189 protein-coding genes, 2 other RNA genes, 9 pseudogenes and 1 riboswitch (1 of these 201 running past the window's edge) are annotated in these 230,686 nt (G+C 55.6%); of the genes and pseudogenes, 99 read left to right on the top strand and 101 right to left on the bottom strand.

Features of this window, described 5'->3' with window-relative positions:
* Positions 1-86 precede the first annotated feature (86 nt).
* Together MKZ35_RS22315 and MKZ35_RS22320 are read left to right on the top strand one after the other, a co-directional pair.
* On the top strand, positions 87-1,895 hold the full coding sequence (locus MKZ35_RS22315) for a tetratricopeptide repeat protein (RefSeq protein ID WP_482515419.1): 1,809 nt from the start codon (positions 87-89) through the stop codon (positions 1,893-1,895).
* A 408-nt stretch (positions 1,896-2,303) separates the two neighbouring features.
* The gene (locus tag MKZ35_RS22320; protein ID WP_482515420.1) at positions 2,304-3,287 is read left to right on the top strand and encodes a pyruvate dehydrogenase complex E1 component subunit beta; all 984 of its coding nucleotides are present in this window, start codon (positions 2,304-2,306) and stop codon (positions 3,285-3,287) included.
* 88 nt (positions 3,288-3,375) lie between these two features.
* Here MKZ35_RS22320 and MKZ35_RS22325 read toward each other — a convergent pair whose 3' ends face one another.
* Complete coding sequence (locus MKZ35_RS22325) at positions 3,376-4,767, bottom strand: hypothetical protein (protein WP_482515421.1); 1,392 nt, start codon at positions 4,765-4,767, stop codon at positions 3,376-3,378.
* A gap of 139 nt (positions 4,768-4,906) precedes the next feature.
* Here MKZ35_RS22325 and MKZ35_RS22330 point away from each other — a divergent pair, with 139 nt between their 5' ends.
* On the top strand, positions 4,907-5,491 hold the full coding sequence (locus MKZ35_RS22330) for a DinB family protein (RefSeq protein WP_482515422.1): 585 nt from the start codon (positions 4,907-4,909) through the stop codon (positions 5,489-5,491).
* 9 nt (positions 5,492-5,500) lie between these two features.
* On the opposite strand, the gene MKZ35_RS22335 is transcribed toward MKZ35_RS22330, so the two are convergent.
* The 3 genes from MKZ35_RS22335 to MKZ35_RS22345 form a co-directional block, all read right to left on the bottom strand.
* Positions 5,501-5,953, bottom strand: coding sequence for an acyl-CoA thioesterase (locus MKZ35_RS22335; protein ID WP_482515423.1), 453 nt, complete (start codon positions 5,951-5,953; stop codon positions 5,501-5,503).
* A 227-nt stretch (positions 5,954-6,180) separates the two neighbouring features.
* The gene (locus MKZ35_RS22340) at positions 6,181-7,506 is read right to left on the bottom strand and encodes a RagB/SusD family nutrient uptake outer membrane protein (protein WP_482515424.1); all 1,326 of its coding nucleotides are present in this window, start codon (positions 7,504-7,506) and stop codon (positions 6,181-6,183) included.
* 17 nt (positions 7,507-7,523) lie between these two features.
* Entirely contained in the window at positions 7,524-10,604 is a 3,081-nt protein-coding gene (locus MKZ35_RS22345) for a SusC/RagA family TonB-linked outer membrane protein (protein ID WP_482515425.1), read from the bottom strand.
* 176 nt (positions 10,605-10,780) lie between these two features.
* Between MKZ35_RS22345 and MKZ35_RS22350 the strand changes: the two genes are divergently transcribed.
* Entirely contained in the window at positions 10,781-11,986 is a 1,206-nt protein-coding gene (locus MKZ35_RS22350; RefSeq protein WP_482515426.1) for an anhydro-N-acetylmuramic acid kinase, read from the top strand.
* 15 nt (positions 11,987-12,001) lie between these two features.
* On the opposite strand, the gene MKZ35_RS22355 is transcribed toward MKZ35_RS22350, so the two are convergent.
* From MKZ35_RS22355 to MKZ35_RS22365, 3 genes are all read right to left on the bottom strand, one after another.
* Complete coding sequence (locus MKZ35_RS22355) at positions 12,002-12,178, bottom strand: hypothetical protein (protein WP_482515427.1); 177 nt, start codon at positions 12,176-12,178, stop codon at positions 12,002-12,004.
* Between the two features lie 95 nt (positions 12,179-12,273).
* Positions 12,274-12,753 carry a class I SAM-dependent methyltransferase gene (locus tag MKZ35_RS22360; RefSeq protein WP_482515428.1) on the bottom strand — a complete coding sequence of 160 codons (480 nt, stop codon included), beginning with the start codon at positions 12,751-12,753 and terminating at the stop codon, positions 12,274-12,276.
* Positions 12,754-13,091: 338 nt separating this feature from the next.
* Positions 13,092-13,241 carry a hypothetical protein gene (locus MKZ35_RS22365; protein ID WP_482515429.1) on the bottom strand — a complete coding sequence of 50 codons (150 nt, stop codon included), beginning with the start codon at positions 13,239-13,241 and terminating at the stop codon, positions 13,092-13,094.
* A 412-nt stretch (positions 13,242-13,653) separates the two neighbouring features.
* Here MKZ35_RS22365 and MKZ35_RS22370 point away from each other — a divergent pair, with 412 nt between their 5' ends.
* The 3 genes from MKZ35_RS22370 (at position 13,654) to MKZ35_RS22380 (ending at position 19,135) form a co-directional block, all read left to right on the top strand.
* A complete protein-coding gene (locus MKZ35_RS22370; protein ID WP_482515430.1) occupies positions 13,654-14,040 on the top strand; it encodes a hypothetical protein in 387 nt (128 codons plus the stop codon).
* A 771-nt stretch (positions 14,041-14,811) separates the two neighbouring features.
* The gene (locus MKZ35_RS22375) at positions 14,812-18,429 is read left to right on the top strand and encodes a tandem-95 repeat protein (RefSeq protein ID WP_482515431.1); all 3,618 of its coding nucleotides are present in this window, start codon (positions 14,812-14,814) and stop codon (positions 18,427-18,429) included.
* 229 nt (positions 18,430-18,658) lie between these two features.
* A complete protein-coding gene (locus MKZ35_RS22380) occupies positions 18,659-19,135 on the top strand; it encodes a nucleoside deaminase (protein ID WP_482515432.1) in 477 nt (158 codons plus the stop codon).
* A gap of 59 nt (positions 19,136-19,194) precedes the next feature.
* Here the strand turns inward: MKZ35_RS22380 and ffh are convergent, their stop codons facing one another.
* Together ffh and MKZ35_RS22390 are read right to left on the bottom strand one after the other, a co-directional pair.
* On the bottom strand, positions 19,195-20,544 hold the full coding sequence (gene ffh / locus MKZ35_RS22385; RefSeq protein ID WP_482515433.1) for a signal recognition particle protein: 1,350 nt from the start codon (positions 20,542-20,544) through the stop codon (positions 19,195-19,197).
* 39 nt (positions 20,545-20,583) lie between these two features.
* Positions 20,584-21,120, bottom strand: coding sequence for a coiled-coil domain-containing protein (locus MKZ35_RS22390; protein ID WP_482515434.1), 537 nt, complete (start codon positions 21,118-21,120; stop codon positions 20,584-20,586).
* 166 nt (positions 21,121-21,286) lie between these two features.
* On the opposite strand from MKZ35_RS22390, the gene MKZ35_RS22395 reads away from it, so the two are divergent.
* Entirely contained in the window at positions 21,287-22,528 is a 1,242-nt protein-coding gene (locus MKZ35_RS22395; protein WP_482515435.1) for a glycosyltransferase family 4 protein, read from the top strand.
* Between the two features lie 21 nt (positions 22,529-22,549).
* Here MKZ35_RS22395 and MKZ35_RS22400 read toward each other — a convergent pair whose 3' ends face one another.
* Positions 22,550-24,460, bottom strand: coding sequence for a hypothetical protein (locus MKZ35_RS22400; RefSeq protein ID WP_482515436.1), 1,911 nt, complete (start codon positions 24,458-24,460; stop codon positions 22,550-22,552).
* Positions 24,461-24,657: 197 nt separating this feature from the next.
* On the opposite strand from MKZ35_RS22400, the gene pseB reads away from it, so the two are divergent.
* The 12 genes and pseudogenes from pseB to MKZ35_RS22460 all read left to right on the top strand — a co-directional run bounded on the left by pseB (position 24,658) and on the right by MKZ35_RS22460 (position 38,158).
* A complete protein-coding gene (pseB, locus tag MKZ35_RS22405) occupies positions 24,658-25,677 on the top strand; it encodes a UDP-N-acetylglucosamine 4,6-dehydratase (inverting) (RefSeq protein ID WP_482515437.1) in 1,020 nt (339 codons plus the stop codon).
* 147 nt (positions 25,678-25,824) lie between these two features.
* Positions 25,825-27,006: a UDP-4-amino-4,6-dideoxy-N-acetyl-beta-L-altrosamine transaminase gene (gene pseC, locus MKZ35_RS22410; protein ID WP_482515622.1), complete on the top strand. Its 1,182-nt coding sequence runs from the start codon at positions 25,825-25,827 to the stop codon at positions 27,004-27,006.
* On the top strand, positions 27,006-27,887 hold the full coding sequence (locus MKZ35_RS22415; RefSeq protein WP_482515438.1) for an aldo/keto reductase: 882 nt from the start codon (positions 27,006-27,008) through the stop codon (positions 27,885-27,887). Before pseC ends, MKZ35_RS22415 begins: the two co-directional genes overlap by 1 nt.
* The gene (locus tag MKZ35_RS22420) at positions 27,872-28,675 is read left to right on the top strand and encodes an SDR family oxidoreductase (RefSeq protein WP_482515439.1); all 804 of its coding nucleotides are present in this window, start codon (positions 27,872-27,874) and stop codon (positions 28,673-28,675) included. Before MKZ35_RS22415 ends, MKZ35_RS22420 begins: the two co-directional genes overlap by 16 nt.
* A 31-nt stretch (positions 28,676-28,706) precedes the next feature.
* Positions 28,707-29,417, top strand: coding sequence for a cytidylyltransferase domain-containing protein (locus tag MKZ35_RS22425; protein WP_482515623.1), 711 nt, complete (start codon positions 28,707-28,709; stop codon positions 29,415-29,417).
* Complete coding sequence (pseG, locus tag MKZ35_RS22430) at positions 29,414-30,907, top strand: UDP-2,4-diacetamido-2,4,6-trideoxy-beta-L-altropyranose hydrolase (RefSeq protein ID WP_482515440.1); 1,494 nt, start codon at positions 29,414-29,416, stop codon at positions 30,905-30,907. Before MKZ35_RS22425 ends, pseG begins: the two co-directional genes overlap by 4 nt.
* A 101-nt stretch (positions 30,908-31,008) precedes the next feature.
* Positions 31,009-32,042, top strand: a pseudogene (gene pseI / locus MKZ35_RS22435) (pseudaminic acid synthase).
* 7 nt (positions 32,043-32,049) lie between these two features.
* On the top strand, positions 32,050-33,333 hold the full coding sequence (locus MKZ35_RS22440; protein ID WP_482515441.1) for a hypothetical protein: 1,284 nt from the start codon (positions 32,050-32,052) through the stop codon (positions 33,331-33,333).
* A 65-nt stretch (positions 33,334-33,398) separates the two neighbouring features.
* Complete coding sequence (locus tag MKZ35_RS22445; protein ID WP_482515442.1) at positions 33,399-34,940, top strand: LamG domain-containing protein; 1,542 nt, start codon at positions 33,399-33,401, stop codon at positions 34,938-34,940.
* 7 nt (positions 34,941-34,947) lie between these two features.
* A complete protein-coding gene (locus MKZ35_RS22450; protein WP_482515443.1) occupies positions 34,948-35,184 on the top strand; it encodes a T9SS type B sorting domain-containing protein in 237 nt (78 codons plus the stop codon).
* A 51-nt stretch (positions 35,185-35,235) separates the two neighbouring features.
* On the top strand, positions 35,236-36,633 hold the full coding sequence (locus MKZ35_RS22455; RefSeq protein ID WP_482515444.1) for a DUF7033 domain-containing protein: 1,398 nt from the start codon (positions 35,236-35,238) through the stop codon (positions 36,631-36,633).
* Positions 36,634-36,679: 46 nt separating this feature from the next.
* Complete coding sequence (locus tag MKZ35_RS22460; RefSeq protein ID WP_482515445.1) at positions 36,680-38,158, top strand: lipopolysaccharide biosynthesis protein; 1,479 nt, start codon at positions 36,680-36,682, stop codon at positions 38,156-38,158.
* Here MKZ35_RS22460 and MKZ35_RS22465 read toward each other — a convergent pair.
* The gene (locus MKZ35_RS22465; RefSeq protein WP_482515446.1) at positions 38,147-38,845 is read right to left on the bottom strand and encodes a CPBP family intramembrane glutamic endopeptidase; all 699 of its coding nucleotides are present in this window, start codon (positions 38,843-38,845) and stop codon (positions 38,147-38,149) included. The genes MKZ35_RS22460 and MKZ35_RS22465 overlap by 12 nt on opposite strands.
* A 354-nt stretch (positions 38,846-39,199) precedes the next feature.
* Entirely contained in the window at positions 39,200-40,660 is a 1,461-nt protein-coding gene (locus MKZ35_RS22470) for an amino acid permease (protein ID WP_482515447.1), read from the bottom strand.
* 47 nt (positions 40,661-40,707) lie between these two features.
* Here MKZ35_RS22470 and MKZ35_RS22475 point away from each other — a divergent pair, with 47 nt between their 5' ends.
* A complete protein-coding gene (locus MKZ35_RS22475) occupies positions 40,708-40,989 on the top strand; it encodes a hypothetical protein (protein WP_482515448.1) in 282 nt (93 codons plus the stop codon).
* 17 nt (positions 40,990-41,006) lie between these two features.
* Positions 41,007-41,117, bottom strand: a riboswitch (SAM riboswitch).
* Between the two features lie 173 nt (positions 41,118-41,290).
* Here the strand turns inward: MKZ35_RS22475 and MKZ35_RS22480 are convergent.
* Positions 41,291-42,169 (bottom strand): hypothetical protein, encoded by an 879-nt coding sequence (locus MKZ35_RS22480; RefSeq protein ID WP_482515449.1) that lies wholly within the window; start codon positions 42,167-42,169, stop codon positions 41,291-41,293.
* Positions 42,170-42,393: 224 nt separating this feature from the next.
* Between MKZ35_RS22480 and MKZ35_RS22485 the strand changes: the two genes are divergently transcribed.
* Positions 42,394-43,392: a fasciclin domain-containing protein gene (locus MKZ35_RS22485; RefSeq protein WP_482515450.1), complete on the top strand. Its 999-nt coding sequence runs from the start codon at positions 42,394-42,396 to the stop codon at positions 43,390-43,392.
* Between the two features lie 177 nt (positions 43,393-43,569).
* Positions 43,570-45,123, top strand: a complete 1,554-nt coding sequence (locus MKZ35_RS22490) for an alpha/beta hydrolase family protein (RefSeq protein WP_482515451.1) — start codon at positions 43,570-43,572, stop codon at positions 45,121-45,123.
* A 60-nt stretch (positions 45,124-45,183) separates the two neighbouring features.
* Here MKZ35_RS22490 and MKZ35_RS22495 read toward each other — a convergent pair whose 3' ends face one another.
* The 7 genes from MKZ35_RS22495 to MKZ35_RS22525 form a co-directional block, all read right to left on the bottom strand.
* On the bottom strand, positions 45,184-45,906 hold the full coding sequence (locus MKZ35_RS22495; protein WP_482515452.1) for an EcsC family protein: 723 nt from the start codon (positions 45,904-45,906) through the stop codon (positions 45,184-45,186).
* A gap of 7 nt (positions 45,907-45,913) precedes the next feature.
* Positions 45,914-46,327 carry a type II toxin-antitoxin system VapC family toxin gene (locus MKZ35_RS22500; RefSeq protein WP_482515453.1) on the bottom strand — a complete coding sequence of 138 codons (414 nt, stop codon included), beginning with the start codon at positions 46,325-46,327 and terminating at the stop codon, positions 45,914-45,916.
* On the bottom strand, positions 46,320-46,520 hold the full coding sequence (locus MKZ35_RS22505) for a hypothetical protein (RefSeq protein ID WP_482515454.1): 201 nt from the start codon (positions 46,518-46,520) through the stop codon (positions 46,320-46,322). Before MKZ35_RS22505 ends, MKZ35_RS22500 begins: the two co-directional genes overlap by 8 nt.
* Before the next feature lie 102 nt (positions 46,521-46,622).
* Entirely contained in the window at positions 46,623-46,946 is a 324-nt protein-coding gene (locus MKZ35_RS22510; RefSeq protein ID WP_482515455.1) for a nucleotidyltransferase family protein, read from the bottom strand.
* Positions 46,947-46,994: 48 nt separating this feature from the next.
* Positions 46,995-47,423: a hypothetical protein gene (locus MKZ35_RS22515; RefSeq protein WP_482515456.1), complete on the bottom strand. Its 429-nt coding sequence runs from the start codon at positions 47,421-47,423 to the stop codon at positions 46,995-46,997.
* A gap of 34 nt (positions 47,424-47,457) precedes the next feature.
* Positions 47,458-48,483 (bottom strand): Gfo/Idh/MocA family protein, encoded by a 1,026-nt coding sequence (locus MKZ35_RS22520; protein ID WP_482515457.1) that lies wholly within the window; start codon positions 48,481-48,483, stop codon positions 47,458-47,460.
* Positions 48,484-48,497: 14 nt separating this feature from the next.
* On the bottom strand, positions 48,498-49,667 hold the full coding sequence (locus MKZ35_RS22525; RefSeq protein WP_482515458.1) for a DegT/DnrJ/EryC1/StrS family aminotransferase: 1,170 nt from the start codon (positions 49,665-49,667) through the stop codon (positions 48,498-48,500).
* A gap of 184 nt (positions 49,668-49,851) precedes the next feature.
* Here MKZ35_RS22525 and MKZ35_RS22530 point away from each other — a divergent pair, with 184 nt between their 5' ends.
* Positions 49,852-50,772: a hypothetical protein gene (locus tag MKZ35_RS22530; RefSeq protein WP_482515459.1), complete on the top strand. Its 921-nt coding sequence runs from the start codon at positions 49,852-49,854 to the stop codon at positions 50,770-50,772.
* 76 nt (positions 50,773-50,848) lie between these two features.
* Here MKZ35_RS22530 and MKZ35_RS22535 read toward each other — a convergent pair whose 3' ends face one another.
* From MKZ35_RS22535 to MKZ35_RS22560, 6 genes are all read right to left on the bottom strand, one after another.
* Positions 50,849-51,742 (bottom strand): glycosyltransferase, encoded by an 894-nt coding sequence (locus tag MKZ35_RS22535; RefSeq protein ID WP_482515460.1) that lies wholly within the window; start codon positions 51,740-51,742, stop codon positions 50,849-50,851.
* Positions 51,743-51,804: 62 nt separating this feature from the next.
* Positions 51,805-52,509 (bottom strand): cell division ATP-binding protein FtsE, encoded by a 705-nt coding sequence (locus MKZ35_RS22540; RefSeq protein ID WP_482515461.1) that lies wholly within the window; start codon positions 52,507-52,509, stop codon positions 51,805-51,807.
* A gap of 91 nt (positions 52,510-52,600) precedes the next feature.
* On the bottom strand, positions 52,601-52,804 hold the full coding sequence (locus tag MKZ35_RS22545; protein WP_482515462.1) for a fructose-6-phosphate aldolase: 204 nt from the start codon (positions 52,802-52,804) through the stop codon (positions 52,601-52,603).
* 92 nt (positions 52,805-52,896) lie between these two features.
* Positions 52,897-53,553 (bottom strand): fructose-6-phosphate aldolase, encoded by a 657-nt coding sequence (fsa, locus tag MKZ35_RS22550; RefSeq protein ID WP_187311237.1) that lies wholly within the window; start codon positions 53,551-53,553, stop codon positions 52,897-52,899.
* An 81-nt stretch (positions 53,554-53,634) separates the two neighbouring features.
* Positions 53,635-53,731, bottom strand: an RNA gene (ffs, locus tag MKZ35_RS22555) — signal recognition particle sRNA small type.
* A 146-nt stretch (positions 53,732-53,877) separates the two neighbouring features.
* Entirely contained in the window at positions 53,878-54,168 is a 291-nt protein-coding gene (locus MKZ35_RS22560; protein WP_482515463.1) for a carboxypeptidase-like regulatory domain-containing protein, read from the bottom strand.
* A gap of 368 nt (positions 54,169-54,536) precedes the next feature.
* Between MKZ35_RS22560 and guaA the strand changes: the two genes are divergently transcribed.
* Entirely contained in the window at positions 54,537-56,069 is a 1,533-nt protein-coding gene (gene guaA / locus MKZ35_RS22565; protein WP_482515464.1) for a glutamine-hydrolyzing GMP synthase, read from the top strand.
* Positions 56,070-56,401: 332 nt separating this feature from the next.
* Here the strand turns inward: guaA and MKZ35_RS22570 are convergent, their stop codons facing one another.
* Positions 56,402-57,082, bottom strand: a complete 681-nt coding sequence (locus MKZ35_RS22570) for a DUF1361 domain-containing protein (protein ID WP_482515465.1) — start codon at positions 57,080-57,082, stop codon at positions 56,402-56,404.
* Positions 57,083-57,430: 348 nt separating this feature from the next.
* On the opposite strand from MKZ35_RS22570, the gene MKZ35_RS22575 reads away from it, so the two are divergent.
* From MKZ35_RS22575 to MKZ35_RS22605, 7 genes are all read left to right on the top strand, one after another.
* Positions 57,431-58,261 (top strand): tetratricopeptide repeat protein, encoded by an 831-nt coding sequence (locus MKZ35_RS22575; protein WP_482515466.1) that lies wholly within the window; start codon positions 57,431-57,433, stop codon positions 58,259-58,261.
* 83 nt (positions 58,262-58,344) lie between these two features.
* Positions 58,345-58,806, top strand: a complete 462-nt coding sequence (locus MKZ35_RS22580; protein ID WP_482515467.1) for an ABC transporter substrate-binding protein — start codon at positions 58,345-58,347, stop codon at positions 58,804-58,806.
* Entirely contained in the window at positions 58,764-59,306 is a 543-nt protein-coding gene (locus MKZ35_RS22585; protein ID WP_482515468.1) for a hypothetical protein, read from the top strand. Before MKZ35_RS22580 ends, MKZ35_RS22585 begins: the two co-directional genes overlap by 43 nt.
* Before the next feature lie 66 nt (positions 59,307-59,372).
* Positions 59,373-60,701: a glutamate-1-semialdehyde 2,1-aminomutase gene (gene hemL, locus MKZ35_RS22590; protein WP_482515469.1), complete on the top strand. Its 1,329-nt coding sequence runs from the start codon at positions 59,373-59,375 to the stop codon at positions 60,699-60,701.
* A gap of 269 nt (positions 60,702-60,970) precedes the next feature.
* On the top strand, positions 60,971-61,834 hold the full coding sequence (locus MKZ35_RS22595) for a hypothetical protein (RefSeq protein WP_482515470.1): 864 nt from the start codon (positions 60,971-60,973) through the stop codon (positions 61,832-61,834).
* Between the two features lie 96 nt (positions 61,835-61,930).
* Positions 61,931-62,467 (top strand): dCTP deaminase, encoded by a 537-nt coding sequence (gene dcd / locus MKZ35_RS22600; RefSeq protein WP_482515471.1) that lies wholly within the window; start codon positions 61,931-61,933, stop codon positions 62,465-62,467.
* Between the two features lie 191 nt (positions 62,468-62,658).
* Positions 62,659-63,192 (top strand): hypothetical protein, encoded by a 534-nt coding sequence (locus MKZ35_RS22605; protein ID WP_482515472.1) that lies wholly within the window; start codon positions 62,659-62,661, stop codon positions 63,190-63,192.
* A gap of 69 nt (positions 63,193-63,261) precedes the next feature.
* On the opposite strand, the gene gldC is transcribed toward MKZ35_RS22605, so the two are convergent.
* Together gldC and dnaN are read right to left on the bottom strand one after the other, a co-directional pair.
* Positions 63,262-63,600, bottom strand: a complete 339-nt coding sequence (gene gldC / locus MKZ35_RS22610; RefSeq protein ID WP_482515473.1) for a gliding motility protein GldC — start codon at positions 63,598-63,600, stop codon at positions 63,262-63,264.
* 107 nt (positions 63,601-63,707) lie between these two features.
* Entirely contained in the window at positions 63,708-64,832 is a 1,125-nt protein-coding gene (gene dnaN, locus MKZ35_RS22615) for a DNA polymerase III subunit beta (protein WP_482515474.1), read from the bottom strand.
* A 343-nt stretch (positions 64,833-65,175) separates the two neighbouring features.
* On the opposite strand from dnaN, the gene MKZ35_RS22620 reads away from it, so the two are divergent.
* Entirely contained in the window at positions 65,176-65,673 is a 498-nt protein-coding gene (locus MKZ35_RS22620) for a BLUF domain-containing protein (protein WP_482515475.1), read from the top strand.
* On the opposite strand, the gene gldG is transcribed toward MKZ35_RS22620, so the two are convergent.
* From gldG to MKZ35_RS22640, 4 genes are all read right to left on the bottom strand, one after another.
* The gene (gene gldG, locus MKZ35_RS22625) at positions 65,605-67,311 is read right to left on the bottom strand and encodes a gliding motility-associated ABC transporter substrate-binding protein GldG (protein WP_482515476.1); all 1,707 of its coding nucleotides are present in this window, start codon (positions 67,309-67,311) and stop codon (positions 65,605-65,607) included. The two genes, MKZ35_RS22620 and gldG, sit on opposite strands and share 69 nt — an antisense overlap.
* 192 nt (positions 67,312-67,503) lie before the next feature.
* On the bottom strand, positions 67,504-68,229 hold the full coding sequence (gldF, locus tag MKZ35_RS22630; RefSeq protein ID WP_482515477.1) for a gliding motility-associated ABC transporter permease subunit GldF: 726 nt from the start codon (positions 68,227-68,229) through the stop codon (positions 67,504-67,506).
* Between the two features lie 140 nt (positions 68,230-68,369).
* Positions 68,370-69,269 carry an ATP-binding cassette domain-containing protein gene (locus MKZ35_RS22635; protein WP_482515478.1) on the bottom strand — a complete coding sequence of 300 codons (900 nt, stop codon included), beginning with the start codon at positions 69,267-69,269 and terminating at the stop codon, positions 68,370-68,372.
* A gap of 108 nt (positions 69,270-69,377) precedes the next feature.
* Positions 69,378-70,073: an SDR family oxidoreductase gene (locus tag MKZ35_RS22640; RefSeq protein WP_482515479.1), complete on the bottom strand. Its 696-nt coding sequence runs from the start codon at positions 70,071-70,073 to the stop codon at positions 69,378-69,380.
* Between the two features lie 57 nt (positions 70,074-70,130).
* Here MKZ35_RS22640 and MKZ35_RS22645 point away from each other — a divergent pair, with 57 nt between their 5' ends.
* Positions 70,131-70,874: a GIN domain-containing protein gene (locus tag MKZ35_RS22645; protein WP_482515480.1), complete on the top strand. Its 744-nt coding sequence runs from the start codon at positions 70,131-70,133 to the stop codon at positions 70,872-70,874.
* A gap of 34 nt (positions 70,875-70,908) precedes the next feature.
* Here the strand turns inward: MKZ35_RS22645 and MKZ35_RS22650 are convergent, their stop codons facing one another.
* The gene (locus MKZ35_RS22650) at positions 70,909-71,595 is read right to left on the bottom strand and encodes an SDR family NAD(P)-dependent oxidoreductase (protein WP_482515481.1); all 687 of its coding nucleotides are present in this window, start codon (positions 71,593-71,595) and stop codon (positions 70,909-70,911) included.
* Between the two features lie 116 nt (positions 71,596-71,711).
* On the opposite strand from MKZ35_RS22650, the gene MKZ35_RS22655 reads away from it, so the two are divergent.
* Positions 71,712-72,443: an MlaE family ABC transporter permease gene (locus MKZ35_RS22655; protein WP_482515482.1), complete on the top strand. Its 732-nt coding sequence runs from the start codon at positions 71,712-71,714 to the stop codon at positions 72,441-72,443.
* 106 nt (positions 72,444-72,549) lie between these two features.
* A complete protein-coding gene (locus tag MKZ35_RS22660; RefSeq protein ID WP_482515483.1) occupies positions 72,550-73,359 on the top strand; it encodes an ABC transporter ATP-binding protein in 810 nt (269 codons plus the stop codon).
* Between the two features lie 70 nt (positions 73,360-73,429).
* Here MKZ35_RS22660 and MKZ35_RS22665 read toward each other — a convergent pair whose 3' ends face one another.
* The 4 genes from MKZ35_RS22665 to MKZ35_RS22680 form a co-directional block, all read right to left on the bottom strand.
* On the bottom strand, positions 73,430-73,966 hold the full coding sequence (locus MKZ35_RS22665; RefSeq protein ID WP_482515484.1) for a YfiT family bacillithiol transferase: 537 nt from the start codon (positions 73,964-73,966) through the stop codon (positions 73,430-73,432).
* An 82-nt stretch (positions 73,967-74,048) separates the two neighbouring features.
* Positions 74,049-74,675, bottom strand: coding sequence for a bifunctional nuclease family protein (locus MKZ35_RS22670; RefSeq protein ID WP_482515485.1), 627 nt, complete (start codon positions 74,673-74,675; stop codon positions 74,049-74,051).
* A gap of 118 nt (positions 74,676-74,793) precedes the next feature.
* The gene (locus MKZ35_RS22675) at positions 74,794-75,771 is read right to left on the bottom strand and encodes an electron transfer flavoprotein subunit alpha/FixB family protein (RefSeq protein ID WP_482515486.1); all 978 of its coding nucleotides are present in this window, start codon (positions 75,769-75,771) and stop codon (positions 74,794-74,796) included.
* Positions 75,772-75,858: 87 nt separating this feature from the next.
* Positions 75,859-76,596, bottom strand: coding sequence for an electron transfer flavoprotein subunit beta/FixA family protein (locus tag MKZ35_RS22680; RefSeq protein ID WP_482515487.1), 738 nt, complete (start codon positions 76,594-76,596; stop codon positions 75,859-75,861).
* A gap of 75 nt (positions 76,597-76,671) precedes the next feature.
* Between MKZ35_RS22680 and MKZ35_RS22685 the strand changes: the two genes are divergently transcribed.
* Positions 76,672-77,010, top strand: a complete 339-nt coding sequence (locus MKZ35_RS22685) for a tetratricopeptide repeat protein (protein ID WP_482515488.1) — start codon at positions 76,672-76,674, stop codon at positions 77,008-77,010.
* 10 nt (positions 77,011-77,020) lie between these two features.
* On the opposite strand, the gene MKZ35_RS22690 is transcribed toward MKZ35_RS22685, so the two are convergent.
* Positions 77,021-77,932 carry a cobalamin B12-binding domain-containing protein gene (locus tag MKZ35_RS22690; protein ID WP_482515489.1) on the bottom strand — a complete coding sequence of 304 codons (912 nt, stop codon included), beginning with the start codon at positions 77,930-77,932 and terminating at the stop codon, positions 77,021-77,023.
* Between the two features lie 451 nt (positions 77,933-78,383).
* Positions 78,384-79,707 (bottom strand): annotated as a pseudogene (locus tag MKZ35_RS22695) (M20/M25/M40 family metallo-hydrolase).
* Between the two features lie 67 nt (positions 79,708-79,774).
* On the opposite strand from MKZ35_RS22695, the gene MKZ35_RS22700 reads away from it, so the two are divergent.
* The gene (locus MKZ35_RS22700) at positions 79,775-80,212 is read left to right on the top strand and encodes an META domain-containing protein (RefSeq protein WP_482515490.1); all 438 of its coding nucleotides are present in this window, start codon (positions 79,775-79,777) and stop codon (positions 80,210-80,212) included.
* A 76-nt stretch (positions 80,213-80,288) separates the two neighbouring features.
* On the opposite strand, the gene MKZ35_RS22705 is transcribed toward MKZ35_RS22700, so the two are convergent.
* The 10 genes from MKZ35_RS22705 to MKZ35_RS22750 all read right to left on the bottom strand — a co-directional run bounded on the left by MKZ35_RS22705 (position 80,289) and on the right by MKZ35_RS22750 (position 90,065).
* Positions 80,289-80,783: a hypothetical protein gene (locus tag MKZ35_RS22705; RefSeq protein ID WP_482515491.1), complete on the bottom strand. Its 495-nt coding sequence runs from the start codon at positions 80,781-80,783 to the stop codon at positions 80,289-80,291.
* Between the two features lie 85 nt (positions 80,784-80,868).
* A complete protein-coding gene (locus tag MKZ35_RS22710; RefSeq protein ID WP_482515492.1) occupies positions 80,869-81,753 on the bottom strand; it encodes a transposase in 885 nt (294 codons plus the stop codon).
* A 65-nt stretch (positions 81,754-81,818) separates the two neighbouring features.
* Positions 81,819-82,991, bottom strand: coding sequence for a DUF3103 family protein (locus MKZ35_RS22715; protein WP_482515493.1), 1,173 nt, complete (start codon positions 82,989-82,991; stop codon positions 81,819-81,821).
* 117 nt (positions 82,992-83,108) lie between these two features.
* On the bottom strand, positions 83,109-83,423 hold the full coding sequence (locus MKZ35_RS22720; RefSeq protein ID WP_482515494.1) for a Crp/Fnr family transcriptional regulator: 315 nt from the start codon (positions 83,421-83,423) through the stop codon (positions 83,109-83,111).
* 21 nt (positions 83,424-83,444) lie between these two features.
* A complete protein-coding gene (locus MKZ35_RS22725; RefSeq protein ID WP_482515624.1) occupies positions 83,445-83,894 on the bottom strand; it encodes a transposase family protein in 450 nt (149 codons plus the stop codon).
* Entirely contained in the window at positions 83,891-84,376 is a 486-nt protein-coding gene (locus MKZ35_RS22730) for a helix-turn-helix domain-containing protein (RefSeq protein ID WP_482511885.1), read from the bottom strand. Before MKZ35_RS22730 ends, MKZ35_RS22725 begins: the two co-directional genes overlap by 4 nt.
* A gap of 39 nt (positions 84,377-84,415) precedes the next feature.
* A complete protein-coding gene (locus MKZ35_RS22735) occupies positions 84,416-84,661 on the bottom strand; it encodes a cyclic nucleotide-binding domain-containing protein (RefSeq protein WP_482515495.1) in 246 nt (81 codons plus the stop codon).
* A 137-nt stretch (positions 84,662-84,798) separates the two neighbouring features.
* Positions 84,799-85,539, bottom strand: a complete 741-nt coding sequence (locus MKZ35_RS22740) for a hypothetical protein (RefSeq protein WP_482515496.1) — start codon at positions 85,537-85,539, stop codon at positions 84,799-84,801.
* A gap of 93 nt (positions 85,540-85,632) precedes the next feature.
* A complete protein-coding gene (locus MKZ35_RS22745) occupies positions 85,633-89,079 on the bottom strand; it encodes a pyruvate carboxylase (RefSeq protein WP_482515497.1) in 3,447 nt (1,148 codons plus the stop codon).
* A 263-nt stretch (positions 89,080-89,342) separates the two neighbouring features.
* The gene (locus tag MKZ35_RS22750) at positions 89,343-90,065 is read right to left on the bottom strand and encodes a head GIN domain-containing protein (protein ID WP_482515498.1); all 723 of its coding nucleotides are present in this window, start codon (positions 90,063-90,065) and stop codon (positions 89,343-89,345) included.
* 351 nt (positions 90,066-90,416) lie between these two features.
* Here MKZ35_RS22750 and MKZ35_RS22755 point away from each other — a divergent pair, with 351 nt between their 5' ends.
* The 6 genes from MKZ35_RS22755 to MKZ35_RS22780 all read left to right on the top strand — a co-directional run bounded on the left by MKZ35_RS22755 (position 90,417) and on the right by MKZ35_RS22780 (position 96,449).
* Positions 90,417-90,863 (top strand): META domain-containing protein, encoded by a 447-nt coding sequence (locus MKZ35_RS22755; RefSeq protein WP_482515499.1) that lies wholly within the window; start codon positions 90,417-90,419, stop codon positions 90,861-90,863.
* Between the two features lie 213 nt (positions 90,864-91,076).
* Complete coding sequence (locus MKZ35_RS22760) at positions 91,077-91,793, top strand: SDR family NAD(P)-dependent oxidoreductase (protein WP_482515500.1); 717 nt, start codon at positions 91,077-91,079, stop codon at positions 91,791-91,793.
* Between the two features lie 109 nt (positions 91,794-91,902).
* On the top strand, positions 91,903-93,222 hold the full coding sequence (locus MKZ35_RS22765) for a cryptochrome/photolyase family protein (protein ID WP_482515501.1): 1,320 nt from the start codon (positions 91,903-91,905) through the stop codon (positions 93,220-93,222).
* Between the two features lie 178 nt (positions 93,223-93,400).
* Positions 93,401-94,045, top strand: a complete 645-nt coding sequence (locus tag MKZ35_RS22770; RefSeq protein ID WP_482515502.1) for a TetR/AcrR family transcriptional regulator — start codon at positions 93,401-93,403, stop codon at positions 94,043-94,045.
* Positions 94,045-95,409 carry an ABC1 kinase family protein gene (locus MKZ35_RS22775; protein WP_482515503.1) on the top strand — a complete coding sequence of 455 codons (1,365 nt, stop codon included), beginning with the start codon at positions 94,045-94,047 and terminating at the stop codon, positions 95,407-95,409. Before MKZ35_RS22770 ends, MKZ35_RS22775 begins: the two co-directional genes overlap by 1 nt.
* Positions 95,410-95,588: 179 nt before the next feature.
* On the top strand, positions 95,589-96,449 hold the full coding sequence (locus MKZ35_RS22780; protein ID WP_482515504.1) for a dienelactone hydrolase family protein: 861 nt from the start codon (positions 95,589-95,591) through the stop codon (positions 96,447-96,449).
* Between the two features lie 116 nt (positions 96,450-96,565).
* Here the strand turns inward: MKZ35_RS22780 and MKZ35_RS22785 are convergent, their stop codons facing one another.
* The 13 genes and pseudogenes from MKZ35_RS22785 to MKZ35_RS22845 all read right to left on the bottom strand — a co-directional run bounded on the left by MKZ35_RS22785 (position 96,566) and on the right by MKZ35_RS22845 (position 109,893).
* Entirely contained in the window at positions 96,566-97,297 is a 732-nt protein-coding gene (locus tag MKZ35_RS22785; RefSeq protein ID WP_482515505.1) for a phenylalanine-4-hydroxylase, read from the bottom strand.
* 332 nt (positions 97,298-97,629) lie between these two features.
* A complete protein-coding gene (locus MKZ35_RS22790; protein WP_482515506.1) occupies positions 97,630-98,517 on the bottom strand; it encodes a DoxX family protein in 888 nt (295 codons plus the stop codon).
* A gap of 86 nt (positions 98,518-98,603) precedes the next feature.
* Positions 98,604-99,917 carry a helix-turn-helix domain-containing protein gene (locus MKZ35_RS22795; RefSeq protein ID WP_482515507.1) on the bottom strand — a complete coding sequence of 438 codons (1,314 nt, stop codon included), beginning with the start codon at positions 99,915-99,917 and terminating at the stop codon, positions 98,604-98,606.
* Positions 99,918-99,950: 33 nt separating this feature from the next.
* On the bottom strand, positions 99,951-100,964 hold the full coding sequence (locus MKZ35_RS22800) for a bifunctional 3-deoxy-7-phosphoheptulonate synthase/chorismate mutase (RefSeq protein WP_482515508.1): 1,014 nt from the start codon (positions 100,962-100,964) through the stop codon (positions 99,951-99,953).
* A gap of 78 nt (positions 100,965-101,042) precedes the next feature.
* A complete protein-coding gene (gene trpA / locus MKZ35_RS22805) occupies positions 101,043-101,822 on the bottom strand; it encodes a tryptophan synthase subunit alpha (RefSeq protein WP_482515509.1) in 780 nt (259 codons plus the stop codon).
* Between the two features lie 114 nt (positions 101,823-101,936).
* Positions 101,937-103,135 (bottom strand): annotated as a pseudogene (gene trpB, locus MKZ35_RS22810) (tryptophan synthase subunit beta).
* A 129-nt stretch (positions 103,136-103,264) separates the two neighbouring features.
* Entirely contained in the window at positions 103,265-103,996 is a 732-nt protein-coding gene (locus MKZ35_RS22815; protein WP_482515510.1) for a phosphoribosylanthranilate isomerase, read from the bottom strand.
* Between the two features lie 51 nt (positions 103,997-104,047).
* Positions 104,048-104,860 (bottom strand): indole-3-glycerol phosphate synthase TrpC, encoded by an 813-nt coding sequence (trpC, locus tag MKZ35_RS22820; RefSeq protein ID WP_482515511.1) that lies wholly within the window; start codon positions 104,858-104,860, stop codon positions 104,048-104,050.
* 167 nt (positions 104,861-105,027) lie between these two features.
* A complete protein-coding gene (trpD, locus tag MKZ35_RS22825) occupies positions 105,028-106,017 on the bottom strand; it encodes an anthranilate phosphoribosyltransferase (protein WP_482515512.1) in 990 nt (329 codons plus the stop codon).
* 177 nt (positions 106,018-106,194) lie between these two features.
* Positions 106,195-106,767, bottom strand: coding sequence for an anthranilate synthase component II (locus tag MKZ35_RS22830; protein ID WP_482515513.1), 573 nt, complete (start codon positions 106,765-106,767; stop codon positions 106,195-106,197).
* 152 nt (positions 106,768-106,919) lie between these two features.
* Positions 106,920-108,374, bottom strand: coding sequence for an anthranilate synthase component I family protein (locus MKZ35_RS22835; RefSeq protein WP_482515514.1), 1,455 nt, complete (start codon positions 108,372-108,374; stop codon positions 106,920-106,922).
* Positions 108,375-108,748: 374 nt separating this feature from the next.
* Positions 108,749-109,495 (bottom strand): alpha/beta hydrolase, encoded by a 747-nt coding sequence (locus MKZ35_RS22840; RefSeq protein WP_482515515.1) that lies wholly within the window; start codon positions 109,493-109,495, stop codon positions 108,749-108,751.
* Positions 109,492-109,893 carry a CBM20 domain-containing protein gene (locus MKZ35_RS22845; protein WP_482515516.1) on the bottom strand — a complete coding sequence of 134 codons (402 nt, stop codon included), beginning with the start codon at positions 109,891-109,893 and terminating at the stop codon, positions 109,492-109,494. Before MKZ35_RS22845 ends, MKZ35_RS22840 begins: the two co-directional genes overlap by 4 nt.
* Before the next feature lie 219 nt (positions 109,894-110,112).
* Between MKZ35_RS22845 and MKZ35_RS22850 the strand changes: the two genes are divergently transcribed.
* The 8 genes from MKZ35_RS22850 to MKZ35_RS22885 all read left to right on the top strand — a co-directional run bounded on the left by MKZ35_RS22850 (position 110,113) and on the right by MKZ35_RS22885 (position 121,812).
* Complete coding sequence (locus MKZ35_RS22850; RefSeq protein WP_482515517.1) at positions 110,113-111,204, top strand: cellulase family glycosylhydrolase; 1,092 nt, start codon at positions 110,113-110,115, stop codon at positions 111,202-111,204.
* Complete coding sequence (locus MKZ35_RS22855; protein ID WP_482515518.1) at positions 111,176-111,730, top strand: hypothetical protein; 555 nt, start codon at positions 111,176-111,178, stop codon at positions 111,728-111,730. Before MKZ35_RS22850 ends, MKZ35_RS22855 begins: the two co-directional genes overlap by 29 nt.
* Before the next feature lie 277 nt (positions 111,731-112,007).
* Positions 112,008-113,471 (top strand): glycoside hydrolase family 2 protein, encoded by a 1,464-nt coding sequence (locus MKZ35_RS22860; protein WP_482515519.1) that lies wholly within the window; start codon positions 112,008-112,010, stop codon positions 113,469-113,471.
* Positions 113,443-114,159 (top strand): DUF4982 domain-containing protein, encoded by a 717-nt coding sequence (locus tag MKZ35_RS22865; protein WP_482515520.1) that lies wholly within the window; start codon positions 113,443-113,445, stop codon positions 114,157-114,159. Before MKZ35_RS22860 ends, MKZ35_RS22865 begins: the two co-directional genes overlap by 29 nt.
* Before the next feature lie 665 nt (positions 114,160-114,824).
* Complete coding sequence (locus MKZ35_RS22870) at positions 114,825-117,833, top strand: SusC/RagA family TonB-linked outer membrane protein (protein ID WP_482515521.1); 3,009 nt, start codon at positions 114,825-114,827, stop codon at positions 117,831-117,833.
* A 22-nt stretch (positions 117,834-117,855) separates the two neighbouring features.
* A complete protein-coding gene (locus tag MKZ35_RS22875; protein ID WP_482515522.1) occupies positions 117,856-119,457 on the top strand; it encodes a RagB/SusD family nutrient uptake outer membrane protein in 1,602 nt (533 codons plus the stop codon).
* Positions 119,458-119,607: 150 nt separating this feature from the next.
* Positions 119,608-120,678 carry a SusE domain-containing protein gene (locus tag MKZ35_RS22880; RefSeq protein ID WP_482515523.1) on the top strand — a complete coding sequence of 357 codons (1,071 nt, stop codon included), beginning with the start codon at positions 119,608-119,610 and terminating at the stop codon, positions 120,676-120,678.
* 279 nt (positions 120,679-120,957) lie between these two features.
* Complete coding sequence (locus MKZ35_RS22885) at positions 120,958-121,812, top strand: N-acetylglucosamine kinase (protein WP_482515524.1); 855 nt, start codon at positions 120,958-120,960, stop codon at positions 121,810-121,812.
* A gap of 121 nt (positions 121,813-121,933) precedes the next feature.
* Here the strand turns inward: MKZ35_RS22885 and MKZ35_RS22890 are convergent, their stop codons facing one another.
* Positions 121,934-124,798 (bottom strand): DUF4961 domain-containing protein, encoded by a 2,865-nt coding sequence (locus MKZ35_RS22890; protein ID WP_482515525.1) that lies wholly within the window; start codon positions 124,796-124,798, stop codon positions 121,934-121,936.
* 129 nt (positions 124,799-124,927) lie between these two features.
* On the opposite strand from MKZ35_RS22890, the gene MKZ35_RS22895 reads away from it, so the two are divergent.
* The 3 genes from MKZ35_RS22895 (at position 124,928) to MKZ35_RS22905 (ending at position 127,241) form a co-directional block, all read left to right on the top strand.
* Entirely contained in the window at positions 124,928-125,341 is a 414-nt protein-coding gene (locus MKZ35_RS22895) for a hypothetical protein (RefSeq protein ID WP_482515526.1), read from the top strand.
* The gene (locus tag MKZ35_RS22900; protein ID WP_482515527.1) at positions 125,278-125,952 is read left to right on the top strand and encodes a DUF2279 domain-containing protein; all 675 of its coding nucleotides are present in this window, start codon (positions 125,278-125,280) and stop codon (positions 125,950-125,952) included. The genes MKZ35_RS22895 and MKZ35_RS22900 overlap by 64 nt, the downstream gene beginning before the upstream one ends.
* 188 nt (positions 125,953-126,140) lie before the next feature.
* Positions 126,141-127,241 (top strand): Smr/MutS family protein, encoded by a 1,101-nt coding sequence (locus MKZ35_RS22905; RefSeq protein WP_482515528.1) that lies wholly within the window; start codon positions 126,141-126,143, stop codon positions 127,239-127,241.
* A gap of 107 nt (positions 127,242-127,348) precedes the next feature.
* Here MKZ35_RS22905 and MKZ35_RS22910 read toward each other — a convergent pair whose 3' ends face one another.
* Positions 127,349-128,548: a S8 family serine peptidase gene (locus tag MKZ35_RS22910; RefSeq protein ID WP_482515529.1), complete on the bottom strand. Its 1,200-nt coding sequence runs from the start codon at positions 128,546-128,548 to the stop codon at positions 127,349-127,351.
* 503 nt (positions 128,549-129,051) lie between these two features.
* Here MKZ35_RS22910 and rnpB point away from each other — a divergent pair.
* Both rnpB and MKZ35_RS22920 read left to right on the top strand, forming a co-directional pair.
* An RNA gene (rnpB, locus tag MKZ35_RS22915) (RNase P RNA component class A) lies at positions 129,052-129,529 on the top strand.
* Between the two features lie 225 nt (positions 129,530-129,754).
* Positions 129,755-130,912: a sigma-54-dependent transcriptional regulator gene (locus tag MKZ35_RS22920; protein ID WP_482515530.1), complete on the top strand. Its 1,158-nt coding sequence runs from the start codon at positions 129,755-129,757 to the stop codon at positions 130,910-130,912.
* A 129-nt stretch (positions 130,913-131,041) separates the two neighbouring features.
* Here MKZ35_RS22920 and MKZ35_RS22925 read toward each other — a convergent pair whose 3' ends face one another.
* On the bottom strand, positions 131,042-132,043 hold the full coding sequence (locus MKZ35_RS22925) for an acyl transferase (protein WP_482515531.1): 1,002 nt from the start codon (positions 132,041-132,043) through the stop codon (positions 131,042-131,044).
* A gap of 115 nt (positions 132,044-132,158) precedes the next feature.
* Between MKZ35_RS22925 and MKZ35_RS22930 the strand changes: the two genes are divergently transcribed.
* Complete coding sequence (locus tag MKZ35_RS22930) at positions 132,159-132,716, top strand: hypothetical protein (protein WP_482515532.1); 558 nt, start codon at positions 132,159-132,161, stop codon at positions 132,714-132,716.
* 81 nt (positions 132,717-132,797) lie between these two features.
* Here the strand turns inward: MKZ35_RS22930 and MKZ35_RS22935 are convergent, their stop codons facing one another.
* Positions 132,798-135,218, bottom strand: coding sequence for an alpha-ketoacid dehydrogenase subunit alpha/beta (locus MKZ35_RS22935; protein ID WP_482515533.1), 2,421 nt, complete (start codon positions 135,216-135,218; stop codon positions 132,798-132,800).
* 317 nt (positions 135,219-135,535) lie between these two features.
* Between MKZ35_RS22935 and MKZ35_RS22940 the strand changes: the two genes are divergently transcribed.
* The 4 genes from MKZ35_RS22940 to MKZ35_RS22955 all read left to right on the top strand — a co-directional run bounded on the left by MKZ35_RS22940 (position 135,536) and on the right by MKZ35_RS22955 (position 140,335).
* Entirely contained in the window at positions 135,536-136,225 is a 690-nt protein-coding gene (locus tag MKZ35_RS22940) for a DUF1573 domain-containing protein (RefSeq protein ID WP_482515534.1), read from the top strand.
* 164 nt (positions 136,226-136,389) lie between these two features.
* Complete coding sequence (gene ald / locus MKZ35_RS22945) at positions 136,390-137,535, top strand: alanine dehydrogenase (RefSeq protein WP_482515535.1); 1,146 nt, start codon at positions 136,390-136,392, stop codon at positions 137,533-137,535.
* Positions 137,536-137,802: 267 nt separating this feature from the next.
* On the top strand, positions 137,803-138,405 hold the full coding sequence (locus tag MKZ35_RS22950) for an SMI1/KNR4 family protein (RefSeq protein ID WP_482515536.1): 603 nt from the start codon (positions 137,803-137,805) through the stop codon (positions 138,403-138,405).
* A gap of 10 nt (positions 138,406-138,415) precedes the next feature.
* Positions 138,416-140,335: an LTA synthase family protein gene (locus MKZ35_RS22955; protein ID WP_482515537.1), complete on the top strand. Its 1,920-nt coding sequence runs from the start codon at positions 138,416-138,418 to the stop codon at positions 140,333-140,335.
* A 134-nt stretch (positions 140,336-140,469) separates the two neighbouring features.
* Here the strand turns inward: MKZ35_RS22955 and MKZ35_RS22960 are convergent, their stop codons facing one another.
* Positions 140,470-140,934, bottom strand: coding sequence for a type I restriction enzyme HsdR N-terminal domain-containing protein (locus tag MKZ35_RS22960; RefSeq protein ID WP_482515538.1), 465 nt, complete (start codon positions 140,932-140,934; stop codon positions 140,470-140,472).
* A gap of 246 nt (positions 140,935-141,180) precedes the next feature.
* On the opposite strand from MKZ35_RS22960, the pseudogene MKZ35_RS22965 reads away from it, so the two are divergent.
* Positions 141,181-141,953 (top strand): annotated as a pseudogene (locus MKZ35_RS22965) (AMP nucleosidase).
* 211 nt (positions 141,954-142,164) lie between these two features.
* On the top strand, positions 142,165-143,829 hold the full coding sequence (locus MKZ35_RS22970) for an amidohydrolase (protein WP_482515539.1): 1,665 nt from the start codon (positions 142,165-142,167) through the stop codon (positions 143,827-143,829).
* Between the two features lie 89 nt (positions 143,830-143,918).
* On the opposite strand, the gene MKZ35_RS22975 is transcribed toward MKZ35_RS22970, so the two are convergent.
* From MKZ35_RS22975 to MKZ35_RS23005, 7 genes are all read right to left on the bottom strand, one after another.
* Positions 143,919-144,437 carry a DinB family protein gene (locus MKZ35_RS22975; RefSeq protein ID WP_482515540.1) on the bottom strand — a complete coding sequence of 173 codons (519 nt, stop codon included), beginning with the start codon at positions 144,435-144,437 and terminating at the stop codon, positions 143,919-143,921.
* Positions 144,438-144,606: 169 nt separating this feature from the next.
* On the bottom strand, positions 144,607-145,989 hold the full coding sequence (locus MKZ35_RS22980; protein ID WP_482515541.1) for an MFS transporter: 1,383 nt from the start codon (positions 145,987-145,989) through the stop codon (positions 144,607-144,609).
* Positions 145,990-146,057: 68 nt separating this feature from the next.
* Positions 146,058-146,720, bottom strand: coding sequence for a nucleotidyltransferase family protein (locus MKZ35_RS22985; protein ID WP_482515542.1), 663 nt, complete (start codon positions 146,718-146,720; stop codon positions 146,058-146,060).
* Entirely contained in the window at positions 146,705-147,898 is a 1,194-nt protein-coding gene (locus MKZ35_RS22990) for an XdhC family protein (protein ID WP_482515543.1), read from the bottom strand. The genes MKZ35_RS22985 and MKZ35_RS22990 overlap by 16 nt, the downstream gene beginning before the upstream one ends.
* Before the next feature lie 345 nt (positions 147,899-148,243).
* Positions 148,244-149,266, bottom strand: a complete 1,023-nt coding sequence (locus MKZ35_RS22995) for an FAD binding domain-containing protein (protein WP_482515544.1) — start codon at positions 149,264-149,266, stop codon at positions 148,244-148,246.
* Between the two features lie 51 nt (positions 149,267-149,317).
* Entirely contained in the window at positions 149,318-151,816 is a 2,499-nt protein-coding gene (locus MKZ35_RS23000) for a xanthine dehydrogenase family protein molybdopterin-binding subunit (protein ID WP_482515545.1), read from the bottom strand.
* Between the two features lie 3 nt (positions 151,817-151,819).
* Positions 151,820-152,491: a (2Fe-2S)-binding protein gene (locus MKZ35_RS23005; protein WP_482515546.1), complete on the bottom strand. Its 672-nt coding sequence runs from the start codon at positions 152,489-152,491 to the stop codon at positions 151,820-151,822.
* A 760-nt stretch (positions 152,492-153,251) separates the two neighbouring features.
* Between MKZ35_RS23005 and dinB the strand changes: the two genes are divergently transcribed.
* The 6 genes and pseudogenes from dinB (at position 153,252) to MKZ35_RS23035 (ending at position 162,033) form a co-directional block, all read left to right on the top strand.
* Complete coding sequence (dinB, locus tag MKZ35_RS23010; RefSeq protein WP_482515625.1) at positions 153,252-154,289, top strand: DNA polymerase IV; 1,038 nt, start codon at positions 153,252-153,254, stop codon at positions 154,287-154,289.
* A gap of 496 nt (positions 154,290-154,785) precedes the next feature.
* Positions 154,786-155,849, top strand: a pseudogene (locus tag MKZ35_RS23015) (aldose epimerase family protein).
* A gap of 282 nt (positions 155,850-156,131) precedes the next feature.
* Positions 156,132-157,889 carry a ribulokinase gene (locus MKZ35_RS23020; protein ID WP_482515547.1) on the top strand — a complete coding sequence of 586 codons (1,758 nt, stop codon included), beginning with the start codon at positions 156,132-156,134 and terminating at the stop codon, positions 157,887-157,889.
* Complete coding sequence (locus MKZ35_RS23025; RefSeq protein WP_482515548.1) at positions 157,886-158,587, top strand: L-ribulose-5-phosphate 4-epimerase; 702 nt, start codon at positions 157,886-157,888, stop codon at positions 158,585-158,587. The genes MKZ35_RS23020 and MKZ35_RS23025 overlap by 4 nt, the downstream gene beginning before the upstream one ends.
* Before the next feature lie 216 nt (positions 158,588-158,803).
* The gene (gene araA, locus MKZ35_RS23030) at positions 158,804-160,294 is read left to right on the top strand and encodes an L-arabinose isomerase (protein WP_482515549.1); all 1,491 of its coding nucleotides are present in this window, start codon (positions 158,804-158,806) and stop codon (positions 160,292-160,294) included.
* Positions 160,295-160,350: 56 nt separating this feature from the next.
* Positions 160,351-162,033 carry a sodium/sugar symporter gene (locus tag MKZ35_RS23035; RefSeq protein ID WP_482515550.1) on the top strand — a complete coding sequence of 561 codons (1,683 nt, stop codon included), beginning with the start codon at positions 160,351-160,353 and terminating at the stop codon, positions 162,031-162,033.
* A gap of 233 nt (positions 162,034-162,266) precedes the next feature.
* Here MKZ35_RS23035 and MKZ35_RS23040 read toward each other — a convergent pair whose 3' ends face one another.
* Positions 162,267-163,238: a hypothetical protein gene (locus MKZ35_RS23040; RefSeq protein WP_482515551.1), complete on the bottom strand. Its 972-nt coding sequence runs from the start codon at positions 163,236-163,238 to the stop codon at positions 162,267-162,269.
* Positions 163,184-165,109, bottom strand: a complete 1,926-nt coding sequence (locus MKZ35_RS23045) for a bifunctional transaldolase/phosoglucose isomerase (RefSeq protein ID WP_482515552.1) — start codon at positions 165,107-165,109, stop codon at positions 163,184-163,186. Before MKZ35_RS23045 ends, MKZ35_RS23040 begins: the two co-directional genes overlap by 55 nt.
* Positions 165,110-165,315: 206 nt before the next feature.
* On the opposite strand from MKZ35_RS23045, the gene MKZ35_RS23050 reads away from it, so the two are divergent.
* The 6 genes from MKZ35_RS23050 (at position 165,316) to MKZ35_RS23075 (ending at position 169,357) form a co-directional block, all read left to right on the top strand.
* Positions 165,316-165,756 carry a LacI family DNA-binding transcriptional regulator gene (locus tag MKZ35_RS23050; protein ID WP_482515553.1) on the top strand — a complete coding sequence of 147 codons (441 nt, stop codon included), beginning with the start codon at positions 165,316-165,318 and terminating at the stop codon, positions 165,754-165,756.
* Positions 165,757-165,776: 20 nt separating this feature from the next.
* The gene (locus MKZ35_RS23055; RefSeq protein WP_482515554.1) at positions 165,777-166,325 is read left to right on the top strand and encodes a substrate-binding domain-containing protein; all 549 of its coding nucleotides are present in this window, start codon (positions 165,777-165,779) and stop codon (positions 166,323-166,325) included.
* 410 nt (positions 166,326-166,735) lie between these two features.
* Positions 166,736-167,233, top strand: a complete 498-nt coding sequence (locus MKZ35_RS23060; protein WP_482515555.1) for a 3'-5' exonuclease — start codon at positions 166,736-166,738, stop codon at positions 167,231-167,233.
* A 215-nt stretch (positions 167,234-167,448) separates the two neighbouring features.
* The gene (locus MKZ35_RS23065) at positions 167,449-167,958 is read left to right on the top strand and encodes a Crp/Fnr family transcriptional regulator (RefSeq protein WP_482515556.1); all 510 of its coding nucleotides are present in this window, start codon (positions 167,449-167,451) and stop codon (positions 167,956-167,958) included.
* A 14-nt stretch (positions 167,959-167,972) separates the two neighbouring features.
* Entirely contained in the window at positions 167,973-168,341 is a 369-nt protein-coding gene (locus MKZ35_RS23070) for a CBS domain-containing protein (RefSeq protein WP_482515557.1), read from the top strand.
* The gene (locus MKZ35_RS23075) at positions 168,323-169,357 is read left to right on the top strand and encodes a DUF294 nucleotidyltransferase-like domain-containing protein (protein ID WP_482515558.1); all 1,035 of its coding nucleotides are present in this window, start codon (positions 168,323-168,325) and stop codon (positions 169,355-169,357) included. Before MKZ35_RS23070 ends, MKZ35_RS23075 begins: the two co-directional genes overlap by 19 nt.
* A gap of 318 nt (positions 169,358-169,675) precedes the next feature.
* Here MKZ35_RS23075 and fbaA read toward each other — a convergent pair whose 3' ends face one another.
* Positions 169,676-170,758: a class II fructose-bisphosphate aldolase gene (gene fbaA, locus MKZ35_RS23080; RefSeq protein WP_482515626.1), complete on the bottom strand. Its 1,083-nt coding sequence runs from the start codon at positions 170,756-170,758 to the stop codon at positions 169,676-169,678.
* Between the two features lie 194 nt (positions 170,759-170,952).
* Positions 170,953-173,607, bottom strand: a complete 2,655-nt coding sequence (locus MKZ35_RS23085; protein WP_482515559.1) for an alpha-L-rhamnosidase-related protein — start codon at positions 173,605-173,607, stop codon at positions 170,953-170,955.
* Positions 173,608-173,930: 323 nt separating this feature from the next.
* Here MKZ35_RS23085 and MKZ35_RS23090 point away from each other — a divergent pair, with 323 nt between their 5' ends.
* From MKZ35_RS23090 to MKZ35_RS23130, 9 genes are all read left to right on the top strand, one after another.
* Entirely contained in the window at positions 173,931-174,716 is a 786-nt protein-coding gene (locus MKZ35_RS23090) for a hypothetical protein (protein WP_482515560.1), read from the top strand.
* Positions 174,717-174,791: 75 nt separating this feature from the next.
* Positions 174,792-176,444 carry an FAD-binding dehydrogenase gene (locus tag MKZ35_RS23095; RefSeq protein WP_482515561.1) on the top strand — a complete coding sequence of 551 codons (1,653 nt, stop codon included), beginning with the start codon at positions 174,792-174,794 and terminating at the stop codon, positions 176,442-176,444.
* Between the two features lie 276 nt (positions 176,445-176,720).
* Positions 176,721-177,242: a heme NO-binding domain-containing protein gene (locus MKZ35_RS23100; protein ID WP_482515627.1), complete on the top strand. Its 522-nt coding sequence runs from the start codon at positions 176,721-176,723 to the stop codon at positions 177,240-177,242.
* A gap of 194 nt (positions 177,243-177,436) precedes the next feature.
* Entirely contained in the window at positions 177,437-178,192 is a 756-nt protein-coding gene (locus tag MKZ35_RS23105) for an SGNH/GDSL hydrolase family protein (RefSeq protein ID WP_482515562.1), read from the top strand.
* A gap of 447 nt (positions 178,193-178,639) precedes the next feature.
* Positions 178,640-178,852, top strand: a complete 213-nt coding sequence (locus MKZ35_RS23110) for a hypothetical protein (protein ID WP_482515563.1) — start codon at positions 178,640-178,642, stop codon at positions 178,850-178,852.
* On the top strand, positions 178,779-182,102 hold the full coding sequence (locus MKZ35_RS23115) for a class I SAM-dependent DNA methyltransferase (RefSeq protein WP_482515564.1): 3,324 nt from the start codon (positions 178,779-178,781) through the stop codon (positions 182,100-182,102). The genes MKZ35_RS23110 and MKZ35_RS23115 overlap by 74 nt, the downstream gene beginning before the upstream one ends.
* A gap of 442 nt (positions 182,103-182,544) precedes the next feature.
* Positions 182,545-183,003 (top strand): hypothetical protein, encoded by a 459-nt coding sequence (locus MKZ35_RS23120; protein WP_482515565.1) that lies wholly within the window; start codon positions 182,545-182,547, stop codon positions 183,001-183,003.
* A gap of 4 nt (positions 183,004-183,007) precedes the next feature.
* Positions 183,008-183,193, top strand: coding sequence for a hypothetical protein (locus MKZ35_RS23125; protein ID WP_482515566.1), 186 nt, complete (start codon positions 183,008-183,010; stop codon positions 183,191-183,193).
* A gap of 56 nt (positions 183,194-183,249) precedes the next feature.
* Positions 183,250-185,460: a tetratricopeptide repeat-containing sensor histidine kinase gene (locus tag MKZ35_RS23130; RefSeq protein WP_482515567.1), complete on the top strand. Its 2,211-nt coding sequence runs from the start codon at positions 183,250-183,252 to the stop codon at positions 185,458-185,460.
* Between the two features lie 275 nt (positions 185,461-185,735).
* Here MKZ35_RS23130 and MKZ35_RS23135 read toward each other — a convergent pair whose 3' ends face one another.
* Positions 185,736-186,749 carry a methyltransferase gene (locus MKZ35_RS23135; protein ID WP_482515568.1) on the bottom strand — a complete coding sequence of 338 codons (1,014 nt, stop codon included), beginning with the start codon at positions 186,747-186,749 and terminating at the stop codon, positions 185,736-185,738.
* 228 nt (positions 186,750-186,977) lie between these two features.
* On the opposite strand from MKZ35_RS23135, the gene MKZ35_RS23140 reads away from it, so the two are divergent.
* Entirely contained in the window at positions 186,978-187,724 is a 747-nt protein-coding gene (locus MKZ35_RS23140; protein WP_482515569.1) for a superoxide dismutase, read from the top strand.
* A gap of 90 nt (positions 187,725-187,814) precedes the next feature.
* On the opposite strand, the gene MKZ35_RS23145 is transcribed toward MKZ35_RS23140, so the two are convergent.
* Positions 187,815-189,065, bottom strand: a complete 1,251-nt coding sequence (locus MKZ35_RS23145) for a cysteine desulfurase-like protein (protein ID WP_482515570.1) — start codon at positions 189,063-189,065, stop codon at positions 187,815-187,817.
* 326 nt (positions 189,066-189,391) lie between these two features.
* Between MKZ35_RS23145 and MKZ35_RS23150 the strand changes: the two are divergent.
* Positions 189,392-191,589, top strand: a pseudogene (locus MKZ35_RS23150) (penicillin acylase family protein).
* A gap of 700 nt (positions 191,590-192,289) precedes the next feature.
* Positions 192,290-193,024 (top strand): SDR family oxidoreductase, encoded by a 735-nt coding sequence (locus MKZ35_RS23155; RefSeq protein ID WP_482515571.1) that lies wholly within the window; start codon positions 192,290-192,292, stop codon positions 193,022-193,024.
* An 83-nt stretch (positions 193,025-193,107) separates the two neighbouring features.
* Here MKZ35_RS23155 and MKZ35_RS23160 read toward each other — a convergent pair whose 3' ends face one another.
* Positions 193,108-193,848: a hypothetical protein gene (locus MKZ35_RS23160; protein ID WP_482515572.1), complete on the bottom strand. Its 741-nt coding sequence runs from the start codon at positions 193,846-193,848 to the stop codon at positions 193,108-193,110.
* Between the two features lie 83 nt (positions 193,849-193,931).
* Positions 193,932-194,150 (bottom strand): annotated as a pseudogene (locus MKZ35_RS23165) (3-dehydro-L-gulonate 2-dehydrogenase); the annotation flags it as partial.
* Between the two features lie 350 nt (positions 194,151-194,500).
* On the opposite strand from MKZ35_RS23165, the gene MKZ35_RS23170 reads away from it, so the two are divergent.
* On the top strand, positions 194,501-196,726 hold the full coding sequence (locus tag MKZ35_RS23170) for a bifunctional alpha,alpha-trehalose-phosphate synthase (UDP-forming)/trehalose-phosphatase (protein ID WP_482515573.1): 2,226 nt from the start codon (positions 194,501-194,503) through the stop codon (positions 196,724-196,726).
* Between the two features lie 92 nt (positions 196,727-196,818).
* Here the strand turns inward: MKZ35_RS23170 and MKZ35_RS23175 are convergent, their stop codons facing one another.
* A complete protein-coding gene (locus MKZ35_RS23175) occupies positions 196,819-197,565 on the bottom strand; it encodes an SDR family oxidoreductase (protein WP_482515574.1) in 747 nt (248 codons plus the stop codon).
* A 568-nt stretch (positions 197,566-198,133) separates the two neighbouring features.
* On the opposite strand from MKZ35_RS23175, the gene MKZ35_RS23180 reads away from it, so the two are divergent.
* From MKZ35_RS23180 to MKZ35_RS23195, 4 genes and pseudogenes are all read left to right on the top strand, one after another.
* Complete coding sequence (locus tag MKZ35_RS23180) at positions 198,134-199,198, top strand: LacI family DNA-binding transcriptional regulator (protein ID WP_482515575.1); 1,065 nt, start codon at positions 198,134-198,136, stop codon at positions 199,196-199,198.
* Between the two features lie 128 nt (positions 199,199-199,326).
* Positions 199,327-200,339: pseudogene (locus tag MKZ35_RS23185) on the top strand (IS701 family transposase).
* Positions 200,340-200,858: 519 nt separating this feature from the next.
* Positions 200,859-201,419: a tetratricopeptide repeat protein gene (locus MKZ35_RS23190; protein ID WP_482515576.1), complete on the top strand. Its 561-nt coding sequence runs from the start codon at positions 200,859-200,861 to the stop codon at positions 201,417-201,419.
* Positions 201,420-201,431: 12 nt separating this feature from the next.
* Positions 201,432-202,928, top strand: a complete 1,497-nt coding sequence (locus tag MKZ35_RS23195; RefSeq protein ID WP_482515577.1) for a sensor histidine kinase — start codon at positions 201,432-201,434, stop codon at positions 202,926-202,928.
* Between the two features lie 21 nt (positions 202,929-202,949).
* Here MKZ35_RS23195 and MKZ35_RS23200 read toward each other — a convergent pair whose 3' ends face one another.
* Positions 202,950-203,624, bottom strand: a complete 675-nt coding sequence (locus MKZ35_RS23200) for a response regulator transcription factor (protein WP_482515578.1) — start codon at positions 203,622-203,624, stop codon at positions 202,950-202,952.
* A gap of 49 nt (positions 203,625-203,673) precedes the next feature.
* Complete coding sequence (locus tag MKZ35_RS23205; protein WP_482515579.1) at positions 203,674-204,330, bottom strand: sensor histidine kinase; 657 nt, start codon at positions 204,328-204,330, stop codon at positions 203,674-203,676.
* 54 nt (positions 204,331-204,384) lie between these two features.
* On the opposite strand from MKZ35_RS23205, the gene MKZ35_RS23210 reads away from it, so the two are divergent.
* Positions 204,385-205,449, top strand: coding sequence for an IS701 family transposase (locus MKZ35_RS23210; RefSeq protein ID WP_482511431.1), 1,065 nt, complete (start codon positions 204,385-204,387; stop codon positions 205,447-205,449).
* A gap of 2 nt (positions 205,450-205,451) precedes the next feature.
* On the opposite strand, the gene MKZ35_RS23215 is transcribed toward MKZ35_RS23210, so the two are convergent.
* On the bottom strand, positions 205,452-206,267 hold the full coding sequence (locus tag MKZ35_RS23215; protein WP_482515580.1) for a hypothetical protein: 816 nt from the start codon (positions 206,265-206,267) through the stop codon (positions 205,452-205,454).
* Between the two features lie 143 nt (positions 206,268-206,410).
* Here MKZ35_RS23215 and MKZ35_RS23220 point away from each other — a divergent pair, with 143 nt between their 5' ends.
* From MKZ35_RS23220 to MKZ35_RS23235, 4 genes are all read left to right on the top strand, one after another.
* The gene (locus tag MKZ35_RS23220; protein WP_482515581.1) at positions 206,411-207,190 is read left to right on the top strand and encodes a GLPGLI family protein; all 780 of its coding nucleotides are present in this window, start codon (positions 206,411-206,413) and stop codon (positions 207,188-207,190) included.
* 122 nt (positions 207,191-207,312) lie between these two features.
* Positions 207,313-210,144, top strand: coding sequence for an outer membrane beta-barrel protein (locus MKZ35_RS23225; protein WP_482515582.1), 2,832 nt, complete (start codon positions 207,313-207,315; stop codon positions 210,142-210,144).
* 108 nt (positions 210,145-210,252) lie between these two features.
* Positions 210,253-210,795: a GNAT family N-acetyltransferase gene (locus MKZ35_RS23230; protein ID WP_482515583.1), complete on the top strand. Its 543-nt coding sequence runs from the start codon at positions 210,253-210,255 to the stop codon at positions 210,793-210,795.
* 326 nt (positions 210,796-211,121) lie between these two features.
* Positions 211,122-212,582: an amidohydrolase gene (locus tag MKZ35_RS23235; RefSeq protein ID WP_482515584.1), complete on the top strand. Its 1,461-nt coding sequence runs from the start codon at positions 211,122-211,124 to the stop codon at positions 212,580-212,582.
* 113 nt (positions 212,583-212,695) lie between these two features.
* On the opposite strand, the gene MKZ35_RS23240 is transcribed toward MKZ35_RS23235, so the two are convergent.
* The 11 genes and pseudogenes from MKZ35_RS23240 to MKZ35_RS23290 all read right to left on the bottom strand — a co-directional run bounded on the left by MKZ35_RS23240 (position 212,696) and on the right by MKZ35_RS23290 (position 222,136).
* Entirely contained in the window at positions 212,696-213,457 is a 762-nt protein-coding gene (locus MKZ35_RS23240) for an IS5 family transposase (RefSeq protein ID WP_482515585.1), read from the bottom strand.
* A gap of 490 nt (positions 213,458-213,947) precedes the next feature.
* Positions 213,948-214,163, bottom strand: a complete 216-nt coding sequence (locus MKZ35_RS23245; RefSeq protein ID WP_482515628.1) for a DUF5615 family PIN-like protein — start codon at positions 214,161-214,163, stop codon at positions 213,948-213,950.
* Between the two features lie 137 nt (positions 214,164-214,300).
* On the bottom strand, positions 214,301-215,251 hold the full coding sequence (locus tag MKZ35_RS23250; RefSeq protein WP_482515586.1) for an ISAs1 family transposase: 951 nt from the start codon (positions 215,249-215,251) through the stop codon (positions 214,301-214,303).
* A gap of 22 nt (positions 215,252-215,273) precedes the next feature.
* Positions 215,274-215,390: pseudogene (locus tag MKZ35_RS23255) on the bottom strand (transposase family protein); the annotation flags it as partial.
* 19 nt (positions 215,391-215,409) lie between these two features.
* Positions 215,410-215,583 (bottom strand): DUF5615 family PIN-like protein, encoded by a 174-nt coding sequence (locus MKZ35_RS23260; protein WP_482515587.1) that lies wholly within the window; start codon positions 215,581-215,583, stop codon positions 215,410-215,412.
* A gap of 6 nt (positions 215,584-215,589) precedes the next feature.
* On the bottom strand, positions 215,590-215,823 hold the full coding sequence (locus MKZ35_RS23265) for a DUF433 domain-containing protein (protein WP_482515588.1): 234 nt from the start codon (positions 215,821-215,823) through the stop codon (positions 215,590-215,592).
* 344 nt (positions 215,824-216,167) lie between these two features.
* Positions 216,168-217,949, bottom strand: a complete 1,782-nt coding sequence (locus MKZ35_RS23270) for a DUF885 domain-containing protein (RefSeq protein WP_482515589.1) — start codon at positions 217,947-217,949, stop codon at positions 216,168-216,170.
* A gap of 631 nt (positions 217,950-218,580) precedes the next feature.
* On the bottom strand, positions 218,581-219,288 hold the full coding sequence (locus tag MKZ35_RS23275; RefSeq protein ID WP_482515590.1) for a PKD domain-containing protein: 708 nt from the start codon (positions 219,286-219,288) through the stop codon (positions 218,581-218,583).
* Positions 219,289-219,645: 357 nt separating this feature from the next.
* Positions 219,646-220,071, bottom strand: a complete 426-nt coding sequence (locus tag MKZ35_RS23280; RefSeq protein WP_482515591.1) for a hypothetical protein — start codon at positions 220,069-220,071, stop codon at positions 219,646-219,648.
* 342 nt (positions 220,072-220,413) lie between these two features.
* A complete protein-coding gene (locus MKZ35_RS23285) occupies positions 220,414-220,710 on the bottom strand; it encodes a GldM family protein (RefSeq protein WP_482515592.1) in 297 nt (98 codons plus the stop codon).
* Positions 220,711-221,017: 307 nt separating this feature from the next.
* Positions 221,018-222,136, bottom strand: coding sequence for a mandelate racemase/muconate lactonizing enzyme family protein (locus tag MKZ35_RS23290; RefSeq protein WP_482515593.1), 1,119 nt, complete (start codon positions 222,134-222,136; stop codon positions 221,018-221,020).
* Positions 222,137-222,606: 470 nt separating this feature from the next.
* Between MKZ35_RS23290 and MKZ35_RS23295 the strand changes: the two genes are divergently transcribed.
* Positions 222,607-223,083 (top strand): hypothetical protein, encoded by a 477-nt coding sequence (locus MKZ35_RS23295; RefSeq protein WP_482515594.1) that lies wholly within the window; start codon positions 222,607-222,609, stop codon positions 223,081-223,083.
* A 373-nt stretch (positions 223,084-223,456) separates the two neighbouring features.
* Here the strand turns inward: MKZ35_RS23295 and MKZ35_RS23300 are convergent, their stop codons facing one another.
* The 3 genes from MKZ35_RS23300 to MKZ35_RS23310 all read right to left on the bottom strand — a co-directional run.
* Complete coding sequence (locus tag MKZ35_RS23300) at positions 223,457-227,101, bottom strand: choice-of-anchor D domain-containing protein (RefSeq protein WP_482515595.1); 3,645 nt, start codon at positions 227,099-227,101, stop codon at positions 223,457-223,459.
* 134 nt (positions 227,102-227,235) lie between these two features.
* Complete coding sequence (locus tag MKZ35_RS23305; protein WP_482515596.1) at positions 227,236-229,425, bottom strand: alpha-galactosidase; 2,190 nt, start codon at positions 229,423-229,425, stop codon at positions 227,236-227,238.
* Between the two features lie 45 nt (positions 229,426-229,470).
* Positions 229,471-230,686: the 3' portion of an MGH1-like glycoside hydrolase domain-containing protein gene (locus MKZ35_RS23310; RefSeq protein WP_482515597.1), read on the bottom strand. Its footprint extends 131 nt past the window's final position; the window shows 1,216 of its 1,347 coding nt (coding positions 132-1,347); its start codon lies off the right edge, out of view; it ends in the stop codon at positions 229,471-229,473.

Genomic DNA, 230,686 nt, shown 5'->3' on the forward strand with positions numbered 1-230,686 from the left:
GTAGCAAGCAATTTTCGCCTTCAAAACCGAGTTTTGCGTCCGTCGCTTCGATTCGATACCTCTTCCCTCCGCCCTTAAGTAGATCTATGAAAGTTGCTTTGCGCCCGCTTCTACCAGCTCTCGTCTGCCTGACGGCCGCTGCGCTACCTAGTTGTACGCTGCCCCGGATGCTAAAGGTTGCGCAAGAAAGCCAGGAAGTGCGCGTGCAGCCAGCGGTGCTGGAAAGTAACGGCGAAAACGTGTTGTTTGAAGTAACAGCCCGCGTACCAGTCAAGCACTTACGCAAAGGCAAAGCCTACAATCTCGACCTCAGCTACCGCTACGACAATGGCTTGCAGCAAGATACGCTGGGTCGCATCACCTTTATTTCGGGAGAGTATCTGTACGACGAGCAGGACAAGAATAAGTTAGTTATTACCAAGCAGTTCTCTTTTCCCTACACGCCTCGCAAGAGCCCCGGCACGCTGGTGGCCCTATCCAATGCGCGCCGCCTCAAGCCGGGGGGCAAAATCGTGAAGGGTAAGGAGCTTACGCTGGCTAAAGGAATCGTGGCCACCGCCCGCCTTGTGGTTCGCCAGGATTCACTTGTGAGTCTGCTGCCCGAAACGGCCAGCAACAACCGCAGCGGTACCCGCGTACTGCCTTTTTTCTTTGATGGCGGCAAAGCTGCCATTCGTAACTACCTGGGCACCAACGTGGCTGCGCTGGAAGACTTTATCGACGCCAACCAACACACTGAGCGGGTCATGATTGTGGCCGGTCACTCACCCGACTCGCTCGATTCCCGCGATCCTCGCCTGGCTGATCGGCGCGTGCAGGCCCTGGCTAAGTACTACAAGCAGCGCGTGGATGGTTTTTCGTACCTGAACTCAGTGCGGGGTATCGTATTTGAAACCCAGGCTTATCACCAGCGCTGGGATTTATTTCTGAGCAAAGTGCAGGAGTCAGCACTCAAGCCGGAGCAGATAGACTCCGTTATCCAGATAGTAAATGATACGCGGGGTTCATTTACGCAAAAGGAAAAGCGGCTTCACAGTTTATCTTTCTATGATTACCTCGAGGATTACGTGTACCCGGTGCTGCGCTTTGGCACCGTAGCCGTACAGTATACCGCTCCGACACGCTACGACTCGGAAGTGTATCTGCTCTCCAAGAAGATTATCGAAAAGGCAGCCGAAACGGATGCACTCACGCCGGAGGAACTGCGGTATTCCGCCACGCTTACGCCCTTGCTGGCCGAGAAACAGCGCATTTATGAAACGGCGGTAGCCACTACCGGTCGCTGGGAGGCTTATTATAACCTGGCGGCGGTCCTCCTACAGCGTTCGGAAAAAGAAATAACTGACAAATCGCGCCGGGCCTATCAGCGCCGGGCAGCCACTTATTTTACGTTGGCCGCTCATCGTAACCCCACGGCTGAGCTGTTCGCCCGTGTGGCCACCGCGCACCATCGTGCCGGCGACCAGCTTGAGGCCCTCCAAAGCTATGACTATGCTATTAAGCTCGGCGGCACGCGCCCCGTGCTGGGGAAGGTTTTTGCTGATAAGGCGGCTCTGGAAATCGAAATCGGGCAGTTGGATGATGCTCTGCGTAGCCTCAGCTTCAGCGGCAAATCCTATCAGAACACCATGAATATGGCGCTGATTTACCTTATCAAGCAGAACTACGAGGGGGCAACTGCTCTTTACCAGGAAGCGCTTACTTTCAAGCCTGATGATGCGTTGACCTATTACTGCTTGGCCGTAGTAGCCGCCCGCGCCCGCAACGAAGGCCTCGTGGGCGAGCGTCTGCGCCAAGCCGTGGCGCTAGATCGGGCTTATGCCCAGCGCGCTGTGGAGGATCTGGAGTTTAGCAATTATACCAATTCGAAGACGTTTCTGGAAGCATTGCGCTAAAAGAACGCCAGAACGACCAGCTCCCCTTCTTACCAAGGAGGGGATACTTTGGCGCAGTCAAAGTGGGGCTGGTGCCACCTGAGGGGCTAGTTATTTAGTTGAACGTCATGCTCTATCTGGCGTCCGCCTGTCGAAGCATCTCGCCCGCTTCGTTGATTATAGTAATCAGTAGATATACTTCGACAGGCGGACGCCAGATAGAGCATGACGTTCAACTAAATAACTAAACAACGGCCTCAACCACCCCAGTCCCCGCTATGCGGTGACATCCCCTCCTCGTCTGAGGAGGGGAATTGTTGTTCTTACCTCCTTCATTTGCCCCGGCACCTTGCGCGTTGTAGCTTTACGGGCCGGTGTAGCGCCGGCTTTTCTGTCTCTGACCTTTCGATTTCGTTAACCAGAATAACTATGCGGACCATCCAATTCCGGGAAGCCCTGCGCGAAGCCATGTCTGAAGAAATGCGCCGCGACCCGCGCGTGTTTCTGATGGGCGAAGAAGTAGCCGAGTACAATGGCGCTTACAAAGTAAGCCAGGGTATGCTCGACGAGTTCGGAGCCGAGCGCGTAATTGACACGCCCATTGCGGAGCTAGGCTTTGCCGGTATCGGGGTAGGCGCGGCCATGAATGGCTTGCTGCCCATCATCGAGTTCATGACCTTCAACTTCTCGTTGGTGGCCATCGATCAGGTCATCAACTCGGCCGCCAAGATGTATTCGATGTCTGGGGGGCAATATTCTATTCCTATCGTGTTTCGCGGACCAACGGGCAGCGCTGGTATGCTGTCCAGCCAACACTCGCAGAACTTCGAGAACTGGTTTGCCAATACTCCCGGCTTGAAAGTCGTAGTTCCGAGCAACCCTTACGACGCCAAAGGCTTGCTAAAAAGCGCCATCCGCGACCCAGATCCGGTAATATTCATGGAGTCGGAGCAGATGTACGGCGACAAAGGCGAAGTGCCGGAGGAGGAGTACCTGCTCGAAATCGGCAAGGCCCACATCGTGCGGCCCGGCACTGGCGTCACCATCGTCAGCTTCGGCAAAATGATGAAAATCGCGCTGGCCGCCGCCGATGAGTTGGCTAAAGAAGGCGTAGAAGCTGAAGTTATCGACCTGCGCTCCGTGCGGCCAATTGACTATGATACACTGGTTGAGTCGGTTAAGAAGACGAACCGCATCGTTATCGTGGAAGAAGCCTGGCCGCTGGCCAGCATCAGCGCCGAGCTAACCTACACTATTCAGCGTCGCGCCTTCGACTACTTGGACGCGCCCGTAGTCCGCATTACTTGCATGGACGTGCCCCTGCCCTACGCGCCCACTCTCATTGAAGCATCATTGCCTAATGTGGAACGCACGGTGAAAGCAGTGAAAGAAGTAATGTATCAAAAAGCTTAGCAGCTTCTGCCTTATCTAAAAAAGCAATGCCCGGCCTAGTGTCGGGCATTGCTTTTTTGTGGGTTTAGCTTCGAGTTGATTTACGCTACTAAAGGAGCTTATCGACGCAGCCAGCGCACATTGTTTGGCCAACAGTCTCCGATAGCCACCAGCAGCCGGCTACCCATAGAACCAGTCCAAGAGCAGCTATCAGACCAAGAGTCGGGCGAGCACGAAACCAGTGCCACCATTCGGCGGGTGAGAAAGCAAATGCCACGGCGCTGAGCAGGAGCAGATGGAGCGGCAGTAAAAACCGATTCTCAATGGCAATAGGAATAGCCGCGGCGCAAGGCAGCAGGAGCGCCAGTAATACTAAATAGTGTTGCTGGCGTAGCTGCCTGACCCGAATGGTAGCTAGGGCCAGCGCTATCAGCACATAATTCAGCAGCTTCAAAGGCAGCGCCTCCGGACTGTTTGCCGTCAGCCGATAGGGCGTTGGGTGGCGGATGTCCAGCCCATTGAACAGGTGGCGACTGTAGCGCAGAAAAAAGTCGACTGGCTGTTGCGCTACTATCTGCAAATACTGCGCGTAAGACTTGTATTCTCGCTGCTGTAACCGCTCAAACAGCCTCACCCCCGACTCATCGGCGTAAAGTAAAGCACCTGGGTACGCCAAGGCACTATTGTAAAGCTGTACTCGCGTTCCCCAGGCGAGCTGCTTTAAATAAAAGGGGCCTTTTTGGTCGTTAAATCGCGTAAGAGCCAAGGGCGTATTTTCCTGAAAATGAATTCGGTTGATGGTCCATTGCGGGCCCAAAGTCAGTGCCATACCAACAAGCAGGGCGGCCCAGCGCCAGCCATTAGTACGAGGTGAGTGCCGACGGCTCCACCAAATTGCCAAGCCCAGAAACGGCAGCAAGCTCACCAGGTATACGGGGCGCATATTAAAGGTAGCCGCAATGCTCAGGCCAGCCACCAGCCAAGCGAATAGTTCCGGTCGGCTCAGCAGCCACAGACTCAGCAGCAGGGTGGCCAGCGCAGGCATATCGGTGAGGGTGAAACTGAAAAAGTCTCGCCAGAAAATAAAGCCCCCCAGCACCAGCAGCAGCCACCTACCCGCCACAATGCGCCGGCCCGCGATGCTCGTCCATACGCTGGGAATCAGAAACCCAAACAGAATAGCGGCCCACACCGAGCCCAGCATCTTGGCCGCCGTGAGCATGGAGCAATCGGTAAAGAAGCGAAAGGCCAGCGCCGGAAACATCAGCAGCGGCCCTACATAGCCGCGAAGTGGGTCATCGTAGTAAAGCAGGGAAAATGACTGATGGTGACGCTGGAATTTTACCGCCATCACCCAGTATTGGACAGCGTCGTGCTGTAGGTTGCCTCCCTGAAAGTCATTTAAGGGCAGGTAGATCAGATACACTGCCCACACAAAAGCCATTTGCCACCCAGCTGCCAGCGGGCGACTCAGAAAAACTCGCACTGTATTCCAAATCATAGTTTAATGGCAGGCCATGTCCGCGGCTTTCCTTTTCCGCCTAACAAGCAGTGTGGAGCTTACCTGGGGGGCATATTTTGCGTACCTTTTGCCAAAGCTACGCCGTTGGACGGCACATTCCACCCCTGCCTACTCAATCATGAATCATCGTCTGAACCTACGTTTTGAGCAGCTCGAACGTGCTACCGCTCAACTTCTAGCACAAGCAGAGCTTTTGGGCGAGCGGGCGAGCACCTCGCCGGGCCCCGGACAATGGTCGGCGGTGCAGGTAGTACACCATCTGCTGGTCGCCGAAACGGGCATCAATCAATACATTGACAAGAAGCTGGCGCAGACGGAGGAGTTGGAGGAAGCCGGCGTGGGAGCATCTCTACGGTCAACCTTGTTGCGGGTGCTCCTGCGCCTGCCTTTTCTGCGCTTCGCGGCTCCTTCCAGGCTCAAAGAACTGACGCCCGATAAGGTGCCTCCGCTACCCACTCTCCGCGCCGAATGGGAAAGCGTGCGCCGCCGGCTGGAGCGCACCCTGAATGAATACCCATCTAAGCTACTGAATCGGGCTATTTTTAAACACCCCCGGTCCGGTATGCTCACCATTTATCAAACCCTTGATTTCATGGTGGATCATGTGTTACACCATCAGCGCCAGCTCACCCGCATTGCGCATGCAGTAGCGATGCTCCCACCCCCGGTTGTGGTGGGCCATAAGGAGAACCAGCCAACGTAACCGAAGAATCTAGTCTTTCTTCTCGCGCACGATATCAGCGTAGGTTTCGTGGCGGGTAATATGCTGAAAGGCTTCGACCATTTCAGCTGGCGGCACGGTAAGCTTACGCAGGCGCAAGTCAAGCCAAGCTCCATCAACTGTCACGGTAGCGGCCATACGGCCATCGGCTTTGTATATCGTATGGATAATGCGCCAGCGGCTGCCGTCTGTGTTCAGGCCACCCAGCTCAGCCGTCACCCGGATGGTTTCGCTGATACCGATTTCTTTCAGGAAGCGCGTGTCTTCGCGAAACAGAATGGGGCCGATGCGTAATTCAGCGAAGCGGCGCATGGTAAAGCCCTGATCAGCCAGAAAATCGAGGCGGACCTGGGCAGCGTAGTCGGTGTAGGCCGAGTGGCGCATGTGCACGTTGGGGTCCATATCGGCCCAGCGTACGGTGAAGGTTTTTTCGTAAACAGGCATTGCTACTGGCATGGAATAAAAAGATCGGGTGCAAGTACTTGGGCAGCAAAGTAAAGCCTTCCGCCAAAAAGCTGTTGGCATTTGCGCTTCAATAGTACGAAGGTGCATTTTGGTGTCTTTACTTCAATCAATAGCTCAATCCCAGCATACAAGAGCCGGTATATTTGCATGAAAAGCCCCCCAGCAACTCGTCGGGGGCTTTTTTACTACCTACTTACCCGCTCACTTCAGATGGCCGGGTCTTCAGGCACGTTGGGGTTGGTCAGGCGCTCCTGCTGGGGATAGGGGTAGAAGTTACGGGTGCGCTCGGCGTTCGGCTGGCCGGGGCCAGGGCGGCCAAAGCGGCGGCTGTCGGGCAAACGCAGGCCGGTCATATATAACTCAGCGCTGCGCTGGCGGTATATTTCGAGCAACAGCGCATCAGCGGTGACGGCCCCGCCGTAGGCGGGTAAATTGCCCCCCACGCCAAACGGGTCGGCAGCCGGAGCCTGGGTGCGCACGGCATTGATGTCTTGCAGGGCAGCAGTCAGGCTGCCGCCGCTACGCACCAGCGCCTCAGCCCGGCTCAGCCGAATTTCATCGGGCAAATAAGCGGGAATAGGCGCGTCAATGGCCCGAAAAAAGCCAGCCACCAGGGGCAGCGTGTTGGTACCAATTCGCTCTTCGGCAATATAGAACCGCACCCGCGCATCATTAGGCTCAACCAGGGTGGCGGGCAGGCCAAAGCCGGTCAGCTCGCGGGGCCGAAAGTTCTTGGCTATTACCGCCGACTGAAAGATGGGGTTTGGATTCTGCGTATTGAACTGAAAAGTAGACGTGCTGCTCAGATTGACTAGGGCGGCGGCAGCCAGCGTGGCGGCGTAGTTGCCCACTTGCAAGTTGTAGCGCACCCGGTAGGCGTTGATGGTATTGCCCAGATTAAAGCTAGTACCCAGTACCTGGGCAGTAAAATCGGCGGAGGGCGGCGTGGCCGTAACCAGTTGCTGGGCGGCGTCGAGCAAACGGATAGCCTCGGCCTGAAGCTGCTCGCGGGGTACGAAGATGGCCGCAGGTGCTCCCGCCGGACTCGTAAGCAACGGAGCCTGCTCAAAATACTGTGCCAGCGTGCCCAATGCGATGGCCCGAAATAGATAAGCGTGTGCCAGCACCGCGTCGCGAGTGGCAGGGTCGGCGCTGAGCACGTTGGGCGCGTTGGCAATTAGATCTTCAGCCATGCCCGCTACCCGCAGCAGGCGCGACCACAGGGCCAGCACGTTAGCGTTGTTGTTGGGCAGGGCCGCGCCGCCCGCCTCAATCTCCAACACGTTGGTAAACGTAGACACGCCCCGCAGTTCCAGCGCCGTCGTACCAGTTGACAGAATAATGGGTTCCAAAGCGCTGTTACCATAAAATTGGCGCATCCCCACGCTCAAGGCCAGCAGGCCGTCGCGGGTGGCAAGCACCTGCGGCTCCGGCGGGCTGTTGGGATTGGGCAGGTTCAGGTCGCAGGCTGGGGCGGTCAGCAGCAAGCCGCCGAGTACGAGCAAAGTCAGTCGGGTTTTAAAGGATTTCATGGCAGTAGCGATTTAAGTTAGAAACTGGCGCTCAGGCCCAGGGTAACCGTGCGCGGAATGGGTACTTCCACGAAGTCGAAGTTGCGCACCACCGTGCTCTGACCAGCGGCGTTTACCTCGGGGTCGTAGCCACTATAGTCGGTAAATACCAGCAGGTTGCGGCCCGTGACGCTGGCCCGCACGTTCTGCAAGCCCAGAAACTTGGGCGTGAGTGTGTACGCTACTGAGGCCTCGCGCAGCTTCATGTAGGAGCCATCCTCGATGTAGTTCTCAAAAATACCGAACAGGGCCGCGCTGGTGCCTTTGGGTACTTCGCCGCGTAGCTCGGGCTCGTAGCCAGCTAGGCCGCCGTAGAAGTCCCGCTCGCCCACGCGCCGGGTGAAGTTGAACACATCGAAGCCCTGCACCGCGTCGAGCTGGAGGCGGAAGCTGAGCTTGCCGGCCACGGTTACTTCGTTGATGAGAGACGCCAGGTAGTCGGGGTTGGGGTCGCCGATGACTTTGCTCAGCACCGAGCCGCTGGGCTGGCCGTCGGCGCGCCGCTGCGGTACGCCGTTCACGCCCAGCTCGCGCTGGGGCAGGCCGGCCGGGTTTAGCAGCAGGGAGCCATCAGGGTTGCGGGCGAAGTAAGTGCTGTAAAACACCCCGACCGGCTCCCCGTTTACGGCCGCTACCTGCCCGAAGCCCCCGGCAAAGGGTAGGATTCCGTTGCCCTCAATGCCATTGATCTCGTTGCGGTTGCGAGTGTAGGTAGCCGTCACGTTCCAGGTTATCAACTCGCTCTGCACGGGTACGGCCCGCACCAGCACCTCCACGCCTTTGTTTGAAACAGTACCTACGTTCTGTAAGCCATTGAGAAAGCCGCGGCTAGGCTCGAAGGTGCGGTCAAGCAGGAGGTTAGGCGTCTGCTTATCAAAATAAGTGGCCTCCACACCCAACCGACCGTTCAGAAAACCCGCGTCAAACCCTACTTCCAACTCTTCCTGGCGCTCGGGGTCCAGGCGCGGGTCGCCGAGTCGGGGCGGCCGGACCACTCCCTGTAGCCCGCCGGGGCTGGGCAGGGAAATGTAGTTGGTAAGCTTTCCATAGTCATTGATCACACTCACGTTGCCAGCCTGGCCATAGGAAGCGCGCAGTTTCAGCGAGGGCACGGCAGTGGCTAGGGGGCTATTTTTCCAGAAGCTCTCTTCCGACAGCACGTAGGCCGCGCTACCCTTCAAAAAACGCTGCCAGTTTGCGTCGTCGTTAATTTGATCATAAAACTGTGAGGAAGCATCCACGCGCACAGCCCCGGTCAGGAACAGGCGCTGCCCCAGCCCAAAGGTTTGCTGTACGTAGTAGCCTTCAATGTTGCGCTCCCGGCGAAAGTCACTGGCCACGCTGGTACCGGCATTGGTGGTCCCGATTCCTACGTTAAGCTGCTGGGCCGTAATGCCGCTGATCAGGGCCTCGTCGTACTGCCAGGTGGCTCCCACGCTGGTGGTGGATTCCAGCCACTCGGTGAGGTTGTGCTTGTAGCCCAGGGTCAGGTCACTGTTGTACTGGAGCACAGTCTGGTCGGCGCGGCGGGCGAAGCCGGTGGCGTAGTCGGGCGTGGTATTGCCGCGCGGAATAAACGCCGTGCCTATTTGAGTATAAGTGTCGAAGCCAAATACATAGTCGGCCGTAAAGCCTGCGAATGGGGTAAGATTCAGCTGCACGTCGCCGATAAAACGGGAAGTGCGCTGGCGGAAATCAAAGCGGTTGATGGCTTCCAGCGGATTGGTGCGCCGCAAAAAATTGGGGCTGGTGCTGGGGTAAATGCCAGTAATTGGATCGGGCGCGGGGTTTACGAAGTTATTACTGAAAATAAAGCCAGTCAGTGCCCCGTAAGCGTTGTTGAGGCCGCCGTTCGGGATTTCGCGGCTGCTGCTGAGCGTATAATTGGCCCCGCCCGAGATACTAGCCCAGTTGGTCAGCGTTTGCTGAAGGCGCAGGCGACCAGTCTTGCGCTCAAAGTCAGTGGCATCCACGATGCCCTGATTTTTAAAGTAAGAGCCTGAGAAAAAGTAACGCGTAGCTTGGCTCCCGCCCGATACCGACAGGTAGTTATCCGTGCCCACGGCCCGACGAAAAATCTGGTCCTGATAGTCGAAGCGCTCCGCCGGAACTTGGGTCAGGTCGGCGTTGGCGGCGGCGTTAGCGGCAGTATTGACAAAGCGAAATGGGTAGTCGTTGTAATCCAGCGTTTTGCGGATTTGCGACACGATAAGATTACTCGATATCGTGATGGCGGGCTTGCCTTCCTTGCCGCGCTTGGTAAAAATCTGCACCACGCCGTTCGAGGCTCGCGAACCATAGATGGCCGCCGCCGCCGCGCCCTTGATGATTTCGATGCGGTCAATGTCGGCGGGGTTGAGGTCTACGAGGCGGTTTTGGGCGTAGCCACCCAAGTCGAGCAAGTCGGGTGACTCATTGTTCACGATCACCCCATCAATTATATAGAGCGGATCGGAGGAGCCCACGACGGTATTGGTGCCGCGCAGTCGCACCGAAATGCCCCCCGCCGGGTTACCCGAGTTCTGCGAAATCTGGGCCCCGGCCACTTTGCCCTGCAAAGCCTGATCAATCTGCACAGCGGCACCTTGGTTTAGCTCCCGTGCGCTTACCGTACTGATGGCATTGCCAAGCTGTTGCTTGCTGGTGGCCACCGAGTTGCCGGTTACGACAACTTCTTTCAGCCCCACCAAGTCTTCGCGCAGCGTAGCATCAGCAGTAATCTGGGTTTCGGTGCCAAGTGTCAGCGGCTGCGTGATGTTAGCGTAGCCTACTGAGCTGATGGCCAGCTGGTACGTGCCAGGCCGAACCGATGCGCGCAGCTCATAGGCACCATCGGTGCCAGTGGCGGTAGCCAGCACCGTATTGGCAATGCGCACCGTGGCACCAGGCAAGCCGGCACCTCCATTGGCATCCGTCACACGGCCCTGAATAACATACGCTACGTTTTGGGCCCAAGCAGCTGGGCTTAGCAGCAGGAGCAGCAGAAGCCCCAGCCACGTAACAGGTGTGCTGCCGAGCCGCCGCGGGTGCGACGGGCCCGGTGAGTACAAGTTGGTCATAGATAAAAAGGTGAAGTGGAAGAAAGTGATGAGAAGGTAATCAGAAGTACAGCGAGTTACTCCTGCTGCACATAGATTCTCAATCAGATTCATCAATTTTCTTTTCTTTAAAGCCAGCCACTGCCATGTAATCGGTACTTTAGGAATCCATAAGTTTACCTCTCTCTTCCCTGCCCATGAACCCTAATCTGCACCACCTCTTCAGCATTGCCCAAAAGCCTCAGCGCCGCATTATTGGCTTGATGTCGGGCACTTCCCTGGATGGGCTGGATGTGGCGCTGTGCCGGTTTGAAGGCAGCGGGCCGACCACGCAAGTGCAGGTAGAGCACTTTGCCACAGTGCCTTACGCTGAGTCGGTGAAGGCTGAAATCAGGCGGATATTTGCGAAGACCACTATCGACTTCGAGCATTTGTGTTTGCTTAATCCCTGGATAGCGCACCTGCACGCCGATATCGTTCTGGACTGCCTGCAAACCTGGAAAATTGCCCCCCAGGAAGTGGATTGCATCGCCAGTCACGGCCAAACGGTTTTTCACGCTCCCCAAAGTCAGCACGGCAAACCGGATTTCCCGAACGCCACGCTCCAGATCGGCGACGGCGACCATGTGGCCGTGCGCACCGGTATTCTCACGCTCAGCGACTTTCGGCAGAAGCACATAGCGGCTGGCGGCGAAGGCGCTCCGCTGGCTGTGTACGGCGACTATCTGTTGTTTTCAAAAGCCGATGAAGACCGTATCCTGCTCAATATGGGCGGTATTGCCAACTTCACGTTTCTGCCTGGCTCTCTCGATGTCGGTGCCATGTTCTCCACGGACGTTGGCCCCGGCAACACGCTTCTGGATGCATTCACGCAATTTTACTTCCCCGGCAAAAGCTATGATGCCGATGGCGCCCTTGCCGCCCAGGGCCACGTGCATGAGCCGCTGCTTCGCGCCCTGCTCGATCATCCTTTCTTCAGCGCTGGCTTTCCGAAAACCACTGGCCCTGAGTTATTCAACCGCGACTATGTAGCACAGGCTCAGCAACGTAGCGGTTCACAGGGCCTCTCTCCTACTGATATGCTGGCCACGCTCGTCGAATTTAGTGCGGCGGGCATTGTGGGCGCTATTCAGCGCTGTTTTCCATCGGCCGATGCGCCCCTGACGGTGTACGCCAGTGGGGGCGGCATGCACAACCCGGTGCTCATGCAGGCTTTGCGCCGGCAGCTGCCCAACTGTCGGTTCTTAACTACCACCGAGTTGGGCATCAATCCCGACGCGAAAGAAGCCGTTCTTTTTGCCGTGCTGGCCAATGAAAGCCTGGCGGGAAGCGGGGCTCCGCTTGGTAAAAGTCGGCCAGGAATACCGGCGGTATCTATGGGCAAGATTTCGTTTGCGAAATGAGTAGCGCTTATTCGCCTACTGATTTACTTCGTGCGCCCCAGCTTTTGGGGTTAGCCGGGCCAGGTATTGCTGCTGGTCATCTTCGGCAATAACCTCCAACTCGTAGCCAGCTTCTTCCGCGTAGTCCTCCAAAATGCTTGCTTCCACGAAAAGCCACTGAAATGGCGTACCAGTTTCGCCCTCGTACGTCATAGCGTATTCGATTTCACCATAATAAGAACCGTTGAGGTCAATAAGTAAGGCGCCCTCTTCATCCTCATATAGGTAAGCAACGTCGGAGGAAGTAACTAAAATTTGCCCCCAGGCGTAAGAAAACTGCGGGCGTGCTTCAGAAAACGCACCAGTCCATCGAGCGTTCCCACCAGACCCAGGCCATTCATCAGCATCAGAATCGTATCGAATTGCTCACCGGTGGTGGGGGCATCAAAAAGGTTGTGGTGAGCTACTTCGCGCACGCCGCGCTCCTGCATCACCTGCACCGCGCCGGCCGACACGTCGAGGGCGCGCACGGAAAAGCCGCGACTTTGTAATTCCAGCGCGTGCGCCCCCGCACCGGCACCTAAATCAAGCACTCTACCTTGACACTCCTCCAAAGCGGTGCGCTCCAGCTCGGGCATTTCCCAAAGCGTGCGAAAAAAATAACTGGCGGGCAGTGGCTCATCTTCGCTCACGTTGGTATGCACGGTAAGTGTAGCCGATTTATCGCCACGTAAATAAGCAGTTAATGCGCGACCCAGCGGATCGGAGTTAATGGAAGAGGAAGTCATAAGTCGTAGATATGCTGGGCCGCCCCGAGGGAATTTGAATTATTAAAAACTAAAAGTAGGAGCTGTTAGTGAGCAAAAGCCTCAGAACTCCCAAATTGAAGGTTGAACAAACTGCCATTTTATTCACAAAAGTCAGAATACGACTTTGTTACTCATTATTATTTTAGGAGTTGAGGCAGCCAATTGGCGTTTGCCTTTGTATAATTTAACTCCCTTAGAAAGCTAACTTATAGTTAAATGCTTGAGAGATATTTCCATAAAATAATTTCTATTTACGCAAGAAGCCCCGATCTATATAACAAGACCGAGGCTTCCTCATCTATGTGCTAATGGCCTGATTACTCAGCCGTAGCCTCTTTTCTAGGGCGGCCGCGACGGCCGCCGGTTCCCGTGCCAGCGGCGCGGGGCTTGCGCTCCTTGCGCTCGGGGGAATAAGATGGGTCCAGCAACGCGTTGGTTTCGTTGATGAGGCTGGTCAGTTTTTCCATATTCTTACGAACCTGGGCTAATACCATCTCATTGTCTTCAGCGTTTTGAAGAAGTTGCTGTAGTTTGTTTAAATCTGCTGCGGCCATTTTAGAAGGATTTGAAAGGGTAATAATTAATTTCGTTGGCAAAGGAAACATTTATTAAGATACCAACAAAAAATAAATCATATGTTGATGAATTTTCCTACGAGTCGCTATTCATAAAGGATACATTATTTTTTTCGGTAGCTCATGTTGCTTAGTCACTGCACATTGTGGCGTATGCTAAAAATAAATTCGGCAGAGGCATTAGTTGCGAATCATATTTTACTGGATAAGATTTGCTAACAGCAATGTGTTCTTGTTTCGATGGTGCATCCTTGCCTTCACGATTTGCGTTGGTAAGACATCCTCACTTTTATTTTCCCTACCTATGTCCAGCAACCTTGATTACCTAAATCCGGCGCTTATTCCACTCGAAGAAAAAGTCAAGGCCTACTTGGAAGCTGAGGAAGAGTTGGAAAAGGCACAAATAGAAGCCCGCTCACTGGCCGCCACGAATTTGCCCTCCACCGCCGACGGCTTTGAGCAGCGCCCTCCTACCGGCAGCTTCGACCAGCACACCGACGAGTTGCAGCAGCGCCTCGACAATATGATTACTGATCTGGATTTGCTCCGCCGCGAGATTATTGAGATGTTGCCCGCGCGCGACGAGTTTGTAAAAGTTAATTTAGGCTACGGCCCCAGCCGCGTGGGCGCCTTCACGGTGCCTACTGCCCCCGGCACCGAACCTAAGTACCAACTCCGGGTCATTCACTGATTGCTACTTATACAGCACAAAAAAGCCCCCCAGATGTCTCTGGGGGCTTTTTTGTTACTACTAAGTTTTAGTGGGCCGCACAAAAAAAAGGCCCCGCTTAGCGAGGCCCCTTTCCACAACCAAAACACCTAAAAAAACTATTCTTTCGAAATAGTTTTAGCAAGCATCAGGCCAAAAAATGATAATACTCAACTTTTTCAGATGCTCAGTTTCGAATATTACCTTACCAATATTTTTTTAATTCCTGCTATAATTACAATTAATACGGCTAGCTAATAGGTCGCTCCATGCCATTTATTTTATAGATTCATTCGTGTCTTAGCTCATTATAAGAGTAATGTGCATGTTTTTTCATCACAGTACAATTTTAAGAGCATTTTCGGATTCTTCTTTGCTCATACTTAAAAGCAATCTAACATCCCTCTTCTTTAAGAAAAGAATTTCTGCGCCTTCAACTAAACTTCAGGCATTGCTTAGAACACTCAGCAACTGGTAAATAAGCTCTCATTCCTCTGCATGTGTTGGCATCTTAACAGCTTAGTTCAAATCAAAATGCTTCCGTTGGTTCAAACCTGTAAGATGATATGGCAAGAGAGTAAGCCTTTCAGAAATGGGGCATCTGCAAACGGTAGAAGCAACTGAGCCTTACTTCTTCATAGCGAGTTCGCATATAGTGAAGCGTGAATAACCATCCCTTGATTTCGCTTCCATACCTACCTAATCCCAAATCAACCGTCAATTTAGCCTTCTCACAAATAATAAAACTATTTCATGAAAACACATTTACGACTTCTAGGTCTTTTGTGTGCTTTAGCGCCCCTAGGGGCGCAGGCTCAAGGAGTATGCGGCACAGCTACCAACGCGTACAATTTCACTGCTGCTGCCAACGATAACATTGATTGGAAAGCCAATAATGCAACAGTAGGTCTTACTACTTTCACTACTAGCGGCTTCTCCTCAACTGGAAGTGTGGCGACTTTTAGGACCGAAGACTGGGCAACTAATGATCAGCGTCTCGTTTGGGAAGCAAATTATGCGAGTGGGGTTGTAAATGGTACTTCAACTGTTACGTTCACCTTTAGTCGGGCCGTTTCTAATCTCAGAATTATAGTATCGGACATTGATAGGAATCAGCAGAGTGGAAATGGAAACGACTTTCAAGATGCAGTAACATTCGATGGCTATACATCGGATATTGTAAGCCCTGCTACGTTAATAAGCTTACAAAATAGCAACGTCGTAAACTCACGCACGGCCCTGACTCGTTCTGGTAACACTATCACTGATCCATCGAATACGAATAATGGTGATGGAACAACTACTGTCACCTTTTCTGAACCAGTAAAAAAGCTGGTATTGGTTTACAAAAACACACAAACTGCTGACGCCAATCCCGGCAATCAAGCTATTGGGATAAACTCACTTACATGGTGTAAACTCACCCCTACAGCCACTAATGACGCTCTGACCACCTCGTATCTCTCGTCTATATCATCCATTAATGTACTTAGCAATGATATAGCAGACGGGACAATCAATGCTGCTACCCTTGACCTTATTCCGGGCACTATTATAGTTGACAATGTATATACAGATGGCAACGGTGTAACATACTCGGCTAACCCCACTACTGGCCTTATTGCAGTAACTAATACCAATAAGTATGTAGGAAACAGCACACTTAGTTATTCAGTAAAAGACGATGCCGGGCAGCCTGCCACCGCGTCATTTACCTTAACATTGACCAATGTGGCTCCGGTCGCGAGCGATTACCAGATTACTCGCTCCTACAAGGTTAGTAGCTCTATCAATCTACTAGCGGGAGTCACGGACGCAGATGGCAATACGTCAATTGCTCCCAACACTTTGGACCTAAATCCAGGACTAGCCCGCCGGCAGGCCACGTACACTGTGCCTAACCAGGGTGTTTTCACTGTGGATGACAACGGTATGGTATCTTTTGCTGCTTTGAATGGATTTGTGGGAACCAGCACTGTTTCCTACACCGTGGAAGATGAAAAAGGGTTGATTTCCGTACCCAAGCAACTAACGCTGACCACCACCAGCGCTGCGCCCGTAGCAACAAACGATGCAGCCACCCGCTCCAACGCGGCGAGAGCCGCAATCTATATTCTTGCCAATGATACGGATGTGGACGCCGATCTGGACCCAGCTACAGTTGATCTGAACCCGTCAACTCCCGCCCGGGATATTACTTACACAGATCCAGCGAAAGGCACCTATACAGTTGATGAGTTTGGACTGGTGTACTTTACTGCCCTCAACAGCTTCACAGGTAGCAGTAGCCTTTCCTATCTCGTGCGGGATGCCAAAGGATTGGCATCTAATACGGCTGTACTCACCCTGATGGTTAGTGGAACGCTAGCTAACGACGACTCGAACGTAACGAAGAAGGGAGAAGCGGTATCAGGTAACGTGCTCATTAATGATAATAATAGAGCTGGCACTACCCTGACGGTAAGCACAACCCTTGTGACTAGTCCCACTAATGGTACTGGCACTGTTACCATCTCATCAAATGGTAACTATACCTATACGCCGCCACCTGCCCCCTACATCGGGACAACTTCATTCGTTTACAGGGTTTCGGATGGCACCACCACCTCAGATGCCACGGTCAACATTCTAGTATATGAACCTACCTCGACGTGCACTATAGCAACGGGTCCTAACCTGTTGAAAAACCCGGACTTTACGCTGGGCAATACAGGTTTCCAAACCGACTACGTGTACGTTGAGAACCAGCCTGGAATAACCAACGAGCTGGTTCCTGAAGGTTTATATTCCGTAGGCAACAGCGCCGCCGACTATCACCCGAGCTTTGCTCAGAATGGAAGAGGCGGCACGAATGACAACTTCCTGATGATTAATGGCAGCAACAGTATCAAGAAGCTGTACTCACAAACCATTACCGTGCAGCCGAATAAATATTACAGCTTTTCAGCCTACGTTAACAATATCCTAGCAACATCCACAGCGACGACGGCTGATGACCCTGTGTTTGGCTTTGTTATTAATGGCGTCTCAACTTCAGTCACCACCTCTATCCCCGAGACGCCCAATGAATGGGTGAAGCTGGACGACATCTGGTTTTCTGGCAATAGTACTACGGCCACCTTCGAAATTGTGAACGTAGCCATCGCTGCGCAGGGAAACGACATGGGCATTGATGAATTGTATTTTGGTACCTGCAACGAAGCACCAGTAGCAGTAAATGACCTGGTTTTCGCACCTCCAACTGTTCCGACTTCCTTCTCCATTATTGCTAACGACGTGGATGACGGGGGTATACAAGGCAGCTCCGTGTTGCTGTATCCTGCCGCTGGCACGGGTACAGGCGCCAAGACTCTGACTACGACTCAAGGAACCTACACGGCTAATACCAGCACCGGTATGATTACTTTCACGCCCGTTAGTGGCTTCACAGGCTCTTCAAGTATCACCTATAAGGGGGAAGATGCGAGAAGTGCCGTGAGCAACGTAGCTAATGTAACGGTGCGGGTAGGTCCAATTACTGCCAGCGATGCCCAAGACATGTCGGGTAGCCGGATTGCTACTCTGCCTGTTACGAACAATGACCAGGATGTGGATGGTGTGGACCCAGCCACTATCGACCTCGATCCAACCACTCCGGCGCAGGATTTGAGCCGGGTAGTTGCCAACGTAGGAGTGTTTCAGGCTAACGCAGAAGGCGTCGTTACGTTTACGCCTGTATCTACCTTCTCTGGTACCGTCACCATCCCCTACACGGTAAGAGATTTCTTAGGAGCTATTTCCAATCAAAGCAACATTTCCGTTACGCTGGATAAGCCATTGCCGGTAGAACTCACCCGCTTTGTGGCCACAGCAAAAGGAGCTGACGTGCTAACAAGCTGGACTACCGCCTCAGAGCTAAATAATGACCGCTTCGAAGTTGAGCGTTCCCTGGATGCACTGTCTTTCATTACGATTGGCTCAGTGCGTGGTAAGGGTAATACCGCCCACCAGTCGAAATACAGCTTCACTGACGCTGGCGCTGCTCAGGTAGCTAGTCGGTTGTACTACCGCCTCAAACAAGTTGATTTTGATGGCCAGGTATCCTTTAGCCCAGTGCAAGTAGTGAGCTTTGCCGATACGAAGCTCCTTAAAGTTGACGTATCGGTGTACCCCAACCCGACGCAGAGTGACGCTACCCTGGATCTAACAGGCTTGCCCGCAGGCAATTATCAGGTACAGGTGCTTGATCTGACGGGTCGTACACTGCAACAGTTTACGCTGGCGGGGCAAAAGGAACACCCACTACCGGTCCAGGGCCTATCAAATGGCTCCTACATCGTGCGGGTACGCGGCGCGGCGGTCAGCATCGCTCTACCTTTGATTCGCAACTAAGTTGCAGGGATAAAATAATTCCTTGAAAAAAGCCCCCTGAAAATTCAGGGGGCTTTTTTGTTGCCTTCCCCTCGCCTGATTTCTTCGTTAGTAGTCAGCAGCTTATATCAAAAACAGTAGTCGTTGATTTCGGCTGCCTTCCTCCTTTAACCCAGACTCAGTAACTTCATTGCTGGGGGGCTTTTTTGCCCTTCTTACGTAATTTTTTCCCTTTCTATTCTTTGTTGCTATGGAAGCCCCCCGCGAAGAATTTATGCGCGAAGCCATTCGCCTATCAGTTGAAAAAATGCAGGCTGGCTACGGCGGCCCTTTCGGAGCCGTCGTTGTGAGAGACGGCCAGATTATCGCGCGCGGCTTTAATCAGGTCACCAGCACGAACGACCCCACTTGCCACGCCGAGGTAGATGCCATTCGTAAAGCCTGTATAGCGCTGGGTACCTTTCAGTTGCAGGATTGCGACCTGTACACGAGCTGCGAGCCCTGCCCGATGTGTCTGGGGGCCATTTATTGGGCTCGTCCGCGCCGCGTATTCTACGGCAACACCAAGCAGGATGCCGCCGCCATCGGCTTTGATGATCAGTTCATCTATGAGGAGATCGAAAAGCCATTGGAAGAGCGTCAACTACCAATGCGGGAGTTACTCCGCGATGAAGCCCAGGAAGGGTTTAGAGCCTGGACTGAACATGAAGCGCGTACCGAATACTAGACCATAAAAAAGCCCCCCAGAATACATCTGGGGGGCTTTTTTGTAAATCTCAGGTCAGCTTATTTCATACCGCCGCGCATGCCCATCATCTTGGCCATTTGCTGCATTCCGCCTTTGGTGCTGCTCATCTTGTTCATGGTACGCATCACTTTGCGCATGTCTTCGAACTGCTTCATCAGGTTATTAACCTGCTGAATATCAGTACCGCTACCTTTTGCTAACCGCCGCCGCCGGGAGCCGTTCAACAGCTCAGGTTGGGCGCGCTCCTTAGGCGTCATGCTTTTTATAATTGATTCGATGGGCTTAAAGGCATCGTCGTCGATATCCACGTCTTTAATGGCCTTGCTCATGCCCGGAATCATGCCCACCAGGTCTTTCAGGTTACCCATCTTCTTGATTTGCTCCAGCTGCGAGAGGAAGTCGTCGAAGTTGAACTGGTTTTTGCGGATTTTCTGGTTGATGCGCTTGGCTTCATCCTCGTCGAACTGCTGCTGCGCACGCTCTACCAGCGAAATAACGTCGCCCATGCCCAAGATGCGCTGGGCCATGCGGTCGGGATAGAACATGTCCAGCGCCTCCATCTTCTCCCCCGTCGAGATGAACTTGATGGGCTTTTCGACTACCGCACGAATGGAAAGCGCGGCACCACCACGCGAATCGCCGTCGAGCTTAGTGAGCACCACGCCATCGAAATTGAGGCGGTCGTTGAAGGTTTTGGCCGTGTTTACCGCGTCCTGGCCCGTCATGGAGTCAACCACAAACAGGGTTTCGGACGGATTAATGGCTTTTTTTACTTGCTCAATTTCGCGCATCATCTGCTCATCCACGGCCAGGCGGCCTGCGGTGTCGATGATGACTACCTTCTTATTGTTTTTCTTGGCGTAAGCAATGCCATTCTGCGAAATCTCCACCGGATTTTTGTTGTCCGGCTCCGAGTACACCTCCACTCCTACTTGCTCACCCAGCACTTTCAGCTGGTCGATGGCCGCGGGGCGATACACGTCGCAGGCCACGAGCAGTACGGTACGATTTTGCTTTTTAATAAATGTGGCCAGCTTACCGGCGAAGGTCGTTTTGCCCGAACCCTGCAAGCCCGACAGCAGAATCACGGCTGGGTCGCCCTTCAGCACTACGTCCTCCTTTTCGCCCCCCATAAGCAGCGTTAGCTCATCATAGACAATTTTAGTCATGAGCTGGCCCGGCGAAACCGACGTAAGCACGTCGCGACCCATGGCCTCGTCTTTTATCTTGTCGGTGACTTCCTTGGCCACCTTGTAGTTCACGTCGGCATCGACCAACGCCCGGCGAATTTCCTTAATGGTCGCGGCAACGTTGATTTCGGTGATGCTGCCCTGACCTTTCAGGGTTTTGAAGGCCTTATCGAGCTTGGTAGAGAGATTATCGAACATCTTGTGATGTGGTAATTATTAATTGGTTGATTCTTGCAGCTAGGAGGCTTTGGGCAGCACGATGGTTTCGAGGACGGTGAGGCGACGCACGACATCGAGGTAATTAGGCAAGTCCTGTTCGATGCGGTACAGGCGGCGGTCAATGGAGTCCACTTTTTCCGTTAGCTGGCCAGTGTGTTCAATAACGACATCAAGGCGCCGGTTCGTTTCGTCTACGCGCTCCGTGAGCGTATCAACACGCTCTGTGAGCGTATCTACCCGCTCTGTGAGAATATCTACCCGCTCGTTGAGACCATCCACCTTCTCATTCAAACTATCCACCCGCTCGTTCAAGCCGTCCACCCGCTCATTCAGACCATCTACGCGCTCGTTCAGGCCGTCTAACTTCTTATCGACGCGCTCGAAACCACTGGCTACGGCCGCCGCGAAGCTGGTCATAGCGGTAGTAAACTTTTCGTCTATGCGCGCTATATCACCGCGTAGCTCATCAATATTACGCTTGTTTTCTGCCGTTTGCCGGTCGGTGGCACGGATTAGATCGCCCATCAGGGCCAGCAGGTCGGTATTATCAGCCATAATGTAGAAAAGCCCGAATGGCGGGGAATTCCCAAAATTAACCCAAAAAACCCTGAAAGCCCACGGCTGTGTACCTTCGTGTTTTCAAACTTACCCCAAAAATGCCCCCAAGCCCCTGCGTCTGCTTGTCATTACGTATTACTGGCCCCCATCTGGTGGGGCGGGCGTGCAACGGAGCTTGAAATTTGTGAAGCACCTGCCAGCATTTGGCGTGGAGCCCACTGTCATTACAGTAGATGCGGCGCAGGGGGCTTATCCGGTAATTGATGAGTCGCTGGCGGCGGAAGTGCCGGCTGGCGTGCGCGTGTTTCGCACGAATACAAGTGAGCCATTTGATTCGTACAAGAAGCTCACCGGACGCAAGCAAATTCCGCACGGCGGCTTTGCCAACGAAAGCAAAAGCAGTTTGCAGCAGCGGGTTTTCAAGTTTTTGCGCGGCAACTTATTTATTCCTGATCCGCGCCGGGGCTGGAATAAACATGTGCTGCGGCAGTGCGCCGAGCTGTTTGCCCAAGGCCACACCTTCGACGCGGTGCTGACTAGCAGCCCGCCGCATTCCACACAGCTGATTGGGCTGGAGCTAAAAAAGCGCTATGGCCTGCGTTGGATAGCCGACATGCGCGACCCCTGGACGGACATTTATTACTATAAAGAGCTGAATCACACTCCGCCGGCGCGCTGGCTCGATGCCTGGTACGAACGTCAGGTGCTGGAGCAGGCCGATGAAGTGCTAGTCACCAGCCCCGATACCAAGCGACTGTTTCTGGGTAAGTCGCCGCGCCTGACGGCCAGCAAATTTCACGTACTGCCCAATGGTTACGATGAGAGCGACTTCCGGGAACCCAGCGCGCCGCCCACTGATTGTCTGCTTATTACCCACACTGGCACCATTTCCGAGACGTATCATATCGAGCTGTTTTTGGCCGCCTGCGCTACCTGTACCACTCGCCACCCGGATGTGCCGCTCCGGCTGCGCTTCGTGGGCACTGTGTCGGCTGGCGTGCAGGAGCAGATTCGGGAGGTAGGCTTGGGCAAGCACACCGAATTTGTGCCTTTCGTGCCCCACGATGAGTCGGTGAGCTACTTGCTACGGTCTACGGCGCTGCTTATGGCCATCCCGGACGTAGCGCATAACTTCGGCATTCTGCCGGGCAAAGTATTTGAGTATCTGGCTTCTAATAAGCCCATCATCTGCATTGGCCCCGTCGGCTCCGATGCTGATAATCTGCTGGAGGAGTGCGGGGCCGGCCGCGCCCTTCCCTACGATACCTACAGCGGTATGCTTGACCATTTGGATAGCTTATTTGCCGCTTGGCGAATCAATTCCAATCTCGATTTGCCGGCTATTAATCATGCGCAGTATTCGCGGCGGGCGCTTACGCAAAAGCTCGCCCGGCTCATAAAGTAGGCGCTTCGTTCAACGAAGCGCCTACTTTATGAGCTTTTCCCAGGCATTGCGCAGCTTACTTGGCAAGCGACTAGCTGCTTGCGCCCGCAAATCAGCCCAAGCGGAGCGGGGTAGCTGGCGGCCGTGCCAGACGCCGAGAGTTTCAGCCAAGCGTTGGGCGAGCGTGCGATAATGTGCGCGCTGGTAATGGCGCAGATTATTAGTGACATCTGCCGGTGTGCGAACAAAATCGCGCACGTCGATGATAAAGCAATTGTCAGCGGTGGCGACGAACTCAGCTAAGGCCTGGTTCATCTGGGCGTGGCGCTGGGATGCGCCAGTTTCTGCGGAGCCAGGAACCTCGATTTCAGCTCCATTCAGGAAGAAAATGGGAATATGGGCCGGTAGCTGGGTGCGTAGCCAGCGCAGATTAGCTTTAAAATTAGCTGGCGAAATTTGCCCCCCAAACGCAAAATCGGCCTTAAACTGACGCAGAAACGTCTCATTCATTTCCCGAAAACGACGGTGGGCGTATTTGGCAGCCAACTCAGCCGCATCGGTGGCAACAATGTTCTGGTAGCCACCAAATGGAATCGTTATGCCCGTTGCCTTTTCGCGGTAAAGCTCCTGCGTATAGTCCATCAGCGGACTGTACACCAGAGCGTCATAACCAGCCGTCCAGAGGCTGGTAACAAATGCTTCTTCGCCCAGAAAAGGCAGCTTGTGGGCCAGGCGCTGCTGCTCGCTGGGGGACAATTCGCGGGCTAAGCGCAGCATGGACGAATGCTCCACATGCACCGGAATCTGGTGCTCGTTCACATAGTTGAACTCTTCTTTTACCTCAATGGCAAAGGCTTGCAAGAAAGGCGTCAGCTGCCCTAAATCACAGCCTCCTTTCAGCAACACGCGAAGCTTGGAAGAACTCTTTTCTGGAAATTGCCCCCCAACAGAAGAATCCTCGCCGTCAGCCGCCGTAGAGGTAGCAGCTGACGGCGAAGCACTTGCGTCTTCTACTAAATCCAGCGTAATCCAAGCTGGCTTATCATTGACATTCAACTTAGTAGCCACTTCACCTTGCACTTCCAACGTTGGAAAACCCAGCCAGGCATACGTAAATTGCTCGACGCCCAAGTGGAGGATGCGGCAGGAAAAAACCATTTGTTCAAGCCGATTTTCGCGCTCATTCAGGCAGTACACGCCCACCAGGCCGTAGTCGCCAAACCGGTCGCGCACCCGCACGGTGCCCCAGCGAAGCGAAGCGTCGGAGAAGCTGACTTCCAATTCGTCTTTCGCAACCCGCTTCTTGGTGAAATTGAGCTGGTTGGAGCGGTTAATCAACTCTTCAATCCGGCCAAGGTCAGGCTGCACGTCGGCTACTCGCTCGCGAAACTCGATGCGTACCTGCGAATCGTGCAGAAAGGCCAGATTATCCCGGTAAGCAGCGCGGGCCTGCTGCTGGCGTTCGAGCAATTTGTACTGCTCCAAGCGAGTCAGGCCAGGGTCGGGCTTGCCGCTGAGCAGCAGCTGGGGGGCAAATTGGGGTAAGTCGGCCGGATCGGCTACCTGAAGCTGTGGGTTATAATACTGCGCTTCCGCTCGATTAATCGGATTGTCGTCCAGAAATAAAGCATTGGGGGCCCGCAGCTGCATTTGTGCCAGCAACTCCTTTATGATGGGTCCTTTGGGTTGCCAGCTTATTTGAGGAAAAACAAACATCTCCCGAATGCCCAACTCCACCAGCTTGGCTTCGGCGGCAGCAAGATCGTTTTTGGAAACAATGGTGTGCACCATACCACGGGCCGCCGTGGCACGCACCAGCTCCAGGTTTTCGGCAATAGCCTCCACGGCTCCTTCTGAGAGCGTGCCACGCCAAAAAGTATCATCCAAATCCCAGATAATGAGCTTGATATGATTCGGCGAACTGGTACTTAGTGTAGTAGATAAGGCGGTCATGCTGAGCCTGTCGAAGCATCTCTACCGAGTAGTAATCAATTAGCATGGCAACGAAGCGGTAGAGATGCTTCGACAGGCTCAGCATGACAACTGCGAAAAAAGCTGTCGTACGGCAAAAGTACGCAACCCCGGCGCGGATTGCCTACTTTTGCCCCCCAGCGTCTTTTTTCGGATGGCTGGCCTCTCTTTGTCTTTCTATGGCACTTGATTTAAACAACAAATCCATCCTGGTTACCGGTGGTACTGGCTCTTTCGGCAAGCAGTTCGTGCGCACGGTGTTCGAGAAATTTCCGCGGGTAAAGCGCCTCGTAATCTACTCGCGCGATGAACTGAAGCAGTACGAAATGTCGCAGATATTTCCGCACGCAAAATACCCGGCCATTCGCTATTTCATTGGCGATGTGCGCGATGGAGAGCGGCTGAAGCGGGCCTGCGAAGGCATTGATGTAATCGTGCATGCCGCTGCGCTAAAGCAAGTGCCGGCGGCCGAGTACAACCCAATGGAGTGCATCAAAACCAACATCTTCGGGGCTGAAAACGTCATTAATGCCGCCCTCGACTGCGGCGTAAAGGAAGTAGTAGCCCTGAGCACCGACAAAGCCGCGGCACCCATCAACCTCTACGGTGCTACCAAGCTTTGTTCGGATAAGCTGTTTGTAGCGGCTAATAATATGAAGGGCAAGCGCGATTTGCGCTTTTCCGTGGTTCGCTACGGTAATGTAATTGGGTCCAGGGGCTCGGTAGTACCGTTTTTCCTGCAACAGCGAGAGAGCGGCGTGCTGCCCATCACTCATCCCGACATGACCCGCTTCAACATTTCTCTGGAAGGAGGAGTCGATCTGGTGCTTTATGCCCTGGAGCACGCCTGGGGAGGCGAAATATTTGTGCCCAAAATTCCGAGCTATAAAATTACGGAGGTAGCCGAAGCCATCGGCCCCAATTGCCGGCACGAGGTAGTCGGTATCCGCCCTGGGGAGAAGCTACACGAGGCCATGATAACCGAAACCGACGCTCTGAGCACGGTGGAATTAGATCGGTACTACGTCATTCTACCGTACACGCCGCAGTGGAACGTGGACGAATTTATTCGTCACTTTAAAGGCAGCCGCGTGGCCGACGGCTTCTACTACGACTCAGCCAACAACGACCATTGGTTGAACGCGGAGCAGATTCGGGAAGAAATTCGGCTGCACGTTGATCCGTCTTTTACCGCTTAGCAGACCCAATAATTACATATATAAAAAATGCCACTCTGCACCAAGAGTGGCGTTTTTTGTTTATAGCTGAAGGTTGACTAAACCTTAAAAGCCTGTGCAAATATGGCCGCCTCACGAAGCACCCGACCTGTGTATATTTACCAGACCATGACCAACACCTCCGTTACCTTCCAACCAACGCGCCCGATTCCTTATGGCCGCCAGCATATCACGGAAGAAGATATCCAAGCCGTAACCGATACGCTCCAGTCCGATTTTCTGACGCAGGGACCGAAGGTGGCGGAGTTTGAAGAGAAGTTTGCGACCTACATCGGGGCTAATTACGCCGTGGCGGTTAGCAATGGCACGGCGGCTTTGCATTTGTGTACGCTGGCGTTGGGCGTGCAGCCCGGTCAGCGCGTTATTACTACGCCCATTACATTTGCCGCCTCCGCCAACTGCGTGCTGTACTGCGGCGGTGAAGTCCATTTTGCCGATATCGACCCCGCTACCGCGCTCATCGACTTGCAGCAAGTGCGACGCTTGCTGGAAAGTCATCCCAGAGGGCATTTTCACGGCCTTATTCCCGTCGATTTCGCGGGTTTGCCCGTGAATATGCAGGAAGCACGGGCACTGGCTGATGAGTTTGGGCTGTGGCTGATTGAAGATGCCTGCCACGCGCCGGGGGGCTTTTTTGTTGATTTGGAGGGTAACGAGCAGCGCTGCGGCAATGGGCAATTTGCCGATCTGGCCATTTTCAGCTTTCACCCCGTCAAGCACATTGCCACGGGCGAAGGCGGCATGATTACAACCAACCGCCCGGACCTCTACGAAAAGCTGCTGATGCTGCGCACCCATGGCATCACCAAAAACTCCGCGCAGCTTCAGCAAAATCCCGGCGGCTGGTACTATGAGATGCAAACTCTGGGCTACAATTACCGCATGCCCGATATGCTCACGGCGCTGGGTATCAGTCAGCTCCAACGTGCCAATGTAGGTCTTGCCCGGCGCCGGGCGCTTGCCGCGCGCTATGATGCAGCCTTTGCCAAAATGCCCCCCATACGCCTGCTGGCCACTGCTTCAGGTCATGCGTATCATCTTTATGTAATTCAGCTTGAGGATCGTAAAGGCCTGTATGACTTCCTGCGCGAGCGGCAGATTTTTGCCCAGGTGCACTACATTCCGGTACATACCATGCCTTATTATCAGGAGCTGGGCTGGAAAAATGGCGCATTCCCGCAGGCGGAAGCGTATTATGCCCACTGCCTGAGCCTACCTATGTTTCCAGATCTGACGGATGAGGAGCAGCAGTATGTGATTGAGTGTGTGCGGGAGTTTACTAATAGCTAATGCCAGACTCATTTGTTCAGCGAATAGCGCTTGGTACTGCACAATTCGGCCTAGCCTATGGCATTAACAATAGAAATGGCAAGCCTAACCCTTTCGTTGTAACCCAAATTCTGACCGAAGCAGCGAATGCTGGAATTACCATGCTCGATACGGCGGCGGCTTATGGTGACAGCGAAACCCGTATAGGTGAAGTATTAACTGAACGTCCTTGGAAATTTGATCTCATTACCAAAGTAGCTGCGGCTCCGCCCGCTGCTGTTGCTCAGCAGTTAGCTGACTCTTTAGCCCGACTGCGCCAGCAGAATATCTACGGGGTGTTATTTCATGATTTTGGGGCTTTACAAAAGCAACCGGATGCTTACAAAGCGTTAATTGAGGCTCGTGTCGCCAGACAAGTACAGTGTATTGGAGTATCGCTTTACCACCCTTGGCAGGCTGAGTGGCTACTAGACAAAGGATGGCCGCTTGACATAGTGCAGATTCCTTTTAATGTGTTAGACCAACGCTTCGGCCCCCTATTGCCTGAGTTAGCTCGGCGAGGTAGTCAGGTTCATGTGCGTTCCGCTTTTTTGCAGGGTTTGCTATTGCGGGAGCCAACTGAACTACCACCATTTTTTGCCCCCCTGAAGCTAAAACTTGAATTAATACGTCATATAGCGACCACGGCGCAGGTACCGTTGTCAGCAGCTTTACTATTGTTTGCAGCCTACGCGCCGGGGGTAGCGCGGGCAGTTATTGGTGTGGATTCAAGCGATAACTTGCGCGAAAATCTCGCGGCGGCCCAGTATGTTCACGCAATAGATACGCTACAGGCCGCTTTCGGGCCTCTGGCTGAGCACGCCGACACTTACATTTTACCTTACACATGGCCGCCCCGTTAACTCCTAAAACATCACTGTTTTCTCTTGATGGTCAGGTAATTCTCATAACCGGAGGCTACGGTCACCTGGGCCGTGCCATCGTGATGGGCCTCGTAGATCAGGGGGCAAAAGTAGTAGTACTTGGACGTGATGAAAGGGCATTCAATTTGGCCTTTGCTGAGCTTACGGCTACCTCTAATGTCCATTTTATACCGTGTGACGTGGCTTCAACCAATTCGGTTGAGGCCGCTTTTGCGGCCAGCCGTACTGCTTTTGGGCTACCTGCTGTACTTATTAACAACGCATTCTACATTCGGGGCAATCAACCCGAAAACTTAACGGATGAAGAATTCGCTTTCGGTTTGGATGGCTCATTAGGCAGTGCTTATCGCTGTATCAGAGCCATTATTCCCCAATTGCGTGAGCGAAAAGGTGGTAAGATCATTAATGTGGCTTCCATGTATGGTGTGGTGGCTCCAGACTTTGGGGTGTATGATACTACGCCCCAATTCACTAATCCACCTCATTATGGAGCGGCCAAAGCGGGAGTTATCCAGCTCACGCGGTATTTCGCGTCGTATCTAGGCAAGGAGAATATTCAGGTAAACTGCGTTACGCCGGGTGCTTTCCCGAGTCAGCCGGTACAGGTTCACGCCGAGTTCATAAGCGAGTTAACACAACGTATTCCGTTGGGTCGAATAGGGCAACCCGAGGATTTGCAGGGAGCTTTTGTGTTTCTCAGTTCACAAGCTTCCAATTTTGTGACCGGACACAACTTAATAGTAGACGGCGGATGGACGATACGCTGAATTTACCCCCAGACTCCGCGTAGGAGCTATAATTCAGGCCCGTATGGGCTCAACCCGTCTGCCGGGCAAAGCGCTTTTACCCTTACCGCTTTACGCATCTGAAACAACCGTTTTACACCATGTTATCAGTCGTGCGCGCCAAGCATCGACGGTCCATCAGGTTGTCGTTGCTACTTCCACTCAACCTGAGGATAACTCAATAGCTCAGCTAGCGACCAAATTGAACACCACTCTATTTCGGGGAGATGAGCAAGATGTGCTAAGTCGGTTTTATCAAGTTGCCGAATTACATCAACTAGATATAATAGTCCGCCTAACTGGCGACAATCCGGCCATTGATCCTATCTATATTGATTTAGCTGTAGAACACCACCTCTCGCAGCAAGCAGATTATACCCTGACAACCGGCTTGCCTTTAGGGACTAACCTAGAAATTATAGGCAAATCAGCTTTAGGTATTGCCCGTGAACAAGCTAAGCGGCCCGAAGAGCGCGAACATGTGACGCCTTATCTACGACGTAATCCCGGGGGGCAATTTCACCTTCAAACACTACCATTCGCTTTACCTGACTTGGTGCAAACCCTGCGTTTGACTCTCGATTACCCTAGTGATTATGCTTTGTTGCATCTGCTTTTTTCGCAATTACCTGACGCATTTAGTTTAATTCAAGTACAGGATTTACTAGTCCAATACCCGTGGCTGGCGCAAATCAATCACGAAAACGAGCAGATAAAACCATGACCACGGGCCTCCCCCGCCAGCCCCGCCTCGTGCTTCGTGCCGATGGAAATCCGCGCATCGGGCTGGGCCATGTGATGCGCCTCTTGGCTGTGGCGGATATCCTGCGTGACCAGTTTGAGTGTGTATTCGTTATTCAGGAGCCTACTGCCACGCTCCTGAGTCAGCTGAGGGCGTCCTGTTCGGAGGTGATAGAAATGCTCTCCCAGCCTGCGGCCGGCGAGCCGGCCTGGCTGGCGCAACACGTGTTGCGCCCAAGCGATATTCTCGTACTCGACGGCTACGGCTTCGAATTCAGTTATCAGGAAGCGGTGCGCCCTTACGTGGCCAAGTTGGTTTGTCTCGATGATTTGCACGCTTTTCCCTTTGCTGCCGACTTGGTCCTGAATCCGGCGGGGGGCATTTTCGAGGCTGATTACGACCTGCGGCAACTCGGTGCGCGGCTGCTGAGCGGGCCGGCCTACGCGCCGCTGCGAGCCGCTTTTCGCCCCAACTTCGCTTCCCGTGCCGTTGCGTCGCCTTCATCAGTACTGGTTTGCCTCGGCGGCGCCGACCCTACCCATCAGACCCAGCGCGTAGCTGCCGCCCTGCTCACGCTACCAATCGGCCAGCAAGTGCACATAGTAGTGGGCAGTGCTTATGCGAGTTGGGAGTCGTTGAGGCAGTGGGCCGAAGACGAGGCTAAAGTTACGCTGCATCGGAATTTGCCCCCCAGCGACTTGGCTGAGCTTATGCAACGCTGCGGGGTGGCGGTGTGCTCGCCCAGCACCATCAGCTACGAGTATTGCGCGGTGGGTGGCGGATTGCTTTTCCTGTTGCCTACGGCTGCCAATCAGCATGATCTACACGAGTTTTTGCGGTCGTCAGGCATGGCTTTACCTTATCCCAGTGCCACCAATGTGTTGACTTCACCGGAGGTACTGCGTATTGCGGAGCAATTGCGAACGGCTCAGCGTCACTATTTTGACGGCCACGCTCCAGCGCGGCTACGGCAAGCTTTCAAGGTGTTAAACCTGCCAGATGCACCTTTCAGAATACGCTTGGTAACTACCTCCGACTCTGCTCAGCTGCTGGCCTGGACGAACGAGCCAACTGTTCGGCAAGCTTCCTTCAACCCGCAGCCCGTACCCGCCGAGTTTCATGAGCGGTGGCTAAACGCTCGCCTCACCGATCCCTATGCTCACTTGCTTATGGCCGAAGAGGAGGCTACCGGCGCACCCATTGGGCTTATTCGTTTTAGTATCGCACAGAATGAGGCCACGCTGAGCTACCTACTCGACCCTGAATATCGGGGGCGTGGCTGGGCGGCTTTGCTACTAGTGTTGGGTACATCGCATGTGGCCCTAGCATTCCCTCAGCTACGCCGGATAGTCGGGCATGTGCAGCGCCGTAATCAGGCTTCTTTACGTGCATTCGAGCGGGCCGGCTATCATATGCTGCCAACTCCTTTATCGGGCGAGCCCGATTCGGCTACTTTTGCGTGGCTTCTTTAGATCGTAGTTTTAAAATCTATTAAGCCGTCACGCTTGAGCTGGTATTCGCAGCCCAACACCTGATATGATAACTGAGTAGCAGCGCCTAATTTCTTTGAACCATGCATATCGGCTCCCGCCATATCGGCCCCGACCAACCCCCCTTCATCATTGCTGAGCTAAGTGGCAACCATAACCAGTCGCTGGAGCGTGCGTTTGCCATCATCGATGCTGTGGCTGCCGCAGGTGCCCACGCCATTAAGCTGCAAACCTATACCGCCGACACCATGACGCTGCCCGGTGCCTACCGCATCAACGATCCTGATTCGTTGTGGTTTGGCCGGGAGCTACACGAGCTGTACCAGGAAGCCTACACGCCCTGGGATTGGCATCAGCCTTTATTTGAGCGCGCCAAATCGCTCGGAATGCTGGCCTTTAGCTCGCCCTTTGATGAAACAGCCGTCGATTTTCTGGAAACGCTCGATGTACCCGCCTACAAGATTGCCTCCTTCGAAAATACCGATTGGCCCCTTCTGCGGCGCGTAGCCGCTACCGGTAAGCCCGTGATTATGAGCACCGGCGCCAGCACCTTAGCCGAAGTGGCCGAAGCGGTGGAAGTATTGCGCGAGGCTGGTTGCCAGGAGTTGATTCTCTTAAAATGCACCAGCACCTACCCCGCCACCCCCCAAAACACCAATCTGCGCACCATCCCACATCAGCCCAGCTTTTTCCTGATTGCCCCGTGGGTCTCTCCGATCATACCATGGGCGTGGGCGCTGCCGTGGCCGCCGTAGCGCTGGGTGCCTGCGTCATCGAAAAACACGTCACCCTCCGCCGCGCCGATGGCGGGGTAGATTCCGCCTTTTCCCTGGAGCCTGAGGAGGTTGCCGCTTTAGTCACCGAAACGGCGCGTGCCTGGCAGGCATTAGGGCATATTCAATACGGAGTGCAGCGGGCTGAGGAAAAAAGCCGCCTGTACAAACGCTCCCTCTACGTGGCCCAGGATATTCGGGCAGGTGACGTGTTTACCAAGGAAAACCTGCGCGTAGTGCGCCCCGGCGACGGTCTGCCGCCCCGCTACTTTGCGCCCCTGCTAGGTAAGCCTGCCCGCCAGGATTTGCGCGCGGGCACGCCACTCACTTGGGAAGCTCTGTAATCCCATCATGCCCTATTTGGCCCAGCTCGTCGCTCGCACCCGCGACATTCTGCAACTGCGCTTCACCGACTTATTCGCTCAGCTTCCGCCTCAGATGCTGGGGGGCATTTCGCCGCACAATCCGCTAAAGCGACTTGCTAAAATACTGGGGTATAGCCTTGTACGGTTGATAGGCAACTGCTTCCGGCCCATACATAATCCGGAGCAGCTGCGGGGAGCAATTTGGCTGTATGTCGTAAGCCAGAACAACTACGAGGCGCTGGAATTTATCCGGACAGGACTAACAGACAGCGTATTCGTAGCTGGCCAAAGCAAACAAATCGGACGCTATAATGGGAGCATAAACCGACTTTCGCTCCGCCGCAAACTGCTTTACTATTGGCAGTTTCCGCTGGTGCTGACCGGGCTGTGGCGCACAGAAGGAGGGCGAGCTGTGCGCTTTTTCGACTTAATTTTCAACGCCATCGGCTACTACGAAGTGTACGTGCGGGCACTGCGCCATTACAAGCCCAAAGCCATCATTTTCGCCAATGACCACAACGATGACGCCCGCGCCCTGCTGCTCGCTGCCCGCGCCTGTGGAGTACCTACTGCCTACGTGCAGCACGCCAGCGTAAGCCCTTACTTCCCACCGCTGAGCTTCGATTTAAGCCTTCTGGAAGGTCAGGATGCGCTGGATAAGTACCAACAATGCGGACTCATCCGAGGCCGGGTAGAGTTGGTGGGAATGCCAAAAGCCGACGCCTATCTCAGCCAGCGCAATACCGCCACTGCCGTACGGCGCGTGGGTATTGCCGTCAATTTGCTGGATGACACGGATGCTATCCGAACCGCTGTGGCTTATTTAATTCGGGAGTTTCCTACCCTCACGTTTACCTTCCGCCCCCACCCTGGCGACACCCGCGACTTCCGTTTTTTACAGGAGCATCCGCAGCTGCTGTTTTCAAACGCGCGCCAGCAGAATGTATTTGAGTTTTTGCAGCAACAAGACGCCCTAATAGCCGCCGACACCTCCACGCACTTGGAGGCTACGCTGCTTAATCTGGCGAGCCTATATTATCGCTTCGGCACTCACACCGTTGCCGATGATTATTATGGCTACGTGGCTCATGGCTTGGTGGAAAGAGCCGCTACTCTACCTGAATTAGCTGCGCTGCTACGGCGCTATATGCAGCACAAACCTGCCAATCTTTACCAGCGGGCAGCTTATTATAATTCAACCTTAAATACAGAGCATGAAGGCCAAAGTAAGAATATCGCACTGATAAAATTGGCTAATTGGTTATCCTAGCTGTATTTTTAAGATTCTTTTACACATAAGCTTATATGGGAAGCACTCTACTCAGATTACAATTTTTGCTTGGTATAACCTTTTGCATTTTATCTCAATCAATCAGTATCTCTTCAGCCCAAAGCCTACCTGGTTCAGGCAACAAGCTCGCCTTCAATGGCTTTAGCACCTATATTAATTGTGGCACCAGTAACCGTGGCATTACCCAACGCGTCACGGTAGAGGCCTGGATTCGCACCAGTAGCAGTGGCTATCAATGGATTGCCGGCAAATACTCAAACTCCTTAGTGGAGGAGAAAGGCTTTCACTTATACACGAATAATGGCTTAGCCTTCTTTAATGGACGGACCAGTGTGGGCTTGTATATGTCATCGGGGGCGTCGCGCACGCGTGTAGACGATGGGCGCTGGCACCATCTGGCCGGCGTGTGTAATCTGAATACGTGGCAGGTGTATGTGGATGGCGTGCTGGAAAACAGTGCGGCCTATTCGTTTGCTACAGCAGACCTGACCACCACCTCAGCCCTGGCTATTGGTGAATATATCGTGCAGTCGGAAAACCTGTTTCTCGGCGACATCGATGAAGTCCGGGTGTGGCGCACGGCCCTGACGCAGGAGCAGATCCGCGCTAATATGTGCCGTAAGATTGCGCCCGTGCCCGCCGAATTAGTGGCCTATTATACCTTCGATCAGGCATCTGGATTAACAGCCATTGACAAAGGCAGCGTACCGATTAACGGCACGCTCAGCAATTTTAGTAATAGCAGCCCTTGGCAACTATCGGGTGCTGCCATTGGGGATGCCAGCACTTATGCTTATGGTACTGACCTCCGTACCACGCGCTTACGATTGGCCGCAACCAACGGTGATTCGGCTATTGTCAACAATATCACTACCCAAACCGACGGCGTCCAGCTGTATGCAGTTAATCAGGAGCCTTCGGTAAAGCCTGCTGCGGGTACTAGCGCAGCGGTGTATTTTGGGGTATTTAGCCGAGGTAGTACCGGCGCTTATGACTTTCGGCTGCGTCCCGGTGGGGGCCTGAGTTGCTCCGGGCTTTATACCCGCGCTGCGAATGATGGCACCTGGGCAACGATGGCCCCAGCTTCCACCGCTACCTCAGTGCTTGCTACTCAGCAACGCTACCGCGCCGAATACATTCAGGCAGGTGCGGCCCTCAGCGCACCCGTGGTTGCTATCAGTGGCGACTCTGTTTTGTGCGTGAATGGCAACACGCAGCTTACGGCTGCCGCGGCCGGGGCACAATCTTATCGGTGGAGTAATGGTGCCACTACGCCCATGATTAGCGTAGCCCAACCGGGTACTTATACAGTAACGGCGACTTTCGCAGCGCTGCACTACTACGCGCACCCGCAGGGTCACAATGAGCGCATCTGCCCCGGTATCCGCTTTTATACTGGGTCCAGATACTACCGTGTGCGAGGGCACGCCTTTGCTGTTGCGGGCACCAGTCGGCAATGCGTACACCTACTTGTGGTCCGATGGCTCGACGGGCAGCACGCTCCTGGCCCGGCAAGGCGGCACCTACTCCGTAACGGTGCGCAGCGGCTGCAACACGCAGACTGCCAGTCGTACGCTGACTGCTAACCTGTGCGTGCCCAACATCATCACACCAAATAAAGACGGTCGCAATGATGCGTTTGTGGTAGCTTCCTACAACGTAGGTGAATGGTCATTGGCGATTTACAATCGTTTGGGCAAAGAAGTTTACCAAACGGAGCGCTACCTCAACAACTGGGGCGCCAGCGCCGCACCGGGCGTTTATTACTATATGCTGCGCCGTGGCACGACCAACAGTGCCATCAAAGGGTGGCTGGAAGTAGTTCGCTAGGAAAATAGGCTAACCAATAGGCATCGACCCGAACTACGTATTTTCGTGCTGATGCCCGCCTCCTCTTCCGCACATTTGCCCCTCATAGCCAGCCATCTCGTTTCGCAAGAAGTGCGCCTGGCTTACGTGCTGCGCCACTTCCGGCAGGCGTACGCGGCGGTGCCGGAACTGACTATTGGCTATGCGGATATGCAGCCACAGCTTGAAATAGCTGACCAGGCAGATGGCTTTTTCCAACGTCAGCACCCTTATCCACCGGCTCCGAACTGGCGTGAGTGGCAGGGCCTGCGTATTCCCTTCTTTTTTGATAATGATGCGCAGAGTACGCTGCTGGAACTTCTGCCCGGCCGTCGTGCTATCATTCATGCCGATCTGATTTCGGCGGCCTTCTTTCTGCTCAGCGGCTGGCAGGAGTATTTCTCCGGGGAGCGCGACCCGCACGGGCGGTTTCCCTACGCCGCCAGCGTGCAGCGCCAATACGGCTTTGTGGCGGTGCCGCTGGTGAATTACTACTTCGACGTATTGCGCGCAGCGGCAGAGCACATCACTGGCCAAAAGCTGCATCCACGCGCCTGGGGGGCAAATCTGGTGTCGTTCGCGACCTTTATCACCCATGACATCGACAATTGCCAGAGTTCCTGGAAAGGCGAGGGCAAAACAGCGCTTCGTAAAGGTCAATTCGGGTTATTTGGGCGCTTGCTCGGGCGGCGGCTGCGAGGCCGCGACGCCTGGGATAACTTGGAAGATGTGCTGGCCGAAACCAGGCGTTGGGGGGCAAAATCCACGTTTTTCTTTCTGGGAAATCCGCGCCGCGCCGCCAACGGCACCCCAAACGCCGACTACGACCTGACTACATCGTCCTTCCAGAACCGCATTCAACGCTTAGCCCAGAATGGCGCTGAAATAGCCACGCATGGCAGCCTCGGCACCGCCCAAAATGCCCCCCGGCTTCGGCAGGAGAAAGAAAAGTTGCCAGCAGCTATTTGGGGCAACCGCTTCCACTACTTGAGCTGGGAGCCGCGCCAGACACCAACTGTAATAGCTGAAGCCGGTTTTGCCTATGATTCTACGCTAGGCTTTGCGGAGCATTTCGGCTTTCGAAATTCTTACTGCCTGCCTTTTGCTCCTTTCAACTTTGAGTTGGGCAAAGCGTTTGACTTCCTGGAAATCCCGCTCAATGTAATGGACGCCACCTTGCATCACCCGCAGTATCTGCAGCTTGCCCCACACGAAATTTTGCCCGCCCTCACGCCTATGTTTAAGGAGATTGAAAAATTTGGCGGCGTGTGCACAGTGCTGTGGCACAACGAGAATTTTGCCCCCCAGAATCAAACGAATGGCCCCCGCCAGTTCCGTGAACTCCTGCACTACCTTCGCGGCCGCAACACGGCTTTTGTCAATGGGGCCGATATTTTGAACTGGGCTGGTCCTACGACTCCAAAGTCGTAGTGCCACGCGCTCACTAACATCAGTAAACCAACCAACTAAGTAACTCTTGGGCATCGTTCAGCGGCAGGGACTGCGCAACACCATTATTGCCTATATCGGGCTGGGCCTCGGCTTCGTAAATACCGTATTGGTGCTCCCCAACCTGCTGGCTGCCGACCAGATCGGGCTGACGCGGGTGCTGGTGTCGGTAGCTACCATTTATGCTCAGCTCGCGGCCTTTGGCTTTGCCAGCACCGGCATCCGTTTTTTTCCTTATTTCCGCAACAAAGCCACTGGTCATCAAGGATTTCTGCCAATGCTGCTGGGAGTCCCGTTGCTCGGTTTTGCCGTCGTCACCATTATATATGTACTGGCTCGTCCCTTCCTGTTGGGCGCGTACGAGCGTGATGCGGCGCTGCTTAATCCCTACTACTTCTGGGGGGCAATTCTGGCGCTGTTCACCCTGTTTTATTCTTTGCAGGATGCCTATCTGAAGGCTTTGTACCAAACGTCATTTTCGTCGTTTGTGCAGGATATTCTGCTGCGCGTGTTCACGGTGGTAGCGGCCCTATTGTTCTCGTTGGGGTATCTGACTTTCCATCAGTTCGTGCTGGCCTTTATTGGTAGCTATGGCTTTGCTACGCTGCTATTGGCGTTCTATGTAATGTATTTAGGCGAGTGGCATCTGCGGCCCTCAAGGGCGGCGCTGGGGGTGGTGCCGGTGCGGGAAGTGCTCAGCTTCAGCGGGTTTGTTATTCTGTCCAGCTTATCAGGTACTATCATCAACTCCATCGATTCGCTCATGGTGGGCTCCAGCATTAGTCTGGCGGCCACGGGCATTTACACCACGGCGTTTTTCATCAGCACCGCGCTTACCATTCCGGCTCGCTCCCTCAACAAGATTGCGTTTCCGCTGCTGGCCGAATATTGGAAAGCTCAGGATATGCCACGCATGGCCGACTTTTACTGCCGTACCACGCGCCTCAACACCGTGGTGGGGTGCTGGCTGGCGCTAGGCATTGGCTTAAATCTCGATTTCATCTATTCCCTGATGCGGCCCGAATTTGCGGCTGGCACCACATCCGTCCTGCTGCTGCTGCTGGGCCGTCTTTTCGATAGCATAACGGGCGTAAACGGCCTTATTCTGGTCACCTCGCCCCGCTACCGCTTCGATCTGGTGTTCAACGTGTCGCTGGCGGTGGCTACGGTGCTGCTCAATCTGCTCCTTATTCCGCTTTACGGCCTCACGGGCGCAGCGCTGGCCACGCTTCTGGCCATGACCAGCATCAACGTGGCCCGCACTTGGTTTGTGTGGCACGCCTACGGTTTGCAGCCCTTCGATTTCCGGACTCCGCTGGTGCTGGGAATAGCGGGCGTGGCGGGCGTGGCCGCCTGGCTGTTACCGTCGGTGCACTCCGTATTCGTTACAATGCTGCTGCGCTCGGTGGTGCTTACAGGTGTGTATGGGGGGCTTTTATTGCTGACTCGGGCCGTACCTGAAGTCAGTAACCTGTGGCAGCAGGTGCGCGGGCGGCTACGCTTCTAGGGCGGCAGATTGGTCGATTGACTCTGCTTCCGGAGCTACACTCAGACGAGTGGCGCGCCATATAAGCCAGGTTCCGCCAGCGAAAAAGATGGTTGCTATTATCATCGCTACAATTAATGTGGAAGTGTCCGGCAGTAGAGCAATTGTGTCCTCAACATTTTGCCACTTAGAGTTTTGCATCGCTTTCCAAGCCACCACATTATTCAAGAAATGCACTACTATGCACACCGCCAACGATTTGGTGCGGTAGTACAGCCAGCCCAGGAAGAGCCCCAATAAAAACGCTGACACGACTTGCGCCGGATTCAGGTGCATCACCCCGAAGACCAAGCTTGATTGGAATATAGCCTTGCGAGGACCGTAGTTCTTGAGTAATCCTGGCAGCAGCAAGCCCCGAAAAAGCAGCTCTTCCAGAATGGGAGCCGAGACGCAGATAACAAAAAACGATAGGCCCGGAAACTCACTGAGCTTTCGCATAGTATCCCTCGTCCAATCAGGCAGATGCAGGAACACAACCAACATGCGCAATGCCATTTGTGCGAATACCAGCAGCGGCAGCAGCAGGTACACCAACGGTATTTCGCGGGCAGCTAGCAGGCGCAACCGGTGGCGGCGAACCGCCGGAATCTTCCAGAGCAGAAAGACAATTATGAGAGCCTTGGCTAAATCACTGGCCACTACCGTCACAATGATGGATTGGGCGTGCGTAACGTAGCGAAAAAAGGGATAGACAACACGCCTAACCCCAGTGCTAGAAGCATAAACCAGCCTAGTGCGCCCCAGCTTTCACTAATGGTCGGGTAGGCAGGAGGTTAAATCTCAGAGTTCTGTATCTTAGGTTCGGGCAGGGCTTCAATCATTGGATAGCTATAAAGAGAATAGATGTTTTAAAGCTACCTAAAACAGCTTTATAGCCATGCTTCACTTTTTGGAATAGCGCTATAAGGTTGGAGTTCACTTTTGGATGAGTTGGTTTTGCATCCGTAAAAAAGCCCCCGTACTAGTTGTAGCGGGGGGCTTTTTTTAGGAGAACTTTATTCGCTAAGCTTTATTGTTAGCTTGCTCCTGCGCGAGTCGGAGCTTGCTGTGCTTCTTGCCATACAAGTAGTAAATCACCAGTCCGGCGGCCAGCCACACAATCAGGCGCAGCCAGGTATCCAAGGGCAGCGAAAACATCATTAGCAAGCAAGTCAGGATGCCGAGGATTGGTACGAGTGGCACCCACGGCGTGCGGAAAGCGCGGGGCGCGTCGGGCTGCTGCTTGCGCATGATAAGTACGCCGAGGCACACCATCACAAAGGCCAGCAACGTGCCGATACTGGTCATTTCGCCTACTACCTGAATGGGCACCAAGCCCGCGAAGGCACTGATCAAGGCTGCCAGCAAGATGTTGGACTTGAAAGGCGTTTGAAAACGGGGATGAATCTCGGAGAAGATTGCAGGTAATAGGCCATCGCGCGACATAGAGAAAAACACCCGCGACTGCCCCAGCAAATCCACCAGAATAACGGAGGTATACCCAATTAGAATGGCCACAATAATGGCTTGGCTAAGCCAGGCATATGGTGTTTTCTCGATGGCAATGGCCACGGGCGCGGCGCTGTTTTTAAACTCGGTGTAGTTGGCTAAGCCCGTCATGACGTGGCCGAACAGCACGAACAAAACCGTGCACACCAACAAGGAGCCGATAATGCCAATGGGCATATCGCGTTGGGGATTTTTGGCTTCCTGCGCCATCGTCGCCACAATATCAAAACCAATAAAGACAAAGAATATTACGCCGGCCCCACGCAGGATTCCGCTTAGTCCGAACTCGCCAAATGTGCCCGTATTGGCTGGGATATAGGGTTGATAGTTAGCCGGATCGATGTACTGCCAGCCCAGGGCAATAAACACGAGCACCACCGACACCTTCAGAGCCACAATGGTGGCATTGACCCAAGCCGACCCCTGCGTACCCCGGATCACGATGGCCGTAATGGCCACCACGATCAAAATAGCAGGCAAGTTCACGATACCTTGCACCACGGAGCCATCGGCCAAAGTAGCCGTTTCGAAGGGTGACATGACGAGCTGCGCGGGAATATGCAAGTCGTATTTTGCCAAAAACCGCGTCAGATACTGTGACCAGCTAATGGCCACGGCGGCAGCCCCCACGGAGTATTCGAGCACCAGATCCCAGCCGATAATCCAGGCAAACAGCTCGCCCAAAGTAGCATAGGAATAGGTGTAGGCCGAGCCGGCCACGGGCACCATGGAGGCAAACTCGGCGTAGCACAACGCCGAGAACGCGCAGCCGACAGCTGCTACCAAAAACGAGAGCGTAACGGCCGGCCCGGTATGGTTGGCGGCCGCAATGCCGGTGAGTGAAAACAGCCCCGCCCCGATGATTACGCCTACCCCAATGGCGACCAGGTTGAAGGCACTCAGACTGCGCTTGAGGGTGTGAGAGCCGGTTTCGGCCGCTTCCTGGCGCAGCAATTCCAGTGATTTTTTGAGCATAAAAGGTAGCACGAAGCCGCGCCTCGTGATGGATAAAGAAAAAGGAGATGAAAGAGCAAGCCCTACCAAAGCAGCAGACAGACCAGCAAGCAGATGCCGCTTCTTACGATTCGGCAATGAAGCAACTGGCTGAGCTTCAGCCAAAACAAAGGCCGATATCAAAACAAAAAAGTCCCCAACTGCTACTTGCAGCTGCGGGTGGGCAACACCAGAAAACGAGGGAATTATGGAACGCTCAACAACAGCAACAACCCATGTCTAAACAAACAGCCCAACTCAGCGTTTGGGGCGGCGTAGTTACAAAGGAAAATGGAGCGGGTTGGAGGTAAATGTTCACGGCAAGCTGTTTTTATATGGTCAGCGGTTACGTGCGCTGACCTCGGTTGGCACCGTTCCAGCTGAGCTGGGGGTTGCCGGCGTTTCGTCGAGCCTTTCTCTCCACGCCTCTGTATAAAAACAATCCTTTGATCAGAAAGAATTGGAGGCGCAAAGTTAGTATGCGCGGCGGTGCATCTGCAACCCTGCTCCTATTATTGTGCAGCTCCCGGCTTATCCGCACGAAAAACCCGTCAGTCCCGAACAACTATTCAGGACTGACGGGTTGGAAGCCGACCCAACGTGGCTGGGCTTTTAGTAATTATAAGAGGCACCCAGCGACACGCTGGTTGCTTGGCCTAGGTTGCGGCCACTCACGTACTGGCTGCCGCCCAGCACCAGCCCAAAACCCTTAGCCAGTGGCTTAAACACGCTCAGTCCCAGTCGTGTATAATTCACGCGGGTCGCTGTAAAGTCGCCCGTAAAGCCGGGCTGTAGAATATCGGTACCCTGGCTGCTTGATTGCTGAAAGGAAGCCCAGCCTTCGGCATATACTTTCAGGCCCGCGTAGCCTACTTTGGCGTCGGCAATGAAGGCATTGGGCACCTGCCGGCTGCGGTAGCTATAGCCGGCTTGTCCGGTCAGAAACACGCCGGCGGGCGTTTTCAGGTGAGCTACGCCCAGGGTATTAAGCTTAGTAGCACGGTTGCCAATGGCAGTAATGTACTCCAGGCCGGTGTTCGACTGGTAGTTGCTGGCCGGCGTGCTAGCGCCCACTACACCCAGCAGATCAAGTACGCTGCCGCCTATTTCGGTCGAGAAAGCCTTGAATTTGAGCAGGCCCGCTATGTCCTGCAAGCCGCTGCGCGAGTTGGTGTAGCCCTCGTTGTTGCCCTTGCCCTCCGACTTAATATAGGGCAGGCTGATGATGGCCTCCACCTTATCGGTGATGCCATAGGTGGTGTACACGTTCAGCGACGACACCTGGATTTCGCCAAATACGGGTACGCCTTGTATTCTCTCCGGCACCAGGTATACGCTGCTGTAGCGTTCGACCGTGCCCGTAAATGCCACCGAGCCATGACCTTTTCCCGCCATAAAACCACTGACCAGACTTTGAGCCCGCAGCTGTGGGGTGAGAAAAAGCAGGCTGGTGGCTACTAAAAGAGAACGCGTGAAGTAGGAGTGCTGCATACAAAATGAAATTAGTTAAATGCAAAAACAGGATGGATTATATTTGAAAAATTAGAAAACACAACGATCTGGTAATTGTTCAAACAGGACGCGACACAATACGCATTAAGTGAGGTTTTTGGATTTCTCGTCTTAATAAATCCGATTGAGCTTTTGCTTCGTTTGTTCTGCGCCCTTACGAGACCTGCACCATCTATCTTAGTTCCATCCTTTTTTTGTAGTATATGCCCCAACACTTACACGCTTTGTTTACCGGTCTCGCGGCCACGACCCTCCTGCTCGCTGGCTGCGGCGACAAAAAATCGGATGCTGATCCGTCTATTGCCGGTGTGGCCGTAGCCAATCCGAGCTTTAGTATGCTGGAGGATGCTGCCATCCGCGGTGGCGTGGTAGGCGTACTGACCAACAAAAACCCCAACGACCCCGAAGGCAAAGGCAACTTCACTGTATTTGCCCCCCACAACGAAGCCTTCGCCCGGCTGGGCCTGCGCACCGCCACCGACCTGAACGCGCTGCAAACGCCCTTTCTAACGAGTACGCTTCAGTATCATGTAGCGAATAGCGCCCTCAGTATCAGCGCCCTACCGGCAGGCACTACCACTGCCTCGGTACTAACTATCCCGCGGCGCATCGTGCAGCGCGACGGCCAGCTGTACGTGAATGGTTCGCGCATTCTGAGCACCGATATAAAGGCCTCCAATGGTACCGTGCACGTCATCGACAAAGTGTTGCTGGCCACCGGCACCGATGTTGTGCAGTCGGCCGTGGCTTTGAGTAGCGCGAAGGTGTTTGTGAAGCCCGAGTTGACCTACCTGGTAGAGGCCGTGCTGTACTGCGACCTGGCCGCTGCCTTATCTGCTACGCCCGGCAGCCCGCCGCTTACCGTGTTTGCCCCCACCGACCAGGCCTTCCAGGACCTGCTGGCCCAGCTGCTCGGCGCGCCCTCTACCTCCCCCGCCGACATTCGCAAGCTGCCCAAGGACGTGGTAACGAAAGTGCTGCTCAACCATGTGGTGCCGGGGGGCAAATTCACCTCGGAGCTAATAGAGAATACTACTGTCACTTCAGCCGGCAACACGCCCGTTATTCTGGGTGCCTACAATGACGGCGTATTGCCCGTACGCGGCGCCGGCAACGGTACCGCCTCGGCTACTATGGTCATTCCGGACGTGCAGTGCACCAATGGGGTAGTGCACCTAATTGACCGCGTGCTGCTGCCCTAGTGGCGCCTTTGCTTTTCTTTTTTTCTCGGTGAATTCAGTGGAACAACGGCTTAATCGCCCTTGCACTGCTGGCTTCACCGGCGCTTTCCGCCCCGATTACCTCCGCGCTTTCACACGTATTGCTCACTCAGGTCGTTTCTGGCAGCCAGCCGAAGCGACTATTGCCGTCACTTTTTCATGAATAAAATGTTAGCCGGCCCTCTTGCGGGCTGGTGCTGTGCCCTTATTACTTTTCTGCCTTTGCTGGCATTTGGCCAAGCCACTCCCACCCGCCCGGCTTCGCTGGAGGGAGTTTGGAAAGGCTCGCTCACAGTTCCGGGTGGCAGTCTGCCCGCCACCATCACTATTACCGACCTGACCAACGGCACCCAGTTCGCGGTGCTCGACGTGCCGGCCCAGCGCATCAATCGGGTGGTAATGACGGTGGATCTGAAGGCCGACACCGTCCTTTTTGAAACGCGGGAGCTGGGGTGCAGCTACATCTGCGCCCGTAGCCCCGACGGCAAACAGCTACAGGGGCGCTGGAAGCAGCAGGGATACCAAACAGCGCTAACCCTGGATTTTGCCCCCCAGCCGGCTAGTCCGCCCAAAAATTTCAAGTTTCCGCCGCCTTACCGGGTTGAGGAAGTGAGCTTTACCAGTCCGCACGACAACACCCGTCTGAGCGGCACGCTCACCATTCCGCCCGGCGAAGGCCCTTTTCCGGCCGCGGTCCTGCTCTCCGATATGGGCCCCCATGACCGCGACATGACGCGGGGTGAGTATAAGATGTTCAGTTCTCTGGCCGACTACCTCACCCGCCGCGGCGTGGCCGTGCTCCGCCTCGACGACCGGGGCGTGGGCCAGTCGGGGGGCAATATGAACGCCGTCACCACCGCCGATCTGGTGAAAGACGCTCAGGCGGCGCTGGGTTTTCTGCGCACCCATTCGCTTATCGACTTCAGCAAGCTTGGACTTATTGGGCACGGCGAGGGCGGCAACGTGGCGTTGCTGGCCGCGGCCCAGGCCCTGCCGCCGGCTTTTGTTGTTTCGCTCGCGGCTTCGGGCGGGCCGGGGCGCGAGCTGCTGCTACAGCACGCGGGGGGCTTTTTGGCTGCCGGCGCGGCCGATACGGCGCAGGAAAACCTGGCGCGTCAACAGTTCAGAATGCAGCAGGAGTTAACCCAGAAAACCAGTGAGCTGCGCGCGAAAGGGGCCAACGCAGCCCAGATTGAAACTTACATAACCCAGCAGGAGGCGCGCCAGCGGGCAGCGATTAAGAAGCATCAGGAAGGTGTTGTAAAACAGCAAAAAACCCTGTTGGAAGTAATTCGGCAAACGCCCGACACCGCTCAGGCTCAGGCCATGCTGGCGAACATGATTCGGCAGCTCAACCGCAACCTGCCGCCCGAGGCCGCGCAGGCCCAGGCGGCCCAAATGACGTCGGCTTGGTACCGGCACTATCTCGACTTCAACCCGCAGCCGGAGCTAAGCAAAGTGGCAACGGCTGTTTTGCTCCTGCACGGCACCGACGATACTCAGGTAAACATATCAAACTTGACGATGCTGGAAAAAGGTCTGAAAAGCAACAAGCGCGTGCAGACAGCCCGTTTTGAAGGGGTTAATCACTTATTTCAGGCGCCCATAACGGAGTGGCCAATAATCAGCGGTGAGCCCATGCCGGTAGTCGCCCCCGCCGTGCAGCAACGGGTGCTGGCTTTTATCCGCCAGACCTTCCTCGATCAGCACTAAGCCCAGCACCGACCAGCAACAGCACTGCCCGCGCCTTCCTTGTCCTACCGCCTGCCTCAGCTAGCTATTCGTCAGCTGACGCAGGCGGTAGCAGTTCATGGCCGTTTCGCCGAGCTGCTCCAGGAGGCGGTAGTTGGCCACCGCCCCCACCGCCGCCCCAATTATGGGCACCAGCTGAGCCAGCTTCGCCAAGTCGATGTAGTCGCGGTACTCCTGCTGAAAGGTGCGCCAGTCGAACTCGTTTACGTCGGTGGGCAGCGTGTGGCGGTAGGTGTCCCAGTCGGCGAGGCGGCGGTACACTTCGTTGCGGGTGTGCTGACTGGAAAAAGCCAGCTGGAAAATGTGCAGCAGATAAAGCCGCTCAGTGTAATCGCGCACGTCGTGGCCGTAGAGGGCAGCTACGTCGAAGAGCAGCTTGAGCTTGAGACTCAGTAGCAGCGGAAAGTCGGCCAGACCCAGCAAAAAGCCCCCCGCACCCGTCACGGCGCCCTCGGCCGAAGCGGTGTTGCGGTAGTAGCGAATGCGGGTGCGCACCGCCGTTTCCCGCTCTGCCCACGGCGCTTCCAGCAGCGGCTGGCGCGTGGTGTGCATCGACCCAAACAATACCCCGCGCACCATCTGCCGAATGGCGGTGGTAATGGCCTCATGCACCCGCTCGGGCAGCAGCGCGTTCAGCCGAATCTGCACCCGCCGCGTGAAGCGGTTCAGCAGCGTCGGCGACTTCTGCATCCGCTGTTGCCAGGCGTGGAGCTCGGTGAGGGCTTGTTGGTCAGGAGGTGTCATAGAGTAGTTACAGATCGCCTACCAATAGTACTGGTACTTCGGCTATGCCCTTCAGTTTCTTGTCATTGGTTAAGAATCCATCGCAGCCGGCGTGCATAGCAGCAGCTATCTGAAGCGCATCTATACTTTTAAGGAACGAATATTTCGCCCGAAGCTTGGAGGCTAGCGCAGCCACAGCTAATGATATTTCCAGCACCTGAATATCTAAGTCGCGTAACAGCAGATCAAAATCCAGAATCACATCCGGCCGACCTATCTGCTCAGGCTTTACACAGAACTCGGTGTAAGTAAGCACGCTGGTAATCAATGCAGTACCGCCAGTTACCACCTGTGCCAGGTAGGTCGCTACGGGCTGGTAAAAGTGAGGATTATTTTCGACTAGATAAATAAAAGGAGCCGTGTCGATGAACAGCTTAGCCACGGTCGTCGGCCCGCAAATGATTCACATATTCCTGTGCATCGGCGGTCCACACATGCTGGCCTTTACCCCGATGCCGGGCTAGTGCGTCCGTCACCCGGCTGCTCCGACGTTTCAGAAGCTCCTTATATACCAGGTCCAGCTCGGCGGGTGTAAGTGAGTCAATTTCCTGTAAAATTGTGTCGGTACGGCTCATAGCTTATTTAAGAAAGTTAATGAATATACAAACACTTTATCAAGACTGGTTCACTCCTAATTTATGGAATCAGAGCCGCCCGTCATAGCAGGCAGCACTGCATCAAACAGATACTTCTGGCCGCGTTGCGTCATAAATCAGTTTCTTGGTGCGCTCAATTTCTGCTTTTAAATAAGGGGTTTTCAAAGAGTTAATGGTCAGCAAATCCACTTTGCGCTGAAACAGATTTTCCAACTCATTCCACAGTCCTAACAATGCTTCGCCTTGCTCCGTGGGTGGTGCGTCTGCCATTATTACTAACGCATCAACGTCACTGCTTTCAGGGTTGAAAGCGCCTGTTATTGCCGAGCCGAACAGATAAAACTGCTGCACGCCGTAGCGGCGGCAGAGGTTAGCGAGCTGCTGATGCGGAATGGGCAGGGCCATAGAAGGGAGTGATTTACTGACTTGTAGAATGCCTTTAAAAGCAATTTGCTATGAAAACAATGTCTTTACCTTATCTGTCAACTCAACATTCACTTCGGCGTTCGTATTCCCAAGTACACTCCGCCAAAAAGCATTATGGCTTTGACTTAATTGAGTAACCTGAAAAAGCTCCTCCCCTTCTAACTCCTTAGGATAAAGAATTCTTGTTGCCCAAGTTGTTGAAGCAGCAAGACTAGGTGTTATTTCCTGTTTCAAACCTTGACTGATTTGGTATCTAAAATGCTCATCAATGGCTTCAATTGGCACTTCTCTCCATTCATGAGATGTGTCCGCAAAAACCACGAACCAATCATCATTTAATGGGCCTGCTACAGTTGTGAACTCGCCTATTACCTTCAGTTTATCAATGTCTAGAGTCCACAAAGTCTTTCCTGATTGCTCACATACTATGCTGTTGTTCTCGATTGATAGTGTCATTCATCAAACTACTTAAAATCAGATATAACTGCTTTTACTTCAACTTATAAATCTGCTCAATAATCTCCACCACCTTCACCCCTTCCCGCGCATTCGTTTCAACTAAGCCGCCGCTCCTAACGGCGGCAACGATTTCTTCTACCACCTGTACATGATTGGCCGCGCTGCCCTGGTAGAAGCCATAGTGGTTCGCGGGATTAGTGGGTAGCAGCGGCGGGCACTCGTAGCCCTGGATGTGGCAGTGCTCTACTTTATCCATGTATTGCCCACCGATGCGCAGGCTGCCACGCGCTCCGATGACGGTGAGGCTACTTTCGAGGTTGCGGTCCCAGACGGCGGTGCTGTAGTGCAGGGTGCCGATGCCGCCGCGCACGAGGTCGAACGTGACGAGGCCGCTATCTTCGAAATCGGTGAGGTGCTGGTGGTTGAAATCATGGAAGCGGGCTTGCAGGTTGGTGACGTCGCCGAAAACCCAGTAGAGCAAGTCGATGAAATGGCTGAACTGGGTGAAAAGCGTGCCGCCGTCCTGAGCGCGGGTGCCGTGCCAGCTGCCGGGGCGGTAGTAGCGGGCGTCGCGGTTCCAGAAGCAATTTATCTGGACCATAAAAATGCCCCCCAGTCGGTTTTCCTCCATCACCTGCTTCAGCCAGACGGCCGGCGGCGAGTAGCGGTTCTGCATTACCCCAAACACCAGCCGACTGGCCTGCGCAGCCGTAGCCAGAATCTGCTCGGCATCCGCAGTGCACAGGGCCAGGGGCTTTTCGACCAGCACATGCAGTCCGTGGCGCAGACCGGCAATGGCCTGGGATGCGTGCAGGTAGTTGGGCGTAGCCACCGTAAGCACATCAGCGGCGGGGCCTTGGGCGAAGTATTCTTCGAGAGAAGGGAAAAAAGGCACGTCCATAAATTCGGCAGCCAGCTCCGGCCCCAGCTCTGTCCGCGTATCAATTAAGGCGGCCAACTGGGCACCCGGCTGGCGCTCTACCAACGCGGCATGACGTCGGCCGATATGCCCCACACCACAAATAGCAAAGCGAACCTCAGGCTGTTTGGTACCCAAGGGTAACGGTATACTCATTTAGTAGAGCGAGTTGAAGCGAAAAACGCCTTGATAGTAGAAATAATATAATGGACTTGGGCCTCACTCAGCAGCGGATGAATGGGCAACGACAGCACCGTACGACACAGTTGCTCGGCTATCGGAAACTGACCCGCCGGGTAGCCAAGGCAGGCATAAGCAGGCTGCAAATGCACGGGCACTGGATAATATACCATGCTCGGAACGCCACGCGCCCGCAGATACTCCTGGAGCTGGTCGCGCTGGGGGGCATTTTCCATAACTAAAGTGTACTGATGAAACACATGACTACTCTTAGAGTCGCGAAATGGAACGCGCAGGCCGGAAATGCCCCCCAGAGCTACATCGTAGTAGTGGGCGGTGCGCTGGCGGGCGACAGTCCAGGCCGGTAGATGGGGCAGCTTCACGCGGAGCAGGGCTGCTTGCAGAGTATCGAGGCGCGAGTTGAGGCCGATGTGCTGGTGATGGTACTTGCGGGTTTGGCCGTGGTTGGCAAGCTGGCACAGGTAGGTAGCCCGCGCGGCATCATAAGTAAAAAGGGCACCCCCATCGCCGAGAGCACCAAGATTTTTGGCTGGGAAAAAGGACGTGGTGCCCACCTCTCCTACTGTGCCGGCATGGGCTTGCTGGCCATTCGCAAACCGATACGTAGCGCCGATAGCCTGGGCGTTATCCTCAATCAACGGAACGGTATGCTTGGTTGCAATCTGTTTTAATGCTTCCAGATCAGCGCATTGACCAAACAAATGGACCGCTAGTATTGCTCCCGTGCGCGGTGTGATGGCCGCTTCCACCGCCGCCGGATCGAGGCAGAAAGTGGTAGGCAACACATCTACGAACACCGGACGTAAGCCCAGTATGGCCGCGGCTTCGGCAGTAGCTACGTAGGTAAACGCGGGCAGAATAATTTCGGCGCTGGGGGGCAAATTCAAACTCATTAGCGCCAGTTGGAGCGCGTCGGTGCCATTGGCGCAGGGAATGACGTGGGTGCTACCGACGTAGGTGCCTAGCTCCTGGGCAAACGCCGCCACGTCTGGTCCGTTGATAAACTCCGCCTTCTGGAGCACGGCGCGCAGGGCGTCGTCGAGGGCGGGCTGAAGAGTGGCGTGCTGAGCCGCCAAATCCAGCATGCGAATGGGGGCAGGCGGCGCAAGAGTGGTGGGCAACGGGCAGGCGAATGAAGTGGGGGCGCTAGGCACCAAATATAGGTCAACGCCCCAACTAACCACTCACGGGGGGCGCAACCCCTACCCGTGTGCTTGCGTTTAGCTAAGCTGGGGTCAGCCCTCCACACTGATTATTCCACATTAGAATTAACTCCCTACTGCCATGTTTAAGAAAAGAATAACCATGCATACCCTGGCCCTCCTGCTGATGGCCGGTGGTATCACTTTCTCGCAAGCCAGCTGTACGCGCTCCGACCGGGCCGAGGTATCGCAGGAAAGCGACCAGGCCTACAACGACTTCAAGAATTTCGTCTCCGAATCAGAAGCTAAAGCCCAGGCGGCCGGCAACCAGGTTGAAGCTGATTACGAGCGTGAAACCACGCAGATGAAGGCCGACTATGATGCCAAGGTGGCGGCCGTAGACCAGTATGCCGACCAGTACGATGAGCCGCGGCGCCAGGAAATCGAGCAGCTTAGGACCCGCTACACCACCGCCTACGACCAGCGCGACCAGGCGTGGCGCAACAAAACCAATACTGCCGCTACTACTACCGGGGGCACCGACGCTACCACGGGCGTGAACAGTGGCGCCAGCACCATGAAAGTGGGCAAGTATTATAAGCCCACTAGCCCGGCTGCTCAACTGACTGCCGCCAACGCCCGTCAGACGTACGAGAACTTCACGCAGATGATCAAGCAGAACGAGGACCGCTACGACATCGACGATTGGCGCAACATCAATGCCGAGTGGCGGGCCCTGGACGAAGCCTACGATGCCGTAAAAGGCGACATTAGCGTCAAGGATCTGGCCGAAATTCAGAAGGAAAAGCTAAAGTACGCCGCCTTCAAGTCGTATGACAAAACCGAAGCCCGCGTAGCACAAGGCTCCGACGCCGTGAGTAGCGAGGTTAAGGAAGTGAAAGAGGAAACCGCCGATGAGCGCAGCAAAGTAGGCCAGGCCATCAGCAACACCGCCTCCGATGTAAAAGAGACCGGTAAAGATGTTGGTAAGGGTGCCGCCAAAGTGGGCAAGAAAGTAGGCAGCGCCGTGAAAGGCGCCTATAAAGAAGTGAAGTCGGAAGTGAAAAACACGGACAACGACTAAGTAACACTTTTCAGTTTCAACCTAAAAAAGCCCCCAGATACCTTCTGGGGGCTTTTTCTGTGGTCAATCAGCGGGTTTATTGCTTTAATGCTCGCAACGCCCAGAGCAGCTTCAGTATATCCAAGGCGCGCAGATGTGGCTGCGGCCCAAGTAAGTGGTGCCGAAGCCGAAGCTCGGCTTGTTGTAGCAGTGGGCTTATTACCGCAGCTAAGCCGTAACGACGTAGGCGTAATGCTGTTTGCAGCAATTTGGTATCGGCGCCTAAGCCCTCCGTGCGGTACAGATGCACCAGGTTCTGCACGGCTTCATGGCTTTTCTGCAAAAACAAAGCGGCTGGCTCCAATCCGTCGTGTACTACTGGGTTGTCGAGGTGCTTGATTTGGACGCCCACTTGGCGCAACTGCCAACCCAGCTTAGTGTCTTCGTGGCCGTAGAGAATTAGCTGTTCATCAAGCCCGAAACGGCGAAACAGGTCTGCCTGCACCAGCATATTATTGAGCGTGAACTGGTTGTAAGGATTGTCCTGCCGCACAACAGCCGGTTGGGCTTCGCGTAGCCTTCCATACTGCCAGCGCAGATGAAGCTCAGTCCTGTTGGGCATTGCAGGCTCGTAAGCAGTGCCCCCAACAAGTACCGGAGCCAGAGAACAGGCGGCAGCGTAACGAGCCAGAAAACAGGAATCGGGCAGCAGACTATCATTATCAAGCAGCAAGAGCCACGGCTGACGGGCGCTGGCGGCTAAGCGGTTGCGCACGGCGGCACGCCCTACATTATGCGGCAGCTCCTGATAAGTTACCTGGGGCCAAGTAGCCACCGTTCGGTTGAGCAGCCGGTGGCGCTCCTCCGAGCCGTCGTCCAGACACATAATCTCGACGGGGCCGCCCCAATCTGCCGCTTGCTCCGCCAGAGATTGTACCAGCTTGGTGACGTCGCGGTTATAAACAGGAATCAGAATGGACAGACCAAGCACCCGCGTTGCTTAATTAACAATTAGCAAATTGGGCCGCTGTTCCTTATTCATTGTCACAAGCGTTATTCCGTCAGCTTGAATGAGACTTGCGCTGAATCAATCAGCTGGCCATTTTCGCACTTCAGCACCCGCTTCGGGTGCTGACGGATGATCTGGTAGTTGTGCGTAGCCATCAGCACGGCCGTGCCAGCATTGTTAATTTCCACGAACAAGCGCATGATATCGGCGGCTACTTCGGGGTCGAGGTTGCCGGTGGGCTCGTCGGCCAGCAGTAGCAAAGGCTCATTGAGCAAAGCGCGGGCAATAACTATCCGCTGCTGCTCTCCACCCGAAAGCTGGTGGGGCATTTTACTGGCAGAGTTGGCTAAGCCCACCCGCATCAGCACTTCCGACAAGCGATTCTGAATGCGGGCCTTGCCGCTCCAACCCGTTGCTTTTAGCACAAAAATCAAGTTTTCGGCCACGGTGCGGTCGAAAAGCAGCTGAAAATCCTGGAAGATGATACCCAGCTTCCGACGCAGATAAGGCACCTTGCCGGAGCTGAGCTTCTGCAACGGGAAGCCGGCCACGGTACCCACGCCCCCACCCAGCGGCAGATCGGCGTACAGGGTTTTGAGCAAAGAGCTTTTGCCCGACCCCGTGCGACCGACCAGGTAAGCAAACTCGCCTTTTTCGAGGGTAAAAGTGATTTTTTGCAGTACCGTATTCACGTCCTGCATAATGTAGGCATCGTGGAGCTCAACAACGGGTACGGCGGAATCTGACATGGTTACTATAACGCGAAATGATACTGAGGTGATTGCCACGCCGGGCAGCTCAGCGAATACGAAGGCTGGGGGGCTTTTTTAACCCCAAAGCTCAAACATCCAGCTTTTGCAGCTTCCCAAATTCCAGGCCCGCAATCACCCCGGCCAGGGCATCTTCCTTACCTTCCAAACCGTAGCGGTGCAGGTCTTTCAACGGCCGGTCGGCGCGGAAGTAAGCAATGAGCACAAATTCTTCGTCGCGGAGCTGAATGTAGTCCGGGATTTTTGCCTTGCCTTTTACTTTGATGATGTACACGACGCTGCGCTTAATGAAGAATTAGAAATGAAGAACTGACATTGGGCTTAATCAAGGATGAGACAATCAGGAATTCCTCATTAAGCGCAATGTTAGCCGTTCACCTTCTTATGATCAGCCAGAAACTGCGCCAGGCCTTTGTCGGTGAGCGGGTGGTTGAGCAAGCCAGTAATAACATTGAGCGGACAGGTCACCACATCAGCCCCGATTTCAGCGCACTGAATCAGGTGTGGCACGTGGCGCACCGACGCGGCCAATACCTGGGTTGGATAGCCGTAGTTACTGAAAATATCCACAATCTGCTGCACGAGCACCAGCCCGTCGTGCCCGATATCATCTAAGCGCCCCACGAAGGGCGACACGTAGGTAGCCCCGGCTTTGGCGGCCAGCAGTGCTTGCCCGGCCGAGAAAATCAGGGTGCAATTGGTCTTGATACCTTTTTCGGAAAAGTGCTTGATGGCTTTCACCCCGTCGCGGGTCATGGGCACTTTCACCACAATGTTAGGGTGTAGCTCGGCAAACATCTCGCCCTCGCGCACCATATCCTCGAAGGTGATACCAATAACTTCGGCCGACACATCGCCATCTACCATCTCGCAGATCTGCCGATAGTGGGCCATAATGTTGTCCATGCCTTTAATGCCCTCTTTGGCCATTAATGACGGATTGGTAGTTACTCCGTCCAGTACCCCGAGTTCTACGGCTTCCTGAATTTCGCGAAGGTTTGCGGTATCGATGAAGAATTTCATGCGGCAGGTTATAACAAAAGAATGCCCCAAAGCTACCCATTTGCCGGCAAACGCGGCACTGGGTTTCGTTGGGGCATGGGCAAAAAAGCGAGCCAAAATCGCACCGCTCAACCGCCTACCCTTGCTACCTTCCGGTCCTGGGGGAGTTCAGCAGGAGCTGGTCGTTCTGACTCGCCGTTGCAAAGATAGTCTACAGAGGCCGCAGATTAAGCTGATAGTCCTGATTATTTTCTCATTCCAGCGCCTACCATCAGACTATCAATTAGTTCGGGCATCAGCTTATTTGCAGTTGAAGGCCCAAAACGCAGCCTTCTACCCAAGCGGTTAAGGTTTGCGGTATTCCTTTACTGCTGTTTTCGCGCGCTTTTTGCGATCTTTCTCGTACTTGTCTATCTGCTCCAGCCGAATCACCAGTGGCTTGGAATTAACGATGGGCAGCTCTACGCCTTTATAGCCTGCATAGCTCACGCGCAGCACCGGCGATTCCGCCGTGGAGCGGAGCACGTAACCCCCCACCGAGTTCGTTATACCTGCCTTGTTGGGTTCAGTTACCACGCTCACCGTCGCACCAGCCAAGGGTTGGTCGCGCACGCCCAGTATCGTACCTGTCAGCACCCTAGGACCAGATACTACTGTGGCAGAATCACTTATCGTTGAAATGGGTACAGTTGGGGGGTAGCTTTGGAGGCAGCTGCCTGGCCCGTCGCAGCAAAGGGAAGCAGCGAAAACAACGCGAAAATTGCCAGGCGGGTAAAGTGCTTCATGCGATGACTAAGGAAAGATGAAAACAAGAATGGATAGCCTCACTTACAACGAACTCTGATAATAGTTTAAAAGCTATGTCTAGAATGTACTCGCAGCAGCTATGCTAGCAATAGTTTATCCAAAGACTCTATGCACAAACTATATATTGCGCGTAGCGGCGCCTAAGAGTGGAGGCGGCAGTAATTTTTGAGTTGACTGTGGCCTCCTTACCTTTGCCCATGCCCCAACAGATTCTGATTCTTGATTTCGGCTCCCAGTACACCCAGCTCATTGCCCGACGCATTCGCGAGCTGAACGTCTACTGCGAGATTCATCCCTTCACGCACGCCCCGGCCCTCACTGAGGATATCCGGGGCGTGGTGCTTTCCGGCTCACCGTGTTCCGTGCGCGATCCTGAAGCGCCCAACCCCAATTTGGGCCAGTACCTCGGCCGCGTGCCGGTGCTGGGCGTATGCTACGGCGCACAGCTGCTGGCTCAGCAGGGCGGCGGCGAAGTGCTGCCCGCCACCATTCGCGAGTACGGGCGCGCCCGCCTTCATCATATTGAGCAGAGCAGCCCGCTCATGCGCGAGCTAAGCCTCAACTCGCAGGTCTGGATGTCGCACGGCGATACTATCAAAAATTTGCCCCCTGGTTACGAGATTATTGCCAGCACGCGCGAGGTGGATGTAGCCGCGTATCATATTACGGGCCAGGAAACCTATGGTATTCAGTTTCACCCCGAGGTAACCCATTCTACTGAGGGCAAAACGCTGATGCGCAACTTCGTGGTGGATATCTGCGGCTGCGACCAAAGCTGGACGCCCGAACACTTCGTGGACAGCATGGTAACGGCTCTGCAGCGCACCATCGGCGAAACCGACCAGGTGATTCTGGGCTTATCCGGCGGCGTCGATTCCAGCGTGGCGGCCTTGCTGCTGCACCAGGCCATTGGGCCGCGTTTGCACGGTATTTTCGTGGACAACGGGCTGTTGCGCAAAGACGAATACGAAGGCGTATTGCAGGCCTATGAAGTGCTGGGCCTGAACGTGCGCGGTGTAGATGCTTCGCAGGAGTTCTATTCGGCGCTGGCCGGACTCTCCGACCCGGAGCTCAAGCGCAAAGCCATTGGGCGCACCTTTATAGAGGTATTTGAGCGCGAAGCCAAAAAGGTGGAAGGCGCTACGTGGCTGGCCCAGGGCACTATCTATCCTGATGTGATTGAGTCGGTATCGGTGAAAGGGCCGGCCGTGACCATCAAGAGCCACCACAACGTGGGCGGTTTGCCGGAGCTGATGAACCTGAAAGTAGTGGAGCCGCTGCGGATGCTGTTCAAGGATGAGGTGCGCGAGGTGGGCGCGGCCCTGAATTTGCCCCCCAACATCCTCAATCGTCACCCCTTCCCCGGCCCTGGCCTCGCCATCCGTATCCTCGGCGACATCACGCCTCTGAAGGTGCAGCTTTTGCAGAAAGCCGACGCTATTTTCATCGATTCACTGCGCGAATACGGCCTCTACGACCAGATTTGGCAAGCCGGCGTGATGCTTCTACCGATTCAAAGCGTGGGCGTAATGGGTGATGAGCGCACCTACGAGCAGGTTGTAGCCCTGCGCGCCGTGACCAGCGTCGACGGCATGACGGCTGACTGGGCCCACCTCCCCTACGACTTCCTGGCTCACGTATCCAACAAAATCATCAACCAGGTACGCGGCATTAATCGCGTGGTGTACGATATTAGCTCGAAGCCACCAGCGACGATTGAGTGGGAGTAGATAAAGGTTATGATAAAGCAGAAGCCGCTTCGGGTTACCGGAGCGGCTTTTTACGTATTACGTAATTTAAGCGACTGTTAATTAATGGTATCTGTTCTGGCTACTGAATTACTCAGAGTTCTACCTTCTTATAATTCCCTATATTCTGCTTGCTGGATGGATTTACAGGAGAATAGGCCAGCAGACATATCGTAGTATGCGGGGTGTATTAGCAACTGGTACTACGTTTTGGTTCTTATTCTTATTAGGAATAATTGCGGTAATAGGAGCAGCAGTCGTGTTAATCATGATTCGACACGCTGAAAAATCATAGTTCTTTATGTTAGCAATAATCAGAGTTCCTGCTCCGCTCTGTGCAAACCCGCCAGTTGGCGAACCGTGATATAGCCTAGCAGCAAAAAAGCCGAGAAGAGAATAGTGACACCATAAGTGCGCGGGTATGCCATGGGATGCAGCACCCGATTGAGGATATCGTAGAAAAGCGTGAGCGGATTGGTAAACACATCCCAGCTATTCCAGCGCAGATAGCGGCCCAAATAAATGCCGAAGCTGCTCAGGACAATGGCTACCATAGCGAAGCCCCAACCAGCTATGGCGCCCATGCGGCGACGCACGAGGCCCTGCATCTCAATCAGGGAAGCGTAAGCCAGCATCAGTCCGTTCCAGGCACAGGTTAGAATCAGGGCCAAGTCGTACCAATAAGGCACGCCGGGGCGAGGCATTAGGTGAAATAAGTCGGTGAGAATATAGGGCGCATTTGGGAAGAACAGCAGCCAGATGGCACCCGTTGGCAGTAGTAAGCGGCGGCGGACCGGCCCGGCCGCCAAGCCAAGCATGGTGCTGAGTCCGAAGGGTATCAGGGCCAAAAACAGATTCCAGAGCAGGAAAACAAACGTCAACTCTTGGGTCATAAATACCCGGAACGTAATCAGCACGACGCTTAGGGTAATCGATGCGCCCAGCACAAACAACAGACCGAGACGTTGACGCAGCTGAGGCAGAGAAACGGGCATAAGCAGGCAAGACGATGTGGGAATTACCGTAACGGCCAAGCGCGCCGTTTGGGTATAAGCTAGCAGCGCGCACTTGCTAAAGATAAGACACGACTCCGAAATTCCGCGACGTATTTCATCAGTCTCTGCGCAAGCTTATCTACGAAGATTCAGAAATTTGCCCCGCACCCACAGCGACTGTTCGGCTGGTGACTTAGGCAGCTTCAGACAGATATCATCCCCGCCGATCCTACGTACCTTTGTAGGGCGCATGCGTGAGCATCATTTGCTGATACATTTTCTTTCTCTTCTATTCCTTTTGCCCTCCTCTATGAGGCACTCGTACTCTCTTCGCCTAACTACCTGGCTTTGTTGTTTGTGGTGGCTGGCCGCACCGCCCACGATGGCCCAAACAATGAAAGTGGTGCCGGCTGCTGGCAAATCAGCCGTAGCAAAGCCAGCTACCAAAAAAGCCCCCAGCCTGCCAGCACTGCTTCTAACAAGGCTGTGGTAACTACCAGTAAGCCAACAACGGTTAGGCCTGCAGCCAGCAAATTGCCCTCCACGGCGCAAAAGGCGCCCGTCGCGAAGCCTCGCCCCGCCCTACCTGTCAATCTGAACTCCGCGGATCAGAATACGCGCTACCAAAACGGCAAGGTGCTGCTTGACCAGGGCCGCTACGACTTGGCCATGCAGGAGTTGGCGCCGCTTACGCCGCCTGCTGCCCGCTTCGAGCGCGGCGCCGAGGCTGCCTACTTGTATGCGGTGGCTGCCACCCGCGCCAGGAAATGGGCGGAAGCGGAGCAAATGCTCAATCTGATTCGGACCGAGTATAATAAGTGGGAAAATCTACCCGAAGCCTTGTTTCTGCAAGCGCAGGTGTCGTTTGAGCAGGGCGAACCCAACAACGCCCTGCAAGTGCTCGAGCAGATTTCGAACAAGACGCTGGCCGCCGAGCAGGGGGCCATGAAGGCTACCTATCTGGGCCGCATTCAGGATAAAGCACTGTTCCAGAGCCTGCTACAGCGCTATCCGAAAGACGACGCCGTGGGCCGGGCTTACGCTGATAAGTTGGTAACCGGCGGTTGGTACACCCCAGCTGACAAGCCGATTTTGGAGCAGTTAATCAATGATTTTTCCCTCGATCGGGCCCGCTACACTTCTATTTCCCAGGCTCAAAAAAGGCCATTTACAGAGTAGCCGTCCTTCTCCCTTTCGAGTTTAATGACCCGAGCTGGGAGAAAGTACGTCGCAATCAGTTTGTTACGGACCTTTACGCCGGCTTGCTACTCGCTCAGGATTCCCTGCAGCACGAAGGTCGCCCCGTTCAGCTTTTTGCCTATGATACCGGCGCCGATACTATTCAGCTCAAGCAAGTGTTGGCCTTGCCTGAGCTAGCCGGCATGGACATGATTATTGGGCCCATTTATAAGTCGGGCAGCAAATTACTGGCGCGCTATGCCCAACAGCGCCAGATCATTACTATCAATCCGCTTTCTCAGGATGGCAACCTGACTATCAGCAATAACTGGCATTATCTGTTTGAGCCCAGTATGGCCACGCAGGCCCAGGTGGCTGCCCAGTATGCCTTTCGCACGTTCAGCGGACGTACTGCGGCTGTCCTGCACGAGGATACCAGCGACGACCTGGCCTTTGCGCAGGCTTACAAGACAGCTTATGAAAGCCTGGGGGCAAAGTACCGGTGCTGCGACGTCTCAACTCTAACCTGGAAGAATCGTTGGTAGCTGGCTTTACGGGCATCGACCTTACCACCCTGGGCCACTTAGTAGTTGCCTCCGACAATCGGAAGACCGGGGCTTATACTCTCAAGCATCTTCAGAACCAGGCTGCCCAACTGCCACTTATAGCCTATGGTTCGTGGCTGGAAAATTCGTCGGTGAGCCCTAGCCGCCTCGATGCGCGCGACGTGTATCTGATTCATCGCAAGTACATTGACCCAACTAGCTTTGGAGTCCGGCGCTTTCGCCAGCTGTATGTGCAGCGCTACAATTTGCCCCCCAGCATCTTTGCCCACTCCGGCTTCGAGCTGTTGTACTACTTCGGCCACCAGCTGCACCAACATGGCCCCGCGTTTCAACAGGGCCTGGCCACGTCCGGTCCTATTTCGGGTTCACTGTTTCAGGGTATTGGTTACCCCAATGGCACCCACGACAATCAGTATGTACCGCTTATCAAGCTTGAACGACTGGAAGTAGAAGTACAGAATCCGGTGGGCGGCCGCTAAGGGGCCGAGCCTCAGCATTTGTACTACTTTCTCTAGACTTTTACCCTCGTTGCCTGTTTTATATCTATGAATTCTACTTCCCTCTCTCCCACTCCTGAGCTTACCCTTACCAATAGTGAAGCTCTCTTTTCCCGCGCCAAAAACCATATTCCCGGTGGTGTTAATTCGCCGGTGCGTGCCTTCCGGGCCGTAGGTGGTCACCCGGTATTTATGCAATCGGCCCAGGGTGCCTGGCTGACGGACGTAGACGGCAATAAGTATATCGATTTTATAAACTCCTGGGGTCCAATGATTTTGGGCCATGCGCCACAAGTTGTACTGGATGCAGTCCAACAGGCTATTCCCAGCTCTTTATCGTTTGGCGCACCTACCCGGCGCGAGGTAGAGATGGCGGAACTAATCAAAGCCATGGTGCCCAGCATTGAGAAAGTACGCCTGGTCAACTCGGGGACGGAAGCTACCATGTCGGCCATCCGCGTGGCGCGGGGCTATACCGGACGCGACAAGATTATCAAGTTTGAAGGCTGCTACCACGGCCACGGCGATTCATTTCTTATCGCGGCCGGAAGCGGTGCCCTCACCCTAGGCACGCCTGATTCGCCGGGCGTCACTGCCGGCGTGGCCCGCGATACCATTACCGTTCCTTACAACGACGTGGAGGCTGCGCGCCAGGCCATTGAAGCTAGCGCTGGCCAGGTGGCCGCGCTTATTCTGGAGCCGGTAGTAGGCAATATGGGCCTGGTAGCGCCCGCCGAAGGCTACCTGCAGGCCCTTCGCGACTTATGCACAGCGCATGGCATCGTTCTGATTTTTGATGAGGTAATGACCGGCTTCCGCCTTGCCCGCGGTGGAGCGCAGGAGCTGTACGGCATCAAACCCGACATGACAACGCTGGGCAAAATTATCGGCGGCGGCATGCCCGTTGGCGCCTACGGTGGCCGCCAGGATATCATGGATAATGTGGCACCCGCTGGCAAAGTATACCAGGCAGGTACGCTCTCTGGCAATCCGATTGCCACAGCCGCTGGCATTGCCCAATTAACGTATCTACAACAGAACCCCGATCTGTACACGGAGTTGGATCGCATCACGGCTCGCCTCGCCGACGGCACCCACCAGATTGCCGCCGACCTGGGCCTGAACTACACGGTAAACCGTGTTGGCTCCATGTTCAGCGTGTTTTTTACGGACAAACCAGTACACAACCTGGAGGACGCCAAAACATCTGACACAGAAGCATTCGGGCGCTATTTCCAGGCTATGCTGCACCGAGGCATCTATCTGGCACCGGCCCAGTACGAAGCGCTGTTTGTAAGCACCGCTATTACCGACGAGCTGGTCGACAGGTATCTCTCAGCTTGTCAGGAGTCAATGCGGGAAGCGCACGGGTTATAAACGAAACGATTTGCAGCCAAAAAAGCCCCCCAGAAATTATCTGGGGGGCTTTTTTGGTTCATAGAGAATAGCAAACCGCGCAAATAGAGGAGCCTGAAAGAATAGAAAGCAAGAGGATGGCAGCAGCGGCAACGGCAGAAACCAGTGCTTCGCTTGGTTTCTTACTTTAGTTCTGAGACAATACTGAGCGCATTTTGCTCAAATCTTGCCTTTCCATACCATAGCCAGGAGCTAGCGGTTACCTTTGCGGCCAAACTGTAGCTCCTTTTATGGCCCAACTTCGTCTCTTTTCTTCCTTATTCGTATTGTGGTGCCTGCTCGTGCCGGCCCTACAAATGGCACAAGCCGAGACACCCGCAGAGGCCAACAAGCGCTTGTTTGACCGGAGCATTGATGAGCTGAACTTCCGTACCATGGAAACCGTGTACGACAAGTCATTCACCCGGCGCAAATTTCCGGTTACGCTCCGCACGTATCAGGCCCGGCGCGAATTCGACGACTTCAACAACAACGCCGATCTGAAGCGGCTGTTTCAAAATTATAACGACGTATCGGAGCGCTTTAAGAACCGTTTTGGCAAAGGGCGCCGTGATTTGGCCGAATTTCAGAAGCAGCTCAACTCCGTTCTGATTGACAAGAACTTCGAGTTCTTTATCCGCGTCTTGCCCCGCGATGAGCGTGTGGCGCTTATCCGGTCCTTGCAACGAGTTATTAAACAAGCCGCTGCTCAATTTAACGCTTCCGAAGATCCGGCCCCCGAAGACTTAGCAGCTGATGGTGCAGCCGTTCCCCCCGCTGATGTAGATGCCGACCCCGAAGGGGCATCTTCGCCGGTTGCTTCCCTCGAAGACCCCGCGCCGCAGCCTGAAGCTGGAGCATCGGAATCCGCTCCTGCTACGCTCACCCATACGGCTGACGCGCCCGCCCGCCACGATTGGGTTGATTATTTCACCCTGCTGCTGGCGGGCACTTCTACCCTGCTTCTGGTTTATCTGATCGTAAGCGTGCTGCCCGATCTACGCGCCCGTATCGATGGCTTGGCCGACCAGATTGATCCGCAGGCCCAGCGCCGTACGCCGCGCCGCGATGCGCTCGATCTGCCCGAAGACCGCTACGAAGAGGAGGACAACTAATAAGTAAGAAGAACAAGATAGGGGCAGCAAATTTTCTGTCATCCTCTCATTTTGCATCCACTTCTTACTTGTTTACCCCATTTTATCTCTTGAAATATGATTCTCACTGATCAGCAAATCCTGGCCGAAATAGAGCGGGGCAACATCGTTATCGAACCCTACGATCGGGCTTGCTTGGGCACCAATTCGTACGATGTCCATTTGGGCCGCTACCTGGCTACCTACCGCGCTGCCATACTCGATGCTCGGGCACACAACAAAATTGATGTATTTGAAATGCCTACTGAGGGCTTCGTACTTCAGCCAGGTACTCTGTATCTGGGGGTCACGGAGGAGTATACCGAAAGCCACGCGCAGGTACCATTCCTGGAGGGCAAATCTAGTGTAGGCCGCTTGGGCATCGATATTCACGCCACAGCGGGTAAGGGTGATGTCGGCTTTTGCAACACCTGGACGCTCGAAATATCTGTAACCCAACAGGTACGCGTTTACCCCGGAATGCCCATCGGCCAGCTCATCTATTTTGCTGTACAAGGCGATGTGCAAACCTTCTACAATCGCAAGGCCAATGCCAAGTACAATGAGCGCACCGATAAGCCCGTTGAGTCGATGATGTGGAAGAATGTGTGGTGATGACGCTGCGCTTAATGAAGAATTAGCGGATGTTCTCAACTCCTAAATCTTCGTTGCTCCTTCTTCATTAAGCAAAGCTTGCCTGAACCCACTGGCATAGTTTTTCGTTAATAACTTATATAACTGCTGTTGCCAGCCTTCACTGGCCCGATCGATACTTTGATTAAGGAGCTGATAAACGACTGACACTGATGAGAAAGACACTTGCCACCGCCACCCTGGCCCTAACCGTTGCTCTCGGTGTGCAGGCTCAACAGAAGCCTGGCCCCGCTATGCCTCCGGAGCTGACTCGCTCCACACCTCGCCCAAGTGCAGTACAAGAGCGTGCCCAGCGCCTCTCCGATCAAATGGCTAAGGAGTTGCGCCTCAACGGCTACCAAGCCACAAAGCTGCGTGCCATTAATGAAGATAAAGTTGCTAAAATGGCTGCCATTGAGCAGCGACACGCCGGTAATCCAGCTCTTATTGATGAGCAGTGCAAAGGCGTGTGTAAAGAGCGCGACAAGGAGCTAAGCGCTGTGTTGACCACCAATCAATATAGTGACTACTACAACTCCCGTAGCTCCTTTTACAAGTACGACAAAGATTATGCGGCCACTGCTTCCGATTTTCTATTCGTGAATTCGGTAAAAAATCCGCTACCAGCTAGCAGCAAGGGGGCTACTATTGGCCCGGCTAAGACGACTACAAGCACTCGTTCTGGTTCGAGTAACGGCAATAGATAACATACGATTTTGGAGCATAAAAAAGCCCCCCAGATTGGTTCTGGGGGGCTTTTTTATGCTTAGGATGGACTACTTATTCTTACTTTCCTCTTCTTCCAGATGCGCCATGAGCGTGCGGCACAGCTCCTGCATTTTGGCGGCCATTACTTTGTCATTCGTGGCAGTAGTAATGCTTTCGGCCATGGCACCGATCGTATCAACGTAGAATCGCTTCATCTCATCAACGGGCATTTCCTTCGTCCAAAGATCGATTTTCATGGTGCCCCGTTCGTCACGGTCCCAAAGAGCGATGTTGATGGCTTTGGCGAAATGAATATCGGGACCAGCATCGGTGGCCTGCCAGCTGATGGCTTCCGGCACTTTCTGATCGTCGAGGGCAATACTAAAGCGGATTTCGGATTTCTTCATTGCTTGAATTGCTAAATGGCTGTGGGTCAAATGGTTGCTCGTTCTGCTGACACCGACGTGGCTAGAACGAGCAACCATTTAACCCACAGCCATTTAACCATTTAAATTTAAACGTAATTGTTAAGCATTACCGGCATCACTAGCATCAGGATGCTCTCGTTTTCGTCGGCCGTGGTAGGCATAAGTAGGCCAGCGCGGTTAGGCGTACTCAACTCCAAGGTAATTTCTTCCGAATCAATATTAGAGAGCATTTCAGCCAGGAAGCGGGCATTGAAGCCAATCTCCATGTCCTCGCCCTCATATTGACATGCTAGGCGCTCGCTGGCTTCATTGCTGAAGTCCAGATCCTCGGCCGATACTGTTAGCTCAGATCCAGCTAACCGCAAGCGAACCTGGTGAGTCGTCTTGTTGGAATAGATCGAGATGCGCTTTACCGAGTTCAGGAAATCGGCGCGGCTGATAATCAAACGATTCGGGTTGCTGACCGGAATTACATTTTCGTAGTCCGGGTAGCGCTCATCAATCAGGCGGCACACCAGGCGCATCTGATTGAAGCTAAAGAAGGCATTGGAGCTATTGAACTCCACTTTCACCGTAGTTGCCTCCGATGGCAACGCGCTCTTCAGCAGATTAAAAGCCTTGCGTGGAATAATCAGGTTAGCTGATTGACCAGCGCCTACGTCGAGGCGGCGGTAGCGCAATAGGCGATGACCATCGGTGGCTACAAATGTGGCTTGGTTGTCAGCCAATTGCACCAGAATACCGGTCATAGCGGGCCGTAGCTCGTCAGTGCTGACGGCGAAGATTGTTTTGTTGATTGCTCGCGCCAATGACGAGGATGGCATCTCAATGGGAGTGGAGCCTTTCACCACCGGCACACGCGGGAAATCGGTAGCATTCTCGCCGGCCAGCTTGTAGCGCCCATTAGCCGAGCTGATTTCGATGGTGTACGTTTCCTCGTCCAGCGTAAACGTAACGGGCTGGTCGGGCAGGTTCTTGAGTGTATCGAGCAGAATACGGGCAGGTGCAGCAATACGGCCGGTTTCGCGGGCTTCTACCGGCAACTCGGTTATCATACTGGTTTCCAGATCGGAAGCCGTAATGGTCAACTTGCCGTCCTCAATCTCGAAAAGAAAGTTCTCCAGAATGGGCACTACGGGGTTGTTCGTGACTACGCCATTGATGCTCTGGAGCTGCTTGAGCAAGGCAGAAGACGAGACAATGAATTTCATATAGTGGGGGTTCGGCCAAGGTTGGGGTAAGGCGACAAAGATAGGAAACACACCCGGCTTTGCCAGCGCCGTCCATACGGAAAACAAGGCCTAAAAACGCAATCTATAAAACGGCCACTGTGGCCAATAGGTATCTATCCCCAACTTCACTTTGCCAGGCAGCGGCCTTACCCCAAGAGTAAGCAGATGTTTCCTTTTGCGTATTTATACGCAAATCTCTAGCGGATAATACCTAAAGGAAACCTATTAATACGTAAATCAAATCCTATCAGTCTTGGAAAAGTACAGAGCTATACAATTTTAGCTTATGTTAGTTCGTCCAAAAAGAACTATCGCACTTTGTATGTCCAGCTCTACTCTTCATCATCTAGTTTACCAAAGTACCGCTACTCTTCCTATGGGTTCGAAGGAATTAGAAGCCTTATTAAAGCAGTCCCGCGACTGGAATACGCAGCATCATCTCACCGGTGTATTGCTCTACAGTGAGCATAATATTATGCAGGTACTAGAAGGCCCTGAAGACGAGGTGTTTTATATCTTCGATAAGATTGCACAGGATATTCGTCACCGCAACGTGACAAAACTAGCTGACGGTAAGATTCAGCAGCGCAACTTTTCCCAATGGTCGATGGGCTTCAAGGCCATAGCGCTAAGTGACTTCCAGCATCTATCTGGCTACCTTAACATTAGCCAAGCTGATTTTTTGCCCCCAGCTCTATGCAAAATGATGCGTCTTTGCATTCGCTCCTGGCTTCGTTTGTTACCGAAGATTCTATTCGGTTTTAAACGATGCATAGCGGCGCTTACGCCGCCATGCTCTCAAACCTCCAAATACCCCTAACAACACCAATGGGGCACCAATATTAATGAGTTGCCAGCGGCGGCGCTGCTCCGTTATTTTCACTTTATCCAGCGGCCGTAGCGTGATCTGTTTGCTGCGAACGGCGATGAGGCCGGTTTCGTCGAGCATGTAATCGACGGCATTCAGAGCCAGCTCGCGGTTGGCAAACTCGGTGTTGGCGAGCCGGTCGAAGCCGAGGCGGAAGGGCTGGCCGGTTTTGGGGTCCAGCTCACTGCGCACAAAGTCGCCATCACCAATAATGAGCACTTTGCCGGGGCGGGCATTAGCTGCGGTGGCCGGTTGAAACTGCGTCGTACCTGGCTGGGCACGATTCGCAAACAACGAGCGAAACTGCCCTTCCAGCAAGTAGCCTACTGGCTTGAAACTTTCGCGGTACAGCTTGGCATTCGGCTCCATGCGGGCATCGTTTAGATTGACGGGGACCGGGGAAGGCAATATGCGGGTATAGCGCGAGGTAAAAAGTAACGGCGTTTTGCGAATGCCAACCGCCTTTACCGTATCAATCGTACTCACGAACTTGGTATAGACCGCGTCGAGGTTGCGAGTAATGGGATGCGGGCTAAACTGATTGATGAGCGGATAAAATTGCCACGGCATGGGCTCGACGGTGGGCTGGTCGCCGGTGGTGCCGGTCACGAGCGGAATTACGCCGGAGTTCAGGTCAAGCACCAGATTGGGATTGATGCGGGCACCGTACTTAAACAGCAGATCTTCCAAGTTCAGCTGATACGGAAAAGACAGCATACCACCGCGGGCCGCGCTGTCGAGGTTGACGCGCATAGCATCCACGAAAAAGAGCGCTTTGCCTCCCGCGGTAATGAACTGGTCGAGCTTGAACTTTTCGATTTCAGTGTAGGCTTGCTCGGGCTTCGCTACAATCACCGCATCGAGGGTGCGCAGATTGGGCACGGCAGCCAGATCGACGCGGTACACATCGTAGTACTCCTGCAAGGAGCCGATCAAGTCACCGGCCTGGGCATTGGTTAGCTCGCCGTGGCCTTCCACTACGCCAATAATTTTGCGGCGGCCAAGCGACAATTTGCGGATGTTGCTAGCCAACTCGTACTCCAAGCCTTCAATGCTTTGGTTCAGGCGCACATCGGAAGAAGCCGTTTGGTTGCCGCGCAAGAGTAGCACCTGCTTCTCGCGGGGGCCAACGGCCACGGTGGCCCAGGGGAAGATTATTTTCTCCACTCGTTTGCCGTTCTCAGTAGCGGCCAGATTGGTGGGGCGCAGACCTTTTTTGATCAGCGTTTCATAATACTCACTGCGGGCTTTCTCGGAGCTGGCAGCCGAAGGATCGACAAATACGTAGCGCAGATTTGCCCCCCCATACACCTGCATCTCATTCAGGGTTTCGCGTACGGCCTGCTGGAGGCGGCGAAAAGCGGGCGGAAAGTCGCCATCCAGATACACCGTAACCGTCACTGGCTCCGGCAGATTTTGCAGGAGCTGCTTAGTAGCTGGCGACATGGTATAGCGCTTTTCCTCCGTCAGATCGAGACGGAAAAACAGGCGCTGCCCAACGAGGTTGAAAAGCAGAAGCAGCCCAATAATCAGCAGAAATCTGGTCAGGTCGCGGCGCTTGCGGGAAGGTTGAATTTGTGGTTCGGGCATGTTGTGTTGGGGGCCTCTCGCGTTATTCGTTTCAGTGGGGCCTCAACCCCTAGCCCCTTCTCCCGCGGAGAAGGGGAACTAGCTGCTAGTTTTTTAGAAGGCTAGTATTGACTAGCAGGCTAGTTTCTTCTAAAGCTAGTTCCCCTTCTCCGCGGGAGAAGGGGCTGGGGGTTAAGGCAGTCGTTGGCAGTGTTACCAGTTGCGGCTTTGCAGCACTAGCCGCGTGGCTAAAAGCAGCCCGGCCATGAGGCTAAAAAAATACGTCAGGTCGCGGGAGTCAATGAGGCCTTTGCTGATGTCGCGGTAGTGCGCGGCAATACCAAGCTGACTGATATAGTAAGCAGGACTGCCTTCAAAAACGGAGGCGAGGGAATCAAAACCTGAATACACCAAAAAGCAGCCGACAACGGCGACCAGGAAGGCAATAATCTGGTCGCGGGTAATAGCGGAAGCAAATACGCCCATCGCCACAAACACCCCGGCTAACAGCGCCAGCCCCAGATAAGAGCCCACCGTAGCCGCCGAATCGATGTTGCCTTCCGGATTGCCCAGCTGATATACCGAATAGTAATAGAGCAGTGTAGGCAGCAAGGCCAGCAGCGTAAGCAGCAGACAAGCCAGAAATTTGCCCCCCAGAATCTGCCCATCAGTGAGCGGCCGGGTGAGCAGCAGCTCAATCGTGCCTGCTTTCTTTTCCTCAGCAAAGGTGCGCATAGTGATGGCCGGAATCAGGAACAGAAAGATCCAGGGAGCCATGTTGAATAGGGTTTGCAGGTCAGCGTAGCCGTAATCCAGCACGCTGCTATCAGGAAATACCCACACGAACAGCCCGGTAGCCACCAGAAAAACGCCCATCACCACGTAGGCAACCGGCGAGCTAAGAAAGGCATTGAATTCTTTGCGAAGAATGGCAAACATTAGATTAATGAGTAAAAAAGGCGGTCATGCAGAGGCGGAGCCGAAGCATCTCGCGTGTTTAGTAAGATTACTAATCTCTCATCAGCACGCGAGATGCTTCGGCTCCGCCTCTGCATGACCGCCTGATACTTTTCATTTAGTCAGGCTTTGAAACACTTGCTCCAATGACTGCTCTTCCTGTCGGAGGCCCAGCAGCACCCAACCTTCCTGCGCCGCGAGGCGCGAAATTGCCCCCGGACATCGGCGCCCGCACTGGCCCGGATGTGGTACATGTTCTGGGGGGCAACTTCGACGCTCGTAATGCCGGGCAAAGCACGCAGGGGAGCGGGGTCAATGGCTTGCTCAAACTCCGCACGGATAAGCGTGTCGCCGGCGGCACGGGCGCCTAGTTCGCTCACCGAACTATCGGCCACCAGCTGGCCCCGGTTGATAATCACCACGCGGGTGCACAGGGCTGTTACCTCGGGCAGAATGTGGGTGGAGAAAATCACGGTTTTGTCTTCGCCCAGCTCCCGGATGAGTGTGCGAATCTCGCCAATCTGGTTGGGATCGAGGCCCGTGGTGGGCTCGTCGAGAATAAGTACGCCGGGGTCGTGAATGAGGGCCTGAGCGAGGCCTACACGCTGTCGGTAGCCTTTCGATAAGGCGCCAATCTGCTTGTTCTGCTCCCGGCCCAGCCCTACCCTATCAACCATAGCCGCGACGCGCCGCTGGCGGTTGGCGCCTTTCAGACCATGCACGGACCCAATAAATTCGAGATACTCATGCACGTACATATCCAGGTAAAGCGGATTGTGCTCAGGCAGATAACCAACCTGGCGGCGTACTTCCAGCGGCTCGGTCAGCACATCGTGGCCCGCTACGCGTACCGTACCGGCGCTGGGGGGCAAATAGCCGGTCGCAATCTTCATGGTCGTGGATTTGCCGGCCCCGTTCGGGCCCAGGAAGCCCAGAATCTCGCCTTTGCCCACCGAGAACGAAATGTCATTCACGGCCGCCTGGGAACCGAAATTTTTGGTCAGATGCTGTATTTCAACCATAGAATGTAATGAAAAGCTCCAGCTTCGGACATCATTGCGTCTCCCAAAACGGAGTGCAACGACGGTTTCGTACAAGGAAGCGCGAAGCTGGAGCTTTGCGCCACAAGTTTACTTTTTGGGCTGTAATGGCCGCATTTCCAAGTCCACAATGTGGAAATTAAAGGGCGTTTGCAGCGTATAGATGATGGTGTCGGCGATATCCTGGGGCTGCATCATGTGCTCGTTGGCATCGGTGCCGGGGATATCATCGAAGAAATTGGTTTGCACCGAGCCCGGATACAGGCAGGTGACTTTGATGCCATCGTTACGCACTTCCTTAAACAACGACTGCGAGAAGCCCCGCACGGCAAACTTGGACGCGCAATAACCCGCCATTTTTTCAATGCCCGTAGTACCAGCAATGGACGAGATGTTGACGATATGGCCGAGCTGCTGACGCTTCATAGCGGGCAGTACAGCCTGGCAGCAGTAAAACGTACCGTGCACATTGGTATCAAACATCGTGTGCCAATCGTCGGCCGAGAAGCCATCGACCGGTCCAGCGATACCCAAACCCGCATTATTGACGAGTACGTGCACCTCGGAGCCAAGCTGGTTGATGGTGTTGGCAAAAGCCGCCTGCACACTGGCATGCTTGCGCACGTCACACTCAAAAAAATGAAACTGCTCGTGCGTCAGGTCTTTGGGTGGAGTGCGGCCCCAACCAGCTACGATGGCTCCCTGGGCCAATAATGCCTTTGCCGTGGCCAAGCCAATGCCTTTGCTGACGCCCGTTAGAATAGCTACCTTGCCGGTCAGGTCCATAGTTAGGGTATGTTGCGAGTGAATAGTTGGTTGCAAGTTAGCTGCCCGCAGCGGCTTTTGCGCAGTTTGATCTTCCTGCTGGTGTTGGTTCCTTGGTTAGCTGGCTGCGCCAAAGACCACGAAGGTGACTGTTTTAAAAGTACGGGCAGCATTGTGACCGAGCGCCGGGCACTACCACCCTTTCAGGACTTAACTACTTACACCAACGTAGATGTGACGCTAGTGCAGGACGCTACCGCCGATGAACCTTACGCCGAAGTGCGGACGGGCAAAAACCTGCTGGAGGATATTGAGCTTGAGGTAGAAAATGGGCGGCTTACCATCCGCAATACAAGTCGGTGCAACTGGGTGCGCCGCTACGACACGCCCCGCGAAGTAACCTTGCACGTAGCTAGTATTAGTGATGTAGCCTTATTGGGCGCGGGCAATATCCGCACGGCCGGCAACTTTCGCGTTGGTACCGTTTTCTTTCACCTCGTAGGGGCCGGCGACTACGACCTTGACCTAACCAGTGATATTATCTATCTGGATATGTATGAGTTGGGTGATGTACGCCTGCGCGGTGCAGCTGAAGAGCTTAGTCTGATTGTGGGAGGACTAGGAACCGTGCGCGCCACCGAATTGCAAACCAAACGTTGCTTTTTTGAGCTTACTCGCAGCAGCGACGGATCAGCCTACGTCAGGGCTTCTGACATCGTGGGCGGCAACCATGCCGGCACCGGTATCCTCTATTACAGCGGCAATCCTGCCGTCACCGACATTCGGGTAACTGGTAAGGGTAAGACAGTAAAAGTTAATTGAGGCTACTGCTAAATATCTCCCAGCTGCGGACGAATCAGCAGTTCTTCCACCACGGCCTGGGGCGACAAGGAATAAGCGCCGAAAATAGCTTCCGCCACATCTTCGGCCTTAATAAACCGCTCGGGGGCAAATCTACGCCCTCCCAGCTGGCCGTGAGCGTGGCCCCCGGCAGCACTGCCGTCACCCGAATATTCTGTTCTTTTAGTTCTTCGCGCAGAGCTTTCGTCAGGCCAAGCAAGGCAAACTTCGCTACGCTGTAGGCTCCGCCGCTGGGGTAAGCCCGTAAGCTAGCCACGGAACACATCGTAAAAATATGCCCCCCACCGTGCGCCAACATGCTGGGTAGCAAGGTGCGGGTTACATCATAAGTGCTGTAAAGATTTACATCAATCATGTGGCGCAGCACCGACCCTTCCTCGGTGTCATCCTGAAGGCGACCGGGCGTAAAGGCTCCGGTATTGTTTACTAAGACCTCAATTTTGCCCCCCAACGCCAGTACAAAGTCGGTGAAGCGGCGGGTGTCGGCGGGTTGGCTGAGGTCGGCGGCTAAGGTGTACAGCTCGCTCCCCGGAATTTCCTGCTCCAGGTCGGCGGCGAGGGTAAGCAAATCGGCGGCCGAGCGGGCGCAGGTAACCACCGCGAAACCAGCCCGCGCAAAGCGCATGACCACAGCGCGCCCAATTCCCTTCGTTCCGCCAGTAACAATGATATATTTTTGCATTCCTTTACTTGTTGCGTTCGTTTTTACGTAGGGTTACCAAACACGGGCCGAGCATTTACAAGGCGTAGCTGTTTGTTCTGCAAGTTCCTGCATTTCTCCCTTCCTCCTTCCGCTTTATGGTCAAAAACTTCGGCGAATTTCTGCTTTTCATTCAAAGTATGGTCACGCGGACCGAGCGCCTCTCAACGCTCTGGCAACGCACCCTTGAAGAGGCCGTGATTATCGGTTTCAACTCGGTCTTTATCGTCGCTATTGTCAGCGCTTTTATCGGGGCCGTTACCTGCGTCCAGATTTCGTATAACCTTGTCAGTCCGCTTATTCCGAAGTCTACCATCGGCTTCATGGTGCGCGAAATGACCATTTTGGAGCTGGCTCCCACTATCACCAGCATCGTGCTGGCGGGTAAGGTTGGCTCCAGCATTGCGGGTGGTTTAGGAACCATGCGCATCACCGAGCAGGTGGCAGCATTAGAGGTAATGGGCATCAACTCTGCCTCCTACTTAGTGCTTCCGCGTATCGTAGCGGCCATTCTTATGTTCCCGCTGCTGGTTATTCTGGCAATGGTGCTTTCCATTTTGGGCGGCTACTTAGCCGGCACTCTCACTGGCGCTATTTCAGCTCAGGAATATATCGAAGGTCTGCGGAGCGATTTTATTCCCTACAATATCACCTTCGCCCTGATTAAGTCGGTGGTATTTGCTTTCCTGGTTTCCGCTATTTCCGCTTACAAAGGCTACTTCACCACGGGCGGCGCCCTAGAAGTAGGCGCGGCCAGCACCGGCGCTGTAAACAACTCTATTATTGCTATTCTGCTGGCTGACTTCGTGTTGGCGGCGCTACTTCTGTAAATGGTTAAATGACTGAGTGGTTAAATGGCTAATTGTATTAACATTTGAACGACAACCATTTAACTATTCAACCTTCAGCCATTTAACCATTCAACCATTTATTCTCATGATTGAAATTCACAACGTCCAGAAATCCTTTGATGGCAACCAAGTGCTGAAGGGTATCACCTGCACGTTTGAGACGGGCAAGTGCAATCTGTTGCTTGGTGGCTCAGGTACCGGCAAAAGTGTGCTGTTGCAGTGCATTGTGGGCCTCATGCAGCCCGATATCGGTAGCATCACCTACGATGGCAGCGTGTTCACCAACAATAAGGTGCAGATCAGACAGGAAATCCGGCGCAAAATCGGGATGCTGTTTCAGGGCTCGGCGCTGTTCGATTCCATGACGGTGTACGAAAACACGGAGTTTCCTTTGAAAATGCTTACGCCCGAGATGACGAGGGAAGAGCGCCGCGACCGGGTGGAGTTTTGCCTGAAACGGGTAGGACTCGAAAATGCGGGCAACAAAATGCCGGCTGAAATCAGCGGTGGCATGAAGAAGCGCGTGGGTATTGCCCGCGCCATTGCGCCCAACTGTACCTACCTCTTCTGCGACGAACCCAACTCCGGCCTCGACCCGCTCACCAGCCTCAAGATCGACGAGCTGATTCACGAAATCACCCACGAATACAATATCACCACCGCCATCATCACCCACGACATGAATTCGGTGATTGAAATCGGTGACCACATTATCTTCTTGCATAAAGGCCAAAAGCTTTGGGATGGCACTAAGGAGGAAATCCTTAATGCTCAAGTACCTGAATTGAAAGAATTTATTTTCAGCAGCAGCTTGGTACGAGCCGCTAAAAAAGTGGACGACGAATCAGAAGGTGGCCTCGCGGCCATTACGGAAGGCGAATCAACCAGCGCTTGATTCTGTGGTTGATTCTTGATAAAAAAGCCCCCCAGAAAGTGTTCTGGGGGGCTTTTTTATCCTACTCATTTTAAGCTCTCCTGTCACGTAAGCCCATTAAGTGGGCTAAGTGGTGCTGGCCATGCCAGGCATAGAGCACCAGCGCCTGATCAAGCGTGTAATCCCGATTATTCCTTGGGTGATAAAAGGTGCGTTGCCATTGCTCATCGGTTAAGTGTTGGAGCAACACCGTCCAGCGAGTGTGCAAGGCGTCCAACAATGTCAAGGATACCGTGATGGGTGTTGCCGCCACGTCGGGCAGTTCGGCCCAGGCGTGCTCATCGTAGGGGCGCACGGTGGGCCTTTCTTCCGTAAGAGCCAGGCGGAAACGCGTATAACAGTTCAGGTGTGAGTCGGCCAGATGGTGAATGACTTGTCGGCCTGTCCAGCCGCTGGGGCGGTATGGCTCTAGCAACCTAACCCCACCTATTTCGCGGGCTATAGCAACAAGGTGGGTCGGCAACTTTGTAATCTGTTGAATAAAAACTGCGCGTTCAGCAGCGGAAAGTGAGCCAGTTGGCAGCGTTGGGTGGCCGATGGGGTAGCGCAGGTCGGGGCTGGGGGGCATTTTTAGTTCGTTGAGTGGAAAGTATGCGGCACAAAAAAGCCTTCCATACAAGGAAGGCTTTCTTTCTAAAACGACCAAAATTCTAACCGTTGCGCTTATTCAGCTCGTCCCGGATTTTGGCCGCTTTTTCGTAATCTTCTTTTTCCAGCGCCTGGGCCAACATCTTCGTCAGCTCGTCCAGTGACACCTGACCACTGGGGTCACGGGGACTGGGCGTAGCGGCCGGCGTGCCGCCGTTGTCGTCATCATCGTCGTCCTCGTCATCATCGTCTGAGGCTTCTTCGGCATTTTCGTCGAGGTCACTCAGAATAATACCGGCTTCGCTCAGCACGCTTTCCACGGTAAAGATCGGTACGCCGAAGCGCAGGCCGATTGCGATAGCGTCGCTGGGGCGCGCATCGATTTCGAAGGTTGTAGCCCCATCGGAGCACACAATTTTGGAGTAAAACACGCCTTCCTTCAAATCCGAAATCATCACTTCAATGATGGCCACATGCACATGCTCAGCAAAAGACTTGAACAAGTCATGGGTCAATGGACGGTTAGGGCTGATTTTTTCTATTTGAATTGCAATGCTCTGCGCCTCAAACATGCCAATGATAATGGGCAACCGACGATTGCCGGTTTTTTCGCCTAGAATAAGAGCGAAAGAACCCGATTGGGACTGGCTGGATGACAGGCCGAGGATTTCGAGCTGAATTTTCTTCACAAGCGATTAAGCTGATTTTAGGTGTGTCGATATGCGTTTACTAAACTGAGAATCAATAAGTTACCACCCTAAACCAAAACAAAGACATTAACCTATCAAAACTCAACTTAGCAACGCATTAATTCAACTCTTTGACGGCCTGGGTTAATTTGGGTAGTACGTCAAATACGTCGCCAACGATGCCATAATCGGCCGCTTTAAAGAACGGAGCCTCCGGGTCTTTGTTGATGACAACGATGACTTTCGAAGAGTTTACGCCAGCCAAGTGCTGAATAGCTCCCGAAATCCCGCAGGCAATATACAGGTTAGGCGATACCGTAATACCCGTCTGGCCTACGTGCTCGTGGTGAGGGCGCCAATCGACGTCAGACACCGGCTTGGAGCAGGCCGTAGCCGCGCCCAAAGCCTTAGCCAAGTCTTCGATCAGATTCCAGTTCTCAGGACCTTTCATGCCCCGGCCACCCGATACTACTTTGTCGGCTTCGGGCAACAGAATGCCACCGGCCTGCTCCTGCATGATTACCTGTTTGGGTGCATCGGCAAAGTCGGCGTCGGTGAGTTGGGCAGAGAACGACGCTACACTGGCGGTTTGGCCAGCGTTGTGCAAAGGCTCCATCGAGTTCTTCTTCACGGCAATAATCTTCCGCTCGCCGCTCAGAACCACGTCGGAGAAGGCTTTGCCGGAGAAAGCACCGCGCTTCACTATAAATTGCCCCCCATCGGTTTTGGGTAGCTCTACTACGTTAGTAGCCAAGCTGGCTTGCAGGCGCACCGACAGGCGCGAACCGACAGCGGCTCCAATGTTGGAGTTAGCCAGTACAATTATCTGCGCGCTTTCCTGCTGAGCCGCGGCTGCAATCAGCTTGGTGTAGGCGCCGTTTACGAAATCCTTCAGCCGGGAATCGTTGTCGTATAATACTTTATTGATGCCCTGCTCGCCGAGGGTGGCAAGGTTGGCTTCAGTAGCCTCGCTCACGGCCACGGCCGTAGCCGTGGTACCGAGCATCTGGGCTACCTGGCTTCCGTAGGAAGCTACTTCCAGTGAGGACTTTTTTACCTCACCGTTATCACACTCAACTACAACTAGAACAGACATATTCTTTTCATTTAACATTTAACATTTAATATCTATCACGCTAAGCTGCCTGATAAATGTTAAATGTTAAATGATGATTGATAAATGTTAAATGACTTTGGCTTCGTTGCGCAGCAGCTTGATCAGGTCGCCGGCCGATTCGGCGGGGATAAGCTTGACACCCTGCTTCTTGGGGGGCAAAGCAAACTCGGTAACCTGGGTGCGGGGAGCTTCGCCAGTGGGCTCCACTACTTTCAAGGGCTTGGTCCGGGCCGTCATGATGCCGCGCATATTCGGGATGCGGGGCTCGCACATAGGCTCCTGACACGAAACAACGAAAGGAGTAGCCACCTCCACTATTTCTTTGCCACCTTCAATTTCACGCTCCAGCGTAGCCATACTTCCCTCTACCTCAAGCTTCATGGCCGGCGCTACGGTCGGGATGCCGAGCAGCTCGCCCACCATACCGTGTACTTGAAAACCATTGTAATCAATGCTTTCCTTGCCCATCAGAATGATGTCGTAGCCACCTTCTTTAGCAGCAGCAGCAATCTGCTGGGCTACAAAAAAGGCGTCGGTGGGCTTGGCGTTTACGCGAATAGCGTCGTCGGCCCCAATGGCTAGGGCCTTGCGGATATTGGGCTCCGTATCGGCTTCGCCTACGTTGAGCACCGTCACATTACCGCCTAGTTTTTCCTTTAACTCAATGGCACGGGTGAGGGCATATTCATCCCAAGGATTAATCACAAACTGCACCCCAGCCTTGTTGAGCTCCTTATTATCAGGAGTAAAGGCGATTTTGGTGGTCGTGTCGGGCACGTTGCTGATACAAACGAGAAACTTCATCGAAGGTGCTTATATGGACAGATAACTACGGGAAAGCCCCTAATTTCGGGCGAAGATACAGAAAACTCCTGCCCTATGGAAACCTCACCCAGCCGTTTACAGCAACTCTTGGCCTTCTACGCCGATGACCCCAACGACGCGTTTACGATCTACGCGCTGGCCACCGAATATCGGTCTGCTGAGCCGCTGCTGGCTATGAAATATTACCAAACTTTACTGGATGAACACCCCGACTACGTGGGCACTTACTACCACGCGGGCAAGCTGCTGGAGCAACTGGAAAAGCCGGAAGACGCCGAAAAAGTTTACCGTCGAGGTTTACAGGTGAGTCGTAAATCCGGGCAGATGCACGCCGCCAGTGAGCTGCAACAGGCTCTTAATCAGCTATTAGGCTTAGACTATGAAGACGAATAAGAAACCTTGCTTATTGTTGCATTAGCTTGCGGGCAGCGTCTACGGCCACTCGGGCGTTGGGCGCATACGCATCGGCCCCAATGGCGCGCCACAACTCAGGATCGGCATTGAACGGCTCTCCGCCGACCATCACATGCACGCGGCTGGCACCTGTCGTGTTGTTTTTGGCGCTGATAAGCTGATGCAGTATTCCAACGTGATGCGCCATAGAAGCCCCAATAACCAGCAAATCGGCTTTAAAACCGACAACTGCCTTCCATATGCCATCAGTCGGCGTGTTAGCTCCTAAAAAGTAAGGAGTCCAGCCGTCAAGCTCCAGAAAGTCGGATACCATACGCACCGGCATACTGTGCAAATCGCTGGATACCGTGGTGGCTACGAACCGAAAGCCATTGGGAGTATCAGTTTGTAAATATGGGTGGAGCATGGCCATAGCGAGTTCGGTAGCAGCCGTGCAATAGTGCTCCTGCGCTATACTGATTTCGCCTTTATGCCAACGCGAGCCAACTTCCCACTGCACAGGCATGAATACATGCTCGTAGAGCAGGCGCACATCAATACCATCCTTGGCTTCCTCCCGGAGTAGTCTGATTGCTTCGGCGCGCTGCCCAGCCAACAAGTGCGCCAGGTACGCATCAGCCAAACATTTAAGCGGTGTCTCTTGGAGCAACGTAACCGGCGGCAAAGGCTCAGCTACAATAAGTGGTTGCTCCAGCTCTTTAAAAGCAGTACCCAGAAAGCCAACCGCCGCTATATACTCCGTGATAGGCAGACGCTGGGCTAGAACCTGCTTTAGGGCTGTTAGCTGCTGCGTCAGACTTTGGTCATGGGCAGGGTCGGGTGGGTTGTGCCGGGCATGAAATAGATGTGTTTCAAATAAGCCCGCGCTACTCATCAAGATGGCGTTTGCTAAAGCAGTCAAGTGGCTTTGTATCTCCTGCTCCAGCGCTCTACGGCTTTCTTCGTCTCCCCCACAGTAGTTTACGCTTGGTGTCAACTGGCAATAAAGCGCTGCGGCCTCCTTCTTTATATTTTCGGCCTGTTGATAGATGCTTTCGACCGTACGTTGCTGTTTTAGATTCATCACTGCTTACCCATTGCTCCTCCCATCATACTAGAGTCTGCTCTCAACTGGCTATATATTTCTAAGAGAATCTATTACATGGAAAAGGACGGACTTTAGCTTCTCCGGTCTGTGTACTATTAATTGAACTGGCTGGTTTCGCTTATCACGTTTTCACTGGTCAATAAAATGACTGATTACTGTTTCCGAGGAGCGTGCGGTTATTCAAGTAAACGTAGAAACGAAGAAGCGGACCAGATACCTACAGGTTTCTGGTCCGCTTCTTCGTTTCTACGCTTATACTTTCTGGTTATTGATCTACGCTGGCGGGCTCGATGCGGGTGGGCGTTTGCTCACCGGCCACAATACCTACGGCGCTGCGCGCAATGGCCGAAATAATAGCCGTCATATTCGTCATATTAAGGCTTTCAACCTCATCATCGACGCTGTGGTAGAGCTTATCCGTCGGAATCTGGTCGCTGCTGATGGTATGGGCAGGCACCCCCAAACGAGCCAACGTAGCATTATCGGAGCGGTAGAACAGGTTTTGCTCGGGGTACGGGTCTGGCTCGAAACGGAAGGGTGAGCCTTCCAGCTTTTGCTGAAGCAGCTTACCAAAGTCAGAGCGCTCGTAGCCGGTGATGAACGCCGTCTGGGGACCAAATTTGGCTTCCTTGCCAATCATTTCGATGTTGAACATGGCGACCGTTTTCTGCGGATCAGTCTGCTCGGAGAAGTATTTTGAGCCAAAGCCGCCAATCTCTTCCGCCGTAAAGGCCACAAACACCAGCGTGCGCTGATTTTTTCTTCTTCTTGAAGTGCTCGGCCAAAGCCACCACGGCCGTCGTACCGCTGGCGTCGTCGTCGGCACCGTTGGCAATAGAGTCGCCGGCCACGGCGGGCAGTATGCCAATGTGGTCGTAGTGCCCGGAGAACACCACCATTTCGGCGGCGCGGGCCTTATCTTTGGCCTTGCCAGGCAGCACACCCACCACGTTGCGCAGCTCCACTGTCTTGATAGAAGTGGAAGCCGAAGCCGTAAACTTCAGGGGTGCCGTGGGTGCGGCGGCCAGCACAAATACGCTGGCGTAGGGCTTGGGCTCTTCGCCCCGCATACTACTATGGCTCATATACCCCACTAGCTGGCTGAACCGCTGGGCATGAGCTGGATCAACCAAGACTAGTGTATTGGCAGCAGGTTGGAGCAAAGCTCCCATTTCCTGCCGCACGTTGGCCTCAGGGCCAATGACTACGACTTGCGGCGGGGTGGCATCCTCGCTGGTCCAAGTAAGCGTGGGCACCCCCGATACAGCTAGTATATTTTCGGGCGCTATAGCTATACCATTCAGCGTGACGCTGGTGGCTCCGGTGCGCACCTCGTAAGCCGGAAACACCTGCTCATAAGTGGTCAGACCCGGCATTTTTTCCAGCCCAATCCGGTCAAACTCGGCGGCCAGAAACTTCGCCGCCTGTAAGCCGCCCGGCTGCCCCGACGCCCGGCCCATCATATTGTCGGCCGCTAGGGTGCGAATAATGCGTTCAACGTTTTTCTGCTTAATTGCCGGACCTTTTTTCTGCGCTACAGCTAATTGACTTGCACAAGCTAAGCCAATAATCAGGACAAGTTTTTTCATGGCTCAAGGTATGCATTTTGCCGTATGAGAAACGCGGATTTTGCCCCCCACGTCGCTCTTTTCAGCTATGATACTTCGCCACTTCCTGCTTTTGCTATCTTTTCTGCTGCTGGGTGCGTGCCAGAGCAGCAAAAGCACAACTCCCGCCGCCAGTCTGAGCAACACGCGCTGGGTGCTCCGAACGCTGGCTGCCACCCCCATTACCACTCCCGAAAACAGTCAGGAAATCTATCTGCAATTCAACGCTACTTCTGAGCAGGTGACCGGCTTCGCGGGCTGCAACCGCTTCTTCGGCCGCTTCGAGCAACCCACACCTACCACGCTACGCCTGCTCGGCTTAGGCTCGACCAAGATGTTTTGCGCAGCCCGTCAACAAGTGGAAAACGAGTACCTGAATGCGCTCCAGCAAGTAGCGCGCTACGAAATTGAGGGCGACACGCTACGCTTTTATGCCGCTGACGCGGAGAAGCCGCTAGCCGTGTTTGAGGCCGTGTATTTGAGATAAAACGCATATTTCCTTCAACAAAAAAGCCGGCTTGTAGCCGGCTTTTTTGTTGAAGGAAATATTTAATCGAAACGAATTACTGCTTCACCGCATCAATCTCCATATGATAGCGGCAGGTCTCCGGTTGGCCGGTGGTGGCGTTACAGAGTTTATCGCCTACGAGACGCAAGGTATTGTCATCAAGCTGTACTATTCGATAACCGCCATTCAGCACATCTTCAGTGCGCCGGAATTCTTTCTGCAATGGCCCAGTATAACGGTCACCATTAATACTAAGACTGTTGTCGTCAGTCACCTGAAAAGTAAATGGTAAGGAATATTCTGGTGCTTGATATGTCATTTTACAGTTGGAAGGCCGCTTATTGTCATTCTTTGTACACACATTAAATACCAGAAAAGTATTTACAGGGGCAACTAGTGAGTCTGTGCCAATTTTGCTATCTACGTAATGTAAGCGGGTAATCTTCCACGTACCGTCAATTTTACGCAATGGACGGTAGTTTTGAGAATCTTCGCAATTAGCGAGCAAAAAGATTGCTGCTAAAAGCGTCATGGTGAGTTTTATCTTCATGATTGTTGATTTTTATCAAATTTACTTCTTTCAATTATAAAGCCAGAAGGCAATAGCAATCACTAGAGTTTTTATTATTTGATAATCAGCAGATTGAGCAGATATTCTTGAAATGTGCTACTTCGGCGCACAAAGCGAAGGCATCGGTTAGCTTTTCCTTTTTTCTCATCCGGTTGGTTGTACGAAGCACGAAAAACGATTTGAGTCGTGCAATGACATTCTCCACCACGACGCGAAGTGGAGCCAACACCTGATTAATAAGACGTTCGAGTGGCGTGAGTGGATGATTTTTTCGCGCCTTAAAAGGAATAAAAACATACTTGCAGTTAATAAATTTTTTAATACCCACAAAGCCTGCATCCACATGAATCCGATAGTTTTTTAAGGTTATATGTGCGAAAATTTCTTTGAAAATAGTGAAGTCATGCGTTCGGCCACTATAGGCTTTGCTGATCCACAACAGCCGGCCGCTGAGCGAGCAGATGAGCAACCATTTCAGGGTGTGCCTTTTTTTACCACTATAAAATTCCTCCTGAAGCTGCTGATTAGCAGCCCGTTCAATCGGAACTTCGGTTACGTCAATGACTAAATCGTTGATACCCGCGAAGAGGTCGTCAAATTGCGTCTGCTTGGTAAATAAAACGCGTTGTGTCAGGCCTTGTGCTTGCAAAGCTGCTTTTAAACACGGTTTTAGTCGCTCTAAATACTGGCTCACCGCAAATTCAGAAAAGCCGAAGTAGATGGCCATATTATGCAGCGTGGGATAGGCTTTATAGTAGTGCAGAATAAAAAATAAGGCTTCGCGTGTATCGGTTAAAACCGGGTTTGATTTTAGGTAGGGTTGCGGGATTTTGGGTTCATAAAAAGGCGCGAATAGCTCGTAAAGCTGGTCGAACTGAACTTGAGTTAGCCCGGTTGCCGCTTTGTATTGGTTGTCCGTTCGCAGGTTGTGGTAGATGCTGAAAGCCATACAAAAATGAAAAGAACTGTTAATGCCCACAAGCTACTGATTATCAAATAATAAAAAATCTACTGTTAATAAAGATCATAATCTAGTTGAAACTTTAACGCTTGGTTACCGTGTGGCTGAATGGTTGAATTAGCACAGAAAGTACGGTCTACTGGATAGGTACCAATAAAATCATCATCATTCTTAATATTTACTGTGCCGTCTGCCGTAACCTTAATGCCGTCAATCTCTCCTTCTACTTTAATATCAAACTTAATTATGGAACCACTATCCTCTTCCCAAAATGTAAAATTAATTATTTCACCATAATTTGTTGACCAACGCATGAGTCGATCAGTGAAGTTCCACCAGTTATTATCCATATAACTCCGACGTCTTGGCTCCCACAGGTTCCCTGTTTCAGTACCATTCCCGTAGATAATTTTCTGGATCGTAGTACTCTGATCAATATAATGAATGTTCATGCGAATTTCTGGTGCTCCAAGCACCCACTCCTCAATAGCGTTCATGTTATCAGTGCGCAGTCCACGTAAATAGAGCACTTGGTCGAAGGGCATGGTACTACAAAACTCGGGACCATTCAAATCCGAAGTAGACTTTGCTTTTAAATTACCGTTTGTATTCCCAGCGGTTACATTACCAGAGGTAGCGGCAGCACCCATCAGACCTTTTTTAAGCACTACTTTACCCTGCTCCAGCTCCGTGCGCTCACTCTGACTGATTACGATGACAGGAACCGTAGGCGCTTGTTTTGCATCCAGCAAATGAACGTTGCCGGCGGCATCGAACGCGGTAATCTGCCTGGCATTTTGCTCGTCGTAATTATCTGGTAAGTAAGCTACCAGCGGCGCGTAGTTTTGCGCGTCCCATTTCTCAATATTGACCGGCACGGCAACGTTGAGTAAAGGGAATTTTTGGGAGATAGCGGCTAGATCACGCAATTCGGCCGCGGCTTGGTTCGTGGCCGCGTAGCTCAGCAGGTCGCTGAATAACACGTCGTAGTCGCCGTCGAACTGCTTGAGCGCCTCGGCTTTCAGAAAGCTTCGCACTTGGGCGCTGCCCAAAGTCTTAGCCAGCTTCCGGGCTACGTTTTCGTGGGCGGTTCCTGCTCCCATCGTCTGCGCGGCCTGCGCGTCTTGGGCACTGATGGGCATCAGGTCCTCGTCCTGCTGCTTGTCGCAGGCCACCAACAAGGTGGTCAAGCCAGCTACCGCGAATGTTTTGAATAATTGCCTCATACGAATAAAGGGTTAGGATTAGGTTTTTGTATAATCCAAAGCTACTTCCTCTCTATCAGCTTATTACTTGACAAATGTCAAGAAGTGCCCTTGACATTTGTCAGGATTTACGGGGCCTTATCCTCGTTTATAATCGCCGCGCAGCCGGCTGAGCGTGGAGGGATCAATGCCCAGATATGTAGCGATGTAGCGCAACGGCACCCGCCGGTAGAATTCGGGATGAGCCTGGCTATAGGCCGCCAGCCGCTCCTTTGCCTTCGGGATTTGCAGTACCCGGATGCGCTGCATATACAACAGCAAGTACTGCTCCATTAGTCGGCATTCTACATCGGCCAGCACCGGATGTGCTTGCTTGAGGGCGTTAAGGTCTTCCCGCGCTATTACCAGCAGCGTAGTAGGCTCTAATAATTGAATGGTTTCCTTGGATGGCACTCGCAATAAATAGACTTGTTCCTAAATAGCTTCTTTTCGTTTAACAAGATGCCAGTTCCAGATTCCGCAAGCCAGCGCCAGCAGGCGGTCGTTGAAGCTGGCGGACTTATTGCGGCAGGTTTGGGCCACGCAACCCAGGCGTTTAGCTCCGCTGATGGCGTGTTCAACCTTAACGCGGCGGCGGGCGTGGGCGGCATTTTCAGTTCGTTGGGTGTCGGTCAGGGCCGCATCCGGGCGTTTTTTACTGCGCCGGGGCTTGCGGTGGGGCAAGCTTTCCGCGGGCAGCTCGTAGTCAGCGACGAAGCCCAGGTAGCCCAAATCGGCCAGCAGTTCGAAAAGGTCGAGCAAGCCCAGGTTGATATCAAACTCGTTTTTAAGCGCTTGGTAGTCGTGGGTCGCCCCGCAGGTAGTGGGTCCCAGGTAGTGAATGTAGCGGGCCGGGTCGGCAATGAGCGTATTTTTACGGGTCAGTCTTTTTTACCCGAGTAGTCGGCGGCCCGGTCCACCACGGCCCGCGGGCGGTGCTGGGGGCGCTCGGTGGCATCAAGCAGCAGCACGGGTATCTCGGCGAAGACCTGTTGCATCTGGGCCAGCGAGTCGATGGTGCGGGCCGGCAGTACGCCCCGTGTGCGCAAGGTGCGTTCCAGCGCTTTGGCCAATCGGTGCGCGTGTTCGCAGGCTTTAGAGCGGGGCAAGCCAAAGCTGGCGGCTAGCACGTCGAAGGTGGGGTAAGTTTTGAGGTAGTACAGAATGAACAATAGCTTTTGCTGCGGACTGGTTAACACGCCCTTACGCCCACCGCCAGCCTTCCGTTTGCGCGGGCGCTGGTCGGTAAAGCGGGCATCCGCTTCTTGTTGGCAGCCGACCGCAAACGGCTCGGCCAGCGCACAAAAGGCCGCCACATCTAGCCCCGTCAAGGCCCGCATCTGCCGGTCATCGGTTATCGTATTCACGTCTAGCATCCCCAAAAATACTATTTGGGAACAAGTCTTCTAACTAGGCAGGGAGCAAAGAAAGTGGCCTTCGTTGACCAGCCAAGCCGTTACCTCGCGGGCATTCTCGTTATAAAAAGCCCGCGCCAGACCTTTTTCTACAAAAAATGCTTCATCGCTCACTTCGCCTTCTTCCAACAAAATTGCTCCCTTAGGCAAGATGCGCCGTTTAGCTATTTTCTGAAAATCCTCCTGAACGGGATGGGCTATTTCGCAAATTCTATTGAGTGCTTCCAGCAAATTCATAAATAAGTCAATAAGTCAATAAGTCAATAAGTCAATAAGTCAATAAAATAAACGCATACTTCAGCAGGCTGGTTGTTATTTTGTTGGTTGGGGAGCAAAATATGAGTAGTGAGCCTTTCTTTGATTAAGTCAATTTCTCATTTGCCAGATTCCGAGGGCGCCAATGTATTCAGCCACGGCATCAGAGCTACAAAATCGGCTTCGGTACGCAGGGTCGGGCGCTTCTTTAGCTCCGCCTGAATCTGGGGAGCGTGTTCGGGCATAGCGGCCGTCAACGCCTTTGCGTTGAGTTTAAGGGGCTGCAAACGACCATCGGCCGTATGAATGAAATAGTCGGTCTGGTCGAGCAGCTCATCGTAGCGACGGTCGGCGCTGTAAGCGCCAGAGTAGCTAGCCTTCTGTAGGGTTTTGCGCTGAAGCTTGAGGAGACTGTAATTTCCTGGCGCTAATACTTCAAAGTACTCCCGCCGTAGGGCTGGGTCGGGTGCATCATAAATACGCTGAAAAGTACGTGGCTGCGTTTTGGTTGGATCACTGAGCACGAAACCCTCTACCTTATTCATATCCACATAAGTGGAATCCTTGGGGCCGCGCAGCATCAAAAGCATCCGCTGATTAGCATCGTACTTCAGCTTGGTTTCTGGCAGAGGCACCTTCGAGGCAAGCTGAATAGTGCCTGGCACCCAGCCAGCAACCAAGTATGGCGTACCGCGCACACCTTCGTAACGATTGTCGAAGCTGATGGAGGCCGAACCATTGACCAACGACTTCAAATTTTCCTGAGCTGCATTGCCCGAGCCAACGGCTGCGCTTTGAGCCTGCGCTTGCAAACTCACAATGGCACCAGCAGCAATAAGAAAAGAGCGTAAGAGGTTCATGTATTGCTAATAGAGTGAATAGGAAATGCTACAACTCCGAAAATATATACAATTTTCAGGATTGAAGCCGTATGACGCATTCGAAGTGGAGTATTACCCTAACGTCAACACCAAGTCGTCAGCGTTTACTAAAGTGCCTTCGCCCAGGTGGAGGCTCTGCACCGTAGAGTCGTCGGGGGCGGTGATGGTGGTTTCCATCTTCATGGCTTCAATGATGAAAAGCGGCGTGTTGCGCTTCACCGCTTCACCGTCTTTCACCAGCACCCTCGACAGCATACCCTGTAAAGGGGCTCCAACCTGGCGTGGGTTGGTTTTGTCAATTTTCTGGTTGCGTATGGTTTTTACTTCTACCGAGCGGTCGCGCACTTCCAGGTTGCGGGTCTGGCCGTTGAAGGAGAAGAAGATGGTGCGGTTGCCGTCGTCGTTCACGTTGCCCACCGAGCGTAGCTTTACAATCACCGACTTGCCGCGGGCAATATCGATGATGGTTTCCTCGCCGGGCTTGAGGCCGTAGAAGAATACTCGCGTTGGAATCAGCGACACGTCGCCGAACTGCTGCACATAGGTCCAGTACTGCTCGAACACTTTGGGGTAGAGCAGGTAAGACAGCAGGTCGGTAAACTTGGTCTGGGGGCCAAATTTGGCTTGAAACGCCTTCCACTCCTTGTCAAAATCGATGGGCGTCAGGTGCTCGTTGGGTCGGTCGGTGAAAGGCTTTTCATCCTTCAGAATAAGCTGTTGCAGCTCCTTGGGCCAGCCGCCCTCCGGCTGCCCTATGTCGCCACGAAATAAGCTCTGCACCGACTCCGGAAACGACAGGCTCTCCCCTTTTTCCAGCACGTCCTGGGTTGTCAGGTTATTGGTCACCATAAACAGCGCCATGTCGCCGACCACTTTCGAGGAGGGCGTCACCTTCACGATGTCGCCAAACAGCTGATTTACGTCGGCGAAGGTTTGTTTTACCTGCTCAAACTTGTCGCCCAGGCCCAGCGCCGCCGCCTGGGGCCGCAGGTTGGAATATTGCCCCCCAGGTATCTCGTGCTGAAACACTTCCGACGTGCCCGCTTTCAACCCCGACTCAAACGGATAATAATACTCTCGCACCGTTTCCCAGTAGTTGGAAAACTCATTCAAGCTCCGCTGATCGAACTCCCGATGGCGGGGCGTACCGCGCAGCATCTCTACGATAGAGTTGAAATTGGGCTGCGAAGTGAGGCCCGATAAAGAACCCAGCGCCACGTCGATTACATCTACATCCGCTTCAACTGCCTTTAGATAAGTAGCTGCTTGCAAGGAAGATGTATCGTGGGTGTGCAGATGAATAGGCAAGCTGATAGTAGCGCGCAAGCCCTGAATCAACTCGGTGGCGGCGTAGGGCTTGAGCAGGCCGGCCATGTCCTTGATGCACAGGATATGGGCGCCAGCATCTTCGATTTGCTTGGCCAGGCGCAGGTAATAATCGAGGTTGTACTTGTTGCGCTTGGGGTCCAGAATGTCGCCGGTGTAGCAGATGCTGGCCTCGGCCAAGCCCTGGGTTTTATTGCGCACAAAGCCAATGCAGGACTCCATCCCCGGCATCCAGTTCAGGGAGTCGAAGATGCGGAACACATCGACGCCCGTTTCCCAGGCCTGCTGCACGAAGCGCTCGGTGAGGTTATCGGGGTAGGCTTTATAGCCCACGCCATTTGCCCCCCGAATAAGCATTTGCAGCAAAATATTGGGTACCGCCGCCCTGATTTTAGCCAGCCGCTCCCACGGGTCTTCGTGCAAAAAGCGAAGCGCCACGTCGAAGGTGGCGCCGCCCCACACTTCCATCGAGAAGGTTTGGGGGTGCATTTTGGCGTAGCGCTCCGCCACCTTCAGCAGATCGAAGGTGCGCATGCGCGTGGCCAGCAGGCTCTGGTGGGCGTCGCGGAAGGTAGTGTCGCAGTAATGAATGGGTTTATCAGCGCGGAGCCACTGCGCAAAGCCTTCGGGGCCGAGCTCCGTCAGCTTGTCTTTGGTGCCGGGCTGATGCGACTCAGTAATGTTGGCAAACGGGATTTTGGGCTTGCGCAGGTCCCGGTTGGGGTCCGTGAGGTTTTTTACATCGGGGTTGCCGTTCACCACCACGTCGCCAATGTAAGCCAGCACCTTGGTGCCGCGGTCTTGGCGGGGCTTGTACTGGAATAGCTCCGGGTGGTCCTTGATGAAGTCCACGTTGGCCTTACCGCTCACAAACTCGGGGTTGGCAATAATATTTTGCAGAAACTGAATGTTGGTCTGCACGCCCCGAATGCGGAATTCATCGAGCGTGCGCGCCATTTTCTGGGCCGCGCCTTCCAGCGTGGGCGCGTGGGCCGACACTTTCACCAGCAGCGAATCAAAGAACGGTGACACCTTTACGCCTTGGTACACCGAGCCTTGGTCGAGGCGAATACCGAAGCCGCCCGCCGAGCGGTAGGCCACAATAGTGCCGTAGTCGGGCTTAAAGTCGTTTTCGGGGTCTTCGGTGGTGATGCGGCACTGAATTGCAAAGCCGGTTTTGAGCGGTTTGCCCCCCGGCTCCAGTCCTATCTCCGGGGAAGCGAGCTTATAGCCGGCGGCAATGTAAATCTGCGTTTTGATCAGGTCGATGCCGGTAATCATCTCCGTCACGGTGTGCTCCACCTGAATGCGCGGATTCACCTCGATAAAGTAGATGCGGTCTAACTCGGGGTTTACCAGAAATTCCACCGTGCCCACATTGTTGTAGTTCACGGCCCGACCTAGTCGCAATGCATACTCGTACAGCAAATGGCGCTGATGGTCAGCCAGATCCAGAGCGGGCGCAACTTCGACTACCTTCTGAAAACGGCGCTGCACGGAGCAGTCGCGCTCGTATAGGTGCACGATGTTGCCGTGGTTGTCGGCTACCAGCTGCACTTCAATGTGCTTAGGCCGCTCCACAAATTTCTCCAGGAAAACTGTGTCGTCGCCGAAGGCTTTCAGGGCCTCGTTTCGCGCTTCAAAAAAGCCTTTTTCCAGCTCATCATCCGTTCTGATTACGCGCATACCACGCCCACCGCCGCCGGAAGCCGCTTTGAGCATAACTGGGTAGCCAATGCGATGTGCCTCGCTTAGCGCTACTTCCAGATCGGTGAGGTCAGCTTCACTGCTTTCTATAATGGGCACCTGGCACTGCACGGCTACGCGCTTGGCGGCTACCTTGTCGCCGAGGGCTTCCATTACTTCGGGCCGCGGTCCCACGAAAATTACGCCTTCTTCCTGGCAGCGCCGGGCCAGGGTGGCGTTTTCAGCCAGAAAGCCGTAGCCAGGATGGAGGGCATCGGCCCCATTTTCCTTGGCCGTGCGCAGAATAGCTTCAATATCCAGATAGGGTTTCAGCGGCTCGTCGTCGCGGCCAATTTGGTAGGCTTCGTCAGCCTTATAGCGGTGCAGCGAATAACGGTCTTCGTACGTGTACACGGCCACCGTTGGGATTCCCATCTCGGTGGCGGCACGCAGCACGCGGATAGCAATTTCGCCACGGTTGGCAACGAGTAGCTTTTTAATGTTCATAATTTGGAAGTTAAGGGCGCGGAGAAGGAATTGGGGCGAAGCTAGACAAATACGCAATAAGCTATGCGGGCTGTCAGCGAATTTTTGCTAACTGCCCCTTATTCGCAATATCGTCATCATTAGTTATGCTTAAATGCAGGCTTTCTGTTAATGTAGAAATTCCTACAAAAAAGCCCCCCAGAAGCTTTTCATTATAAACAGAAATCCCCAACCTGGCTTTCGTACAGCCAGGTTGGGGATTTAAGCTAATAGCATTTACGCGTTTATCGGGCGGCTCGCACCGAGCTGGCGCCACTGGCCCGGTTGCTTACCACGCGGGTATTGCCTTTGTAGCGGATGTCGCTGGCGCCGGAAGCGGTAGAGGACAGTTCGCCATCAATGTTGACCTGCGCCTCGCTGGCGCCTGAGGCAAGTATCTGAGCGCCTTTTGATTGCAGCTCATACGCCTCGTACTCACTACCGCCGCTGACGGTCACTTTCTGCCGGTCGGCCTGACCGGCAAGTTTTACGTCGCTTGCGCCGGAGCAGCTCACCTCCAGCGTTTTGGTCCTGACGCTGAGCGTTATATCACTGGCTCCGCTGGCTTGTATGGTAAAGTTGTTGGCGGCAAAAGTTGATTGGCCCTTCACTGCTGATGCCCCACTTACGGAAATTGCTCTAAGCGTAGGGCAAGTGATATAAATAGTGACGCTGTTCTCTTTATTGCTGCCTACCAGATCGCGCCAGTTAAACTCCCGGTCGCGGTAGATTTTCAGGGTGCCATTCTGCACCTCCGTTTTCAAATACTTCTGCACCTCTTCTGATGCCTCAACTACCACACTTGTTGCGCCGCCCTGGCGCAGAAACACATTCACCGCACCACTGGCGCTTACAGCTTCAAAGCTGCCGGTTTTGCGAGTCTGCTTCGTTTGGGCCAGCAGGGAGACATGCAGGAGGCACGCCACAACAAGCAGCAACAAGGATTTGAACTGAGTCGAGGTTTTCATAGTGCAGAATAATTAACTGATGTTACGCGGCAACTGCACCTCTGCCTCAGAAAGAAGCTATTGCTGCTTCAGGAAACATCCTTTCCAAGCAATCGACTAATATGCCGCGTAACATCAGTAATTAATTGTGAGTTGTGGAGGTAGATGCTCGGACCGCACGAAGGGTTGTTTAAAGTGCAGATAATATAATCATTTGGGCGCTGATACAAGGTGTCAGGCTCGGCCGTGGCGCCACTTGCCGCGCTTTCATTGCTGGGGGGCAAAATATTTTTCGCCTTCACTCAAACCCGCTTGCAACCTTATGCCGCCGTGTCAGCTCTACTCTGTAGACCTCACGGCAATCCTACTGGCATGAAACAACGCTTTACCCGCTCCTTTTTGTGGTTGTGCATGGCTTTTGTTCTTGGCGGCTGTACCAAGGATTCCGACTTAAAGCCAGATGAGCGCCTTGTGAATACCCAGTGGCAGCTGACGTATGTAGACGAATTTCCTTTAACGGCTTCCAGCTTTTCCTATGATCAGCAGTCCTATATCCAGTTTGTCGCGGCTGGGAATAAGTTACAGGGCTTGTCGGCTTGTGATGAGATTGGGGGACGATTTTTCCTTAATGCTGACAATCAAACGCTCACGATTACTCAATTAACAGTAAAGCCAGGTACTTGCTCCAGTCCGGTGGTGGGGGGCCGTTATCTAAAGGCGCTACCCCAAACTACCCACTACGAAGTAGTCAACAACACGCTCCGCCTCTACGATGCGCAGGGGGCAACTCCGCGCCTGACCTTCGAAGCAATAGAATAAGCCTATCCAAGCATCTTATTTTATCCAGTGATTATTAGTTGATTAACTACTACAAATTATACTCATTGGGCCGACGGAAGGTGCGCTTCCGTCGGCCCAATTTATTTATTTCTAATCCATTTTTCGCATTGGTCCTAAAGTCAGTTGCGGGCGGCTCAAACCTTGACCGCCTGGTTCAGTTGTCAGAATACCCTTCTCATCTGAACCACATCCATGGATTTCGCCCAAAAGAACATTCTCATCGTCGGTGCCTCGTCGGGCATCGGGCTGGCTACGGCCAAGCTGCTACACGGGCTGGGAGCCCGGTTGTTTACCGCCTCGCGCCACCTTTCGCCCGAACTCAGCGAGCTGCAAACTACCCACTTGGAGCTCGACGCTACCCAGCCCCTCTCTCCCACTGCCTTCGACGGTTTGCCCGATACCCTGCACGGCTTCGTGTATTGTCCCGGCAGCATCAAGCTACGGCCCTTCGAGCGGATTCCGCTGGATGATTTTCGGGCTGATTTTGAGTTGAATGTGATGGGTGCCGTGCAGCTATTGCAGCCCCTGCTGAAGCGGCTGAAGAAGGCCGAAGGCGCTTCGGTGATACTCTTTAGCACGGTGGCCGCTACCACGGGTATGAGTTTTCATGCCAGCATTGCCACCGCTAAAGCCGCGCTGGAAGGCCTCACCCGCGCCCTGGCCGCCGAATTTGCCCCCCAGAACATCCGCGTCAACGCCATAGCGCCGTCCCTGACTAATACGCCCCTAGCGGCTCCTTTATTAAATACACCCGAAAAAGCGGAAGGCGGCGCCAAGCGCCACCCGTTGCAGCGGATTGGTCAGCCCGAGGATCTGGCTTATATGGCTTCCTTTCTGCTTTCTGACCACAGTAGCTTTATCACCGGCCAAGTGATGCCGGTTGATGGCGGTATGGGTCGTTTGAAATAACATGTAACACGAAGCGGCGCTTCGCTCGTTAAACAACTCGCAACGAATACTTTCTTAACAATGGAACAAACGCGAGGCGAAGCACCGCTTCGCGCTACACCTTGCCCTCATGAAAATCACACTCTTCTGGCACCGGCGCGACATTCGCCTGCAGGATAATGTGGGCCTGGCAGCGGCCCTTCAAAGTGGGTATCCGGTGGTGCCACTGTTTATTTATGACCGCGAAATTCTGGAGTTGCTCCCCAGCCGCCGCGATGCGCGGGTCACGTTTATTTATCAGCAGGTGGAGCGCTTGGCGGCCGAAACAGAAGCGGCGGGCGGCACTTTTCTGGCTGTTTACGGCCGGCCGCTGGAGGTATTTGAGCAGCTGCTAAGTCAGTACGAAATAGCCGCCGTGTACACCAACGAAGATTATGAGCCCTACGCCAAGGAGCGCGACTCGGCCGTAGCGGCGCTTTGCCACCGACACGGGGCCGAGTTTCGGGCCTTCAAGGACCAGGTTATTTTCGCCAAAAGCGAGATTCTGACTAAGTCAGGGACAGTCCCCAAGGTTTTCGGCTCCTATCAAAAGGCCTGGCTGGCGGCGCTGCGCGATGAGCATTTGCAGCCGCATCCGTCGGCCGAGTTATTTCGGGCCGAGAATCTGTACCAGTTGCCTGATGCGCCGGCGCGCCCGACTCTGCAGGAAATGGGCTTCGAGCAGTTTGAGCAGTTTGTGCCCGCCGCCGAGCTACCCGATGAAGCCTTGGTGCGCAACTATCATCTTACCCGCAACCAACCCGGCCTGGTGAATAGCAGCACCCGGCGGTCGGTACATTTGCGCTTCGGGACGCTGAGCGTGCGCGAGGTGATGCGCCAAGCCAAAGAGCTAAACCCCAAGCTGCTGTCAGAGCTTATTTGGCGCGACTTCTTTATGATGCTGCTCTGGCATTACCCTTTTACGGCCACGGAGAGCTACGACCCCAAGCTGCGCCGCGTGCCTTACCGTAATAATGAGCAAGAGTTTAAAGCTTGGTGCGAAGGCCGAACGGGCTACCCACTGGTTGATGCGGGCATGCGCGAGCTGAACGCGACCGGCTACCTACCCAATCGCGCCCGCATTGCCGTGGCGGGCTTTTTGGTGAAACACCTGCTCATCGACTGGCGCTGGGGCGACCGGTATTTTGCCGATAAGCTCCTCGATTATGATATGTCGCAGAACGTGGGCAACTGGCAGTGGATGGCCGGCACCGGGGCCACGGCCGCCCCGTGGTTTCGGGTGTATAGCCCTGAAAGCCAGCAAAAGCAGTATGATCCTACGTTTGCGTACGTCTGGCAATGGGTACCGGAGTATGGTACCTGTGAGTACCCCAAACCTATTGTAGAGCACAAATTTGCGCGGGAGCGCGCCATCGAAACGTTGCGCGCGGCTTATAGACAGGCGGAGTAGTTGCACGGGTGGTACTACGACTCCAAAGTCGTAGTATCACTATCGTTGCTGATGTTTGAAGTTGACAAAAATCGTTGAACGATAGTGGTACTACAAACCGCTTCGCGGAATTCGTAGGACCACACTGTCCACATCCAAAACCCAACTTTACTAGGTCTTTAGTTGTTCTGATTCAACTATGGAAAATACGGAAAAGGACCGCATCAAGCAGGCTTACCTGGCTTATGTGCTGGACAAGAATACCACGCCCGCTTCGGTGTTTAAGCTAACCAAAAAGCTGAACATTCCGGAGCAGGATTTTTACCGCTACTATCCCAACTTTGACGCCATCGACCGGGAACTTTGGGCTGATTTTGGCCGGCAAGCGCACGAAAAAGCGGCCTTAGAGCCCGTTTGGCAGGAATACGGTGCCCGCGAAAAGCTTCTGGCTTTCTACTATACGCTGCTCGAAATTCTGAAGCAGAACCGCAGCTACGCCCTCATGGCACTACGCCGGTCTATGCCACGCGTGCCGGGTATTACGCCCCGGGTGCTCGACGATTTTCGTAGCGAGTTTATCATGTTTGTGGAGGCGCTTCTGCGTGATGGCCGTCGGAGTGAGGAAATTGCCCCCCGCCGCTTTGTACAGGATAGTTATCCGCGGCTTTTCTGGACGCAGGCGCTGTTTGTGCTCACCTTCTTTGCCAAGGATGAAAGCCTGAACTTCGAGCGCACCGACGCGGCGGTGGAAAAAGCTGTTACGCTCAGCTTCGACTTAGTGGGCCGCAACTCCTTTGACTCGGCTCTCGATCTGACCCGTTTTCTGCTGCACAAGCGTCGCTAATGGCAGAATACGTGGAGAATTTGCCCCCCAGCCCGCAGTTAGCGGAGGAGGTTGCACCCGGCCGTCAGCTCGATTCGCTACCGACTACCAAAGTGGCGCGGGCGGCTCGTTTTGCCAAATCGGGGCTGAAAGTGGGCGCCAACTATGTGAAACACTATGCCCGCCGCTCGGTGGGTGCCACTAGCAGCGAGGCCGACCTGCACGCCGCTAACGCCGCTGAGCTTTATGGCACACTAAGCGAGATGAAAGGCTCGGTGCTGAAAGTGGCCCAGATGCTGGCTCTGGAGAAGAAATTTTTGCCCCCCGCCTACTCCGACCAGTTCTCTCAAGCCCAGTACCAGACGCCCCCAATTTCCGCTCCGCTCATTATCAAAACGTTTCGGGATGCGTTCGGTAAGTCGCCGTCTGAGCTGTTTGCTGAGTTTGATGTGAACGCCCGGCAGGCGGCCAGCATTGGGCAGGTGCATTATGCTTTGTCGCGCGACGAAAAACGCCCCCTGGCGGTGAAAGTGCAGTACCCCGGCGTGGCCGACAGCATTCGCTCCGATATTCGACTAGTAAAGCCTATTGCTTTGCGTGTGATGGGACTTGATGAGGCGCAGGTACGACCTTATTTGGAGGAAGTAGAAACGCGCCTGCTCGAAGAAACCGACTATAAGCTGGAGCTGCGGCGCGGCTCCGAAATAGCCGCCAGCTGCGCTCATTTGCCTTATTTGGAGTTTGCTCGCTATTATCCTGAGTTATCCTCGGCCCGCATCCTGACGATGGACTGGCTGCAAGGTGAGCACCTGAAGGAGTTTTTGCGCGTGGAGCCCAGCCAGGAAATTCGGAATCAGCTGGGACAGGCGCTATGGGACTTTTATATGTATCAGCTGAATACGCTGCTAAGAGTCCACGCCGATCCGCACCCCGGCAACTTTCTGCTGCGGGCTGAAAATGGCGGTACGGTGGGCGTGCTGGACTTTGGCTGTGTCAAGGAAATTCCGGCCGATGTGCACCGGCTTTTCAATGCCCTGCTGGCACCCGAAACTTTAGCCGATGAAGCGCGCCTCGCTGCTCTGCTCGACGAAACCGGCATCTTGCGGCCTACTGATACCACTGAGCGCCGCGCCCTGTATGTGCGCACCTTGCATGCGTCGCTGGGGTTGATCGGCCGGCCCTTCCGGGAAGCTACCTTCGACTTTGGCGACCCGACTTACATGGCTTCCTTGTATGCTTTGGGTGATGATCTGATGCAGGAGCCCGAGCTGCGCCAGCAGCGCGAACCCCGCGGCTCCGAGCATTTCATTTACCTCAATCGGACCTACGTGGGCCTCTACGCGTTGCTAACGGAGTTGGGAGCGCATATTCGCACGCACGCTTAATTGCCCGAAGTGGTCCTACGACAGAAAAAGTCGTAGGACCACGCCGTGCGCCGACCATTATGCCTTTACCAAACTATTTTGCTTTACTAGGGTTAATGCGTCCTGATTGATTCCCAACTCGTGTAGCAACACAGATTTGGCGCTCAATCAGGACGCTTTTTCTTCCCTAACTTATTCTCATGAAAAAACTCTGGACTCTTTGTGCCGCCTTTCTCAGCGCAGCTACCGTGGCTTCGGCCCAAACCACTGCTGTGAGCTGCTGCGCCAGGCCGGCTGTGGCTACCGAAACGTTTGCAATGCTCGCGTCCAACACTGATTTCTCAGGTGGCCACGATGCGCCATTGCCTTACTCGTATGAGGGCGAGGGCACGATGATCAAATTCAAAACTGCCGATGGCCAAACGAGCCAGGGCTTTGAAATCAGGAGCGCTACGCCTTCCAAAAAGTATCTATTCGTGATTCACGAGTGGTGGGGTTTGAACGATTATATCAAGAAAGAAGCAGCGACTTTTGCCCGCGATTTGCCGGGCGTCAATATCATTGCGCTTGATTTGTATGATGGTCAGGTAGCAGCCACGCCCGACGAAGCCGGCAAATACATGCAAGCTGTAAAGACGGACCGCGCTCAGAACATTATTCGCGGGGCCATGCAGTACGCTGGCCCGGATGCGCAATTTGCTTCCGTGGGCTGGTGCTTCGGCGGCGGCTGGTCGTTGCAAACGGCATTGCTGGCCGGCCCCAAAGCCGTAGGTTGCGTGATGTATTATGGCATGCCCGAGAAGGATGTTGCCAAGCTGAAAACCTTGAATACCGATGTTCTAGGCATCTTTGCCAGTGAAGACAAGTGGATTAATCCTGAGGTAGTTGCGCAGTTCCAGAAGGATATGGCCGCTGCCAAGAAGAAGGTAACCATCAAGAGCTACGTCGCTGACCACGCCTTTGCTAACCCATCGAATCCTAAATACAGCCAGAAATTTGCCGCCGATGCCCACGCCGCCGCCGTGGCTTACCTGCGCAAAAGCTTCAAGCTAAAGTCTTAGTCCATTTCAGCAAAAAAGCCCCCCAGATATGCATCTGGGGGGCTTTTTTGTGTAAGCTGCGGTGGGACGGGACGTACGAATGCCAGCCAACTTTCCGGCGAAAGTTGAAAGTCGGATTACGCCGGCTTCAGTTGCCAACTATCCGCGAGCAAGGCTGCCATTTCCGCTACGCTGGCCGTGAGCTGTTCCCAGGAGTTGAGCACGAAATATTGCTCCTGAAACCGCTCCTCGGAATAAGGTGTGTTAAGCACTGCGGCCAATTCAAAAGCGTGACGCGCAGTTTCAGCATGAACGCAATGGTGGATTTCGCCGGCTGAGGACAACAAACCTGCCCCATAAATGCGTGGCTGCCCTCCCTCCTGCACTAGTCCAAACTGCACCGTGAAGCCATACAACCGCCGCAGCCGCATTAAAGCGGGCGCATCGTGGCGGTGCTGACGGCCTACAATGCCCAGAAAGTGCAGAAAATCGGCAAAGGCCGAATCTGTGAGCAGCGGTGCGTGCCCGAATACATCGTGAAATAAGTCGGGGGTTTTCACGAAGTCGAACTGCTCCATCGCTCGCAACCGCGTGACGGCCGGAAACTTCCGCTCCGCAAGCAAAGCAAAGAACGTAGCGTCGTCCACGGCCTCTGGCACAGGCACCAGCTCCCAGTCGGTGTAGCGCTGCAACTGCTCACTCACCGCGTCGAAATGTGGAATAGCAGTACGCTGAAAGTTCAGGTGGGTGAGGCCAGCCCCGAACGCGGCGGCAGCCCGCTTGTGCAGCAAGGCCGTTTGGCGGTCAAACAATACCTTCCAAACGAGTTGGTCTTGGGTGGTGTAGTGGTCGTAAGCTTGCTCAAACATAGCGGTAGGTAGTAGATAGGGCACAAAAAAAGCCCGACTCTTGACGGAGTCGGGCTTGAGGTTTTCGGGGTTGGAGGTGGTTACTTACCTTCCTTTCCGGCCATGCAGCTCGACTCCGCCCTTATCGGGGCGATTGACGGTCAGCATAATGCATTTGGCGGATAGCAGGTACATGGAGGCAAATATAGAAAATCGGGCTAATAAGTTGTCCCTCAACTATCCAACTTATTTTCAGCTAGATACCAAAATCTTTAAAACTGTTGCCGGGGGGCATTTTCGGTCAGAAAAAACTTATTGAGTGCATAGCCAGCTTTCGTCCATACGTGAGCATCTCAGCGCTTACCGTTCGCTTCGTAGCCCATGCTCAGGTTAGTATCGCCGGTAACGTGCAAGTCGAGGCGGGCGTTTTGGTCCGATGGGTTCAGCAATAGCGCGGTGGAGCCAGGCAGGAAGCGGAGCGTGGCCCGCTGGCCCGGCGCCAGGGTAGCCTTACCAAAAATGCCTCCTCCGCGTGGCCGCTCTTTTATTTCTACCGGCACCTTGCCCTTATTGCGCGCCACCACCCGAAAGGCACCCGGCTGCTCGCCGCCCAGGGCGAATTGCTTGCCGGGCTCAATCAACAGGTCGGAGTTTAAGCTACCGCCGGCCCAGCAGGCCGTAGCTAGGAATAGCACCAGAGCAGCGGCGCCAGCTGAAGCCACTTGACGAGTTGGTACCAAGCGGCGCAACCAGCTAGTGTTGTGCGTGAGCAGATAATCCAGGGAGTAGCGCCCACCACCTATGGCCGTAACGAGCACGAAGCACCAGAACAGGAGCTGCTGATAATTCATCCCTACGATGAGCTCCGGCCCCTCGTACCACACAAAGGCGATGATGAAAAACTGAAACGCCAGCTGAAAAGCTCCCCAGCGCGTGAACAGCCCGAAGGCAATCAGCAAACCGCCCGCAAACTCACCCCAACAAGCCATCCAGGCCCACAGGTAAGGTGATGGATAGATAAAGCCCAGGTTGGCTACTTGTTGGATAAACCAATCGGGAGGGCCTAGTGAGGCCTGGTTGCCGACAAGCTTCGCAGCCTCGGTGGCCGTGGTCATATTGACGAGCTTACTCCAGCCAGCGCCAATAGCAATGGACAACCCTAGGTGCAGACGCAGGAGCAGCCAGGTAACGTCGGCAAGGCGGGATTGTAAGGGACTAGCGGAAAAGAGGAGCTTTTTCATGGTCGTTTATTGGTTTGTTGAACGACCCAAAATTGCCCCCCAGCCTACTCCCAAACGCCCCGGATTACGGCTTGGGACGTCCCAACTTATGGATTGAGCCTAGCTGCCACCTCGCTGGGTGTGGCCGATTTCAGCTTTTTGAATACCCGATTGAAGGTCGACTTAGAATTGAACCCTGACTCCAGGGCCACTGCCAGCAAGGTATAATGCTGAAAGCGCGGGTCTTGCAACTTGCGCTCAGCCTCGGCAATGCGGTGCCCATTGATATAGTCGTTAAAATTCTGACCAAAGCAAGTATTGATCACGCGCGACAGCAGCGAGGTGTTAGTACGGAGCTGGCTAGCCAATTCGCCCAATGTCAATTCGGGATTTAGGTAGGGCCGCGCCGTTTCCATATGGTGCGTGAGCTTACTGGCCCAACGCATGAGGTCAGGATCGGCGGGAGAAGTTGGGGTTTCAGCAGTAAGTACATCCTGGGCCTGCGTTAGGCGCCGGGGGGCATTTTGGTTTGAATCGCCCCTTAAGCTTGGCTCTAATACTTCTGTAACCAGACGCGGGGCCACCACTATGTTCGCCGCGGGAAGAATTTCTTCAGAGTTGCTTGGCTGGAAATGCAAAGCCGGCGCCGGCTGATACGGAGCAAGCAAGCCAGCGATGCTGAGGTAATAAATCAGCAGACCAGTCGCCAGAAACGAGTACCACACCTGAATGTAGGACAGCGGCGTCAGCACTTTATTTGCCAGGCCGAAGAAAAAAGAAACCAGCAAGCCTATCAGCACCGCCACCATCAGATTGCGCAGCCATTGGAAGCTGATGGGTCCCGTGTTGGAGTAATTATCGTCGAGGTAACGGCGGTAGCGCTGGTAGTCGCGCAGCGTGAGCCAGCCGTAGGCAAACACCGATAGGTAGCCCAGCACTTCTATAGTACCGTCTACCCCTTCGCTCACATTGGCGAGTTGGCCTTTCGTACCGAAGTGCTCGGTGAAAGGCGCGCCCAGAGCCCAGTGCCGCCACACTACATCGTACCCAAACACCACGAGGCGCCACCCCAAGTATACCAACGCAGGCAGGAAATGGCGTTTTTCGGTCCAGCCAAAGCGAAAATCCTGGTTAGTGAGACTACGAAAGTAGAAGTAGAAGGTAGGCCCCAGCGCCAGCCAGTGACTGAAGGGGAAGTAAAACATGAACGTAGAGTGCGCATCGTGGGAGTCGTACCAGCCGGCGAAACCTAGCATCCACTGCGTGAGAGGCAGCGTGTTCAGCAGCAATAGCAGCGCCAGCCAAGTATCAGAAGCGATACCGCGCCGCCACCCACGCACCAGAAACAGCGCTATAAATACTACTCCCTGCACAAAAAAAGGCAGCAGCAACGAGCTATAGGGGCTGAATTCGAAGAACATGCGCTAAAGCTACACAACCAGCACGTTACGACGCTACACCAGCTCTTTGCGCAGGGCGTACACCCGCCGCAGGTTTTGGATAAGCCGAGCTGATTCCTCAAAATTCAAGGTCTGCTGCCCATCGGAAGCAGCTTCTTCGGGTTTCTCATGGGCTTCGTAGAGAATACCATCGGCGCCAGCCATGACAGCAGCCAAGGCCATGGGCGCTACATAGTCGCGGATGCCGATGCCGTGCGAGGGGTCGACGACGACGGGCAGGTGGGTTTTCTCTTTAAGGATAGGTACCGCGTTCAAATCCAGGGTATTGCGAGAAGCGGTTTCGAAGGTACGAATTCCCCGCTCGCACAAAATCAACTTCTCGTTACCGCCCGAAAACACGTATTCAGCGGAGGAGAGCAACTCTTCAATGGTGCCGGAAATGCCGCGCTTGATGAGCACCGGCTTATCGACGCCACCCAAGGCATCGAGCAGGTTGAAGTTCTGAGTGTTGCGGGCGCCGACCTGAAATACGTCCACGTAGTCGTGCATTTCCTCTACCTGCGACACCTGCATTACCTCCGTCACCACTTTGATGCCGCGGGCGCGGGCCATCTGGTGAAACTGCTTCAGGCCTTCCATACCCAGGCCCCGGAAAGAATATGGCGAAGAGCGCGGCTTAAAAACGCCCCCCCGCATCAGGCGCACATTATTATCGAGCAAGTGCTGCATGATTTTCTCCATCTGCGCTTCGCTCTCAATGCTGCACGGGCCGGCTACTAAGCTCAACGACCCTTCCCCGATCTGCACGCCGTCGCCCAAGTCGAGCACGGTAGGCCGCACGCGCCACTTGCGGCTTACCAGCTGATAGTCGTCAGATACCTGATGAATGTCGAGCACACCGGGCAGCTGGCCAATGACGCGCAAGTCTACTTCCGTTTTGCCGATGCCTACGAGGTAACTGGCTCGCTGCGTCGTCACCTCCGTGACTTTGTATTTCAGGGCCTTTATCTGGGCGATAATAGCCTCTTTGGCATTCGCGGCAATATTCTTCTCTAGTTGAATGAGCATATGTGGGTTCCCGCAGAGGGCGCAGAGGATTTGCGCAGATGACGCAGAAGAACGACCTCCGCGACTTCTGCGGGCTAGTTAGTTAAGAACAGACGAAACGAACGCTTTAGCAGCGGCGGGCGCATCATCAGCGCCTTCCAAAGCCCGGATGAAAGCGGAGCCGATGATAGCGCCATCCGCGTAAGAGCAAGCGCGGTCGAAGCTGAGTTTGTCGCCGATACCAAAACCGATAAGGCGGGGGTTGCGCAGGTTCATGGCGGCAATGCGCTCGAAATATGCCTCCTGCACGCCTTCACTCTGGGTATTTTGCCCCCCAGTAGTGCCAGGACCGGACACTAAGTAGAGAAAAGCATCGGTCAGCTCGTCGATGCGGCGAATGCGGGCTTCGCTGGTTTGCGGGGTGATTAGAAAGACCGGGCGCAGATTATGGCGGTGGAATACTTCTTGGTACTCAGCGATATAATCATCCAGCGGCAGGTCGGGCAAGATAATTCCATCAACTCCGGCTTCGGCGGCCTGGCGGCAGAAATTTTCCATCCCAAACTGCATCACGGGGTTTAAATAGCCCATGAGTAGCAGAGGCGTGTCGGGCACGGTTTGGCGGATATCCTGGAGCTGCCGGAACAGCACGCGCATGTTCATGCCGTTGGCCAGAGCGGCGGTGCTGCTTTGCTGAATCACGGGGCCGTCGGCCAGCGGATCGGAAAAGGGCATCCCGATTTCGATGAGGTCGGCGCCCGCAGCGGCCAGGGTTTGGATCAGCGGCACCGTGGCGTCGAGCGTGGGGTAGCCGGCGGTGAAGTAGATGTTGAGCAGGTCTTTGCCTTTCTTCTGGAAGGCTTGTTGGATACGGTTCATGATGATTTCTCGCAGTGTCTCGCAGTGTTAAAACGCAGTGTCGCGCAGTGTTCGACCCGCCAGCGCACTGCGAAACACCGCGCCAACACTGCGAAACACTGCGGGAACCTGACGCTAGTGCATTTGCTCGGCGTATTTTAAGTAAGTATCCAAGTCTTTATCCCCACGGCCCGACAGGTTCAGCACCACAATATCATCAGGCCCCGCTCCTATCTGATCCAAGGCCGCCAGCGCGTGCGCCGTTTCCAGAGCTGGGATAATGCCCTCTAAGCGACTCAGCTCTGCCACTGCCCGCAACGCCGGCTCGTCTTCAATCGAAATAAACCGCGCCCGCCCCGACGCACCCAAGAAGGCGTGCAGCGGCCCGATACCCGGATAATCAAGGCCTGCCGACAGCGAGTAAGGCTCCGTAATCTGGCCGTCTTCGTCCTGCATCAGCAAGGTGCGCGAGCCATGAATAATGCCCGGCTTACCCAGCACCGAAGTTGCTGCCGAATGACCCGATTTAATGCCTTTGCCAGCTGCTTCCACTGCAATCAGCTTTACCGTGGGTTCATCCAGGAAATGATAAAAAGCCCCCGCCGCATTGGAACCGCCGCCCACACAAGCCACCACATAATCGGGCAGCTCACGGCCGACTTTCTCCAGCAATTGCTTTCTAATCTCTTCGCTGATAATGGCTTGCAAACGCGCCACCAGATCGGGATACGGGTGCGGGCCTACTACCGAGCCGATGATGTAGTGCGTATCTACGGGGTTGCTGATCCAGTCGCGGATGGCCTCGTTGGTGGCGTCTTTCAGGGTTTGGCTGCCGCTGGTTACGGGCCGCACTTCGGCACCGAGCAAGCGCATGCGCTCCACGTTGGGGCGCTGGCGCTCAGTATCGGTTTTGCCCATGTACACGATGCACTCCATGCCCATCAGCGCACAGACAGTAGCCGTGGCTACGCCGTGCTGACCAGCGCCGGTTTCGGCGATGATGCGCGTCTTGCCCAAGCGTTGGGCCAGCAAAATTTGACCAACCGTATTATTGACTTTGTGGGCGCCGGTGTGGCATAAGTCTTCGCGCTTCAGAAAGATGCGGGTGCCATAGCGCGCCGACAGCCGCTTGGCCTCGAACAACGGCGTGGGCCGGCCCACGAAGTCGCGCAGGAGCTGCTGGTAGTCGCGCTGAAAGTCGGGGTCGGCGAGGATGGTGAGGTATTGCTCGCGCAATTCTTCTACGTTGGGGTACAGCATTTCGGGAATAAATGCCCCCCGAACTCGCCGTAGTAGCCACGGGCATTGGGTTGGAAAGCGGAAGTAGAAGCCATATCGGAGGTGAAGGATTGGGATGCTGAATTAGAATTCGTTTGAGCGTCATGCTGAGCCTGTCGAAGCATCTCTACTGAGGAGTAATCAATGCCGTTAGCAACGAAGCGGGAGAGATGCTTCGACTCCGCTCAGCATGACGCGTTCTTTTTTGGGGAGCTTATCAGTTCAGTAGCGGTCACGCCGCGTAGCTGCTGAAACATCTGCTGCAATCGAATCGGGTCTTTTTCGCCGGGGCCGACTTCAAACCGACTGTTTAAGTCTACGGCAAACAAGCCTGGCAGCTGGAGGTTCCGTAGCGTTTCGGCGTGGGCTAAATCGAGGCCACCGGCGAGGAAATAAGGCGTGGGCAGTGCATAGTCGCGCAGAAGCTGCCAGTCGAAAACGAGGCCGTTGCCGCCGGGCTGCTCGCCTTTGGTATCAAACAAGAAATAGTTGCAGTGCGGGACGTAGGGAAGCAGGATGTCAAAGTCAAAGTTGCCCCCCAGCGCAAACGCTTTCATTACCAGCAGGCCCAGGGCGCGCAGCTCCTGGCATTGGGCTGGGGTTTCGTCGCCGTGGAGCTGCACGACATTCAGCTTAAACTCCTGCACCCGCTGCCGAATAACCTCCGTCGTTTCGTTGACAAAAACACCTACTCTTCTTATGCTGGGGGGCAAATTTTCCAAGCTAACGGCGCTTAGCTCCTCCCCCACGTAGCGGCTGGATTTCGGATAGAATATGAAGCCCAAAAAATCCGGTTGCAGCGCGGCCACAGCCGCAAGGCTATTCGCCTCGCGCATTCCGCACACCTTTATATGGAGCATACTCAGACTGTAGCGCGAAGCGGTGCTTCGCTTTTTGAACAATAACGACTGGGACATTTTGCAACGACATATTCGAGTAAACAGCGCGAGGCGAAGCACCGCTTCGCGCTACACCGCAGCCGGCTCTTTGCTTTGCAGCTCCTGCACCAGGGCGGCACAGGCTTTTTCGGGGCGGCTGTGGCGCATGAAAGCCTCGCCCAACAGAAAGCCGCGGTAGCCGTAGCCACGGACTTGCTGAATGGCGGCGGCCGTGCTCAGTCCACTTTCTGACACTTTCACGAACTCGTTAGGAATGCGTTCGGCCAGTTCGGCGGAGGTTTCCAGGCTCATGCTGAAGTCGTGGAGGTTGCGGTTGTTTACGCCTACCAGGTTCACCGCTTCAGCGTCGAGGCTGCGGTCCAGCTCTTCGGCGTTGTGCACTTCCAACAAGACTTCCATGCCCAAACTGCGGGCAAAACGACCTAGCCGCGATACTTCGGCAGGCGCGAGTACGGCCGCGATGAGCAGCACGGCATCAGCACCAATGCTTTTGGCTTCCAGAATCTGGTACTCATCTATCACAAAATCTTTGCGCAGAATGGGGCAGAAATTGAAGCGACGCGCAGTTGTTAGGTCCTCATTTTGCCCCCCAAAGAATTCCTTATCTGTGAGTATCGACAGGGCCGACGCGCCGGCCTGCATGTAGCCAATAGTCGTTCGCTCGATTGGTGCATGCGGGTTTATCCAGCCCTTCGAGGGCGATTTGCGCTTAAACTCAGCGATAATTCCACTCAAGTCTTCGCGTAGCAGGTAGTGGCGCAACGACAATGGCTGGGTGTTGAAATATAAGCTGCGCTCCAGCAGCTTCACTGGCACCAAACTTTGACGCTCAGCTACTTCGCCGCGCTTGTGTTGAATAATCTGATCAAGAATAGTAGCCATGAGCTAAGAACAAGAAGCCGAAGGTTTTGGTCGGCTGTTGAAATGAAATTGAGTAATCGGGATCAAGGTGTAGAAACGCAACATTTTGCGTCTAATCATTGAACGACTTGAATCACACTATGCAACTAAACAGTATCCGCAACGATGAGACGCAAAATATTGCGTCTCTACACGTTCAATAACTGCCGAAATGCCCCCCGGGCTGCGCCACTTGCCAGCGATTCGCGGGCAACTTCCAACGCGTCGGGCAGCGACAAAGCCGGATCGGCGCACTGAATGGCTAGGGCGGCGTTAGCGGTTACTACATCGCGCTGGGCCGGGGTACCTTGATTATCAAGCACCTGAAGAAACAAAGCGGCTGATTCGGCGACAGTTTGCCCCCCAGCCAGGTCAGTGGCGGTGTAGGTGGGCAACCCAAGCGTGGCCGCCGTCACCACCTGCTCGCCCCGCGCCGATACCACTTTGGCTGTGCCGGTAAGGGAGAGTTCATCGTAGCCATCGAGGGCATGTACCACGGCGTAGCGGGTGCTGGTTTGCTGAAACAGGTAGTTATACAAGCGTAGCAGTTCCAGACTGAACACGCCCGCCAGCTGCGCCGCCGGCCGAGCCGGATTAACCAGCGGACCAAGGATGTTGAAGAAGGTGCGGACGCCCAGTTCCCGACGTACTGGCCCGGCGTGACGCATGGCCGGGTGAAACGCCGCTGCGTGCAGAAAGCAGATATTAGCTTCGTCCAGCTGCCGCCGTAAGGTGTCGGACGACGCCTCGAAATCGTAGCCGAAGTGAGCCAGAATATTGGAGGAGCCACACACCGACGACACACCAAAGTTGCCGTGCTTAGCTACTTTATACCCCGCCCCGGCCGCTACAAAGCAGGCCAGCGTGGAGATGTTCAGCGTGTCTTTGCCGTCGCCGCCAGTGCCTACAATGTCGAGCACTTCATTGGTGCCTAGCTCTGGGTCCCGGCAGAGGTCGAGCAGGGCATCGCGGAAGCCGCTGAGCTCCGGCACCGTGATGGGCCGCATCCGGTATACGGTCATGAAAGCGGCCGTTTCGGATGCATTGACGCCTCCCTGACCTAAGCGAAACATTGCCTCGCGGGCTTCCTCACGAGTGAGGGTTTGCTGGTCAAAAAGGGTGGTGAGGATCTGTTTCAAAATCGGGGATTTATAAAAATTTCACTTACCTGTTTCAATCGTCTGTCATGCAAAGGAAGAGCCGAAGCATCTCGCGTGCTGATGCAGGATTAGTAACCGGTCGTCAGTACGCGAGATGCTTCGTCGCTGCTTGATGCGCAGAATGCTCTGCATGGCGTTCTCGTGGTATCAATTCATTTACTCAACAAGCCAGTTTTTCAACATCTCGTGGCCGTGTTCGGTCAGGATAGACTCGGGGTGGAACTGCACGCCGCGCACGTCATACGTGCGGTGGCGCAGGGCCAGCACCTGGCCGTTGGCGTCGCGGGCCGTTATTTCCAGTTCCGCGGGCATCGACTCAGGCGTAACGACCCACGAGTGATAGCGGCCAACGCGAAACTTAGTAGGTAGATTCTTAAATAACCTATCCTCGCCAGTGATGATATCAGCGTCGGTGGCAATGCCGTGGAGCACGGCGGGCAGGTTATACAATTGCCCCCCAAAGGCCTCAGCAATGCCTTGATGGCCGAGGCACACGCCCAGCATGCGTTTGGTAGGCGCGTACCGCTGAATAATGGCGGGCATCAATCCTGCATCGGCTGGCACACCGGGGCCGGGCGAAAGCAGGATAGAATCGTATTGCTCCACTTCTTCCAACGCTATTTTATCGTTGCGCACTACGGTCGTTTGGGCGCCGTAGCCAAGCTCGCGCAGCAGCTGCACGAGGTTGTAAGTGAAGGAGTCGTAATTATCGAGAACGAGAATGCTCATGGTGCTGAGAGCTTATGTTTAAGTACTTACTGTTTTAATAACGCTACTGAGGCTTTTCATTCAACTAAACAACATCAGCAACGAAGTCAACCACCCCAGCGGCACCGTTGGTGCCGCGTTCCCTCCTCAGCTGAGGAGGGGAGCTTGACGGACTAAGCCGTTGCTGTCAGCTTCTCCCCTATTGCTTCGGCCATTTTCAAGGCTTTGCGCAGAGCAGCCAACTTATGATGCACTTCGTTTAGTTCGGAGTTGATATCGGAGGCGGCTACTACACCCGCGCCGGCTTGGTAGTGGAGCTGATTGCCAGTGCTAAGGAAGGAACGAATCATGATGGCGTGGTTGAAGTCGCCGTTGAAGCCTAAGTAACCCAGAGCGCCACCATAGTAGCCCCGGCCGGTGGGTTCGAGCTTATCGATGAGCTGCATGGCGCTGTGCTTGGGAGCGCCGGAGAGCGTGCCAGCCGGGAAAGTATCGGCTACTACTTGCAGCGGAGAAGCGTTGGGGGCCAATGTGGCGGTTACTTCACTTACTAGGTGAATGACGTGGGAGTAGTACTGGATTTCGCGAAACACCTTTACTTTCACCTCGTCGCCGTGACGGGCCAGGTCGTTGCGAGCGAGGTCAACGAGCATGACGTGCTCCGCATTTTCCTTGGGGTCGTCGGCTAATTTCTGGGCGAGAGCAGCGTCTTCAGCGTCGTGGCCGGTGCGGCGGAAAGTGCCGGCGATAGGGAACAGACTAGCAGCGCGGCCTTTAATCAGCAGCTGCGTTTCGGGCGAGGAGCCGAAGATTTTGAAGTTGCCGTAGTCGAAGTAAAATAGATACGGCGATGGATTGACGGAGCGCAAGGCGCGGTACACGTTGAACTCATCACCAACAAAGCCCTGCGAGAAGCGGCGCGACAACACGATTTGAAACACGTCACCTTTGCGGCAATGGTTCTGACCAGCGGCCAGCTTTTCCAGAAACTCCTCATCCGTGAGGTTGGTCGTCTCCTGACCTACCGGCGCAAAACCAAACTCCGGCAAACTCGGGTTGCGCACCAGATTCACTAGCCGCGTCAGGCCGTCGTGGTCGGTGGGCTCGTCGGCGGGTGAGTGTTCGAAAACGTAAAGCTCGTTGCGGAAGTGGTTGATGGCAATGACGTAGCGGTAGGTACCGTAAATAATATCCGGAATCTGACCCGCAGATTCTTTCGCGGGGTTCAGCGTGAGGTCTTCGAAGTACTGCACGGCCTCGTAGCCCATGTAGCCAAAAAGCCCCCCAGTAATGAAATCGAACTCACTCTTCTCGGTTTGGAAACGGCCCGCAAACTCGCGCAGGCGGTCGAGAGCAAGGCGGGGCTGCGCCAGCATTTCGGTGGTGGCGGTACCGTCGGGGAAGGTTTGGCGCAGCTCGCTCCGGCTTAGCTCAAAGCGGGCCAGCGGGTCGCAGGCGAGGTAGCTAAACGCGTTTTGCTGGCCGTGGTAGTCCGAGCTTTCGAGCAGCAAGCAGTTAGGATACTGGTCGCGCAAACGCAGGTAGAGGCCCACCGGCGTCACGGTATCGGCCAGCAGGCGCACGTGGCGGGTTTTGAGCGAGTAAGTAAGTTGCGGCGAGTTATTCATGAGACGTGGGGGGCATTTTTGATGGGCAACAAGTACTGATTCGGACCACCGGGAAACAAAAAAGCCCGGCGGGTGGCCGGGCTTTCCTTTATGTTCGATGCGAGGTTCTATTGTTGAATGACCTTACCGCACGCACAGGTTTTCCCGTCCGGAGTTTCGGAGAGGCCACCACCATGCTTGCGAAGTCATTGAGAAGTTCATTGCCACTGATAAAAGCGTTTGTGCCGCAAATATAAGCGGCGATTAGCAAGGTGCAAGTTTTTTAGTAGCGCGGAAATCTGTTCCGCGTCGAGCCGCAAGCGAGAAGTTGGTACCGCGACAGTTGTGCGCATGCGTGGTTTCGCGCTGTACGCGACGCGGAACGGATTTCCGCGCTACCGTCCGTACAGCCACTGATAGGCCGCCGGAAACTCCCGCCGCCAAAACCATTCGGCATGTTTGCCATCAGGCATAGCATGATAACTGATGGCAGCTGGCTTGACTCCAGCTTTCCGCAAAGAATCCCGCATGGCGGCCATCAGCGGCACCATTGTTTCGCTTTCCTGCTCCCCGGCCACAAAATAAAACTGCGTTGGCCGCCGCAGCCGGGCGCGGCGCACATAGTCAAATATTGAATCCTGAGCGAACCACAATGCCGGCGAAAACACCCCGATTTTGCTGAATACCTGTGGGTATTTTAGGCCCGCGTAGAGCGAAATCAGTCCGCCCATGGAGGAGCCGGCCATGCCCGTATTTTTTCGATTCCTTAAGGTCCGATACTTATCATCAATTTGGGGTTTGAGCGTCTGGACTATGAAATCCAGGTAAGCATCGCCCTGCCCGCCGCCGTACCTAGCATTACGCCAGGGTGATAGCTCATCGAGTCGCGTTGAGCCGCCGTGGTCCACGGCTACCACGATGCAGCCAGCATCCTGCCCCTCCAGTTGAAGCTGACGCAAGGTTTCATCTACGCCCCATTCGCCACTAAACCCGGTGAATTCGTCGAAGATATTCTGGCCATCGTGCAGGTAGAGCACGGGGTAGCGCCGGCGGCTAGTGGCGTAATCGTTGGGCAGATACACCCACACCCGCCGCTTCCGGTTGAGCTGCGGGATAGCAAATGAATCGGCCAGTATGGTCACATTGGGCGTAAGGGTGTGCTGCTTTGGGGGGCGCCACCGGCCAGATCCTGCCAATTGCTGATTTCGTGCGTAACCGTTTTGCCAGCGGCGGCCGTGTAGCGGCGGTTTTCGATGCCTTTGTTAGCCGCATCGGTTTCTACCGTTTCCCAGGAGCCTCGCGTAAACTTGTATTCGAAATTATTGAGGCTGGGGGGCAAAATCAGCTGGTAGCTGCCGTCGGCGTTTTTGGTGAGCGCCTGGGGGGCATTTTTGGGGTTCCAATTATTGAAAGAACCCGCGACATAGAGCACGGCATCGGCGGGCGTGTTGGCTGGCACGCGGTCAACGCGCAGAATGACCTGAGCATAGCCCATATTAATCCCCAGCGCTAAAGCTAGCCCCATTGATCCTATACGCATGACAATCAATAAATTACCAGCAGTGTGAAAGTAAGCAAGAGTTGCGCCCAGCGCGGAGGTGAAGATAGGCTCTGTACTCGTGCGAAGTTTCAATGCTAGAATAAGTTAGGATAACCCTATTAATTTCATTGCACAAACGATTGCGCAATCCAGAGCATTTCGCTTGCTCAACTCCTTGTATATGTGCGGTCTTAGACTCACTTTCCTTACTTCCGGCCTATGCGCTTACTTACGTTTCTGCTTTCTTTTCTAATCTGGCATACGCTGTTGCCGGTATCAGTAGCGGCCCAAGCTACGTCTGCGGTGCGGCAGCCGGAGGGCGACGTTTTTGTAGACAAGCAGGGCGTACTGCGCTGGCAGAAGACGAAGAAGGAAGTGGCCCTATTTGGGGTAAACTATACCACGCCCTTCGCTCACGCCTACCGGGCTCACCAGCGCGTGGGAGCCGCTCATGAGCAAGCCATTACGCAGGATGTTTATCATCTCTCGCGACTGGGGCTGGACGCCTTCCGGGTGCATGTGTGGGACGTGGAAATCACGGATACGCTGGGCAATCTGCAGGAGAATGAGCAGTTGAAGCTGCTCGATTTCCTGGTGGCGCAACTCAAGCAGCGTGACATCAGAATCATCCTGACGCCCATTGCTTACTGGAACAACGGCTACCCGGAACCCGACACCGGCACGGGTTTTTCCAGCATCTACTCCAAGGCGCAGACCTACACCAACCCACGCGCCATCCTGGCCCAGGAAAGGTATCTGACGCAGTTTCTGAATCACCGCAACCCCTACACCAAGCAGCTCAACCGCGAAGATCCGGACATCATTGCCTACGAGGTGTGCAATGAGCCCAAATACAGCAAGCCCGAGGCGCCCGTGACGGATTTTGCCAACCGCATGGCCCAGGCTATTCGGGCTACGGGCTGCCGCAAGCCGGTATTCTACAACATCGCCGAAAGCCCCGATGTGTACGATGCTATTCTGAATGCCAACGTGGATGGCGTGACCTTCCAATGGTATCCGCAAGGGCTGGTGAGCGGACATACCCTGCGCGGCAACTTCCTGCCCTACGTGGATCAGTACCCGATTCCGTTTCGGCAGGATAAGCGCTTTACCAGCAAAGCCAAAATGGTGTACGAGTTCGAGTCGGCCGCGCTACTGGATTGTGCTGCGCAAAGGGCAGCAGGCGCTAACATTCCCCGGTGGTTTCACGGGCCAGCCCCGCGACTGGGACTACTATCACGCCGAAAATTACACTGTGCCCATTGTGGCGGCGGGCACACCTTTGCCCTTATTCAATGCGGCCCAGGATAAGGACCAAATAGAAGCGCGGGGCTTCGGCGCCACCAACTGGACTGATTACGTGACCACGCCGGCCGGCGAACTGGCTCTGCGCATGGTAGTGGCTCAGTCCGGGCAGCCGAAACTGGCAGCAACAGTTAGTCCTTTGGCGGCTGTGCGGGCTTACTTTGGCCACAAGCTGGCAGGCCGCGCTACTGATTTAGCCAGCTTTAAAGCGGTAGTTGTGAAGGGCCGAGCCAACCAGCCCGCTACCGCAGTGAAGGTGGTATTACAAACCAAAGACGCGGCGGCCTATTCGGCTACTGTACAGTTCGGCACCGAAGTGCAGGAGCTGCGCATTCCGCTCTCCTCCTTCCGGCCTGATGCGCTATTAGTCTTGCCCCGGCCCTATCCTGGTTTCCTGCCGCTTACTTATCAATTTGCCAACCAGCCTGCCCTAAAGCTTACGGACGCTGAGGTTTTGCAAGTGGTGCTTGAGGGCGCTGCGCCAGCCAGTGGCCAGCTGCACGTTGACCTCGAATCAGTCTCTTTACAATAAACGCATGTTGATTTCATCTTATTCGACCTTTGTTAACGCTGTTTTTCGCACGATCGTTTGCCTAGGATTAGCAGCCTCTTTGGGGCAGTGTGGCGGGCGGTTAGGGAACGCAATCAGACAGAAAGCCACCCCAGCAGTCATCACTGACTTTAACCAAGACTGGCAGTTTGTCAAGGACATTGATACTACGGTAACCGCGGCGCTGTTCGCTAAAGCAGAAAGTTCATCAGCCAATTGGGCGGCCGTTTCATTACCCCACACGCCGCAACTTGAACCTGTGGCGCCCAATCAGCGGCAGTGGCAAGGCACTTGCTTTTACCGCAAGTATTTTCAGGTACCATCGGCCGGGCCGGGGCCACGGGTGGTTGTTGAGTTTGGGGCCGCCATGCACACGGCCGACGTGTACCTGAATAGCCAGCGGCTTCAGCGCCACGTTGGCGGCTATCTGCCTTTTACCGTCGATGTTTCGCGCCAGGTAAAATATGGTCAGGAGAACTGTTTGCTGGTGCGCCTCACCAACCAGGACAACCCCGACGTACCGCCTGGCAAGCCACTCAAAGACCTGGATTTCAACTTCTACGGCGGCCTTTACCGGTCTGTGCGCCTGGTCCTCACCGACCCGCTGCACATCTCCAACGCCGTACAAGCCGGCCACACCGCGGGCGGAGGCATTTTGGTGCATTACGAAAACGTAAGTCAGCAGGCCGCCACGCTGCAAGTGCAAACGGAAGTACAGAATAACGCCCCCCAAACGCAGGCTGCCCAGGTGCGCACCACGCTACTGGATGCACAAGGCAAAGAAGTAGGGCGGACTGAAAGCGAATCAGCTACCGTAGCCGCCGGCACTTTCAAACAAATAAATCAGCAACTTACTATTACCAAGCCGCAGCTATGGTCGCCGGAAACACCTTATCTATATCGGCTGGTGGTAGAAGTGCTGCGCGACGGCCAAATTATTGACCGCAAGGAAGTACAAACCGGCGTGCGCTCTATTCGCTTTGCCACCAATGGCTTCTACCTGAATGGTGAAAAGCTGCGGTTGCGCGGCACGAATCGCCACCAGGAATATCCTTATTTGGGCTATGCCCTGTCGGATAATGCCCAGTACCGCGACGCCTGGCAAATCCGGGATGCTGGCTTCAACTTCGTGCGCTGCTCCCATTATCCGCCTTCGCCCGCCTTTTTGCAGGCTTGCGATGAGCTGGGCATTCTGGTGATGAATTCTATTCCGGGCTGGCAGTTTTTTGGTGATGCTGATTTCCTGAAAAACAGCCTGCAAGACGTGCGCGACATGGTGCGCCGCGACCGGAACCACCCCAGCATTATCCTCTGGGAATCGTCGCTGAACGAGACCGACATGAGCAAGCCGTATATGGAGCAAACCCACGCGGCGGTGCATCAGGAGCTGCCTTGGAAGGAAGGCGTGTACACCTGCGGCTGGATGGATTATGCCTATGACGTATTCATTCCGGCCCGCCAGCACCGCAAAGCCCCCGACTATTGGAACAAATACGATGACAACAAGCCCCTGTTTCTCTGTGAGTACGGCGACTGGGAATACTACGCCCAAAATGCGGGCTTCAACCAAACTGCCTACGCCGGCCTGAAGGAATCGGAGCGTACCTCGCGCCAATTGCGCGGCCAAGGCGAGCGGGCTCCAACAGGCCCTCAACTTCCAGGAAGCCCACAACGACAACTACCGCAGCCCCGCCGTGGGCGATGCCAACTGGCTGATGTTTGACTACAAGCGCGGCTACGCCCCGGATATCGAGTCATCGGGGGTAGCTGATATTTTCCGGTTGCCTAAGTTCGCTTACTACTTCTACCAAAGCCAGTACGGCCCCATAAATGCCCCCCACGGCTTCGGTAAGCCCATGGTTTTCATTGCCAGCTACTGGCAGCCGACTTCCGGCAAGCGAGTGGTGGTGTATAGCAACTGTGATGAAGTGGAATTGTCGCTCAACGGCGAAGTAGTGGCCCGCCAGCAGCCGGATAAGGACAATTTCTCTGACCAGCTGCCGCACCCGCCGTTTACCTTCACGCTGCCTGCCTATGCGCCGGGCACTTTACGGGCCGTGGGGTACTACAAGGGCAAAGTCGCTGCGCAAACTGAGCGGCGCACACCGGGCGGCGCCAAAAGCCTGAAGCTTTCCTACGCCCAAAATGGCAAAGATGTGGCGGTGGGCCAGAATGACGCCGTGTTCATTTATGCTTCCGTAATTGACGAAAACGGCACCGTAGTGCCCGATGCCGCAAATTCAGTGCGCTTTACAGCAAATGGAGGCGAGCTACTTGGCGACAATCCTGTGAAAGCCGAGGCTGGTATTGCTACTATTTTACTAAAAATGCCCCCCAGACAAAGCGTCATTCAAGTTACGGCTACTACGGACAATTTAGCTTCTAACAAGCTCACTATCAGAAGCGAATGACAGCTGCCAATAAAGTTTTGTAATAAATTGCAGAGGGTCATGCCTGTCTAGCGTCCCGAAAAAGAGCATCTCGCGTGCTGGTATCTGAGCACTAATTTTAGTAAACCCAGGAGATGCTTCGTGACCGGACGCCAGATTAAGTCTGATCGTCTGACGCATTACCATGCAACTTCAACATGCAGAAATTTAATTATTCATTAAACACCTGATAATCATTGTATCAGTGCCCCGAGAAATCAGATTATCGATTGTGTTTTTCGACACTCTGAAGCTATTCAGAAACAACTTTTTAAGCTTTTTATAAGGAGCACCAGCTCAAATAAAGGGTAAGTAGCTCGACACGGTTAAACCCAATTTATTTGCATTGCTGATATAGATAAGCCGTTTTTTTTCCGGACTACAACCAAGTAGGTTTTTGTTGGGAGTACAGAGATGCATTCAAAAAGAAACCCAGATGCGAGCATAATTCCCAGATAAATTAATTGCATTTTTTAACGTCAAAACTCTATCTTGCGCAGTTTCTTAACCACATTGGAGTGTAGCGTTCATTTAGATAAGTTTAAGTCTTATAGTCCGCCGGCTATAATTCTTTCCCATCTTTTGTCACTCCTGATTGCTTGCCCGACTTAGTCGGTTTATTTATTCCCACCACAAACATCTTTTCAATGAAACACCCTTACCTGGCGAAACTACTGTTTCTGCTATTGTTCATCTGTGCCGGCTTCACCGGCGCGTTCGCCCAGACCGGCTCAGTGAGCGGTCGGGTATTGGACGAACAGAGTCAAGGGTTACCCGGCGTGACTGTGCTGATTGAGGGCACTCCCCTGGGTAACTCCACTAATGTTGATGGCACTTTCTCTATTCAGAACGTGCCGGCGGGCCAGCAAACTTTAGTGGTGTCCTTTATCGGCTACACCTCTAAGCGGCTACCTATTTCCGTAACGGCAGGTCAGAATACGGAGGCCAACGCCACACTCGGCGAAAACACGACCCTGCTCAATGAGGCCGTGGTAGTCGGCTACGGTACTCAGCGGCGGCAAGACGTGACGGGCTCTATCGCCACTGTTGACTCCAAAGACTTCGTGCAGGGTCAAATCACCAACCCTGAGCAGCTCATCAACGGCAAAGTAGCTGGCGTACAAATTACTACGGGCGGCGGTGCGCCGGGCTCGGCCAGTAACATCCGTATCCGGGGTGGAGCTTCGCTGAATGCCACCAACGAGCCACTGATCGTCATTGACGGCGTACCCGTGGATGGCAACAGCATCAGTGGGGCCGCCAGCCCCCTGAGCACTATTAACCCGAATGACATCGAAACCTATACCGTACTGAAAGATGCCTCAGCGACGGCCATCTACGGTTCGCGGGCTTCCAACGGCGTTATTCTAATTACAACGAAAAAAGGCGTGCAAGGCGAGAAGCTGGCAGTTGCTTTCAGCTCCCAGTATTCGCGCTCCAAGAAGGTAAATGATGTAGACGTACTCTCTGCCGATCAGTTTCGGGCCGTAGTAGCCGAGCGCGGCAGCGATGCGCAGAAAGCACTGGTCGGCGCCGCCAACACCGACTGGCAGGATGTCGTTTTCCAATCAGCTTCTACTTACGACAACAACATCAGTCTGACCGGTGCCATAGGCAAGTTTCCCCTCCGCGTTTCGGCGGGCTATTTGAACCAGGATGGTATTCTGAGAACGAGCAACCTGGAGCGTCTCACCGGCTCCGTCAGTCTGACGCCCGTGCTACTCAACGACAATCTGCGCCTTACCATTAATGCCAAAGGAAGCCGGGCCATTAGCCGCTTCGCCGATGAAGGCGCTATCGGCGCGGCTATCAACTTTGATCCTACCAAGCCCGTAACCGGCGACGCTTTCGGTGGCTATTACGAGTGGACGCAGGCCAACGGTAACCCAATCACCATAGCTCCGCGCAACCCATTGGGGCTATTAGAGCAACGCGAAGATGAAGCTACCGTGGACCGCCTCATTGGTAACGTGCAGCTTGACTACCGTCTGCCTTTCCTGCCCGATCTGCGGGCTGTATTAAATCTGGGCACCGACCGCTCGTCGAGCGCCGGCACCCGCTTCGTTCCGGCCATCGCGGGCCGTTCCTTCACGCGGGGCGGTGAAAACAATGAATATGGTCAGGACCGCTACAACAAGCTGTTAGACTTCTACCTGAACTACGTAAAGCAGCTGGGCGAAAGCCGCCTCGACCTCACGGGGGCTATTCTTACCAGGATTTTATCCGCGAAGAGCCTCGCTTTGCTGATTTCCGAGCCGACGGAACCGAATTTGCTCCTGCTCCCTTCCCTTCCCTTCCGGACGCAGTATACGCTGGTATCTTTCTTTGGTCGGGCCATCTATAATCTAAAGGACCGCTATACCGCAACTGCCACCCTACGTTCTGATGGCACTTCCCGCTTTGTTGATGATAACCAGTTTGGTTATTTCCCGGCTGTAGGATTGGCCTGGAGCATCAAGGATGAGTCCTTCCTGAAAGATGTAACTGCGTTAACTCAGTTAAAACTGCGCGCCGGTTACGGTATCACTGGCCAGCAGGATTTAGAGAATGCGGGCGGTACAGGCATACAAGGAGTAGGCAATTATCCTTTCTTGGCCCGCTATACTGAGGGTGACTTAAACACCCAGATTCAGGTGGGCTATAATGCTGATGGGACGCCCCGCTTCGTCTCTACGTTGCGGCCTGAAGGCTACAACAGAGATTTGAAATGGGAAGAAACAACCACATATAATGCTGGTATTGACTACGGCGTATTGGACGGCCGCCTCTCCGGCTCGATTGACGTATATCAGCGTAATACCAAGGATTTGCTGGCCGTAGTGGCGCTACCGGCAGGCTCTAACCTGATCAATGAATTTGCCCGCAACATCGGCACTTTAGAAAACCGTGGTATTGAAGTGGCGCTGAACGTGGTGCCGATTCGCTCAGAGAACGTTAACTGGAGCGTTAATTTCAACGCGGCTTACAATGAGAATGAGATTACCGGCCTGAACGATGTCGTTGATCCTAACTTCCCGGGTTATTTAATTGGTGGCATTGCTGGCGGTACCGGCAACAACGTGCAGATCAACTCGGTTGGCTTCCCATCCAACTCTTACTACGTATTCAAGCAGGTGTACAATGCTGATGGAGCGCCGCTGGAAGGCGTATACGCCGACCTGAACGGGGATGGCCAGGTAACAGACCTGGACAAGTATCGCTACAAGTCCTCAAACCCCAAAACCACGCTGGGCTTCAGTTCCAACCTCTCTTATCAGAAGTTCAATCTGGCCTTCACGATGCGTAGCTACCTCGACAACTACGTGTACAACAACGTGAACTCGGATCGGGGCACTTACCGCGGCCTGTTTGATCCGAACAACTTCCTGGGCAACGTATCTACGAATGCCTTGGAGACGAATTTTGTCAATAACCAGTACTTCTCTGATTACTACGTGGAGAATGCCTCGTTCCTGCGTATGGACAACGTTACGCTGGGCTATAATGGGGGGCAATTCTTCAACGAGAAATTAAACTTTGGCCTGACCTTCGCTGTTCAGAACGTATTTGTTATCAGCGATTACAAAGGGCTTGATCCCGAGATTTTCAATGGTATCGACCGCAACTTTTATCCCCGTCCGCGCACGTTCACGGTTGGTTTAAATCTGGGTTTCTAATTTGTTCGTACGTCTCAAAAAAATGAAAAAGTTACTCATACGAAGCTTGGTAGCCCTGGCCGTTACCACCTCCACGCTCGGCGTCTCGTCTTGCGTGAATGACTTGGACCGGGAGCCTGAGTTTGACCCTACCTCCGCGGTAGTCTATAATGACCCCGCTAATTACGAAGCCGTTTTGGCCAAGCTTTATGCTGGCTTGGCGGTTAGTGGTCAGCAAGGTCCCTCTGGCAATGCTGACTTGCGCGGATTTGATGAAGGTACTTCGCCTTACCTGCGCATGTATTGGTTTACGCAGGAGCTGCCGACCGATGAGGCCATCATTGCCTGGAACGACGGCGACCTGCCCGAGCTTAACCGCTTGACCTGGACGGCGAGCAACTCATTTGTACGCACCATGTACAACCGTCTTTTCTATCAGATCACGATTTGCAACGAGTATATCCGCGAAACCACGGATGATAAGCTGGGCGGGCGCGGCGTTACGGACCCTTTATTAACAACTGTGAAGCAATACCGGGCTGAGGCTCGCTTTCTGCGTGCGCTAAGCTATTTCCATGCGCTTGATATGTTTGGCAATGTGCCTTTCGTAACCGAGACCGACCAAGTAGGCGCTTTCCTGCCTAAGCAAGCGACGCGGGCTGAATTGTTTAACTACATAGAGTCGGAATTGCTGGCTATTGAGCCTGAGTTGGTAGCCGCCCGTCAAAATCAGTATGGTCGGGCTGACCGGGGTGCTGCTCAGACTTTATTGGCTAAGCTTTATCTGAACGCCCAAGTGTATACCGGACAGCCTAAGTTTACGGAGGCCGCGACTTATTCTAAGAGGGTTATCGACGCTGGCTATTCTTTAACGCCGGTGTATAACAATCTGTTTGTAACCAATAATAACACAATAGCCGCTTCCGAAATTATCTTCCCCATCACCTTCGATGGTCTGCGAACCAAGACCTTTGGTGGTATGACCTTCCTGGTGCACGCCGGAGTGGGTGGCGATATGAACCCCGCTGCTTACGGCATCAACGGGGGCTGGTCGGGCTACCGGGCTAAGTCAACGCTTGCCGACAAATTTACGGACCTGACGGGTGCTAATGACGACCGTGCCCGCAACTTCGTAACAGAAGGTCAGAAGCGCGAGAACACTGATATCTTCACCTTCACCGACGGCTATGCGCTCCAGAAATACCGCAACGTAAGCTCAACCGGTGTGAAAGGCTCCGATACCGGTGGCGACCACCCGGATACCGACTTCCCCATGTTCCGCCTCGGCGACGTGTATTTGATGTATGCGGAGGCCGTAGTACGTGGCGGAGCCGGCAGTTCCGCTGAGGCTCTTACTTACGTGAACCGCGTGCGGCAACGGGCCAAAGCTTCGACTATTACCGCTAATCAGCTGACGTTGGACTTTCTGTTGGATGAGCGCGCTCGTGAGTTATATATGGAGTGTTACCGCCGTACCGACCTGATTCGCTTCGGCCGCTTTGGCGGCACGAACGTGACGTACAACTGGCCCTGGAAAGGTGGTGTGCTACAAGGACGCCCGGTGTCTGAGGCGCTAAATCTCTACCCCATCCCATCCTCCGACCTCACTGCTAATCCCACGCTGAAGCAGAACCCAGGTTACTAAGCGTTCCAACATAGTTCTTAACCGAATACCTGGGATTGAAAGCCCACTATTTATTTAATCCTGGGTATTCGGTTTCAATTTTTCAAAATTTTACTCCACATACAGATGAAAAACTGGCTTACCCAAATTTTGGGGCTTTGCACGGCCGTTATGCTGCTCTCTTCCTGCGAAAAGGATGAAGAGCAGGTAGTAGCAAAGCCCGGCCGAGAGACGATGCTCTCTACCGTTACTACCAACGTACCCCTAACACTAGATGACGCGGGTAAGACCTATGTGGTCTACTCCTGGACACCTGTTTCGTTTGGCTATCAGGGCGAAGTAGTTTCCTATACCTTGGAAATTGATAAAAAAGGCAACGAGTTTAAGTCTGCTAAACCTTACGAAACCGGCGGAGCTTTAACTAAAACGTTCACTGTGAAGGAGATTAACGATCTGATGATCGAGAAGGGCGCGGTGTTTAATGAGACGACCAAAACGTATGCGCCTATCGAGTTAGAGGTTCGGGCAAAAGCTTTTCTGGGCAAAAGCCCAACGGCTGATGCCTTAGCTAAATACTCGCCCGTAACGACGCTAGCTGGTACGCCTTACAATGCAAACGCTGCTATTGTTTATCCTTCACTTTGGGTTCCAGGCGCTTACCAGGGCTGGGCCCCGGATAAGGCACCTGTTATCGCTTCCGGCGACAGGGCCAATACAAAAACCTTTGAAGGCTACATTAATTTCGCCGAAGCTGGCAAGCTTGAGTTTAAGCTAACGGATGCTCCAGCTTGGGATAAAGGCATTTTTGGCAAGGGAACAAGCACCACTGCTGCGAATGGTGTCATTACGGGTACACTGGTTTCACCCGGTGACAACATCACGGTGCCAAGCCCAGGCTATTATCAAATTAAAGCCAGCCTGACCGCCAACACCTATACGCTTACCAAGACTACTTGGGCTGTTATTGGTTCGGGCACCGTAAAAGGTTGGGACAATGAAACCCCTTTGACCTTCGATGCTGCAAAAGGCGTTTGGACTATTACTACAGCTCTCTCCGATGGTGGTGAAATCAAGTTCCGCGCTAACAATGCCTGGGACCTGAACTACGGTGACAAAGGTGCTGATGGCTTACTCGAAGTTAATGCTGATAACATCAAGGTACCTAGTGCTGGCAACTACACCATCACGCTGGATTTGAGCAAAGGAGCCGGTAACTTCGGCTATACTTTGAAGAAGAACTAAGCGAAGCTTGATTTATTTTATCATTCTTAAAAGGCTACTGCGTTGCAGTGGCCTTTTTTGTTTTCCTGTTTGCCTGTTATACCAATTGACCGGATAATTCGCTGGGGGCTTTTTCTGCAAAAAAGCCCCCAGCGAATTATCCGTCAGAACACGCTATCTAAGCGTAAAGCTTTTATCTACCAAATTCTTTTCCGTGCTTCGCTTTGGCTGCTACAAGCATAGCGAGAGCAGCCAGCCCATTGCCCGATCTTCCCATCCGTTCTTCAGACTACTTCTCCTATGATCATTATTGCCGACGGCGGCTCCACCAAAACCAACTGGTGCCTCATTGACGACGCGGGTGCACGCATCAACTTCAATACAGAGGGCTACAACCCCGACTTTATTGATACTGCGGGCATTCAAGCCTCCCTACAGAAAAACTTGCCCGACACGCTGGAGCTGGAGAAAGTAGAGGAAGTGCATTACTACGGCGCGGGTATTTCGTCGGCCAAAAAAGCGGAGATAGTAGCGGCAGCTATGCGGGCGGTATTTACCAAAGCGAAAGTGGTAGTAGACCACGATTTGCTGGCTGCTGCACGGGCGCTGCTGGGCACCAAGCCCGGTTTTGCGGCCATTCTGGGTACGGGCACCAATTCCTGCATCTACGATGGTAAAGAAGTAGCCATGAATGTCGACTCGCTGGGGTATTTCCTGGGTGATGAAGGCAGTGGCTCTTATATAGGAAAGCGCCTCCTCCGCGACTATCTGCGCGGTTTTCTGCCCGACGGCTTGCAGGAGAACTTCCGCGAAACGTACGGACTTACCCGCGACGAAATTTTGGATCGGCTCTATAATCAGCCCTTGCCCAACCGCTTTCTGGCCAGCTTCGCCAAGTACGCCTACGACCACAACAACGTAAGCTACTGCCGCGAAATAGTGCTGGACGGGTTCAAGGCTTTCTTTGATAACTTGGTAACAAAGTATCCCAACTATCAGGATTACACCTTCAACTGCATTGGCTCGGTGGGCTATAACTTCCGCGATGCGCTGATTCAGGTAGCCAAAAGCCATGATATGGAAGTGGGCAAAATCATCCGCTCCCCTATCGATGACTTGGTAGACTATCACACCATCCTCACCAAAAAAGGGTAACACTATAACTATAAGCAAACAGCAGGCTGATGTGTTGCCTTTGCTTTCCCGACTCACTACCCAACAAAAAAGAGCGACCCTGCCAGCAGGGTCGCTCTTTTTTGTTCACAGGGGGGCCTTTTTAATGTTGAACTACCAAGCGAGTGGTTTGGATTTGTTCGCCGGTACTCACACGCACCAGGTACACGCCATTGGCTAAGCCGGCCAGCGACACGGGCAGCTCGTGGGACCCAACCGCTTGGCGCGGCGTGGCTGGGAGCGTGCGCACATTGGCACCGAGCAGGTTGGTAATAGTCACCGTAACCGGGGCGGCCGTCTTCAGTTCGTAGCGCAGGGTAGCGGTAGCCGCTGCCGGATTGGGGGCAGCGGTCAGGTTCAGCACTACTTCCTGCTTACGCTTAGCCGATAGCACCACGCCCGCCGGCCGGTTGATTTTTCTGGATGTGTATACGCGGTACTCGCCAGGGCCTAGCGTGATAGGCATATTTACATCGGCGGCGCTCACGTTGAGCGTGGCGTCGGACAGGTAGCTGTACCAAGTGCCAGCGCTCTGGAAGTTAGGTGCTACGGCCGCCGGCGTAATACCGAAGTTGCCAATGACTGTTACGCTCAGATCGGCATCAGACAGGTTTATCCGTTTGGAGAAACCACTCAGGCTTTGCGTGTAGGTAGCGGGGTTCTCAAATACGGGCTGAGTTATTTTCAGCTCAATCAGGCTACGATACACGTTGTAAAGGTTGCGGCGGGCGGGATTTTGCTGGTACTCCCACCGAATGGGCTTATTGCCGGTACGGCCGTTTTCATTGATGCTCACGTCGTAGCCCAGCTCGCCAAACTGCCAGATCATCTTGGGGCCGGGCACCGTGAAGAAGAAAGCAGCGGCTTGCCCCATGCGGGACAGGGCCGTGTTCACGTCGCGTACGTTGTAGCCGGGCGTTGCACCAGTCTGAACTCCATCGGCTAAAGCCCGCACCATCAGGCGCTCCTCATCATGGCTTTCCATGTAGGTAATGAGGTGCGGTTGCAGCCAGCCCCGATTAACGTAGTAGCCACCACTGAAGTCGGAGCTGTTGCTTTGGCCGCGCACGGCATTGATGTAGCTGCCGTTCTGGTTGCCCCACAGCATCATGCCGTAGTCGGCCAGAATCTTCTCCTCGTCGTTGTCGCTGAGGTGCTCCAGAATGCAGTAGAAGGTTGGGTCAAGGCCCCGCAGCTGGTCGTAGATGTTTTTCCAGATAGCAATGCGCGAATCGTCGCGGCGGCCCCAGGCACCTACATCATTGGGCGTATTGCGTTGGGTGAAGCCCTTCGATAAGTCGTAGCGGTAACCGTCGATATGGTACTCCTGTATCCAAAACTCATTCACACGCTCCACAAAGTACTTCGTGAAAGGGCTTTCGTGGTTGAAGTCGTAGCCCACGTTGAAGGGATGGGTTGCGGCCCGGTTGAACCACGGACTTTCGGCCGTGGGCGCACCATCAGCAAAATACATCTGCACCATCGGCGACTGGCCGAACGAGTGGTTGAGCACCATGTCGATGACGACCGCCATGCCGCGCCTGTGGCACTCGTCCACGAAGCGCTTCAAGTCATCTTTGGTGCCGTAGTATTTGTCGGGGGTGAAGTAGAAGGAGGGGTTGTAGCCCCAGCTTTCATTGCCCTCAAACTCATTGATGGGCATCAGCTCAATGGTATTTACGCCCAGGCGTTGCAGGTAAGTAAGCGTATCCGTCAACGTTTTGTAGTCGTGGCGGGCAATGAAGTCGCGCACCAGCAGCTCATACACTACCAAATCTGTACGCTTGGGCTTCTGGAAATTGGTAACCTGCCACTGGTATTCTGCCTGCCCCGATTGGAAAGTAGAAACGATACCGGTGGTTTTGCCGGTCGGGTACTGCAACAGGGCCGCAGGATATGTTACTGCCGGAATCGTTTGGTCGTTGTTAGGATCAAGTACCTTTTGGGTGTAAGGATCGGACACGCGCAGGGCACCATCTACCAGGTACTGATACGTGTATTCGCGGCCGGGCGTGAGGTTATCAAGCTGAATCCACCAGCGGCCATTGCTGCTGTTATCGGGCGCGTTGTCGGTGGCACTGACGGGCGTGCGCTTCATGGCCGACGCCGCGGTAGACTGCCAGTCGTTGAAGTCGCCGATGGCGTAAACAAATTGCTTGTTCGGAGCCGTCAGGCTCAATATTACGGAGCTGCCGCCATTCAAATACGTTACACCATCTTTCTTGGCTCCTACCGGCAGCGGCGCCACGGCAATTGCTTCGCGGCTTTGCACGGCCAGCAGGGTTTCCGCTGTGCCAGTAGCATCCGTAGCGGTGAGGCGGATAGTATTGGCTCCTGGCGCGGTCAGCGTTACCGTTCTGGTGATGGTAGTCGCGTTGGGTTCGGAGGCACCCAGCTGCACGCCATTCAGGAACAAAGCCAGCGTGGCCGGCACAATGGAGCTGCCCGTAACAGTGGTTGGCGTATTGAGCACGAAGAAATTACTGCCCGGCCCGGTGGGAGCCGTAAAGCGCAGATTGAAGCGGTTCTGCGCGACGTTAACATAAATGTCGCCGCTGGGCCCGCGGCCTACCCGACTACCGTCGGCGTTCTTGAAAATCATACCCAGCCGGTAAATAGTAGTCCCGGCCGGAATGGGGTAGAACGTGTTGGGCGTGAAGGTAATCGTGTAGATATTGGGGTTGGTGGCCGAGCGCGTCATTTTAGCCGCAGGATCGGCTTGGTTGAAAGTCGGGCTTTTGACATTGGTCCAGGTGGTGCCGGTGGGACTGTCAATCACGACGCCCGTCCAGATGTAGACGTCGCCCGTAAAATTGGCCAGCTCACCGTTGCCCTCTGTAGCATTAAAGGTGATAGTCACGGGCTCAGAGGCCAGAAAGACAGCCGGTTGGGTTGTAACCTGAGCATACGCTGCGGGCAGCCCCGTCAGTAGCGCGAGCAGGCTACATAAAAGTCGAAGTGTTTTCATTGAAAGTGGGTTGATGGTGGGAAAGCCAGAAAGCCTAACAGCGCACAGCGCCGTTTCACTAAGCATTGATAAGCAAGAAGAATAAAGGTACAAAATGAACAGTTTAGCTTTACCCGTAGCCGACGACATTTGTTTGTAGCTTTGACCGTTACGGCCTTCGCGGTCATCAGCTTCCGCATGACGCTTTCCTTTCGTTTTTATATAAAAGTCCGGTGGCGCTTCGTGCCCCTGTTCGTCACAAGCTGTTTATTGCCAGCCATTTCCCAGGCGCAAAGCAACGTCGATACGGCTTTAGTCACCTCTGGTCCTGTTGTACTGCGCCGCCCTACTCCACCCGCCGACACAGCCCGGTTGAACCACCGGCTGCCCATTTTGGCCGGTGGGCTGGCCCTAAGCTACACGGGCCTCGTGTATGGGTTGAGCAAAGGCTGGTACACTGGCGAGCGGACTTCCCTTCATTGGTTCGATGACAGCCACGAGTGGAAACAGCTGGACAAGGCGGGGCACTTCTGGGGGCTTTTCATGAGAGCCGCGGCGCCGTAGACATGCTGCGCTGGGCCGGCGTCCCCGACCGGAAGGCGCTCTGGTACGGTGGCTTTGTGGGCTTCCTGCTTCAGAGCCCCCTGGAGCTGCTCGATGGGCGCGACCCAGCCTATGGCGCTTCGGCCTATGATCTGGGGGCCAATTTTCTGGGTTCAGCCGGACTTATTGCCCAGCAGCTGGCCTGGAATGAAGTTCGCATCATGCCTAAATACTCCTTCCGCACTACCCGCTACGCCGCGCTGCGGCCTAACGTGCTGGGCAAGAGCCTGGCCGAGCAGCACCTGAAGGACTATAACGGCCACACCTACTGGCTTTGCGCCGACGTAGCGGCGTGGCTGCCGCAGGAAAGCAGATGGCCCAAGTGGCTGCAACCTGCCGTGGGCTACGGCGCTCAGCAAATGGTGTATAACGACCCCGCCGCCAACGCGGCCCTGGGCCTGAATGACTACCGGCAGTACTACCTGAGCCTTGATATAAACCTGCTGCGCATCCCTACGCGCAGCAAACTCCTGAAGCGCGTGTTCTACGTGGCCAGCATTTTCCACTTGCCCGCCCCCGCTTTAGAGTACAACTCACGGCGCGGTTTCGTGTTGCACGGGCTGTATTATTAAACACGGCTTAAAAGCTGACTGTCAAGCAATAAGTGTTTAGTGAAATCTTATGGACTTTGATGGCTGAATTAGTTGTTAGAAACTGTATGTCTTTTCCTGGCTAATACCTACTGGCACGGCGGCAGTCTTTCTGCCTACCTTGCGCGGGCCAGCCTTTTATTCCATCTCAACACCAAAACACCCCAAATATGAACGTAGGAGACCGAGTACGCCTGCTTACGGGCCGCGAGGAAGGCATCATTACCCGCCTGCTCGCCAACGACTTGGTAGAAGTCGCCATCGATAATGACTTTACGATTCCGGTGCTGCGCCGCGAAGTAGTGGTAGTGGCCGCCGAGGAGCAGAAAGCTTTTGGACAAAGCGCCGCTTCTGTGGCTGCCGAGCGCCAAGCCGCCGCCAGCGCCCCCCGGCCCAGTTTTGCCCCCCAGAAACCTGACGCGCCTGCCAGCAATACTTTGGGGGGCAAAAAGGCAGATAAAGGTCCGAAATCGGAGCTGCCCAAGGCGCAGAAAGGACTGTATCTGGCGCTCAGTCACCAGTCGCCGGAGCTGCTGGCCGTGCAGCTCATCAACAACACCGATACCGATTTGCTATTCACGTATGGGGAGGAGCGCGACGAGCACTATCGGGGCCTGCTCTCGGATAAGCTTGGGCCCAAAGCCGTAAGCAAGCCTTTGGCTCATCTGCATCTGAAGGATTTTGAGCAGTGGCCCGCCGCCGTGGTGCAGCTTTTGCCCCACCGCCTGAACGGCGACACGGCGTTTGAGCTGCTCACCAAGCGTCTCTCTTTTCGAGCCAACAGCTTCTATACCAGTCGCCAGCCGGCGCCTGTTTTGCAGAAAGAAGCCTACCTCTTTCAGCTCGATGAAAAGCCGGCCGCGCCCGTAGCCCCCGCGAAACTAGCTGAAACGCTACAGGCACAGCTTACCGGCAATGCGCCCGCGAAGCCCGCGGCCGTGGCTCCTATCCCGGAGCCGGCCAAAACCATTCTGCCGCCCCCGCACGAAGTTGATCTGCATCTCGAACAGCTCAACCCCGACGCCGTAGCCCTCGACCCGCCGCTCACCAATACCGCCATCCTGCGCCTGCAGCTCGATGCCTTTGAGGATGCGCTGAGCCGCGCCCTGGCCACCAATATGCACGAAATCGTGTTTATTCACGGTACCGGCAACGGCACTTTACGGAAAGAAATTCACAAGAGCCTGAGCCGTAACCGCGACATCAAATTCTTTGAAGATGCACAGAAAGAGAAGTTTGGCTATGGCGCCACGCTGGTGCGCCTGAAGTAATTCTCTGCTTAAGCGATTCAATCAATTAAGTATCAAACATCCGTTCTGAGCTTCACAAAAAAAGGCTGCCTGTACAGGCAGCCTTTTTTTAATATAAGCACTTACTTCTACAAGTGAGCAATTGGATCCGGATTGTTATCGGGGTCGCTTTTCACGGCGCCGCTGGTTGTAAAGGTCTTACCCTTCACGAGAAGTACGCCAGCCATGTGCGGCGTGGCCATCGAGGTGCCGCTGATGGTGTTGTAGCCCCCACTCAGCCAAGTAGACTTAATACCGACGCCGGGCATACAGTAATCCACTGGCGGGTTGCCGAAGTTGGAGAACGAAGCCCACGAGTCGGAGATGTCCATGGCCGAGACCGTGAAGATATTGGCTCCATTCACCCGCGCAGGTGAGTGATTGTTAGCGTTGTCGGTTTCGTTGCCAGCCGCCAAGGCGAAGAGTACTCCACCCTGTGAGGCGTTCAACACCGCATTATCAAGGGCAGTAGACACACCGCCGCCCAGGCTCATGTTAGCTACATCGCCGGCTTTACCGGTTGCACCTACGTAGTCAACGCCGGCAATTACGCCCGAGTTGGAGCCGCTACCGCGTGAGTCCAGTACACGCACGGCCACGACAGTTGCACCCGCCGCTACGCCTACCACGCCGATGGAGTTATCCTTGGCGGCAATGGTGCCGGCTACGTGGGTGCCGTGGCCGTTGCCATCATCAGCCGAGGCGTAGCCTCTACCGCTGGTGCTGCTCAGGAAGGACTTGCTGCGGGCCACATCTACTGTCAAATCGGGGTGGTCCAGGTCGATGCCCGTGTCGATAACCCAGGCCGTACGACCAATGCCAACGCCACTGGTAGTACCGACGCGGGCGATACCGTAGGGCGTGGTTTGGGCGGGCTGGGTAGTCGAGCCGCCACCACTAGGCTTGCCGAGCGAGATAATCCGGTCCTGCTCCACGTAAGCCACGCCGCCATCTTTCCGCAGTTCAGCGGCTTCCTCGGCGGTCAACTCAGCTACGAAACCTTTCAGAGCATGACCATAAGCCTGGCCTACTTTCTCCGCTTTCATACCGCGCGCCTTCAGCAGCTTCTGTCCGGCGTCTTTTACTTTTTTCACTTTCGCGTCGTACGAACCTTCGCTGCCGGTATCTACCGAGCCATCTTTCAGTACCACAATATACTGACCGTCAATCAGGTCGTCGGCGGCTTTGGCGTCGGCACTGATCTGGGCTACCGACGGATCGGCGGCATCAATTGCATTGTCGGAACAAGCGGTAAAAACGGCCGAAGCAGCTACGAGCGAAGCGCTCATTACCCAAAAAGAAAGACGCGGATGTAATTGGTTTATCTGCATGCTTTTGGAAAAATATGATGGGTGAAAAAAACAGTAGTTCGCCGGTTACTATTGAAGTCCTAAAACGGAGGGTTCGGCAGCGCTCGGTGGGGTGTTTGTTTGGGTAATGTAGCAATTCAAAAACCGTATGCAACTTAACCTTACATACTTGGGGGCAAATTGGACCTAGCTTACCCCAAATTGGGTCCTGAAATCGAGCTCCAATCATACTTTAAAGCTGAATTAGGAAAAAATGCAATGTTTGTGACATATAAAGAAATCTATGTACTATATAAGGTAAAACGGACGGTATATAGGATACAGCCATTGTCCATTTTTAACAGCTAATAATAACTGGCTTCTCCCAGCATCCAGACGGAGCAATGAACGGCGCTGGCAGGAGCGGCGGTAGCTGCCTCTACTTCTTTTTTGTCAACCCAGCCGTTCAGGCTACATCCTTGGAAACAGTTACCTTTGCCTTCGTGATGAGTCGCTCCACCGCGGCGCCTTCGGGCGGCGAGGAAAGTCCGGGCAACGCAGAGCACCCTGCTTCCTAACGGGAAGGATGGGCCGTAAGGCTCAGACAGCCAGTGCCACAGAGAATTACCGCCAGACGGTGAAATGGTGAGTGGTGAAATGGTGAGTTTGATGTTCAGATCGCGCAAGCGGAACGATAAACTCACAAGTTCACCATTTCACCACTCACCGCCGGGTAAGGGTGAAAAGGTGCGGTAAGAGCGCACCAGCGGCCGGGCGACCGGGTCGGCTGGGTAAACCTCAGGGGTTGAAAGACCAAATAAGCGGGCACGCGGCCGGGCAACCGGCGGCACCGGGCGGCTCGTCCGGCGTCCGTGGGTAGGTTGATGGAGCCTTTCGGCAACGACTGGCCTAGATAAATGGTGGAGACGCCGAGCCTGCGGGCCTGGCGGACAAAACCCGGCTTACAGACTCATCACCATGGCATCATCGGTCGTCGTAGCTTCGGTTGCGACGACCGATTTTGTTTTTAAGCCAGCTGGGAGGCAAATTCTGCCGGCAGGCTCCTGAAAATTAAATAATTACAATTTTTCATGTGTATTGTGTTCTTTCCTCATTGAATCCTTCAATAACTTTACTCACTAAACGGGTAATGCTTTTCGTTACCTTCGCTACTCCCTTAGTATTAATCTATTCTGTTCTCAGCTTATGCCCAAAATCCTCATTATCGACGATGAGAAGTCGATTCGTAATACGCTAAAGGAAATTCTGGAGTACGAAAGCTACGCCGTCGATCAGGCGGAGGATGGCCCGTCTGGCCTGGATATGCTCATCAAGAACAAGTACGACGTCGTGCTCTGCGACATCAAAATGCCCAAAATGGATGGGCTGGAAGTACTCAGCCGCGCCCAGGAGTTGGCTCCCGATGCCGCTTTTATTATGATTTCGGCCCACGGCAGCATCGACACCGCCGTAGATGCCACCAAAAAAGGAGCCTACGATTTCTTACAAAAGCCACCAGACCTGAACCGCCTCCTGGTGACCGTGCGCAACGCCCTCGACCGCACGAAGCTGGTAACCGAAACTAAGACGCTCAAAAAGAAAATCGCCAAAAGCTCCGAGATGGTCGGCAACTCGCCGGCTCTGGAGCAGGTGCGCAAGGCCATTGCGAAAGTGGCCCCTACCGATGCCCGCGTGCTCATCACCGGCCCCAATGGTGCTGGTAAGGAAATGGTAGCCCGGCAGCTGCACGAGCAAAGCAACCGCGCCAACGGACCAATGATCGAGGTGAACTGCGCCGCTATTCCCTCGGAGCTGATTGAAAGTGAGCTATTTGGTCACGAAAAAGGCTCGTTTACATCGGCTGTGAAGCAGCGCATTGGCAAGTTTGAGCAAGCCCACGGCGGTACGCTCTTTCTGGACGAAATTGGTGATATGAGCCTTTCAGCTCAAGCCAAAGTGTTGCGGGCTTTGCAGGAAAACAAAATCACCCGCGTAGGCGGCGAAAAGGAAATAACGGTGGACGTGCGCGTATTGGCCGCTACCAACAAAAACCTCCAACAGGAAATTGCGGAGCGCAACTTCCGCGAAGACTTGTATCACCGCCTCTCGGTTATTCTTATTCAGGTGCCGCCCCTCAATGACCGCCGCGAAGACATTGGTGACCTGGTGCAGAAGTTCCTCGACGACATTGCCCGCGACTATGGCAACAAGCCCAAAATCGTCGCTCCTGAAGCCCTTGCCTACTTAAAAAGCCTCGACTGGCGCGGCAATATCCGCGAGCTGCGCAACGTAGTAGAGCGCCTCGTAATTATGAGCGACGACGTGATTACGGAAGCTGATGCTAAAATGTACTCCGGCAAGTAGCTGCCTCAACCCCTAGCCCCTTCTCCCGAAGAGAAGGGGGACTAACTCTAGTTCTCTAGAAAATATGAGCCATAAACTAATCCCCCTTCTCTTCGGGAGAAGGGGCTAGGGGTTGAGGCCAATCGTTGCCTACACCATCTGATTGCAGCCGCGCACATCCGAATTATCCAGCCGCCCCAACACCTCAAACGAGCCATCAGAATATTGACGCGCTAAGTCTTTGGTTTCGATAAAGGCGCAGGAGTCAATATTTGCCAGATCAATAACGTTGATAGCACCTGCGGGACGCTTGGAGTCGGCGGAGAAAGGATCAGATGGTTCGCGTAGCAGAATACGGAGGCCTGGGGGGCAAAAAAAGCGTCCGTTGCCCGTGCTGTAAGCTTGCGACAGTAGCTCCGTCATGCCATACTCGGAGTGAATACCTTCGGACCCAAAGGCGGTTTGTAGCTCGGCGTGCAGCTCCTCTCGAATCATCTCGCGGCGCCGACCTTTCATACCGCCGGTTTCCAATACCGTGAGTCCCAATAGCTCCGGCGCACCCGTGTAGGCAGCTACCAGATCGAGTAAAGCATACGACACACCCAAAAGCAATACTTGGCGGCTGGCGTCGCGCTTGGCGGTGGCCAAAGCCTGCAACAAAGCCGCATGGTCGTGCAGGAAAAACGCGGGCTGAGTTTGACCCGACGCTTTAGCAAAGTATTCAACCATAGCCACCAGCGACGACTGACCTTGCTCCAGGTACGACGGCAACAACGCTAAGAAAATCCAGCTGGTCAGCGGACCATAGGTTTGCTCAAAAATGCGGGCGGCATTCTGCCTGTACAGTGCAGGGTCGCGCAGGAGGTGGCGGCTCCGCTGCTGCTGGGTGGTGCCACTGCTCAGGAAGGTTTCTTGCGGCGCCCAATCGGCGGGGGCGGTGCGTACTTCGTGCGTTTTGAAGAACTCGATGGGCAGAAAAGGAATATCGGTCAGCGTTTTAACTGCGCTTGGGTTGCGTCCCAGTGCGGCGAGGTAGTCGCGGTATGGGGGGCAATTTTGGGCCTGATGCTGGAATAGGCGCAGAGCTTTTTCCTCAAAACTGGCAGCCGATATGGTAGGCAAAGCACGCAGGTGCTCATCACGGAAACTCATTGCAAAACAGTGGGGTTAAAAGCTAGGTATAACAAACGCAGCACGTCTTCGTTGAGAAGTTGTATCTTCCGTTCTGGCTGAAAAGGCCGCGTTCGACCTGTCTTTTTTCTTCTATATGAACCTACTTCGTACTCTTCGGATGGGCGCCCTACTCCTGCTCACGGGCCTGACAGTATCCTCGTGCCTGGAGCCGCCGGATTATCCCGAAACGCCTACCATTGATTTCGAGCGCATTACCACACAGCGTATCTCTGATGCGAGCGGCACTTTCGATAGAGTAATTATTACCGTCAGCTTTCGGGATGGCGACGGCGACTTGGGTCTTAATGAGGCAGACAAAACTGCTGAATCTCCCTGGGCTCGGATTAAAAATGGAGTGCCCAACCCATTCTACAACAATTATTATCTCACGCCTTTCATCCGCAACGCTCAAAACGAGTTTGTAGAATTGGAGCTTCCCGATCCCAGCTTCAACTATAACAGTACCTATCCGCCACTGACTACGGACGCCCGCGAAGCGCCACTGCGCGGCGATTTAAACTTCACCTACGATTTCTACGTGGGTTCGCCCTTCGCCCCCGGTCAAACGGTGCGGTTTAATGTATCTATCTTAGACCGCGCCCTGAATCAAAGCAACACCATCACTACTGATCCCATTACCATTCCGCGTTAAGCAGATTTTGATCGTTGCAAAGAGATAAGAAACCCCGACCGGACATGTACCAGTCGGGGTTTTTCATGGTAGCCCAATTGTTCAATAAATTGACGGGAAACGCTTAGGGTCAGAATCTTGCATTATCTCGTACACGGTATCGAATACGTCTTCGGCGTTGGGCTTGCTGAAGTAGTCGCCATCGGAGCCGTAGGGCGGGCGGTGGGGCTGGGCCGCGAGGCACCGCGGCTGCGAATCGAGCAAGCGGTAGGCCTGCTGATCGTCGAGCACGTGCTGCATTATATAAGCCGTGGCGCCGCCGGGCACATCTTCATCAGCGAAAAGCACGCGGCTGGTTTTGCGGATGCTGTCGGCAATAACATGCTGCAAGTCGAAAGGCAGCAGCGTTTGCACGTCTATCACCTCCACCGAGATACCCACTTCGCTCAATTGCTTGGCCGCATCCAGCACGATTCGGCACATAGAGCCATAGGTTACGATGGTCACGTCGGTGCCGGCCTGCAATACTTCGGGCACTCCAAGCGGCAACGTAAACTCGCCTACGTTCTGCGGAATGCGCTCCTTCAGACGGTAACCGTTCAGCGGTTCAATAACCAAGGCTGGCTCATCGCTGCGCAACAAAGTATTATAGAAGCCGGCAGCCTGGGTCATGTTGCGAGGCACGCACACATGCATACCCCGAATGCTGTTCAGAATCATACCAATGGGCGAGCCGCTGTGCCAGATACCCTCCAGTCGGTGCCCGCGGGTGCGCACGATAAGCGGCGCCTTTTGGCCGCCCTTGGTGCGGTATTGCAAGCACGCCACATCATCCGACAAAATCTGGATGGCATAGAGCAAATAATCGAGGTATTGAATCTCGGTAATGGGTCGCAGGCCGCGCATGGCCGCGCCGATGCCCTGCCCTACAATGGTGCACTCGCGAATGCCGGTATCGGTCACGCGCAACTCCCCAAACTTATCTTGCAAGCCGGCAAAAGCCTGGTTCACATCACCAATGCGGCCGACATCCTCGCCGATGGCAAAAATGGTGGGGTCACGGCGGAAGTTAGCATCGAAGCAAGCCTGTAACACCTCGCGGGCATCAACTTGGGGGGCATTTTCGGCAAATTTGACTGGCTCAACAGCAATGTTCAGAGCTGCTTGCTCGCTTTGGCTATAGAGATAAGAATTGTAGCGGTCGGCGTTTTCGGCCAGCGCCTGATCCAGCCAATTGGTTAGCTCGCGGCGGCTGGCGGAGCGCGGCTGGTCGCGGGTGAAGCGCAGGGCCTTGCGAACGGTGCGCACCAGGTCGGCGCGGATGGGTGTGGGGTCGTGCTGCAAATGCTCCACCATTTCGTGCAGAGTATTTTGGCGGCCGGTTTCGTTTACCAGCTTTTCCAACAATACCACTACCTCGTCGCGTTCCTGCTTGATCGGGTTGAAAAAAGCCCCCCAGGCGGCAGTACGCGCTTCGCGCACGGTGTTCTTCGCTTCGTTTTCCAGCTGGTCAAGCTCCTCGCTGGTAGCGTATTCTTCGGAGAGCAGCCACTCACGCATTTTGAGCAGGCAGTCGTGCTCCTCCTCCCAGGTCAGGCGGTCTTTGGTTTTGTAGCGCTCGTGCGAGCCGGATGTGCTATGCCCTTGCGGCTGCGTTACTTCCGTCACGTGAATGAGTACAGGCACGTGCTCGCGGCGGCACACGTCGGCGGCCCGCTGATACGTGTCGAGCAGGGTAGGATAATCCCAGCCGCGTACCACAAAAATCTCAAATCCTTGCTCACCAGGCGCGTCGCGCTGGAGGCCGCTCAGAATAGCGCTGATACTTTGTTTACAGGTCTGATATTCAGCGGGAACGGAGATACCATAATGGTCATCCCACACCGACATGAGCATCGGAATTTGTAGGACACCGGCGGCATTCAGCGCCTCAAAAAACATTCCCTCCGAAGTGCTGGCGTTGCCAATGGTACCGAAAGCCACCTCATTACCATTCACGCTGAATTGGGTCAGGTCATGCAGCTCTGGATTTTGGCGGTACAGCTTGGAGGCATAAGCAAGGCCCACCAAGCGCGGCATCTGCGAAGCCGTCGGCGACACGTCGGCCGAGGAGTTTTTCAGCTCCGCCAGATTCTTAAAGTTACCGTCTTCGTCGAGCAGGCGGGTGGCGAAGTGGCCATTCATGGCCCGACCACCCGTGGCGGGCTCCGCTTCTACATCGGGGTGGGCGTAGAGTTGAGCGAAATACTGCTGCAACGTCAGTTCGCCGGCGGCCATCATAAAGGTCTGGTCACGGTAGTAGCCCGAGCGAAAGTCGCCGGGCTGAAACACGCGGGCCATAGCCAGCTGAGGCAGCTCTTTGCCGTCGCCAAAAATGCCAAATTTGGCCTTGCCCATGAATACTTCCTTCCGCCCGGCCAAGGAGGCGTGGCGGCTTTCCCAGCCCAGGCGATAATCGTGGAGCAGGTCTTCTTTGCTGAGGGTGGCCAGGGTGGCGGCTAGTGCAGATTCGGCAGTGGACATAGAGAAGAGTAGAAATAAAGCTGGTAGCGCCGATCAATAGAACTGGGGGTTTCGACGGACGGCGCACAAAAGTACATATTTGGGCGCGATACCGACTAAATGCCCCCTAAGCCCCCCTACGAGGCCGGTAGCTTTTTGTCTATCTTTGGTGTATCCCGAAGCGGTGCTTCGGACTCCAAATGACCGAAGTACCGCTTCGGGATACATTCTAATCGTTATCGTTTTATGAAAAACCTTGCCTCTCCCCTGTTCAGCCTGGCTTTGCTGCTGCTTTGCTTTTCAGCCCAAGCCCAAGGCATAATGACTTTGAGAAAGAGATGCACGATTTCGGCAATGTGCCCGAGGGCACGATGGCCACCCACGAATTCAGGTTTAAAAACACGGGTAATCAGCCCATCGTGATTGCCGGCGTGCAGGCCTCCTGCGGCTGCACCACGCCCGACTGGACCAAGACGCCTGTGCTGCCCGGCAAATCAGGAGTGGTGAAAGCCGTGTACAGCAGTGCTGGTCGCCCCGGCGTGTTCAACAAAACGGTGACTGTCACCAGCAATTCCAGCACGCCCAATACCACCTTGACAATCAAAGGCACAGTAGTAGGCGCGGAAGAAATGAGGGCCAGTCTGACCCCTGCTCAAAAAGCGTTAGCGCCGCGCCTCGTGCTCGACCGCACCACCCACGACTTCGGTAAGATGGAAGCCGGGCAGCAGCCTTCTGCTCGCTTCACGGTGAAAAATACGGGCAAGCAGGACCTGGTACTTGGGATGATTACTTCGCCCTGCAACTGTGTAGGCTATAAAAAAGCCCCCCAACCGATTAAGCCCGGCCAAAGCGCGGTGATTGAAGTGCAGTACGCCCAGCGCCAAATTGGGCAGATGACGGATGTCGCCACGCTGAACTCTAACACTGTAGAGGGCACTACCAAGCTTACTATCAAGGCCAATGTGGTGCGCGATTTGAACGCGGCCAGCATGGTAAAAGAGAGCACAATGGCTGTGCCGTTTAAGTAGCGCGAACTTTAGCATTTGGCAGTTCGCGTATCGTTGAACAAAAATGCCCCCCAGCCATCTTTGTTCAACGATACGCGAACTGAAAGTTCGCGCTACCCCTCACATTGCCTATCTTTGCGGCCGTTTTCACCCCCTCGTCTTCCACCCATCTTCACTTCTCTGCCATGATCATCGGCGTACCGAAAGAAATCAAGAACAACGAAAACCGCGTGGGCCTGACGCCCGCCGGCGTAGCCGAGCTGCGCAAGCACAACCACACCATCTATGTGCAGGCTACCGCCGGCTTGGGCAGTGGTTTTCAGGACGCCGAATACAAAGAAGCCGGAGCATTGATCCTCGCTACCATCGAGGAAGTATATGCTCAGGCTGAGATGATCGTGAAAGTGAAGGAGCCGATTAAGGAAGAGTACAGCCTGATCAAAGAAGGTCAGCTGCTGTTCACTTACTTCCACTTTGCCAGCGGCGAGGAGCTAACTCACGCCATGGTTGAGCGCAAAGCGGTGTGCCTGGCTTACGAGACCGTGGAGCTGCCCAACCGTGCCCTGCCCCTGCTCATTCCGATGAGCGAAGTGGCCGGCCGTATGGCTCCGCAGGAAGGCGCAAAGTACTTAGAGAAGCCGCTCAAAGGCCGCGGCATTCTGCTGGGCGGCGTGCCCGGCGTGAAGCCCGCCAACGTGCTGGTACTAGGTGGTGGCATCGTGGGTACGCAGGCGGCGAAAGTGGCTGCTGGCCTCGGTGCCCAGGTAACCATCATGGATATCAACCTGAACCGTCTGCGTGAGCTTGATGACTTCATGCCCAAGAACGTGGTGACGCAGTATTCCAACGAGTACAACATTCGCGAAGCCATCAAAACCGTTGACCTCGTAGTTGGTGCAGTACTGATTCCGGGAGCAAAAGCCCCCCACCTCATCACCCGCGACATGCTCAAGACCATGCGCCCCGGCACAGTGCTCGTGGACGTGGCCGTGGACCAGGGCGGCTGCATCGAAACCTGCAAGCCTACTACTCACGAAGATCCGACCTTCATCATCGACGACATCGTGCACTACTGCGTGGCCAACATGCCCGGCGCGGTGCCTTATACCTCTACCCTGGCTTTGACCAACGCCACGCTGCCCTACGCCGTGCGCCTGGCCAACCTAGGCTGGCAGGAAGCCTGCCGCCGCGACTCAGCCCTGCGCCTGGGCCTGAACGTGGTGAACGGCGACGTGGTATACCAAGGCGTAGCCGAAGCCTGGAACCTGCCGCTGGTGAGCGTTGACACTGTATTGGCAACGAAAAAAACACGCGAAGTTCTTTCTCTATAAACCTCATTGGCTGGAGTAGAGCTATATTGTTGTTTAAACAATTAAAAAGCCCTCCTGACCAAGTCAGGAGGGCTTTTTAATGTAACGCGAAGCGGTGCTTCGCCTCGCCTTGAGTCATTGTTGACCGCACGATGCAACGCAAGACCTCCGCGTATTGCTGTAATTGGCAGAAAATGCCCCCCAACGCATTAGGCAACGAGCACAGCTTCGCTTCATATTACAGCCAGCGGCTCCAACAAAACGCGAACTAAAAGTTCGCGCTACTACATGAAAGGAATTATCTATACCGGCGAGGCAATCACCGACCACAAGCTGCTGGCCATGCTGCCCAAGGAACTGCAGGCGTTTCTGCGGAAGCACAATGGGGTGGTAGCGTACTTCGGCGGCTTGCACATTCGGGGCTGCAGCGCTGAGCCGGTTTGGCACTCGCTGCGGGAGGCGTGGCAAGGCGAGCAAGCCCTGCAGAAAACCTACGACACGGTCCTGAAGAATGACATTCCGTTTGCCCAGGATTGCGTGGGCAATCAGTTTTTGCTGCGCCAGGGTGAAGTCGTTTTTCTTGATACGGAAACCGGGGAAATAGCCCCGTTGGAGGTTGATTTCAAGCACTTTCTGATTGGTGCTGAGAAATATCCGGTCGATGCGCTGGGACTGGAGCCGCTGCGGCGCTGGCAGTACCAGGGCGGCATGCTGGAGCCTGGTCAGCTGCTACATGTGTATCCGCCGGTATGCATTGCCGCCGACACCGATAAAGCCACCGTAGTGCCGGTTTCTGCCCCTAAACGCCTGGCTTTTTTAGCTGATTTATACCAGCAAATCAAGCACTTGCCCGACGGCCAAGCGCTTACCATAAAGCCGCTTCAGAATTAGGTTTCACCGAATGCCGTCTTCTCTTTTGCGTTTGCTGCTCCGCCGTTTCGCTCTCTTGCTGGGCGTGTATGTGCTGCTGCGCGCGGGCTTTTACTGGGCCAATCAGGCAGTGTTTCGGGAAGCGTCGGGCACGGAGGTAACGTGGGCTTTCTGGCACGGCTTCCGGTTCGATATAGCGGCGCTGTTGCTCCTAAACATCCCGTTCCTGCTGCTGTCTTTGGTGCCACGGTTTGATAAAGGCTGGCAACGCTTTTTGCGCGGCGTTTATCTTACCCTGAATGCGACGGGTATGGCGCTCAATATTATTGACAGCCAATACTTTAAATTCATTGGGCGGCGCACCACCGACGAGCTGTTCACCATCACCAGCGACATTCAGCGGCAGGCGGGCCAGCTGGCTTTTCACTACTGGTTTCTAGTGCCGCCGTTCGTGGTTGTGTTTGGGCTGCTCTGGTATTTCTACCCTATGCCGACGGCTTCAGATTTGCCCCCCAGCCCGGCAAAAGGCCCACTGCAACGCCGCCTGATTCGGCCGATGCTGGAGGTGGTATTGGTTGCGGCGCTGGTCGTGACTGGCATTCGGGGTGGCTTGCAGCTCAAGCCCTTACGCACGGGACATGCCTTTGTGCAGGTGCCGCCGGTGCTGGGACATTTGGCCCTAAATAGCACCTTTACCTTTCTACGTAGTCTGGGCTATCAGCCCGTGGAGCGGCGCACGTATTTTCAGTCTGACGCGCAGTTACGGCAGGCGTTAACACCTCGCAGGCCCGCCGCCGACTCCAGCGCCCCGCGCGACAACGTGGTTATCCTGCTGCTGGAAAGCTTTTCCTCTGAGTACACCGGCATCGAAAACGGCGGCCGCGGCTACACGCCTTTCTTTGATTCGTTGGCTGCTGGGGGGCTTTTTTTCCGCGACCATTATGCCAATGGGCGACGTTCCATTGAGGCGCTGCCCGCCGTGCTGGCTGGTATGCCGGCTTTAATGGAAAGTCCGTTTATCACGTCTAATTTTCAAACGAATGAATTGCATGGCCTGGGTGAATTGCTGGGCCGGCAGGGATACGCTACGTCGGTGTTTCATGGGGCTGAGAACGGCACAATGGGCTTTAATACGTTCGCCGGCATGGTGGGTGTGCAGCAGTATTTTGGGCTAAATGAATATCCCGGCGGAGCCGAAAGCCCTGATTACGATGGGCATTGGGGCATCTTTGACGAGCCTTACTTGCAGTACTTCGCTCAGCAACTCAACCAGCAAAAGCAACCTTTCTTCTCCACCGTTTTCACGCTCACTTCCCACGAGCCGTTTCCGGTGCCGGCGAAGTATAAAAACCGCTTCACGCCAGGCAAATTGCCCATTCATGCCTCCATCGGCTACACTGATTTCGCGCTCCGTCAGTTTTTCAAAACGGCCGCCAAACAGCCCTGGTACCAGAACACGCTCTTTATTCTACTGGCAGATCACACGTCACAGACGCTTACACCCGAGTATCAAAACACCTTAGGCAGCTACAAAACGCCCCTTCTTCTTTTCCATCCGGGCCGAAAATTGCCCCCCGCCAACACAAGCCGCATCACCCAGCAGGCCGATGTGCCGGCTACCGTTCTGGACTATCTGGGTTTGCCCCCCAATGGCAAGCTGCTACCCTTCGGCTACTCCGTATTCGACACAGTGGCCAACGGCCGCGCCCTGTTTTTAACGGGTGGCTCCTACTACCTCGTCCACAGGGATTACGTCACGGAGTTAACGGCCAATGACCAGGTACGCCTCTACCCTTACCAACGGCATAATTTGCCCCCCACGCCGGTCAAAAACGCTGTCGAAGCCCAACAATACGGCCAGGAGCTACGGGCCAGCGTGCAGTTTCTGACGAATGGATTGCTGGACAACTCGTTGTATAAATTGCCTGAGCAACAGCTCCAGAGCCCATAATCACCCCTCGAAACGGTGTAGAGACGCAATACTTTGCGTCTCGTCGTGGCGGTCAATGAACGACCAGAAGCGCATAATTTAGTCATAACAACCTCAGCAACGACGAGAAGCAAAGTATTGCGTCTCTACACCGTTCAGCTTATCAGTTCAAGCGCCTGCACATAAGCCGGTATTTCCGCCAGGCGCTGATTGCTTTTTTGAGTAAAGTTTACCAACCAGCAATAATGCTGTAGTCCGTTGGTTAGCAGCAGGAAAGGGGCCCCAACCGTTTGGTTGTAGGTGGTAACCTGATGTGCTACGGCAGCCGTGATGGGCACCGTGGCAGCCTTACACTCTACCAATAAAAGCGGCGCACCACCGGGCCCGAAAGCGCAGATATCGGTGCGTTTCTGGCGTTGGTTGTAGGCGTGGCCGCGCTCCAGGCTGAGCAAGCCGCGCGGGTAGCCCAAATGCCCCGTGAGGTAGTGCACGACGTGCTGACGCACCCACTCCTCGGGCGTGAGCACCACATTTTTGCGGCGCAATACGTCCCATATCAGGGAGTTTGCGCCCGATTTTGTAAGTTTGTACTCGAAAGGCGGCAGGTCGAGAGCTTGCATCACCTCCAAAGGTACGGCCCGGAATCACTGCTTCCGCTTTTCATCCGCTGTACCGTCGTTCGAAAGTGCGACGGTTTTTTATTTTTAAACGGCGCTCCCTCATCAGAACGTCATGCAGAGCAACGCGAAGCATCTCGCGTGTCTAGTTGAATTACTACTACAACGACTGCCCGCGAGATGCTTCGCGTTGCTCTGCATGACGTTCTGATAACAAAAATTTAACCCTCAACTATTTAACCCCACCCTATGAAGGACAAATCCGCGATAGTGGAGAACTGGCTGCCGCGCTATACCGGCGTGCCGCTCAAGGAGTTTGGGCAGTATATTCTGCTTACCAACTTTATCAATTACGTGAACATGTTCGCCGAGCAGTTCGACGTGGAAGTGCGCGGTTTGGATAAGCCCATGCAGTCGGCGACAGCCAACGGCATCACGATTATCAACTTCGGCATGGGGTCGCCCATGGCTGCCACGGTCATGGATTTGCTGTCGGCCATCAAGCCCAAAGCGGCGCTGTTTCTGGGCAAATGCGGCGGCCTGAAGAGCAAAACCAAGCTCGGCGACCTGATTCTGCCCATCGCGGCTATTCGCGGCGAGGGTACTTCCGATGACTATCTGCCTCCGGAAATCCCGGCCCTCCCTCCTTCCGTTTGCAGCGGGCCGTGTCGTCGATGATTAAGAAGCACGAAAAGGACTACTGGACTGGCACCGTGTACACCACCAACCGCCGCGTGTGGGAGCACGATGAGGCCTTTAAGGAATATCTGCGCCAGATTCGGGCCATGGCCGTGGACATGGAAACGGCCACCATTTTCGTGGTGGGCTTTATCAATGAGATTCCCCACGGCGCCCTGCTGCTGGTGAGCGACAACCCCATGACGCCCGAGGGTGTAAAAACGGCCGAAAGCGACTCAAAAGTGACGCTCGGCTACGTGCACACGCACCTGCAGATCGGCATTGATTCGCTGATGGAGCTGAAAAGCTCAGGCGAATCGGTGAAGCATATGCGGTTTGAGTAAAAGCCATCAGGGCTTCCTGATTCGAAAGTAGAAGTACAAACAGAACGTCATGCTGAGCTTGTCGAAGCATCTCTACTGCAATGCTACCCCGTTTGGTTAGCATTGCAGTAGAGATGCTTCGACAAGCTCAGCATGACGTTCTGCTTTAGAGCTGGGCTTAAGAAAAACAAATTTTCACTGCGCATTTTGCGGTGTGCCTTAACTTGCCCTTATGATTCGACTCTTACGCCCGATTTTTTATTTGATGCCGCTGCTAGCTGCGTTCAGCAGCTGTCAAAATGCCCCCCAGCAGCAAGCCACAGATCTGGTAGTGTACAACGCCACCGTGTACACCGTCGATTCGGCGTTTTCCAAGGCGCAGGCCTTTGCGGTGCAGGATGGCAAGTTTCTGGCTGTCGGGGCGGCTAATGAGATACGGCAGAAGTATAAGGGCAAGCAGGAAGTCGACGCTGGGGGGCAATTTATCTACCCTGGATTCTACGATGCTCACTGCCACTTTTACCGCTATGCGCTGGGCCTGCGTGACGCTGATCTGGTAGGCACTACTTCCTGGGGCGATGTGGTGAGCACCTTGCAACGGCAACGCCAGCAGTACCCGCAGGCCGCGTGGCTTACTGGCCGCGGCTGGGACCAGAACGACTGGCCAACGAAGCAGTTTCCGACCAAAGACACATTGGATAAGCTGTTTCCCAACGTGCCCGTGCTCATCACCCGCGTAGATGGCCACGCCGCCATCGTGAATCAGAAAGCGTTAGACTTGGCCGGCATTACGACCCGCACACCCATCAGCGGCGGCGTTATTGGCCGCGATGCTGTGGGGGAATTAACTGGTTTGTTGGTAGATAACGCCGTGGATCTGGTGTCGGCTAAAATACCTGAGCCTTCCGCTGCCGAAGCCAACGCCGCGCTGCTACAAGCGCAGCAGCTGTGCGTAGCAGTGGGCCTCACCAGCCTCGCCGATGCGGGCCTCGACAAAGCCAACATCGATCAGCTAGCTGCTCTGCAGAAGCAAGGGAAGCTGAAGCTGCGCTTGTATACGATGCTGAATCCCACGGCCGCCAACAAAGAATTCTACTTCAAAAATGGCCCCATGGAAACGGATCGTCTCACGGTGCGCTCGTTCAAAGTGTACGCCGATGGAGCTTTGGGTTCGCGCGGGGCCTGTTTGGTTGAGCCTTATCAGGACCGGCCCAAGGAAACGGGCTTTCTGCTTTCTACCGAAAAGGAATACCGCGCATTGGCTAAAGAAATTGCGGCCAGCAAGTTTCAAATGAACACCCACGCCATCGGCGACTCGGCCAACCGCATTATTCTCAACATCTACGGCGAGGCGCTGAAGGGCCAGAAAGACCGGCGGTGGCGCATTGAGCACGCGCAGGTAATCACGCCGGCCGATATGGGTAAGTTCGGGCAGTTTGGCATCGTGCCTTCCGTGCAGCCCACCCACGCCACCTCCGACATGTATTGGGCTGGCGAGCGGCTCGGGTCGGAGCGCGTAAAAACGGCCTATGCTTTTGAAGAATTGCGCAAGCAATACGGGCAAGTGGCCCTGGGCAGCGACTTTCCCGTGGAAGATATCAACCCGCTTTTTGGCTTCCATTCTGCCGTTGCTCGTCAGGATGCGAAGAACTACCCAGAAGGCGGCTTCCAACCCGAAAACGCCCTTTCCCGCCCCGACGCCCTGCGTGGCATGACCACCTGGGCGGCCCACGCTGCCTTCGAGGACAAGCAAAAAGGCAGTATTCAGCCCGGTATGGCCGCCGATTTTGTGTTGCTGAATAAAGACCTGCTCACGGCCCCCGCACCAGAGCTGCGTGGTGCTCAGGTGCAGCAAACCTGGATAGCCGGCGAGCAAGTATTTTCAGTGAAGAAGTGAGATATGAGAAGCGAGAAGTGAGACTTGGTTCAGCTAAGTATATCTAGAACCAAGTCTCACTTCTCGCTTCTCATATCTCACTTCTGATTCTATCCCCAGCCTTGCTCATCGGCGCTGGGGCCGTACATGGCCGGCACCGGAATATCGAGCAGGCGCAGGTACACGCTAAGCTGGCCACGGTGGTGAATGCTGTGGTTCAGACCCATAATGCGCAGGGCGGCTCCTTTGGGGCGCTCCATAAACACCTGGTCGCCGGCGTGCAGCTTAAATGGGTGCGTGAGCTTCTCGTCGTCGGACTCGCTCAGGGCTTTGCGCAACGTAGCCGAGTACTCATCGAAGCGGGCCAGCAGCTCCTCTTTGGATGTTGGTGTGGGGCCCGGCTTCGGGGCGTTTTTGTCGAGGAAGTCGCGCGAATCGTGCTGCACGAAAAGAGTTTTGAACGCCAGCAGGTTCACCACGTGTGATGCCAGCTGTACCAGCTTCATGCTCTTCGGATGAGGCTGGTAATCGGCCTTCTCGAAGGGTACCCGCTCCAATATTTTGCGGGTAGTCATCAACTCATGATCAAGCTCGGCGAGGATATTTTGCTGGAGAGAAGAAGTGTGCATGGGGTAGATTTCAGAAAAAAGAAGTTTGAATACAACAGGTGGAGACGCGTATTCGCGCCTGCCGTTGAACCGGAAGTCAGTGCAGTTAAGGATTGGGGCTGTGTCAGCTGAGCAACCTCAGCAAACGGAAGTCAGCGAAGCTAACGACGAGACGCAATATCTTGCGTTTCTACAGCGCGGCTGGTTTTAGTTCGCTTGGTTCAGCGGCAGCATCGGGGCGCAGGTTCTGTCCGCGCATCCTGAACAGGAAAATCAAGCCCAGAATAAAGAACACGATGAGGGCCAGAATGCTGTTGCGCATGCTCCCCGTAACCTGGGAAATAATGCCAAAAACGGCCGTTCCAATAACAATACTGAGCTTTTCAGTGACGTCGAAAAAGCTGAAGTAGGAAGCCGTATCAGGCGTGTTTTCGGGGATAATTTTGGAGTACGTGGAGCGTGATAATGACTGGATGCCGCCCATGGTCAGGCCAATGACGGAGGCCAGCGCGTAGAAGCTCCACCCGGCCTGCACGAAGTAGCCCGCCACGCAAATCAGCGCCCAAATGGCCACCGACCAGCTCAGGGCCCGCGTGTTGCCAATGGCTTCCGACAGGCGAGCAAACAAATAAGCCCCCAGAATAGCCACTACCTGCAAAAGCAGAATGGTGATAATCAGCGCCTGCGACTCCAGCTTAAGGACTTTATCGCCGAAAACCGTGGCCACGTACATCACCGTTTGCACGCCCATGTTATAAGTAAAATAGGCCAGCAAGAAGCGCTTGAGCATGGGCAATTGCTTAATCTGCTGCCATACATTGCTCAATTCGTGGAAGCCATTGAGCAGGAAGTTGCCCTGAGCGGCGGGCAGGTGGTCGGGGCGGCCAGTGTCAGCGGGCAGGCGCGAGAGGGCAAACTGGCCAAAAATGGCCCACCATAACCCCGTAAACAGGAACGAGATGCGCGGCGGCAACGCTTTATTGGCGGGGTCTATACCGACAAGATCGGGCTTCAGCACAATTATCAAGCTCAATACCAGCAGAATAACGCTACCGACATAGCCCAAAGAGAACCCCTTAGCCGAGAGCCTATCGTACTGGTCCTCGGTGGCAATAAGGGGCAGATACGAGTTGTAAAACACAATGCTGCCCGCCCAGCCAATCGTGGCCAGCATCAGCAGTCCTACCGACAGCACGAAGGTTTCCTGGGTAAAGAAGAACAAGCCCGCGCACGAGGCCGCTCCCAGAAAGCAGAAGAACCGCAGAAACAGCTTCTTGCGGCCTGAGAAGTCGGCAATAGCGGTGAGAATGGGGCTCAGCGCGGCAATGATGAGGAACGACGCGGAAATGGCGTAGGTGTACAGCGAGGAACCCGGCAGGCTGAAGCCCAGGAAGTTAACCATATCCTGGCCCTGTTCATTGACGGCCACCGAGCCGTAATAAATCGGAAAAATGGTGCTGGTAATCACCAGCGGGTACACCGAGTTGGCCCAGTCGTACATGGCCCAACCATTGGTAATGCGCGGGTTGTTCTTCTCGACTTGGGCCGAAGTAGCCACGGCAGCTTGCTGCATACAAACAAGAAATGAAAGTGGTAGTGAGCAAGATAACGGGTTTTCGCGCAGTCCCGGTGAAGCTGTTGTTAAGCTTGCGAATCTGAATCCTTAGCGTCTTCCTTACCTATGTCATTTTCCAGCAAAGATGCGTACTGCGCAGGCGTATCCACATCAAAAATGCCCCCCGGAAACGGCACGCTGCCTACGGAACTGCCGTAGCTGGCAATAAGATGACGCGCACCTTCCGCGTCACCCAATTGGCGTAGCGCAGGCAGCGTATCGGCACTGAAAACAGCCGGCACACCCAGCGTGCCGCCGTAGGCAGCGGCCACCACCTGCGCCTGACTCGTTTGCTGCTGCTCGATTAGTGTCAGCAATAACGCAGGCGTAACGAATGGCTGGTCGCAGAGCATGATGAGCACGCCTGAGGAAGACTGGGGTGCTTTTTCCAGAGCCGCCAGCCCCGCCCGAATAGAGGAGCCCATGCCCGCAGCCCAATCAGGATTGTGGGTAATGAGAAAAGGCAAATCCTTGACTTCCGCAATTAATGGCTCGTGCAAAGCGCCCGTAACCAGCACCAGCGGCTGGCAGCCCGCAGCTACGGCCGTTTCGGCGGCGCGGCGCACTAAAGTTTGGCCCTGGAAGTGTAATAATTGCTTGGCTTGCCCCATACGGGCCGACGAGCCAGCGGCTAACAGGATGAGGGCAACGGGCGTTGCCGTAGCGAGAGTGTTTAACTCAGCGAGCATGAGGCCGAAACCGTTGTATTTACCCTTTGAGCGAGGGCAGAGCTCAGCACAGGTATCTGCTCATGGATGGGGCCATCAATCTGGTGCAAAAAGCCCCCCGCACGTCCCCTGAGCACCGCCTGCATCTCAGCCACAATAGACAGCGCGATTTCTTCCGCCGTTTCGGCTCCAATATTTAAGCCGACGGGGCTATATAAGCGCGGCACGAGTTGCTGATTTGGCTGCCAACCCTGCGCCTCCAGCTCCGCCAGTAGCCGATCGGCCTTTTTGCGCGGCCCCAACAAACCGATATACGGCGTGACCGTGGGCAGCAAGTAGCGCAACGCCGCCAGATCATAATGATAATTGTGGGTCATGAGCAGGGCAAACTGCTGGCTGGGGGGCAAATCGGCGAGCTGGTCGAAGCCTAGCACGCGCGCTTCTTCCGCCTCCGGAAATCGGGTGGTGGTTGCTTGCCCTGGCCGGCCATCTACTACGCGCACCCGCCAGCCCAGGCCAGCGGCCAGGCGCACCAGCGGCTGCACATCGTTGCCGGCCCCAAATACCGTAACACGCACGGGCGGCTGTATTACTTCCAGAAACACCCGCAGCGTACCGGCCTCAGTATTATAGTCGGCGGTGGCGGACTGGCCGCTTTGCAGGGTTTGTTGCGCATGCTCCTGCAGTTGGACGACCACAGCACTTTCCATAGCCAGGCTGCCGTGGCTGGTGCCGTCGCGTAGCAAAAGTAGTCGCTCGCCTACTCGCACGTTGGTACCAGTGGTTAGGCTAAAAGCTGTCACCAAAACTCCCCGTTGCTCCTGACTGGTACAGATGCGTAATAATTCCACTGGATTGGCAGGGTCTAAAAAATTCAGCGGCTCAAGTAAAATCTGAATTAAGCCCTGGCACCCCAGACTCGCGCCGTGCTCTACATCTTCCTCCTCATCCATAGAGTCGTAGGTGACGAGGGCCGGCTGGTGGCGGGCAATAGATTGGCGGGCCCGACGACGGGCATCACCTTCCAGGCAGCCCCCACTAATGGCGCCTGTTAGCTGTCCATCTTCCGTCACTAGCATCCGAGCGCCCGGCCGCCGATACGCCGAGCCGGTAACGTGTACAACTGTAGCCAGCGCGCAGGAGTTGCCCGCCGCGCGGTGGGCATCATAAGTGGCAAGTAACTGGCGTATCTCGCCCATAATTAACGATTCTTCTTTCTATTCCTCGTCTGGGGCCTCGTAGCAACTGCGCCCCAGGCAGCACTCTGTGGCCTCTGCTACATCATCATCGGGCCCGAAGGATTCCATTGTACGCAAACACCAGCAAGTAGAGGTCATTTCATCGACTAAAAGCCAAGGCTGCTCACCCCCTTCACTGGTTCCTAAGCCGGTTTTGCTGCGCAAAAAACGACAGATCCCAGCGTGGGCTTCGAGGTGAATGGGGATGTAAGTGGGCATGCAATTAGGAGAGCCAGTGGACTCGCAAGGGTAGCTCTGTATAACTGGGAAGAAAGAATGCCAGGGGATGAAGCTTAAAATCGGTGCTTATGCTTCAGCAGCCTTCAAAATGGCTCGCTTTACGATGGCAGCGAAAATCGGAACCTTGTATGCGTTTTGCTCTAGCGGCGTGGCTCCTGTAGTTGCCGCCTGGCCGGCGGTGCGGGCTGTTTCTTCCGTGATGGGCTTACCGACTAAAGCTGCTTCCGCAGCGGTTGCACGCAGCGGTACGGGAGCGGCCGCCCCTAGCACAATACTGGCTTTTGTGCACAAGCCATTTTGCTGCTCTAGCACTACAGCCACGTCGGCCAGGGCCCAGTCGTAACTTTCGCGCTCCCCAAATTTGATGTACCAGGAACTAGTGCCAGCAGCTGGTGCCGGTAGCAGAACGTCCGTAATCAATTCATTGGGCTGAATGGAATTTTCGCGCTTCACGTCTTTTTCCGGAGTCACGAAGAACTGCTCCAGCGGTACGTGCCGACTACCCTGCGGACCAGTAAGCTCTACCTGGGCCCCAAAGGCTACCAAAGCAGTGCTGATGCTGGAGCCGTGTACCGCTGAACAAGTCTGATTGCCTACAATGGCGTGATACTTACTCTCGGCGCCCGGCTGATTAGCGAAGCAAATGGTGCCTCCTTTTTTCAAGCACTTGAAGTTTTCGTTGCGGAAATACCAACAGTGGGGGCGTTGCATAATATTGCCCCCTAGCGTAGCGGCGTTGCGCACCTGGGGCGTAGCGGCGTGGCTGGCTGCTTCAGTAAGAGCCCGGTAGCCTTTTTGCAGCTCGCTGGCCCCCTCTAGTTGAGCCAGCGTAACCAAAGCGCCCAGGTGAGTACCATCCTTGCCTGCCGCCCGAATAGTATCCAGCTTTGGCAGGTTGCCAATGCCCACAATACGGCCCGGCGCCAGTACATGTTCCTTCATCAGGTCCAGCACATCGACGCCGCCGGCTTTGAAGATAGTGGCCGACTCCGGCATGGCATTCACCAGCATAGCATCGGCTACGGGCGTAGTTTGCTGACTGGTAGCCTGCTTAACGCTCGTGGCGTCGGTCCATTGAAAAGCGTTCATCGTGCTCGTAGTTAAGTAGGCGACAGCCGGTAGTACCGGCTAGCGGTTCAGCTATACTTTACCCAGTTTCTGTTTTGGTTCGGCCAGCGCGTTCAAGATGCGCTGAGGCGTAATGGGCAGCTCCCGGATACGCACCCCAATGGCATTATACACAGCGTTGGCCACGGCCGCTGCGGTAGCTACGTTCGCCGATTCGGCAATACCCAGCGCATCAGTCGAGCTGGTGGCCGTGTACTCCTCTACCATAATGATGTCGATCTGTGGCACTTCGCGGGAGCCCAAAATCTTGTATTGGTCGAGGTTGGCATTCATCATGTGGCCGTAGTTGCGGTCGAGATGGCGGTTCTCGTACAGCGCCCAGCTGATGCCCTGCAAAATTCCCCCGTTGATCTGGCTTTCGAGAGCCAATGGGTTGAGGGGCCGGCCACAGTCATGCGCGCCGACGACACGCTCCACTTTCACGTAGCCAGTCTCCGTATCTACGCTTACTTCCACAAACTGAATCCCGCCCGATTGCCCGAAAGAAACACCAGGCCGGAAGAAGCCGCCGTAGTCATCCTTACGCTTTTCAGTGGCTGACACCTGCTGCGTAGGTAGCTTTTGGGCTGCTTCACGGAAGCTCAGGCTTTTACCAGCGTTGCCTTTAACCACAATTTTGCCCCCCACAAAGGCCAGCTCGCTCGGAGCTACACCCAACGTAGGTGCGGCGGCGGCCAACAGCTTTTGGCCTACTTTATAGGCGGCCGTACGGGCCGGCGGCGTAATGGAACCTGTGGTTTTGCTCCCACCCGAGCCAGGACCAGGCGGATAATTGGTGTCGCCGATGCGCACGGTAACGTCGGTGGGTTGCAGGCCCAATTCTTCGGCGACCACCTGAGCCAGCACGGTACGAATACCCGTGCCCAGGTCCTGCACACTCGACATGATTTCCACGGAGCCATCCTGGTGCAGGCGCACTTCACAAGACGAATCCATATCAATAAAACGCCCCCACTCCGACTGCGCTGCTCCCATGCCGCGCTTCACCACGCCGGGCGAAGCACCGGGCGCCTGGCGCTTGCCCCAGCCGAAACGCTCGGCGCCTACGCGCCGCTGCTCGCGGCGCATTTCGCTCTTATCAATTTTGTCGCGCAGAGCTAACGCATCCATACCCACTTTCTCGGCCAGCTCATCGATGAGTTGCTCTAGCGCAAATGCTCCTTGCGGCGCACCAGGCGCGCGGAAGGCCGCCCCCGGACCAGCATTGGTAAGCACGTCGTACTGCTCCCCCTTAAAGTTGGGGTTGGTCAGATACATGGTTTCGGCAATCCAGCCCACGCCGGCACCCAGCCCCACACCAGCGGTACCATAGCTGGTAAGCTGCATGGCAGTGAGCGTACCGTCTTTTTTGGCTCCAATACGCAGATTTTGCACCGAGTTGGGTCGGTTGCCGACTGCTATGTGCTCTTCCCGCCGATCCAGCATAATGCGCACGGGCAGCCCGGTTTTTTTGGACAAGTGCGTAGCAGCTACGCCATAGTTGCCAGCGCCATATTTAGCCCCAAAACCGCCGCCCATAAATTCAGTAATTACGCGTACCTGAGTTTTGGGTAGTTTAAATAGCTCGGCCATTTCACTGCGCGCCCCGGCGGTGTCCTGAGTGGAGAGGTAAACGGTCAGGCCATCGGGGCGGTAATCGGCTACCATGCCGTGGGTTTCCAGCGGAGCATGGGTTTGCACTTGGGTTCTGAACTCGCCCTCTACAATGATTTCAGCCTCTTTGAAGCCTTTTTCTACGTTGCCGCGCGCGCCGCCAAACATACTCTTGGTGCTTGGGCCGCGCACGTTGCCCTTCTGCGGCAGGCCGCCGGCAGCGCCACCTCCTCCTCCGCTTTCTTCCATGCTCACTTGTTTGCCCCCGTACACCAGCGGTGCGTCGGGTTTGCGAGCCTCATCTAGGTCAGTAACGAAAGGCAGCAACTCATACTCTACTTTAATAAGCCGGGCGGCCTCATCGGCAGCTTGTTGGGTAGTAGCAGCTACGGCCGCAATGGGCTGCCCGACGTAGCGCACCTTCGGAAATTTGCCCCCCGTAGACTCTACTTTCGGATTTTTGTGGTTTGGGTCGCGCTCAATGGCCGAGCCGACCACCGTCTCAATAAGATAAACTGCTTTCACGCCAGGGTAACGTTCGGCGGCGCTGGTATCCACGCCCTTTATAGTGGCATGCGGGTGGGGTGCACGATACATACGACCATACAGCATACCCGGCAGGTTGATGTCGTAGGTATACTTGGCCTGCCCAGTCACTTTCAACTGCGCATCCAGCCGCCGCGTACGCTTGCCTAGCACGTTCAGCTTGTCATTCACGGCTAATACCGGCGGCTCATCGGCGGGCACCTCGCGAGTAATAGTCTTCAGGCTGACACCCGGAATGCCCACTGGCATAGTCAGCGCCTGCGTGGCGGCCGGTGCGGCCGACCCGATGGCCGGCGCAGCCAGCGCGGCGGCCAGGGCCGCGAACTTACCCTCCTTCTTCGCCGACTTTTTGCGTTTGCGGTAGCTGGCCATAGCTTATCCTTTGGCGGCCTGAGCCTGGGTTTGAGAGTAGGCAATACCAGCGGCAGCCAGCGTGGCCTCAAATACTTTGGGGTAAGTGCCACAGCGGCACAGGTTGCCGCTCGTGGCCGTTTTCACGTCGTCGAGCGTGGGCTTGGAGTTGCGTTGCAACAAGTTGGCGCAGCTCATCACCATGCCCGGCGTGCAAAATCCGCACATGGTCGCATCGTGGGCCGCAAATGCTTCCTGTACCGGGTGCAGCTTGCCGTTTTTGGCCAGGCCCTCAATAGTCGTTATTTCTCGCTTGCCTACTTCAATGGCCAGGGTCATGCAGGAATTGACGGGAGTATTATCCAGCCACACGGTGCAGGCCGAACAAGCACCACGGTCGCAGACGACTTTGGTGCCCGTCAGGTTCAGCTCGTTGCGCAGCACTTCGGCCAGCGTCTGGCGGGGCTCAATAGCGACTTTCTTCTTGTCGCCGTTGATCTTGAGCGTAGTTGCCGTGCGGCCGGGTCCTACCGTATCGGGAGCGGGTGCAGCTTCTGCCTCGGCCAGGCCGGCAATGCCGCTGGTCATCAGCACACCTCCGGCTGCCGTGATACCAGCGCCTTTCAGGAAGCCACGCCGCGACAAGCCCCGGTTCGTGCTGTCGCCTTGTTCAGGATTCTCTTCAGAATTTTTCATCTAGCGGATAAATAGAAAATGCTTGCTTTACTCTTGAGCTACAGTCGCTGGGGGGCTTTTTTTATCAGGCTGAATACTACAATGGTTAAGCAGCAACGGCTGAGCTTACCATACGCAGCTTCAGCAGCTATGACTAACTGAGGGTTACGCGGGCGTGTCGTTCTGGCGGTGGCCTCAGTGACTAACTGATGTTACGCGGCAACTGCACCTCTGCCTCAGAAAGAAGCTATTGCTGCTTCAGGAAACATCCTTTCCAAGCAATCGACTAATATGCCGCGTAACATCAGTGACTAACTCATGTTACGCACGACTTGCTGCTGCGCTTCAAAAAGCGGCTTTTGCTACGCTCAGAAACAGCCTTACCGACTAATGGATGCAGTTGCTGCGTAACATCAGTGACTAAGATAACCAGATCAATTCAAAAAAGACTTACTGCCTGACCCAAAAGTCAGTTTAAAATATCAATCCCCGGTAAAGCCTGGTCATGTGGGCAGGAGTTACCGGGGTTATCCAGGAGTTAAATAGCTAGAGGTAGGGAGTGTCCAGAGCTAGGAGTTAGCGCTAAAAGCCAGAAAACCAGCTTCCCTCCTCAGCTGATTCCAACCACTCCCCAACTCGCATTTGCTAGCGTTAATTTGCCCCCCAGATAAGTTCAGGGTGCAGGCGCTGGCACCTCCGCGAGTGGGCAGTATCTTCGTGGTAGCAGAGAACCGCAGCCGTGGAGCCCCAACCCGAACACCGCAAAATCATTCACCTCGACATGGATGCGTTTTACGCCTCCGTGGAGCAGCGCGATAATCCCGCGTTGCGCGGCCGGCCCGTGGCCGTGGGTGGGTCGCGGCAGCGGGGCGTGGTAGCCGCCGCCAGCTACGAAGCGCGCGAGTTTGGCGTGCGCTCGGCTATGGCCTCGTCGGTGGCGCTGCGCAAATGCCCGGAGCTGGTATTCGTCAAGCCGCGCTTTGAGGTGTATAAAGCCGTGTCACGGCAGATACGCGCCATCTTCGCCGAGTACACGCCGCTTATTGAGCCTGTTTCCCTTGATGAAGCATACCTTGATGTAACCCAAAACCTCAAGCAGATAGCGTCGGCTACGCAGGTGGCCCAGCAGATACGGGCCGCTATTCTGGCCGAAACGCAGCTTACGGCTTCGGCGGGCATCTCTTACAATAAGTTTCTGGCCAAGCTGGCCTCCGACTACCGCAAGCCAAACGGGCAATTCGTCATCCGGCCGCACCAGGGCCTGGCATTGGTAGAAACGTTGGCTGTGGGGCATTTTCACGGTATTGGCCCCGTCACGGCGGCGCGCATGAATCAGTTGGGCATCTTCACCGGCCTCGATTTGCGCCAGCAAACGGAGGCGTTTTTACGACAGAACTTCGGCAAGGCGGGTGGCTACTACTATTCAATTGCCCGCGCCCAGGACCACCGCCCCGTGGTAGCCGACCGGGTTCGGAAGTCTATCGGCTCCGAAACTACGTTCGAGCAGGACCTGACCAGCTATGATGAATTGACGGCAGGAATTGCCCCCTGCCTGGAATCCGTGTGGGCTTACTGTGAGCGCACCGACACCAGAGGCCGCACAGTGACCGTGAAAGTAAAATATGCCGACTTCCAGCAGGTCACGCGCAGCCGCACAGCCCTCACTGGCGTCGAGGGAAAAGCCATGCTCGAACAAATCAGCTTGGAATTGCTGACCGGATTGCTACCCCTGACTCAGGGCGTACGGCTGCTGGGAGTCTCCTTATCAAATCTGAATATGGAGGAAGTTGCCGGCCGCCAGCTGACCTTACTTTTTTAGAATTCAACGGATGTACTTGAATGGGTAACGGCAATAGAACTCTACGGCGCCGGGCAACGACAAATACAAGATCACCGATGCGCTGGGCGGCCTGGCAGCCAATGTATCGGGCTGCTCGCCAGACGCTGGGGCCAAGCCGCAGGGGTCTGCAAGTACCGGCTTGGCGTGTCAGCGCTTCCGCTTTGAGCAGGCCAATAGCACCGTTACTCCTGGACTAATTGCCCCAAGATATTCACCTCTGATTATTTAGTAGTAAACTGACACCCTGGTAACGCTACTTGCTGAACCGTTTTTCTATTCTCTCTTTGACCTTCCTCCCACGGTTTTTGACCACTTAAAGCCCTTTTTTTCTGCTATGACCTCTTTTTCCCGTATCTCTTCGCTAGGCGGAAACCTGGCCAGTGTGCTGCTTCTGGTAGCCTGCAACCAGCAACCCGCCAGCGAAAACGCCAGCTCCGGCGCTGCCACTGACTCCACCCAAACAGCCTCCACCGCTATGACCCCAACCGCTACTTCCTTCGGCAAGACGACCGACGGGACGGAAGTCCAACTCTACACGCTCACCAACGCCCACGGCCTGCAAGCCAAAATCACCAACTACGGTGGTACGCTTACTAGCCTGATAATGCCGGATAAAAGCGGTAAGCTGGGTGACATCGTGCTGGGCTTCGACAACGTGAGCGGCTACCAGAGTCCGGAGTACGTGAAGTCGGGTCCTTATTTCGGGGCCTTGATCGGGCGCTACGGCAACCGCATCAAGGGGGCAAATTTACCCTGGATGGCAAAGAGTATACGCTGGCTACCAACAACGGCCCCAACCACCTGCACGGGGGCATAAAAGGCTTCGATAAAGTAGTGTGGCAAGCCAAGCCCGGCAACTCCGCCGACGGCCAAAACCTGACGCTGACTTATAGCAGCAAAGACGGCGAGGAAGGCTACCCCGGCAACCTCAATGTGCAGGTAGTGTACACGCTCACCAACGACGACGCGCTCCGCATCGACTATACGGCCACCACGGATAAGGCTACGCCCGTCAACCTCACCAACCATAGCTACTTTAACCTCAACCACGGCACGGCCAAGGATATTCTCAGTCATCAGGTGACGCTCAATGCCGACCGCTACACGGTAGTGGATGCCAGCCTGATTCCGACGGGCGAGTTGCGCCCTGTAACCGGCACTCCTTTCGACTTCACTACTCCCCACGCCATCGGTGAGCGGATTGGGCAGGTAGAAGGCGGCTACGACCACAACTGGGTACTGAAAGCAACCGGTGGTCCCAACACCATGCACGAAGCGGCAATGGTGTACGAGCCCACCTCGGGCCGCACGATGACCATCAGCACCGACCAGCCCGGCGTACAGTTTTATACCGGCAACTTCCTCGATGGCACCCTCACGGGCAAAGGCGGCACCAAGTACGTTAAAAACGCTGGTTTCTGCCTGGAAACCCAGCATTTCCCCGATTCGCCTAACCAGTCCAAGTTCCCCACTACCATTCTGAAGCCGGGCGAAACCATGCGCTCGTCTACGGTGCATCAGTTTGGCGTGCGCAAATAAACGCTGCGCTTAATGAAGATTGAAGAATGAGCAATGAAGAATTGAGGTCAACTGCTAGAGCGATTTCGGAGCCAGTGGACAGGATGTAGCGCGCAGCTTCCGCTTCGCGTATCGTTGTATAATCGCTAAAAAGCCCCCTGAGCTGCTCAACTAGGCGCGAAGCAGAAGCTGCGCGCTACATCGGCCCGCCGGGCTGTACAGCGACTTCGAAACTGCTCTAACTCCTGGTTACTCACTCTTCATTGCTCATGCTTACATTACTAATTATTAATTAACCATACCGTGCAAGATTCTCCATCCGTTGATTCCGGAGCGGATGCCTACGTTATCGGGGTCGATTATGGCACCGATTCCGTGCGCGCCTTGCTGGTAGATGCCCGTACCGGTGCCGAGGTGGCCCAGGCCGTGCATTATTATGCCCGCTGGAAAAAGCTGCTCTACTGCAAGCCCGCCCGCAACCAGTTTCGCCAGCACCCGCTGGATTATATCGAAGGACTGGAAACCACTGTTCGTCAGGTAGCTCAGAAGGTCCCCGCCGAGCAGATAGTAGGCATTGCGGTGGACACAACGGGCTCTACGCCCTGCGCCGTTGACAAGCACGGCACTGCCCTGGCCATGACACCCGGCTTTGAGGAAAATCCTAACGCCATGTTCGTGCTCTGGAAAGACCACACGGCCCTGGCCGAAGCCGCCGAAATAAACCACAAAGCCCGCACCTGGGGCGGCGAAGACTACACCAAGTACGAAGGCGGCATCTATTCCTCGGAGTGGTTTTGGGCGAAGATCATGCATGTGGTTCGCGAGGACGAGGCCGTAGCCAAAGCCGCCCACTCCTGGATGGAGCACTGCGACTGGGTGACGCTACAACTCACGGGGGGCAATTTGCCTGACTTTAGGCGCAGCCGCTGCGCCGCCGGCCACAAAGCGCTGTGGCATGAGAGCTGGGGCGGCCTGCCGCTGGAGCAGTTTATCGTGCATCTGGAGCCCAAGCTGACTTACCTTCGCGGGCACCTGTATCAAGATACATTCACTGCTGACCAACCCGCCGGCAACCTCTCGGCTGAGTGGGCTGAGCGTCTGGGCCTAACCACGAATACAGTAGTAGCGGTCGGCTCGTTTGATGCCCACGCGGGCGCCGTAGCCGGCGAGATTGAGGCCTATTCCATGGTAAAAGTGATGGGCACTTCCACCTGCGACATCGTAGTAGCGCCCACCGCCGAAGTAGGCAACAGGCTGGTGCAAGGCATTTGTGGTCAGGTAGATGGCTCCGTGATTCCGGGCATGCTAGGTCTGGAAGCGGGCCAGTCAGCCTTTGGCGATTTGCTGGCCTGGTTCCGGCAGATTATTGAGTGGCCGCTGCTCACGCTATTGCCGCGGTCGAAGGTGCTCACGCCCGAGCAGCAGGAAGCCCTGCGTGAAGAAATGAGCGACCAGCTGCTGGTTGAGCTGACCAAAGCTGCCGCCGAGGTTGACCCCGAGGAGTCGTCCGTGTTGGCGCTGGACTGGGTAAACGGGCGCCGTACCCCGGACGCTAACCAAGCTCTGAAAGGCGCCATCATGGGCCTGACGATGGGCACAAATGCCCCCCAGATATTCCGGGCGCTGGTAGAAGCCATCTGCTACGGCTCCAAGCAAATTGTGGAGCGCTTCGAGCAGGAAGGCATTCCGATTAAGCAGGTAATTGGCATCGGTGGCGTGGCCAAAAAGTCGCAGTTCGTAATGCAAACGCTAGCCGACGTGCTCGACCGCCCCATCAAGATTGCGACCTCCGAGCAGGCGCCGGCTCTGGGCTCAGCGATGTACGCGGCCGTTGCGGCCGGTGTACACCCTGATGTCCTGACTGCCCAACGCGTGATGGGCAGCGGCTTTGCCGAAACCTATCATCCCAACCCCGCCCGCGTGGCCGACTACCAGCGTCGCTACGCCCAGTACCAGGCCTTGGGTCAATTTGTAGAATCCAGGACGCTGGGGGGCAAAAATGAAGCACCCGATTTTACCGAATCCCGAGACGCTGAACCCGCCATAAACACTACCGCATGAGCCAGTACCAGGATTTGAAACAGGCCTGCTATGAGGCCAACATACAGTTGCCCAAGCTGGGGCTGGTGCTGTTCACCTTCGGCAACGCCAGCGTGGTCGACCGGGAACGGGGCATATTTGCCATCAAGCCAAGTGGCGTACCCTATGACACCTTGCGGCCCGACGACATTGTGATTATGAGTCTGGGGGGCAAAGTGGTGGAAGGCGACAAGCGGCCTTCGTCGGATACGAAAACCCACGCCGTGCTGTTCAACCACTGGGACCATATTGGCGGCATTGTGCACACGCATTCCACCTATGCCACTTCTTGGGCACAGGCCCAACTGGATATTCCCATTATCGGCACCACCCACGCCGACCACCTCTCCACCGACATTCCTTGCGCGCCGCCCATGACCGACGCCATGATTGCCGGCGACTACGAGCACCAGACCGGCTGGCAGATTCTTAACGAGTTTCAACGCCGCGGCCTCTCTCCTACTAAGGTGGAAATGGTATTGCTCAGCAACCACGCGCCTTTTACCTGGGGCAAAACCGTGGAGAAAGCCGTGTACAACAGCGCGGTGCTGGAAGAAGTAGCCCGCATGGCTTACCTCAGCCGCACCCTGCGCCCCGATGCCCCGCGCCTGAAAGACGCCTTGATTCAGAAACACTACGACCGAAAACACGGCGTGAATTCATACTACGGGCAGTCATAAGCGTCCGCCCAAAAAATCAGAACGTCATGCAGAGCGTAGCGAAGCATCTCGCGTGCTGACATGGGAATAGTAAATCAACTAAAAAGGCGGTCATGCTGAGCTTGTCGAAGCATCTCTACCGCTTCGTTGAGCAACGATTGAGATTACTACTCGGTAGAGATGCTCCGACTCCGCTCAGCATGACAAAAACCTCCTGACATTTCTCTCTCCCTTATTATGCTAGATATTTCTCACCACGAAGCTTGGTTTATCACCGGCAGCCAGCACCTGTACGGCCCCGAAACCCTGGAGCAAGTCGCGCAGCATTCCCAGCAGATTGCCGCAGCGCTGGATACCGAGCTGACCATCAACATCGTATTCAAGCCCGTTTTAACAGGCCCCGATGAGATTTATCAGCTCATGCAGGAAGCCAATACCACCGCAACCTGCGTGGGGCTGATTGCCTGGATGCATACCTTCTCGCCGGCCAAAATGTGGATTAATGGGCTGAAGATTCTGCAAAAGCCGATGGCCCACCTGCACACCCAGTTCAACCGCGACATTCCGTGGGCCGACATTGATATGGACTTCATGAACACCAACCAATCGGCGCACGGCGACCGGGAGTTTGGGTTTATTGGCACCCGCATGCGCCTGAATCGCAAGGTGATGGTAGGGCATTGGCAAGATTCCGCCGTGCACCAGAGCCTGAACGTGTGGGCCCGCGTGGCTTGCGCCTGGGCCGACTGGCAGGGGGCAAAATTTATTCGTTTCGGCGACAACATGCGCTACGTGGCCGTCACCGAAGGCGACAAAGTGGAAGCCGAAATCAAGTTTGGCTACTCCGTGAACACCTACGGCATCGGCGACTTGGTAGCCGTTATCAACGCCGTCAGCGACGAGCAGATAAACGAGCTGCTGAATACTTACGAGCAGGAATACGAGTTGGCTGACTCCCTCAAAGATGGTGGCGACCAGCGCGAGTCACTGCGTGAGGCGGCTCGCATTGAAGCCGGCATGCGCAAGTTTTTGCAGGACACCGGCGCCAAAGGCTTCACCGACACCTTTGAGGATTTGCACGGTATGGCTCAGTTGCCCGGCATTGCTACCCAGCGCCTGATGGCGGAGGGCTACGGCTTCGGCGGCGAGGGCGACTGGAAGACAGCAGCCCTGGTGCGGGCCATGAAAGTGATGGGCGCCGGCCTGCCGGGAGGCAATTCTTTCATGGAAGACTACACCTACCATTTTGCCCCCAACAACCACCAGGTACTCGGCTCTCACATGCTCGAAATTTGCCCCACCATTTCCACGGGTAAGGTGCGCTGCGAAGTACATCCGCTGGGCATCGGTGGCAAGGCCGATCCGGTGCGACTGGTGTTTAACTGCCCCGCCGGCCCGGCCCTGAACGCGACCATCATAGATTTAGGCAATCGTTTCCGTTTAATTGTAAATGAAGTGGAAGCCGTAGAGCCCGAGCAGGACCTGCCCAAGCTGCCCGTAGCCCGCGTGCTGTGGAAGGTAAAGCCCAGCCTGACAGTAGGCGCGGCGGCCTGGATTCTGGCCGGCGGTGCTCACCACACGGGCTACAGCCAAAACCTGACGGCTGAATATTTGGAGGATTTTGCCGAGATGGCGGGGATTGAATATGTGCTGATTGATGACGAAACGAAGCTGCGCACCTTTAAAAATGAGTTGCGCTACAACGAAGTAGCGTACAGCGGACGATAATTTAATTACATTCCGCAATCCTTTCCTCAGTCAGCCAAAAGCCCTACTTCTTTCCAATGAATCAGCTCGCAACGATTGACTACATCGTTTTCATTGTCTACTTCATCATTGTTGCCACCTATGGCATCTGGATTTATCGGCGCAAGAACACGCACGATGGCACAATAGACGGCGACTCTAAGGACTACTTCCTTGCCGAGGGCTCCCTGACGTGGTGGGCTATCGGCTCGTCGCTGATTGCCTCCAACATCTCGGCTGAGCAGTTTGTGGGCATGTCGGGCTCCGGCTTTAAGATGGGCCTGGCCATTGCCACCTACGAGTGGATGGCGTCCATCACGCTCATTATCGTGGCGGTGTTTTTCATTCCGGTGTACCTGAAAAACAACATTGCCACCATGCCCCAGTTCCTGAGCCAGCGCTACAACAGCACGGTGGCCATGATTATGGCCGTTTTCTGGCTCATGTTGTATGTGGTCGTAAACCTGACTTCTATCCTCTATCTGGGGGCTATTGCTATCAGCAGCATCTCGGGTTTCGACCTTACGCTCTGCATGTACCTGCTGGCCATATTCGCTATTTTCATCACCCTGGGCGGTATGAAGGTAATCGGCTACACCGACGTAATTCAGGTGTTCTTCCTGATTCTGGGTGGTTTGGCGACTACGTATCTGGCCTTGAATCTGGTGGCTGAGCACTACGGCACTACGGGCGTGCTTAAGGGCTTCTCGCTGATGACGAACCAAGCGAACGACCACTTCCACATGATTTTCAACCGTGACAATCCGAACTACCTCGATCTGCCCGGCCTGACGGTACTGCTCGGCGGTATGTGGATTGTGAACCTGAACTACTGGGGTTGCAACCAGTACATCACCCAGCGCGCCCTGGGCGCCGATTTGCCTACCGCCCGTGCCGGTTTGCTGTTCGCGGCTTTCCTGAAAATGCTGATGCCGATAATTGTGGTGCTGCCCGGTATTGCGGCCTACGTTCTGTTCAAAGCCGACGTATTTGGCGCCGAGATGATGCAGGATGGCTCCGTCAATCCTGACCGGGCTTATCCAGTATTGCTCAACATCCTGCCCGTCGGGTTGAAAGGCTTGTCGTTTGCGGCCCTCACGGCGGCGGTTGTGGCTTCCCTGGCTGGTAAAGCCAACAGTATCGCTACCATCTTCACCCTCGACGTGTACAAAAAAGTATTCAACGAGAATGCTTCGGAGAAGCAGCTGGTAAGAGTGGGTAAAATCTCGGTAGTGGTAGCCATGATTCTGGGTGTGCTCATTGCTCCCTTCCTGGGCATCGACAAGAAAGGTGGCTTCCAGTACATTCAGGAGTACACGGGCTTCGTGTCGCCGGGTATTTTCGCCATGTTCATTCTGGGCTTCTTCTGGAAGAAAACCACGTCGACCGCTGCTCTATTTGCTACTATCGGCGGCTTCCTGCTTTCGGTTCTGCTTAAGTTCCTGCCGAACATGATGGATTTGTCGTTCCTGGCTCCGATTGGCTTCTCAGTTCAAAACGCTGAAGGCGTATACGAGATTCCCTTCCTCGACCGGATGGGTATCGTATTCATTATCTGCGTTCTGATGATGGTGATTATCAGCCTGATTGAGAATAGCCGCGGCGTGAAAACCAATGGCTTGGAGATTGACCGCAGCATGTTCAAAACCAACCGCAGCTTCGCTATCGGTTCCATTATAGTGTTCGTGCTCATCACCACCCTCTACACGGTTTACTGGTAATCAAGACTACTGGCAATTAAAAAAGCCCCCCAGCGCTGCCTATTGCAGCACCTGGGGGGCTTTTTTGCGTTTTTTAAAGCCAAGAAAGTCAGACCACAAAATGTAGCACGGACCGCTCCGCGTCGAGCAACGCGAGAAACCCTGCGCCTGTCGACGACTACCGACGCCTGATTCTCGCGTTGCTCGACGCGGAACGGTCCGTGCTACAAGTCAGAGGCCTGGTTAACAGCCACTTACGCTTCCTGTCGTTTCAGCGACGCGGAGGACAGAGCGGCCAGCACGGTTTGCATGCCCTGCTCGGCATTAGCGCCCAGATGCACTCGCAACGTGCGCCGATCGTTTTGCTGCAATGCCTCCAGGTCGCCCTGGGCCTGGGCATTCTTGAACGTACCAAACGTGTACGAGCGGCCCGGCAACGGCAAATCCTGCGGGTGATCAACGGTGAATTGCACGAACAGGCCGGTGTTGGGTCCACCCTTGTGGTACTGGCCCGTGGAGTGCAGAAAGCGCGGCCCGTAGCCTGAGGTAGTAGCAATGTGCAACTGCTCCTGCACCTGAGCCCGCAGCTGCTGCAAGCTCTCACTCAGCGCCGACGATTCCGTCAGGTAAGCCTGCACATTCAGGAAGTCGCCGGGCTTGGCCTGCGCGAAGAAGTTTTGCAGCACGTCGGCGGCGTTGTTGCCACTCATGGCAGTGTAATAAGCTACACCGTTTTCGGTCACTTTCGGTGCCTCTTTCTGCGGAATCCGGCCTTCCTGCTCCACTACCTTCATTAGGCGGTCGGTGGCGGTTTTGGCAGCTTGCACATTAGGCTGGTCAAACGGATTGATGCCAAACACGGCGCTGGCAACAGCCGTGGCGACCTCCCAACGGTAGAATTCAGCCCCCAGATCCAGCGCGTCCTTCATCAGAATGCTGATAACCGGGTGGCCCGCCTGGGCCAGCTGTTGCAGCTTGGTCTGGTTGGCCTGATCCGCTTCATTCTGATAGCCCACGTACACAAACACGCGGTCTTGCCCGTACAGGCTTGGCTCACCAAGGGGTTCACCGGCTACGGGCAGAATCCCCTTACCCTCCTTGCCGGTGCTTTCCGCCAGCAGCTGCTCCAGCCACAAACCCAGGTCGCTCAATGACTCCGGCACAACCAGCGTCAGCTTGTCGCGGCCTTGCTCGGCCAGCACTCCAAGGGCCGCACCAAGCTCCAAGCCTGGATTTTGCCCCCAGCGCCGTAAGCGCCGCAGGCCCGCATCATCCCAATGGCCCGCGCCAACAGCTCGCCAATGCTTATTCCATACAGCGCAGCGGGCACCAGACCAAAGTACGTCAGAGCCGAAAAACGCCCCCCAACCTCCGGGAAGTTGAGGAAAATGCGCCGGTAGCCCTGCTCCGTAGCCGAGGCCACGAACTTGGAGCCGGGGTCGGTGATGGCCACGAAATTTTCGCCGGCCTTATCGCCTTTAATTTGCTTTACACGGTCGTAGAAATAGTCGCCAAAAGCCAGCGGCTCGGCCGTCGTACCCGATTTGCTGGCTACGATAAATAGGGTTTCCGCCAGCGGAATCGACTTTTCAATCTGCTTAACGGTGCCGGGGTCGGTAGTGTCCAGCACGGAAATCGGCAGGCCATTTTCGCCCTGCGGGAACGACTTTTTGAACACGATAGGCGCCATCGTGCTGCCACCCATACCCATTACTACAACGTGCTTGAAGCCGGCGGCCTTTACCTCGTGCACAAACTGCTCGATTTCCGGCACGGCTTGCACCATCGTTTCGGCCACACGCAGCCAGCCCATAAAGCTGCGCACGCTCTGCTGAGCTTCCACATCCTGGGTCCAGAGCGCAGCGTCCTTCTGCCAGAAGCCGTCAGTAAAGTTTTTCGCGTTGAACTCCTGAATTTTAGTATCAATAGCAGCTTGGGCCTCGCCAAGCTGCATCGTAGCAGCCGACACAGTCGTAGCCAAGGCCTGCTGCCGCTTCTTGTCCAACGACTCCATCAATTTGCCGAAGGGCTCGTTGAATTTCTTCGCGCCGTCAATTTCTAAGTGGTTGGTCAGCTCTTCCAAGTTGAGACCGAGTTCGGGCAGGCGGCGGAGCACTTCCTGGGCTTTCTCCAGGCCTTCCTCCAGATAGTCGGCGGGCTGGCCTTTTTCGCGGAAAATATCCAGCGTTTCCACGGGCACCGTGTTCACCGTGCGGGGCCCGATGAGGTTTGTGATGTATTTCAGGTCGTCGTACTTCGGATTTTTATTACCGGTACTAGCCCACAGCAGACGCTGCGTATTGGCGCCTTTCGCTTGCAAAGCCTCCCAACGAGGACCTACAACTATCTCTTTATAGACTTGGTAGGCCTGCTTAGCGCTGGCCAGCGCCACTTCGCCTACCATCGACTGCGCCAGCTCGCCTTTCGCGCCGCCTTCAGCCGCTATTTTTTCCAGCATCGGGTCAATTAGCACATCGATGCGGCTGAGGAAGAAGCTGGCTACGGAGGCAATACTATCAATGGGCTGACCGGCCGCTACGCGGTCTTCCAACCCAGCTATATAGGCTTCAGCTACCAGCCTGTAGCGTTCCAGACCAAAAATCAGCGTCACATTCACGTTGATTCCTTCGGCAATAAGACGACGGATAGCAGGCAGCCCTTCCAGCGTGGCCGGCACCTTAATCATCACATTGGGGCGGTCGACGGCTTTCCAGAAGCGCAATCCTTCCTCGATGGTGCCCTCCGTATCGTTGACCAGGGCCGGCGATACTTCCAGGCTCACGTAGCCGTCGCCGGAGTTATCGTGGCCGTCATACACTGGGCGGAAAAGGTCGCAGGCGTGCTGCACGTCGGCAATGGCCAGCTCGGTGTAGATTTCGTCTACCGACTTATTCTGCAAAGCCAAGCTCTGAATGGCCGCGTCGTAGTCGTCGCTGCCCCCGATGGCCTTCTCAAAAATGGCCGGATTGGAGGTCACGCCGCGCAGGGCTTCATCGGTGATGCGCCGCTGCAATTCTCCGTTAATCAGGATTTTGCGTCGAATAAAATCGAGCCAGATACTTTGGTCAAACTGGCGGATGGCTACTAATGGATTCATGCGAAAGATGTTTTTAAGGCTTAGATGTTAGGCTTTCTGAACGGCTGAAGATAAATGCCCCCCAGCATACATTCTGTCTACGTGTTAATTCAGCAAAGCGAAATAGAAAAAATTAGCTGGACAAATCGCAATCTTGTGCCTACTTGGAGCAGCGAAATGAATTCACCCAAAAAAGAACGCAGGAAGTACCCGACAGCCCTGTTTCCATGGCCGATTTGGCCAAGGAATTAGGGGTTTCTATGACCACGGTTTCTCGTGCCCTCAGCGACCACTACAGCATCGGGCCCGCCACCAAGCAGAAGGTATTGAAGCTGGCCAAAAAGCTGAACTACCAGCCCAATCAGATGGCGGCGGCGTTGCGCAAGGGCAAAAGCAAGCTTATTGGCGTCATTGTACCTTACATTGAAGGGCGCTTTTTTCCGTCGGTAGTGCATGGTATCGAAACGGCGGCCCGCAAGGCTGGCTTTAGCGTAATCATTTGCCAGTCGAACGAGGATGTTGCCAATGAGCGCAAGAACATCGAAACCTTGCTTAACGCCCAGGTAGCCGGCATTTTGGTATCATTATCCCGCAATACCCGCGATTTCAAGCACTTTGAAAAGGTGCGGAAGCGGAGTATTCCGCTGGTTTTTTTGATCGTATTTTAGAAGGCGACAACGTGAATGCCGTGGTGCTCAACGACCGGGAGGGCGCCTACCAAACCACGAAGCACCTGCTGGAGCAGGGTTGCCGGCGCGTGGCGCATTTTGCAGGTCCGCAGCACCTGAACATTTACAAAAACCGTCGTCAGGGTTATCTGGATGCCTTGCGCAGCTTTGACTTGCCGCTCGATGAGGATCTGATTATCTACTCCGACATGACCCTGGAACAAGGTACGAAAGGCATGCAACAGCTATTGTCGCTGCCTAACCCGCCGGATGGCGTTTTTGCCGCCGGCGACTACGCCATTCTCGGGGCGCTCCAATTACTCAAAAGCCGTGGTATTCGGGTGCCGCAGGGTATTGCGCTGGCCGGCTTCAGCAACGAAGGCTTCACGGCCATTACGGAGCCCATGCTGACTTCCGTGGATCAGCGCTGCGAGGAGATGGGCCAAGCGACGGTGCGGTTATTTATGGAGCTGGTGGAGGCCAAAGGCGCGCCCTTTTATCAGCGCCAGGTGGTGCTCCAACCGCAACTGTTTATTCGGGAGTCGTCGTTGCGCTCGGGTGAGCGTTAGGAGGTAAATTTGCCCCCCAGCGGGGCCTCACTTAGCGCCCCCCTATCCCGGTTGCCTCACCCCCCGGCCCCGGTTCGCTTAAAGCGCGAAGTCCCACAAAGAGGGGGAACCTCACGCTCGGCTTACGCCGCCCTGTCGGCTGCCGCCGCCAGAACGGCTACCGAATAAATACTATGCTTAATTAAAAAAAGCTCTCAACTTTCTATTGAAGGCTTTTACTTAGTGACAGAATAATACGGTAGCGGTAGCGGTTGCAGAGGCGAGAGCCGATGCAGCCGCGTAGGCCTAGCGCTTGGCTCCCCCTTCGCCGCTTAATACGCGGAATCCTTGGAGAGGGGGCCGGGGGTGAGGCCCACGGTGCCGCTAAGTGAGACATCGTCAAACAATCATCAAACCTAAAGCAGAGCAGCGTGAGAGAATATCTGCTTTTCGTGGACACCGAAACATCTGGCATCCCGCAGGATTGGAACAAGCCGTATTCGAGCCGCGACAACTGGCCCCACATTGCCCAGTTGGCGTGGGTAGTGTACACGCGCGACGGGCAGGAGGTAAAGGCAGAGAACCATTACATCCTGGCCAGCGACTATGATATGAGCCCGGCCTCTACCACGATTCACGGTATCACACCCGATTTTTTGCGGGAGCATGGCAAGCCGCGGCACGAGGTAATGCGCCGTTTGTACGATGATTTGCTACAGTATCAGCCGCTGGTAGTCGCCCATTTTATGCAGCTCGATTATCATATGATGGGCGTGGGCTTTTATCGCGCCGGGCTGGATAATCTGGTGAGTGAGCTACCGACGTTTTGCACCATGATTACCTCGGCGCGCTTTCTGCAGCATTCGACTCAGCCGATACGGGGGCTGCGGCTGAATGAGCTGCATCAACGGCTTTGGGGGAACCCATGACGCGTGAGCACGACGCGCTGACCGACGCTTACGCTACGGCCCGCTGCTTTTTGCACTTTGGCAGCGCGGTGATATCAACGAACAGATTATGATGGCTCAACGCCCCCTTGGCGAACCCGGCAAAACCGTTGCGCGGCGGTGGCGCCCCTCCCTGACCCATTTTATAGTAGTGCTGGCCTTGGCCGCACTGGTGGCTTTACTACTCTTATTCTGACATGAACGACCGCCTGGAATTTCTCAAAACGGTGACACCTTTCAACCGCCTGCCTGACGAGGTGCTGGAGGAAGTAGCCGAGTTGCTGCAGGAAGTGACGCACCCCAAGGAGGTGGTTATTTATCTGCAGGATGTAACGAAGCTGCGCGGGATTGATCTTGTTGTAGAGGGCGAATACGAGACGTTTTTCTATGACAGTCAGCAGAACAAGCGGCTGATCGAAATTAGCCCCCCAGGCTCCTGCTACGGCGGCGTATCGGTGCTGCTGAACAAGAAAAGGTCGTTGCGCACCGTCATGGCCCGCAAAGGCACGCGGGTTTATGTTCTGCATCGGCGCGATTTTCGGGCTTTATGCCAGGCCTACGACGATTTCTTCCAATACTTTACACATCGGTATGGGCAGCAAATGCTCAACCCCGAATACGCCCACTTTTTGCGACCCGATCAGAGGGCTGGGGGCAAAATTACATTGCCTCCGACCAGCTCTACTCGCGCCGGCTCGAAACCGTAGAGCTGCGCGATGTCGTGGCTTGCCCCGGCAGCACGCCTATTCAGGAGGTGGCCCGCCGCATGGCCGCCGCGCGCACCAGCTGCTACTTCATCACCACCGACGAGCCCGACGCTTCCATTATAGGCTACGTAACTGATATAACCCTGCGCGACAAGGTAGTAGCCGGCCTGCTCGATGCGAACCAGCCGGTCGCGAGTATCATGGATGCGCCCGTGGTGGATATTGATAGCCAGGCCTTTGTGTATGAGGCCGTGCTGCGCATGTTCAGGACCAAAACCCGGTATCTATTGGTAAAAAAGCCGGCGAGTACCTTGGGTTTATCAGTCGCAACAAGCTGCTCAGCGACCAGGCCCAGTCGCCATTTGTGTTCATTCAGGCCGTGAAGCAGACGCTGTCGGTGCGGGAGCTGAAGCGGCGCTGGGAGCAGGTGCCCAACATGGTGTACCAGTTGCTGGACAGGGGCGTGAAGCCCGAAATCGTTAATCAGATTATCTCCAGCGTTTCGGATGCCATCGCGCTGAAGGTCATTGAGGGCGTGATTCAGGAGCAAGGACCGCCGCCTGCCAAATTCGCGTTTATTGTGCTGGGCAGTGAGGGTCGCAAAGAGCAAACATTGCTCACCGACCAGGATAACGCTATTATCTACGAAGACAAAGCCAACGAGCAGCGCGAGGCGGTACGCGAATATTTCCTGGAGTTTGCCCGCATCGTATCGGAGCGGCTCAACAACATTGGCTTCTCCTTTTGCGAAGGCGGCCTGATGGCGATGAACCCGAAGTGGACGCACTCGCTTTCGCACTGGAAGCGCAACTACACGGCCTGGATGACGGAGGCGAATCAGGAGACGGTAATGAAATTTTCCGCATTCTTCGACTGCCGCTACCTCTACGGCGAGGAGAGTCTGGTAACGGAGCTGCAGGACCATCTGCGCGCTGAGCTGCAAGGCCGCCTCGACCGCTTCCTGTATTACATGGCTAACAACGCCTTACAGTACGAGCCACCGCTCACGTTTTTCCGCAACATTCGCACCTTCACGCAAGGCTCCCAACAGGTTTTCGACCTGAAGAAAACCATGACGCCCATCGTGGATCTGGTGCGGGTGTACGCGCTACGGCAGCAGGTTTTTACCACTAACACCGGCGAGCGAATGGCCTTGCTCAATGAGCAGACCGTGTTTACCGACAAAGAATATCAGGAGCTTCTGCACGCCTACTATTACCTGATGGGCATTCGCCTCAAGAAGCAAGCCCAGCAGATTATTAACGACCGCACCCCTCCCACCAACTACCTCGACCCGCGCACGCTCACACAGGTGGAGCAAGTAACGTTAAAGGAAACCTTCAAAGTAATAGCCGATTTTCAGGTTAAGATTCGGGTGAGTTTTACAAAGACATTGTAGGGCCTCATTACCGGCCGTTCAACGAGGGACCTGACCCCTGGTCCCGTGGGCCTCACCCCCGGCCCCCTCTCCCAAAAAGAGGGGGAGCCAGGCGCTCGGCCTACGCGGCTGCGTCGGCTGGCGCCTCCAGAACGGCTACCAGCTTCATCTACTAAACTTAACACTAAAAAAGCCCCCCAACTTGTTGCTGGGGGGCTTTTTCTTTTTAGATAACACAGTAGCGGTTGCGGAGGCGGTAGCCGACGCAGCCGCGTAGGCCGAGCGCCTGGCTCCCCTCTTTTTGGGAGAGGGGGCCGGGGGGTGAGGCCACTTGTTGCGTTAAGGCCGACGATTAACCGCGTTCAAATCCTCGAATGCCTGCTTCAGACGCGCCACAAAGGTCTCTTCGCCTTTGCGCAGCCACACGCGCGGGTCGTAGTATTTTTTGTTGGGCGAGTCAGCGCCGTCGGGGTTGCCGATCTGGCCTTGGAGGTAGCCTTCGCTCTTCTTGTAGTAATCCTTGATGCCTTCCCACAGCGCCCACTGCAAATCGGTGTCGATGTTCATCTTGATGGCACCGTAGCTGATAGCCTCGCGGATTTCCTCCTGGCTGGAGCCCGAGCCGCCGTGGAACACGAAGTCAATGGGTAGAGCCTCAGTGATGTTGTGCTTCTGGCGCAGGAACTCTTGCGAATTATGCAGAATTTTAGGTTGCAGCTTCACGTTGCCGGGCTTGTACACGCCGTGCACATTGCCGAAGGCCGCCGCGATGGTGAAGCGCGGGCTGATAGCGCTCAGTTGTTCGTAGGCGTAGGCTACCTCCTCGGGTTGGGTATAAAGCTTGGAGCTATCCACGTCGGAGTTGTCCACGCCGTCTTCCTCGCCGCCGGTTACGCCCAGCTCGATTTCCAGGGTCATCCCGATCTTGCTCATGCGCTCCAGGTAGCGCTTGCAGATTTCGATGTTTTCCTCAATCGGCTCTTCCGACAAGTCGAGCATGTGGGAGCTGTACAGCGGCTGGCCATATTGGGCGAAATGCTTCTCGCCGGCTTCCAGCAAGCCATCAATCCAGGTCAGAAGCTTCTTAGCGGCGTGGTCGGTGTGCAGAACAACGGGCACATCGTACAGCTCGGCCATGAGGTGCACATGCTGGGCACCCGAAATAGCACCCGCGATGCTGGCGCGCTGGTCGCCGTTCGGCACCGATTTGCCGGCAAAAAACTGGGCACCACCATTAGAAAACTGAATCATAACCGGTGAATTCACCGCCTTGGCCGCTTCCAAAACGGCGTTTACCGTGTTGGTGCCCGTCACGTTTACGGCCGGCATAGCGTAGGCATTGGCCTTGGCATGACGGAAAAGTGCTTGAATTTCGTCGCCGTAAAGCACGCCGGCCCGCAGTGTGGTGAGTTGTTCAGTCATCATAAGGAATGGTGTAAGATCAAAAAGTATAGGGTGGGAAGTAGGAGTGGCAATTTCCAACATTTTACCGAATGGTAAGTGGTGAGATGGTGAAATTGTGAGATGGTGAGTTTGATGTTCTCAATGTGCATTTTGCATTAATGGTACGGCTAGAACATCAAACTCACCATCTCACAATTTCACCATCTCACCACTTACTCCACCCGTGTCAGGCGCAGATAATCCAGCATGGCTTGATTCACCTCGCCGTTCATATTTTCATTCGCCGGCTCAAAGGCCAAAGTCAGCGTCTGGGGGCCTTTTTCCAAGCGCACCAGCACCGAGTTCGTGAAGCCCCAGTTCGACCACTCTGCTACTCCGCGCTGGGGCATTACGATGGTTCCCAGCTGCTGCTGACCGTTGCGCAGGGTGCGAATAGCGCATTTGTTCTCCGTGTTGATTGGTCCGTTGCCATTAGAGTAGCGGAAATCAACGGCGTACAAACCCGTTTCCGGCACCGTCACGGGAATAGCCAGCACCTTGTTTTTCGTTTTGCTGATTTCCACGAAGCCCTGGCCCGTGAAGCCCTTGTAGCCGCGGGCCGCTTTCGGCGCTACCGTTTCCATCTGCACCTGCTGACTGAACTTGTCGCCATTCACGACCAGCGGCTCACTGGCAAACGACTCCAGCCCCGCCGCATCAATGGCTATTACCTGGTACTCGGCGTAGCCGGTCGCATCGGTGGCCTCTGCCTGCGTGGTGGTGGTTGCAACTGCCCGGCCATTTTTCAGGATGCGGTAGCTCTTCACGCCTTCCTGTTTCGGCCAGGTCAGGCGATTATTGGCAAAAGTAACTTCGGGCGCGGCTGGGGAGAAGCGGTTGGCTACCTGGGTTACGGGAGCCTCCTGGGGGGCTTTTTTGGCTAATACGATGCGTACTTTATGACGACCCGTGAGCGTGGCCGGAATAGTAGCGTCAGTCAGCGGCTTATCATCCAGAGTGATAGTTTCAATTTCATTGCCGTAGCCTTCCATGTCAATGTCCAGCACCGCGCCCCGATACTTGAAGCCCGCGAGCTTGCGGGAGCCGGCAAATGCCTGCGGCACAAATGGCCTGAACACGAGCTTATCGGCCTGAAAATCCATTCCGAACAACACTTTGTACACCAGGCTCAGGCTGCCCGACAGGCTCCAGAGCATATTGCTGGAGTTGATTTGGGTACCAGCAAAGTCACCGTTTTCGGCTACAAAATTCTCTTTGTTGGTCAGGAACAGCGCGGCGGGTCGGTAGATGGCGGCCATGCTTTCGGTCAGGGAGGCTTCGTTGCCCACTTTGGCCGCCGCCAGGGCCCAATAGCTCTGCACGAAGGGCCACACGGCGTTATTGTGATAAGGCGGAATACCCGGAATCTGGGGATAAATGCAGCTGATGCCGTAAGCCGTGGTGGGCGTTTTTTGCACCACCTGCTGCGCCCGCTGGCCTTCTGCTACCCCAAAAAGCACGCTGAGCGCCTCGCCCAAAGCCTCCGCCCGCGGCGACAATATCTTGTAGGTGCGGCCGTACAGAAACTGGCCATAATAGCCCTTATCGGCCTGCCACAGGTGCTTGTTCATACCCTGTTTAATCTGCTGGGCCAGCTGCTGGTGCTTCGTGGCCACGGCCGGCTCGCCGAGTAGCCTCGCCATCTGGCTGAGCACCACGTTGGCCTGGTAATGCACGGCGTTGGTGCCCAGCGTTTCTGACTCATAAATATCCACGGGCTGCATCCACTTGGGGTAGGTTTGCTCGCGCCAATCCAGAAACGACGACTCGCCGCGCACCATGCCGGTTTGAGAGTTGTAGGCGTTCTGCACATCATCCGCAATCGACTTTTTGATGATGGGATATACCGTGCGCAGCCACTGCTCGTCGCCGGTCACTTTGTAGATTTCCCAAGCGGCCGTAGCCCAAATCATGCGGTCGGTGGAGCACGGATACGCGCCGCCCGTGCCCGTATCCTGAATAATGCGTCCGTCCGTTGATACCTTGCGCATCAGGCTTTTCTTGGCTACGTCGGGCTGCAACGTGGTCATAGCCAGAATGATGCTGTAGCTGATGTCGCGGGTCCAGACGCCGGCCCACTCCTTGCCGGTACGGAAGGTGCTGTCGGGCTCCACGGCCCGGCGCGCCTCCTCAAGCGCCAGATTGTACAGCGCATCGGCAATCGGGTAATCGGAGGTGTACTGCGGAAAGTCATCGGTCCTGATCGACTTCTCCCACTTCCCGGCGGTTGTTTTGGCGGCCTGGGGGGCATTTAGGGTCAGCGTAGTCTCATAAATACCGTTGCCATCCGGGTCCTTCAGCTCCAGCTCGGGCTTATTTACAAGGTTGTCAAAATCCCAGCTTAGCGGGGCCGTATTGCCGGCCACGAACACCTGCTTGAAGTCTTCCTTATAGATTTTTTCGCCCTTAAAAGTGGTGTAGTAGCCCTGCTTCTTGAACGCCGCCAGCACCGGCCGCATGTCCAGCCGAATCTTCATGGGTGTGTTGGGGGGCAAATAGGTATCAGCCGGCACTGGCCCAGGGTCCAGGTAGCGCTGCCCAAACACGATAACCGGCAATTCGGCGGCACTCGTGCCCGCCCGCGGCACGGCCACAAACCGGTGGTCCTGGCCCGGCGCCAGCTCGTTGTCCTTGCCGTTCAGGCTAAACTTAAAGTTGATTTCCGGGCTCTGAAACGCATTGGCCGGGCTTTGGTAGTTCGAGGTGAGCGAGGTGGGCGAAACTACCCGCGCCACATGCTTGCCCTGCACCACACTATCGCGGTACACGGCGTACGCCTCCGACTTCCACACCGCCCCTGAATCGTCCGTATCAGTCGATTGCTGCATCTGACAAGCACTTAAGAGAGAACAAGCGAGGACAAAGCCCGCTGGATAGGATAGTTGCTTCATACTGGAAATTTGGAAACAAGGCTGCTTGAATTGGTTCGGCCAGCGGCTTACTCAACCACTCGGCTCCGCAGGCAAGGTGACGAAAGATAGAGCAGATTCGGCATCCACGCGGGCATTTACCGGCGCGGTAGGCTCGCTTAGCACGGTTAGTTTCTACACAAGATAAGAATGCTGCAAAATGGCCGGCCTAAACCGTAGGAGAATGGGTATACTTTACTTACTTAGCAGTAGGCTTTTCCCTCTTGCATTTCCGCTCCGTTATGCAGCTTCTACTCTGTTGGCGTCGTTGCTCCCTCCTGCTGACTTGCATACTGGGGCTGAGCGTGGGCGCATTTGCCCAAAAGAAAAAACCGTTGCCGGGCTACGTCGTCACGGCCGGCGGCGACACCCTGCGGGGGGCAATTGTTCCGACTAATAGGCTGGCGCAGCAGATTCAGGTAGAGTTTATTCCTGTGCAAGGCACTCAACGGCTCTCGTTAGATGGGTATCAGCTTATTTCATACACTTATTTTAAGGACCAGGATACAATACGCTACATCTCCCTTCCATTTTTGCAGGGTGGCAGCACCAAGCCAAGTCGTGGTTTTTTGCAGCAGGTAGTAGCCGGCGAAGCGCAGCTCTACTATTACAGCTTTCACAGTTTTGTTCAGCAAGCAACACCTTTTAGCGGTGGCGGCTTGCTCGGCACTAGCTATAGCAATCCTACTGGCCCCAGGGGGATGAGTGCCTATGCCTATTCCCTGATTAATAGCACTCAGTACACTTCTCGTATCATTCCCCAGAAAAACGCGAAATACCCCACGTTCGGCCCGTTGAGTAAGCGCGGGGTGTACAATCCCGACAACACTCTCGTTATCTATCGCACGAATAAAAGGCGGCTGGAAGACGTCAACGGATGGAAATTTCCCCAAGATGCTGCTGTTTATTTTGCCGATTTTCCCGACCTGGTCGCCGACCTTAAATCAGGCCAGTACCGGGCCCGCGACCTACCACAAGTAGTTCGTCGCTACAATGCTTGGCATCAGGCGCAAAAGCCAGCGCCTTAACCCGTTTATAGCTGGCTACGGTCGGCGGGCTCTGCTCTATCAGCCGCCATTTTTACTTTCGCTTATTACTTTCGAATGGAGGCTGATGTTGTTGTAATCGGGGCCGGATTGGCCGGTTTAGTGGCCGCCGCAGAGCTGGCCGATGCGGGCAAGCGCGTCTTGCTCCTGGACCAGGAGCCCGAGCAGAGCCTGGGCGGGCAGGCATTCTGGTCGCTGGGGGGCATTTTTCTGGTCAATTCCCCCGAACAGCGTCGCCTCGGTATCCGCGATTCGCAGGCCCTGGCCCTGGACGACTGGCTGGGCACCGCCGCCTTCGACCGGCCCGAGGACAAGTGGCCCCGCCGCTGGGCCGAGGCTTACGTAGAGTTTGCGGCCGGCGAGAAGCGCTCCTGGCTTTACCAGCAGGGCCTGCGGTTTTTTCCGGTAGTAGGCTGGGCCGAGCGGGGCGGGTATGGCGCCATCGGCCACGGCAATTCGGTGCCGCGCTTCCACGTCACCTGGGGCACGGGGCCGGGCGTGGTAGCGCCGTTTGCGCGCCGCGTGCGCGAGGCCGTAAAACGCGGGCTTATCACCTTCAAATTTCGGCATCGGGTAGAGGAGTTAATTGTAACGAATGGGGTCGTGCATGGCGTGTCAGGCGAAATTCTGGAGCCCAGCGACGTGCTGCGCGGACAGAAAAGCTCCCGCCTGGCCGTCGGCGACTTCGCGTTTTATGCCCAGGCCGTTATCGTAACGTCGGGCGGCATTGGGGCCAACCACGCGCTGGTGCGGCAGAACTGGCCTACGCGCCTCGGCGAGCCGCCTAAAAGCATGCTGTCGGGCGTGCCGGCCCACGTCGATGGGCTCATGCTGGGCATTAGCGCGGCGGCTGGGGGGCATTTAATCAACCAGGACCGCATGTGGCACTACCCGGAAGGCATCCAGAACTGGAACCCCATCTGGCCCAACCACGGCATTCGCATTCTGCCGGGTCCTTCGTCGCTGTGGCTCGATGCCCGTGGCAACCGCCTGCCGGTGCCCTTGTTTCCCGGCTTCGACTCGCTGGGCACGCTGCGGCACCTGCGCCAAACGGGCCACGACTACAGCTGGTTTGTGCTCACGCAACGTATTCTGCGCAAGGAATTCGCCCTTTCCGGCTCGGAGCAAAATCCTGATCTGACCAACAAAGACTGGCGCCAGACCCTCGGCCGCGCCTTCGGCAAAGCGGCCCCAGCTCCCGTCGAAGCCTTCAAGACGCACGGCGCCGACTTTGTAGTGCGCGACACCCTGGCCGACCTCGTGCGAGGCATGAACGACTTAACGGAAGAGCACCTCATCGACCTTACTTCCCTGGAGCGCGAAATCCGGGCCCGCGACCGGCAGCTGGACAATTCATTCAGCAAAGACAGCCAGATTACGGCTATTCGGGGAGCACGCAACTACCTGGGCGACAAACTTATCCGCACGGCAAAGCCCCACCGCCTGCTCGACCCGGCGGCTGGGCCGCTCATTGCGGTGCGCCTGCATATTATCACCCGCAAAACCCTGGGCGGCCTGGAAACCGACCTTTCCGGCCGGGTGCTTAATGCGGAAGGCAACCCCGTGCGCGGCCTCTACGCGGCGGGCGAAGTCGCTGGCTTCGGGGGCGGCGGAATGCACGGCTACCGCGCCCTGGAGGGCACTTTTCTGGGTGGCTGCCTATTTTCCGGCCGCGTGGCCGGCCGGGCCGCCGCAGGAGCTGTTATTTAATCTATAGTACAGGTAATCTAACTATGCATCTCTACTCGTATGCTCAGGTTGTAAGCCGTACTATTCATCCGGTTTGGAATGGTGCTTTAGTTGGAGGCTTGTACTTTAGCAGAGTGGCAGCCTAATAAGCTGAACCATGTAATGAGCACATTCGCGAACGAGCTGGGAGTTTGATATCTAGAAATAAAACAATTCTTGGTAGTAGTAAGGCAGTTGCATCTTCATAATTCGTTTCTAATTGTATTATCAGACCATAGTATGCACGGCCATATTTTCATGTTGCTAAAACGCTACGTTCAAACGCAGTACGACCATAGCACTTGGCTTAAGCTTATGGAAAATTCCGGATTGGAGAATTTGGAATTTGATCATAAAACAGTGTACCCCGATAAGCATATCTACGACCTCATGGGCCAGGCTGCCGAGATGACAGGGCTCTCGTCCGGTGAGCTGCACGAGAAGTTTGGTGAGTACCTCGTGCCCGATCTGATGTTTATGTATCAAAAGCATATACGGCCCGAGTGGAAAACGCTCGACATGATAGAAAACACGGAGATGACTATACACAAGCAGGTGCGTAGCGAGCACCCCGAGAATAGCCCCCCAGTACTTAAAGTGCAGCGCCTGGGTGAGAATGAGCTGATCATTGACTACGTCTCGTCGCGACGCATGAGCGGCTTGGCGGTGGGTATTGTGCGCGGGCTGGCCACGCATTTCGACGAGGCCGACCGCATTGATGTGATGCCGACCACCAGCGAGGATGGCGAGCGGGTAAGCATCCATGTACGCCGGACGTAGAGACGCCTGTTTGCGTCTTGATCCTTGCTCGATTCGCTGCTTGCGCAGTGCGCACAAGCCTAACGCTCCCGAAAGCAGATAATGAGGTGAATATCTTTTTTGACTAAATGCACGTTCTAGGGTCCTTAATCAACCGAGTGTACTATTCCGCAACAGCTTGCACTCTGGTAGCTCCTGATCCAAAAACGAACTTCATGTCTATAAAAATCACCACCCGCAGCTTACTCGTTGCCCTCTCACTTAGCATCTTTGGCTGTGGCTCCAGCGGTTCCGATTCTAATCCGGACCCAGCCCCGGCGCCTGCACCTGCCCCTACGCCCGCGGCTCCTATTACCTACAAAATCACGTATGCCGGCAACAGTCTGCTCTCGGGCTACCTGGGCTTCGTTATCGATACCAAGATAATGACCGAGGTTCAGAGCCAGGGGGGAGCTAGCCTCGGGGCGGGCACCATGGAAAACTTCGCGATAGCCAACTACGTCACGCCCCAGGTGCTGGACCAGATGCCGAAGATTAATGCCGCCTTCGACCCCACCAAGGACGTGAACGTGCTGGTGCTCTGGGAAGGCACCAACCATATTTACTACGGTGCCACGGCCAAGCAGGCCGAAGAGTCGTTGCTGGAAGTGTGCCGCCGCGCGCGGGCCGCGCATCCGGAGTGGAAAATCGTGATGGGTAGCTTGCTGCCCCGCTCCGAGGACGACTTCCCCGCCACCCAGGAGCGCGACCGCCTGGCCGTAAACGTGGCCCTGCGCGCCACGAAGGCCAGCGGCAACACCCTCTTCCACGAGCTGGCCGATGTAGCCCAGGACCCGCGCGTGGGCCCCGTTGGCACCGAAAAGGACAAAACCTATTACCACGACCTGGTGCACCTCAACAATGCCGGCCAGCAGGTGGTGGCGCCCATTTTCGCCAAGTCCATCGTGGCCGCCATTAAGCAAGGCAGGTAGAAACGCCTATTCGCGTCTAATCGTCGCGGTCGTTGTTTGAGAGGAGCAGTTTCGGTTGTTCAACGCGTGGCCTCACCCCCGGCCCCCTCTCCCATGGAGAGGGGGAGCCAGACGCTCGGCCTGCGCGGCTACGTCGGCTGCCGCCTCCGCAACCGCTACCGCGTTCTTTTAGAAAGCAAAAAAGCCCCCGGTCTACTACCGGGGGGCTTTTTTGCTGCTGTGCCTAGCGTATGAATCAGGTAGCCGTGCTGGAGGCGGCAGCCGACAGGGCGGCGTAGGCCGAGCGCCTGGCTCCCCTCTCCATGGGAGAGGGGGCCGAGGGTGAGGCCACGCGTTGAACAAGTCGCGGGGTGAGGCCACTCGTTGAACAAGGCCGGGAGAAAAGGCCCCACATCACCCAAACCCCCTTATCTTCCCGCCCCATTCCTACTACCCAAAATATCCCCCGTGACCTATCCCGAATTTGAAGCCCGCTGGCGCCCGGCCGGTGGCGCGGAACGCGCCAACTACGGCCTCTTCCTCCAAGACCTGTGCGATTTATTAGAAGTACCCAAGCCCGACCCGACTACCGACGACCCCACCCAGGATGCCTACGTGCTGGAGCGGGCCGTGCAGTTCAACGACGGCCCAAAAAAGCACCGGCCGCATCGACCTGTATAAGCGCGGCTGCTTCGTGCTCGAAACCAAGCAGGGCACCGACACCCCCGACCAGCAGCAGCGCCTCGACCGCGCCGAGCTGGGCCTGCCCGCCGCCACCCGCCGCAAGGGCCACGCCGTGCGCGGCTCCGCCAAGTGGGCCGAAATGATGCAGGCCGCCCGCCAGCAGGCCCTCGGCTACGTGCGCGCCCTGCCGCCCGACGAGCCCCGCCCCCTGTTTGTGCTGGTGGCCGACGTGGGCTACTGCCTCGATGTGTACTCCAACTTCGCGGGCGTCGGCGACTCGTTTGTGCCGTTTCCCGACCAGACGCGGTTTCGGCTGCCGCTCTCGGCACTGGCCGATGCGGGCACCCGCGCCATGCTGCGCCAGCTCTTCACCGAGCCCCGCGAGCTGGACCCCAGCCGCCGCGCCGCCCGCGTCACGCGGGAGCTGGCCGGGTATCTGGCGAGCGTATCGGCCCAGCTGGAGCGGGCCGGGCACGCGCCCGACGTGGTGGCGCAGTTTCTGATGCGCTGCCTGTTTACTATGTTCTCGGAGGATGTGGGGCTCATTCCCAAAACCTCCTTCACGGGCATGCTGCGCACCTACTCCACCCCCGAGATGCGCGAGTTTCTGCCCGATGCGCTGGCCGGCCTGTGGCGCACCATGGATCTGGGGGGCTTTTCGCCCGACCTAAAGGCCCGCTTGCGCCGCTTCAATGGCAAGCTCTTCCACGATGCCACCGCCCTGCCCCTCACCGAAGGCCAGATGGCCCTGCTGCTCAAAGCCGCCGAGGCCGACTGGACTGAGGTAGAGCCCGCCATCTTCGGCACCCTGCTCGAACGCGCCCTCGACCCCAAGGAGCGCCACAGCCTGGGCGCCCACTACACCCCGCGCCGCTACGTGGAGCGCCTCGTGCTGCCCACGGTGCTGGAACCGCTCCGCCGCGAGTGGGCCGCCGCCCAGGCCGCCGGTGCCCGCCGCCTCGCCGAAAATCAGCCCAAAGAAGCCCGCGCCGAGCTGGTCCGCTTCCTCCAGCGCCTCACCTCCATCCGCATTCTGGACCCGGCCTGCGGCTCCGGCAACTTCCTCTACGTGACCCTGGAGCACCTCAAGCGCCTGGAGGGCGAAGTGCTGGCCGCCATCAACAGCTACGGGCACACGGGCCTGCTCGACCTCGGGGGCGGCACCACCGTGAGCCCGCGCCAATTGCTGGGCCTGGAGCTGAACCCGCGCGCCGCCGCCATTGCCGACGTGGTGCTGCGCATCGGCTACCTGCAATGGCACCTGCGCACCCACGGCGTCACGCAGCTGGCCGAGCCCCTGCTGGATGAGTACCAGAACATCCGCCAGCAGGATGCCGCCCTCCAGCACGATGCGCCCGTGCCCCGCCTCGATGCCCACGGCCAGCCCGTCACGCGCTGGGATGGCACCACCCGCCTCCACCCCGCCACCGGCCAGCCCATCCCCGACGAAACCGCACGCACGCCGGTTTTCGATTATCCCAACCCCCAGCCCGCCGCGTGGCCGGAAGCCGATTTTATCGTGGGAAATCCGCCGTTTGTGGGGCCGGCCCGGATGCGCGATGCCCTCGGCGACGGCTACACCGAAGCCCTGCGCAAAGCCTACAAAGGCAAGGTGCCCGACTCGGCCGATTTGGTGATGTATTGGTGGTACAACGCCGCTGCCGCCGTGCAGCGCGGCCCCGCCGAGCGCTTCGGCTTTATCACCACCAACAGCCTCAAGCAAACCTTCAACCGCCGCGTGATGCAGCCTTTCCTGGAAGGCGACACGCCCCCGCTCACGCTCACCTTCGCCATTCCCGACCATCCGTGGGTGGATGCCGCCGAAGGTGCCGCCGTGCGCATCGCCATGACGGTAGCCGAACGAGCTTCGGCTAATTCGGCTTCTGGGGGGCAATTATTGACGCTGAAAATAGAAGCTGCTGCTGAAGGAGAAGATGCTTATGAGGTAGAGTTTGTAGAGCAAGAAGGAAGGATTCAATCTGACTTGACGATTGGAGCCGACTTAGATAGTGCTCTGCCATTGAAAGCACTAGACGGAATGTCGAGTCCAGGCGTGAAGCTCCACGGACAAGGATTCGTTATTAAACCTGAACAAGCAACTGCACTAGGACTGAATACAATTCAGGGCTTGGAACAGTATATCAAGCCGTACATGAATGGCAAAGACTTCACTGATAAGTATCGTGGCGTTCTAGCTATTGACCTTTTTGGTTTGAAGTCTGATGATGTATTGTCACGATTCCCACAAGTCTACCAACACTTGGTTCAAACTGTTAAACCAGAGCGCGACCAAAACAACCGGGCGACTTACCGCGACAATTGGTGGATATTCGGAGAAGCGCGAGGCACTTTCAGGCCTGCTTTAGCCGGCTTATCCCGGTATATAGCAACTGTTGTGACAGCCAAGCATCGAGTGTTTCAATTTCTTGATGCAAGCGTAATGGCAGAGGATGCCATTATAGCAATTGCCTCTGATGACGCTTACCATTTAGGCGTCTTATCCAGTAAAATTCATGTCGTTTGGGCTCTAGCTACGGGTGCTGATTTAGGAGGAAACACGCCTCGATATAGAAAATCCCGCTGCTTCGACCCATTCCCCTTCCCCGCCGCCACGCCGGAGCAGCAAGCCCACATCCGCGAGCTGGCCGAACAGCTCGACGCCCACCGCAAGCGTCAGCAGGCCCTGCATCCCAGCCTCACCCTCACCGACCTCTACAACGTAGTCGAGAAGCTGCGCGCCGGCCAACCGCTGGCCACGGCCAAAGAGCACACCATCAACCAGCAGGGCCTGGCCTCCGTGGTGCTCAGCCTCCACCAGCAGCTCGACGCCGCCGTAGTCGCCGCCTACAATTGCCCCCCAGACCTCCCCGACGCCGACATCCTGACCCGCCTCGTGCGCCTCAACCACGAGCGCGCCCGCGAAGAGCAAGCCGGCCACGTCCGCTACCTCCGCCCCGCCTACCAGGCCCCCGAGCAGCAACAATCCGCCCTCAATTTGCCCCCCAGCGCCGCCGCTGCCGCCGCTACCACTACCGAGGCCACCGCCCCCCAGCCCTGGCCCACCGACCTAGCCCAACAAATGCAAGCCGTCCGCGACGCCGTTCAACAGTCCCCGCAGCCCCTCACCGCCGCCCAAGTAGCCGCCCGCTTCCGCCGCACCCGCCCCGAAAAAGTGCAGCCCCTCCTAGACACCCTCACCGCCCTGTCATTGCTCCGCAGCACCGCAGAAGGCACCTACGCCGCCTAACCCAAAAGAACGATAAGCTCCCCTCCTCAGATGAGGAGGGGACGCGGCGGCGCAGCCGACGCTGGGGTGGTTGAGGGCGTTGTTTAGTTGTTTGAAAAGAGCCTCCCAGAACGTCATGCAGAGCGCAGCGAAGCATCTCGCGTGCTGACGTACGAGCAACAACTATTACTCTGAATGTAGCAGAGCGCGAAGCATCATGCCCGCTTCGTGGAGATTACCAACTACTAGAAATGCTACTTCTTGTGAGCATAATATTTCTATTGCAGCGGCAGTATAGGAGTTGCCTTGACTGCGCCTCGCAATGATCGTCTTTTAGCTTATTGTCCGCACGCTCATACTTAGTACATTTTATTTTTTGTATAAACTTTTCAATATAAATTTTAACTATTAAAAATAGAAGTGTAATTTCATAGTCATACATTTATCACTAATCACCAAAGTCATGGAGCATAGCGCTAACGACCAACTTACTGATAGACAAATTACTAATGAGGACCCTATTATAGTCTTGGCTCCATCTGACATCTGGCCGAGCGTTGTTCAGTTTTATATTAATGGTTTACAGCAACATCCAAATCCTTCGGCCCCACCCAAAGCCATATTTCAGTTGCCTGAGGGCAAGGAACTGCATGTGATTCAAACAGATGATGTAGCCAAATTGCAGGAGTATATGCAGAGAATACCGTCACTTTTTTTAAGTCTCCCATCCCAAGCGTTGGCTACACAGGTATATAATCAAGCTATAGCTGGTGGTGCTACCCCGAAAATACCTCTAGAAACTATTTTCGTAATTCCTAAACTTACCAATGTTACGCTAGGGAGCTTTGTTTTCGGAAGCAAGCAGGTTGTTGACTTTCGAGTGTCTGGCGGCGTCATCCACAATCCGCCTAGCAGAACGTAGCAGTATGGCAAAGTCCCAAACTCCCAGCAAAGGTGGCCCAGCTCCCGACGAGTCCGACCCAAACGCCCCCCGCTCAACCAACGGCACGCCCGATGAGCCCGTCAACCTCTCATCGTTGGAGGGCGGCGTACTGCACAACCCACCTCAGGCCACGCAAAGCCAGAAGTACCGCACTATCGACGAAGAGTAGCGCGGCGGTTACTTGATAACCGCCTAACCAGTACGTTATCCTTAGTGCCCGCCAGCATGAAGCGTTGTATCATTCTGCTTCTTTTGAGCGCTACTTTGCTACCGGCGCCTGTGTTGGCCCAAACGCCAGCCGCCGCTGACAGCCTGCGCCAGCTGCTGAGCGCCCAGCCCCGCGCCGATACCCTCCGCGTGCGGCGCCTGCTGGCTCTGGCATACGCGGTGCGGGTAGCCGATATGCCGCAGGCCATGCAGCTGAATGAGCAGGCCCTGACCCTGGCCCGCAAGCTTGCCGACACCGATGGGCAGGCCAAAGCGCTACTGGCCCTGAGCATCCTCTACCGCCGCCAAACCAACTACGACGTGGCCCGGCGCTACGCCCGGCAGGCCCGGCGCCTGTTTACCCAGCGCGCCGACCAGGAAGGCCTGAGTCGGCTGTGGCTGCAAATGAGCTGGATTGACTTATTGCAGGGCAACTACGTGCCGGCCCTGGCTTCGGCTTTGAAGGGGTTGTCTCTGACGGAGCAAACCGGCGACCTGCTGACCCGTACGCGCCTCCAGATCAATATTGCGAACATCTACACCAAGATGGACAACTACGCCGAAGCCCTGCCTATGCTCCGGGGGGCGCTCAAAAACGCCCTGCGCCTCGGCGACGAGCAGACCGTACTACTAGCTCTAAACGGGTTAGGCAATTCGTATCAGAAGCTTGAAAACTGGCCTCAGGCGCTGGTTTACCACCGGCGCTCCTTGGAGCTGAGTAAGAAGCTGGGCATTGTGGGGAGCGAAACCTCCGATGAAATCAACCTGGCGGATGTACATGGCATGATGGGCAACCAGGCCGAAGCGCTGGCCCACGGTCTGCGGGCGCGCCAGCTGGTGCGCGCCACCCACGATGACTACAATCTGCCTGCGGTGGAACTGATGCTGGCCCGTGCCTACCTGCTCGCCGGCCAAACCGACAGCGTACTGGTACTGGCCCACCATGCCTTAGAGGTCAGCCAGCAATCGGGCAGCAACGGCAATATTCGCACCGCCAGCGAGCTGCTGGCTGAAGCCCACGCCCAGCGCCAGAACTTTGAACAAGCCTACCGCTACCGCAATCTGCAAATAGCCTACAATGACTCGGTTGCGGGAGAGGGTATTCAGCGCCGAACCAGCTCTCTGCGCTACGGCTACGAGCTGGACCGCAAAAAAGCCCAGATTGACCTGCTCAACAAAGACCGCCAACTCCAGGCCCAGTGGGTTGAGCGCCAACGCCAGCAGCTCTACGGCCTGTTGGCCGGCTTAGCCGGGTTAGTGCTGGTGGCCGGGCTTTTGCTGCGCAACGTGTATATAAAGCAACGGGCCAACCGCCACCTCAACGAGAAAAACCAGGAAATAGCCGCCCACCGCGACGACCTCGACCAGGCCCTGACGGAGCTGCGCGCCACCCAGGCCCAGCTGGTGCAGCACGAGAAGCTGGCCTCGCTGGGGCAGCTGACGGCGGGCGTGGCCCACGAAATTCAGAACCCGCTGAACTTCATTACCAACTTCTCTGACCTGGGCGTGGAGCTGACTACTGAGCTGCAGCAGGAGCTGGCGCAAGAAGCCTTGTCGGAAAGGGGCCGGGAAACGATAGCGCAGCTGCTCGATGATCTGTCGCATAATCAGCTCAGCATCCATCAGCACGGCCGCCGTGCCGACCGCATCGTGAAAAGCATGCTGGAGCACTCCAGGGCCAGCAGCGGCCAGCCCCAGCCAACCGATTTGAACGCGCTGACGGAAGAATGTCTGCGCCTGTCGCATTACGGCTGGCAGGCCGCCAACAAAGACCTTAAGGCCACGCTCACCACCGAATTTGCCCCCCAGCTGCCCAACCTGCGGGTGGTGCCCCAGGACCTGAGCCGGGTGCTGATCAACCTGCTCACCAACGCGTTTTACGCCGTGGCCGAAAAGCGCCGCTTGCTGGGCGAAGCCTATCAGCCGGAAATAAGCCTCCGTACCCAGCAAACCGAAAAGGACATCCGAATTAAGATCCACGACAACGGAAACGGGATTCCGGCCGAGGTGCGCCAACGTATTTTTGAGCCTTTTTTCACCACCAAGCCCACGGGCGAAGGCACCGGCTTAGGTTTGTCGTTGAGCTACGATATTATCACTAAAGGCCACCAGGGCACAATCAGCGTCGAAACCCAGGAAGGCCAGTTTACGGAGTTTACTATTTGCCTGCCCCTGACGGCCGCTCCCTCCCGCCCGGCCACCCCGGAAATGACCAAAGCTGGGGTTTAAGCTTGGCCCTCGTAGAGACGCGTATTGGCGTCTACTCGTTGAACGATACTCGCCCATCTTCTGAACTCCCTCCCCTTGCGTCTGTCATCCTGACGAAGGAAGGACCTTTTCACCCTTGAACAAGTCTTTATTAAACTAATCGTTCTACGTAATAAGGTCCTTCCTTCGTCAGGATGATAGACGCAAGGAGGGAAAACGGGCAGGGAACCAACTACCCAACGACCGCAACGACGGAGACGCAAATCCGCTTCTCCGCCTTGTGCTGGGGGGCTTTTTTATTTCCGCACGCCTTCTATGATACTGAAGGGCGACTTGGTGGGTAGAATGCGGGTGAGCTGCAGGCCGGCATTCTCGAATAGCTGGCGGTATTCAGGCTCGGTCCGCTCGCAGCCGCGCAGGTACAGCAGCATTTGCAGATCCAGAAACTTACCGAAGGACGGCTCGTTGCCTTCGGGCAGCACCATTTCCACGACCAGCACTTTGCCCTCGGGGTTCATGGCTTCGCGGCAGTGTTTCAGAATGGTCAGGCTCTGCTCATCGTTCCAGTCGTGGATGATGTGCTTCATGATATAGGCGTCGCCACCCGCCGGCACGGAATCGAAAAAACTGCCCCCCACCCGCTCGCACCGGCCGGCCACGCCCTGCGATTTTAGCAGGTCTTCGGCGGCTTCCACGATGGCCGGCATGTCGTAGAGAATGCCGCGCAGCTGGGGGTACTTTTTCAGAATGGAAGCCAGCAGCAGGCCATGTCCGCCGCCCACATCAACGAGCGTGGAAAAGGGTGAGAAATCATAGGCTTCCAGCACGGCCGCGCTGCTAAAAGCGCTGTTGCTGGACATGGCATCGTTGAATACTTTGCCGGCCTTCTCGTTGCGCCAGAAATAATCGAAGGACGAGGTGCCAAATACTTTGTCAAACGCTGGCTCGCCCGTTTGCACGCTGTACAGCAGCTCGGCCCAGGTCTGGTACTGAAAATCGTTCGTCATCAGCGTCACGAAGGCCCGCAGGCTGCCCGGCGCATCGCTCAGCAGCGGTTCAGCCGAAGGCGTGAGCCGGAAGCGCTTGTCATCGTCCTCAGAGAATATGCCCACGCTGGCGCACGCTCGCAGCACCCGGTACAAAGAGCGCTCATGCGTGTTGGTGCGGCGGGCCAGCTCACCGGCGCTTTTGGGGCCGTCTTGCAGCAGATCGGCAATGCCCAGCTCGGCGGCCACCCCAATAGCGCGGGAGGCCGCGAAGCCGAACATCACCTGCATGAGCTGGATGGGCGGAGGTAGCTCCTGTGCCATGGGTAGTTTAACTAAAGCACAACCGATAGCAGATCAAGCGCCTGATAGCCACGAGTTAGCGCAAGAGCTTGATTGCCACTCTAATATATAAAATTTATGCTATTCTTATTTGTAATTGCAATGGTAAGTTTCGCCGGCATATTCACTCTCCAGCTCCACCATTTTTATAAAAACCAACGTTTGTATCAGCTCACCGTGGTTTACTTACCCTAACATATTCTGACTACTATGAACAAACGCGATTTTTTGCAGAAAGGCCTGCTACTGGCCATTAGCGGCCTGGTAAGTCCAGCGCTACTGGCCCGTGCCCGCGACGAGCGGTTCTTGGCCGAAGCCCGTGCCACGCCCATGGCCGATGGCCCTTTTACCCTGCCGGCGCTGCCCTACGCCTTCAATGCGCTGGAGCCGCACATCGATGCGCGCACCATGGAGATTCACCACGATGCCCATCACAAAACCTATGTATCGAAGCTCAATGAGGCCGTAGTGGGAAAACCCCAGGAAAAGATGTCCCTGGCCGAGCTTCTGGCGTCGGCCAGCAAGCAGCCCGACGCCGTGCGCAACAATGCGGGTGGACATTACAATCACTCGATGTTCTGGCAGATTCTGGCCGCTAAGGGCGGCGGACAGCCTACCGGCGCCCTGGCCACGAATCTCACCCAGACCTTTGGCTCGTATGAGAAGTTTCAGGAGGAGTTTGCCAAAGCGGCCACGGGTCGGTTTGGCTCGGGTTGGGCGTGGCTCAGCGTTGATAAGGCCGGCAAGCTGTTCATCTCCTCCACCCCCAACCAGGATAATCCGCTGATGGACCTGCCGGGCGTGCAGCGCGGCACCCCCATCCTGGGCCTCGATGTGTGGGAGCACGCGTATTACCTGAAATACCAGAACAAGCGGCCCGATTATGTCAAGGCTTTCTGGAACGCGGTGAACTGGCCCGTGGTGGGGCAGCGCTACGATGCTGCCCGCAAGAGCTAAGCTGGCTTAAGCCGGAAAGCTTCAGCAGTTAAGCAGCATTGTGCTGCTGGCGCGCGTCTGCATGGGCAGTCCGGTTTACAGGTTTCGCCTTTACTTTAATTGGTAGTGACTATCAATAAAGGCGAGCAAAGCTGTCTGGAAAAGCTCAATTTCCTGATCGGTATTATATGGCGCTAACCCGATGCGAATCCAGCCGCCGGACTGATTCACTTGCAGCTTGTCGGCCATGGTAGACGCGTAAAAGTGACCGTCGGCGACGCACATATTGTAGTTGTCGGCAAACCAGGCGGCGGCCTCTCGTGAATTAACGCCCTCCAGGGTAAAGGCCAGCGTGGGCGTTTTGCGGGTGCCGGCCGGGGCGCGGTACAGGTGCACGGGGGGCAAATTCAGTAAGAATTCTTCCAGCCTCAGTGCCTGCTCTGCCTCCTGTTTCTCAATGGCTTCCATAGCGGTGCGCAGGCGCTCTTTGCGAGTAGTACCCGTGCCCAGCGTTTGAATGAACTCCAACGCCCCCAGCAGGCCCGCAATAGCCTCATGATTTTGGGTCCCGGTTTCGAGCTTATCAGGGATATGGGCGGGCGCGGGGGCCAGTTTGTACACCGGCAGCTGCTCAAACAAAGCCGCCGACACCACCGCAATACCCAGGTGCGGCCCAAAGAATTTATAGGCAGAGCAAAACAGAATATCAGCTCCCAATGCCCGGAAGTCAATTGGAAAGTGCGGCGCGGCGTGTACGGCGTCCAGCACTACCAGAGCCTTCACCGCTTTGGCCCGCTGAATCACCTGCTCTACCGGCGTCACGGTGCCCGTCACGTTCGACGACATATTCACGGCCACGAGCTTGGTTTTAGCCGTAATCAGCGTGTCGAGCTGGTCGAGCTCCAGCGTGTAGGTTTCGGGATTTACGGGAATGAATTTGACTACCGCGCCCCGGTCTTTGGCCAGTGTTACCCACGGGTCCACGTTGGCCCGATGGTCAATTTCGCTGACGATGATTTCGTCGCCGGGCTGAATAAACGTGCCCAGGCTGCGGGCAATGGCAAAGGCCAGCGAGGTCATGTTTTGCCCGAAAGCTACTTCCGCGGGCTGGCAATTCAGGAAGTCGGCCACGCCGCGCCGGCCTTCTTCCAGCAGCTCGTCGGTGGCACGGCTGGTGCCAAAAGCGCCGTGCAGGTTAGCCATGCCGCCTGTGATGTAGCCCGTCATAGCATCAAGGGCCTGCTGAGCCATCTGGGTGCCGCCCGGCCCGTCGAAGAAGATGTAGGGCTGGTGAGTAGCGGCGGCGCGCAAAGCAGGAAAAGCGGCGCGGACAGAATCAACTGGGAGAGTTACGAGCGACATGCGAGACGGGAATGAAATAATGGAGATCTTACTAAGGTATAAAGCGGCGCCTACATGCCCTAACCTGAGCAAAAAAGCCCCCCAGCCCGTCATGCAGAGCGGTAGCGAAGCATCTCGCCAGCGGTAGTTAGAGTAGTAATCAAGCGTCAGCACGCGAGATGCTTCGCTACCGCTCTGCATGACGGGCTGGGGGGCTTTCTAAGGTCCCGTGTTACTTTTAGCAACCCCAGTGAGTAGCTTCCTACCAGATGCCGGATTCATAACCACGAAATCTTCGCATACGCTTGCCCCTCCTATCTCCTCACCCATCCCGCTATCTTTCCAAAATGAAGCGTCCCCTTTTCACCCTGTTCCTTTTCATCTCCTGCTTCGCGGCCCAGGCCCAGGCATTCAAGCCCGAAGAAATTGCGCGCTGGCAGCAGCAAGCCAAGCAGGTAAACATTATTCGCGACAACTGGGGAATCCCGCACGTGTATGGCAAAACCGATGCTGATGCCGTGTTCGGCCTGCTTTATGCCCAGTGCGAAGATGATTTTGCCCGCGTCGAGGAAAACTACCTCACCAATATCGGACGCTTAGCGGAGGTAGAAGGTGAATCGGCCTTGTACAGTGATTTGCGGGCTAACCTCTTTATGGACAGCACCCAGGCCATCAGCATCTACCAAAAAAGCCCCCCGTGGATGAAGGAGCTGCTGAACGCCTTCGCCGACGGCACCAACTACTACCTCTACACTCACCCCACCGTAAAGCCCAAGGTGCTCACCCGCTATCAGCCCTGGATGCCGCTCATGTTCAGCGAGGGCAGTATCGGCGGCAACATCAGCGTCGTGCCTTTGGAGCGGTTGAAGGCTTTTTATAGTCAGCGTAAATCGACTTCCTGGCAGCACCCCGACTTTGAGAAGCAGGACCGCGAACCAGTTGGCTCCAACGGGTTTGCTATTGCTCCGGCCAAAAGCGCCAGCGGCCACGCTCTGCTGCTCATCAATCCGCACACGTCCTTCTACTTCCGGCCCGAAGTGCAGATGGCAAGTGAGGCCGGCCTGAATGCCTATGGCGCTGTTACCTGGGGCCAGTTTTTTGTGTATCAGGGCTTTAATGAAAAATGCGGCTGGATGCACACCTCCAGCCAGGCCGACTCTATGGACGAGTACTTGGAAACCATTGAGGAGAAAAACGGCAAATTCTACTACAAAGTGGGCAAGAAGCGGCGCCCGGTGCAGGTGCAGAAAGTGTCGCTGGCTTATAAGCAGGGTAACCAGGTGCTGCGCAAGGAGTTTACCACCTACCGCACCCACCACGGCCCGGTAGTAGGTCAGCAGGCCGATAACCAATGGGTGACGGTGCGCATGATGGACGCGCCGCTGGAGGCCCTGGAGCAGTCGTACCTGCGCACCAAGGCCACCGACTACGCCAGCTTCAACGAGGTAATGAAGCTCAACGGCAACGCCACGAACAACACCGTGTTTGCCGACAGCAAGGGCAACATCGCCTACTGGCACGGCAACTTCATGCCCATCCGCGACCCCAAATTCGACTGGAACCGTCCCGTGGATGGCAGTAACCCGCAAACTGAGTGGAAAGGCCTGCACAAGGTAAATGAGCTGGTGCAGGTGCTCAACCCCGCCAGCGGCTGGATTCAGAACTGCAACTCCACGCCCTTCACCGTGTCCGGCCCCAGTAGCCCTTCGAAAGACAAATACCCCGCCTATATGGCCCCCGACCCGGAAAACTACCGCGGCATCAACGCCGTGCGCGTGCTCAGCCGCCGCAACGTGTACACGCTCGACACGCTCATTGCCGCCGCCAACGACCCATACCTGGCAGGTTTCGAGGAACTGATTCCGGCCCTGGTAGCGGCCTATCAAACCCCGGCCGGCAAGGCCAGCACTGCATCGAAGGCGGTGCCGGAAGCCATAGAAGTGCTGAGGGCCTGGGATAAGAAATACGGCAAAACTTCCGTCGGGCAAACGCTGGCCATCTACTGGGCGGAGCGCATCCAAAAGCTGGCCCGCACTCGTGCCCTCCCCGACCAGCGCCTCGACAACCTCACCCTCACCGCTTTAGTCATTGAAAAAACGACGCCCCAGGAGAAAGTAACGGCCCTGGCCGAAACCCTTGATGAGCTAACTCGTGACTTTGGCACCTGGAAAAAGCCCTGGGGCGAGGTAAACCGCTTCCAGCGCCTAACCGGCCAGATTCAGGAAGTATATGATGACAGCAAGCCCAGCCTTCCGGTGGCTTTCACCTCCTCGGCCTGGGGCTCACTGGCAGCTTTCGGCGCGAAAGCGCAGTCCAACACCAAAAAGCGCTATGGCGACGTCGGGAATAGCTTTGTGGCTGTGGTAGAGTTCGGGCCGCGCGTCAAGGCCCGTTCGGTGCTGGCTGGGGGGCAAAATAGCAACCCCAGCTCCCCCACTTCACCGATCAGGCGGCTATGTACGCGGAGCAACAGTTCAAAGACGTGCTGTTTTACCCCGAAGATGTTCAGAAGAACGCTAAGAAGACCTATCACCCCGGCGAGTAAGCTCAGCTTTTTATATGAAGTCTCTGTTAGCCTCTTTTCTTGCTTGCACGCTACTAATGGCGGGTTGCAACCGGTGTGACGACGTGGAACCGGAGGTTTATTCCCTGCGATTCCTCCTAGTATCGCCAACCGGCCAAAACCTGATCGGCCCGGCGTCGACGCAGTACCCGCCCAGCTCACTCACTACTACTTACCAAGGTCAGCCGTTTGATTTTGAGGCGGTTAAATCCTTCAATGATGAATACGCCGGTGTGCTGAGCGCTAGATGTTGTCTCGATAGAGATGGACAGGCACGCTTGCTTCTCCAATTAACGAGCACCGATACGGACACTATTGACATCGCGTATCGCACCAAACAAGGCAAGTGCGCCAAGATCATTGAGTATACGAATGTGGCGTACAATCTTCGCCCAGTGGCACTGGATGACAATGGCAATTATCGTTTCGTAAAACGATAAAGCCTTGGTGTAGAGACGCAAAATATTGCGTCTCCTCGTTGAACGATTGGTTGTGTGGTCTCTGGATCTAACAGCCTCAGCAACGACGAGACGCAAACTATTGCGTCTCTACACTGCCTCGCTGCTTCATCAGCGCCTTCTAAAGTTAGCCCTTTGCCTGCCTCTCTACGTTTATCCAGCTTCGAACCCAAGACGCAAGTCTTACCTCAACCCAACCTCAGAATACCTAGAAAAGCAAGATCATGGCAGGAAAACTCAATGGAAAAGTAGCCCTCATTACGGGCGCAAGTGCTGGCATCGGTGCGGCCTGTGCCCACGCTCTGGCCGCCGAAGGCGCCAACCTGGTGCTGACGGCCCGCCGCGAAGAGCGCCTGGAAACCCTGGCCGCGGAGCTGCGCCAGCTGGGCGTCGAAGTAGTGTTTGAAGCCGGCGACGCCCGCGACGAAGAAACCGCCCGCCGCACCGTACAAGCCGCCACCGACTCGTTTGGCCGCCTCGATATCCTGATCAACAACGCCGGCGCCGGCAACTACAAAAACCTGGTTGACACGAGCGCCGACGAGTACGACGAGCTCATGGATACCAACATGCGCACGACTTTCCTCTTCACGCGCCACGCCGTGCCCGTCATGCAAACCCAGAAATCCGGGACTATTCTAATGCTCTCGTCGATGGCGGGCGTGTATGGTTTTGCGGGCGAAGCGGTGTACTGCGCCACCAAGTTTGCGCAGGTAGGCTTCGCCCAAGCGCTGGATAAGGAGCTGCGGCCCGACGGCATTAAAGTAGGCGCTATTTGCCCCGGCGGCGTGAAAACAGAGTTTGCACTGGGCAAAGGCCGCACCGAAGACAAGGTAGCCCAATCGGGGATGCTGGAGCCGGAGGACGTGGCAGGGGCCGTGCTGCTGGCCTGCACGCAATCGGCTAACTCACGCATCATTGAGATTCAGATGCGCACGATGGATGAGGCCCTGACTTAATTCTTAGTTTTCCAATTAACCCACAAAAAAGCCCCTCAACCTGTGTTGGGGGGCTTTTTTTATGCCTTTTGAATTTACAGGCATTACCTCATGGGGTGGGAAGCTGAGTCAGAATGGCGCAACAATTGGTACAAACTGGCTATATGGCTGAACAGCACGACCGGCACAATAAACGAGGGCAGCCACACAAAGGGAAAGCGCAGCACCGCTACGTTGGGTTGGTCAAAAGCTAGCTGCTGAACTGGTGATGGGGCTGAAAAAATGGCTAAAACCACAATGGTGGCCAGCAACGCCAGCGCGGCTACATTCCAGACGATTAGCCCTGCTTTACCCAAGCGCTGATGGCGCCACAAGCTTGCCACCACCGGAGCCGTCAGGCCCGCCAGGATGTCGAAGTTTCGGCCGGAGAATGTCATCAGTTCGGGCACCAGACGATAAGCAGCCAAGCCGTATAAACCAATCTCAACCCCGACCCGCACAACGCTGATGGAAGTCAGATCGGTAGTGGGAAGACCGGCCATCCAACGGCGGCCTTGTGGGGAAATAACGATGGCCAGAATGACGGCTACGGCCGGCCAAAGTGCGCCCAACGCCAAACGGGGTGGCAGCCCGTCCAGATTAGTTTGATAAAAGCCCCCCAGCGCCAGTCCAGCCTGCACGGTAAGCCACCCCCCAACAATCAGCCAGTAATATTTAACTGAGCCACCGGCGCGTTGTATAGCCTGGGCCAACAGCCAAGCAGTAAAAGAAGTGCAGGCCACAAACAGCACGCTAAGCCAAGCCGGCACCGGTGCATTCAGATATTCCAGATTGGCAGTTGGCATCAGATCAGCAAATTAACGGCTGGAAATATAGCATTTATTTAATACAACCGCTGGCGCAATCTCCCGATGCGTCAGGCCAGATGTTACATTTGCTGCACTTGCTGCCAGATGTCTTCCTCCACCGGAATGCCGTGAGTCAGACTGTCCTGGCGGGTTGCAAACGACTGCTCGCCGGGGTAAAAAACCTGCTCACCAGTTTCCGACGGTGGGCCGCTTTTGGTGTAGCTGAGTATTTCCTCGATCAGAGCCGCGTGCATAGTAGGCTGGTGCAAGGCAATAAAGCACTGCGACATGCCCGCCTCAGTACCGGCCTGCGTGCTTAGCCGTCTGCCAGCGGCTAAGCAGCTTACTTAAATGTATTCGGACAGCAGTATGCTGCCTGCTTTTGTTCTCAATTACTGTACTCTAGTCGGCAATACGTGATTTTCAATTTTCTACCCGCCTTGCTGGCCAGACATCAGCCGAGGAGGCGGCCGAGTTTTACCTTGGGGCGTAGCTCATCAGTAGTAATACGGGTTAAAAACACAGCTATAGAATCGGAAAATCCGTAATTACTCCCTGTCCCCGATGTAGCGCCGACACGTTATACACAGCAGATTTACGAGCAGGCACCATCGCTACTGCGTGTTTGACGCCTTATCACCTTTTCTTGATGGCCAGAACAATTATTGTTTCCAACCGCTTGCCTACCAAAGTGCAACGCACTGCCGACGGCCTCACCTTTCAGCCCAGCGAAGGCGGACTGGCCACCGGCTTGGGCTCCATTTATCGGGCTGATGATAACATCTGGGTGGGCTGGCCCGGCTTGTTTGTGGAAGACCCCGCCGAGCAGCAGCACGTAACCGATCAGCTCCGCGACGACAGCATGGCCCCCGTGTTTCTGACCGAAACCGAAATCCGGGATTTCTACGAAGGCTTCAGCAACTCCACGCTTTGGCCTATTTTCCACTATTTCAACGAATACGCCTCCTTCGAGGAAGCGCATTGGGAAGCCTACGTGGCCGCCAATCAGAAATTCTGCGACGCCGTGCTGGCCCTGGCCGGCCCCGACGACACCATCTGGGTGCACGATTATCAGCTGCTGCTCTTGCCCCAAATGCTGCGCCGCGCCCGGCCCAAGGCCACCATTGGCTTCTTTCTGCACATTCCGTTTCCCTCGTATGAGTTGCTGCGGGTGCTGCCCTGGAGCACGGAGCTGCTGGAAGGTATGCTGGGAGCCGATCTGATTGGTTTTCACACCTTTGGGTACATGCGCCACTTTCTGAGCGCGGTTTCCAGCCTGCTGGGTTTGCCCAACCAGAATGGCCAGATTGAAACACCCAGCCGCATGGTGCTCGTCGATGCCTTCCCGATGGGCATCGACTACGAGCGCTACGCGACGGCGGCGGCCTCCGAGGCCGCGCAGGCGCACGTTCAGACCTTCCGCGAAGCCGTACGCGGGGTGCGCATGGTCCTGTCAATAGACCGCCTCGACTATACCAAGGGCATTGCCCAGCGGCTGCGGGCCTTTGAGGAGCTGCTAAAGCGCTACCCCGAGTGGCGCGAGCAGGTGAGCCTGCTCATGCTGGTGGTGCCCTCCCGCGACCAGGTAACGCAGTATCAGGCCCTAAAAGTGGAGGTAGATGAGCTGGTAGGCCGCATCAACGCCCAGTACGGCACCATTACCTGGACCCCCATTCTCTACTTCTACCGCTCGCTGCCGTTTGACCAATTGGTGGCGCTCTATAGCCTGGCCGACGTGGCGCTGGTAACGCCCGTGCGCGACGGTATGAACCTGGTAGCCAAGGAGTACATTGCCTGCAAAGCCGACCTGGGCGGCGTGCTTATCCTCAGTGAGCGGGCTGGCGCGGCCCAGGAGCTATCCGACGCCCTGCTCATCAACCCCACCGCTACCGGCAAAGTGGCCGTCGTGCTGCACCAGGCCCTCACCATGCCGGAGGAAGAACAGAAGAGCCGTATGCACAACTTGCAGGCTCTAGTGCGGCAGTACGACGTATTTGCGTGGACGGAGCTGTTCATGAACCGGTTGGCGTACAGCAAGATCAAGCAGCTCACGCTCGGCACCGATTCCTTGGATGCCAACGCCAGCGCCCAGCTGCGGCACAGCTACCAAAATGCCCCCCAGCGGCTGTTATTACTCGATTACGGCGGCACGCTGGTAGGCTTTCATAACAACCCCGAGCATGCGAAACCCGATGAGGAGCTGCTCCGGCTGCTGGGTGCGCTCATCGCTAACCCCCAGAACCGGGTCGTTATTATCAGCGGGCACGACCGGGCTACGCTGGACAGCTGGCTGGGTCAGTTGCGCCTCGATCTTATTGCTGAGCACGGCGTGTGGCTGCGGCGGGCGGGCGAAGAGTGGAGCCTGTTTCGGGAAATGCAGTCTGACTGGAAGCAAGGATTTCGGCCCTTGCTGGAGCAGTACGTTAGTCGCACGGCCGGATCGTTCATTGAAGAAAAAGACTATTCCCTGGTGTGGCACTACCGCCGCGCCGATGCGGCCCTGGGCGACGTGCGCTCGCGCGAGCTGCTCAACCACCTCAGCTTTATGACCTCCAACACCGATTTGCAGGTGCTGGAAGGCAACAAAGCGCTGGAAATAAAAACTTCCGGCATCACCAAAGGCACCGCCGCCCAGCGCTGGCTCACCCCCAACTCTGCCGCCTTTATCCTGGCCATCGGCGACGACCGCACCGACGAAGACATCTTCCGCGCCTTGCCATCCGAAGCCTACAGCGTGAAAGTTGGCGGCGGCGCTCACTCAGCCGCCCGCTACTGTGTAGGCGGCATCTCGGACGTGCGCAAGCTCCTCACCGAGCTTGCCGAAGTAGAAGCCACCCACCCAGACGCGCACCTAGCTCAGTCCATTTCTATTTAATACTGCCCTGTGAGCAGCTGAATAAACTGAGGCTAAAAAAGCCCCCCAGCAGTTGCTGGGGGGCTTTTTTAGCCTCAGACTTAATCCTAATGTTAATGGCTGTTCATCTGCTCAAACCGCGCATCCAGCTCAGCGCGCGAGGCCTGCCGGATTTTCTCTGAGGTGCCAAAGCCTATTTCCTGCTCCCCGGCCGCCAGTCGGGCCACGATGCTGTCGGCAAACTCATCGACGGGCACGGCCCAGTTGTGCAGACCCGGCCCGCCCAAATCGGTATTCACGGCGGGCGGCACTATTTCCAACACGCTCACGCCTACGGAAGCCAGCTGCTGCCGAAGCGAAAGGGTAAATGAGTGCAGCGCCGCTTTCGTAGCGCTATAAATAGGTGCCGCCGCCATCGGCGCAAAGGCCAGCCCCGACGACACATTGATAACCATGGCATTAGCTTGCTGCCGCAAATGAGCCAACAGCAAAGCTGTGAGGTGAATGGGCGCCTCAAAGTTGATGGCAATTTCCTGGCGCTGCTCTTCCCAGGCCTCCAGACTGGGGGGCAAATCGGCTAGCTGAAATCGGTTTTGGATGCCGGCATTGTTGATCAGCACGTTCAGGGCCGGGAAGTCGGCCTGCACGCGGCGGGCCAGCTCGGCGCGGTCGGTGGCCTGGGCTAAGTCGCATTCGTAGGTGTGCAAACCAGGCACTTTGTCTTGCGCTTCGCGCAGCTTATCGGCGCGCCGGCCGCAGATAATGACTTCGCTGCCCGCTTCCCGGAAGCGTTGGGCCAGGGCCAGCCCGATGCCGGAAGCGCCGCCCGTTATCAGAAACGTGTTGTTTTGAAGGTTCATAGAATAGCTAGGGCTGATGTTTGGGTAAGGAAAACTTTCCTCTAAACGCAGACCAGGCGCCTACGACCAAAAACTATCAACACTGGCCTAACCTTTTTGCGGGGCAGTAATACCCAGAGCTTTCGCAACCGCAAAAACGGCTGGGAAGGGCATAAAAAAAGGCATCCCACCCGGAATGCCCTTTTCAAATCCCAAGGTTGAAGACAAAGTCCCACCCCTACTTCAACCTGGGTTAGCCTACCAGAATCGGCGCCATACCTAACAGTAGTGGCACTATTTCCAGCGACTAAGCTTGTTGGTGACAGCCCTATACGCAGCTAGTCACGAGTACCTGCATCGAAGCACAAGCTTCGATTATAATGGCAATTTAGATAAAAGTTATTAATAACTAAAGTGCCTACCTCAAATATTCATGGGCAACTATAAAAAACATGTACTTTTATTAAAAGTGACCCTACAAAAAGAAGGCAATACTGAAATCATAACATAAACTTCACAGAGCACTTCGGATTATGCGGCAGCTCCTTCTGATTGTTCCCTATTTTCCTCCTTCTACAGCACTGAACGTATGGCACCTACTCCGAAGCGTGTTTCCATTATCGACATAGCCAAGGCGCTAAGCCTGTCGGTGGCGACGGTATCGAGGGCATTAGCCGACAAAAAAGATATTGGCGAGGCCACCAAAGCCCGTGTGCGTCAGTTGGCTCAGGAGCTGAACTATCGGCCCAACCAGCTGGCCTCGGCTCTACGCAAAGGCCGCAGCAGCACGTTGGGCGTGATTGTGCCGCATATAAAAGGCTATTTTTTCCCGGCCGTAATGCATGGCATCGAAACCATAGCCAGCAAAGCGGGCTACAACGTGCTGCTGTGCGAGTCGAACGAAGACGTGCGGCGCGAGCGGCGCAACGTGGAAACGCTGCTTTCGGCACAGGTAGAGGGTATTCTGGTGTCGGTGTCGGCTACGACGCACGACCAGATGGACCACTTCGAGCAGGTACGGCAGCAGGGTACGCCGCTGGTGTTTTTTGACCGTATGCCCGAGCTGGCCGGCAGCACGGGCGTTGTGCTCGACGACTTTTCGGGCGCTTACCAAGTAGTCACGCACTTGATTGAGCAGGGCTGCACCCGGATTGCTCATTTGGCTGGGCCTCAGCACTTAAATACCAGCCGCAACCGCTACCTGGGCTACGCGCAGGCCATGCGGGCCCACGGTCTGCCCCTCGACGACGAGAACCTGGTTTTTGCGTTGCCGGCCCTGAGCCAGGAGTCGGGCCGCATGGGCATGGAGCATTTGTTGGGGCTAACCCAGCCACCCGACGCGGTGTTTGCCGCCTATGCCATCCCTACGGCCGGCGCGCTCGAAGTCCTGCACGAGCGCAAGGTGCGCGTGCCCCAGGATATCGCCCTGGCCTGCTTCAGCAACGAGCCCTTTACCACCATGACCACTCCCCGCCTGACCGCCGTAGATCAGCGGGCCGAGCAGATGGGCGAAACGGCCGTGCACCTGTTTTTGCAGCTCTGCAAGCGCGGCCCCGAATACATGCCCCCACCCATCGTACTCAAGCCGGAGCTTCGCCTGCGCGACTCCTCCCTGCACATGCAGCAATGGCAACCTCAGTTGCAGGCTTCCTGAGCCATAATAGGAAGCCCGAGGAGTTAGTAAAAAAGCCCCCCAATGGATCTGAATCGTCTGCTGGGGGGCTTTTTTATTAGATTTAGGACTTACGCACTTAGTAGTAACTTGAGAAAAAGCCTGGCTTTATGGTGACGCAAGCGACTTACATCGAGTACCTGCTTAGTACGCCCCGCAATTATACGTGTACGCACTTGGCCGAGCACCTGTCGCAGGTGAGCCACGATCAAGTGAACCGATTTCTGCGCCGCAGCTCGTTTTCGCCCACGCAGTTGCGCGAGTTGGTCTTGCCCTTGCTCCACGACTCGCCGGAGGCCTTTTTGCTGGTCGATGATAGCGTGCAGGACAAGCGCTACAGTCGCTTCATTGAAGTAGCCAAACGCCAGTATTCGGGCAACGAACATGGCCTGGTCACCGGCATCTGCCTGGTTAACCTGGTCCACAGCAGCGGACAGGCCGGGGATTTTCTGCCCCTGGACTACCGCGTCTATGCCCCGGAGCTGGATGGCCTGACCAAAAACGAGCATTTCCAGGCCATGTTCGCCCACGTCGTGGCGGAAAATAAAATTCAGGCCCGCACGCTCCTGTTCGATGCCTGGTACAGCGGCAGCGACAACCTGAAGCTGATTCAGCGGGCCGGTTGGACGTTTTTCACGACCCTGAAAAGCAACCGGTTAGTGAGTGCCAGCAAAGAGGGGGCTACCAGTCCCTGGCCGACGTAGCCCCGCCGCCGGGTGGGTGGAGCACCGGCTTGGAAGTACGCTTGCAGAAGGTGCCGTTTGCGGTGCGCTTGTTCCGGCTGGTCGCCCCAAACGGCGACATTGAATGGGTCGTGACCAACAACTTCGCCTTTACGCTTACCCAACCGCTGGTCGAGGCCACCACCCGCACCCGCTGGCAGGTGGAAGAGTTTCACCGCAGCTTCAAGCAGCTGACCGGGGCCGAGAAATGCCAGTGCCGCCGTGCCCAGGCCCAGCGCAACCATCTGGCCTGCTGCTACCTGGCGTGGGTGTCCCTGCGCGAGTTTGCCCGATCAACGGCCCAAACGATTTATCAGGCCCACCAGCACCAATGGGCTCCCTACTTGAGCCAGCTGCTCGCCAAGCCCCTCATTCCTGCCCTGCTCCCCGCAAGTGCGTAAGTCCTAAGATTGTAGGGACAGTAGCGCGGAACAGATCTTTGCAAGTTTATCAAAGGATAAACACGTAATTACAAGTATAAATTATTGAATATATTTTTGTATAATAGTAGGCATTCTATGCCGATTCGTTCGATAGCAAGAAGTCATATGGTAGGGGAGCAGAGTAGGCTCCCGTGTGTTTTCGGTGCCGGCGCCTGTGTGGGGTTTGGCTTAAAAGATCCAGGTCCTTCTTTCGGTGAGGTTTTAGCACCTCCCGACGTTGGCAATCCGCTGTTCTCATCACCGGCCATTCATGACCATCCTCTCCGTGCGCGCACATTGGATTTGTCAGTTGCTTCAGTCTCCGATAAGTTCTTTGAACTAGGATTGAGTACTGCGCTCCTCCTGTAGAGAAGGAAGTACTTAGGGTTGCCGGAAGTGCTGGCAGGGGCCGCAAAAAGTCCCCTATGTTGAGGAATGGCATGGCTTGATGGTAGCGTTCGTATGCTTCTTCGCCTAGAGGGCGCTTTGCTCCTTGTCATGAAAAGGTTTTATGTATTGCTACTGTGGGGCTTAAGTGTAAGCATCCCTATCCGGGCTTTTCAGCTTGATGCAAGGGTGGACAGCTTGCATCGACTACTGCTAGTGGCTCCCCCCGACTCCGGGCGGGTATTGCTGCTGACTCAGCTAGCCTACGAAAACACGCAAAGCAATCCGCTAGCTACAATCTTTTATGGCAAGCAGGCACTGCAGCTGGCCCAGAAGCTGCAGTATCGGCGGGGTGAGACGTGGGCGCTGATTCGGTTGGGATCGGGTTTTCGGGAGGCGGGCAACTATCCGGCGGCTCTGCAGGTAGGAATACAGGGCCTGCGGCTGGCCGAAGAGCTGCGCGACCAAGAACTGATTGGGCGGGCACTGAATACGCTGGGCTATCTGTATTGGGAGCAGGGCTATAGCCGACCCGCGCTGGCTTACTTTTTTAAAGCGAAGAGCGTAGCCGAAAAAAGCCGCAACATCAAGCTCCTGACGCGCATTATGGGCAACATCGGCAACGTGTATACCCAGCTAAACCGGCTGGACTCGGCGCGCCACTACTCGTAGGTGGGCTATGCAATGGACCTAAGTGAGCACGATCTGATCAGCGAAGTGGGTGACGCGGCCATGCTGGGCAATATCTATGCGAAGCTGAACAATCCGCAACTGGCCCGCCACTACTATCGTCGCAGCATTCAGCGGGCACTGGGCCAGCATATTACGTTTGCACTGTGCCGGGCATATCTGGGGCAGGCGCAGCTTTTCAGGAAAGAGTTGGGGCCGTGGACCGATTCGACCCTTTATTTTGGGCACAAAGCCCTAGTTGCCGCGCAGGAAGGCAGCTACCCCAAAGGTGTGCTGGAGGCTAGCCGCTTTTTGTCGAGTATGTATGCTGCCCGCCGCGACAACGCCCGCGCGTTTCATTACCTGACTTTAGCCAACACTACCCGCGACAGCCTGTTTAGCCAAACCAAGATGGCGCAGGTGCAGGCCCTTGAAGTAAGCGAACAGCTCCGCCAGCAGGAACGCGCCATTCAGCAGGCCCAAGTTGATGATGAACACCGCTCTCACTGGCTGACTGCTGCTTTGGCGAGCATCATTCCGGTGCTGCTGCTGCTATGGCGCACGATTCGGCACAAGCAGCGGGCAAACCTGAAGCTTAATGCTCAGAATGCGGAAATTGCCAACCAGCGCAACAAGTTAAGCGCTACCTTATCGCAGCTGAAAGTCACGCAGGCGCAGTTGGTGCAGCGGGAGAAGATGGCCAGCCTCGGGGAGCTGACCGCGGGTATTGCCCACGAGATTCAGAACCCGCTCAACTTCGTCAACAACTTCGCGGAGGTGAGCACCGAGTTGGCGGCCGAGCTGCAAACCGAAGCTGACCAGCCCGAACCTGACTTGCTGACACTGCGCAGCGCTGCTGCTGACCTCAAGGAAAATCAGGAAAAGATCTACCAGCATGGGCGACGGGCGGCCAATATTGTGCGCGATATGCTGGCCCATGCCCGCACCATCGGGGGCGAACGGGTGCTGACCGACCTGAATGCGCTGGCCGACGAGCACCTGCACTTGGTTTACCAGAGTTTCCGGGCCAAAGACCCGCAGTTTGTGGTTACCCTTACCACTCAACTGAATCCGGCGCTAGGCCGCGTTCGGACTATACCGCAAGCGCTTGGCCGAGTGTTGGTAAACCTGTTCAACAATGCGTTTTATGCCGTGCAGCAGCGGCAAAAAGTGGAAGGCGGGAATTATTGCCCCGAGGTGCAGGTGTACACGCACCACCGCAACCGGCGCGTAGAGGTCTGCGTGCGCGACAATGGGCTAGGAATTCCGGCCCACCTTCGCGACAAAATCTTCCAGCCTTTCTTCACCACGAAGCCATCCGGCGAAGGCACGGGTCTCGGATTATCACTTTCCTACGACATCATCACGCATGGACATGGTGGCTCGCTGACGGTGAAAAGTCAGGAGGGCGAGTTCACGGAATTCATTGTTGAATTGCCCCAGGTAAATAGGCATAAAAAAGCCCCCCAGATGCCGCTTTGCCCGCAGACACAGCCATTGCGAAGAGCGTAGAGAGCTAAACAGAAGTAGCGTTTACCAGATCAGCTTGTAGCCGATGCCCCGCACGTTCACAATCTGCACTTGCGGGTCATCCCTCAGGTAGCGGCGCAGGCGAGTGATAAACACGTCGAGGCTGCGGCCGTTGAAGAAGCTGTCGTTGCCCCACAGCTCTTGCAGGACGGTGGTGCGTTCGAGCACCTGGTTGCGCTGGTCGTAGAGGCACTTGAGCAGCTCGGCCTCGCGGTTAGTGAGCACTTCTGCGCGGACCCCGAAGAGCAGGCGCTGCCTGGGATGATCGAACTGATACTGGCCAATGGCGAGCACGCCGGACGGCTGCGCCACGGGCGGCACCGCACTGAGACGAGCCTTAATGCGGACAATGAGCTCGTCCATGCTGAAGGGCTTTTTCAGGTAATCATTGCCCCCCAGCTCGAACCCGCGCACTACATCAGCCGGCTGCGAGCGGGCCGTGAGAAAGATAATGGGCACGGCGGCGTTGTCGCGGCGGATTATCTCGGCCAGCGAGAAGCCATCGAGGCGGGGCATCATCACATCGGCCACCACAATATCGGGGCACTGCTGGCGAAACAGCTCCAGGCCTTCCTGCCCGTCGGCGGCGTAGCGCACCGTGAAGCCGCGCACCTCCAGACTGTCTTTCACAATCATGCCCAGGGCGGGCTCGTCTTCAATGAGGAGAACGGAGGACATGGAAAGGCGGTGAAATGGTGAGTGGTGAGATGGTGAGTGAAGCCAGGAGCTAGCTTTGCTTGGAAGGCAGCCATAGGGAAAACTCGCTGCCCCGGTTTGGCTCGCTGCGCACGGCAATATGCCCCCCGTGCCGCTCCACTACTTGCCGCACGTAGTACAGGCCCAGCCCAAAGCCTTTCACGGGATGCAGATTGCCGGTAGGCACGCGAAAAAAACGGTCAAATACGGCGTCCTGGTAGCTTTTGGGAATACCAATGCCGTCGTCTTGCACGGTGAGGCGCCAGCCGGTTTCGTCGCGCCGCCCCCGAATGGCGATGGTCACCTGCTCGCGCGAGTATTTGATGGCATTATCAATCAGGTTATTGATGACGCCCGCTATGTGCAGGCGGTCCAGAGGCAGGGAGTCGGAGGGCTCCATATCGACCTCAAAATGGATGGGTTTGGTGGCTTGCAGCTGATGGCGCGTCACCAGCTCCTGCACCAGCTCGGCGGGGCGCACCAGCTCCGGGTTGATGGTCAGCGCCTGGCGCTCGTCCACGGCAATGTTGAGCACCTTTTCTACCAGGTCCGAGAGCCGCTGCAATTCCTTCTGCGAGATGCTCAGGTAGGTTTGGGCTTTCTGCGGGTCATTCAGAGCGCCGAAGTTCTGCATGGCCTCCACCGCCGCCGACACCGTAGCCAGGGGCGTCTTCAGCTCGTGGGTCATATTATTGACTGCTGTTACGCAGTCAGAGTCGGCTTCTGCCCGTTTACTACGCTTATGACGACTTGCACGCTGGACTTGTACACGGATTATTTGTTGAGTTCGACGGGTCCGACAACGGCCACGGGCTTGTCGCGCCTGGTAGACGGGGCCTTGAGCCACGACCAGATCACGCGCTGGCTGAGCAGCACCGCGTGGGGCTCGGCCGCTATTTGGCGAGCGGCCAAGCCGCTGATTCGCCAGGCCGAAGCCCAGCGTGGAGCCGAGGAATTTGCGGTGCTTATCGTCGACGATTCGATTCTGGAAAAGGCCCATACCGCTGCCAACGAGCTGATTTGCACCCACTGGGACCACAGCCAGCAGCGCTACGTGAAGGGCTTGAATTTCGTCAGCCTGCTCTACCAGGCCGGCGAGTTGGCCCTGCCGCTGGCCGTCGAGCTGGTGCGCAAAACGGTCCCGGTCTACCATGCCAAGACCCAGCAAACCAGCTATCAAAGTGCCTTTACCAAGAACGAGTACCTGCAGCAGATGCTGCGCGTGGCCCAGCAACAAGTGGCTTACCGCTACCTGCTGGCCGATACTTGGTATGCCTCGGCCGAGAACATGAGCTTGGTGCGAGCCCTGGGCCACCATTTCGTCTTTGCCCTCGAATCCTCCCGCACCGTGGCCCTGAGCGAAGCGGCACGGGCGCAAGGCCAGTTTCAGGCCGTGCAAACGCTGGTGTTTCCCGATACGCAGCCCCTGCGGGTCTATTTGCGGGCCGTCCAAGAGGCGGTGCTGGTGAGCAGGCACGTCTTGACAAACCAAGACGGCAGCCAGGGCGTGTTATATCTGGTCAGCAGCGACACCGACTTGAACCAGGCCCAGTTGACTGCGATTTACCAGAGACGGTGGAAAGTGGAAGAATATCATAAATCGCTCAAACAGAATGCCTCCATGGGCAAATCGCCCACCAAAACCCTGACCACGCAGGCCAATCATTTCTTCGCGGCCGTGCTGGCCTACACCAAGCTCGAGATACTCAAACTCAAGTGTGGGATGGGCCATTTTCGCCTCAAAGCCCAGCTCTACGCCGTGGGCCTCAAAGCCATGTACCACCAACTTGGCCTACTCCGTGCGTAACATCAGTTATTGATGAAGTCGTTTTTAACTTCCGAGAGCTTTTTCTGGCGCAGAATAGTACTCAGCATCAGCGCAAAGCAACCGGTAGTCAAACCCAGCAGCAGCACCGATCCGCCAAGCAGACTGCCCATTTGCTTTAAAACGTAAAAAGTGGGCGCCGGAAAAGCGGCCTGCACACACAAAAACCGCAAGGGATTCAAAGACACAGGGGCCGTTTTAAACCCGGTTTTCGCCTGCGTCGCCACAACGGGAGGGGAAATGGATTTGCGACCCAAGTCGGGCCGCTCAACGATGGGAATGCGTACTGTATCGAGGGAAAACTGAGTGGGCATACCCCGCATCTGGAGCTCCAAGCGGTAAGCCGATTGCAGCAAGGGCATGTTTACCTGCTTGCCACGCTCCCAGTCATCAATCAGCAGGCGGGAAAGGCGGCGGGCCAGCGTATCGGCGGCCTCCCGGCGCGGCGCTAAAGGCTGGCGCTGCTGCTGATGCAGGGCAATACGAAGCGGCCTTTGGCGAGTCCGCAGGCTGTCCGGGTTGCGGCCCTTGCCCCTCACCACGATGCGGTCGATGCTGTTGCTCTCACCCGAGTAATTCTGAAAAATGATGACATCATCGGGTCCACCCGAGCGAATGGCCTGCCGGGCAGCGGCCAGCTGGTACTGCTGCACTACCGCCAGGAGCGCCTCGCGGGCCGTGCGCTGAAACTGGGTTGCCGTGAGCTGGTAGGTGTTGTAGAGCCAGTAAGCCTGGAAGCCGTTGATGCCCAGAATGCATAGCGCCATCAGCCAGAAGATGGAGCGAATACGGCGTTTCATGGGGCGGGAAGAAGGTGGCTCAACGAAAATACAAGCTTATCAGAGTCATTGACGCCCCGTTAACACTCTTTAACACAAGATAACAGTGCTTTACAGTCAGGATGCGGTGCTTTGGGACATCAATCAACCCTTATCCACATCCTATGAAACGCATCTTATTTCTGCTGCTTGCCAGCGCCGGCTTGCTCTCCACGGCAGCGGCCCAGGCCCCTACTTCGGGCCAGATTCAGTATGAAGCTGCTCAAAAGGTGGATATGTCGCAGGTGCGCGTCGTTATCGATGGGCAGCAAGTGAAACCCGGCAGCCCGGACTTCCCCACCGACATCCCCGACACGCGCAACTTTGGCATGACGCTCAGCTTTGCCGGCAACTACGCTAAGGAAGAACGCCAAAACGACGCGATGCGCATTGTGTCGGGCGGCCCCGGCACAGCGCCTCAAACCACCAGCCTCGGGCGGCCCTTCGAGGAGGCCGTGTACGTAGACCAGGGTAGCCGGTCGTTTGCTACCGTGCTAGCCCTCAAGGACGGCGCTACCACTACCAGCTACCGAATGGACGCGCCTTTCAGCAAGCCTACGGGCTGGCAGGAAGTTAACCAGACCAAGAAGATAGCGGGCTACACCTGCCGCAAAGCCACGGCGCCCTTCAAGGGCGAAACCTACACGGTATGGTACACCACCGACCTGCCGTTCACTTATTCCCCCATCCGGGCGCTGCTGCCTGAGAGAGGCGTGGTGTTGGCCATTGAGGGCCAGAGCGAGCAATACAAGGCCTCCAAGGTAGACCGTAAGTCCGTGGCCGAAGCAACAGTGCGCCCCAGCACCGACGCGCAGATAGTGACTGAGGAGCAGCTCAACGACCTCCGCGCCAAAGCCCGCGCCGACTTCCGCCAGCGCATGATGGACCGCAACCTGGGCAACTAAAGCCACCGCCTGACGGCTGAATCAGCGGCTCGAACCAAGAGCGGCAGTCAGGTGGCTTAGTGCCAGATAATTGCCCCCCAGCGGCCTCGTAGTCTTCCTAGCTCGGTTTTCCTTCTTCCTCTATGCGCTATTTTCTACTCGTGCTTTGCTGGCTGCTTAGCCTCAGCGCGGCTCAAGCCCAACAGCCAACCGTGGCCAGCCCGGCTACCGGGAAAGGCTTTATTCAGGGCCTGGTAGCCGATTCTCTCACGGGCAAGCCTCTGCGCGAGGCCTCGGTGTCGCTGCTGGCGGCCGACTCATCTTACCTGAGCTTCACTATTACCGACGGCGACGGGCGCTTTCTGCTCCGCAACGTGGCACCGGGGCGGTACTTTTTGCTGCTTTCTTTCGTGGGCTATACCAATCAGTTCTTACCAGTGAGCATTGCCGCTGGCGGCCTGGGGGGCAATTTAGGCACCATCCGGCTGCGGCCCCGGTCGCACACCCTGGGCGAGGTAATGGTGGAGCAGGAACGGGCCCCGGTGAGCGTGCAGGGCGACACGCTGGCCTTTAGTGCCCGAGCCTTCAAAACGCAGCCCAATGCCATGGTGGAATCATTGCTGAAAAAGCTCCCCGGCGTGCAGGTAGACCGCGACGGCACCATCCGGGCCCAGGGCCAGAATGTGCAGCGCGTGCTGGTCGATGGCAAACCGTTTTTTGGCGATGATCCGAAAATGGCCACTCGCAATCTGCCGGCCGATATTATCGATAAGGTAGAGCTCTACAACCAGCGCAGCGACCAGTCGGCCTTTTCCGGCATTGATGATGGCCAACAGCAGCAAACTATCAACCTGGTAACCAAGCGCGACAAGCGCAAAGGCTACTTCGGCACCGAGTCGGTAGGCGCTGGCACCGATGGGCGCTACCGGGCCCAAGCAGGCCTTAACCGCTTCAACAACGGCCGCCAAATCTCGGCCCTGGGCCAAGCCAACAACGTGCACCAGCTCGGCTTTAGCGACAACGGCAGCCCCAGTACCGGCGACGTAAGCAGTGGCCCCGGCGGCTTCGGCGGCGGCCCGGATGGGGGCGGGCGTATCGTGGCAAACCAAGGCCGCGGCGGGGGCGGCAATACGCAGGCGGTCAGCAACAACCAGCCCACCAGCATCACCGAATCGTTGGCTGGGGGGCTAAATTACCGCGACGCCTGGGGCAAGCGCACTGAAGTGGCTACCAGCTACCTCGCCAGCCGCACCATCGTGACCACTGACCAGGTAAGTCGTCGCGAAAACGTGTCCGGCATTGATACCCGAACCGGCGATACGGGCCTGGCCCTGGTAACTGACCAGGACGCTACGGCCCGCTCCCGGACCCTGAGCCAGCGCCTGAATCTACGGCTCGACTACCGGCTCGACTCGCTTACTTCGCTGCGCTTTACACCCGCCTTGTGGTGGCAGAACGCTGAGCAGGCGCGCGATAACCAACAGCTGACCAGCTTGGGCGAGCGCCAGCTCAATCAGAGCCTGAGCCGCTACGACGCCAGCGCCAATACTCTTTGGGGCAATGGCAACCTGCTGCTCATGCGGCGCTTCAGTAAGACGGGCCGCAGCTTCTCCGCCAACCTGAGCGCCGTGCTAAACAATCAGGATGGCGAGGCGTTCAACCAAGCCACCAACACGTTTTTTGCCCCCGACGGCACTGCCCGCCCCAGCCTGCTCAACCAGCGAATCGGTCAGGATTATCCCGCTCATACGCAGGCGCTCAACCTGACTTACGTCGAGCCCCTGAATCTGCGGCAGAAGCTGGAGCTGCACTACAACGCCGCCGATACCCGCAGCCGCGCCCATCGCCAAGTAGCCGACTTCGACCCCACCACCGACCGCTACGACTTAGCCAACGCCGACCTGAGCAACCAGTTCAGCAGCGGCTTTATGACCCACCGCGCCGGCTTTACCTGGCAAACCCGCCGCCTGCGCTACGGCTATTCCCTGGGCCTCGACGGACAGCAGTCCAGCCTACAGGTCGATAATGAGAGCGTGAACACCGCCCTGACGCGCCACTACCAGACCTTGCTGCCCAACGCCATGTTTACGCTGAATACCGGCCGCAACCGCAGCCTGCGCCTGAACTACCGCACCCGCCTGCAGGCCCCCACCGCTGCCCAGCTCCAGCCCGTAGCCGACAACACCAATCCGCTCTACGTGCGCCTCGGCAACCCCGACCTGCGCCCCGAGTATTACCACACCCTCACGGCGACTTACAACCAGTTCAACGCCGTGAACAACCGCAGCGTATTTGGCCTGCTCAGCGTTAATCAGGTGCAGGACCGCATTGTATCGGCCAGCAGCTTCGGCAACAATGGCGTGCAAACCACGCGCCCCATTAACTCCGATGGTTACCGCAGCCTCAACAGTTTTCTATCCTTGGGGCAGCGCTTAGGTTGGCACAAGCTGAACGTAAACCTAACCACCAACGGCAACTTTACCCAAGGCCCCAGCCTCGTAAACGACCAGCCAAACCAGGCGCGCAACTGGAGCCTGGGCCAGGGACTGAGCGTGAATACTGCCTTCAACGACCAGCTGGAGCTGAGCCTCGCCGGCAACGTGACGTATCTGGATGCTCGCTACTCCTTATTGCCTCAGCAAAACACCTCCTACTGGACCCAAACCCTGGAAGCCGACGTGTTTTATCAGCTGCCCGGCCGCTGGGCCATCAGCAGCGACTTGTGGCTGACGCGCTACGCGGGCCGCTCGGCCGGCTTTAATCAAGGCGTGGCGCTGTGGAATTTGGGCCTCACCCGGCAGTTCTTCAAGAACAAGCAGGGGGAGCTGAAATTGCAAGCCTACGACCTGCTCAAGCAAAACCGGAGCGTGGTGCGCAACGTGACCGACATCTACGTAGAAGACGTGCGCAGCCGCGTACTCACCCGCTATTTTATGCTCAGCTTCACTTATAATCTACGGGAGTTTGGCAAGTAAGCTTATCGGTATAGTCAGGTAAAACAAATATTGGAGGCGTGAAAAGGGAGTACATAGAATAGGCAGTAACTAAATACTTTACTGGATATTTTCCTTAACCTCGCCCGTATGTCGTTTTCTATTCCTATCCAACCCTCATTAGAAGACCCGCAGACACTTCTACTGCCCTTGCAGGCCACTGATTTTGCGGCCCTGTACGCGGCCGCTTCCGATCCGAAGGTCTGGGAGCAGCACCCGAATAAGGACCGCTGGAAACCGGAAGTCTTCCGAACGTTTTTTGAGGGTGCTATGCAGAGCCAGGGTGCTTTCAAAATCATAGACAAAGCCACGAATGAGGTGGCGGGCAGCACCCGTTTTTACGACTACAATGAACAGGAAGGCAGCATCCTGATTGGCTACACGTTCTACGCCACCCGATACTGGGGGAAGGGGCTTAACCATAGGGTCAAGACGATGATGCTGGATTACATCTTTCAGCTCGTCTCCCAAGCTTACTTTCATATTGGCGCGACCAATATCCGTTCGCAAATTGCAATCAGCCGCTTGGGAGCGGAAAAGGTAGACGAGCAGGAGGTAGCGTATTTTGGTGAGGTGCCCCAGTTGAACTTCGTCTACAGAATCGGGAAAGAACAGTGGACTGGACGCGGCTAATAAAACGAAACCCTTCAGCTCAGGAGTATGCTCGCTGGTGGAGTAGTGCGATTTGAATTTCCTTTCCCAGAGCCTGTACGTGGGGCGTAGTGGCGGCATATCTACCGTCACCTACGAGAACTCAGACGAAAGCACCCGAGATGCTTTCTCGCTGCTGCATGCGCAGAATGCTCTGCCTGAATATGCATGGCACGAGAGTAAAAACCTCATAACACACTCTCGCTCAAAGCACGCGCTTACCTAAGCATTAAGAAAAGGAAACATGCTATTTTCGTCCGTGCCAAGCCTGACTACGCAGGCCGGCTAACCCGCTGTTTTGCCTCCTTATGAACTTGAAAAGATACGTTGCCCTGAGCCTGTTGAGCGCCGGCCTGCTGGCCTCCGCCTCCCCTGCCCTACCGCCTACGCCCGCGGCCGATGTAACAGCTTTCAAAGCACAGGCAATAAAGGACCTGGAAGGCAGCTACGGCGACTACCGCAAGGTGGCCCAGCAAATCTGGGGATTCGCGGAAGTCGGCTACAAGGAAACCAAAAGCTCGGCCCTGCTGCAAAAAACTCTGCGCGACAATGGCTTTACCGTGCAGGCCGGCGTGGCCGACATCCCGACGGCCTTTGTGGCGACCTACGGCAGCGGCAAGCCCATTATTGGAATCCTGGCCGAGTATGATGCCCTGCCGGGACTGTCGCAGCAGGCCAGCGCGGAGAAGAAAGCCATAACCGGCCTGGATGCGGGCCACGGCTGTGGCCACAACCTGTTTGGCACGGCCAGCGTGGCAGCAGGCATCGAGCTCAAAAAGCTGATTAAGGAAGGCAAGTTTAAAGGCACGGTGAAGGTGTATGGCACGCCCGCCGAGGAAGGCGGCAGCGGCAAAGTATACCTGGTTCGAGCCGGCCTGTTCGAGGGCGTCGACGCGGTGCTGCACTGGCACCCCAACAACCAGAACGCGGCTATGATGAGTAGCTATATCGCCAATACCTCGGCTAAATTCCGCTTCCACGGCATTGCCTCGCACGCCGCGGCCTCGCCCCAGCGCGGGCGCAGCGCCCTCGACGGCGTGGAGGCCATGAACAACATGGTAAACATGATGCGGGAGCACGTGCCCCAGGAAACGCGCATTCACTATATTATCACCAACGGCGGCAAAGCCCCGAACGTAGTGCCCGACTTTGCCGAGGTGTACTACTACGTGCGCCACCCCAACCGCGACGAGGTAAAAGATGCCTTTGCCCGCGTAGTGAAAGCGGCGGAGGGCGCGGCTCTGGGCACCGGCACCACCATGGACTATGAAATTATTGGCGGCACCCACGAGCTGCTGCTCAATGAGACCTTAGCCCGGGCCCTCCAAGTCAATCTGGAGCAGGTAGGCGGCGTGACGTACACCCCGCAGGAAGCAGCCATTGGCAAGCAGATTCAGGCCTCGTTGGGCTTTCCGGCGCCTCCGCTGGAAGAAGCCGCTAAGGTGCAGCCCTTTGCGCCCGGCGACGGGGGCGGCAGCTCCGATGTGGGCGACGTGAGCTACGTGGTGCCTACCGTGGGCCTCACGGCCGCGACTTGGGTGCCGGGTACGCCGGCCCATAGCTGGCAGGCCGTGGCGTGCAGCGGCCAGGAAATCGGGGCCAAAGGCATGCTGGTAGCTGCCAAAACCATGACCCTGACAGCTATTGACCTGTTTACCGACCCGGTTCTGCGTCAAAAAGCTACCGCCGAGTTCAAGCAGGATGTGGGCAGCTACGTATACAAGCCCCTGCTTGGCGACCGGAAGCCCGCCCTCAACTACCGCGACTAGCCATATAACCTGATTTCGACGTTTCCAGCTTGGATGCTTAACAAGACTGAGCCGCTACAGCCGTAGCGGCTCGGTCTCGTTTTAAGTACTCGCGCTTAAGAGCCTGTTAAAATTTACGAATGAGGTGCCGAATACTGGACAAATACAAGGTGGCTTCGGCGCTGCTGGTCTCGCATTCGTAGTCTCGGCTTAAGCGTCGGTCCCAGTGCAGCCACCTGATGGAGCGCTCGACGACCCAGCGAACGGGCTGCGGCGTGAAGCCGCCTTGTCCGTTCAGCCCTGGAGCCGTAGCCAGTCGCCAGCCGCAGGCTTGTTGCACCCATTGGCTCAGTGCCTGGCTGGCATAGCCCGGCATCCGTGAGGATGAGACAAAGCCGGTTGTAGCCCAGTAAAGCTAGTTTTTGCAACGCCTGCTGGCCGCCGATCCGGTCATTTTCCTGCGCCGGACCCACGTGTACAGCCAGCAGCCGCCCGCCCGTATCGACGACGAGTTGCCGCTTGCGACCTTGTCCCTTTTTGTAGCCATCGAAGCCTTTATCCGGCACACCTCGTTCGCTGGATTTGATGGATTGCGCGTCCACAATGGCCACGCTCGGGCTGGCCTGGCGCGAAGGGGCAGACTGCTTCCGCTCTTGCTCGACTAGCATTTTATTCAGTCTTGCCCACTGCCCCGTCTTCTGCCAGCGCCGGAAGTAGTAAAAGCAGATCGGGTAGGGCGGAAAGTCATTCGGCAATAGCCGCCATTGGCACCCACTCTTGGTCAGGTAGAGCAAGGCATTGACAATGAGTCGGATCGGATACTTGCGGCGACGTTTGACGGGCAACATTTCTGCCATAACTTGCCATTGGAAATCAGTCAGGTCCGTTTCGTACATCTTTGGTCGGATGAGGAAAAGGGAATAACCTGGCTGGTTTCTTTTTGTCTCTCAGCTACTTACATTCTTTAACAGGCTCTAAACATATGATACATTTTAATGGAGATAAGTTTTTGGGTCCACACGAATAAATTAGTGAAGCAATAAAAAGCCCCCCAGCATACGTGGGGGGTTATATTATTACCTGATGTTACGCGGCATATTAGTCGATTGCTTGGAAAGGATGTTTCCTGAAGCAGCAATAGCTTCTTTCTGAGGCAGAGGTGCAGTTGCCGCGTAACATCAGTTATTACTTGTCCTTTCTTAGCTTGATACTTACTTCTCTTCGGAGGCCCAATCACACATGGTAGCCTTAGCTATGTATTTAGGAACATGATAGAAATGAAGGCACTGAGCTTAAATTTGCCCCCCAGCCGGTTTCCTATACTCATCAGAAGCCCCAGCCGCTTCAGCAGCCGAAGATTCTAGGGTGTCTGTGGGCGGCGGGCAGCTACCGCAGCCGTAGCAACAACAGCCCAAACTCCGTCTGCGGCCCCAGAAACTCTTGCAATTGCGGCAGCTGGGCTAGTAGGAACTCTGCCAGCTTCGCTACCGGCACCTGCGCCTGTTGCACGGCCACCACGCGGGGCGGGAAGCCTTCGGCTAGCACCAGGCGCAAAAAATCTTCGTCTTTGGTCAGTAGTGTTAATGCGGAAAAAATGCTTATGGATGCAAAAGCAAGATGGAAGTAAAATCACGCTATCTCACAAGAGAGGCTAACGCCCGCTTCGCGCGTTATTTTAACACCTTTTTCCGCATTAAGTCTAGTATATCGTAGCCGTGCTAGGGCTTCCGCACCAAATATCAGGCATTTTGCAGTAGTTGCCGGAGATACTCGTTGTCATAGGCGGCTTGTTTACGCTTTCGTTTGCAGCTGATGGGCCGCGGGTCCTGGGCCAGCAAGTACAAGGCCGTTTTGCGCAAGATATTGGCGTTTAGGGCCGCGTGGCCCGTTCGTAAGCGCGACCGGTCTTCGTTGAAGGTGAGGTCGAGTTGCCAGTGCAACTGGTTTTCCACGGCCCAGTGGCCGCGGATGAGCCGGGCATACACGGCCGGGTCGGGGTCGGCTAAGGAACTGAGGTAGAAGCGCTGGGCGTGGGTCACGCCCTGGCTCGTGTGGCGCTCGGTTTCCACGAGGACGAGCGTGCGCAGGCCGGGCCAGTCGGCGCAGGCTTCGAGCAAGGCCAGGTCCTGGCAAATGCGCCCCGTGCGCCTCTCGCCCCGGCCGTGGCCTTTGTCCTGGCTACGGAAAACGGGTAGGTGGGCCGCGCAGGCCAGCAGGTGCTCGCTGGCCTGCTCATAGAGCGTTTTGGCATTCTTTTTCAAGGCAATGACGTAGTCGGCCCCGTTGGCCACGACCTGCCCGACGAGGCTGGGCTGGCAGGCGATGGCGTCGATGGTGACCACGCTGCCGGCCACGTCGAGGGTGTCGAGCAGGGCCGGAATGGCCGTTTTCTCGTTCGTCTTGGCCCCTATCTGGTCCTGGCCAAAGCTCAGGTGGGCGTCGGCCACCCACACGCTGACCGTACGCACCAGGGCGTGGCGCCGGCCGGTGGGGATGGTAGCGCGGTGTTCTTTGCCATCGACGCAGAGCTGCCGCCCGGCCAGCGACCCGGCACAGGCGCGCAGGGTCTGCTCCAACTCGTTTGGGTTCAAGCGCTTGAGCAACCGCTCCAACGTGTCCTCGGAGGGAATGCCATTGGCAAAAGGCAGGCTCAGTTCCAGTGCGTAAAAAGTCGAGCCGGGCACGGCCATAATCACAGATTTCCGGCAAATCGTCGCAGCCGGCCAACGTGCCGCAGAGCAACAGGGCCAGGATATCAACCAGTTGATGCAAGCACCGGCCCTGTACACGCGGGTCCGTCAAGTGGGCAAAGGAAGCGGAAAAGTCCATGCCCGAAGCTAGCCGACAGCTAGCTTACTTTTGGTGCGGAAGCCCTATAGCCGTGCTGCCGGGCGTAGCGCCAGATGGTAGTATCGGGGCTTTTGGCCAGGTCAATATCGCGGACGTGGAGCACCGCCGCGCAATGGGGCCGCAAATAAGCGGTTAAGCGCCACGAAATATTCTCATCCAGCAGCAGGCGCATAGCAGCTTAGGCCACTGAAAGCAGCACTATGCTTTCCTTGTAGGCAGCGTACAGCAGGCAGGCCCGCACCTGCGCCGGTCCAATAGCCGGGAAGTCCTCCGCTATATCGGCGGCGCTCATGCCGTTGGCCAGCATTTCCAGCACTTCCGCTACCGTGGTACGAGTACCTTTTACCACCGGCTTGCCGAAGCGCACCTGCGGGTTTAGCTCGATGTGGGCAGTAATGGCGGCAGTATCCATAGGGGCAGCGGAGCAAAGGGTACAAACCAAAAGTACGTAAAAAGGCCCCAACGCCGATGTGCCAGGACCTTGCTGTTGTGCGGCAGCCGCTGCCGAGAAGATAGTTCTAAGCTACAGCTAGAGCGGTTTGGGAGTTGCTGTACAGACCAGCGGGTGAAGGTAGCGCGAAGCTTCTGCTTCGCGTATCGTTGAACGACGTGCTGGGGGGCTTTTTTCACGACTTGTTCCCTTACCTAACGGTGCGCGAAGCAGAAGCTTCGCGCTACTTCCTGTTCACTGAATCCGAAACCGCTCTAGAAGCTAGTTCAATTCTTACAGTTCAGCAACTTAAGTTAGCCAAGTGCTTACTTCTGCGTAGCGGCCCAGGCGTCCATGGTCTTTTCAGCAATGGCCAGGGGCATGGCGGCGTTTGCCAGCAGCTCGTCGTGGAAGGCGCGGAGGTTAAATTTGCCCCCCAGCTGTTTCTCGTACTTCCGGCGCAGCTCGATGATCTTCATCTGCCCGGTTTTGTAGGCCAGCGCCTGCCCCGGCCAAGCCATGTAGCGCTCAATTTCGGCCGTGGCGGCCTGCTCGTCGATGGAGCGGTTGTCGCGCATGTACTGGATGGCCTGCTCGCGGGTCATATTCTTGCTGTGCATACCGGCATCCACCACCAGGCGGATGGCGCGGTGCATCTCCCCGTTCAGGGCGCCCATGCGCTGGTAGGGGTCGGTGTAGAGGCCCAGCTCCTTGCCCAGGCTCTCGGAGTACAGGGCCCAGCCTTCGCTGAAGGCGCTGTAGAAGCCGAAGCGGCGGAACTTGGGCAGGTTGGTGTTTTCCTGCTGCAGGGCAATCTGGTAGTGGTGGCCCGGAATGGCCTCGTGCAGAAACAGCGACTCCATGCCGCGGGTCACATTGTACTTGGTGGCGTCGAGGATGGGCACGTAGAAGATGCCGGGGCGCGAGCCGTCGGGCAGGCCGCGGTTGTACTGGGCGCTGGCCGAGGCGGCACGGAAGGCTTCGGTCTGCCGCACCTCGAAGCCGGTTTTGGGCACCTTGCCAAACATCTTTTTCAGGTTCGGGTCAATCTTGGCCTGCACGCCGCGGTACACGTTGAGCACCTCCTCCGGCGTTTTGAAGGGCATAAACTTGGGGTCGGTATTCAGGTAGGTGAAGAAGGCGTTCAGGTCGCCCTTAAAGCCAACCTCCGTCTTGATCTTCTCCATTTCCTGCCGAATGCGCTTCACCTCACTCAGGCCCGTCTGGTAAATCTGGTCGGGCGTGCGGTCGGTGGTAGTCCAGAACTTCACGGCGTAGCGGTACATATCGGCTCCGCCGGGCACGGCCGCAATGCCGGTGGTGGTGCGGGCCTTGGGCAGGTATTCGTTTTTCAAAAAGTCGTGCAGCTTCTGGTAGGTAGGCACCACCTGCTCCTTGATGGCCTGCTGGTAGGCGGCGGTGAGGCGCTGCTGGTCGGCGGCGGGCACGGTGGCCGGAAACTTAGCGACGGGACCATAGAAGATGCTCTTGCTGGGGTCCGGCGTGACCATGGCCTGGAGCTGGGGCAGCATTTTTTCTACCAGCGGGCGGGGCAGCACCACGCCGGCCCGCATGCCCCGGCGGAAGTTGCCGATGGCCGAATCGGCCCACACGGGGTAAGCGCGCACCCGGCCCAGCCAGTTGTCGTAGTCCTGGGTGGTTTTAAAGGGCTGATTGCCGGAGCCCGCGCCCAGCTGCGCCAGCGAAATAGGCAGGCCGCTCATCTGGGTGATGGGCATCATCCAGGTATTCTGCCTGAGGCCTTCCAGACGCATCTGCATGTCGTAGAGGAAGATGTCGTAGCTCACGCGGTCGTTTTCGGAGAGCTTGCTGCGGTCGAACTTCTTGAGCGCGTCAAGGTATTGCTGGAAAAACTGCCGCTGGGTGGCGCGGTAGGCCACAGTATTGTCGTTAGGCAGCTGGTCGTTGTAGCGGTTGTCGCCCTGCGAGGTGGCTTCCAGCGGATAAAGCTTGGCGCGCTCATCCCAGTACTTCTCAAACGCAGCGGCCAGCGCCGGCGAATCGGCGGCCACGGGGGCAGCAGTGTGGCTGGCAAGGGTACCCAGTAGGGTCGCGGCCAGGACCGCTGAAAGGAAAAGGTGCTTCATAGGGAAAGGGTGAGATGGTGGATAAATATAGCGGCGTTTGGGGTTTGGAGCGGTAAGGGTTAGCTGGCATGGATAAGATTTGTGCAGCAAAAGGAAATAGGCAGGATCGCGCCAGCTGGAAACCGATGGCTATAATTTTGTCTGACTAAGTTGTCAATGGAATGTCAAAACGAGGTAAAGGCGCAATATTTTGCGTCTCGTCGTTGAACGATCAGATTTGTACTTATTAAAACATCATCAGCAACGACGTGACGCAAAATATTGCGCCTCTACCTAAATCAACGTCCTCAATCAGTACTTACAGCGGTTTCACGGTCCGTGTAAGTGTAGAGACGCGACACTTCGCGTCTCCTCGTTGCGACAGTTATTAAGGCCCATGCTGCTCCGGTCGTTCTGACACCAAGACGCGAAGTGTCACGTCTCTACAGCTTAGGTACACTGTTCAGGAAGCCGCTATAAGCGGTTTTAAGCGTACAAAAATCAGCAGTTGGGCGGCTTGGTAGCCACAGACAGGCAGGAGCGGCGGCTGAGCGGCTGTCTGCTTACGCAGCCCGACAGGGTGGCACAAAAATAAAAGCCCCCCACTCTTCCCAAACGTGGGGAAGATGGGGGGCTTCTAGCCTGTGCTTACTTAGCGAGTTTCGTAGCTCAAGGTGACGTTCCAGGAAGCCGGAGCGCCCGCCGGTCCCGCCAGTGTATAGGAGCCATTGCCCTGGGCGTCCCGGTTGGCCGTTGGTTCGGCCACGGGCAGGGTCCAGCGCTGCATTTCATCCTCGGAGGAGGAATCTTCATCCCCCACCATTACCGTCCACTCGCCCGACGTCAACTCAGTGTTTGCCGGGAAGGTGAGAGGCAAGTCCGCGGGCTTGACATTACTGACGGCGGGCGTCTGGGAGAAGGGAGCCGTGCCGGTGGGCTTTAGTTGGACAAACACATCGGGGCCACTGCCCCCGCCGTCCCACATCGCACCCGCGGGAGTCAGGAAAGGGAGGGCTGTAATCTTGATTTCGCGCAAATACCGTTTTCCTACCTTGATAGTTTGCGATGTCGTCGTGGCTTGGTTGTCGGCGTTATAAGTCGTGAGCACTACGGCATACGTACCCGTTGCCGCAAACCGCACGGAAGGGGCCGTGTCGGTAGCGGTTTGACCATTACCAAAATCCCATGTGTGGCGGACAGCCTGCTGGGAGGCGTCGGTGAAGGTGACCGGCTCGTTGACCTCCACCACCGTGCGGCTGGCGGAGAAGGCGGCCGTGGCCAATGGCTTGGGGTCTTCTTTGTCGGACGTACAGGCGACGACGCTAACCAGTAATAAAGAGCAGTAGACAAGTTTATTCATACGTAGAATATATAAGACAAAAAAAGAAATAGAACATAAAATTGCAAACACATAGCATATATTCTATACTCATCGGAACTTAGGCATAGTCTGGCTTAAACTTCGTGCCAAATGTGCGTTAGGGAGGTAAATTGCTATTGAGCTGGCCAAGTAGTGGTGCGTCGTACCGAGGCCTCAAGTGCGCAATTGCCAGCAATGACCACGCTGTTTATGCAATTAATTACTGATAATCAGTCAGATACGTAATAATGGCAAGCACCGCAATAGTAGTAACAAAAATTTGTATTTAACTCAGATATATCCTGAGCTAGACAGGCCTGCGTGGGAGCAGTATGATGCGGGCCTAACAGCTAATAGCTACCCGCAGGCCCAGGCCCGCGCCGCTCGCAATTCCGCAAAGGTCCGCAGCTCAAAGGGCAGCTGCTGCTCGGCTGTTTCCTGCGCCTGTCCGATCAGCAGTTTATTGAGCGGGTCGATTGACTCGATACGGGCAAACCGCTTCAGGCCCACTCCTATCAGCTGGGGCAGCACATGCTGCCCAATCCACCTCAGATCGACGGGGCGCACCGCGCCCGGGAGCCGGTCGTCGGCAATCCAGCCGGTAATGCGGTGCTGCTGGGCCAGCACCACGGCATCCAGCGTGGCCTGGCGAAGCACGGCACTACTGACAAAGCCTAGCCATTGCGCTTCGATGGCGCGGGAAGTACCCACGTGCAGGTAGAGAGTTAAATGAGGAGAAGCGGTTAGGAGCTGCATGGAGGGACGAGCAGGAAGTACTTGCATAGCCGGCAAGCCAAATCATTGGGGGTTTGCTGGCTACCAAGCCGGACGGTTTATCGGATCGAAGGAGCAAGTAGGTGATAAGTCGCAATTTATAGTGCCCTTCGCAGCGGCCGAAAGTCCGGATATAGGTATTTCTACCCCGGCCTCCCTTGTGCCAGCAGTCCTATTTTTGAATGTATCCGCCCCTACTTTTCTAGCGTGTGGATAGCATTCATTTTTGTAGCGCGGAAATCTGTTCCGCAACGAGCAGCGTGAGTTCCGCCGCCAGTGGTCATTGATACAGGCGCTTGATACTTGCTTGGCTCGTCGCGGAACGGATTTCCGCGCAACTGTTTGCCCACTTTAGTTCGTCAGCACCCAATTCAGGGCAAGGTAGCGGTCGTCGGTTAGCTTGTAAGGCGTTGGCTGTCCGCCGGCGGGCGTTGCCACTATATCCTGCACCTCAATATAGATGCGGTCACCCGGTTGCGATAATTTTGCAAAGTCGGTCAGATCAACCTCTGAACCTTGTATTTTCTTCGCAGGTAATACGGGCCTCTTGCTCCTTACCAAGGTCATCTCCGCCTGTTTAATCTGATAGGTTACTGCCGTCGGGCAGGCTGGGTCGTTGGTGAGGGTTAAGGTGACAGAGGGAGTCACAGCACTCCCGGTCGTCTTGTATTTACTGCTCGTTATGAAAGGCTTTCAGCTGGGGCGGCGGGCACGCGGTCTGGGCACTAGCCCATCCACCAGAAAACAAGGCGAGTAATAAGAGCAGCTTTTTCATCTTTCGGTAGAAGTTTTTGGTGGAAAGGAAGGAAACGAGGCATGCATAACACAACCTTTCGCTGAGTCGCAAAAAGCGTAGTAGCCAAGAAGCCGGAGCTGCTGGCCGCCTACACAACGCGACCCAATAGGCGTTAGTATTCAGGCTTTACGATTCTGTTTAGCTGCGCTCTTAAGTCCGTCAGTCAATAACCCACTTTTCCGCGTTTCTTAAATACTGATCATCAATCACCGCGCCCAAACCCGGCACGTCGGGCACCTCAATCACGCCCTGCGCCAGGTAGCGAATCCCGCCCACGACTGGGTCCTCGGCATACATCAAGGGCGTATCAAAATCACAATGGCGGATGGCGTCGCTGGTAAGGGCCAGGTGCGCGGCAGCCGTCATGCCCAGGCGCGACTCCATAAAGCCCCCGACTTGCAGCGTCAGGCCGGCGGCCGCGCCCAGATCGACGATCTTTTTAGCCCTATGCAGTCCCGACGCTTTACCCAGCTTGATGTTGAACTGCGGGCAGGCGCGCAACTGAATCAGGCGTGCCGCGTCGTGCTCATCGCCGCAGCTTTCGTCGGCCATAATAGGAATAGGCGACGCCGCCGACACCCTGGCAAGGTCCATAAACAGGTGACGGGCAATGGGCTCTTCGCAATGAGAAATACGGTAGGGAGCCAGGGCGTGCAAGACGGCGATGGCCGCGTCAGCCGTCTGCCAGCCCTGATTAGCGTCGATGCTTAGCGGGTGGTCGGGCCCGATGCCTTCCCGGATGGCCCGGATGCGCGCCACATCGGCTTCCAGGCTCTCCCCCAGCTTTACTTTGATAGACGGAAAACCCTGCTGCTGAAACCGGATGGCGTCGGCCCGCATCTTCTGGGGCGGCCTAAGGCTTACGGTCATGTCGGTGGTGAGAACTTTATCGGATTTGCCCCCCAGGAAAGCGTAGATCGGCACGCCGGCCTGTTGGGCAGCAATATCGTGCAGGGCCATATCAAACGCGCTTTTGATGCTGCTATTGGCGTAAATGATGCGGTTCATAGTAGCCAGACACCCGGCAACATCAAGGGCATCGTGTCCGTGCAGGCCGTGCGCCAGGTACTGGGCCACGGCAAAGCAAGTATCTATGCTCTCCCCGTTGATGGTCATGTAGGGGCTGCATTCGCCGTAGCCCGTGCAGCCATCGGCCGTCCGCAGGCGGACAACTACATTCTGCACCTCATTAATAGGCCCCAGGGAAATAACAAATGGCTCCTTTAGCGGCAGGAAGAGCTTGAAGATCTCAATGGACCGAATAGTCGTTTTTAGCATGAGGCAAAGTAATCAGCCGGCCGTTATTCCCCGCGCTATTGTGCCAATCCACTAGGGTTTTGTCAGAAAACCGCTTCCTGTACTCACGCACCTGCTGACAAGCCTGTTGTGTTGGGATGCGGTAGGCTTATCGGCAGCTTAGTGACAGCTCCTTAGTCGGGCCGGCTCCGTAGAACAAGTGCAGAAACTAGCAGAAACTGGCTCGGACCACTGACCACCTGAAGGTGCTCGGCTCCCGTCATTGCTTCAATGGTATTGCCGCTAGTATCCAGCACCTACTAAAAGGTTCATATGGCTTTGTGGGCACCTATTTTATCAAAGCCTTATAGAATAGAGAGGGCCGTACCAACTCTAAGAGAATAAAATTCATAAAAAGCGATATATATTTCTCAAATAAGTAAATTATCGCATCATTCTTGCTATAACTATAATTTTCTTGATTCATTTTTCACTTTACCAGTTTTTTTTACATGTTTCTTTCTGTAGTTACACGCTTATTTACCTTATTCTTAGCGCTTACCATCTTTAGCTGCTCATCGAAAGAGAAGGAAGAAGTGGTTCCGGTTAACAAGAGCCTTATAGGTCGGTGGGACATCCTGGAGGCGTCAGTAACATACTACGGACCCGATGGCAGCTATCTTCGGACGCAGGACTTATCAGTTGGTGGAGAAAAGTATTATATATTCTCAGCTGATGGCAGGATAGAGCCCTACACGAAGGATAAGCCATCGCAGACTGGCTCCTATAGCAACACCAAGAACAGCTTGTCTCTAACTTTTAGCTACGGCACCTTTCAGTACACTATTCCTCCCACCATTAGCAACACGGAGCTAACGCTGATTGGAGATACCCGCAACGTCACTACAGTGCCAGAGAATAGACGCAACAGAGTGGTATTAGTGCACCTGAAAAAGCACAATTCACCTGAGTCTCTGGGCCCACAATAGTCAGGGCAACTAGACTTAAGCTTTCGAGACGCTCTTTTCGGTACTGCTTCGCCGCGGCGCCTGTAGTATACCAGAATTGCCCCCCAGTAAATCAAAAAGCCCGTTTCTGAAACAGAAACGGACTTTTTGTATAGAACATGAAGGTGTAGCTATGATTGGCCCGATAAATCGAGCTTCTAGCATTCCTCCTTATGTCTGAGTCATTGTTTTATTAATTGAGAAGCACCACCTGCTATCCCGTTGCCGGACTGTTACTTAGGTGGCTCAGCATATTTGGAAACTCAGCAAGGTCATGACGTTTTCCTGGGCAGTGTTGAGGCGCAAATAATCTTTCATACCCTGAAAGAGGGCAGCCAGCCGGGTGGGGCCGAGTTTACCGCTCTATCAGAATGGATTGGGTTTTGCTGAACTCCGTCGTCGTCGTGCGCAGGATGTACGTCCCGGCGGGAATCACTTGCACGTCGAAATCGAAGGCATTCAGGCCCTGCTTGGCGGCGGCCCGCTTCGAGGAAACTACCCGCCCGTAATGATCCATGATCTGCACCACGATTTCGCCCTGGCCCTGGGCCGGAACCGTCAGATGCAAGGAAGTGCTGGCTGGCACTGGATACACCTGAATGCTCAGGGCGGCTGGGTTGTCAGCCGGCTTGGCGGGGGCTGCTTGGCTGCTGTTTGCCGTCGGGCTGGTCCGGGCTAGCGCCGGAGCGCCATACGTGTCGTTGGTAATGACCAAGTTATCAATGCTGGGACTGAGACCGGCATTTCCGCTGCCGCTGAGTCGAACGGTGTTATTACCCGCCCGCAGGTAAGCCGCGACCGACACCGTAGCCCACTTGTTCCAGCCACCCGTCTTACTGAAATGAACCGGGGCACTTACCACCGTGCCATTGACCGTTAAGACTAAGTTGTTCGCCTTGATAGGGGAGGCATACCGGAAGGTCAGGGTGCTCACCCCCGCGCCGGAAACGTTTGGGGTCCACTCCAGGTACTCGCTGCGCTTGTTGATTTTCGTAACGTAGCCCGTGCCGGTGTAGCCCGGAAAGAGACATACCACCCAGCCGCCGCTCACGGCCGCTTCCTCTGCTTCCAGGAACAGGGGGAACGTATGCCTGATCGTTACCCGGCCGTCTACCGGAGTAAAGCGGTAATTGGCGGCAGCCAGGGCACTGGTGGAAACGCTTATTACCGGTGTTTCCGTGGCCGGCGTGGCTGGGGTGTACGTGCTGCTTACTTCGGGGCTGCCGGTAATAACTGCCGCTGTCTCGCCGCCGACGAAACCGGTGATAGTGTACGTGTAGGCCGGGGCCGGGTCGCCATACGTAACGGTCTCATCCTGCGCTTTTACCAGCAGCTCTTTGGGGTTCACCTGAAAGGTTTGCCGTACCGGCGCGGCCGCGTTATAGCCAGCGCTGCCGGCCTGGGTGGCTTCCACCACTAACTCCCCTACCCCGGTGTACGTCAGCAGATTTTCTTGACTAATGCCCCCCGGACCACTGATGAGCGTGTAGGTCACCGGCAGGCCCGAAGTAGCTGTGGCCGCCAGCGAACGGGGGGCGTCGCCGTAGGTGATGGCCGGGGAATCGGCAAAGTCGATTGTCTGGTCGGCTTTGACGCCGGTGGCGGAGAAGGTGAAATTGTAGGGGTTCTTGTTCACGGCCGGGTCGGTGTTGGCAATCACCAGGGTGCCCTGGAAAGTACCGCTGCCTGGGGCCGCAAACTCCACCTCAAACGTCACCTTGCCGCCCGCCTCAATGGTCGGCGCGGGCACATTAGTGGCTAAGGAAAATCCTTGCCCCGTTACATTTATCTTTTGCGCATACAGCAGGTTCAGGGTACGAGTACCAGTATTCTCGATACTGAACGTGACCTTTTTCGGGCTGCCGAAAGCCACCGTACCAAAATTGAAGTTACTAGTCGTGTTGGTGGGGGTGTTGTCGGCAATGACGGTTGCGCCTTGCTTGACCACCATGATGGGCGTCGGCGTCGAGGTAATGGTTACATCATCGATGTACACCGGCGTCGTGAAACGACCCAGCATGAACTTGAGCAGGGTGGTTTCATCAGTCGTGGTGGGCGTAAACGCAAAGCTGTAATTGGTGGCAGTAGCGGTGAATCGAGTGGCAAAAAACGACCGGTACGTGGTAAAAGGTGCTTTATTGGACTGCACGATCAAGTCCAGCGCCCCCAGGGGAGCGGGCGGCGGCGTCACCGTACTGGCCCGGAAGCGGATGGTGTAGGTTTTGCCCGCTTCCACCGGCATGGCGTGAATCAGCTGCACGTCAAAAGTGCCGCCCCCGGGGATGGGCGTAATTGTGGCTTCCAGGGCATTACCGGTGTAGCCGGTCCGGGGTACGGCCGCAATTGAAATAATAGCCGGTGCGGTGGCCGAGACGCGCCACCCCTGGGTGTCCGTGTCAAACGTGGAGTTCATGCTCAGCAGGCCAAAGCCGGTCGCGTCTATGGTCAGCGTTTGGCTGACCTCGGGCGCCGCCGCGTAGGTCGCGTCACCGCCTTGGGTGGCCGTAATCGTGGCGGTGCCCCCGCTCACAATCTGAATCTTTCCATCGATAATGGTGGCCACGCTGTTGTCGGAACTGCGGTAGGTCACGGGCAAGCCCGACGTGGCCGTAGCCTGCGGATCATAGTCGGGGCCGCCCACTTTCAGCGCGGGCAAAGCGGCAAAAGTGATGGTTTGGGCCTGGTTGCCCGATTGGAACTCGTAGGCGCCGCGCTCCGGCTTGCTGCCCTGGGGGCGGGCAAGCCCGGTGATATCCTGGGCGCTGAATAAGCCGGGGGCCGCGCTGCCCGTATTCAGGGCCGGACTGGGGGCCCGAAGCCGAAAATCGGCACTGCCATCCAACCCCAGCTTCACAAAATTAGGGTCGGCCACCACGTCGTTGGTTCCCTGCCGGAAGTAGGGGCCATTGTAATAGACGTTGAAATCGTAGATGACGCCGGTGCCGGCGTCGTTGCCGTTGCAGTTGCCGCCGGTGCGGGCGTACATGATGTTGTTGTAAATTTTCACGTCGGTGCAGGACTGCCCATCAATCTCCGGGTAGCCCACCACCTTGCCGTTGTTGTAGGCCGTGTTATTAATGATGTCGATGCGCGCGGCATTGAAGGCGTGTATGCCGCCCCCGCCGTTGTTGTAGCTCACGTTGTTCTCCACCAGCGTCCGGCCCGTGTACACGGGCGTGCCCTGAGCGCCGGTGTTCACGTCCAGAATAATGCCGTTGCCGTCGGAAATGGCATCCTGAGCCGGGTTGGACCGGCGCCACTTCACCTGCGTAAAGTTGTTGTAAACCGTGTTGCCCCGGACGATCATCTTGTAGGTCGTCACGTTATCAATCGGTTTCGGCCCCAAAATACTGATGCCGCTGGTGGCATACATGGTGTACCAGGAGTTGTTATACACTATGTTGTTTTCAATGGTCACGTAATCAGAGCCCCCAACCCCAATACCGCCGCCCGGAAAATCGTGGACTTTGCAGTTGCGGATGATGATGTGGTGCGAGTTGACACTCTTGCCCACGGCCATGGCGTTGGTATTGAACCGAGCATTGAAAACCGCCGGCGTTGCGCGGGATTGCAGGTAGGATGCCTGCGCATCGGCTAAGGTGAGATTGGCGTTGTTGCCGGCAAACTCCAAGCCGTCCAAAATCACGTACGAGCCATCGATAACGGCCGTATCCCAAGAATCGCCGGTTGACGTAAGGATGGGGTTATGCCCGGAGTAAGGGGTGAAAGTGATGTAGGCACTGGGTGTGCCGGAGCGGGTGAATTCCAACACTGCCCCGCGGGTGGTTCGGCTGTAGGTGCCATTCATAATAAATACGGTGCCCCCAGCCTCTACCCGGTCGGCGGCTTTCTGGATAGTGGCCACGGCGGTGCCGGGCGTGAGCCCATCGTTGGCATCCGAGCCTGTTAGGGCCGAAACGTAATAGTTTTGGGCGTGGGCGCTGGAAAACGCGCAGCACAGCAGCAACCATAAGAGCAGTTGGGAGAACTTGTTTTTCATAGGAAGTAGGGTTAAAAGGTGAACGATGAACGGAAGTATTCCAAAGGCTTGGTGCCGCCCCAGCGGCATCAGGCCGTGAAACCGAAAAACTCGGCACCCCGACCGGGCGCCGTGCTTGCCGCCGCTGGGGGGCATTATTCTGCCGTCAGCTCCAGCACGTGGCTGGTTAGTTGCTTGGCCTCCGGGTCGCTGAGCAGCACGCCCACCTTCATCAGGTAGTCGCCGGAGTAGGTTTGGCCGTGGGCGGGCAGCTCGGCTTTCTGGCCGGGCATGAGATTGACTTCCGCCACGCGGTAGCGTTTGGCAGGGTCCAGGCCTTGCAGCTTCACGGGCAGCACCGCTTCGTGGAAGCGGGTGTGCAGGTTGTAGCCGAAGGCCACGGCGTGGCGGCGGGCTTCGTCCACGTACATCAGGGCCACCTGATTGCCCTCGTAGGGCGAGCGGAGCCGAAACAGGTCGCCCTGCCAGATGGTGGGACTCAGGCGCTTGTAATCCTGCACGGCTTGCTGGCTGAAGGCCAGCTCATCGGGCGTCAGTTTGCTTACGTCGAGGTCGTAGCCGAGCTTGCCCATCATGGCCACGTCGGTGCGGAACTTGAGGGTGTGCTGGCGGTTCCAGTTGGTGACGTGGCTGGCCAGGGTGTTGGCGGGAAAGAAGTTGAGAAAGCCCCACTGAATGAACACCCGCTCGAAGGCGTCGGTGTTGTCGGAGGCCCAGAAATCGTTGAAGTACTTCAGCCCGCCGTAGTCGGCGCGGGCACCGCCGCCCGCACACAGCATCATGGGCACGTGCGGGTACTTAGCGCGCATCCGGTCCAGGACCTTGTATAAGCCGCGCACGTAGTCGATGTAGAGGTGCGACTGGTCGCGGCCCAGGTACTGCGAGTAGGCGTTGGTCATCATGCGGTTGCAGTCCCATTTGAGGGAAGCCACGCCCTGGGCCAGCTGCTCGTCCACCACGTTGAACACGAAATCCTGCACCTTGGGGTTGGTCAAATCCAGCACCAGTTGGTTGCGGCTCAGGTCTTCGGGGCGGTTGGGGACTTTGAGAATCCAGTCGGGGTGCTTTTCGGCCAGCTCGCTCTTCGGGTTCACCATTTCGGGCTCCACCCAGAGGCCAAACTTGATGCCTTCTTTGCTGGCCGTTTGTACCAAATGGCCGATGCCGTGGGGCAGCTTGGCTTTGTCGGGCTGCCAGTCGCCGAGGCCCGCTTTTTCGTCGTTGCGCGGGTATTTGTTGCCAAACCAGCCATCATCGAGCAAAAACAAATCGACGCCCAGCCGGGCCGCGTCGCCCATCAGCGAATCGAGCCGGCTTTCGGTGAAGGAGGTGAAGGTGGTTTCCCAGTTGTTGAGCACCGTCAGGCGCGGCTGGGTGCCGTCGAGCACGCCGTAGCGCCGGGCCCAGCGGTGCAGGTTGCGCGAAGCCGGGCCCTTGCCGGCGGCGCTGTAGGTGAAGATAAATTCGGGGGTGGTGAAGGGCTGATTGGCGGGCAGCGTATATTCCGAGGCGTAAGGGTTGATACCGGCCGACACGCGCAAGTCATTCAGGTTGTCCAGCTCAAACGCCAGCCGGAAGCTGCCCGTCCAGGCCAGGGAGCCAGCCAGGACTTCGCCGCTGGTTTCGGTGGCGGGCCGGTCGAGGGCCACGAAGAACGACGGCGTGTGGTACCAGCCGGCGCGGGTGCCCCCCAGCTTGGAATCCACGACTTTAAGGCCGCTGGTGAGCTGGCTTTCCGCCTCCTTGGCCTCCGAAGCCCAATCGCCGTGCAGCTGCGTGAGCCAGTAGTGCGGGGCATGCAGGCGCAGCATGGCCGAGGCATAGTTGCTGAGCACCACCGGCTTTTTCTCGCGGTGGCGAATTTCCACCCAGGTTTTAATAACGTCCTCCTTGTAATACGCGGCGAAATGCAGCCGCACGTCTACGGGGTAGGCCGGGTCGCGCAGGTGCACGATGGTCGTGGTGAGGTCGTCGCCGGTTTTGCTCGTTGCTACGCCGGCAAACACCAGAGCCAGCGAGGGGTTGCCGTCGGCGTGCACCATGCGGATGGCCGGCTCGAAGAGGTTGTCGGTGCCGGCGGGCACGTAGGCCTCGTTGGGCGCGGGCATGTAGGCATCGAAGGGACCAGGCCGGGGCAGCAGCTGGCGGTCGGCGGCCGTTAATTTGCCCCCCAGGTAGGTCTGGTAGAGCTTCTGGTTGGCACCCACCGTCAGCACCAAGCTTACGTGCTCGGTTTCGATGGCAATGGGCGGCGGCGTTTGCGCCAGGGCGGGCAAAACCCCGGCGAACAGGAGCAACAAGCAGTAGAGGTAGCGGAGCATCATAAGAAATAAGGAAACTGATCGACTGGTGACGGCTTGAGAAAGGTGCTAGGCCTTCACCTGGATAAACTCCCGCCAGATGGCGATGGGCACAATGGCCGTCCAGCCGCAGAAATCGGGCTTGGCGGGGTTGCCGTAGCTGGCAAACTCCGGCGCGTAGTTTTCCCAAAACGTGCCGCTGTGCTCGAATACCTCGGCCACCGCCCCGTAGAAGCGTTGGGCCAGAATCTGCGCCAGCTCGGACTTGCCGGCCTGTTGCAGGCCGCGCAGCACCATGTAGGTGGTGGGCGCCCACACGCCCCCGAGCCAATAGTCGCCGTAAGCCTTGTACTCGGGCTCGTCGGCGGCCAGGGAGGGAACGGGCACCGGGCGGCCAAATTTCTTAGGGTCGGTGAGGTGGGCAATGAATTTGTCGAGCCGGTTGGCGGGCACGCAATCGGCCAGCAGGGCCCAGTACATGCCCACGTGGTAGCGCCGGATGGGCTGGCCGTAGCCTAGGTCGAAGTAAAAGCCGTCGGCCTCGCTCCAGCAGTGCTCGTTGAGCGCCTGCTTGAGGGCCGCGTGCGCCTGCTCGTAGGCCGGCACGTCAGCGGCATGGTTGGTGAGCTGGGCTATCCGTTTCAGGTTTTGGGCAAAAAGCGCCATCTGGGCCGAAAAATCCACCAATCGGCCCTGGGTGTTCCAGCTGGCGTTGGTGCCCCGGTACTGGAATATTTTGGGGTAAAGATTCTTGACGGGCAGGCCCTTGCCGTCGTCCTGCCAGCCCGGCGGGTAGCGCGGGATGTTGTCCATGCCCATGCCCAGGGTATCGCCGAAGTACAGGCCGTCGTCGCCGCGGTAGGTGCGCTGTAAAAACTCGAAGTGGCTTTTCAGATGCGGGTACACCCGGCGCAGGCGCTCCACGTTGGGTTGCTGGCTCTGGAGTTCCAGCTCGGCAAAGGCCAGCAGCGGCGGATTGATGCTCACCGGGTGGTGCTTTTCCCAAAAGGGCTGGCCGTTTTCCAAGTACTCGCGGCCGATGTAGCCGTCGGCGTCCTGCACCCGGTAGAAGTTGTCGAGGGCCTGAGCAATGGGTAGCTCCTGCTGGTGGTACTTGGCATAGCAGGTCATAAAGCAGGTGTCCCAGTAAAAAATGTTGGGCGAAAACGCCTCGTCCAGGTAGGGCTCTTTGAAAAACGGCTCCTTCTCGCCGCCTCGAATTTTGGTTTTGGCAATGTTCAGCGCTTTGTCGTACATGCGCTTGGCCAGCTCGGGTGAAACGGCC

The sequence above is a fragment of the Hymenobacter sp. R533113 genome, assembly GCF_056835965.1.

What these genes read in the sequence shown, in the direction of transcription:
- MKZ35_RS22315 (WP_482515419.1), top strand. Translation starts at nt 87, where the DNA reads ATGAAAGTTGCTTTGCGCCCGCTTCTACCAGCTCTCGTCTGCCTGACG.
- MKZ35_RS22320 (WP_482515420.1), top strand. Translation starts at nt 2,304, where the DNA reads ATGCGGACCATCCAATTCCGGGAAGCCCTGCGCGAAGCCATGTCTGAA.
- MKZ35_RS22325 (WP_482515421.1), bottom strand. Translation starts at nt 4,767, where the DNA reads ATGATTTGGAATACAGTGCGAGTTTTTCTGAGTCGCCCGCTGGCAGCT.
- MKZ35_RS22330 (WP_482515422.1), top strand. Translation starts at nt 4,907, where the DNA reads ATGAATCATCGTCTGAACCTACGTTTTGAGCAGCTCGAACGTGCTACC.
- MKZ35_RS22335 (WP_482515423.1), bottom strand. Translation starts at nt 5,953, where the DNA reads ATGCCTGTTTACGAAAAAACCTTCACCGTACGCTGGGCCGATATGGAC.
- MKZ35_RS22340 (WP_482515424.1), bottom strand. Translation starts at nt 7,506, where the DNA reads ATGAAATCCTTTAAAACCCGACTGACTTTGCTCGTACTCGGCGGCTTG.
- MKZ35_RS22345 (WP_482515425.1), bottom strand. Translation starts at nt 10,604, where the DNA reads ATGACCAACTTGTACTCACCGGGCCCGTCGCACCCGCGGCGGCTCGGC.
- MKZ35_RS22350 (WP_482515426.1), top strand. Translation starts at nt 10,781, where the DNA reads ATGAACCCTAATCTGCACCACCTCTTCAGCATTGCCCAAAAGCCTCAG.
- MKZ35_RS22355 (WP_482515427.1), bottom strand. Translation starts at nt 12,178, where the DNA reads ATGACGTACGAGGGCGAAACTGGTACGCCATTTCAGTGGCTTTTCGTG.
- MKZ35_RS22360 (WP_482515428.1), bottom strand. Translation starts at nt 12,753, where the DNA reads ATGACTTCCTCTTCCATTAACTCCGATCCGCTGGGTCGCGCATTAACT.
- MKZ35_RS22365 (WP_482515429.1), bottom strand. Translation starts at nt 13,241, where the DNA reads ATGGAAAAACTGACCAGCCTCATCAACGAAACCAACGCGTTGCTGGAC.
- MKZ35_RS22370 (WP_482515430.1), top strand. Translation starts at nt 13,654, where the DNA reads ATGTCCAGCAACCTTGATTACCTAAATCCGGCGCTTATTCCACTCGAA.
- MKZ35_RS22375 (WP_482515431.1), top strand. Translation starts at nt 14,812, where the DNA reads ATGAAAACACATTTACGACTTCTAGGTCTTTTGTGTGCTTTAGCGCCC.
- MKZ35_RS22380 (WP_482515432.1), top strand. Translation starts at nt 18,659, where the DNA reads ATGGAAGCCCCCCGCGAAGAATTTATGCGCGAAGCCATTCGCCTATCA.
- ffh (WP_482515433.1), bottom strand. Translation starts at nt 20,544, where the DNA reads ATGTTCGATAATCTCTCTACCAAGCTCGATAAGGCCTTCAAAACCCTG.
- MKZ35_RS22390 (WP_482515434.1), bottom strand. Translation starts at nt 21,120, where the DNA reads ATGGCTGATAATACCGACCTGCTGGCCCTGATGGGCGATCTAATCCGT.
- MKZ35_RS22400 (WP_482515436.1), bottom strand. Translation starts at nt 24,460, where the DNA reads ATGACCGCCTTATCTACTACACTAAGTACCAGTTCGCCGAATCATATC.
- pseB (WP_482515437.1), top strand. Translation starts at nt 24,658, where the DNA reads ATGGCACTTGATTTAAACAACAAATCCATCCTGGTTACCGGTGGTACT.
- pseC (WP_482515622.1), top strand. Translation starts at nt 25,825, where the DNA reads ATGACCAACACCTCCGTTACCTTCCAACCAACGCGCCCGATTCCTTAT.
- MKZ35_RS22415 (WP_482515438.1), top strand. Translation starts at nt 27,006, where the DNA reads ATGCCAGACTCATTTGTTCAGCGAATAGCGCTTGGTACTGCACAATTC.
- MKZ35_RS22420 (WP_482515439.1), top strand. Translation starts at nt 27,872, where the DNA reads ATGGCCGCCCCGTTAACTCCTAAAACATCACTGTTTTCTCTTGATGGT.
- pseG (WP_482515440.1), top strand. Translation starts at nt 29,414, where the DNA reads ATGACCACGGGCCTCCCCCGCCAGCCCCGCCTCGTGCTTCGTGCCGAT.
- MKZ35_RS22440 (WP_482515441.1), top strand. Translation starts at nt 32,050, where the DNA reads ATGCCCTATTTGGCCCAGCTCGTCGCTCGCACCCGCGACATTCTGCAA.
- MKZ35_RS22455 (WP_482515444.1), top strand. Translation starts at nt 35,236, where the DNA reads ATGCCCGCCTCCTCTTCCGCACATTTGCCCCTCATAGCCAGCCATCTC.
- MKZ35_RS22470 (WP_482515447.1), bottom strand. Translation starts at nt 40,660, where the DNA reads ATGCTCAAAAAATCACTGGAATTGCTGCGCCAGGAAGCGGCCGAAACC.
- MKZ35_RS22475 (WP_482515448.1), top strand. Translation starts at nt 40,708, where the DNA reads ATGAAAGAGCAAGCCCTACCAAAGCAGCAGACAGACCAGCAAGCAGAT.
- MKZ35_RS22480 (WP_482515449.1), bottom strand. Translation starts at nt 42,169, where the DNA reads ATGCAGCACTCCTACTTCACGCGTTCTCTTTTAGTAGCCACCAGCCTG.
- MKZ35_RS22485 (WP_482515450.1), top strand. Translation starts at nt 42,394, where the DNA reads ATGCCCCAACACTTACACGCTTTGTTTACCGGTCTCGCGGCCACGACC.
- MKZ35_RS22490 (WP_482515451.1), top strand. Translation starts at nt 43,570, where the DNA reads ATGAATAAAATGTTAGCCGGCCCTCTTGCGGGCTGGTGCTGTGCCCTT.
- MKZ35_RS22495 (WP_482515452.1), bottom strand. Translation starts at nt 45,906, where the DNA reads ATGACACCTCCTGACCAACAAGCCCTCACCGAGCTCCACGCCTGGCAA.
- MKZ35_RS22505 (WP_482515454.1), bottom strand. Translation starts at nt 46,520, where the DNA reads ATGAGCCGTACCGACACAATTTTACAGGAAATTGACTCACTTACACCC.
- MKZ35_RS22510 (WP_482515455.1), bottom strand. Translation starts at nt 46,946, where the DNA reads ATGGCCCTGCCCATTCCGCATCAGCAGCTCGCTAACCTCTGCCGCCGC.
- MKZ35_RS22515 (WP_482515456.1), bottom strand. Translation starts at nt 47,423, where the DNA reads ATGACACTATCAATCGAGAACAACAGCATAGTATGTGAGCAATCAGGA.
- MKZ35_RS22530 (WP_482515459.1), top strand. Translation starts at nt 49,852, where the DNA reads ATGCATACCCTGGCCCTCCTGCTGATGGCCGGTGGTATCACTTTCTCG.
- MKZ35_RS22540 (WP_482515461.1), bottom strand. Translation starts at nt 52,509, where the DNA reads ATGTCAGATTCCGCCGTACCCGTTGTTGAGCTCCACGATGCCTACATT.
- fsa (WP_187311237.1), bottom strand. Translation starts at nt 53,553, where the DNA reads ATGAAATTCTTCATCGATACCGCAAACCTTCGCGAAATTCAGGAAGCC.
- guaA (WP_482515464.1), top strand. Translation starts at nt 54,537, where the DNA reads ATGCCCCAACAGATTCTGATTCTTGATTTCGGCTCCCAGTACACCCAG.
- MKZ35_RS22570 (WP_482515465.1), bottom strand. Translation starts at nt 57,082, where the DNA reads ATGCCCGTTTCTCTGCCTCAGCTGCGTCAACGTCTCGGTCTGTTGTTT.
- hemL (WP_482515469.1), top strand. Translation starts at nt 59,373, where the DNA reads ATGAATTCTACTTCCCTCTCTCCCACTCCTGAGCTTACCCTTACCAAT.
- MKZ35_RS22595 (WP_482515470.1), top strand. Translation starts at nt 60,971, where the DNA reads ATGGCCCAACTTCGTCTCTTTTCTTCCTTATTCGTATTGTGGTGCCTG.
- dcd (WP_482515471.1), top strand. Translation starts at nt 61,931, where the DNA reads ATGATTCTCACTGATCAGCAAATCCTGGCCGAAATAGAGCGGGGCAAC.
- MKZ35_RS22605 (WP_482515472.1), top strand. Translation starts at nt 62,659, where the DNA reads ATGAGAAAGACACTTGCCACCGCCACCCTGGCCCTAACCGTTGCTCTC.
- gldC (WP_482515473.1), bottom strand. Translation starts at nt 63,600, where the DNA reads ATGAAGAAATCCGAAATCCGCTTTAGTATTGCCCTCGACGATCAGAAA.
- dnaN (WP_482515474.1), bottom strand. Translation starts at nt 64,832, where the DNA reads ATGAAATTCATTGTCTCGTCTTCTGCCTTGCTCAAGCAGCTCCAGAGC.
- MKZ35_RS22620 (WP_482515475.1), top strand. Translation starts at nt 65,176, where the DNA reads ATGTCCAGCTCTACTCTTCATCATCTAGTTTACCAAAGTACCGCTACT.
- gldG (WP_482515476.1), bottom strand. Translation starts at nt 67,311, where the DNA reads ATGCCCGAACCACAAATTCAACCTTCCCGCAAGCGCCGCGACCTGACC.
- gldF (WP_482515477.1), bottom strand. Translation starts at nt 68,229, where the DNA reads ATGTTTGCCATTCTTCGCAAAGAATTCAATGCCTTTCTTAGCTCGCCG.
- MKZ35_RS22635 (WP_482515478.1), bottom strand. Translation starts at nt 69,269, where the DNA reads ATGGTTGAAATACAGCATCTGACCAAAAATTTCGGTTCCCAGGCGGCC.
- MKZ35_RS22640 (WP_482515479.1), bottom strand. Translation starts at nt 70,073, where the DNA reads ATGGACCTGACCGGCAAGGTAGCTATTCTAACGGGCGTCAGCAAAGGC.
- MKZ35_RS22650 (WP_482515481.1), bottom strand. Translation starts at nt 71,595, where the DNA reads ATGCAAAAATATATCATTGTTACTGGCGGAACGAAGGGAATTGGGCGC.
- MKZ35_RS22655 (WP_482515482.1), top strand. Translation starts at nt 71,712, where the DNA reads ATGGTCAAAAACTTCGGCGAATTTCTGCTTTTCATTCAAAGTATGGTC.
- MKZ35_RS22660 (WP_482515483.1), top strand. Translation starts at nt 72,550, where the DNA reads ATGATTGAAATTCACAACGTCCAGAAATCCTTTGATGGCAACCAAGTG.
- MKZ35_RS22665 (WP_482515484.1), bottom strand. Translation starts at nt 73,966, where the DNA reads ATGCCCCCCAGCCCCGACCTGCGCTACCCCATCGGCCACCCAACGCTG.
- MKZ35_RS22675 (WP_482515486.1), bottom strand. Translation starts at nt 75,771, where the DNA reads ATGTCTGTTCTAGTTGTAGTTGAGTGTGATAACGGTGAGGTAAAAAAG.
- MKZ35_RS22680 (WP_482515487.1), bottom strand. Translation starts at nt 76,596, where the DNA reads ATGAAGTTTCTCGTTTGTATCAGCAACGTGCCCGACACGACCACCAAA.
- MKZ35_RS22685 (WP_482515488.1), top strand. Translation starts at nt 76,672, where the DNA reads ATGGAAACCTCACCCAGCCGTTTACAGCAACTCTTGGCCTTCTACGCC.
- MKZ35_RS22700 (WP_482515490.1), top strand. Translation starts at nt 79,775, where the DNA reads ATGATACTTCGCCACTTCCTGCTTTTGCTATCTTTTCTGCTGCTGGGT.
- MKZ35_RS22705 (WP_482515491.1), bottom strand. Translation starts at nt 80,783, where the DNA reads ATGAAGATAAAACTCACCATGACGCTTTTAGCAGCAATCTTTTTGCTC.
- MKZ35_RS22710 (WP_482515492.1), bottom strand. Translation starts at nt 81,753, where the DNA reads ATGGCTTTCAGCATCTACCACAACCTGCGAACGGACAACCAATACAAA.
- MKZ35_RS22715 (WP_482515493.1), bottom strand. Translation starts at nt 82,991, where the DNA reads ATGAGGCAATTATTCAAAACATTCGCGGTAGCTGGCTTGACCACCTTG.
- MKZ35_RS22735 (WP_482515495.1), bottom strand. Translation starts at nt 84,661, where the DNA reads ATGAATTTGCTGGAAGCACTCAATAGAATTTGCGAAATAGCCCATCCC.
- MKZ35_RS22740 (WP_482515496.1), bottom strand. Translation starts at nt 85,539, where the DNA reads ATGAACCTCTTACGCTCTTTTCTTATTGCTGCTGGTGCCATTGTGAGT.
- MKZ35_RS22745 (WP_482515497.1), bottom strand. Translation starts at nt 89,079, where the DNA reads ATGAACATTAAAAAGCTACTCGTTGCCAACCGTGGCGAAATTGCTATC.
- MKZ35_RS22750 (WP_482515498.1), bottom strand. Translation starts at nt 90,065, where the DNA reads ATGAAAACCTCGACTCAGTTCAAATCCTTGTTGCTGCTTGTTGTGGCG.
- MKZ35_RS22755 (WP_482515499.1), top strand. Translation starts at nt 90,417, where the DNA reads ATGAAACAACGCTTTACCCGCTCCTTTTTGTGGTTGTGCATGGCTTTT.
- MKZ35_RS22760 (WP_482515500.1), top strand. Translation starts at nt 91,077, where the DNA reads ATGGATTTCGCCCAAAAGAACATTCTCATCGTCGGTGCCTCGTCGGGC.
- MKZ35_RS22765 (WP_482515501.1), top strand. Translation starts at nt 91,903, where the DNA reads ATGAAAATCACACTCTTCTGGCACCGGCGCGACATTCGCCTGCAGGAT.
- MKZ35_RS22770 (WP_482515502.1), top strand. Translation starts at nt 93,401, where the DNA reads ATGGAAAATACGGAAAAGGACCGCATCAAGCAGGCTTACCTGGCTTAT.
- MKZ35_RS22775 (WP_482515503.1), top strand. Translation starts at nt 94,045, where the DNA reads ATGGCAGAATACGTGGAGAATTTGCCCCCCAGCCCGCAGTTAGCGGAG.
- MKZ35_RS22780 (WP_482515504.1), top strand. Translation starts at nt 95,589, where the DNA reads ATGAAAAAACTCTGGACTCTTTGTGCCGCCTTTCTCAGCGCAGCTACC.
- MKZ35_RS22785 (WP_482515505.1), bottom strand. Translation starts at nt 97,297, where the DNA reads ATGTTTGAGCAAGCTTACGACCACTACACCACCCAAGACCAACTCGTT.
- MKZ35_RS22790 (WP_482515506.1), bottom strand. Translation starts at nt 98,517, where the DNA reads ATGAAAAAGCTCCTCTTTTCCGCTAGTCCCTTACAATCCCGCCTTGCC.
- MKZ35_RS22795 (WP_482515507.1), bottom strand. Translation starts at nt 99,917, where the DNA reads ATGTTCTTCGAATTCAGCCCCTATAGCTCGTTGCTGCTGCCTTTTTTT.
- MKZ35_RS22800 (WP_482515508.1), bottom strand. Translation starts at nt 100,964, where the DNA reads ATGCTCATTCAACTAGAGAAGAATATTGCCGCGAATGCCAAAGAGGCT.
- trpA (WP_482515509.1), bottom strand. Translation starts at nt 101,822, where the DNA reads ATGAACCGTATCCAACAAGCCTTCCAGAAGAAAGGCAAAGACCTGCTC.
- MKZ35_RS22815 (WP_482515510.1), bottom strand. Translation starts at nt 103,996, where the DNA reads ATGTCCCAGTCGTTATTGTTCAAAAAGCGAAGCACCGCTTCGCGCTAC.
- trpC (WP_482515511.1), bottom strand. Translation starts at nt 104,860, where the DNA reads ATGGCTACTATTCTTGATCAGATTATTCAACACAAGCGCGGCGAAGTA.
- MKZ35_RS22830 (WP_482515513.1), bottom strand. Translation starts at nt 106,767, where the DNA reads ATGAGCATTCTCGTTCTCGATAATTACGACTCCTTCACTTACAACCTC.
- MKZ35_RS22835 (WP_482515514.1), bottom strand. Translation starts at nt 108,374, where the DNA reads ATGAATAACTCGCCGCAACTTACTTACTCGCTCAAAACCCGCCACGTG.
- MKZ35_RS22845 (WP_482515516.1), bottom strand. Translation starts at nt 109,893, where the DNA reads ATGCGTATAGGATCAATGGGGCTAGCTTTAGCGCTGGGGATTAATATG.
- MKZ35_RS22850 (WP_482515517.1), top strand. Translation starts at nt 110,113, where the DNA reads ATGCGCTTACTTACGTTTCTGCTTTCTTTTCTAATCTGGCATACGCTG.
- MKZ35_RS22870 (WP_482515521.1), top strand. Translation starts at nt 114,825, where the DNA reads ATGAAACACCCTTACCTGGCGAAACTACTGTTTCTGCTATTGTTCATC.
- MKZ35_RS22875 (WP_482515522.1), top strand. Translation starts at nt 117,856, where the DNA reads ATGAAAAAGTTACTCATACGAAGCTTGGTAGCCCTGGCCGTTACCACC.
- MKZ35_RS22880 (WP_482515523.1), top strand. Translation starts at nt 119,608, where the DNA reads ATGCTGCTCTCTTCCTGCGAAAAGGATGAAGAGCAGGTAGTAGCAAAG.
- MKZ35_RS22885 (WP_482515524.1), top strand. Translation starts at nt 120,958, where the DNA reads ATGATCATTATTGCCGACGGCGGCTCCACCAAAACCAACTGGTGCCTC.
- MKZ35_RS22890 (WP_482515525.1), bottom strand. Translation starts at nt 124,798, where the DNA reads ATGAAAACACTTCGACTTTTATGTAGCCTGCTCGCGCTACTGACGGGG.
- MKZ35_RS22905 (WP_482515528.1), top strand. Translation starts at nt 126,141, where the DNA reads ATGAACGTAGGAGACCGAGTACGCCTGCTTACGGGCCGCGAGGAAGGC.
- MKZ35_RS22910 (WP_482515529.1), bottom strand. Translation starts at nt 128,548, where the DNA reads ATGAGCGCTTCGCTCGTAGCTGCTTCGGCCGTTTTTACCGCTTGTTCC.
- MKZ35_RS22920 (WP_482515530.1), top strand. Translation starts at nt 129,755, where the DNA reads ATGCCCAAAATCCTCATTATCGACGATGAGAAGTCGATTCGTAATACG.
- MKZ35_RS22925 (WP_482515531.1), bottom strand. Translation starts at nt 132,043, where the DNA reads ATGAGTTTCCGTGATGAGCACCTGCGTGCTTTGCCTACCATATCGGCT.
- MKZ35_RS22930 (WP_482515532.1), top strand. Translation starts at nt 132,159, where the DNA reads ATGAACCTACTTCGTACTCTTCGGATGGGCGCCCTACTCCTGCTCACG.
- MKZ35_RS22935 (WP_482515533.1), bottom strand. Translation starts at nt 135,218, where the DNA reads ATGTCCACTGCCGAATCTGCACTAGCCGCCACCCTGGCCACCCTCAGC.
- MKZ35_RS22940 (WP_482515534.1), top strand. Translation starts at nt 135,536, where the DNA reads ATGCACGATTTCGGCAATGTGCCCGAGGGCACGATGGCCACCCACGAA.
- ald (WP_482515535.1), top strand. Translation starts at nt 136,390, where the DNA reads ATGATCATCGGCGTACCGAAAGAAATCAAGAACAACGAAAACCGCGTG.
- MKZ35_RS22950 (WP_482515536.1), top strand. Translation starts at nt 137,803, where the DNA reads ATGAAAGGAATTATCTATACCGGCGAGGCAATCACCGACCACAAGCTG.
- MKZ35_RS22955 (WP_482515537.1), top strand. Translation starts at nt 138,416, where the DNA reads ATGCCGTCTTCTCTTTTGCGTTTGCTGCTCCGCCGTTTCGCTCTCTTG.
- MKZ35_RS22960 (WP_482515538.1), bottom strand. Translation starts at nt 140,934, where the DNA reads ATGCAAGCTCTCGACCTGCCGCCTTTCGAGTACAAACTTACAAAATCG.
- MKZ35_RS22970 (WP_482515539.1), top strand. Translation starts at nt 142,165, where the DNA reads ATGATTCGACTCTTACGCCCGATTTTTTATTTGATGCCGCTGCTAGCT.
- MKZ35_RS22975 (WP_482515540.1), bottom strand. Translation starts at nt 144,437, where the DNA reads ATGCACACTTCTTCTCTCCAGCAAAATATCCTCGCCGAGCTTGATCAT.
- MKZ35_RS22980 (WP_482515541.1), bottom strand. Translation starts at nt 145,989, where the DNA reads ATGCAGCAAGCTGCCGTGGCTACTTCGGCCCAAGTCGAGAAGAACAAC.
- MKZ35_RS22985 (WP_482515542.1), bottom strand. Translation starts at nt 146,720, where the DNA reads ATGCTCGCTGAGTTAAACACTCTCGCTACGGCAACGCCCGTTGCCCTC.
- MKZ35_RS22990 (WP_482515543.1), bottom strand. Translation starts at nt 147,898, where the DNA reads ATGGGCGAGATACGCCAGTTACTTGCCACTTATGATGCCCACCGCGCG.
- MKZ35_RS22995 (WP_482515544.1), bottom strand. Translation starts at nt 149,266, where the DNA reads ATGAACGCTTTTCAATGGACCGACGCCACGAGCGTTAAGCAGGCTACC.
- MKZ35_RS23000 (WP_482515545.1), bottom strand. Translation starts at nt 151,816, where the DNA reads ATGGCCAGCTACCGCAAACGCAAAAAGTCGGCGAAGAAGGAGGGTAAG.
- MKZ35_RS23005 (WP_482515546.1), bottom strand. Translation starts at nt 152,491, where the DNA reads ATGAAAAATTCTGAAGAGAATCCTGAACAAGGCGACAGCACGAACCGG.
- dinB (WP_482515625.1), top strand. Translation starts at nt 153,252, where the DNA reads ATGGATGCGTTTTACGCCTCCGTGGAGCAGCGCGATAATCCCGCGTTG.
- MKZ35_RS23025 (WP_482515548.1), top strand. Translation starts at nt 157,886, where the DNA reads ATGAGCCAGTACCAGGATTTGAAACAGGCCTGCTATGAGGCCAACATA.
- araA (WP_482515549.1), top strand. Translation starts at nt 158,804, where the DNA reads ATGCTAGATATTTCTCACCACGAAGCTTGGTTTATCACCGGCAGCCAG.
- MKZ35_RS23035 (WP_482515550.1), top strand. Translation starts at nt 160,351, where the DNA reads ATGAATCAGCTCGCAACGATTGACTACATCGTTTTCATTGTCTACTTC.
- MKZ35_RS23045 (WP_482515552.1), bottom strand. Translation starts at nt 165,109, where the DNA reads ATGAATCCATTAGTAGCCATCCGCCAGTTTGACCAAAGTATCTGGCTC.
- MKZ35_RS23050 (WP_482515553.1), top strand. Translation starts at nt 165,316, where the DNA reads ATGGCCGATTTGGCCAAGGAATTAGGGGTTTCTATGACCACGGTTTCT.
- MKZ35_RS23065 (WP_482515556.1), top strand. Translation starts at nt 167,449, where the DNA reads ATGAACGACCGCCTGGAATTTCTCAAAACGGTGACACCTTTCAACCGC.
- fbaA (WP_482515626.1), bottom strand. Translation starts at nt 170,758, where the DNA reads ATGACTGAACAACTCACCACACTGCGGGCCGGCGTGCTTTACGGCGAC.
- MKZ35_RS23085 (WP_482515559.1), bottom strand. Translation starts at nt 173,607, where the DNA reads ATGCAGCAATCGACTGATACGGACGATTCAGGGGCGGTGTGGAAGTCG.
- MKZ35_RS23090 (WP_482515560.1), top strand. Translation starts at nt 173,931, where the DNA reads ATGCAGCTTCTACTCTGTTGGCGTCGTTGCTCCCTCCTGCTGACTTGC.
- MKZ35_RS23095 (WP_482515561.1), top strand. Translation starts at nt 174,792, where the DNA reads ATGGAGGCTGATGTTGTTGTAATCGGGGCCGGATTGGCCGGTTTAGTG.
- MKZ35_RS23100 (WP_482515627.1), top strand. Translation starts at nt 176,721, where the DNA reads ATGTTGCTAAAACGCTACGTTCAAACGCAGTACGACCATAGCACTTGG.
- MKZ35_RS23105 (WP_482515562.1), top strand. Translation starts at nt 177,437, where the DNA reads ATGTCTATAAAAATCACCACCCGCAGCTTACTCGTTGCCCTCTCACTT.
- MKZ35_RS23115 (WP_482515564.1), top strand. Translation starts at nt 178,779, where the DNA reads ATGCCTACGTGCTGGAGCGGGCCGTGCAGTTCAACGACGGCCCAAAAA.
- MKZ35_RS23120 (WP_482515565.1), top strand. Translation starts at nt 182,545, where the DNA reads ATGGAGCATAGCGCTAACGACCAACTTACTGATAGACAAATTACTAAT.
- MKZ35_RS23125 (WP_482515566.1), top strand. Translation starts at nt 183,008, where the DNA reads ATGGCAAAGTCCCAAACTCCCAGCAAAGGTGGCCCAGCTCCCGACGAG.
- MKZ35_RS23130 (WP_482515567.1), top strand. Translation starts at nt 183,250, where the DNA reads ATGAAGCGTTGTATCATTCTGCTTCTTTTGAGCGCTACTTTGCTACCG.
- MKZ35_RS23135 (WP_482515568.1), bottom strand. Translation starts at nt 186,749, where the DNA reads ATGGCACAGGAGCTACCTCCGCCCATCCAGCTCATGCAGGTGATGTTC.
- MKZ35_RS23140 (WP_482515569.1), top strand. Translation starts at nt 186,978, where the DNA reads ATGAACAAACGCGATTTTTTGCAGAAAGGCCTGCTACTGGCCATTAGC.
- MKZ35_RS23145 (WP_482515570.1), bottom strand. Translation starts at nt 189,065, where the DNA reads ATGTCGCTCGTAACTCTCCCAGTTGATTCTGTCCGCGCCGCTTTTCCT.
- MKZ35_RS23155 (WP_482515571.1), top strand. Translation starts at nt 192,290, where the DNA reads ATGGCAGGAAAACTCAATGGAAAAGTAGCCCTCATTACGGGCGCAAGT.
- MKZ35_RS23160 (WP_482515572.1), bottom strand. Translation starts at nt 193,848, where the DNA reads ATGCCAACTGCCAATCTGGAATATCTGAATGCACCGGTGCCGGCTTGG.
- MKZ35_RS23170 (WP_482515573.1), top strand. Translation starts at nt 194,501, where the DNA reads ATGGCCAGAACAATTATTGTTTCCAACCGCTTGCCTACCAAAGTGCAA.
- MKZ35_RS23175 (WP_482515574.1), bottom strand. Translation starts at nt 197,565, where the DNA reads ATGAACCTTCAAAACAACACGTTTCTGATAACGGGCGGCGCTTCCGGC.
- MKZ35_RS23180 (WP_482515575.1), top strand. Translation starts at nt 198,134, where the DNA reads ATGGCACCTACTCCGAAGCGTGTTTCCATTATCGACATAGCCAAGGCG.
- MKZ35_RS23190 (WP_482515576.1), top strand. Translation starts at nt 200,859, where the DNA reads ATGAAAAGGTTTTATGTATTGCTACTGTGGGGCTTAAGTGTAAGCATC.
- MKZ35_RS23195 (WP_482515577.1), top strand. Translation starts at nt 201,432, where the DNA reads ATGGACCTAAGTGAGCACGATCTGATCAGCGAAGTGGGTGACGCGGCC.
- MKZ35_RS23200 (WP_482515578.1), bottom strand. Translation starts at nt 203,624, where the DNA reads ATGTCCTCCGTTCTCCTCATTGAAGACGAGCCCGCCCTGGGCATGATT.
- MKZ35_RS23205 (WP_482515579.1), bottom strand. Translation starts at nt 204,330, where the DNA reads ATGACCCACGAGCTGAAGACGCCCCTGGCTACGGTGTCGGCGGCGGTG.
- MKZ35_RS23210 (WP_482511431.1), top strand. Translation starts at nt 204,385, where the DNA reads ATGACGACTTGCACGCTGGACTTGTACACGGATTATTTGTTGAGTTCG.
- MKZ35_RS23215 (WP_482515580.1), bottom strand. Translation starts at nt 206,267, where the DNA reads ATGAAACGCCGTATTCGCTCCATCTTCTGGCTGATGGCGCTATGCATT.
- MKZ35_RS23220 (WP_482515581.1), top strand. Translation starts at nt 206,411, where the DNA reads ATGAAACGCATCTTATTTCTGCTGCTTGCCAGCGCCGGCTTGCTCTCC.
- MKZ35_RS23225 (WP_482515582.1), top strand. Translation starts at nt 207,313, where the DNA reads ATGCGCTATTTTCTACTCGTGCTTTGCTGGCTGCTTAGCCTCAGCGCG.
- MKZ35_RS23230 (WP_482515583.1), top strand. Translation starts at nt 210,253, where the DNA reads ATGTCGTTTTCTATTCCTATCCAACCCTCATTAGAAGACCCGCAGACA.
- MKZ35_RS23235 (WP_482515584.1), top strand. Translation starts at nt 211,122, where the DNA reads ATGAACTTGAAAAGATACGTTGCCCTGAGCCTGTTGAGCGCCGGCCTG.
- MKZ35_RS23240 (WP_482515585.1), bottom strand. Translation starts at nt 213,457, where the DNA reads ATGTACGAAACGGACCTGACTGATTTCCAATGGCAAGTTATGGCAGAA.
- MKZ35_RS23250 (WP_482515586.1), bottom strand. Translation starts at nt 215,251, where the DNA reads ATGGCCGTGCCCGGCTCGACTTTTTACGCACTGGAACTGAGCCTGCCT.
- MKZ35_RS23260 (WP_482515587.1), bottom strand. Translation starts at nt 215,583, where the DNA reads ATGCGCCTGCTGCTGGATGAGAATATTTCGTGGCGCTTAACCGCTTAT.
- MKZ35_RS23265 (WP_482515588.1), bottom strand. Translation starts at nt 215,823, where the DNA reads ATGGATACTGCCGCCATTACTGCCCACATCGAGCTAAACCCGCAGGTG.
- MKZ35_RS23270 (WP_482515589.1), bottom strand. Translation starts at nt 217,949, where the DNA reads ATGAAGCACCTTTTCCTTTCAGCGGTCCTGGCCGCGACCCTACTGGGT.
- MKZ35_RS23275 (WP_482515590.1), bottom strand. Translation starts at nt 219,288, where the DNA reads ATGAATAAACTTGTCTACTGCTCTTTATTACTGGTTAGCGTCGTCGCC.
- MKZ35_RS23280 (WP_482515591.1), bottom strand. Translation starts at nt 220,071, where the DNA reads ATGCAAGTACTTCCTGCTCGTCCCTCCATGCAGCTCCTAACCGCTTCT.
- MKZ35_RS23290 (WP_482515593.1), bottom strand. Translation starts at nt 222,136, where the DNA reads ATGCTAAAAACGACTATTCGGTCCATTGAGATCTTCAAGCTCTTCCTG.
- MKZ35_RS23295 (WP_482515594.1), top strand. Translation starts at nt 222,607, where the DNA reads ATGTTTCTTTCTGTAGTTACACGCTTATTTACCTTATTCTTAGCGCTT.
- MKZ35_RS23300 (WP_482515595.1), bottom strand. Translation starts at nt 227,101, where the DNA reads ATGAAAAACAAGTTCTCCCAACTGCTCTTATGGTTGCTGCTGTGCTGC.
- MKZ35_RS23305 (WP_482515596.1), bottom strand. Translation starts at nt 229,425, where the DNA reads ATGATGCTCCGCTACCTCTACTGCTTGTTGCTCCTGTTCGCCGGGGTT.